This is a genomic window from Streptomyces sp. RLA012 (assembly GCF_056270325.1).
The window spans coordinates 5,093,834-5,321,666 of sequence record NZ_JBWDPA010000002.1 but is presented as its reverse complement, the minus strand read 5'-3'; the positions used below and the strand labels follow the sequence as shown (position 1 = coordinate 5,321,666).

The following is a 227,833-nucleotide window of genomic DNA, read 5'->3' as shown; positions in this document are numbered from 1 at the left end:
GTTCTGGCTGCTGATCGCCTCGACCAAGAGCACCCAGGACCTGTTCAACAGCTTCGGCCTCTGGTTCTCGCACGCCCCGCAACTGCTGTCGAACATCAAGGCCACCTTCACCCAGGACGACGGCGTCTACGGGCGCTGGCTGCTCAACACGGTCCTGTACGCCGGGGCGAGCGCGCTCGGCGCCGCGCTGCTCGCGGCGGCGGCCGGATACGGGTTCGCCAAGTACCGCTTCCGCGGCCACGGCGCCGCCTTCAACCTCGTACTCGGCGCGATCATGATCCCCACCACCGCGCTGGCGATCCCCACCTACCTCCTCTTCGCCAAGGCGGGCCTGGTCAACACCCCCTGGGCCGTCATCCTGCCCTCCCTCATCAGCCCCTTCGGCCTCTACCTCATGCGCATCTACGCCGAGGACGCCGTCCCCGACAGCCTCATCGAGGCCGCCCGCATGGACGGCGCCGGGGAGTTCCGGATCTTCTGCACGATCGCGCTGCGGCTGCTGGCCCCCGGCCTGGTGACCGTCATCCTGTTCACGCTCGTCGCCACCTGGAACAACTACTTCCTGCCGCTGATCATGCTCAACGACCCGGACCTGTACCCGATCACGGTCGGACTGTCCCGCTGGGCCGACCAGGCCCAGAACGGCGGCGCCGGAGCCAGCAGCGACATGCTCGCCCTCGTCGTGACCGGCTCCCTGATCTCGATCATCCCGCTCGTCCTGGCCTTCCTCCTGCTCCAGCGGTACTGGCAGAGCGGCCTGGCCACCGGCGGCGTCAAGCAGTAACCCCCCAACGCCCCCCAACACCCCCAATACCCCCCAACATCCCCCAACACCCCTTGCGCTCCGGAGGTTTGTCCATGGCGGACCTGCCCGCCCGCGTTCTGTTCGGCGCTGCCTACTACCACGAGTACCACCCCGCCTACGGCCCCGACGTACGACCTGACGAGCAGCTCAAGACCGACCTCGACCTGATGGCCGACGCACACTTCACCGTCATCCGGGTCGGCGAATCGGTCTGGTCCACCTGGGAACCCGAGAACGGCCGCTTCGAACTCGACTGGCTCCAGCCGGTGTTGGACGGCGCCCACGAACGCGGCATCTCCGTCGTCCTCGGCACCCCGACCTATGCCGTGCCGCCGTGGCTCGCCCGCCAGTATCCGGAGATCACCGGCGAGCGGCGCACCGGTGAGCGCATCGGCTGGGGCGCCCGGCAGGAGGTCGACTTCACGCACCCTGCCTTCCGTTTCCACGCCGAGCGGATCATCCGGAAGGTCGTCGCCCGGTACGCCGACCACCCGGCCGTCATCGGCTTCCAGGTCGACAACGAACCGGGCCTGGAACTCTTCCACAACCACGGCGTCTTCCAGCGCTTCACCGACCACCTGCGCGCCAAGTACGGCGACGTCGAGACCCTCAACCGCGAATGGGGCCTCGTGTACTGGTCCCACCGGCTGTCCACCTGGGCCGACCTGTGGACGCCGGACGGCAACGCACAGCCCCAGTACGACGTCGCCTGGCGGGAGTTCCAGGCCCGCGAGTGCACCGAGTTCATCGGCTGGCAGGCCGACCTCGTCCGCGAGTACGCCCGCCCCGAACAGTTCGTCACCACCTGCATCTCCTACACCCGCCCGGCCGTCGAGGACGACGAGCTCACCGACCGCCTCGACATCGCCACCGGCAACCCGTACTACGCCATGCAGGACGGTCTGCTGCTGCCCGACCCCACCCCGGACGAGTACGAGCAGAGGTGGAAGACCACCGGCGTCTGGTCGCTGTACCAGACCGCCGACTGGATGTTCTCCTCCCGGCAGGAGCCGTTCCTGGTCACCGAGACCAACGCGTCCTCCATCGGTTTCGCGTGGGACAACCGCCCCGCCTACGACGGCCAGTGGCGCCAGGCCGCCTGGGCTCTCGTCGGCCGCGGCGCCCGCATGATCGAGTACTGGCAGTGGCAGACCCTGCGCTTCGGCGCGGAGACCTACTGGGGCGGAGTCCTGCCGCACAGCGGCCGACCGGGCCGTACGTACGCCGAACTGGCCCGGCTGGGGGAGGAGTTCGAGGCCGTGGGGCCGCTCGTCGCCGGGCTCGAACCGGACGCCGACATCACGATCGTCTACTCCACCCCCAGCAAGTGGCTGATGCAGAAGCATCCGCCTCTCGCGACCCCCGACGGAGACCCGGACCCGGCCGCCTACCACCGCATCCTCGACCCCTTCTACCGCGGCGCCTTCGACGCCGGACGGCAGGTCCGCATCGTCCACGCCCGCCAACTGCACGACCCGCGCGGCGAGCGGGAGGACCTGACACCGCGGGAGGCGGTCCGCCGCCACCCGGTCCTCGTCGTCCCGGCGCTGTACCTCGCCGCCGACACGACCCTCGACTGGCTCGCGGCCTACGCTCACGCCGGCGGCCACCTGGTCCTCGGCCCGCGCACCGGTTACGCCGACCACGAGGCACGGGCCCGGCACGAACCGGCTCCGGCCCGCCTGGTCGACGCCGCGGGCGTGTCGTACGACGAGTTCAGCAACCTGACGGGTGACATTCCGGTCCGCGCGGTGCCCGGGAGCCCGCTGACCCTCCCGGAGAGCGCCACGGCGACGGGCTGGGCCGACGGCCTGGCCGTCACCGACGCCGACGTCCTCGTCGCCTACGACCACCCGCACTTCGGCCGCTGGCCCGCCGTCACCACCCGCCGCCACGGAGAGGGCCGCGTCACGTACGTCGGCACCGTGCCCGGCCGTGACCTGGCCCGCACCCTGGCCGAGTGGCTGGCGCCGGCCGCCCGCGGCGGCTGGGGCGACCTGCCGGAGTCCGTCACGGCGACGACCGGCACGGCGCCCGACGGACGCCGTGTGCACTTGGTCCACAACTGGAGCTGGGAGCCCGCCCGCGTGGAGGCGCCGGCCGACCTCTCCGACGCCCTGAACGGCACGTCCCTGCCGGCCGGCACCGTGCTGGACCTCGGCCCGTGGGACGTACGCGTACTCGTCTCTCCGAAGGAGGAGCCGTGCACCGAAGAACAGTGAAGGCGCTGGGTACGTTCGTCGCGGCATCCGCGATGCCGGCGCTCCCCATGGCCGGCGCGCGGGCGTACAACCCGACGGGCGGGATCCTCTACCAGCTCGGCAGCGAAGCCTGCCTGAAGGGGCGGGGCAACTGCGCGATCTACCCGAAGTCGGCGCAGCTGCCGAGCGGACGTCTGGTCGCGTCGTTCGAGAAGTCCACGGTCGTGCCGGCGACCGGCAGCGCCGACAGGCAGACACTCCCGGTGTACAAGAGCGACGACCGCGGAACGACATGGCAGCCGCTGTCCGAGGTCAAGGCTCCCGCGTACCTCTCCGGCGCCCCCCAGTACGCGAAGTACACGAGCAACTGGACGAACCCGTACCTCTACACGCTTCCGCAGGACCTCGGGAACCTGAAACAGGGCACGCTGCTCCTCGCGAGTGTCGTGTCGGGCGACGACGCCTACTACAAGGAACACAAGGCCGCCGGCCCGAACTGGACGCCGTCCAACGACGGAGACCGCAATGACGTGGCGATCGCCCTGTACTCCAGCACCGACGAAGGCGTGACGTGGAACGTCGTCAACGTCGTCGCGACGGGCGGCTGGTCTACAACGTGGCCGGCAGCGGCAACGTCTGGGTCAACGAGAGCGGACGCAGCGACGGCGTGTGGAAGGAGTACCAGACGACGCTGGGGGCCGGCTACAGCCGAAACCTGCAGTACGTGGCGGGCACCGGCCGTATCTCGATCCTCCGCAACCAGGGCACATCGACGCTTGCCTTCGCCGAGGTCGACCTGGGCCACACGGACGGCACCTACTACCGACTGGTGAACCGCAAGACCGGCCAGGTGATCGGCACCGGCAACAAGACCAACGACGCGAACATCGGCAACGGGGACGTTCCCGACGTCGTCCTGGAGGTGTCCGGCTCCGCGGCGAACCCGGACACCCAGTACTGGCACGTGGTGACCGAGCCGAGACCTGCGCCGCGGACGGCCGACCGTTGGAAGAGGCGTACGGGAAACTGCTCGGCGGCCGCTCCCCGGAGGAGTTCTGGACGGCGGTCGAGGAACGGCCGGCTGCCGGGCCGACGCGGATCGCGACCGCTCTGCTCGAACACGCGGCGGCCGGGGGACGGTTGGAGGGCGGTACGGCCAAGTGCCCGAGCATGTCCGTCTACTGTCCCGTCGCCGGTCGGCGGGTGCCGCTCTGGACGCTTTCCCTGTACGACACCCCCGCGAAGGGGGAACTCGCCCGCAGCTTCGGATCGATCACCCATCACCTCGGCCTCGATGGTGCTGATCACGCGGTAAATCGAGGTCGGAACTGGCGATAATAATTCGGTTTCAATTCCCTATGCCTGCCGAATTGTGGCTGAGATCGGCTCAATGAGTGGCTTTCTCAGACCGCCCCGGCGTGCTCCGGCAACGTTCTGAACCACCCTTGTATCCCTTGGACGTTAGTCGAGGCGATGGAAGGCTGGAGACGATGTTTGGGCGAAGGAAATTCCTTGCGGCCGGTGCCATGGGGGCTGCGGCCATGCTTCCACGGGGTGTTCTGGGAACGCGGTCGTACGCGGCGACGGCTCACCCGCCGGCAGGGTGTGAGGACCCCGCGGGGACGCCGAACACCCCTCCGCTGGAGAAGTTCGTCGACCCGCTGCCCAGTCCGCTGACAGCCGTCTCGGATCCTTCCGTCCATCCGGGCGCCGACTACTACGAGGTCACGATGCGCCAGGGCTCCTGGCGCTTCCACCGGGATCTCGGGCCGTCACCCGTGTGGGGTTACTGGGCCACGAACCCGCACGATCCCCGCAAGCCGATCGGCATGGGTTATCTCGGGCCGACCTTCAGCGTGACCAGGGACCACCCGACGGTCGTCAAGTGGCGCAACGAGTTGCCGACCACCCACATGTTCCAGGCCGTGATCGACATGATTCGCAACGGGAACCCCCTCGTCGCCCCGGTCCCTCCGCCTCCCTACAAGGCCGTCAAGCAGTTCCCCGATGACATCAACGTGTGGAACGTCGTACACCAGCACGGCGGTTACACAGCACCACAGTCCGACGGCCTGCCGATGCAGGCGTTCAGCCCGAAGGGCTTCCATGCCGAGGGCTACACCACCCTGGACCCGAGCCGGGTCAAACCCAACGAAGCGATCTACGGCTACACCAACCACGACCATGCGTGCATGCTCTGGTATCACGATCACGCCATGGGGATGAGCGCTCTCAACGTCTATGCCGGCCTTGCCGGTCTCTACCTCATTCGTGACCCCGCCGACGAGCGGCTCGGACTGCCGCGAGGCGAGTTCGAGGTCCCCCTCATCCTGCAGGACCGGACCTTCCACAAGGACGGCTCGCTCGCCTACACCATGGTCGACAGGGAAGGCGAGGACACCCCGGTCGTCAACGGGAAGGCATACCCTTTCCTGGCCGTCGAGCCGCGACGGTACCGGCTGCGCATTCTCAACGCTTCGAACGAGCGTTTCTGGCGGCTGAGGTTCGAGGTTCCCAGAGACGTACTGCCCCAGCCCCAACTGCCGTTCTGGCTGATCGGTACGGACGGCGGCTTCCGTGCTCCGTTGCACATGCTCGATTTCCTGATCAGTCCAGCCGAGCGGTACGACCTGATCGTCGACTTCAGCCGGATTCCCATGGGCACGAACGTCACATTGACGAACTACCCGGGAACGCAGGTCCACTTCCCCGGCATCCCCGGCTGCGGACCGGAAATCGCAGACATCATGCAATTCCGGGTCACCAAGCCACTGTCCGGAGGTGGGGACAGGACGACGCCGCCCGAGAAACTCAAGCTGCAGGCGGTCGCACCCATCGAGCCGAAACCGCACACCCGTCGGCGGGAATGGGTCGTGTACCAGCACGAGCTCTTCAGGACCATGACGTTCAACGCGACGCCGTACATGGAGCCGTCCCAGGACTTCATCAAGGAGGGCTCGACCGAGATCTGGGAGTACATCAATCCCAACCACGACGCCCACCCGATGCATGTCCACCTCGTCAACTTCCAGGTGCTGAACAGGCAGCCGATCGACGCGGCCCGCTACCAGACGGACTACGACAAGTGGATCTACGGTGGCCGCAAACCAAAAGACCACCCGGTGTTGGCCAACTACTTCACCGGCCCACCGATTCCGCCGGACCCGGACGAAACGCTGTCCTACAAGGACACGGTCAAGGCCCCTGCGCAGATGGTGACCAGAATCATCATTCAGGAATTCGTCCCGCCGACGGATGAGATCGCGTCGATTCCGAACAGCGGCGCCGAGCTCCCGGCGACGTACATCCACCACTGCCACCTCCTCGAACACGAAGACGACGACCTGATGCGCCCCTGGACGATTGTCCCGGCCGACGACTGAACCGCGCGGTGAGCGGACTCCCCGCTGTACGCCTACATCGTGGTGTATCTGCTCACCGGTGGCTGTCCTCGGCGGACGCGGCCACTGCCCGGCCGCACCATCGACGCACTCAGGATTCAGCGGGAGCGTCAGGGACAGGTGCGGCTTGCGGCAGAGCTTCGTGTCGGTCCTGTCGGACAGGGGGATCCCGCTTGAGGAGATCTCCCGGCTGGTCTCGGGTGGTGTGGAAGGGCTTCGCCTCGACGACACAGGGCAGGAAGGCGCCGAAGGTCTGTCATGCCCCCAGCGATCTCCACGCCGGGGGCATGACACACGTCACGACCCGGCTAGAAAATGCCCCTGTAGCTCTGCCAGCCGGCGGCGATCTTCACACGCGTGCTGGTCCGGTCCGCGGCGGGCAGGACGATCTCGTCCTCGCCGACGGCCTGCGCCGTCCCGGCCGGCACGGCGGCCAGGGCACCTGCGGCCAGGGCAAAGGCCACGGCCATGGCCGCGCCCCCTCGGCCGAGCAGACGACGTCATACGATCTTGTAGCCCCGCACGGAACCCCCCGGTCCGTCGACCCCGACAGCTGCTACCCCAACAGCTGCGAATGACCTGTGCATGCCTTGTGCGGCGGGAGCGTATCAGTGTGCGACGCGCAGGTCTGGCGGTGACTGCCCCGGCCTCGCCCGAGGCGCCGTGGTGTCACCTGTCCCGGCAGGCCCCGGTTGAGAGTTCCAAGATCTTCTCCCAGTTTTTCATGAGGGCCCACACAACGGATCAGAGGCCGGCAGTAAATTCACGCGAAGTCACCCGGGCGTCGCGATCCGCGGTGAGGAATAGAGGAACTGGTCCTTGCCCAGGGGTTGTTCCTCGACCTGGCCACGCCACAGGAGTACGCCGTGGCGCCGCTCCCAGAAGAACACGTACACGCCCTTGACGATCCGCTCTGGCACGAGGAAGACCGCCCAACCGATGGCCCAGGGACCCCAGAGCAGGCCGAAAACCAGGGACGGCAGTCCGACGACGACAACGAAGACTCCGTGGAAGCTGCGGCGCAGGGACTCACGCGGGGCGGGGAGTATCGCCTCGGGGTCGGTCAGGGGGACTGCGCTCTCGAAATCGCGCTTCTCACCGCCCAGCCAGCTCAACCGGGTCGAAGCCGCCAGCAGGCCGAAGAGCGCGCTGAGCCCTGCAAAGTACAGCAAGAGATCCACCTTGGCGCTGTCGACCTGCTGCGGCAGCCCGCGCACGCCGAAGACCACAGGCGCGGTGACGGCCATGGCGACCCCCGCCTCGACGACGGTTATCAATTGATGGTGAACGTAGCGCACCACGGCTTTCCCCCTCCGCACGCGCCCGCCCGGGACGGACGCAGCACTCACTATGCACACCGTGCGCGCCTCGGCAAGCCGCCCGCCCCCTCGGCCCGATACCGATGCGCGCCGTTGGCTGCCCGTTCGCTCGGCATTGGCGGAACCGTGACGTCAACGTCAGGCTCTGGGTCACCCGGGTGACTTCCGGGCCTCGCGACGAACGCCGGCCCATTTCCCCGGCAGAGCAGCGGTCACGTGCCGACCACCGGACAACTGGCCTGCCGAGGAAGGGACATCGGGGTCCTGGATCCGGCGAACGCCAGCCGTAACCCGCCGCCCCCCTGGACAACCTGTGCGACGCCGTTCCGGCCGCCTTGCTATCCGGCCGTGCCTCCGACGACATCGACCTGCTCATCGCCCGCACCAAAGCGTTGGACACCGACGGGGTCGCCACCTGGGAAATACCCGCGGAACCGGCCGCCGTCGCCCAGGCCCGAAAGGACGCCACTGCCCAACTGGCGGCTTGGGGACCGGACGACGCCGGCTTCGTCACCGAACTGGTCGTCAGCGAACTCGTCACCAACGCCATCCGATACGCAGAACCCCCCATACATCTGCGTCTGATCCACGACCGAAACCTCATCTGCGAAGTCTCCGACGCCGGCGGAACCGCCCCCCACATGCGCCGCGCCCGCACCTTCGACGAAGGAGGCCGCGGCCACCTTCGACGAAGGAGGCCGCGGCCACCTTCGACGAAGGAGGCCGCGGCCTGCTCCTCGGCGCCCAGCTCACAGCCGCCTGGGGCACCCGCCAAACCGCCGAGGGCAAAACCATCTGGGCGGAACAGACCCTCCCGGCGGGCCCTCTGGCCGGCTTCACGATGCTTGATACCGAATGACGGTGCAGCGTGCCACCGTATGGCCCTGCCGAAGGCAACCTCGCCAGGGGGCGTCACGGATGGGCCACCCGCAGCAGCATGGGCTTCGACTACGTCCACTCCGCCGTCGAGGACCACAGCCGCCTCGCCTACAGCGAGATCCACCCCGACGAGAAGGCCGCCACCTGCGCCGCCTTCCTCCAACGGGCCGCAGCGTTCTTCGCAGCGTCGGGCATCGACCGCATCGAGCGGGTCCTGACCGACAACGCCTGGCCCTACCGCAAGAGCTTCGCCTGGCGGCAGGCCCTGGCCGACCTCGGCGCGACCGGCAGGCTCACCCGCATCTACCGGCCGTAGACAGGCGGCAAGGTCGAACGCTTCAACCGCACCCTGCTCGACGAATGGGCCTACCAGCGGCCCTGCACCAGCAACACCGAACACGCCGCAGCCCTGGCACACTTCCTGCACACCTACAACCACCACCGCTGCCACACCGCACTCGGCGGACAGCCACCCATCACCCGTGTCAGCAACGCTGCGGGTCAATACACCTGGCGCTTGCAGTCGTGCGAGATAGTTCTGTGCTGCGGGTTCGCCGGCGTAACGGCGCCTCATCTCGGTAGCAAGTTCACGGCCAGGCATGATCAGGTACGGAACGGACTGACGGTCGCCTTCCAAGGCGCGCTCTCCCATGGTGAGCGCCTGCTCCAAGTCGCCCTCACGTGCCGCCGTGCCTCCGAGCGTGATCCGCGCTTTCGCGTGGCGCATCGGTGAGCCGGTCCAGCGCGGGCACGCCGGACAGGACCTGTGTGCGTGGATCGCGGCGCGGGTCGACTCACGGGTGTCCGAGTGAGGCAACCCCCCGTCCCGGGACAGCAGGACCCGATCATTGGGTCAGGCCGGAGTGACGACCTCCAGGATCCAACTGTCCGCGGTAACGGTATGAATCTTCCCCCGAAGAGCCCGGCTATACGCACCCTGCTGCCGGCGATCGGACCCGACCCAGGGCATGACAGGTCGGGGGATGTGTCGGGAGTGTCCTCGTCCAGATCGGGGTCGCGGTCCCGGGCAATCTTCTCCCCCGTGACGGCGTCGAAGAGGGTGACCATCGCGGGAAGCGACCATCAGTGTCCGTAAGCCCTCGCCTGAAAGGATCCGGCCGGTGCCGAACAGGACGGGTTGTGGAATCCATGACGGAAGAGGAGTCGCGCCAGAGGCAGCGGGCGCGCTTCGAAAGACTGGCGCACGTGGTGGTGGAACCGTTGCACCGGTATCTGCTGCGACGGACGAGCGCCGACATGGTCGACGACATCCTGGCGGAGGCGATGCTGGTGCTGTGGCGCCGTATTGACGACGTCCCCGGCCTGGAGTCGGCGCCAGGTTCCCTGCCCGACCCCGATGACGTGCTGCCGTGGTGCTACGGGGTGGCGCGGGGCTGCCTGGCGAATGCCCGCCGTGCCGACGGGCGCCGGCTCCGGCTGGTGGAGCGGTTGATCCGGACGCAGGAGCAGCAGCCGGCCGGGGTCGCCGACCACAGCGATCTGCACGCCGCGCTCGCCGCCCTCGGGGCGCTGGACCGTGAGGTGGTGCGGCTGTGGGCGTGGGAGGGGCTGGCGCCCCGGCAGATCGCGGAGGCGACCGGGCTGACGTCCAACGCGGTGAGCATCCGGCTGCACCGGGCGAAGAAGAAACTCGCCGAACAGTTGGGGCGAAAGCATGACGAACCGTCCGGACACAAGAGGGATGAAGGAAGGAGCGGTCAGTGAATGACGACGAGTTGCTGGCCCGGCTGAAGTCCGCGGACCCGGCGCTGACCCCACATGCTCCGCTGCCCGACATCGACCGACTTGTGGAGGACACCTTGACCACCGACACCGCGCTCCAGACAGGCAATACGGTCCCCGCGAAGACCACCGCGCGACGGAGCCGCCGTCAGCTCCTCGGACTCGCGGCGGCTGCCGGTCTGCTTCTGCTCGGCGGCGGCATCGCCGGAGGAGTCATGGCGAACAACGACAACGGGCACTCGGCCTCGACCGGCCCACTGACACTCACCACCCACAGCGGCTTCGGCAGCCAGAAGTGTGTGACACCCAGCCCCGACACCCTGCGTGGGTACCCGACCCTCTTCGTGGGAACGGTCACCTCCATCAAGGGTTCCACGGTCATCTTCCGCGTCGACTACTGGTTGAAGGGCGGCGACACGGAGACGGTCGTGCTCGACAGCGACGCGAGCCGGCCGGAGGCGCTGACGTTCTCGGAAGGTGAGCGCTACATCGTGGCCGCCGAGAACGGCGTCGTCCCCGTGTGCGGTGCGAACGGGGCCTCGGACGAGATCGTCGACGAGTTCCGCCAGGCATTCGGGAAGTAACGGAAACCAGCTGCACGGACGATCCGAGCCCACCGACGGCCGCGGTGGGCTCGGGCCGGTTCGGGAAGGCAGCGCTTCTGTTGTGATGACCGTGTTCGCGCCGCGATGATCCTCAACGAACTCGAAACGGCTCACCAGTTGGTCTCGCCGGCGAAGTGCTTCGCGGCCCTCCGCAGGATCTCCCGCTCCGTCTCCAGCCCCCTGATCCGGTCCCCTGAGCTGCCTGTTCTCCTCTTTCAGCACATTGTCGGAGACTACAGCGGCGTGCCACCCGCGGACTCGCGCAGCGTGTCGGGACGTGTGGAGTGGGCCACCGACGAAGTGATGCGCACATACGAACCGTTGACCGTCGGCGCTGTCCTGGGACCCGAAACACACTGGCCACATGTCTTCGCCGTGACGGAGGCTCTGGCAGGCCGCTTCGATGATGACGGCGTCCGCCTGGTCGTGGCGTTCGACTGACCGCACGGAGCCCCTCGTCTCGCACAACGCAGTGGCGCTGTCGGTCCCCCTCGCGAGTCGCCCGTTCCCCATCTCCAGGCAGCCACCTGATTCGACCCACGCGTCGGCCCACACCTCGGCCAACCTTCTCGGGCAGGCCATCGGGAGCATGGACGGTGTCTGTGAACGCGGCTTGATGACTCACGTCGAGGCGTGCTCACAGACTCTTTCACCTGTCACGGTCCACGACTCCTCCGGACCGGGTCCGGTTCTGATCGTCCATGGCCTGCTACGCCTGGAAGGCCGCGACCTGGTCCGGCACCGAGAAGTCTGAAGCACAGTCCGGACACGTCGTGCGGCCAAACAGATGGGTCAGATGCTCTGCGGCCGCTGTCTGCCCTCCGCTGACGGCCATACCGTGCAGCCGAGACGCCAACGGCGGCAGGTCCGCAGGAGCCGCCGGATGGACCCCGGCGAGTATTGGTCCCTCGCGGCCGACTCGCCGAAAGCGCGCATGTGGGTCCCGACGGCGAGTACCTGGGGGCTCGTGGGAGAGGTCGATCTCCAAGCTCAGCGAGCAGGAGGGGCACACCACGGGGTGCGCCTCGCGGCGCAAGCTGTGCCTCCACACGGGGACTCCCTCGAAAGCCAAGAGATGCTCCAGCCAATACAGAAAGTCGTCTTCATCCCCCTCGAAGGGCCTTGCCGTCGGGTGGTCCAGGGTCAGCTGGTGCAGCTCGTTGATCACAGCCGGGCAGCGCGCCTGGACATAACCCGGCTCGTGAAGCTGCCGCTCGCCGACGACGACACGACCGGCCAACGCCAAGGCCTGCCAGCGATTGCCCGGTTTGCGACCGGTGGCGATGTCCGCCAGAAGGGGCAGAGTGGCAAAGCTGGCGGTGTACACCGATCCTTGGTGGTAGAGAGAAGACCACAGCTCCTCCCAAGCCACGTCAGCCAGTTCGGGGTCACCGACCTCGTCAAAGAGCCGTGGTAGGTCGGATGCGGATCCATAGGCGTGCTTCAGACGGGACCAGTCCATAGGCATGCTCGCAATCATCCCAGCGACATCCGACCGGCACCCCGTGCCTTACCAATCCCAACGAGATCGTGTTACGAGCTCCTCGGGACGACCATCACGTCGCTGCCTGAGCGCCGGCTACATCCCGAGTTTGCGCAGGCCGCCGTACCCGTGCACTCACTCTTCCGCAGCCTTCATCGTCGACGACATACTGAGGGTGTGCCAACGCGGCTTGATGACTCACGTCATGCGTTCGCGCTTGAACGGCGCCACGAACGTCCGGGCGCGCAGCGCCGGTTCGGCGATCTCCCGCGGATATGCCTGATACACAGTGATCGTTGAATCGGTGTGGGCCGCTCGCACGACGCGACCGTGCTCCGCGTCCGTCACCGACCGCGTGCCTCGGACGCCCACGTGCTCGCCTTGTGGATCTCCGGCCCCTCGGCGTGTGCGGCACCGGCCGTGTACAGCAGCCACAGCAGGTCGAGGGATCCGAAGAAGGATTCCCCCCAACTGTCCACCCAGACGCGAACCTGCTGCGGGCCGACCGGGACGACGTCCCAGAACTCCCAGCCCCGAGAATCCTCGTCCGGGTCGAACCGGTAGATCCAGTTCTGCAGGGACCAGGGATTTCCACCACTTCGGTTCATGTACGCGGTGCGGCCGCCCCGGGCGAATTCCTGGTGCGTCTCACCGTCCCGGGCGCTGATCGCCGAGAACCAGTCCGGGAATTCGTCGGCCGGCAGGTCCTCGTCGTCGAACTCCGCCGTGCAGGCCAGATGGAGCGCGGCCGAGAGGACATGACGTACCCGCTGCGCGTACGCCGCGGGGGAGCCCTCGGCGACATCGACGGTGAAGGCGGCCAGAACCGGCGGAGCCGACTCGGCAGGGGGACGCTGCCGTATGCGATCCAGTTCGGCGGCGACGCTCTCCTCGCTGTGGATCATTGTTCGATCCTATCCTTCCTCCACGATGCGTCCGGAGTTGCGGATGATCTCGTCGCGCAAGCCGGGGAAGAGCTTGTTCGGAATTCCGTAGAGGTCCGGGCCCTTGGTCGGATCGGAGATTTCCGGGTATTCCTTGAGCAGTTCCTTCCATTCCTTGCGGGTGAAGGCGTCGCCGTCCGGATGGTCGTCCTTGTTCTGCGGCAGAGCGGACTCCCGGATCGAGTCCCGGTATTCCCTGGAGATGAGACCCTGTGGAACGGCTCAGGGCCCGTTTCCCGCGAAGGGAAACCGGCCCTGACCTGGTGTTTCAGCTGTCGGGGTGGCAGGATTTGAACCCACGACCTCTTCGTCCCGAATGGGGTTCGGGCAAGATCCCCACCAGGCCAGATGTTATCCGTGCTGGTCAGGGGCTTGGGGTGGGTTGGTCTCGGATGGCCTTGGTGGGCCTGCGATAGAAGATCATCTCCCAGATTTCTCCCAACCCCGGGCGTTCTCGGAGTGCGGTGGCGTTCTTGGGTGCCATTGCGTGAGCAAGTTTGCATGCGGCTGTGGCGCTCGGACTCCCTGCTGGGCGGTCCGCAGTTCAGTCTCTGAACAGGCTGGCGTCCCCTTCGGGCGCGAGCTGCTGCAGTGCCGATCTGAAGGCCGTTGGCCGGCATGTCAGGCTTCGGGTGCCGTGAGGTGTCGCCGGGCTGCGGCCCAGACCTCTTCGAAGTCCTGGAGGGTCAGCGGCTCCTCGACGTGCCCTTCCCAATCGGTGACGGGCGACTCCGCAGTGAAGCCGTACCGGGCGTCGTCGTCCTCGGCCGACGCGGCCACGATGGGTCGCAGCGCAGGCCCTTCGAGTTCGACCTGACGGCTCACCCATCCGTCGTCACCGACCTCGAAGTAGAACCAGGTGTCTTCCTCGTCCCAGTAGCTGCGGAACCATCGCGTCACCGGCTCATCCTGGCCCACTGCTTTCGTCCTCCGATACCTCAATGGTCAATCGAACCAGACGACGAGCCGTACGTTCTCCGGGCCGTGCAGCCGACCCAGTGTTCGCATCACCTCCCAGACCGGTCCCCAGTGGGTGGCGTCTCCCGCGACTGCGTGACGGCTGTGTGCACCGGAGCTGTCGGTCTCGTCCCAGTTGGCAGCGGCCAGTTCGGCCCCGGTGATCCAGGTGGTGCCATGGGCGTACTCGGGTCCGAGGCATGCGATGAAGGCGGCGCGCACCCCGTCGGAGACGTCCTCCGGCAGGCCGCGATCTTCTGCCAGCGGCTGGAACCCGAAGGAGTTGCGCACCCCGAAGAGGCAGGCGAGTGCGTCGTAGGCATTGCCGGTGTTGAGGAGGAACAGGTCGATGGCGGCCGTCCAGACGGCGTCCTCGTCGTCCTCGCCCCAGAGCCGGGCTCCTGGCCTGCACTCGATCATTCCGCTCATGTCGGTGGACATGCTCGGATTCTGGCGGGCAGAGGTGGGGCCTGTCGTCCGGTTTCACAACGGCCCCTCCCCACAGGGGAGATAGGTGGGACCGAGGGGCCTTGGACCACACTGCGGTCCGCTCAATGAGAGGTGTGCAAGCTGAAGTTGCTGGTCACGGGGCTGGTGTGCGTGGGCATCGGGATGCTCGTGCTGGTCGCCGGCAGGTGACTTTGGTGAAGATCGTCGGTCATCGGGCGACTTCGCGGTTCGTGAGGACCAGCAGGGCCCGGACCAGGGCGGTCGCCCAGGAGGGGTCGGTGCGTACCTTGCCGAGGATGCGCCAGTTCTTGAGGTGGGCGAAGCCGTGCTCGACGGGTGCCCGGACGGCCGCCAGTGCCGTGTTGGACAGCTTCTGGCCTCGGGTCAGGGGCCGGTTCCGGGCGGCCTTGTAGCCGGTGATCACCGCCGGGTCGGCGTCGGGGCCGCCGTCGTCGAGGCCGACGAATCCCAGGTCGGCGATGGCGCCGAGCCCGGCTTCCCGCAGTTTCTGGGTGAGCTTGTCGTGCCGGCAGGCGGTGATCTCCGAGGTGCGCCCGGGGCGGGCCGCCGAGATCCACAGCAGTCGGCCCCGGTCGTCAGTGAGGGCGATCACGAGCAGGCCGTGGCATTTGTTCTTGCCGGAGTAGTTCTTCCGGTTTTCCTTCCCGGTTCTGCGCCGGGTGCGGATCACCGATCCGTCCAGCAGTACGATGCCGCCGCCCATTCGGGTGATCTTCTTCAGGGCCCGGTCCAGGCGTGGGGCGCGGGCGGCGAGCAGGCCGACGACCTCCCTCACCCATCGGGTCACGGTGGTGCGGTGTACTCCGTTGCCGCCGGCCAGGTCGCCGGGCCGCTGGTCACAGCGCAGCACTGCCAGCACGATGGTGGCGATCTTCCCGGCGGGCAGGACGCGCCACCGCGAGCCGATCTTCTTGAGGTGGCCGCGTATCAGGTCGGCGAGATGGTTCAGGGTGGCGCTCGACAGCGGCAGGCGGGCGGTGTAGACAAGGCCGTCAGGGCCCTCGACGGAACTGTTGTTTTTCGTCACACAAACTCAACTGCCGTTGGGGGCCCGTCAGTTACGGGCGCACCGCGCGTGACTACGGGCGTGCCGTGAACCGGCCGTCGCCCCGCTTGTGCAGCCAGCCGCGGTCGGCGAGCTTGGTCATCTTCGCCCGCAAAGGTTCCAGCTTGCCGCGCACCGAGGCGTCCAGGCCCAGCCGCTCGCCGACCGCCCTGACCTGCACCGGGCCGTCGGCCTCCCCGCACGATCGACAGGATCTTGCGGTAGTCGCCGGGCAGCGCGCCCTCGTCGGCCGCGTCGCTGCGGTGCGGGATGAGCAGGACTGCCCGCCCGGCCACCTTCGCCGATACCGGAGCGACAGCCTCGGCATCGGCCTGGACCTGCTCGGCCAGGCGGTTCAACACCCGCTCCGCGATCGCCAGTTCGTCCCGCTCGACCTGGACCTCCTGAAGCTGCTTGGCCAACTCCTCGGCGAGGGCGTCCAGTTCGCTCCGGCGGGCGGTGATCCACTGCCGCTCCTGCATCCCCGCGCCCTCCCGCGTTCTCACGGTGTGCCGACCTGCTGACGGATCGTAGGCGGGGGCCTGTCGTGGGCGCAGCCGAACCCGGCATCCCGCCGGAGCCGGACCTGCCCGACGATCTACGCCATGGTCATCGGCCGCCGACCGGCACGAGTACCCAACTCGCCATTCACACCAGACCCGTGACCTGCGACTTCACGATGCACACCACTCAATGCACTGGAGAACGTACCCATTGCACGAGTCCTGACAGCGCATTGACGAGATCCCCCTCTGTCTGGAGGAGGCGGTGCTCAGGGCGGACCTGACCGCTCTCGACGTCTGCGTGGTCGAGTTCTGCTTCGCCGGTGTCCCAGACGGTGATGGTGGCGAGTCGGGCATTGGTGCTGAGGGTCACCCACGTGCTCGCCTTGCTGCGGCCGTCGGCCGGAGAGGTACCGGGCTCACAGTCGATTGCCGCTGCTCGGAGGCCGGCTGCCTGGTCGGTGCACCAGGTGGCAAGTACATGAGGGAAGTCGGTCATGGTCTCTCCTCGGAAGGGTACGCACCGGGGCGGTGGCCAGCGCGAAGGAAGCGAGGCGGCTCGGGGGGCGCGTGTCTTCCTCGTCGAAGGAGGTCCCGCAAAGGTCAGGTATTCCACCACTCCTCGGTGCCACAGCCAACTTCGTAGTGCCACCACCCTTCCCCTTGCCCTTGATTCAGGAGCGCCTTGATCCCGGTGAAGTCCGCGCCAGCCGGTGCGGAGAAGGCCACCATGGGAAAGGCTTCGCTGAAGACCTCGCCTCCGAGCCCGAACGCCGAAAGGCGCTGATGCACCGCCTGGGGACTGCGTCCCAAGGGGCCGGTCGGGACAGGCACGACGCGAATCGTGCAGTTGCCGGCGGTGCTGACCCGCCCAACAGCCCAGTGGAGGCCGCGGGCGTCGGTCTGATACCGAACCATGTCACCTTCAGCGACCCCGTCCTGAAGGAAGGGGGTGTTCTGCACGATGGCTGTGTCATCGCCGAGCTTCGTTGCCCACAGGCCCTCTGTGTCCTGCGGGAACCAACCCTCGCGAGGCACGAGCCGGAACCAGACCTTGATCTTCTCGACCGTGCTCTCCACGACGGGCATCATGCGCTGCTCGGAAACGGCACTTCTCACCGGGGCTGAGCTGGTTGATCAACCTTCGACTGTTCTTGGCCAAGGTCCACGGGCTAAGGACAGTTGAAGCCGCCCTCAACCGGCGCCGTATGGTGGGCGAGGAGGATCGTCCGGGTGTTCGGGGGTTGGGTGCGGGTCGAAGATCATGCCGCTTGGGAGCGGGGCTTCCCGGTGAAGTACCTGCTGGTCCACCACGATGAGGAGGACCAGGAAGAGTTCTGGGGGCGGTGCGCTGGTGCCGAGGGCATGTTCGTGGACAAGGTGCCGCCACCGCGCGAAGTCCTGACGCTGAGGGGATGCGTTCCCGAGGGACTGTTGCACGATGCGCTGATGCCGTGCGGGGAGTCGACCGCCCTGCTGGGTGACGTATGCGTCGAGGTCTGGGACGAAGAGCAGCCGTTGCAGTGGTGGTCATTGGTCGACTGCGTCGTCATCACCTATCAGCCGAACCATGACGATCCGGCCCTGGTGGACGTCGTGGTCGGAGCGGGCGTCGAGGAAGAGCACGCCTGGTCGCATACCCTGCCGGCGGCACCGCGGTTCAAGCTGTTCGCGGGGCCCACCAAAACGCTCGGTTCGGCTGGCCATTGCCTGGCCGTGGACGGGCTGTTCGTGACGCGGGGTGCGCCGGCGCCCACGCCACTGAGACTCGTTGGCTGCGAGCCTGCCGAACCCCTGCTCGCCGTCCTGCGCCGGCCGCGCAAGTGGGATCGGGACTGGGTGGGGCTGTGGGCCCTGGACCGCACCGGCCGTGTGATGTACCGCCACAACGTGTACCTGCGCGTCGAGACCGCCCGGCCGTCGGTGCTGGGCGGCAGCCTCCTCGACATCAAGGTCACCGACGGCGGCGGGGACAGACCGCCGCTGCTGGCCCGCCCGATCTGGGAGACCTGGTACCGAGGTGCCCCGACGGCTCGCAATCAATGGGCTCCGCTCTCCGCCGAGGGTAGATCCGAGTGGCTCGATCTGACCGCCCCTGGCATGAGCGAGCAGGGCCCGGACCGTTCGGGTGGTGTCCACCACCTCGACGGTGCGTACGTCACAGACGCGCCTGGCCTGCACTGCGCCATGGCCGAGGCACTGGCGGGACCCGGCGGCTATTACGGCCGGGAATGGAACGCCTTCAAGGACTGCCTGCACGGCGGCTTCGGCGTGGCTGCGCCCTTCACCTTGATCTGGCACGACGCCGATGTCGCTCGCCGGGCGCTGGCGGACGACATCTGGGACACCGAGAAGGGACTCAACTACTTCGAGGAGATAGTGCATCTCCTCGAAGCCTTCGGCGTCACAGTCATTTTCCAGTGATGTGGACACAACACCCCCACTTCCCCGGCAAGAACTGGCAGCTCGAAGACCCCGCCGGACAGGCGGTTGAGGTCGTACGCCCGATCCGCGATGAGATCCGCACTCGTATCGAGGCGCTGGTCGCGGTGATCGACACGAAGCCGCAGGCTTGAGTGCCGCTACGAGAGGGCGCATGGGGAGACGCGCCGTGGCAGGCGTCAGCGATGGGACTTCGGTGGTGTGGCTGGGACGATCCTCGTCCCGGTCGCCTCGGCGGCCCCTTGGAGGAGGTTCTCCCAGTCCGTGTGCTGGAGCCAGGTCTTGCCCATGAGGTGAGCTGTCCACCACACGAGGTCGGGCCAGCTGCGGCAGTGGTGGACTTCAACGCCGTACGACCTGGCTCTGGGCGACGGATTGCAGGCGTCGTGGTGGACCTGCCATCGGGCAGGGTCGGGATACGACATGAGGCTGCCGACGGAGAAACTCAGAGCCCCAGCCTCTTGCTCGGTCTCCAACTTCTCCCACGCCTGCGTGTTGGTGGCGGTGCGGTCGACGTCGGCCATGTCCACCCAGAGCGTCCCATCGCCGTCGGCGATGAGTGCCTCGCAGGTCTCGCAGCGGGCGAGGAGCTCGTGATTCATCTTCGTCACTGGCGCCAGCGGTTGAGAGAGACCTCTGGGTCGCCGGTGAGGTATCGGTGGAGGGCGCTGGCGGTGGTGTCGACGAACTCTTCAGGGATGGCGCCGGCGTCGACCCACCGAACCTGAGCATGCTTGCGCGGTTCACGGTTTTCGGGTTCGCCGGATCATTCGTTGGCTGCGAAGACAACGGTGAGGAAGCCGTTGGGGGCTTCGACACCCCAGGCGCCGTAGATGCTATGGGCGACCTTGGGGGTTTCCGGTTTCACGGTCAGGCCGGTCTCTTCGTAGAGCTCGCGCACGGCGGTCTCGGTGATCGGCTCGCCGGGTTCGCTCTTGCCGACAGGAAGGTTCTCCCAGATTTCTCCCAAACGATCACCGGAGACGCAGAAAGGGCCTGACCCTCACTGAGGATCAGGCCCTTGACCTGGTGTTTCACTGTCGGGGTGGCGGGATTTGAACCCACGACCTCTTCGTCCCGAACGCGATCAGCCGCTTCGTGACCTTGCGCGGGGGTTCCTGACCTGCTTGATCGGCTCCGGTGCCGTCCATTACCGTCCAGGACGGTCTTGCTGCTACTGCTTCGTTTGGCCCCCTGTTTGGCCCCCGAAGTGCAGTTACATCGTCGGCTCATCACGGTCTCCTGAGGACCGCAACTGCGCCGCGTACAGACTTCGCCGTGTAGCCACAGTCAGTCTAGGAGCACCCCGCTGCCCTCATCGGTAGGCGGACACCGCCGAGAGGAAGAGTGCCATCACACCCCCGAGCGCCCCACCACCCACCAAGAGAGCGCCCGGCAGTGCCGTTCCTGCTCGGTAGGCGAGCAGACAGGCTGCCACTCCAACGTTGAGGGCCACTGACAGGGCCAGCAACAACGCCAGCAGCTGAACCGTGATCACTCCGCATCTCCCTTTCTAGAGCGGGCTCACCGTGAGCCCTTCAGCACTCCGAAGGTCGCTGTAGCGGGCAGTGTCCAGCAGCCTTCTGCACTGACTTGGACAGCAAGGCCACATCAGTGCAGCTGAGCGGCTTAAGCTTCCCCTGTCCAAGGAGCCAAACCTGGACAGAGACGGCCAGCCTGCTGACGAGAGGAGGGGTCGGTGCCCAGCGAGGAGGAAGGCTCCGCGTTCCTTGCCGAACTGCGAGATCTTGCAGTCCTTAGGAACGACAAGCTGGACGGTCGGCCCGCCGACAGGGCCCTGGCCAGGAGGGCGAATGTCTCTCCGACGACCGTCGGACAGTGGTTGCGAGGGAAACGCTTCCCCCAACGGGTCGACGAGATTCTGGTTGTCGTCGACGCCTTGCGTGAGGAAGCGCAGACGAGAGAGCTCCTCGGTGATCCCACGGTGGCCTCTCTGCTTGATGAGCGTCGCTGGCGTAACGCGCATCAAGCAGAAGCAGCGCAGCGTGCGCGAAGTACGCGTGATGATGTCAACCGGGCCCGCGCCCGTAGCATTCTTGCGGCTAACGCGGCAAAAGAGCGGTTCGCTGCTCTGCCGGATAAGCCGCGCCGCATGGCGTCTTGGACGCCTCAGCAATTGGGTGTACATCCAGCCGTTGGGGATGAGCGAGGCAAAACGTCTAGTCTTTTCGTCCTCCCGACGTACATCGAACGCCCGCATGATTCAAGTGTTCGCCAGTACCTCGCATTGCTGGCGGAAGGGGAGAATAAGGGATTAGTTGTCATTAGGGGGAGTTCATGCACGGGCAAAACCAGAACCGCGTACGAGGCGGTGAAGGCCGTCCTTCCCGAGTGGGATCTTGTTTTCCCTAAAGATGCAGATAGCTTACTAGCTGTTCTCGCTGCCGGCGCATTCGAGTGCAGCACGATTCTTTGGCTTAATGAAGCGCAAAACTTCTTTTACGGAAAGTACGGTGAAGCTGCGGCCGCAGCATTGCGCCGACACCTTGAGGATCCTGGACCCGCGCTAGTTATTGCGACGTTCTGGCCCGAGTATCACAGAGAGCTCACAGTGACTCCATCACCGGGTCAAGAGGACTCGCATCATCACGCCCGTGAGCTGTTTTCTCAGGAATTTAGAATTGACGTTCCTGCCTCCTTCTCTGATGCTGCACTTGAGGAGGTTAGGGCGCGCGCGTCAAAGGACGCATCGCTGTCAGCGGTTCTCGGTACCGCCTCTGGTTCCGTCACGCAATTCCTGGCAGCGGCTCCAAACTTGGTCGACCATTATGAACACCCCTCTGGGGCAAGTGGTCCATATGGAAAGGCCGTGATTACGGCCGCTATGGATGCGCGCCGTCTGGGAATGTCCGGGCCGCTTTCTTTGCATTTTTTGGAAACTGCTACTCCGGCATATTTGACGCCTGAAGAGCGCGCTTCGGCAGACCCAGCAACGTGGTTCACTGATGCTCTGGCTTACGCTCGTACGAAGATCAAGGGTGTGGCTTCTGCTCTGCAAGATGTTCCGAATGACAGCGGTATGGGTGCGCAACCCGGTGTGGTCCGCCTAGCGGACTATCTGGATCAATATGCTCGGGACATTCGCAAATACCGTGTTCCACCACAGAGGTTCTGGAGCGCCGCGAGAGAAACGCTTGAGTCCGTCGAAGAGTTGATGTCGATTGCCGCCTCGGCGCGGGAACGATGGCGGAAAAGGGTCGCTGCTGATTTGTACTCTAAGGCGGCAGAAATGGGTAGCACCGAGGCGCTGAGGTGGTTGGCGTTTCTGCGGGAGCAGGCAGAAGACGCCGAATCTAGGGAGCGTCTTACACTCGCTGCGGTGAAAGCCGGAGATCTCTTTGCGCTACGTGACGCGGCAAGATGGTGTGAGCAGAACGGCGACCATGCTGAGGCCATGCGATTCGCGGAGGAGGCTGCGGCCGCCGGTTACCCAACTGCTCTTTGGGAGGTAGCCAGGATGCGCAAAGGAAGAGGCGACCTGGCCGAAGCTGAGCGCATTTTTTGGCTTGCCGCCGAAGCGGGAAGCCCTGATGCGGTGACAGACTTGCTCAGATTGAAAGTGAAGCTCGGAGATGCTGGTGCTGTTGACGAGCTAATTTCTGTTTTGGTAGAGACAGAAGACGATGAAGCACTTTTTACTTTGGGGCTGGAGAGTCGCGAAGACGGAGACTTCGAGGCAGCCGAGCGATTTTTCGGGCTGGCGTCTGAGATGGGTGACGTTTTTTCGTTTGTCGAACTTGGAGTAATGCGCAAGCTGGCTGGCCAACGCGAGGAGGCCAAGCAGATATTCTTGCAAGCGGCTGAACACATTGACTCGTACGCTCTAAGAGAGCTTGCTTTGCTTGAAGAGGAAGACGGAAACCTAGAAAAAGCCGAAAGTCTCTATTCTGAGGTGCTGAGTCATGGGGATGCGGAAGCGGTTTGGTATGTAGTGCGAATGTATGAGAGGTGCGGTGATGTGGAGCGCGCCGAAGCGCTAGCTAGGGAATCGGCTGATCAAGGCAACTTCTTCGCCATTTCACAGCTTGCAGAGCACTTGCTAGCCAATGATAACGGTGACCGGGCTAATTCCCTTCTTCGTTACGCGATTGAGCAGGCAGGTGCCACGGAATCCACATCGCTTTTGATTTCGCTGATGACCTCGAAATTATCCGGGGAGACTCAAGCATACGCGCGGCAAGCTGCTGATGGAGGAGATAGCTACTTGCTCATTGAGTTCGCTCGTAGCATGGGGTCGGTGGAGCCATGGCCGCAGATTCTCAAGTTCGGACTTGACTCTGATGGAAGTGTTGCTTCCCCTTGGTGACGATTTCTTGTCCCGCGTGTTGATTGTTACCGACCTTTTTAAATGCTTTCCCGGCTATTGTGGCAAAAAAGCCGGGTTTCTCCTGCCCGAGTGCCTGTAGCCGTGCAAGGTACTCATGAGCCGCGGGCTCACCTACATAACGACGCTTCATCTCGGCAGCGAGTTCGCGACTCGTCATGATGAGCGACGGCACTGACCGTCGGTCACTTTCGAGGGCCCGCTCGCCCATGGTGAGAGCCTGTTCCAAGTCGCCCTCACGGGCCGCCGCTACCCCCAGCGTGACGCGGGGGTCGGCGTTGCGTATCGGTGAGAGCTCGGTGCCGTCGAAGTCTGTCCCCGCTCTCAGCCCCTCTTCGGCGAGCGTGCGCTCGAGCTTGTCCTCTCCGACCAGGCGGTAGCAGTCCATCGCATAGAACGCGATCAGGGCCCCTCGTGACGTCTCTTGGGCGAGGTTCGGCCCGTGCTCTCAGCGGAGTGGTCGTCCGTCACTGTCCATGAGAGTCCCCCTCTGACTGCCATGTTTGGCCCCCCTCCAGCGCTTCGGACGGGGGCCGGCACCTAGGAGAGCTGAACCCCGTTGGTGGTGGTCGTCGTCAGGCGTACGTAGTGACCGTGAGACGACCCCAGGACGGCGCCGTTCGCCAACGCAGCGACCTTCCGGGCTCCTCGAACCGGAGCGATGTCAGAGCCATCAAGTACTTTGCTGCACAGGTGCCTTGCCTGCCGCCCCCTGCCCACGACGACTCAGTGCCGTTATGATCCGCCAAGTTTCTACTTGGGTGGGTTATCGCGGACTGTGACCAGATTTGCACTCCAGGTAGTAGACTGATCCGGCCATGGCGGACAGTTGGCCAAAGGAGCCGCAGAAGTGCCAAATTTGGTACCCAATAGGCCAATTTATCACATCACGCATATTCGGAACCTTCCAAAGATTCTCGACCAAGGGGGGCTGTTTAGCGACAATTCTTCTGCCCGAAAAAATCTTACCGACACGGATATTGGAATGCCCGGAATTAAGCAGCGTCGACGTACGACCTCAGTCGACTGTGGCCCCGGCGGCACCCCCGCAGATTATGTCCCATTCTATTTTTGTTACCGGTCCCCCATGCTTGCTTCTATTAATTACGGCAACGTACCAACCTATCGGGAGGGTCAAGAGCCAGTTCTGTACTTGACGTCGACCCTAACTGCCGCAAGGAATTCCGGTCTTCCTGCCGTATTCACTGAAGGGAACGCGGGAGCCACGTTCGTCGATTTTCACTCCGATGATGTCGAGCTTTGCGAGAAGCTGATTGACTGGCCACTGATGACTCAGAAGTGGTGGAACGACATACCTGAAGACCCGAACCGGGCAAGTCGACGCCAGGCTGAGTACCTAGTACACGATTTCTTCCCAATCTCTCTCGTGGCTTCAATAGTTGTCCACAATGAAAACCGAGCCAGTGAAGCTCGAAATATTCTCGCTGGACACGGTGTCTCAATTCCCGTGATGGTGTATCCTGAGTGGTACTACTAATGAGTGGAGGGGTGGCGACGGTGATCCAGGAATCGCAAGGAAACCTGCTTGAAGCGGACGCGGAAGCCATCGTCAACACTGTTAATACTGTTGGCGTCATGGGGAAGGGTATTGCCCTCCAGATTAAACAAGCTTTCCCCGAGAACTTCAAGCAGTACAAGGCTGCCTGTGACCGAGGGGAAGTCAGGGTCGGTGAAATTTTCGTTCATGACGCTCACCATCTTGGCCCCCGACGGTACGTCCTGAATTTCCCAACAAAGCGTCACTGGCGCGGCAAGTCGCGCATCGAAGACATTCAAGCAGGTCTCGACGCACTAGTTGAAGTAATAAAGAAGTGCAACATTGAGTCCGTTGCAATTCCCGCTTTGGGTTGCGGAAATGGGGGCCTCGATTGGGACGATGTCCGTCCCATGATTCACGCTGCTTTCGAGCCTCTGCCATCGGTCAAGGTGTTGCTATTCCCCCCAGCAGGTGCCCCGGCGCCTGATTTGATGCCGGTCCGTACGAGTGCGCCAAACATGACCCGAGGAAGGGCCGCACTCGTAGCTCTGTTGAGTGGCTACGTCGAGCAGGCAAAGTCAGAGCGCGTAGAAGCCCCTAACGGGGCATCGCTACTCGAACTCCAGAAGCTTATGTATCTGCTTCAGGCTGTCGGAACACCTATGCGTCTCCAGTATCAGAAAGCGCAATACGGCCCCTACGCCGAAAACCTGAATCATCAGCTTCAGCGGATGGAGGGTCATTTGGTTCGGGGATATGGGGACCGAACTCAGCGCGTACTCGACTTTCACCCCATCGCGCTCACGCGGGATGCGAAAGCTTCTGCGGATTCCTGGATCGAAGAGCATCACGACGTACAGCTAAAGGAATCTATCGATAAGGTCCTTGAGCTGATCGATGGATTTGCTTCTCCATATGGCCTTGAACTGCTGTGCACGACGCATTGGGTCATTCATGAACTTGGGACTGACGCCCCACAAAGCGCTGTCATTGACACGCTCCAGAAGTGGAGTCGTCGCAAGGCGGAGATTTTTACTGATCGGCACGTTTCGGTTGCCTGGAAACGTCTGCAAGCGAAGCACTTGGACGCACTCTCTGTCTGAGTAGCCTCAGGCAAGCTGTGACGCGGGCTTCCGCGTTGCGCGCCGGAGAGCCCGAAAACACGAGATCAGAGACCCGGACACTGTGTCCGGGTCTCTTTGCTTGGGGCCTGTCACGCTCGTACTGGCTCCGATGGCGAGCAAGGCGAACTACCCGCCTCGCCATGGGCTCTGTACCGTGAAACCGGCCCCCAACCAGCAGGAGGCAGCACGCAATGCGTGGTCTCGGAGATCACCTCAGCATCGGCGAGCGGATCGCGTTCTACCGCAAGCGCCGCGGCTACACGCAAGAGGTTCTGGCTGGGCTGGTCGGCTACAGCACCGACTGGTTGGCGAAGATCGAAACGGGTCGCCGGAAGCCGCCTCGTATTGACATGCTCGCGGAGCTGTCGCGCATCCTGCGCGTTCCCCTCGGGGATCTACTCGGTCAGACCGTGCTCATGGAGGACGAGAGGCAGCACGACGACGTTCCGGCCGTGCGCGACGCGCTCATGAGCCCGCGCAGGCTGTCTCGTCTGCTCTTCGGCCCTGAGGTTGAGACACAGCTCCCTACGCCTGCACCCGCGGCCGTGCGTGTGGAGCATGCATGGAACGACTACCAGGGTGGTCGGCTCGGCAGCGTCATCGCCGCGCTGCCCGCACTCCTTCAGACCGCACAGGAGCTGGAGGAGCGAGCGGCACGGCGCGGCGAGGACCGTAGCGACTGCTGGGCCGTGTCGGCTCGCACTCACCACCTCGCTGCGACGACGCTCGCGAAGATCGGCGAATCGGACATCTCATGGCTCGCTGCCGAGCGCGCGATGCGTGCCGCGGACGAGTCGGACGACCCGCTTGTACTGGCGTCGGCCGCACGGTCCGGCACACACGCCTTGCTGGCCAACGGCCGGTATGACGAGGCGTTGGAGCTGGGCAACACGGCCGCCGCATGGCTGTCGTCTCGGGTGGCAGACAATGACCCGGCGGCGCTGAGTCTGCTGGGGATGATCCATCTGAGAGCCGCCGTGGCAGCGGCACGTCATCAGGACCGGCCGGCCGCAACGGGCCTGTTGGACCGAGCCGAGGAACTCGCGGACGACCTCGGGTCGGATGAAAACTACTGGCAGACCGGCTTTGGTCCCACGAATGTTCTGCTTCACCGGCTGTCCGTTGAGCTGGATCTCGACAACGTGTCGTACGTGGTGGAACACGGCCGAATCAATGTCGACCACATGCCGCAAGAACGAAGCGTGTCGCACCGAATCGACTTCGCGCGCGCTCTGTCGCTAAGCGGGCAGGGCGATGAGGCATTCGCGGAGCTTCGCACTGCCGAGCGCACATCACCGCAGCTCGTACGCAACAATCCCAGAGTGCGTGAGACGCTGCGAGACCTGGTCAAGCAGTCTCCGGTAACGGGTGGCTCGCGTTCGTCCGAGGTGTTCGTGATGGCTCAACGGTGCAGGGCGGTGCAGTGAGCTCAGGCAGGCGCGGAGTGCTGGGAGTCGTCGGGTCAGCCGCCGGAGGTGTGGAAGCGCTGCGCACCGGTTTGGTTGAGCCCGCGATGGACCGTGGATGGCAGGTGGCCGTCACTCTGACGCCGACCGCAGGTCAATGGCTACGGATGAGCGGCGAGGTCGAGCGGCTGGAGAAGCTGACCGGTCTACCCGTGCGCGATGAGCCGCGGTTGCCCGGCGAGGCCCGACCACACCCGCCGGTTGACTGCTACGTGGTCGCCCCCGCGTCAGCCAACATGGTTGCCAAGCTCGCGACTGGCCTGATGGACAACCAGGCACTGACGCAGGTGGGAGAGGCAATCGGCACCCTCGGTTTGCCCGTCGTCGTCTTCCCTCGGGTGAACGCGGCGCATGCTCGCCACCCGGCGTGGCAGCGCCACATCGACACCCTTCGTGCCGGAGGTGTGCACGTCGTCCAGGGTTCGGACGTGTGGCCGCTGTATGAGCCGCGGGATGCGCCGACGGGGCGCACACTCCCGTGGTCAACCGTGCTCGACACGGTCGATGAGGCCACCCGATGACGAGTCGTCAACTCTCCTGACCTGCAAGGAAAGAGGACCCGGACAGTCTGTCCGGGTCCTCTGCCGTTCCCGGCTGCATGCTCATTGGCATGTCAGGGATCAATGAGCGAAGCGGCGAGCTGGAAGGCATGACTCCTGCTGAACTCGCTTTGATCAAAGCGAGTTTGAGCGAGGCGCGCGTCAAGGTCGAACGACTCCTGAAGCGCGCGGACGAACTCACGGCGATGGTGGAGTCTCGCTGCCCACGAGCCGCTCAAGCCGATCTAGACGCTCCCCGAGCAAGTGGAGGGCGTCATGAATCGTGCTGAGCTCTGCCGCCAACGCGCTGAACGCGGGGCTACTGCCCGGCTCGGTGCCGAGGGGCACAGCAGGATCGCGGACGAACGTTCCGCGGCCCTGCTGAGTGAGAACCAGTCCCTCGTCACGAAGCTGGCCGAACGCGCTCTGAACAGTCATGAGTTGCACGCCAAGTTCCTTGGCGAGCTTGCGAGCGGCTGGGAGCTGGTCCCCCGGCCCGTACTCGCGATCGGGGCCCACGATCTTCTCGCGGAACTCCGCCGCAATCTCCTTGGCCGTAGGCGTCTGCTTTGGCGCTTCAGGGCTCTGGTCCATGGCATCGAGAGTAACCGGACCTAGGTCAATCTCAGATCCTTCCGCGTACCTCCTTGACAGTCAGATTGACCTAGGTCAATCTGAAGTCACGACAGCGTGGCGGGCCCGAAAGGGCTTCACCGGCTGTGTTCGCAAGTGCTTGACCTGCACGAATTCGCAGAGGGCGGGGACGCTGCAATCCCGCTAAAGGCCAGGTGGAACAGGGTTTCGGCCCGTACTGGCGAGGTGGCCCGGTGACCGCGAGCAACGGCCGGCGTGTGGGGACTAGGTCCCCCTTGCAGTGCACCACCGCATCCGTTCACGCAGAGAGGAGACGCCGATGTACCGACGACATCGTTCGGCGCCGTTGCGCCTGACCAGCACGACGGCAACGCCTTCCGCGTCTGCCTGACTTCCGCAGCCAACGCGTTGCGGCCGGTTGCCTCCTCCGCCCGTCCGGGTCCGCTTGTTGCGGTGGTCGTACGGGCGGAGTGGCAGGGAGCCGGATGTTCCGACTTCAACGGCGCGCGGCCCCGGTGCTCGAACACCGGGGCCGCTGTTCGGGCCGTTCACCCTGTGAGAGGAACCACGACCCATGAAGCACATCGCTGCTGATCAGGCGGTTGTTACCGCCGACGTTTTCGACCGCGAGCCGACGGCCGTGGAGCTGGACGCGATCGCGTACGAGATGCCCGTGATCCGGGCGGAAGTCGAGTTGCTGGACGCGCAGATCATCGCGCTGGACCGCACCCCGAACGAGGTGGACGCGCGGCGTATCCGGCGGGCCCGTCGCAAGGTGCTGGCCGCCCGCCTCGCGGCGGCCAACCTGGGCACGATCCGCATTCCGGGGGTGTCTGCATGAGCACCCCTCAGACTCTCGCCGCCGCTCACGCGGAGGTGAAAGCGGAGATCGCGCGGACCGACACCAAGACCGGCCTGCGTCGCGCGGTCGATTTCACCATGACCGGCGGTGCCCTGCTCGTGCTCGCCGCGCTGCTCGCTCTCGGGGGTGTGGCATGAACGCCAAGACCGCACTGCCTGCCGTCGCGATGACGGCGGTGTCCATGGTCCTGACGCTGGCTGTGGTCGTGATGTGGCTGGGCACGGCGATGCCGTGGCCGGTCGCTCTGGTCGTCGGTCTGGGGATCGACGGGCGGTTGGCTTGCCACCCTCGCCTATGAGCGCCGGTTGGCAGCGCAGGGCGACCACAGCCACGGCGTGACCGCGGTGGGCTGGTCGTTCGGTCTGGTCGCGACCGCCGTTCTGATCGCTCACGCCCTTACCGGTGAGGAGAACACGGGCGCGTGGCTGGCGGTGGCCTGGTTGCCGATCGCGGCGAAGGCCCTGTGGTTGGTCCACGGACTGTGGGAGCGCACCGCGCTCACCTCGAACGCGCTCGGTGCGATCCGGGGAATCCAGCAGGAAGCGCGCGACGAAGCGGCCGTGGCCCGTGCTCGGCTGCGTGCCGAAGCGTCCACGGAGGAGACCCGGCTCACGGCCGTGACGCAGGCCGGTGCCCGCGTCGCCCGCGTCCAGGCCAAGACCGCACAGAGCCTGTCGCGAGCGTGGTCGACGCTGGAATCAGCGCGTGAGGGCGAGGACACCGGCAGGGCGCTCACCAGCGTGACGAGCCGCGTCACACCCCACGTCACACCCCGCTGGGAACTCCCGGTGTGGGGCCCCAACGAGCCCGTCGCAGCCCTCCGACTGGAAGCCGCCCCCGCACTCACCGACACGGCCCTTGACGCGCTGGTCGACGAGATCCGGCACAGCGAGGTGCCCGCCCTGTCCTACCGGGAGATGGCCGTCCGCTTCCGTACAGCTGGCCACTCCGCATCCGAAGTACGGCTCAGGGCCGCGTGGAAGCGGATTGCCGCATGAACGGGGCCCCGGTCACGCAGCCGGTGAAGTCGTTCAGCTTCGGCGGGGGCGTGCAGTCCACCGCCGCCCTGGTCCTCGCGGCCACCGGCGAGCTGGACTACCGCACGTTCCTGATGGCGAACGTCGGGGACGACTCCGAGCACCCCGGCACCCTCGCCTATCTGAAGCAGTACGCCATCCCCTACGCCCAAGAGCACGGCATCGAGCTGGTCGTGCTGGACCGCATCATGAAGCGCTCCGGTGAGACCCGCACCCTGTATCAGGACCTCACCCGCGAGGGTTCACGGTCACTGAAGATCCCGGTGCGGATGTCGAACGGGGCCCCCGGCACCCGCTCGTGCACGGCCCAGTTCAAAATCAAGGTCGTCGGGGACGAACTCAAACGCCGCGGCGCCACGAAGGACGCGCCGGCCACGGTCGGGATCGGCATCAGCCTCGATGAGATCCAGCGCGCCAACAAGCGGCGCTGTGAGCCACACGAGCGCATCGAATACCCGCTGCTGGAACGCGGGATCCGCCGCATCGACTGCGCACGGATCATCCGCTCCGCGGGTCTGCCGGTACCGCCGAAATCGTCGTGCTGGTTCTGCCCGTTCCACCGGCCCGAGACCTGGCACGACATGCGCCGCGACGAGCCGGAGCTGTTCGAGAAGGCGTGCCAGCTCGAAGAACTACTCAACCGCCGCCGTGACGAACTCGGCAAAGACCACGTGTGGCTGACCCGCTTCAACAAGCCCCTGCGCAAGGCCATCCCGGACGGCGTCGACACCCTGCCGTTCGACGAATGGGACTCCGGCTGTGACTCCGGCTGGTGCATGACCTGAGCAGGCAAACAGCCCCGGCATTCAGGCCGTGAAGGCGCCGGATCGAATCCGGCCCGGGGCACGCACGAACCACACGACACGGGTCCGGCCGTCCGCCTCCACAGCAAGCCGGCCGGACCCTTCGACTCCCGAAGGAGTACGTACATCGTGACTGAGAATCCCGTGTTCCCGCCCCCCGGCGAGCCGGAGGGCACCGACGAGCGGACGGCCGACGTGCTGCCGTTCCCGCTCAAGAAGCCCCCCGCACCCTCGGCCGTCCCCGAGGAGCCTGCCGAGGGCGACGTGAAGCCGGGCGAGTGGGAGGCCGAACTCCCCGACACCGACGACCCGGAAGGCGAAGGACTCACCGACGGGGCCCCGGTCGACCCGCCGCGCGAGGTATACCCGCCTTCCGTCGCGGAGTGGATGGAGGCCAAGGACAAGACGCGCCTTGCGGTGCTGCCGGACTGGGTCAAGCTCCCCGACCAGCGCACGGCTGTCCGCAAGTGGGCCATGCGCCACTACTCGGCTGTGATCGGCTACCACGCCGTTCGCCTGCCCTGCATCTACACGCCGAAGATCCTGTGGTACTCGCCGCGCGGCGCGTGGCGCTGGTCAACGGCCATCGGCCGGTGGGTGTTCGACGCGGAGGGCAAGGGGCTGCGCCTGGCCTCCGTGGCCAACGAGGACGCGGCCGAATACCTGAAGCTCTCGCGGCAGCGCAACGACCGCGTGCGGCTGCGGGGCATCGTCGCTGCGATCGCCTCGCTGGTCGGTCTCGCCGCCACGCTGACCCTGTACGTCATGGCGCCGTCGTGGCTGTTGCTGCTGGCCGTGGCGACGCTGACGACCACGCTCGGGGCGGTCGGGGCGCCGGCCGACCGGCCGCTGATCGACCTGGCCAAGGTGACGTTCCGCAAGCGGCGACTGTCCTCGGACATCGTCATCCGCGCCCACGAAGCGGCGGGTCTGACCAGCAAAGACCAGTCCATCGCGTTCCCGCGGCCGATCGGCCGCGACGGCGACGGGTGGCGCGTCATCGTCGACCTGCCGTTTGGTAGGACGTTCGGGGATGCGCTGAAGGCGCACGGCCGTCTCGCGTCCGGGATGGACATCGCCTCGACTCAGCTCTTCCTGGACAAGGACGAGACGAGCAACCGGCGGGTGTCGTACTGGATCGCCGACCGCGACCCGCTCGCCGTCCCGTCCGGCAAGTCGCCGCTGCTGGGGGCGACCCGCGTCGACTTCTGGAAGCCGTTCCCGTGGGGTGTCGACGAGCGCGGCAACGCGGTCATGGCCACGATGTTGTGGCTGTCGCTGCTGGTCGGCGCCGTCCCGCGGCAGGGCAAGACGTTCTCCGCGCGGACCATCGCGCTCGCCGCCGCACTTGATCCGTACGTCAGGTTGTACGTGTTTGACGGGAAGGCGTCGCCGGACTGGCGCAAGTTCGCGCTGGTCGCGCACCGGATCGGGTTCGGCATCGTCCCGAAGAACGGCATCGACCCGGTGGGGCATCTGCTGACCTCGCTGCGGGAGTTGAAGGCAGACGTTGAGGACCGCTACCACCGGCTCTCGGAACTGCCGCTGCACATCTGCCCGGAGGGCAAGCTCACCCCGGAGATCAGCCGGGACAAGAAGCTGAACATGCCCCTCACGCTGTTCGTGGTGGACGAGGTGCAGGAGTACTTGCAGCACCCCGAGCACGGCAAGGAAATCTTGTCGCTGCTGGTCTACCTCGCCCGGGTCGCCCCGGCCGTGGGGGTGTCCGTGATGACGTCCACGCAGAAGCCGGACGACAAGGCGTGCCCCTCGGAGCTGCGTGACCAGCATCAGGCGCGGTTCGCGCTGCGGGTCGGCGCCTATCAGGTGTCGGACACGATCCTTGGTGCCGGTTCGTACAGCGAGGGTCTGGACGCGTCCAAGCTGCTCAAGTCCCACAAGGGCGTGGGCCTGCTCAAGGGCATGTCCGACGATGCCGGGATCGTGCGTACGTACCTCGCCGACGGCCGCGACGCGGAGCGCATCCTCACCCGTGCTGCCGCGCTGCGGGAGGCCGAGGGCACGCTGTCCGGCGACGCGGCCGGCGAGGCACCGGCGCCGGAAGTGTCCGCGACGGTCCTGGACGACGTCGCGCAGGTGCTGGGCAAGGGCGAGGTCAAGGTGTGGTCGGAGACCATCGTCGACCGCCTCGCCGACCTGCGCCCCGAGACTTACGGGCCGTGGGCCGAGCTGGAGGCCAAGCCGAAGGCGGAAGCACTCACCGCAGCGCTCAAGCCGTACGGCGTGGCCACCGAACAGATCAGCCGCCGCATCGACGGCAAGACCGTCAACAAGCGCGGGATCAAGCGCGAGGACCTCGCCACCGCGATTACACAGCGCAACGAAAAGCGGGATGCCGGATAGCTCTCCGGGGTCGCTTGCGCAAGCATCGCCCGTCGCTTGCGCAAGCGACCCTGCTAGCGACCAAAACGGCACCTGATCAGGTCGCTAGCAAGTAGCGGCCCACCTGCGGAAACCCTCAAAACCCGCCTGAGAGGCCCCTGATGAACCTTCCCCTCCTCGCTGTCGCATGCCTACTCGCTGTCACGCTCGGTTACGGCGGTAAGTGCTGGCTGAGCCCGTTCGGCGACTGCCGCAAGTGCCGTGGCATGGGCCACGAACTCAAGACCGACCGCAAGGGACACCTCAAGCGCGGCCGTGACTGCCGCCGCTGCAAGGCGACCGGCAAGCGCATACGCGTCGGCCGCTGGATCTACAACCGCGCCGCGCGCACCTACCGCGCCGGCACCCGCTGAGCCCACCCCGGAGGACCCATGGTCGTCACCATTCCGCTCGTGCTGCTGCTCGCCGCCGCGCTCGCCGTGCTGCTGCGCTTCAAGGCCGTCGGAGCCGGAGCGGCCGTCGTCGCCGCGCTCTTCGGCTTCTACCTCGCCGCCACCGACGCGAGCGACACCGTCAACCAGCTCGTCACCGCCGTCACCGGCGCCCTCGCCGACACCGGCCGATAGACAGGGAGACCAGGACATGAACGAACCCACCACGCCCTACGACTGGCACCACCCGGCCGTGCGTGACGCGGCGGCCGTGGAAGTCCACCACCCCGCGCCCCTCGCCCCGGTGCAGCACACCGCGCCGCTCATGCCCGTGCAGCCGGGGCACGTCCCGTCCGTGGCGAGCATCGTCCTGCCCGACGGACGGGTCGTCACCGGCTACGCGATCAGCCCCGTGCAGCCCGAGCCCCTGGCGGCCAAGCCGGCCGTCTCGCGTACGGCGGTGAACGTCGCGTTGGGCGGCGTCGGGTTCCTCGCCGTATGCGGCGGACTGCTGCTGCTCACGTCGTTCATCGCGGCCCTGACCGCGTTCATCACGCAACTGATCGCCCTCGCCGCCGTCATCTTCGGCGGCTGGATCGCCGTACAGATCTTCACCGCCGGCGGCCACAGCGGCGGCAACACCTTCCACATCCGCAAGGCCGTGATCAAGCGCAACCACTTCCACGGCTGAACAACCAGACAGGAGACCCATGTTCGAGATCCGTACCCCTTGGCCGACAGCGGAGCAGGCGTACGCCGACGCCCCCAGCATCCTCAGCGAGATCGGATGGACGGCACGCACCCTCGCCGCCCTGGAGTGCTTCACCGCGCTGGACCGGGACTTCTACCTGCGCAAGGCCGCGCTGCTCGACCGCATCGCGCTGCTGGACGAACCCGACACCCCCGGCGACGTCACCGACACCGCCGTTGCGGCGGCCGTGTTCCTGATGGACATCGACCAGCCGGGCGTGATCTGCGACCCGCGCGTCTACGTCCGCCAGCAGTACGCCCTCAGCCTCACCGCCGACGACCAGTAGCTACGCCAAGGGCGGCCCCCTCGTCTCGCCAAAGATCCGGGGCCGCCCTTGCCAACCAGTCCACAACAGACCTGTTGGAGGCATCCAGCATGACTCATCACCCCCCATCCGCGCTGCTGTCCGCAGCGCTGGAGGCCGCCGAACGCGGTTGGTACGTCTTCCCGCTCCGGGTCGGCAGCAAGCGGCCCGCGCTGCACGGTGAGAGGTCGTGCCCCCGCACCGGCCTGTGCGCGAGCGGCCACGCCAAGTGGGAGCAGCGCGCCACGACCGATGCGGACCGTATCCGTGCGGCCTGGTCGCACGGGCCGTTCAACGTGGGCATCGCCACCGGCCCTTCACGGCTGGTTGTCGTAGACCTGGACGTACCCAAGAACCAGGACAAGGGCAGTGAGGGCACGCCTGACGGCGTGGCGACCTTTGAGGCGCTCTGCGAGCGCACCGGTCACGCCGTGCCCGACACCTACCGGACGCGGACCGCGAGCGGCGGCAGGCACCTGTATTTCACCGCGCCGGCGGGCGTGCGGCTGGCCAACACGGCAGGCACCATTGCCCCGTTGGTCGACACTCGGGCGTGGGGCGGCTACGTGGTCGCGGCGGGCAGCATCACCCCCGCCGGACCGTACGAAGCCATAGGTGGCTCCGTGGCGGCCCCTGCGCCCGGATGGCTGCTGAGCATCCTGAAACCGGCCCCCAGGGCCGTACGGGCGCCCTCAGTGGCCGTAGCGGGGCAATCCAGTCGATACGCTGACATTGCGTTGGCCAACGAGACGCGCAGCATCGCGGGGGCCCAACTCGGGGAACGCGAGGCGAAGTTGTTCCGGGCAGCGCGAGCTTTGGGGCGGTTCATCGCGTGGGGCGACCTCCCCCGACACGTGGTCGAGAACGCTCTTCAGGAGGCGGGAGAGGCGGGCGGACTGTCAGCGTCCGAGTGCCGCTCCACTCTGCGCAGTGCACTGGACTGGTCCATCGCCCACAACCAGCGTCGCCGGGATGCGGCATGAGCGCCCGCCGGCATCCCCCTCTGAAGAGCATCACCCACCCCCCGACCGGTCCGCAGGACGCTCCACAGCCTGTGGACGCTCCGGCCGTGGGCGACCCGAAGGGTGTCGCCGTAGGCGTCCTCATTGCTGTTCGTCCTGACCCGCAGACCGGAGACGGCCGCTACCCCGTCGCGTGGCTGACCATCCGCGTCCCGTACCGCGCCGTGCCCACCGCGAACTCGTGGTGCGCGTGCGGCCGTGACCGCAACGCCACCGGAAACGCCGACGTGTGGGCCCTGATCGCCGACCACGAAGCACATCGCGACACCTGCCCGCTCCGCACCCCCCAGGAAGGGAAGGCCGCCGCATGACCGACACCATCGACGGCGCCGCGCTGCTCGACGAGGTGGAAGCCTTCCACCGCCGCTTCAACGTCTTCCCCCACGAGGCCGCTTACGTCGCCGTGGCGCTGTGGGACGCGCACGCCCACCTGCTCGACTGCTTCGACTCGACACCACGTCTGGCGTTCCTGTCGCCGGAGCCGGGGTCAGGGAAGTCGCGGGCGCTGGAGGTTGTGGAGACCCTCGTACCGGCGCCGATGACGGCGGTGAACGCGTCCGCTGCCGCTCTGTTTCGGTCCGTGTCCAACCCGAACGGCCGGCCCACGATCCTGTTTGACGAAATCGACACGGTCTTTGGGCCCAAGGCGGGCGACAACGAAGAGTTGCGCGGGTTCCTCAACGCAGGTCACCGCCGTACCGGGGTCACCTACCGGTGCATCGGCGACGGCGGCAACCAGACCGTTCAGGCCTTCCCCTCGTACTGCGGGGTCGCGGTCGCCGGACTCGGCAACCTGCCCGACACGATCATGACCCGCTCCATCATCATCCGGATGCGCCGGCGGGCCCGCAACGAACGCGTGGAAGCCTTCCGCGCCCGCCTCCACGAGGCGGAGGGGCACGCGTTGCGGGACCGGCTCGCCCAATGGGCCGAACACGCACGCGGGTTCGTCATGGGGGCATGGCCGGAGATGCCCGACGGCGTCTCCGACCGGCCGGCGGACGTGTGGGAATCCCTGCTCGCCATCGCCGATGCGGCCGGCGGACAGTGGCCCGAGCGGGCACGCGCGGCATGCGTGACGCTGGTGACCGCCTCACGGGCCAACGACAAAGGAAGCCTCGGGGTTCGGCTGCTGACTGATCTGCGTGATCACGTCATGGTCGGCATCGACCGCCTGCCCACCGTCGCCATCCTGGACCGGCTCAACGCCCTCGATGACGCCCCGTGGGCCGATCTGCACGGTAAGCCGCTCGACAACCGGCGCCTGTCGAAGATGCTCGCGGAGTACATGACGGCGGACACCGAGCCGATCGCCTCCCGCAACATCAAAACCGCCGGAAGCGTCCTAAAGGGCTACTACGCCACCGATCTACACGACGCGTGGGCCCGCTACTGCCCCCCACCCCCGGAAACTCCGCTACCTCCGCTACCCGGCACCGAAAACCTGGCCTGACCAGCGACAACGGGGTAGCGGCAACCGGCCCCGGTTGCCGCTACCCCGCCGCTACCCGTCCGCTACCGCTACCCCTTCCCGCTACCTCAGGCAGGCCCCTGACCTGCGACGTAGCGGCGGTAGCGGAAGTAGCGGACTTGACGGGAGGGGGCAGAGCCCTCCGACTCCCCGCTGAGGAGGTATCGCCGGATGAGCACCGCCACCGCACCTGCTGAACAACTCCTCTACAGGCCCGAAGAGGCCGCAAAAGCTCTCAGGATCGGCCGCTCGATGGTCTATGAGGAAATACGCCTCGGACGACTCCAGACCGTTCGCATCGGTCGTCGTCGACTCGTGCCGCCTGAGTACATCTCGCAGTACGTCGAACTCCTCAAGCGCGAGGCAGAAGCCACCGCCTGAACTTCCCATCACCCGAGTTGCGCAGGGCCGCACCCTTCAGGGTGCGGCCCTGCGCTATGGAGGCACGACAGAGCATGACCGACACCCCGAAGCGCGCCCAAAGGGCTGGCCATGGTGCGGACACCATCTATTGGGACCCGGCCAAGAAGAGTTTCGTGGGGGCCGTTTCCCTGGGACACGGCCCGAACGGCAAGCGCCGTCGACCGAAGGTGTACGGCAAGACGAAGACCGAAGTGCGCCAGAAGATCCGGGATTTGAAGAAGGAGGTGCAGACCGGCGTCAAGGCGCCGGCCAACTACACCGTGGCCGACGCGGTGAACGACTGGTTGGAGCGCGGGCTTAAGGGGCGCGACGTGAAGGGCACCATCGGCAAGAACCGCTCGATGGCGAACAAGCACCTAATCCCGTTCATCGGCAAGGCCAAGCTGAAGGAACTCAGCGCGGATGACGTGGACGACTGGTTGGACGGCAGGGCCGAATTCCTCGCGACGCGCACCCTGCGGGACCTGCTCGCCATCCTTCGCCGTTCCATCTCGCATGCTCAGCGCAGGGACAAGGCCGCCCGGAACGTCGCCCTACTCGTCACCGCACCGGAGGGGCGCCCCGGCCGTCCGAGCAAGGCGATGAACTTGGAGCAGGCGAAGGCGGTACTCATTGCTGCCCGGCCGTCGCGGCTGTACGCCTACCTCGTGCTCTCGTTCCTCAGCGGCGTGCGCACAGAAGAGGCGAGACCCCTCGCGTGGGATCACGTTTTCCTGGAGACAGCGAACAACATCCCGCCCCATGTCGCAGTGTGGCGTTCGGTGCGCAAACACGGCGAGACCAAGACCAGGAAGAGCCGACGGACTATCGCTCTGCCGAAGATGGTGGTCGAAGTACTCGAAGAACACATGCGGTGGCAGAAGCAGGAGCGGGCCGCGCAAGGGAAGGAGTGGGACCCGAGCGGGCTCGTGTTCACGACTCGGAGCGGCGAACCGCTCGATGCTGCCAACGTCCGGCGCGATTTCCGCGCCATCATCGCCAAGGCCGCCAAGCTGCCTGGCGTCGACCTGAAGCCGCACGAGTGGACGACTCGGGAGACGCGGCAGAGCTTCGTGTCTCTGCTCTCTGACCATGGCATCCCGCTGGAGACCATCGCGCTGTTGGTCGGACACACGAGCCAGGCAACTACAGAGGCGGTCTACCGCAAGCAGCTCCGACCGGTGATCACGAAGGGTGCCGAAGCGATGGACGACATCTTCGCCGAGAATCAGGAAGGGGAGGACGCGGAGGGCGAGGAAGAGGGCGACGCGGTGGCCTGACTCAATCCCTTTGGCCCCCTGTTTGGCCCCCCGTGCATGAAAGAGGCCCATTCGCGATCAAGCGAATGGGCCTCTGACCTGTGTCGGGGTGGCGGGATTTGAACCCACGACCTCTTCGTCCCGAAGCAATCTTGGTAGTCGTCGGGCCAGGGACGGGCGCGGCGCTGACCTGCGGGGGCTGTCCCTGAACGTGCGTGGACGTGCGCCACCGTACGCGGTCGTTGTCACGCAGTTAGACACGCATAGTCGAGTGCGTTCGGTCGGGAGCGCGACCCATCGAGACGGCTCATCGGGGCATGAAACCGGGCTTCTCTTCGGCGAGCGCTCGCAGGTGTGAGAGGTAGCCCTGCGCCGCTGGTTCGGCGCTGTACCGGCGACGCATCTCGGCAGCGAGTTCGCGGCTGGTCATGATGAGCGACGGCACCGATTGCCGGTCGCCTTGAAGGGCGCGTTCGCCCATGAGGAGTGCCTGCTCCAAGTCACCTTCACGCGCCGCCGCGACGCCCAGCGTCACCCGTGCTTCCGCGTTCCGCATCGGCGAACGCTCGATCCCGTCGAAGTCGGTACCGACCCTCAGCACCTCTTCGGCGAGCGTGCGAGCGAGCTTGTCCTCGCCGACCAGGCGGTAACAGTCCATCGCGTAGAAATCGAACTTGGCAGGGTCGACCACGAAGTGGTTATCCAGGTTCTCGGGGTGCGGCATCGCTTCGAGCAGTCGCCGCCCCTTGTCCAAGGCCACCTCAACTTGCCGGCGGTCCCCGATCCGTGCCCACGCTTTGGCTTCTTGCGCTGCCAACTGCACGGCCACACTGTGGTGCGGTGCCACTTCTGCCCCGGCTTGCGAGGCAGTGATGACGCCCCGGTAGTCGCCAGTCGTGAGGGCGAACCATGCCCGCATCTCGTGGGCCCACCCGGCTACTTCGGCATGCTCGGACTCGGTCGCGAGCGAGAGGGCCGCACGGCGCGTCGACTCAGCGGCGTGGCGGTCACCGATGTCGTACTCGACACAGCCGACGAGCAGGGCGAGCCAACCGGACAGCGCGAGTACTTCCCGGTGCTGGGTAAGCGTGAGGCTCTTCGAGTGCAGGTCGACCACCCGGCGAAGCCACTGTCGACCCTCGATGAGAAGCTGCGCGCTCGGCATGAACGGGTACTCCGAGCACAGCCGGTCCACCGTGATTCGCAGCGCGTCAAGCGTGCCGTTGTCTACGTCGGAGCGGTTGAGGCGGCTCATGATTTCGAGGGTTTCCATGCCGCTGACGGCGAGGATCTCCTTGCCCCCGTCACGCCGCGAAGGCGCGGGGAAGAGCGCGTGTGTCACGGTGCCGAAGAGGGCCGCGATGATCGGTTGGTAGAAGTCGTTCGGCATCTGGCCCGACTCCCACCGCTTCCACTGGCGAATCATGCTCTCGTCCGCCGGAAGCTCAGCGGGAGCGTGCGCACGCAGGGCCTTGACCGCGTCACGCTGCGACCAGTCCCGCGCCGCTCGTTCGGCAGCGATGCGCCGAGCCCATGCGGGCCTGTCGTCGGTCATGTGCCCTCCTCCGGGTTCCTGCTCCGAGTCTCGCGCACGAGCAGGGGGGACAGGGAAGGGGACAGGGGGGTGTCACCGGACATGTCCCCGGGCGCGTATGCCGTCCCTGGTGCGCCACCTGTTCCACGCATCCCGTACCTCCCATGCTGATTGCAGATCACGCATCACCCGGTGCGGAGCGGTTTTCGAGAGCTTCGAGCCGTTCGGTCAACGTTTGAAGTTGGGAGCGAATTTCCGTGATGTCGTCGCGCAGGTCGCCGGTCGGGTTTGACCCGTCACTGACGAAGTTGCCGAGGTTCCCGGCCGAGACGATGAGTCCTTCGGCCCGAAGCGCGGCCAGCCCGTTCTGAATGGTCTGACTGGCGAAGCCGAAACGGTCGATCAGGTCTCGTTGTGACGGGAGCTTCTCCCCGGGCTTCATCCTCTTGATGTCCTCGCGAAGCGCGTCCGCGACCTGCACCGCTTTGGGCTTCGGACCTCCTGTGACAGTCATCCTCTGAGCGTACCCACCACAGTGAACTAGCGCGCATCACTCCGTATGGGTTGTGCACCACAGCAGACTAGTGCAAGCTAGTCAGCAAGAGGTCAACCCCGATTCGGGGCTGACAAGAGCTTGACCTGCAAGACCGCACGACCAGGAGCCCCGCAGCGGACGGGGGGAGGGCACCGGACAGTCGTCTGTTTCAGGCGATCCCTTGGCAGTCCGGATGGCAGACCGAGAGGTCTAGGTCTCTGCCTACAACGGGGCCCTAGCGAGCTGTTCCTTGATCCGGCAGTCGCGTCCCCGAAAGAGATCACTCAGCCTCTGCCCGGCCACCACGGGCGTACGCAGCAAAGCAGGTAGGGGCACTCGGTCCGCCGTTCCATTCGGTGGGCCCACACCTACGACACCTCAGGAGTCACACATGTTCGGCATGAAGTCGCAGGAGTCCACCACCGACCTGACCTCCCCGGAAGCCGTGCAGCGCGGTCAGGAGGTCTACGACCGCATCACGTCCGGCGAGTGCAAGGACGCGGTGGCGGAGCTGAACGAGGCCTACGGCCACACGAGCTGACCAACCCACCACATCAACGGCGCGCGGCGCCCGGGGTGCAACCCGGGCGCCGCTTCGGGCCGTTCCACCTGTGAGAGGAACCACGACCCATGAAGCACATCGCTGCTGATCAGGCGACTGTTACCGTCGGCCTTCCCGACCGCGAGCCGACGTTCGCTGAGCTGGGCGCCATCTCGGTTGAGATGCCGCTGATCCTGGCGGAAGTCGAGTTGCTGGACGCGCAGATCATCACGCTGGACCGCACCCCGAACGAGGTGGACGCGCGGCGTATCCGCCGGGCCCGCCGCAACCTGCTGGCCGCCCGCCGCGACCTGGCGAACACGGCCACGACGCTCCGCCCGGGGGTGGGAGCGTGAGCGCCCCGGTCAGCCTCACGGCCGCGCATGCGGAGGTGAAGGCGGAGATCGCGCGGACCGACACGAAGACCGGTCTGTTGCTGGCGTTCGTCGGCGCGGTCCTCGCCGGATCGTGGACGGTCGCCAAGGGCGTGCCCCTGACGGTGCCCGCGTACGTCGTGGGCGGGCTCGGGATGGGCCTGCTGATCGCCGCGGCTGGTGTGCTGCTGCGGTCGGTGCGCCCGAACCTGAGCGGCCGGCACGGCTTCCCGCTGTGGGCGACGCTCACCGCCGAGGAGATCAGCGCCACCCTCGCCGAGGACCAGGCTTCGGCCATCGCGGGTCTGTCCCGGACCGCCGTCGCCAAGTTCACGTGCCTGCGCCGCGCGGTCGACCTGACGTGCGCGGGCGGTGCGCTGCTCATCCTCGCGGCCCTGCTCGCCGTGGGGGGTGCGTGGTGATGTTGTACGAGATCGTCTACGGTCCCCGCGCCGCGAAGGCCACGGACTTCTTCACCCTCCTGCACCGGGCGCTTGAGGCGAACGTGGTCATGGCACGGGGGTACGCGCTGGCCGGTGACCGCGTGAACGAGGCCTTGACGCACCGCGAGATCAACAAGCTCCTCGACCTGCGCGAGCGCGATTGGGGTGCGGCATGAGCCGGTGGGGAAAGGCCTTCCTGGTCGTGGCCCTGGTCGTCGTGGTCGGTATGGCGTTTCGGGTGTCGTGGAACGCGTTGCGGGACATCGCCCGTGCGATCGGCGCGGACACGACGGCCGCGATGCTCTATCCGTTCGTGGTCGACGGGCTGATGGCGCTGGCCCTGGTTGCGACGCTGGTCCTGACCGATGCGGCGCGCACGTTCGCGCTGCGGGTGCTGGGCACCTACACGGGCGCCTCGCTGGTCCTCAACTACGTCCACGGTCTCATCCCCGAGCTGCACGGCGCGTCGGTCGACTGGGGACGGCTGGCCGACTGGGACCCCGCCAACTACGCGCTCGTGCTGCTGGCCACCTCGCTCCCGGTCGGCTCGATCTACTTCGGTTCCGATCTGGTCGCCAAGGTGCTGCACCACCACCCCACCCCGACCCCGGCCCCGGTCGTGAATGCGGAGGAATCTGCCGAGACCGCAAGGAAACGGTCTATGGCTGACCTGCCTGAATCGACCCCGCCGCCCGCCCTTCCGGCTGCGCTGCGGGTGCCCGATCCGGTCGCGGTCGGCTTCCTGAAGTCGGCCCCGGGGCTCAAGCCGATGCCCACCGCCGCCCCGGTTCCGGTCAAGCCGATCGTGAGCAGTGCCGTACCGGCCGCGTCGGTCCGGCCGCGTCGGGCGACCGGTCGGGTTCCCGCCGTCGCCCGGCCGACCCGATCCAGGCGCACACCGGATCAACTGCTCGATGAGGCGCGGAAGGCGACGGCCGGCTGGCCGGACGCCAAGCTCACCGCCGAGGGCATCCGCCTCGAAGTGCACACTGCACCGGCCAACGCCCGGATGCTGCGTGACACGTTGCGTGCCGAGCGGGCCGCCGGGGGCGGGACGGTGACGGTATGACCGGGTTGCGGATCGGCTCGGTGTGCACCGGCTACGGCGGTCTGGACATGGCCGTCCAGGCCGTGTTCGGCGGGGGGCTGGCGTGGGTGGCGGACAACGACCCCGGCGCCGCCCGCATCCTCGCCCACCACCACCCCGACGTCCCGAACCTGGGGGACATCACCGCCGTCGACTGGCACGACGTGGAACCCGTCGACGTCTACATCGGCGGGTATCCGTGCCAGCCGTTCAGCAGCGCGGGCAAACGGAAGGGAACCGCTGATGCCCGGCACATCTGGCCCCACATCGCCCGTGCCCTTGGCGTTCTACGACCCCGCCTCGCGGTCTTTGAAAACGTCGCAGGGCACCTTTCACTCGGCTTCGACACCGTGCTTGGAGACCTTGCCGCCCTCGGGTTCGATGCGGAGTGGCGCACTCTTCGCGCGTCGGACCTCGGTGCCGCTCACCAGCGCAAACGCCTGTTCTTCTACGCCTGGCCTGCCGACACCGGCGGCGCGGGACTGGCGGGGTGGCGGTCAGCGGGGACAGCTCCCTACGGCCGTCACCTCGCTGCTGCCGACTCCTTCGACGTCGGAGAACACCGGTCCGGGGCACGCGGCGCAGGGCGGGATGAACCTGCGCCACGTCGTCTCGCTGCTGCCCACCCCGCGCGCGTCGGAGAACGAGAACCGGCAGACGCGCCGTACTCCGTCGCAGGAGGCGGGGACGCACGGCAAGTGCCTGGCAGCGGAGGTGGCGAGTCTGCTGCCGACCCCGCGGGCGTCGGACGGAGAGAAGGGCGGACCCAACCAGCGCGGGAGCAAGGGGGACCTGACACTCCCCTCGGCGGCACACCGGATTGGGGCGTCTACGGACCGGCCGTCGCGCGCTGGGAAACCGTCCTCGGACGCCCCGCTCCCCGGCCAACTGACGCTCTGGGACGACTGAACCCGCCGTTCGTCGAATGGCTCATGGGCCTGGACGACGGCCACGTCACCGCCGTGCCGGGCCTGTCCCGCTCCGCACAGCTCAAGGCCCTGGGCAACGGCGTCATGCCGCAACAGGCGGTAGCCGCACTGCGCTCCCTGACCGCCGCCGGGCAGTCGTCCGGCCCTCTCGCCGCGTGACGCGGCCCACCCTCAACCACACATCCCTCAAGGGGAGTTGACCATGGGCAAGTCCGAGATCCGCCGTCTGGACCGTGAGATTCAGCGGATACAGAACAAGCTGGAAGCGGTGCAGAGGGGTGAGTGGTGGCCGCTGACCAGCCGTGAACGCCTCTCGATGACGCGTGCGCTGGCCGGTGGTGCCCGCAGCGTCCACCGGGGCCGCGGCACGGACGGAGCCGAGAGCCGGATGGACTCGATCGAGTCCTCGGTCATGTCCCGGCTGAACGCCGAACTGACCGCGCTGTACGGCGAGAAGCAGCGCCTGACCACGGAAGCCGCCCGCGCCAAGGCCGCGAAGAAGTCTTCGGGGTGGTGGTGACCGTGGCTGGCACGGACACGCCGCCTGGCGAGTGCCCGCAGTGCTGGCAGCACGCCCACGACAGGCGCGTACACCGCCACCTGCGCCCCCGGCAGGACTGCCCGCAGTGCGTCGACCACCTCGTCAACGGCTGCCCGAACGTCGTGCCCAAGAAGTCTTCCCGCTGGTTTTGACCAGCCCGTACGGCCCGCCGGGGTGCCCGCCTCTTTCCACGGACACGGCCACCCCGGCGCCCTCTCTCCAACTCCCGCCCCCGAAGGGGCAGTCAGGAGCAGTTCCAGCATGACCGAGAACGTCGTTCCTCTCGTCAAAACCCCGCCGACCGGCCCTGAGTCGGACGTGATGCCCACGGTCCTGACCGTGGTCCCCGATGCCCCGCCCGCGCCTCTGGTGCCGCTGTGGGTGCGCTCCGGGCGCGCCGTCAAGGGCGCGGTCACGCACGAGATCACCCGCAGTGCCGCCCGCGCGGTGGCCCGTCATGGCCTCTACACGTTCAACGGGGGCCGGATCGTGGCCCGCCGTGCCTGGGACGGCAAGACCGGGGCCCGTTACGAGCGCATGATCCGTACGGCGGAGGCTGCGGGGAACCTGGAAGCGGCCGAGGAGTGGGAGGAGCGGTTGCAGCGCTTCCGTGCCGCCCGCCACCACCGCCGCATGGACCTCCTCCACTCCCCGGTTGAGGCCGCCAAGGGTCTCGCGGTCGGGACCGGGGTCAGCATCGGGGTCCTGATCGCGCTCGGAGTCGTGATGGCCATCAACACGGGACGCCCCGTCGACGTGCTGACCCCCCTGGACGCGACGATCGACTTCATCAACCTGCTGATCCGGATCGTGCAGGTCGTATGGGGCCCCGCCCTCACGATCGGCCCCTTCCTGGCCCTGCTCGCCCTGTGGACGGTCGGCAGCAAGCAGCAGGCCGCACCCCAGTGGGCACTTCCCGCGAACGTCCGCAACGGTGAGGGTGAGCCGATCACCCCGTCCATCGTCGTCAAGGCACTGCGAGACCTGGGGGTTCCCGCGCTGCGCACGGCCATCAAGGAGATGGGCGACGCCGGCGCGAGCATGCTCGGACCGATCCGGATCGCCGGATGCGGCGTCGAAGTCGACGTCACCCTCCCCTCCGGAGTGTCGACGAACGAGGTGCAGAACCGGCGCCGCAAGCTCGCCGAGAACCTGTCCCGGCATGAGCACGAGGTGTTCATCACCATCCCGACCGCTGCCCGCACGGTGCGGCTGTGGGTGGCCGACTCCGGGGCGCTGGATGAGCCGATCGGGCCGTCTCCGCTGGTCACGGACGAGACGATGACCGCCGACTACGCCAAGGGCCGTGCCCCCTGGGGTCAGGACCTGCGCGGCGACGCGGCGGCGCTGAGCGTGTATCAGCGGCATCTGCTGATCACGGGGTTGTCGAACCAGGGCAAGACCGTGGCCCTGCGCTCCCTGGCGCTGTGGCTGTCGCTCGACAAGTCGGTGCAGTTCCTCATGGGGGACCTCAAGGGTGTGGGTGACTGGGCCATGTTCGACGGCTTGGCCAACGTGCTGATCCAGGGCCCGACCGATGACCACGTCATCCAGGTCACCGAGATGGTTGAGGGCGCGGTGGAGGAGATGAACCGCCGCATCCAGGCCCCGCCCGGCACCAAGTTCCCGCCGCTCATCGTGCTGGTCGACGAGGCACAGGTCGCGTTCATGTGCCCGATCAAGGACGACGAGAAGCGGCCCTATGGCGGCCAGAAGGCCACATCCCGGTACTACATGGCCGTCCGCAAAATCCACAACCAGGGCCGTGCGGTCGACGTCCTGATGTGGCAGGGCACCCAGGACCCCACCGACCAGAACCTCCCCAAGCTCGTCCGCGAAGGCGCCCACACCCGCGCCTCCCTCGCACTCGGCACAGAGTCACAGGCGCGGATGGCACTGGGGGACAAGGCGGTCGACGGGGGCGCCGCGCCCAACCTGCTGCGCCCCGGCCTGGATCAGGGAACCCTGGTCCTCGCCTCCTCCGGCATCGACATTCCCGCCGGGCAGGCGTCCATCACGGTGCGCACGCACTACATCGACGACGACGCGGCCGAAGTCATCACCGACCGCGCCAAGGCGCTGCGCGCCGGGATCACCACCCTGCGCGCGGTCGACAAGGGCGAGGAGCGAGACCCGCTCGCCGACATCGCGAGCGTGCTCGGGGACAAGCCGCGCGTGCTCACTCAGGACGTCCTCAAGCGGCTGGCCGTACTGGACGCGGACACCTACGGCGCCTGGTCGTTCATCGACCTCAAGCGCGTCCTGGACGGCACCGGGGCCGAGCCGTACAAGTCGGACGGCCGCATGGTCGTCGGTGCCGAGCGCGTCTCCCGCGCCCTCACCAACCGCGACAGCGAGGGTTCCGCTTCCGCCGACGGATGACAGGGAGCCGACCCCCGGCGGGCCAGGGAGGCAGGGAGAACTCCCTGACCCGCCTCCCTGCCCCTGAGCTGCACAAATGATCGTTCAGGGAGTCAGGGAGGCCCGCAGGCCAGACCCCCGAAAACCCCCTCCACAGCCACCCTCCAAGGGGGTGGTCCTGCCTCCCTGCACCGTTCCGAGAAGGGATTCCGCATGTTGCCCGAGCCCGCCCGCCGCGACCCGCCCGCAAGCCTCGCCCCGCACATCCCCGCCGACCTCTACCGCCGCGCCGAAGCCACCGGAAGCCCGGTCGTCATCGTCGTTCACACCACCGACCACGCCACCGGCCGGCCCCTGCGCCAGTACCTGTTCCCCCTCGCCGTCGCCGGCGCGGGCGCCATCGGCGTGTTCGCCACCGTCGCGGCGTTCCTCGCGCTGCTCGACTTCGCCGTCCACACCGCGACCGCCATCGCCGCCGCCACCGGCCCCATCAGCATCGGCGGCATCAGCCTCAAACTCTTGGGTTCCAAACGCTGACAGGAGACCACCGCCATGCCCCATCACCGCATCACCGACGAGCCATCCCCGACGCCCGAACAGGCGTACGCGAACGCGCCCAGCATCCTCGACGAGATCGGATGGACGGCCCGCACGCTCGCCACCCTGAAGTGCTTCACCGCGCTGGACCGGGAGTTCTACCTCCGCAAGGCCGCGCTGCTGGACCGCATCGCGCTCCTGGACGAACCCGACACCCCCGGCGACCTCACCGAGACCGCCACCGCGGCGGCCCTGTACCTGCTCGACATGGACAAGCCCAGCGTGATCCGTGACCCGCGCACCTACGTCCGCCAGCAGTACGCCCGCACCCTCAGCAACGACCAGTAGCTACGCCAAGGGCGGCCCCCTCGTCTCGCCAAAGATCCGGGGCCGCCCTTGCCAACCAGTCCACAACAGACCTGTTGGAGGCATCCAGCATGACCCATGGCCCCCGTTCCGCGCTGCTGCGTGCGGCACTGGAAGCCGCCGCACGAGGCTGGCCCGTCATCCCCCTGCACCCGCGCAGCAAAGTCCCCGCGCTGCACGGCGAACGCCGCTGCCCCCGCACCGGCGACTGCACCGACGGGCACCGCACGTTCGAGCAACGCGCCACCACCGACCCCGCCCGCATCGAACGCTGCTGGGCAACCGGCCCGTTCAACGTCGGCATCGCCACCGGCCCCGCCGGCCTGCTCGTCGTCGACCTCGACACCCTCAAGCCCAAAGACAAAGAGGGCACGCCTGACGGCGCGGCGAACTTCCTGGCGCTCTGCGAGCGCGCCGGGCAGACCGTCCCCACCACCCGCCGCATCCGGACCCCCAGCGGCGGAGAACACCTGTACTTCACCGCCCCGCCCGGTGTCCGGTTCACCAACACCACCGGCACGCTCACGCCCAAGGTCGACACCCGGGCATGGGGCGGACAGGTCGTCGCCCCCGGCAGCATCACACCACAAGGCCCGTACGCGGCCCTGGGTGATGAGCCCGTTACAAACCTGCCCGAATGGCTCCAAAAGGCTCTGACGGCCCCTCAGAGGCCCGCCATGACCCCGGTCCTGCTCATGCCCACCCGCGACACCGACCGGTACGCCACAGCGGTACTGCAACGTGAGGTCACGGCCGTGGCCACCACCGCCGAGGGCGGACGTCAGGCCGAACTCCTGCGCGCCGTACGGGCCGTGGGCCGGTTCGTGGCCTGGGGAGACCTCGACCGCGCCACCGTCGAAGCGGCTTTTACCCGCGGGGGCGAGTCGGCGGGACTGCCGCCGGCCGAGTGCCGCAACACCATCCGCAAGGCCCTGGACTACTCCATCCGCACCGCCTGGCCCCGGAAGACGGCATGAGCGCCCCCCAGCCCCGCCCCGCAGGTAAAAGCACTACACCCACCCCGGACCACCCCCGCACCGCCCAACCGGCCACACCCCCGGCAGCCGTGGGCGAGCGGACAGCCGTCGCCCGTCAGGGCGTCGTTTCAGCTCTTCAACGCCCGAAGCCGTTCCCCGACACCGCCACGCGCGGCAGCTCGGAGGACCCCACGCCGGATCGGCCCGGTATCCGCATCTACGTCCCGCCCGTCTACCGCCACCACAAGGACGGGGCCCGCTGGTCCAAGCGCCACGGTGACACCCCGAACGCCGCCTACGCCTGCGCCTGCGGGCAGACCCGCACCGCCACCGGGGCCCACGCCGTGGCCGCGCTGGCTGCCGACTACGGCGCACACAAGGACGCCTGCACCGGAACACCCGCTCCGCTCATTGAAGGGAGGACGGCCGCATGATGAACCGCCCCGCCACCGCAACCGAGACCGAGGAACTGCCCCCGCCCACCAATCCCCTGGCCGTGGCCCGCCGGCTGCTGCCCGACTGGCAGACCGAGGACGGACGGCTCGTGTGCCGGCGCTGGCGGGCATCGTGGATGCGCTGGAACGGCTCGTGCTGGCGCGAGATGGACGAAGCGCAGATCCGCGCCGCCATGTACACCCGCCTCGAACACGCCATCTACCAGGCACCGGGCAAGGACGGGCAGACCGAGGAACGCGACTGGGCACCCACCAAGCAGAAGATTGGCAACCTCCTCGACGCCCTCGGGGCCATCACCCTGCTGCCCACCGACACCGACGCCCCCGCGTGGATCGATGACCAGGGCGCCACGGGGCAGGATGAGGGGCCCATCGTGGCCTGTCAGAACGGGTTGCTGCGCATCCAGGACCGCGCGCTTCTGCCCCACCGGCCGGAGTTCTTCAACCTCGTGTCCGTGCCCTTCACCTACGACCCCGACGCGACCGCGCCGACGTGGGAAAGCTTCCTGGCGCAGATCTGGCCCGACGATCCTGACGCCATCGCCGCACTACAGGAGTGGTTCGGCTACGTCGTCTCCGGTCGCACCGACCAACAGAAGATTCTTCTGATCGTCGGCCCGTCCCGCTCCGGCAAGGGCACCATCGTCCGCGTCCTGAAGGCACTGGTCGGCAAGGAGAACCTTGCCGGCCCCACCCTCGCCGGACTGGGCACGAACTTCGGACTCGCCACCCTGGTCGGCAAGCCCCTCGCGGTGATTTCCGACGCCCGTCTGTCCGGCAACGACAGCAGTCAGGTCGTCGAACGGCTGCTCACCATCTCCGGTGAGGACACCATCGACATCGACCGCAAATACCGCCAGCCCTGGACGGGCAAGCTCCCAACCCGGCTGATGATCCTGTCCAACGAACTGCCGCATTTCGGCGACTCATCCGGGGTCATCGCTAACCGGTTCATCCTGCTCAGCACACGCCTGTCATGGCTCGGCAAGGAAGATCCCACTCTCATCGACCGGCTCATCGCCGAGATGCCCGGCATCCTCAACTGGGCCCTTGACGGACTGGCCCGTCTCCAGCGCACGGGACGGATCACCAACCCGCCCTCCAGCCGCGACGCGGTCACCACCATGCGGGACACAGCCTCACCCACCAGTGCGTTCGTCCGCGAACGCTGCACCACCGGCCCCGCATGCACCGTGCCCGTGGACAACCTGTGGGCCGTCTGGCGCGAGTGGGCCGAGGACAACAACGTCAAACCCGGCTCGAAACAGATCTTCGGCCGCAACCTGCTCTCCGTGGTCCCACAACTCGCTCTCACCCGCCCCCGCGAGGACGGCGCCCGCATCCGCGTCTACACCGGACTCACCCTGCGGCCTTCCTCCCAGGACGAACCCGAGTAGAGCACCACCGGCATTCCGCTGGGTCGCGGACCGGCGCGGACCACCTCATCTGACCTGCGCATTCAGCACCCCCAAAAGCGGGACCATCGCGGACCACGCCCCCACAGGTGGTCCGCGATGGTCCGCACGCCAATCCCCATAAAACCGCAGGTCAAAGGGAGTGGTCCGCGATGGTCCGCGACCCACGACATTGTCACGCCAACCACACCCCGCCGACCGCGTCTGTGTGCGCCGAAGCGTCCTGGAGACGTCATGACTCTCGCCTTCCCGGAGCGAGCCACGTCCGTTGAGCCCGTCTTCTACAAGATCTCGGACGCCGAACGCGTCCTGCGCATGAGCCGAACCGTCATCTACGGCCTGATACGCACCGGCCGTCTCCGCACGGTCAAGGAGGGGCGCGCTCGGCTCATACCCGTATCCGCCATTCACGAGTACGCCGCTCTGTTGGAGCGCGAGGCAGGAGAAAGTAAGTGAGCAAGCGTCGCAGCAGGGGAGACGGTGGTCTCCACTGGGACGACAAGCGCCAACGCTGGATAGCTACGGCCAGCCTTGGCTTCGACCCGAGCGGCAAGCGGATCGTGAAGCGAGCCAGTGGCAAGACCAAGACCGCAGCCAAGGAAAAGCTGAAAGAGGTGCTGCGGGACTACGAGGACGGTCTAGCGATCGCGCCCACCAACTACACCGTCAAGGACGCGGTGACCGACTGGCTTGCCTACGGGCTCGCCGGTCGGGACAAGGGGACCATCACCACGAACACGATTCTGTGCAACACCCACGTCATTCCGGCCCTCGGTGCGAGGAAGCTCCGAGACCTCAGCGCGGACGACGTGGACAAGTGGCTTGCCGACAAGGCGAAGGTACTGAGCACACGTTCCCTTGAAGGGATTCGCTCCTGCCTGAACCGTTCGGTGAGAAGGGCCATGGCGCGGGACAAGGTGAAGCGCAATGTCGTAGATCTGTGCTCGGTCCCCACCGGTCAGCCCGGTCGGCCGTCGAAGTCCCTGACGCTGGCACAGGCGGAAGGGGTGTTGGACGCTGCCGCGAATTCCCCGCTGTACGCGTACATCGTCGCGTCGCTTCTCACCGGCGGTCGTACGGAAGAGATCCGCCCCCTGCGGTGGGATCACGTCGACCTTGACGGAGACCCGAAGGCGAAGCCAGCGCTCCCGCCACACATCGCGGTCTGGCGCTCGGTTCGTGTTTCTGGCGACACCAAGACCAAGAAGTCCCGCCGGACCCTGGCACTGCCCGGCCGTGCCATCGACGCACTCAGGATCCAGTGGGAGCGTCAGGGGTGGCAGAGGCTCGCCGCCGGCGACAAGTGGCAGGAGACCGGATTGGTTTTCACGTCGGCAGTCGGCACGGAGCTGGATTCCGCGAACGTGCGGCGCGAGTTCCGGCGGGCACTCAAGGGCGTCGAAGGGATCAACCCGCAGGAGTGGACGCCCCGGGAGCTTCGGCAGAGTTTCGTCTCGATCCTGTCTGACAACGGCCTGCTACTGGAAGAGATCTCCCGCCTGGTCGGTCACTCCAGTACGGCCGTCACAGAAGAGGTCTACCGGAAGCAGATCCGCCCAGTGATCCAGTCCGGGGCGACCGCCATGGACGGCATCTTCGGCGCCGGTCCGAAGCGGTAGTCACGCAGTTAGTCACGCAGCAACGCCAGAGGGCCCTTACCGATTCGGTAAGGGCCCTCTGACCTGCTGTCTAGCTGTCGGGGTGGCGGGATTTGAACCCACGACCTCTTCGTCCCGAACGAAGCGCGCTGCCAAGCTGCGCTACACCCCGATTGTCGCTGCTCTCGCGGCGACGTCGTTTACTTTAGCCCACCGGTGGCCGGAGACGAAATCCGGTTTTCGGGGAGGCGGCCGCGGCGGCGGAGCGGGTCTGGGCGGACGTGGTCGAGGGTGATGACAAGGAGCGAGAGGGCGTAGAAGGCGAGGCCGAGGATCGCGGTGTTGCCGAGGATGCCGACGTAGCCGTGGCGGTCGAGGTCCACGAAGGAGTAGAGGTAGCGCTCCGGGGTGCCGGGGGCCAGCATCGCTCCGCGGGTGAGGGAGAAGGCCAGGTAGGCGAGGGGGTAGAGGAGCCAGATGGTCGCGTGGCGCATCGCGAACGGGGCTGGGCGGGTCAGGAGGAGCCAGTCGATCACCGCGGCGACGGGGGTCACCGTGTGCAGGATCTGGTTCGCGACCGGCTGCCAGCCGGTGAGTGCGGTGGTGTCCCCGGTCATCGAGAAGCCGCCGGACTGTTTGGTCAGGACCAGGTGGTAGACCAGGCCAGTGATCGAGATGTAGAGCAGTGTGCCGCCGGTGAGTGCCGCGGGCAGCGGGCGGCGGGCCGTCCATGCCCGCCGGGCCGAGGCGGCGAAGACCACCGCCATCAGCAGGTTGCTCTGGATGGAGAAGTAGCTGAGTACGTGGCGTGGGGTGCCCAGGAGCAGGTCGATGGCCACTCCCGTCGCCGCCACGAGCGCTACGAGCAGGCGGAGTGTCGCCGCCGGCCGGTGGCGTACGGGGGCCACCACCGCCGTCGCCGGGACGATGGAGGGGGGTGTCGTGGGGATGCCCGAAACCGCGGGCAGGTCGGGTATGTCCTTGGGGATCGGAGCGATCATGCCCCTACGCTAAGCGGGGCGGGTGAATCGGGCCATATGGGGCATCTGGGCGGGTTACGGCTACGCTGGCGTGCTGCTGCGCTGCCGTCCCGGCGGGAGATCCGCTTCCGGTTCCGGCGAGGGGCGATGCTCCGTCCCATCCGCCACGTCCGCCCCATTCGCTACGTTCGACCCATCCGTTACGACCGGCTCACCAACGTCAGCAACGACGCCTCCGGCGGGCACGCGAACCGTACCGGCGTATAGCGGTTCGTACCGCAGCCCGCCGAGACGTGCATATACGACGTACGCCCCTCCGCCGTATGCGTGGACAGGCCTTTCACGCGCTCCGTGTCCAGGTCGCAGTTGGTGACGAAGGCGCCGTAGAAGGGAAGGCAGAGCTGGCCGCCGTGGGTGTGCCCGGCCAGGATCAAGGGGTATCCGTCCGCGGTGAACGCGTCGAGTGTGCGCAGATACGGAGCGTGGACCACGCCGAGCGAGAAGTCGGCCGACTCCGACGGGCCGCCGGCCACGCGCGCGTAGCGGTCCCGTTTGATGTGCGGGTCGTCGAGGCCGGTCAGCTCGATCTCGGCGCCTTCTATCTTCAGCGTCCCGCGGGCGTTCGTCAGGTTCAGCCAGCCCGCCGTGTCGAAGCCGTCGCGCAGGTCCTCCCACGGGTTGTGGACGGCACTCACGGCCGGCTTGTTGCCGTTCAGCCCATGGCGGCCCTGGGACTTCTCCATCAAGTACAGGGCGGGGTTGCGGAGTTTGGGGCCGTAGTAGTCGTTCGAACCGAAGACGTACGCGCCCGGGAACTCCATCAACGGGCCGAGGGCGTCCAGGACTTCGGGGACCGCCTCGGGGTCGGAGAGGTTGTCCCCGGTGTTGATGACGAAGTCGGGGCGCAGGCCGGCCAGGGAGCGCAGCCAACGCTGCTTCTTGCGCTGACCGCTCACCATGTGGATGTCGGAGACCTGGAGGACGCGGAGCGGCCGCATACCCGGTGGCAGGACCGGGACCGTCACCCGCCGGAGGCGGAACGAGCGGACCTCGAAGCCCGCCGCGTACAACAGTCCGGCGGCGCCCACCGCCGTGATTCCCAGGGGTACTCCGTATCGCGCGCGCATACGTCCATCGTGTCAGACCCCGAGACCCCCGCGTGCCTCCCTGTGGACAACCCCGGGCCCACGCACGCCCGCGCCGAAAGGGGCAGTCGAAATCGGCAGCTGAAATCGGCAGCTGAAATCGGCAGCCGAAATCAACAGGCGACCGCCGCATCGCACCTGCGACAATCGACGACATGACCACGCTCAAGTCGAAGCTGCAGGAAGACCTCAACGCCGCCATCAAGAAGCGCGACGAGCTCCGCTCCTCGACGCTCCGGCTGACCCTCGCCGCGATCACCACGGAGGAGGTCGCGGGCAAGACGAAGCGCGAGCTCTCCGACGACGAAGTACAGAAGGTGATCACCCGCGAGGCGAAGAAGCGCCGTGAGGCCGCGGACGCCTTCGCGCAGGGCGGGCGTCCCGAGTCGGCCGAGCGCGAGAAGGCGGAGGGGGAGGTTCTCGCCACGTACCTGCCCAAGCAGCTGTCCGACGAGGAGCTCCAGAAGATCGTCGCGCAGGCCGTCGAGGAGGCCAAGGCGGCGGGTGCCGAGGGGCCGCGTGCCATGGGGCAGGTCATGAAGATCGTGAACCCCAAGGTCGCGGGGCTGGCCGAGGGCGGTCGCGTCGCAGCCGCCGTCAAGAAGCTGCTCGCGGGCTGAGGCACAGGTCCAGGCACAGGTCCAGGCGCAGGTCCAGGTGTCAGGTTCAGGTTCAGCGGAGAGATCCCCGTCAGCAGGGCCTCAAGGCTCGACAGGAACCCGTACCAGGACGAGCACCCAGTGCCAGTGCCAGTGCCAGTGCCAGTTGTCAGTGCCAGTACCAGCAGCGCGGGAACGTACCGTCCCCGTACCGATCCGCTCATCAAAAACCGTCGGCCCCGTCCGTCCCCCTGATGGGGGAGTGACGGGGCCGACGGCTGCGTCGTTACCGAGGGTTACCTGTTGCGACCCCCGGTGCCGTCCTGCCCCTGAATGAAGCCCTCGGGGATCGAGAACGAAGGGTTCGGGAACCCACCACCGTTCTGGCCACTATTGCTGTTGCCGCTGATGGTGTTCCCGTTGATGGTGTTGCCGTTCGTGGTGTTCCCGTTCCCGTTCCCGTTCCCGTTGCCGTTTCCGCCGTTGTCGCCGTTGTTCTCGTCGTTCTGGTCCTTCTCCTTCTCGTCGGGGATGTCGACGAGGTTGAAGGACGGGGACTCCTTGCCCGAGAGGGCGCCCGTCATGGCGTCCTTCCAGATGGGACCGGGCACCTGGCCGCCGTAGACGAGGTCGTGGTAGACGCCGCCGATGCGGATCTGCGTCATCTTGACGTTCTGCTTGGGGCTGCCGACCCAGACCGCACCCGACAGGTTCGGCGTGTAGCCGACGAACCAGGCGTTCTTGCGCTCGTCCGTCGTACCCGTCTTACCGGCGTTGTCACGGTCGGAGAGACCGGCCTGCTGACCCGTACCGGAGTCGATCACACCGCTCAGCAGGGTGTTGACGGTGTCCGCGGTCTTCTCGGACATGGCCCGGGTGCAGGTCGACTTCGGAACTTCGAGCGACTTCTGCTTGCCGTCGACCTGCTGCTTGATCGACTCGATGGCGATCGGCGTGCAGTACATGCCCCGGGAGGCGAAGGTGGCGTACGCGCTCGCCATGGTCAGCGGGGAGATGCCCTTGGAACCGAGGGTGATGGCGGGCACCTCGGGCAGCTTGTCGCCGTTGCCCTGCACGACGTGCAGCTTGTCGGTCATCTTCACGACCGGGCAGATGCCGATGTCCGAGATCATCTGCACGAAGTAGGTGTTGACCGACTTGGCCATCGCCGTCTTCAGCGCGTACGGCCCCTTCTCCGCCGTGCTCTCGTTCGACAGCTTCTCGTTGTTCTGGTTGGTCCAGGGCTTGCTGCTGCACGTCTGTACGGGGCTGGGGTAGGCCATCTCGTACGGCGACGAGTACTTCTGGGTCGCCGGCCGGCCCTGTTCCAGCGCGGCCGCGGCCACGAACGGCTTGAAGGTCGAACCGGTCGGGAAGCCGTAGTTCGAACCGCCCATGTCACGGTCGACCGAGTAGTTGTACTCCGTCTCGTTCTTCCCGTAGCCGTACGGCCTCGACTGGCCCATGCCGACGATCTTGCCGGTGCCGGGTTCGACCAGCGTGGCCGCCGTGGCGACCGAGTCCGACTTGTTGACGTGACTCTTGATCGAGGCCTGCACCGAATTCTGGGCCTGCGGGTCGAGCGTCGTACGGATGGTCAGGCCGCCCTGGTTCCAGACCTTCGCCCGGGCTTCCTTGGTCTTGCCGAAGACCGGGTCGCTGAGGAACACGCTCTCCACGTACTTGCAGAAGAAGCTCGCGCCCTTTATGGCCGTGATGCAGCCGTTCTTCGGCTGGCTGACCTTCAGGCCCAGCTTCGCCGCCTTGGCCTTGTCGGCCTCCTGCTGCGAGATGTCGTGTACCTCGGCCATGCGCTGCAGCACCGTGTTGCGGCGCTTGACGGCCTCCGCCTCGTCGTTCACCGGGTCGTACCGGCTCGGCGACTGGACGATGCCCGCGAGCAGCGCCGACTCCTGGAGGTTCAGGCTCTTGGCGGGCTTGGAGAAGTAGCGCTGGGCGGCGGCCTCGATGCCGTAGGCCTGCTCTCCGAAGAACGTGATGTTCAGGTAGTTCTCAAGGATCTTCTTCTTGCCGAGCTTCTCCTCCAGCTGGATCGCGTACTTGAGCTCACGGATCTTGCGGCCGAGGGTCTGCTGGGTGGCCTGGGCGACCTTCGTCGGGTCGTCGCCGGCCTCCTCCACGAAGTAGTTCTTCACCAGCTGCTGGGTGAGCGTGGAGGCACCTTGGGCCACCCCGCCGTTCTGCGCGTTCTGGTTCACGGCGCGCAGGATGCCCTTGAGGTCGATCGCGCCGTGCTGGTAGAAGCGCGAGTCCTCGATGGCGACGATCGCCTTCTGCATGTACGGCGAGATGTTCTTGAGGTCGACCACCGTTCGGTCGCGCGAGTAGACCGTCGCGATCTGACCGCCCTGGCTGTCCAGGATGGTGGTGCGCTGACTCAGCGCCGGACTCTTCAGGTTGTCGGGAATCTCGTCGAATCCCTGGACGGAACCCTTGGCCGCGAGACCGAGCGCGCCCGCTGCGGGCAACGCGATTCCGGCCATGACTGCTCCCGCGAGCACGCTGACACCGAGGAACTTGGCGGCCTGCTGCGTTGGCGACAGACCACCGCCCGAGCGCTTCTTTGGCATGGGGGCAGCCTAATCCGTAGTGATGAACGTTCTGATGGAGCGGGTGCTTCTCGGGATGTTTCGGGTGCCGGATCGTGATTCTAAGTCCGGCCGAGCGGATGACGGTGAGTGTGCTGAGCGGATGAAGGTGAGTCCGCCGAGCAGGTGACGGCGAGTCCGGACGGACAGGTGGTGGCGAGTCCGGACGGGCAGGTGACGGCGAGTCCGGCCAAGCCGGCGGCGGAGGACCGGCGCCGGCAGTCGATCATCCGGGGACGAGACCTGAAGCGCGCGCACCCGCACCCCGCCCGGCGGCGCGCCACGGCCGACTCGGCACAGTCGGTACGGCGCAGTCGGCATGGCATGGCATGGCACAGCAACGTGAGGCGCGTACGTTCTCATTCGCCGGACACGCGTATATGCCTTGGCCTAAGCTGCTCCCAACTGTCACAGCAGTGCGGCCACGTATCAATACGTCCAGCGACCCCGAATCGTTCCGGAAGTTCCCCAATTTTTTTGGGGAGATCGTGTCCGAATCAGCCTCATGCGTCACCAGGCGTCCGTTGTGACTCAACTGAACTGTCCCGGTTTGCCGGGGTAATCACGTATGTCCGTGGCTCACTCCCCCGGGTGATCTGCCGCTTACCCATAGTCCGTTCGGGCCATTCAAGATTGGGCCCGAAGGGGGTGTTGCGCTGTGCCTGCCTTCCGTAACGTCCTCAACTGGCGGCGGTGAATATGCCGCTGCCGCCGTGGGGGAGCCTCGATTCGGGAGAGGACGGCGCCGGTATGGGCTGGGTAACCGACTGGAGTGCGCAGGCGGCCTGCCGCACTACCGATCCGGATGAACTGTTCGTTCAAGGAGCAGCGCAGAACAGGGCGAAGGCAGTGTGCACCGGATGTCCGGTGCGCACGGAGTGCCTCGCCGATGCGCTCGACAATCGCGTCGAATTCGGCGTGTGGGGTGGCATGACGGAGCGGGAGCGTCGCGCATTGCTGCGCAGGCGTCCCACCGTCACCTCGTGGCGTCGCCTGCTGGAGACCGCGCGTACGGAGTACGAGCGCGGTGCGGGCCTGCTGCCCCTCGACGAGGAAGAGGTGTACGAGCGCTACGCGGCGGTGAGCTGAGGTTGTCCCTTCGGTAGGCCATGAGTGGCATGAGTGGTAGGCCGTAAGCGGCAGGCCATGAGGGTGCCCCTCGGGGTTCGGGACCACCTCGGTGCGTCTCCGTGCCCAGGACGGCCTACGACGGCTCACGTGACCGCTCAGGACCAACCTCGGGGTCCATCTCAAGCCCGCGACAACCTCGGGCCCGACCGCGGGCCCCGCAGGCGGTGCCGCTCAGGCGCCGGTTTCGGGCAGCTCCGGCCGATTGGCCGCGAGCCGGTCTCCGATGTCCCGCAGTCCCGCGAGGTCGTGTACGTCGCCGGGCAGCGCGGCCACTTCGGCAACCGCCACCTCCGGGTGGAGCGCGGCGAAGCGGTCACGCGTGCGCTGCTCACGGGAGAGCAGCTGCATGCGCTCGGCGTGCAGCCTCAGCAGGCCTGCGGTGAGTTGTTCGACGGTCCGGTGCGCGTACGGTGCGTCGGTACTGTCCGTGTCGGAGGTTCTGTCCGTGGCGGCGGGGGAGCCTACATCGGAACCATTCGAACTGTTCGAACCGTGCGAGCCGTCGGGAGCTGGTGTCTCGGAAGCGGGAGATTCTGAACTGCCGTACGTGTCGGGAGAGTTACGAAGTCCAGCTTTCCCGTCCTCCTGATCCACAATGCGGGCGTCGTAAAGATTTTCTGCAGCCACGGAATCAAGATCTTCCGCAGGGCCGGACTCAAGATCGTCGGCGGCCGTGGCGTCGAGCGTCTCCGGGCCGGCGGCGTCGAGATTCTCCGAAGTCACCACGGCCGCGAAGTCCGAAGTCTCCGAAGTCTCGGAAGCCTCGGTGGCCGCGAGGTCGAGATTCTCCGCCGCCGCGAGCGCACGCTCGGCGGACAGCTGGGCGGCGGCGCTGGCATGCACCCGGTTGAGCACCAGACCGGCGAACGGCATGTCCTCGGCGGCCAGCCGCTCCACGAAGTAGGCGGCCTCGCGCAGCGCGTCCCGCTCCGGTGCCGCCACCACCAGGAACGACGTCCCGGGTGCCTGGAGCAGCTTGTACGTGGCGTCCGCGCGCGTACGGAAGCCTCCGAACGTCGTGTCCATCGCCGCCACGAACGTCTGGACGTCCTTGAGGAGCTGCCCTCCGAGCAGCTTCCCCAGGGTGCCGGTCATCATCGACATCCCGACGTTCAGGAACTTCATCCCCGCGCGCCCGCCCAGCTTCGCCGGGGCCGTCAGCAGCCGGATCAGCCGTCCGTCGAGGAAGGACCCGAGCCGCTTCGGCGCGTCCAGGAAGTCGAGGGCCGAGCGGGACGGCGGCGTGTCGACGACGATCAGGTCCCATTCGTCCCGGGCCCGCAGCTGCCCCAGCTTCTCCATCGCCATGTACTCCTGCGTGCCCGCGAAGCCCGCCGAAAGCGACTGGTAGAAGGGGTTGTTCAGGATCACGGCGGCCCGCTCGCCGTCCGCGTGCGCCTCGACGATCTCGTCGAAGGTGCGCTTCATGTCGAGCATCATGGCGTGCAGCTCGCCGCCCGCGGAGTCGTCGATGCCCTTCACACGGCGCGGGACGTTGTCGAGGGAGTCGATGCCCATCGACTGGGCGAGCCGGCGCGCCGGGTCGATGGTGAGGACGACCACCTTGCGGCCCCGCTCGGCCGCGCGCAGCCCCAGGGCCGCCGCCGTGGTCGTCTTGCCGACGCCGCCCGAGCCGCAGCACACCACGATGCGGGTGCCGGGGTCGTCGAGCAGCGGGTCGACGTCGAGTACGCGGGCCGGGTCCAGACTCATGAGATCCCTTGGGTACGCAGTTCCGCGGCGAGCTCGTACAGGCCCGCCAGGTCCATTCCCTCGGCGAGCAGGGAGAGTTCGTGCAGCGGCAGGCCCTGCTCCGTGAGGACGGCCCGCTGCTCGCGCTCCAGGGTGTGCCGCTCGGCGTACTCCTCGGCCTGCTCCAGGAGGGGCCCGACGAGCCGCTCGGCGTTCCCGCCGCGACGGGCGCCGCCGAGCCCGGCCGCCGAGAGCGACTTGGCGACGGCGCTGCGCGCGACGGCGCCGGTGAACTCCAGGTCGGCGTCGTCCAGGAGCGCGGGCCGCACCATGTTCACGATGATCCGGCCCACCGGCAGCTTGGCGGCCCGCAGCTCGGCGATGCCGTCCGCGGTCTCCTGGACGGGCATCTCCTCCAGCAGCGTCACCAAGTGCACGGCCGTCTCCGGCGACTTCAGGACGCGCATCACGGCCTGTGCCTGATTGTGTATCGGGCCGATCTTGGCGAGCCCCGCGACTTCCTTGTTGACGTTCAGGAAACGCGTGATCCGGCCCGTGGGTGGCGCGTCCATGACGACGTAGTCGTACGCGAACTGCCCGCTCTTGTCCTTCCTGCGTACGGCCTCACACGCCTTGCCCGTGAGGAGCACGTCCCTGACGCCGGGTGCGATGGTGGTCGCGAAGTCGATGGCTCCGAGCTTCTTCAGGGCCCGGCCGGCGCCGCCCAGTTTGTAGAACATCTGGAGGTAGTCCAGAAGCGCCAGTTCGGGGTCGATGGCGAGGGCGTACACCTCCCCGCCCCCCGGAGCGACGGCGATCTTCCGCTCCTCGTAGGGCAGCGCTTCTGTCTCGAAGAGCTGCGCGATGCCCTGCCTGCCCTCGACCTCGACGAGGAGGGTGCGCTTCCCCTCGGTTGCGAGGGCGAGCGCGAGGGCTGCGGCTACCGTGGTCTTGCCGGTACCGCCCTTGCCGCTGACGACCTGGAGCCTGCTCACGTCTTCGAGCCTAACCAGTCCGCCGCCGGACTACGCAGGAGGCTGTGGACAAGGTGTGCGCGAGGCCCCCGCGGCAACGACTACAGTCGGCCGCATGACCAAGTGGGAATACGCAACCGTGCCGCTGCTCGTCCATGCCACGAAGCAGATTCTGGACACCTGGGGCGAGGACGGCTGGGAGCTCGTGCAGGTGGTGCCCGGGCCGAACAACCCCGAGCAGCTGGTGGCCTACCTGAAGCGCGAGAAGTCGGCATGAGCGGCGCCGTCGAGGCGAAGCTCGCGGAGCTCGGCCTGGCGCTGCCGGACGTCGTTCCGCCGCTGGCCGCGTACCAGCCCGCCGTGCAGTCCGGTGTGTACGTCTACACGGCCGGCCAGCTGCCCATGGTGGACGGCAAGCTCCCGGTCACCGGCAAGGTCGGTGCGGAGGTCACCGCCGAGGAGGCCAAGGACCTGGCCCGTACCTGTGCCCTGAACGCGCTCGCCGCGGTCAAGTCCGTCGCGGGTGACCTCGACCGCATCGCGCGCGTGGTGAAGGTCGTCGGCTTCGTTGCCTCGGCCTCGGACTTCACCGGCCAGCCGGGCGTTCTGAACGGCGCGAGCGAACTCCTGGGCGCGGTCCTCGGTGACAAGGGCGTGCACGCGCGCAGTGCCGTCGGTGTGGCCGTCCTCCCGCTGGACGCCCCGGTCGAGGTCGAGATCCAGGTGGAGCTGACAGGGGTGTAGCCGGTCGGGGGTGGGTGGGGTGCGGCTTCCGGCCTCGTCCTCAGCCGTCGGACTGGCTGAAAGATGTGCGCCGGCGCCCTTCGCGCCAGCGCCCTTGAGGGGCGCGGGAAACTGCGCGGCCAGCCCCCACCCACCCGCACCCGGGAGGGCAGGGGCGGCGGGGGGCGAGAAAACCAGGTCCCCACCCCCGGCCTGGGGTTCCCCTTGGGCCCCTCGAACATTCGCCCGGCTCGGGATAGCCTCCGGCCATGGCGAATGGGCAGTGGTACCCACCGGAGTGGCCCGAGCGGATCCGCGCGCTCGCCGAGGGCACGCTGACCCCGGTACCCCCCAAGCGCGCGGCCACCGTCATGCTGCTCAAGGACACCGACACCACCCCCGTGGTGCACATGCTGCGCAGACGCGCCTCCATGGCCTTCGCCGGAGGCGCGTACGCGTACCCGGGCGGCGGCGTCGACCCCCGCGACGACGAACACCAGATCCGCTGGGCGGGCCCCACGCGCGCGTGGTGGGCGAAAAGGCTCGGCACCGACGAGACGTCCGCCCAGGCCGTCGTCTGCGCGGCGGTCCGGGAGACGTACGAGGAGGCCGGCGTCCTGCTGGCCGGCCCCACCCCGGAATCCGTGGTCGGCGACACCACCGGCGACGACTGGGAGGCGGACCGCGCGGCCCTGGTCGCCCGCGACCTCTCCTTCGCCGAGTTCCTCGACCGCAGGGGTCTCGTGCTCAGGTCCGACCTCCTGGGCGTCTGGACCCGCTGGATCACCCCGGAGTTCGAAACCCGCCGCTACGACACCTGGTTCTTCGTGGCCGCTCTCCCGGAGGGCCAGCGCACCCGCAACGCCTCCACCGAGGCCGACCGCACGGTCTGGATACGCCCCGCGGACGCGGCGGACGGCTACGACAAGGGCGAGCTCCTGATGATGCCGCCCACCGTCGCGACCCTGCGCCAGCTCATCCCGTACGACAGCGCCGCCGACGTCCTCGCCGCCGCGCCCGCCCGCGATCTGACCCCCGTCCTGGCCAAGGCCCGCCTGGAGAACGGCGAAGTCGTCCTGGCCTGGCCCGGACACGACGAGTTCACCAAGCGCATCCCGACCGGTGGAGCCCCCGCATGACCGACGCCGCCGCCCTCCCCGGCCAGCCGCGAGGCGCGGTCCTTACCGGCCCCGCCACCCAGCGAGCCGTCAACGTGCTCGCCCCCAACGCGTCCGCGATGACCCTGGACGGCACCAACACCTGGATCGTCTCCGAGCCGGACTCCGAGCTCGCCGTCGTGATCGATCCCGGGCCCCTGGACGACGTACATCTGCGCAATGTCGTGGACACGGCCGAGAAGGCGGGGAAGCGGGTGGCGCTGACCCTGCTGACGCACGGGCATCCCGACCATGCCGAGGGCGCCGCTCGGTTCGCGGAGCTGACGGGCACGAAGGTGCGGGCGCTGGATCCGGCGCTGCGGCTCGGCGACGAGGGGCTGGCGCACGGGGACGTCGTCACCGTCGGCGGACTCGAACTGCGCGTCGTACCCACCCCCGGTCACACCGCCGACTCGCTGTGCTTCCATCTCCCGGCCGATCGGGCCGTCCTGACGGGTGACACCATCCTCGGCCGCGGTACGACCGTCGTGGCCCACCCAGACGGCCGCCTGGGGGACTATCTCGACTCGCTGCGGCGGCTCAGGTCCCTCACCGTGGACGACGGCGTGCACACCGTGCTGCCGGGGCACGGGCCCGTCCTGGAGGACGCCCAGGGCGCCGTCGAGTTCTATCTCGCCCACCGCGCTCACCGCCTCGCCCAGGTCGAGACGGCGGTCGAGAACGGCTACGGGTCGCCCACCCAGGTCGTCGCGCACGTGTACGCGGACGTGGACCGTTCGCTGTGGCCCGCGGCGGAGCTCTCGGTGCGGGCGCAGATGGACTACCTCCGGGAACACGGCCTCATCTAGCGCTGCCAGGGCCCCCGGGAGCGCGATGCTTTGACGCCGTGCCCGCGCGCGAAATGCGAGAAGGGCCCCGCTGTGGAGCAGGGCCCTTCAGGTGCGTTGCCGGTCGGCGCGCGGTTCGGTGTGCGGTTCCGCGTGCGCGGTTCGGTTCGGCGCGGCCAACGGGGCTAGCGCGAGCGTTTCGCGAGGCGCTCCACGTCCAGCAGGATCACCGCGCGGGCCTCCAGGCGGAGCCAGCCGCGGCCCGCGAAGTCGGCGAGCGCCTTGTTGACCGTCTCGCGGGACGCGCCGACCAGCTGGGCCAGCTCCTCCTGCGTCAGGTCGTGTACGACGTGGATGCCCTCCTCGGACTGCACGCCGAAGCGGCGGGAGAGGTCCAGGAGTGCGCGGGCCACCCGGCCGGGCACGTCCGAGAAAACCAGGTCGGACATCTGGTCGTTGGTCTTGCGCAGCCGCCGGGCGACGGCGCGCAGCAGGGCGGCGGCCACCTCGGGGCGCGCGTTCAGCCAGGGCTGGAGGTCGCCGTGGCCGAGGCCGAGCAGCTTGACCTCGGTCAGCGCGGTGGCGGTCGCCGTGCGCGGGCCCGGGTCGAACAGCGACAGCTCGCCGATGAGCTCACCGGGGCCCAGGACGGCCAGCATGTTCTCGCGGCCGTCGGGGGAGGTGCGGTGGAGCTTCACCTTGCCCTCGGTGACCACGTAGAGGCGGTCACCGGGGTCGCCCTCGTGGAAGAGAGCGTCGCCTCGTGCGAGGGTCACCTCACTCATGGAGGCGCGGAGCTCCGCGGCCTGCTCGTCATCGAGCGCCGCGAAGAGCGGGGCGCGCCGCAGAACGTCGTCCACGAGTTCTCTCCTTGTCGACCTGCTCAGGGGATCTTGCTCCCCCGTGATACCAGGGGACCGTGTTCCCCATCTTGCTGGACGGTCCAAACAGTGTGATCAGTCACAAGTCTGCCGCACCGGCGTGCCGGGCAGTGCGGCAGGGGGCCAATTGGGGGCTGATCTTCTGGGTCCGGGGCGGATGTCGGTGCTGGGCTTTAGGCTGGCCGGGTGTCCAAATCGCCGGTGAGAGCACAGGCCAAGGGGGCTGGGCGGGTGGTTGTACGTCGCGATTCCGCTGTGGGCGAACAGGGCTCTGGCGAAAGTAGGAAAACGACAAAAGCGACAAAGTCGGCGCCGGAGAAGGCGACGGCAAAGAAGGCCGCCAAAAAGGCGACAGGCATGACGGGGAAGACGACAGCCGCGACCAAGAAGGCGATGACCACGATCAAAAAGGCGACGACCACGTCCAAGAAGACGGCGGCCGCCAAGATGCCTGCAAAGACTCCCGCCGAGACTTCCGCCGAGACGCCTGCCGAGAAGGTGTCTCCGGCGAAGTCCGCTGCGGAGCGGGCGGTGCCCGCGAAGGCTGTCGCCAAGAAGTCGGCGCCTGCCAAAGCCGCCACGGAGAAGTCGGCATCCGCCAAAGCCGCCGCGAAGAAGTCGGCGCCCGTCGAAGCCGGCCCCAAGAAGGCGACCGCCGAGTCCCGTGCCGCTCTTGTCCGCCGAGCCCGCCGTATCAACCGCGAGCTCGCCGAGGTGTACCCGTACGCACACCCGGAGCTGGACTTCGAGAACCCCTTCCAACTGGTGGTCGCCACGGTCCTCTCGGCCCAGACGACCGACCTGCGGGTGAACCAGACGACCCCGGCACTCTTCGCCAAGTACCCCACCCCGGAGGACCTCGCCGCGGCGAACCCGGAGGAGGTCGAGGAGATCCTGCGGCCGACCGGGTTCTTCCGGGCCAAGACCAAGTCGGTGATAGGGCTCTCCAAGGCCCTGGCGGAGGACTTCGGGGGCGAGGTCCCCGGCCGCCTCGAAGACCTCGTCAAGCTCCCCGGTGTGGGCCGCAAGACGGCGTTCGTGGTGCTCGGCAACGCCTTCGGGCGCCCCGGCATCACCGTGGACACCCACTTCCAGCGCCTCGTCCGCCGCTGGCAGTGGACCGACGAGACCGAGCCCGACAAGATCGAGGCGGCCGTCGGCGCGCTCTTCCCGAAGAGTGAGTGGACGATGCTCTCCCACCACGTGATCTTCCATGGCCGGCGTATCTGCCACGCCCGTAAGCCCGCGTGCGGCGCCTGCCCCATCGCCCCGCTCTGCCCGGCGTACGGGGAGGGCGAGACGGACCCGGAGAAGGCGCGGAAGCTCCTGAAGTACGAGAAGGGCGGCTTCCCGGGCCAGCGCCTCAACCCTCCGCAGTCCTACCTGGACGCGGGCGGCATCCCGGCACCCCCACTGGGTGCCGGATGACGGAACGAACACGGCACCGGCCGGCGTTGGGGAGAGCAGAACGGGGGTGGCGATGACGCGCGCGAGCAATACGCACAGCAGGCACGACGAGCCCGGCACGGATGACACGCACGGCACGGACGACACACACGGCACGGACGACACGGACGGCGGGCAGGGCGGGCACGGCAGGCACGACGAGCCTGCCGCGCACAACACGTACAGCACCCATGACACCCATAACGCGCACAGCACGCACAATGCGCACGACAGACACGACAGGCAAGACGGTCCCGGCATGCACCACCCGCACGGAGCGCGGCCCGGCACGGACGGCTCGCAGCGCGGCCCGGTGGTGGTGACCAAGGACGGCCTGCCCGCCTGGCTCGACCCGGTCGTGCACGCCGTGGAGACGGTGGAGCCGCTCCAGCTGAGCCGCTTCCTGCCGCCGGCGGACGGCGCGGGGCGGCAGTCCGCCGTCCTCATCCTGTTCGGCGAGGGCGCCCGCGGCCCCGAGCTGCTGCTGATGGAGCGCGCCAGCTCCCTGCGCTCGCACGCCGGGCAGCCCTCCTTCCCCGGCGGCGCCCTCGACCCGGAGGACGGCGATCCGAAGGCCGACGGACCGCTGCGGGCCGCGCTGCGCGAGGCCGAGGAGGAGACCGGCCTTGACCCGAGCGGCGTGCAGCTCTTCGGTGTGCTGCCGAAGCTCTACATCCCGGTGAGCGGCTTCGTGGTCACCCCGGTCCTGGGCTGGTGGCGCGAGCCGACCCCGGTCGACGTGGTCGATCCGGCCGAGACGGCCCGGGTCTTCACGGTTCCCGTGGCGGATCTCACGAACCCCGCCCACCGCGCGACGACCGTGCACCCCAGCGGCCACCAAGGTCCGGCATTCCTGGTCGAATCGGCCTTGGTGTGGGGCTTCACCGCGGGGATCATCGACCGCCTGCTGCACTATGCGGGCTGGGAGCTGCCCTGGGACCGCGACAAGCAGGTCCCGCTCGACTGGCGCGCATGACAGGGTGGCGTCCGTGCCGTTCTTGCCCGGGGGAAAACCCAGACAACTCAGACGACCCTCGGCCCTCCGGCCCGCAGACGGCGACCGCAAAGTGATGAGGCGAGGCTTGAAGCAGTGAACGTGCTGGACATCCTGTTGCTGGTCGCCGCCGTGTGGTTCGCGATCGTGGGCTACCGCCAGGGCTTCGTCGTCGGAATCCTCTCGGTGATCGGCTTCCTGGGAGGCGGTCTGGTAGCCGTCTACGTACTTCCCGTGATCTGGGGCTGGGCGACCGACGACTCCAAGGTGAGCATGACCGCCGCCGTCGTCGCGGTGGTCGTCGTGATCGTCTGCGCCTCCATCGGCCAGGCCCTCACCACCCACCTCGGCAACAAGCTGCGCCGGTACATCACCTGGTCCCCGGCCCGAGCCCTGGACGCGACCGGCGGCGCCCTCGTCAACGTCGTCGCGATGCTCCTGGTCGCCTGGCTGATCGGCTCGGCCCTCGCGGGTACGACGCTGCCGACGCTCGGCAAGGAGGTCCGCAATTCGAAGGTGTTGCTCGGTGTCTCCAGCGCCCTGCCCTCCCAGGCCGACACCTGGTTCGCCGACTTCTCCTCGGTCCTCGCGCAGAACGGCTTCCCGCAGGTCTTCAGCCCGTTCGCCAACGAGCCCATCACCGAGGTCCAGCCCCCCGACCCGGCGCTCGCGGGCAGCGCCGTCGCCATCCGTGCGCAGAAGTCCATCGTCAAGGTGATGGGCACCGCGGAGAGCTGCGGCAAGGTCCTCGAAGGCAGCGGCTTCGTCTTCGGCGACCGCCGTGTGATGACCAACGCGCATGTGGTCGGCGGGGTCGACGAGCCCACCGTGCAGATCGGCGGCGAGGGCAGGAGATACGACGCGAAGGTCGTCCTGTACGACTGGGAGCGCGACATCGCCGTACTCGACGTACCGAACCTGGACGCGCCCGCCCTGCAGTTCACCACCCAGGACGCGACCAGCGGCAAGAGCGCGATCGTCGCCGGCTTCCCGCAGAACGGCGCGTACAACGTCCAACCGGCACGCGTGCGTGGCCGCATCACGGCCAACGGTCCCGACATCTACCACCGCAAAACGGTGCGCCGCGACGTCTACTCGCTCTACGCGACCGTACGCCAGGGCAACTCCGGCGGCCCGCTGCTCACGCCCGACGGCAAGGTGTACGGAGTGGTCTTCGCGAAGTCCCTCGACGACCCCGAGACCGGATACGCACTCACCGCGGACGAGGTCCAGCCGGACGTCTCCAGGGGCCGTGTGGCCAACCAGCAGGTGGACAGCGACAGCTGTGCGCTCTGAGGGTTCGGGGTGACGGGTGACGGGTGAGGGTCACGGGGTGTGGTGGTGCGGTTCAGCCGCGTGGGTGACGCAGCCGTACCGAGACCCAGCGGGCCCGGCGGCGCAGAATGCGCGGGATCCCCACTTGGGGGTCCGTGCCCGGCAACTGCGGGGTGCCCCTCTGATGGGAGCCCAGGCCCGTGGCCGAGCGGCGGTTGCGTGCTGCGTCACTGTAGTCGTGCGTCCAGCCCATACCCCGACGTGTGCCCCTGCCCGAAGGTCGATAACCGCGCCAACGCCCCCCAATTGGCCTATGCGCGAGGCATTTGGCTGTTCGTAGGACAGGTGTTCCCGTCAGCTCGACGAGCACGCCACGGGCCGCGTTCGGACAGTCACTACCGGATCACCAATCTCGCCAGCACTATCGGCACTACCGGCATCATCGGCATCATCGGCATCATCGACGTCAGCGACGTCAGCGATCAGGCTCGGGATCCTTCAGCCAGTTGACCAATTCGGTCGAAAACGCCACCGGGTCCTCTTCGTGGGGGAAGTGTCCGAGACCGTCGAACAGCCGCCAGCGGTACGGCGCTTCGACGTACTCCCCGGATCCGGCCGCACTCCGCGTCCGCATCACCGGGTCGAGCGAGCCGTGCAGGTGCAGGGTCGGCACCCGGACGGGGCGTTTCATGCGCCGGTTGAACTGGATCCCGTCCGGCCGCGCCATCGAACGGACCATCCACCGATAGGGCTCGATCGCGCAGTGTGCCGTCGACGGGATGCACATGGCGCGGCGGTACGTCTCCACGGCCTCGTCGTCCGGCAGCCGAGGCCCGGACCAGTCCCGCACCAGACGGCCCACCAGGGCACCGTCGTCGGCGACGAGTTGGCGCTCGGGGATCCAGGGGCGCTGGAACCCCCAGATGTATGAACCCGCGGCCGTCTGCTTGACGTCGGAGAGCATGGCCGAGCGCCAGCGCCGCGGATGCGGCATGGACGACACCGCGAGCCGGCGTACGAGCTTGGGGCGCATCACGGCCGCCGTCCACGCCAGATAGCCGCCCAGATCGTGCCCGACCAGCGCGGCGTCGGGCTCGCCGAGGGACCGTACGACCCCGGTGATGTCGAGCGCGAGGTTGGCGGGGTCGTAACCGCGCGGCGTACGGTCGCTGCCGCCGACGCCCCGCAGGTCCATGGCGACGGCCCGGAACCCCGCGTCGGCGAGTGCCACCAGCTGCCGGCGCCAGGTCCACCAGAACTGTGGGAATCCGTGCAGCAGCAGGACGAGCGGCCCGTCGCCCATCTCGGCGATGTGGAAGCGCGCGCCGTTGGCGGCGACGTTCCGGTGGGTCACTTCTCTCCCGCCGGGGACGTCCAGTCGCACGACCGAGGTGGGTTGTGCCGAAGGGGTGGCGGGGTCCGTCATGAGGACGAGCGTGCCACAGCCTCGACCGCGTCACTTACCGGGGCGGACCGTGGGTGCGGCTTGGCGTTCTGCAGGACCCCGGCCGTCTCCTTGACCGACGCGGCGACCTTCTGTGGCCCCTTGCCCTTTTTCGCCTTCTTCGCGAAGACCAGACCGATCAGCGCGAGCGCGGCGGCGATCAGCACGTTTGCCGCGAAGGACAGCACGAAGCAGATCGCGAGATTCCAGTGGCTCCAGGTCCGGATGCCGTACGCGAGGGCGAAGCTCAGCATCGGAAGGGAGAAGATCAGCACCGCTCCGGCCGCCGCGAACGCGCCGCCACTGATCGCACCGCGCTTGACGTCCTGCTTGAGCTGCGCCTTCGCCAGCGCGATCTCGTCGTGCACCAGCGCGGACATCTCGGTCGTCGCCGAGGCGAACAACTGGCCGATGCTGCGTTCGGCGCCGACCGGGCTGCCGTCGGGTGCGCTCATCGCGGACTCCCTCTCTCCTGCATGTGTCTGCTCTGTACGGGTCTGACTGCTACCGGTGCCGGTACGTCCGGGCTTCTTCGGTGTTCGTACCGTCTGTTCGTACTGTTTGGTCATACCGTCTGGTCATACCGTCTGGTCATACCGTCTGGTCGTACCCGTCTGGTTCTGCTCAGATCATGCCGGACCGTGGTTCTCCTCGCTTGCCCCGCCCGCCACTTCGGCAAGCCGTCGGTGTTCGGCCGCCTTCCGCTCGTGGATCTCGGCCATCCGCAGGTGGTACGCCGGGTTGTCCTGCTCGTAGATGTCGGGGATGCCGTCGCTGTCCTCGTCGCGCTCCTCCGCCTCGCACAGCGCACGGTACTTGGCGTTGCGTATCTTCAGCAGCGCCGTGGCGAGTACGGCGGCGATGAGCGAGCCGGTGAGTACGGCGGCCTTGACCTCGTCGGTGAGTACCGCGTCCCCCTGGAAGGCGAGCTCGCCGATGAGCAGGGAGACGGTGAAGCCGATTCCGGCGAGGGAGGCGACGGCGAAGACGTCCGGCCAGGCCAGATCCTCGCTGAGCGAGGCCCTGGTGAACCGCGCCGCCAGCCAGGTCCCGCCGAAAATACCGACCGCTTTCCCGACGACGAGCCCGAGCACGACACCGAGCGTCTCGGGCCTGGTGAACACGTCCCCGATGGCCCCGCCGGAGACCACGACCCCCGCGCTGAACAGCGCGAACAGCGGTACGGCGAGCCCGGCGGAGAGGGGCCGCACGAGGTGCTCGACATGCTCCCCCGGCGAGTGCTGCTCGCCCTCCTCCCGGTGGCAGCGCAACATCAGCCCCATCGCCACACCGGAGATGGTGGCGTGGACGCCGCTGTTGTACGTCAGCCCCCAGATGGCGAGCGCGAGCGGCACATACACGTACCACCCGCGTACGCCCTTGCGCAGCAGCACCCAGAACACGCCGAGCCCGACAACGGCCCCGCCGAGGGCGGCGAAGTCGATGGTGTCCGTGAAGAAGACCGCGATGATGAGGATCGCGAACAGATCGTCGACGACGGCGAGGGTGAGCAGGAAGGCGCGCAGGGCGGACGGCAGGGATGTGCCGATCACGGCCAGTACGGCGAGCGCGAAGGCGATGTCGGTGGCGGTGGGCACGGCCCATCCACCGAGATCGCCGCCGCCGACCACATTGGTGAGGGTGTAGACGAGCGCGGGCACGGCCATCCCGCAGACCGCCGCGACGACTGGCAGCAGCGCGGCCTTCGGATCCCGTAGATCCCCCGCGACCAGTTCTCGCTTCAGCTCGATACCGGCAACGAAGAAGAACACGGCCAGCAGCCCGTCCGCCGCCCAGTGCTGAACGGAGAGGTCCAGCCCGAGCGCGGAGGGCCCGAAGTGGAAGTTGCTCACGCTCTCGTAGCTCTCGCGCAGCGGAGTATTGGCCCAAACCAACGCGGCGATCGCGGCGACGAGCAACAGCACCCCGCCGACGGTCTCGGTCCGCAACGCCTCCGCGACGAAGTTCCGCTCGGGCAGGGAAAGCCGTCCGAGGAGCTTCCGGTTGTTGGTGCTGGGCGCGGCCACGGCGGGGACCTCCGGGTCGTTTACGGCTCACTGACAGCCGTTGCACGGGATCGCTGACGGCACGGCCGACCAGACTTCCCGGCACACCCTGAGTTCACTACTTTACCTTGCCATTACAGCGGCATATGTCGCTTTACGGTGGGGGAGGCCCCGCCCGGAGGCGTCGGGCTGCGAGGCTGCGACCTGGATGTGGAAACGCCGGAACAAGTGGTAACGCGGAACAAGTGGAAATGCCGGAACAAGAGGACCGGGGACGCGGAGGCGCGCACGGGAGGCGCAGGGTGGCGCGGACCCTCACCGGGGCGCGGAGGGGGGCGGAGCCCCGCGGTCTGCCGAGGGTGTGGGGGCATCGCGTGCCCCCACACTCAAAGAAGGGCGGGCGAACCCCTCAGTCCTCGCTGGCCGCCGCCGGCAGTTTCGCCTGGATGAGATCCATCACCGTCGAGTCCGTCAACGTGGTGACATCCCCCAGCTCCCGGTTCTCCGCCACGTCCCGCAACAACCGCCGCATGATCTTCCCGGACCGTGTCTTGGGAAGCTCGGCCACCGGCAACACCCGCTTCGGCTTGGCGATCGGCCCCAGCGTCACCCCCACGTGGTTCCGCAGATCCGCCACCAGCCCGGCGTCCTCCGCGGAAGCGGTCCCCCGCAGAATCACGAACGCGACAATGGACTGCCCGGTCGTCTCGTCGGCGGCTCCGACCACCGCCGCCTCGGCGACCGAAGGATGCGAGACGAGCGCCGACTCGACCTCGGTGGTCGAGATGTTGTGCCCGGACACGAGCATCACGTCATCGACCCGGCCGAGGAGCCAGATGTCCCCGTCCTCGTCCTTCTTGGCCCCGTCCCCGGCGAAGTACTTCCCCTCGAACCGCGACCAGTACGTGTCGAGGAACCGCTGGTCGTCGCCCCAGATCGTGCGCAGCATCGAGGGCCACGGCTCGGTCAGCACGAGGTACCCGCCGCCCCCATGGGGAACCTCCTGGGCCTCGTCGTCGACCACGGTCGCCGAGATCCCGGGCAACGGCCGCTGCGCCGACCCCGGCTTCGTCTCGGTGACCCCCGGCAGCGGCGAGATCATCATGGCGCCGGTCTCGGTCTGCCACCAGGTGTCCACGATGGGCGTCCGGTCGCCACCGATGTGCTTCCGGTACCAGATCCAGGCCTCGGGATTGATCGGCTCGCCCACGGACCCCAGCACCCGCAGACTGCTGAGATCGAACTTCGCGGGGATGTCGTCCCCCCACTTCATGAACGTACGGATCGCGGTGGGCGCCGTGTAGAGGATCGTCACCCCGTACTTCTGCACGATCTCCCAGAAACGCCCCTGGTGCGGGGTGTCCGGCGTGCCCTCGTACATCACCTGCGTCGCGCCGTTCGAGAGCGGTCCGTACGTGATGTACGAGTGCCCGGTGACCCAGCCGATGTCGGCCGTGCACCAGTACACGTCGGTCTCGGGCTTGAGGTCGAAGACGGCGTGGTGGGTGTACGAGGCCTGCGTGAGGTATCCGCCCGAGGTGTGCAGGATGCCCTTCGGCTTTCCGGTCGTCCCGGACGTGTAGAGGATGAACAGCGGCTGCTCGGCGTCGAACGCCTCCGGCGTGTGCTCGGCGGACTGCCGCTCGACGATCTCGTGCCACCAGACGTCGCGGCCCTCGGTCCAGTCGACCTCCTGCCCGGTACGCCGCACCACCAGCACCTTGTCGACCCCGTCGACCCGGTTCACGGCTTCGTCGACGGCCGGCTTGAGCGCGGACGGCTTGCCGCGTCGGTAACCGCCGTCGGAGGTGATGACCAGCTTGGCGTCGGCGTCCTGAATGCGCGTGGCGATCGCCTCCGCGGAGAAGCCGCCGAACACGACCGAATGTGCCGCGCCGATCCGTGCACAGGCCAGCATCGCGACGACGGCCTCGGGGATCATCGGCAGATAGACGGCGACCCGGTCGCCCTTCCCGACGCCCAGCTCGATCAGTGCGTTGGCGGCCTTGCTCACCTCGTCCTTGAGCTCGGCGTAGGTGATCGCCCGGCTGTCACCGGGCTCGCCCTCGAAATGGATGGCGACACGGTTCCCGTGCCCCGCCTCCACATGCCGGTCCACGCAGTTGTACGCGACGTTCAGCTTCCCGTCGGCGAACCACTTCGCGAACGGCGGGTTCGACCAGTCCAGCGTTTCGGTCGGCTCGGTGGCCCAGGTCAGCCGGCGGGCCTGCTCGGCCCAGAAGCCGAGCCTGTCAGCCTTGGCCTGCTCATACGCCTCCGCGGTGACATTGGCGTTCGCGGCCAGGTCGGCGGGCGGCGCGAACCTGCGCTCTTCCTTCAGCAAGTTAGAGAGTGACGAACGCTCGTTGTCTGCCATGTTGGTACACCGTCCCATTGGTTTAGACCAGTCAACCCCTCCAATTTTCGGAGGGGTGCAGAGGTGGGTCAACCCCTGCACGAGCCGGGCGTCGCTCACCACCGATCACGCGCGACAGCCCCCAGGGGTTCACCCTAGGGGCTGCGCACTTCCCGACGTCTACGGCTCGCAACCGGGCGCCGGGAGTCCAGTGGGTCACATAACTATCACTGTGCCCAGAGAGTTGCCTCTGCCATATCCCTTACCCTCCGCCTCGCCTCATCGAACGTGTGTGCGAATGGAGGGTTGGCGAAGGAACGGCCCCGGTACCTCACGGTAGGTACCGGGGCCGAACTGCACTGCGCTGCTCAGTCGGTGAGCTTCACATGCCATCCGGCACGGTCGAGGACCGTTGTCCCGTCCGGCTTGATGCTCACACGGGCCCCGCGCACGGGCAGTTCGCCGTGACTGAGCCAGTACGTACGAACCTCGTCGAGCAGATCCCACAGGCGCCGGGGCCCGCCCTGGTGGACGGTGGGCCGCTCGTTTCCGACCGCGGATGCCCGCGCCCATGATCCGTCGGCGTGCGCCATGACAGCGATGCGCCGGTCACCTTCCTCGCGGTAGGCGTGCTCGATGTCGGGGGCGGTGAGGCTGAGCATGGAATCGAGATCCCATGCGTTCGCCACGTCGACCACCGGATACGGGCCCGTGGTGACCTCTTCGCCCTCCTGGTCATGCGCGGCGGAGAGCAGGCCGGACAGACCAGGCGGGTAATCGGCGCCGTGGCGAGCGTGCATGAATCCCGCGCGGCCCCACTCGACGCGCCCTTTCGCGCTCCCATCGTCTTGCTTCTCCGCGGTGATCAGCAGGGAGGTTCCGGCGATGGTGGTTACCAGCCGGCCACCGGGACACAGCGTGTGGAGCCAACTTGGCGGGATGCTGCGGACGGACACGGTAGCGACGACCCGGTCGAACTGGCCGGCCTGGAACGGCAGAGGGCCGGTCGCGTCGACAGTCTGGACCGTGGGTTTCAGGCCGACCGCGGCAAGGCGGTCGCGTGCGGCCTCCACGAGGTAGCTGTCCACGTCGACACTCTTCACCGCGTCGGCACCGAGGAGGCGCGCGGCGAGGGCCGTTCCGTACCCGCTGCCGGTTCCGATGTCGAGCAGTTCGTCGCTCTCTTCCATGCGGGCGTGTTCGAACATCTGCACCGTGAGGCTGGGGAGCGTGGCCGAGGATGTCGGCCGGCCCGTGGGGTGCACGTCGGATGAGGCGCAGTCCGCATGGATTCGTCCCACGCGAGTGATCAGTGAGCGGTCGGCGTAGGCCGCGCGGTACCACTCCTCCTCGTTGCGCGGTTGGCGCAGGGTCCATTGCCCGTCGGCGATTTCCCACCACTGCGGCACGAAGGTGTGTCGCGGTGTGCGGGCAACGATGCTGCGCCACGGTGACGAACGGTAGGTGACTTGTTCAGCGAGTTGTGCCGCTGCGGTTTCCCAGATCACGCGATGGCTCCGAGGCGGGGGGTGGTGGGGGCGAAGTAGGAAGGTTCGCATGCCGGGGTGTTGGCCGGGTCGCAGTCTCCGGAGTCGTCCGGTGTGCAGGCGGCTCGGGGCTGCGGTACGGCTTCGGTGAGCTGTTGCCAACGGTCACTGTGCAGGATGTCAGGGAGGCGCTGTTCGCGGACGTTCCCGGCGACCAGGAAGCGGGACAGGATGCAGCCGGATACCTGTCCGTCGGGGCTGACGGATACGCGTTGGCGGAAGCATCGGCCGCACAGTTCCGCAGTGCTCGGGAGAGTGGCGGTGTCGTCGGCGGCGCGGCCGATCTTGCGCACGCGGTCGACGTGGATGCTGGCCACTCCCAGGCGGCGCAGTTCCTCTTGGGCCTGGTCGACGCGCTGCCCTTCGAGGATGTCGACGATGCCGACGCGCAGGGGGATGCCACGACGCAGGGCCTCGGTGATGTTGGCGCGCGTGCGCTTGAAGCTGCCGGGGCCGTTGGTGATCTTCTCGTGTTCTTCGGCGCGGTCGCTGTAGTAGCTGGTGGCGAGGCAGACGCCGGGGCGCTCTAACGCGTTCCACAGGCCGGGGCGGATGTGGGTGAGGTTGGAGTACACCTCGACGTTGAGGCCAGCGGCGAGGGCGTGATCGATGTAGTCGGGGAGGTAGGGGGCGAGGGTCGGCTCGCCACCGATGAACTGAACGGCGGGAATGCCGAGTTCGGCGATGTCTGTAATGACCTGCTCCCAGTCGGCGCGGGTCATGGCGCCGTGGGGAACCTTGGGGCCTGAGCTGGTACAGCAGTGGTTACAGCTCAGTTGGCACGTGCCGGTGATCTCCAGTTCGACCGACTGAATGCCTGTCTGTGTGGCTGTCGTCATGGGTGCCTCTCTGGTGGTGGTGGATGCGACTCGGCGGTCGCTTGGGGTGCCGCCGCGCTGGAGTGCGGCGCGGCGGTGGCATGAAAGGTCGCGCCCCGGTTCACCGGTTCCGTATGGCCGTTGCGCCCATGTATGCGCGGCCGGTCGCGACGACGCGCGCGAGGTATGCCTCGACGGCGTCGGGGCCCGCTCCGGGCGGTACCGGGTCGAGGCCGATCGTCAGGCAGGCTTGCCCACCAGCGGCGACGTGCGCGCGCCATTCGGCGCCGGGGGTCGGTAACCGCATGAAGTAGGCCGGGTGTCCGTAGTCGAGGGCGACGTACGGCCCGCGCATTATGAGGCGGGCGCCGACGTTGGGTACGCGCTCGGCGGCCGGCCGTAAGCGCATTGCGTCGGCCATGCCCAACAGGCCGGCCTCGACCGACTCGGCCGTCTCGCCCGCGCGTTGCGGGGGTGCGTGGACGATCAGGGCGTACGCGACGGGCAGGGCAAGCGCGCCCGCGTGCAGCCACGTTGACACGGTGCAGCCGGCGACGAAACGAGGGCCGGGCACGGCGCGGAACGTCACATCGTTCGCGGTCATCGCTGCACCTCCGCCCATACGGCCTTCCCGAACGGTCTGTCGTCGACGTCCCAGCGCGCTGCGAGGGCGTCGACGATGTGCAGGCCGCGCCCGCGGGCACGCTCCCCCGACTCGTTGCGCAGATGCGGGCGTTTGCGTCGGGGGTCATGGACCTCGATACGTACGCGTTCGTCGGTCGTGAGGACTTTGACGAGTAGGGAGTCGCCGGGCTCGGTGCCGTACCTGTACGCGTTCGTCACTAGTTCGGAGACGACGAGCAGGACGTCGGCGAGCCGGTCGGGGTCGAGCGGCTTTTCCTCGTGCCGTAGTACCTCGCGTACGTAGCGGCGGGCCTGTGTCGAGGCTTTGTCGCTGGAGTCGAACACGGCCTGCGACGGGGGGCCGAGCGGGGGAGCGCAGCAGTCAGGTAACGCACTCGGCGGCATGTGAGCCATGCAAACTCCCTACGCCTGTGGTGCCAGTTGGCGCAGCGTTTCGTAACGCCATACGTCGGCACAGTCACATTTCGTCGCACCAGAGTGCTCCCTGTCACGCTCGATGTGCAACCCTCTCAGGCATGAAATGAGAATTTGCATATGCCGGTGAGAGTGGCTGGACGAAGGGGGGCGGCTCAGGTGACATCACCCGCAAACAGGCGGCAGACTGTCGACGGCAGACCAGATCCGGGAGGGGGGTTCGTGAGCACACCAACAGTGCGCCGACGCAGGCTCGGCGTGAAACTTCGCGCGCTGCGCGACGCGCTCGGCCTCACCCTTGATGAGGTCGCCGAGAAGTCGAACGGTGGCATCACGACGGCGAAGTTGTCGCGGCTGGAGACTGCACGGACCGCAGCGAAGGCGCCGGATGTCGAGTTGTTGCTCGACCTGTACGGGTCCGATGACGCCGAGTTGCGCACGGCCTTGCTGGCGCTCACCCGCGAGGGCGCGCGGCGCGGCTGGTGGCAGTCGTACCGGGGCGTACTGTCGCCGGCGTACGAGGATCTGATCAGCTTGGAGGCTGAGGCGACGTCGGTCCGCACTTGGCAGATGGGCGTGATTCCGGGCCTGCTTCAAACGGGCGAGTACGCCCGTGAACTGATGACGTCAATCGGTATGTCGGAAGCGGTCGAGTACAAGGTCGACGCCCTGGTCGAGGTACGCCTCGCGCGACAGGCCGTACTCACCCGCGAGACTCCGCTGAACCTGTGGGCGATCATCGCCGAGGGGGCGTTGCGCACGCGGTGCATCGGTGCCGGCGTCATGCGCGACCAACTCGGGCGCCTGCTCGAACGAGGCCGGCGCCCGAACGTGACGATTCAGGTTCTGCCGTCCGACTCTCCGCCCCACGTTGGGCAAATGGGTTCGTACTCGGTCCTTGGGTTCGAGGACTATGCAGACCTCGACGTCGTGCACGTCGAAAGTCTGACCGCAGCTCTGTACGTCGAGGACGGCGAACAGGTCGGCGTGTACCGGGACGCGTTCGAGCGGCTTCGCGCGGCGGCGCTGTCGCCCGAGCAGTCCGTAGAACGCATCACACAGATAAGGGAAGAACATGGCCCACGTTGAAGACTCGTCGACTCTGCCCGTGAAGTGGTGGAAGTCGTCGGCGAGCGGCACGCAGTCCGACTGTGTCGAGTGCGGCGTCCTCGACGGGCGGACGGTCGCGGTGCGGGACAGCAAGAACCCGACGGGGCCCGCGCTGCTGCTGACCCGGGCGGCCGTCGCCGGTCTGGTGGCTGGCCTCAAGTCGGGTGAGCTGTAGAGCTTCCGGAACGCAGAGAACGCCCCCCGCACGGCCACAGGCGGCCGTGCGGGGGGCGTTACTCATGTTCGGGTGGCGAACTGCCACAGAGACAGGGCGAGACCGACCAGGGCGACCAGGGCGGCCACGGATGGGAGCGGCCATCGTGCCCGTTCGAGGGCGTCGAGTCGTGCGTCGTTGCGCTTCTGGCGCTCGGTTTCGCCGCGCTCGACGGTGTCGAGGCGGCCGTCGTGGTTGTCGATGCGGCGGGCGTGTTCCTTGATCGCTTCGTCGGTCTGGTCGTGGCGCTGAACGAGCAGGGCGAGGGCGCCGTCGGTGCGGGTGAACCCGACCTCGATCGTCCTTCGGATGCGTTCGAGTTCCAGCGCGACCGCGGCCGGATCGGACGGCGAGGGCTGGGTCGTCACGGCGCGGTGGGCTCCTTGTCGTCGACCAGGCCGAGACCGAACCGGTCGAGCAGGGCCTCGACGACGGGCGAGGCCATGACGCGAGCCACGCCGCCGGCGACGCCGGCGGCGGACACGGCGGCGGCGACGGCCCACGGGGCGGCGACGGCGAGGTCGGAGTCGGCGAGCAGGGCGGCGAGGGCCGGGAGGACGGTGGCGACTGCGGCGAGGGTCTGGAGCGCGGTGCGGATGGCGCGCTTATTCTTCGCGGTCATTGGGTGTGCTCCTGTCGGTGCAGGCCCGCACCGCGGCGGGTGCCGCGGGGCGGGTGTGGGTGTGCGGGGGTGGGGCCTACCTGCCGTAGGCGAGGCGGAACAGGGCGGCCCAACCCTGCGGACCGATGGCCGGGTCGGATTTCTTGCCGGCCGCGCGGTACTGCGGGTGCGCGTTGTGGAACGCGATCACGCAGGTCTGCGTCTTGGGCCCGTAGTGCGGCGACTCGGCAACCGAGTTGGCCATGTAGCCGGCGGCCTTGAGGGCGCGCTGAAGCGTGACGGCCGACGGCGCGGCCTTGTTCGGGGCGAGGCCGGTCGGAAACTTCGGCGGGGTGTACGTCCCGGGGGCGTCCTCGTTGGCGGTGCTGCCCTTGGCCCATGTCTTCATGGCGGCTGGGGACATGTAGGCGAGGTTCCGGTCGACGGGCGTACTGGTGAACTGCCAGACGGCGACAGTCCGGCCGGACGGGGCGGGCCGGGTGCGCTTCTCGGCCTCGGTGTACGTGTCGACGCTCGCGCCCGGGTACGCCGGGTACCACAGGGTGACGCCGGCGGGGACGTGCCCGGCGGCGATGTCCGCGGCGGATGTGTAGATGCCGACGCGCTGCCCGGGGAACGCCTTCTGCACGGCAGCGATCCACGCGGCGGCATACGCCTTGATCTGCGCGGCGGTCCGGCCGGTGTAGTTCCGGCGGTCGCTGTACGCCTCAAGGTCGAGCCAGTGCAGGAATCCGGCGCCCGCGTACGACTTCACCGCGGCGATGTAGTTCGCGGCCTCGGTCGCCGCGGACTGGTTGGGCCACGCGAAGTGATACGCGCCCGGGATCAGGCCGGCGGACTTGATGCCCTTGATGTGGGTCGCGAACTTGGCGTCGTGAGACTTCTGCCCCTCGGAGGCCTTGGCGAACGCGAAAGTCAGGCCGTCGGCCTTGAGCTTGGGCCAGTTCTGGGCGGACTGGTACGCGGATACGTCGATGCCGCGCGCGGTGCTGGTCATGGTGCCTCCTGGGCATGAAAAAACGCCCGGCGCGGTGTGCGCGGGCGTGCGGTGGGATGGGGGCGCGGTCTACGCGAGACCGACCCAAAAGCGGTTTGCGCCGTTCTCCATCGAGGCCACGGTGATGGTGGCGGGGGCGGCGGCGACGCCGGTCGAGTAGACGCCGAAGCGGCGAACCAGGGTGTAGCCGAACTGGTTGGGCGGGGCGCCGGCGCCGGACTCGGCGGCGAGCAACATCGGGCCGTCCTGCGTGGTCGTGTTGTAGACCATGCGCCACATCACGTAGTAGACGCCGGCCGCGGCGGAGTAGGCGGCCGTGAGCGGGCTCGATATGGTGCCGCCTCCGGCGTCGTGTTCTTCGGCCGGCTCGTAGGCCGCGGTGGACATATCGCCGGTCGCGGCTACTCGGGTTCCGCTGCTGTTGTAGAGAGCGGCCCATGATCCGGTCTGGAGTCCGCCGGCGTAGCCGGTGGCGAACCAGACGATGCGGTTGATGGTGGTCGCGGCCCGCAGGATCACGGCCGTGACGCGCATCGGTCCCGACCCCGGGTACAGGCCGGTTGACACGGCGAGGGCGGGGTCGAATGCCCATGCGGCGAGGCCGTGGTCGGCGGGCGACCACTCGCCGACGAACGCCGCGGCGTCGACATACGACTTCCGGGCGAGGTGGTTCGCGGTGGTCGGGGCGACGCTGCTCGACGGTACGGCGCTGAATGTCTTGGCGCCGGTGATCGTCTGGGTGCCGGCGAGCAGGACGGCCGTACCGGCGGCTTCGGCGCTCACGTCCGTTGCGGTGAGCACGACGTCGCCGGTCTTGGTGTTGACGGACGTAACCGGCGCGGTGCCGCTGCCCCCGGCGCCCACCTGAAACACGGTGCCGTCGCCCTGCTTGATGTACGGCAATCCGGCCTTGGAATAGAGCTGGATGGAGCCGGCGGAGGTGGCCGGGTCGGCCGTGATGTCCTTCGCGCCGATCGCGCCCGTGGCCGTGAGTACGGACTCGCCGGCGGTGGACGTGCCGTTGATGACGACTCGCCGGTTGTCGCGGCGGATGAACACGGAGACGCCATTGTCAGTGCCGTCGTCGTGGTGCGCGCCGATACGGAGGTTGGATCCGGTATCGGTGCCAGTCTCGGCCGTGCCGTCGTTCTGGATCTGCCACCGGTCGACGCCGGCCGTCTGGAGCTTGATCGGTCGGAACGTGCCGGCCGTTCCGTCGAGCGTGAACGTGCCGGCCACCTTGCCGTTGTCCGCGGCGACGGCGCCCACGTCGGCGGCGGCGAGGACGACCGCGGCGGCGCTCTTGCCGTTGACGGACTGCACGACTCCGGGGGCGCCGGTCGGGCCCGTGGCTCCGGTGTCGCCCTTGTCGCCCTTGGGCCCGGTCGGGCCCGTCGCTCCGGTGTCGCCCTTGACGCCCTGGAGGCCGATCAGGGACGCGAGCCACTGGGCGACGGTGCCCACGAACCCGTTCTCGACGGCGACCTCGTACGCGGAGTCGCCGCGTACGGCAACGTAGGTCGGGGTCGTCGGGTCGGTCGGCGCGGTGTCGGCGAGGTCGACGGCGGGCGTCTCGGCGGGCAAGAGGATCTGATAGACACGGTTGACGGCGACGCCGGCGAGCTGTTCGGCGACCTGGTACGACCAGTCGCTCGGGTTCATGCCGGGGGCGTCGGTGGCCGGTAGCTCGACCTCGAACGCTCCCGTGGCGTCGAGCGGGACAACGACCGGTCCGCCGAGGATCACGTCGTACGCGCCGAATGTGATCAGGGACGGTGCGCGGAAACTGATCTGCCCGGACAGGGGGCGGCCGTCGGGGAAGAGGAAACGGCCCGTTACCCGGACTACGGGGATTCCGTCGGGCAGCACGTCATACCTCCTCGTCGGTCGCGGGGATGGTGACGGCGCCGGCGGCGGCGGGCGTGGCGGCGACGGTGCGTACGGCCGGGTTGGGCGCCTCGTCGGCGTCGAAGGTGTTGCGGGTGTACGCCTTGTAGAGGCGGGTCTCGACGTTCTGCCCGCTGCTCTTGGCGCGGTGGCTGATGTCCCATACGACGGTTTGCAGGAACTCGACGCCGTCGAGCGGGGCCTCGATGGTGCGCTGTGTCCACGTATTCGCGGCTACGTCGTACTCGGCGAGCGTGCGCGCGGTGCCGCCGGATGGCGTCATGGTCACCTTGACCTGTCCGCCACCGGTACCGGCGTACGTGAACAGCACGATCACGACGACGGCGTTGTGTGCCGGACTGGCGCCCCACCATGCGGTGTCGTAGGCGGTGGCCGTGGCGGACTGGCGCGCGGTCGGGTACAGGCCGATGGGTATCCACGGGCGGCCGAGGAACCGCTCGGAGAACGCGTCATCCATGACGATCGCGTCTCGCAGTCCCGTGTCACGGTTCCATATGCGGATCATCTGGCCGGCGCCTGAGTCGTTGTCCTCGTCGCCGACGGTGAGGGCGGCCGTGCCGTCGGTGGGGCGCGCGATGCCGACGGCCCAATCGCCGTCGTCGGTCTGGCCGGTCATAAAGATGCGGTTGCCGTTCGGGGCCTCAGCGATCAGCCGTCCGCCCTCGCCGATCCGCACGTCGCCGTTAAGAATCTGATTCAGGGCGGGGCGCATCTGGGCCCGGCCGCGCAACTGCCGCACCTCGCGTTCGAGGGCCAACAGCCGGTCTAGTACGTCCTGGGGGACGTAGGTCACTGGGGGACCTCCAAGTACAGCTTGGCCGTCTCGGGGCGGCCTCGCTCGGGTGGGTTGATGGACAGGCCGACGACGCGGTATAGGGCGTCGAGCGCGGTCGGGTGCCACAGATCACGGATGCGGAGACGGATCGTGGCGCCGAGCAGGGCGGGCGTGATGTTCCCGCCGAGCAACACCTCGACCTCGGGTATCTGCACCGGGTTGCGGGCGTCCGTCCAGTCGGCTCGGGCGTGGCCGTCGAGGGTGGCCTGTACCTCGACGGTGGTGTAATCGCTCGATCCGTCGAGGCGGGGCCAGCCGGCGGCGATATCGGCGTCGTCGACCAGCACGGGCGAGGTGAGCGGGTAGGACTCCACGGCCTGATTCGTGTTCACGGACGCGCCGCGGGACTGCCACGCGTTGGCCTTGGCCGTGGCGTCGATCGGCCACGTGTAGGTGAGGACCGGTCCGGGGTGGTCGAGCACGATCTCGGACGCGCCCGCGCGGATGATGGGGTGTCCGAGTTGCAGCCGCTTGACCCTGCGGCCGTCGGTGTCCCGGAACGACGCGATGCGCCACTCGAACCCGTTCTCGGCGGCGGCGAGGTCGTCGAGCAGGTCGCCGATGCTGTGCAGGTCGTAGCGCAGGTACTCGCGGTCGCGCAGTACGCCGGACACGTCGGTGTCGTAGGTGATGCCGAGATCGCCGCCGGGGGTGGCCTGGGCGTAGTCGACCAGGGCGCGCGCTATGTCGAATTGGTCGACCTGCTCGGCGAGCTGCGTGTCGTACAGAAGCCGGCGGTACAGGTAGGACTCCCATCCGCCGGCCTGGATCTGGGCGCCGAGGAACCCGCGGGAATCGGAGGCGAGGGCGAGCGTCCACAGGATGCCGCCCCACCAGATCTCACGCCCGCGCTCGACCCATACGCCCGTGCGGCCGGGCTGGATTGCCCGGCGGGCCCGCTCGGCAACGGCGCGGTTGGGGATCGGCACCGTGCCGGTCAACCTGCCGGTCTTGCCTATGTAGTCGTCGAGGGACACCCCGGCTACGGGCAGCGCGTCGAGCAGTTGGTCGGAGCGCAGGTCACAGAACAGCAGCCGGTACGGGGGCGCGAGAGGCACAGGCACCCCCCGTCACGCAAGGAAGTAGGTCGCGGACATGCGAATGTTGCGGTCGTTGCGCAGGGCGCCCCCGCCCGACCAGGTGCGCAGCGTGATCACGCCGGCGGTGGTCAGGCGGGCGGCACCCTCGCCGAACCCGTCGGACACCGGTAGCTCGACGTCGGCGGGCGGGCGCCATCCGGCCGGGACGGTGCCGATCGACTCGTCGGCGAGGTTGCCCGCGGCCGGCACGTCGAGTTGGGCCCCCTTGCGGGTGATCTCCAGCGCGAAGAACGCCATGCCGTTACCGCGCCGCGCGACGTACTGGTTCAGGGTGTAGCCGGATGCGACGGTGAACCCTGTGGTGGCCGACTCGACGGCGAGGGGCGGCCGGTAGGTCTGCCACGCACCCGCGGTGGCGTTCCAGCGCTCCAACACGCCGTTTACGTCGCGGTACTGGCCGTTGTAGGCGCCGACGAAGTTGGTCCCGTAACCCTGGGGGATGATGCCGCCGTAACTGGTGGTGAAGCGGCGCCGGTCGGCGAGGGCGCTCGACCAGTTGATACCGCCCACGCCCGCGGAGGCGCCCGCGGGAACGGTCACGTCCCACAGGCGCAGACAGGCCGCGGGCAGGGTCGGGGCGGAGGGGGGCGAGGCCGGTTGGCCGATGAACACCTCGATACGGGCGAGGTTCTGCCCGTTGGTGTCGAACAGTTGGTCGTACACGCGCAGCGCAACCGTGTCGACGCGGCCGAACTGTTCGTTTCCGTCGGTGAAGGTGACGACCTCGGGCGCGTCGAGGGCGATCGGATAGGCGCCCTGAGCGTCGGTGCCCTGGACCAGGGCGCGGCCGACGCCGATCTGTAGGGACATCGCGCCCGCGCCCGTGGCGGCGAACGGGTTCCCGCCGGCGATCACGCCGTCGCGGGTGCGTATCTCCGACTCGGGCGCGAACGTGCCCGTGGGCGAGAGGCGGGTGTCTTCTCGGGTCTGCGTGAGGGGCAGCAGCCATGCGGAACGCACGGACACAGGCGGGGTCTCCTTACCAGTAGGCCGAGCGATAGCGCACGGTCGCCGTCGCGGTCGGCGAGCTGCCGGGCGCGGCGCGGAAGATGAGGGATGCGGTGCCGGGGGCGAGCGTGAACGTCTGCTCGGGCACTGAGCGCGAGGTCGCGGTGTAGATCCGCGAGGCGGTGCCGTTGAGGACGACCGTCCCGGCGAGGGCGTCGACGGTGAGCACGTCGCCGGCCGCGAGGGCGAGGTCGTACTCGATCACGTCGCCCGTGGTGAGGTTCGTCAAGGCGGGCAGGGTCATCGGGCCCCGGAACTCGACGACCGGGTGTGTCTCGGCGTCGCCGGCATTCAGCGTCGACAGGGCGCCCGTACTGCCCGGGGTGCCGAACACCAGGGGCCACGCGAGCGGCCACGACAGGCCCGGTTCGGACATGGGCAGGGTTGCCGACACACTGCGCTCGGTCAGTTCGTAGCGGCGCGGGTCGGTGGCTTGGAACTCCAGCGCTGCGCCCGTGATAGTGCCGAGCCGGTATCCGGGGCCGGCGGGGACGGCGCGGCGGGTGGCACGGGCGTACGCGAGCAGGGGCCCGCGCTCGTCGAGCCACGCGACGAACGGGCGCTCGTCCTCGACCGGCACCGTGCCGGCGTTGAGGGCGGCGACGGTGGCGCCGATCGTCGACCGCGGGGCCCGCACGACCATATCGTCGAGGGTGATCGTGCGGGCCTGCGCGAGCAGCCGGCCCGGGAACGCGCCGTGCGCGTCCGCGCGCGCCACGGTCCCGGAGTCGAGGGCGGGAAGGTCTTCCCATCCGGTGATGGAGCGCCACCGGTAGGGGGTGCCGGGGCCGAGCAGTAGGTCGCCATACTGCACGTGCCCCGGCCGGGTGACCTGGTCTCCTGCCGTCACGGTCACCCCCTTGCCTTCGCGAGCCATGCGAGGGCCTTCGCGTTGTCGTCGGGGGTGCCGTTCTCGGCGGCGTGCCAGTGCTCGACATGGACCGTCGCGCCCGACGACGCGTACGGCGAGCCGTAGGCGCCGACGGTGGCGCCGGAGAACTGGGGTACGGCGGGCGGGGTGACCAGGTTGGACATGACGCGGTCGAGGGCGCCCTGTCCGGCCCGGATGCCCTTGACGACGCCCGCGGGAATCCAGCGGCCCACGCTGCGAGCCATGACGCGACTCGGGCTGTGAATGCCGAGTGCCTTTGCAATCGGGCCCGGAATCAGGTCCTTTGCCCAACTGATCAGCGTGGATTTGAGCCAGGAACCCATGGACCTGATGCCGTTCCACAGGCCGCGCACGACGTCGGTTCCCTTGCCGTACAGCAACTGTTTCAGGGACCCTATGCCGTCAGAGATCCGCTTCGGCAGTCCGCGGACCCATGCCACCATTTCGCCGGCCTTGTTGACCGTGGCGGTTTTGATGTTCTGCCAATGGCTGATGATCAGGCCGAGTAGAGTCCACTTGAGGAATGCGTTATACAGCATTCCGGGAATGACCTTGACCCAATTTACAACGGCATTCCATCCGGCTATGGCGCCCGACTTGATGGTCGACCAATGCTTGATCAGTAGGCCAATGAGTGTGAAGTTCAGGAACGCGCTAATTGCGGCATCCTTGGCCCACACGATTTTATCGACGAACCAATCCCACAGGGCTAGCGTCCATTTCTTGACGTCGTCCCAATAGGCGATGATCAGGACGACCAGGGCGGCTATCGCGAGGCCGACCCATCCGATCGGGCCCATGGCGACGATCCACGCTTGCGCCATCTGCGCGCCCGCAATGAGCGACTGAATGCCGAGCGCGGTAATCACTGGAATGACAACGGCGGCGATGACCGCGGCGAGGGCGGTAAAAACCCCTGAGTGCTCGCTCACGAAAGAGAACAGCGAGGTAAGGACAGGCAGAACGGTGTTACCGATGAACTCGGTAAGCGTCTGCATGGCGCCCCGTTTGAACGCCTCGATCTTGACGCCGGCGTTGTCGCGCAGGCTGTCGCCCATCTTGCCCGCGGCGCCCCCGACCTGGCCCAACGTGTCGACGGCCTTGGACGGGTCCAGCGCGTACAGCGCTGCCTGCATGTCCTCGGACTTGGTCTTGAAAAGTGCCAGGGCGAGGGCGTTGCGCTCGGCAGGGTCCTTGATCTGCCGCATAGAGTCAAAGATCTTGTCCAGTGCGGCCGATGCCTTCGGGCCACCCTCCGTAAAGGCGGCCTGCATTTCCTTGCCGTTCAGGCCGATGGACGCGAAAGCCTTGTCGACTTCCGGCCCGCCACCCTGCACGGTAAGAAGGAACTCTTTCAAGGAATCCGCGACGACGTCGGTATCCCTCGCGCCGGCCTTGAGACCCTGCGACATAAGGCCCGTGGCCGTTGTCGCGTCTAGGCCAATGTTCCGGAAAATTGTCGAATACTCGTTGAACGTATCCGCGATATCGTCGGCCCGCGGGCCCATGTTTTGCAGACCCTTAGTCAGTACGTCAAGGGCCTCCGTGCCGTTCTTCGCAAGTCCGGTCTTGAGCATCTGCCCGACCGCATTTGCGGTCTGGCCGAGATCCAGTTCGAAGGTTGACGAAAGGTCGCTGACCTTCGTTGCGATGCTCTGAATTTGCGCATTGGTCGCGTCCGGCGGTGCGATACCCGCGCGCATGGTCGCCGATATCGCGTCGGCCGCACCCTGGAAATCCTCGGTGACGGCGTCGGCGTACATGGCGCCGGCTATCTCGCCGTACTTCTTGGCCTCCGCAGGCGTCGCGCCGAGCTGGGCGCCGAGTTTGCCGGTGATCTGTCCCTGTTCGAGGGCCTGCCCAAAGCCAGTCATGAGCAGGGCGCCCGCGGCTACGCCGATACCGGCGAGGCCAATTTTCAGGCTCTCCGACATGCGTTCGCGGAGACTTCCGCCGGTCGCCTCGCCCACGTCTCCGCCGGCGGCGGCCACGTCTCCGCCGGCTCCGCGTACGGCGGTTGCGGCTGTGGTGGCGAGGCTGTCGCCGAGCGCGGTCCCGGCCTCGCGGCCGGCACGGTCGGCGTCCGATGCGATGGTCGTCCCGGACGCGCGTACGGCCTGCTCGGCGCGGGAGAGTCCGGCATCGACGCCGGACTCGTCAACGGTGATCGTGGCGAGCAGTTCGCCCACGGTCAACGCCACGGCCTCACCTCCTAGGGTGGTGCCGGCCGTGGTGCCGGGCGTGCGGGTGCTACTGGGCCGGTAGGCCAGTGATCCGGGCTATGTCCTCGGGTGAGTCGACGCGGCGCGGTGTGCGGCGCCATGCGCGCGCGAAACGCGAGTCAGGGGACAGGGCGCCGACCAGGGCGACGAACCGGCGGGTCGACATGGCGGCCAACTCCGCCGGCCGCACCTGGTGTTCGCGGGACAGGTCGCCCTCGATGGCGAGCCAATGGCGGATTACCGCTTGCCAGAACTCCGCCGCTTCCCGTTCTTCGGCTTCGCCCTGCGCGCCGCTCGGTTCGGCGCTGCCGCTTTTCCCGCGGCGCGGGCGCGCTCCTGCGCGTCGTGCAGCTCGGCGGCGCGCTTCATGGTCACGCTGCCTGGAGTGCGCACGTTGGCGGCCGAGTAGATCAGCACAATCCCGAACTGTCGGTCGGTCATGCCGTGCTCGGCCCACGTGTCGAGGGTGTCGCCCCCGAACAGCGTCCCCAACATCTTGCGCACGTCGTTGGGGTCGTTGCTGTCCTGCACGCGCTCGGCCTGAAGCGTGAACATCAGGGGCAGAGAGTCGGGCAGTACGTAGCGGGTGCCGTACAGGGTGAACGACTCGCGGGGCCGGCTGGTGTCCTGCTCGGCGAAAAACGCGTCGAAGTCGGCGGGGTCGCCGGCGGTGGGCGCCTGCTCGTCGAGGTCGTCGTCGTACGCCGTGGTGTCGGTCGTCATCAGCCGGTCACCGCCGCACTCGTCGGGGCGCCACAGCGGGTGATCGTTGCCGACCAACTGGTCTTCTCGTTGGTGCCTCCGCCCTGCTCGCCGGGCGTGACGGTGGCCTCCCACACGACCCACTTGGTCTGTGTCTCGTGGCGCCACCGGACCATGTTCCGCGACTCGATTCCGAGACGCTGGGACCATTCGGCGTCGACGTACGCCTGTCCGGCGTCCTGGGCCTTGGTCGTCTTGTCGATGCGGAACTGACCTTCCAGTTCGAGGGTGGCGCCCCTCTGCATCACGTCTTGTTCGTAATGGCCTTCGGAGTCGAACGCCGTGGTGTCGGCCGTCTCCTCGTTCTCGCCGGGGTTGTGCGTGAACGTGGTCAGTCCGGCGATCGGAAGCCACGTTTCCTCGGTGGTGTTGGCGTCCTCGACCTGGAAGATCCAGCCGCGAGCGTCAATCGGCCTGCTGTTGCCTGCCATGGGGCGGGCCTCCTTACGGGGTGTCGGTGGGGCCGGACACGTCAAGATCGAAATTCACGACGTGCTCGTGTCGGCCGGTGCTGTCGGTCCCCATCGGGGCCGGGCCGCCGCGCGCGGCGGCGAGGATTAGGTGAGTGCCGTCGGGTAGCTCGACGCCGGCGAGGCCGTGCAGCGCGCGGTACAGGGCCGTACAGCGGGCGCGGGAGACGCGGGGGTCGGTGGTGCCGCGGACGCGCACTTGTAGGCGGGGGGTGTCGGCGTCGTCGCGGGCCTGCGGCGGGGCGCCGTCGTACAGGGCGAGGGCGACGGCCTGGTCGGGGGTGGGCGGCATCGTCTCGACGAACGTGTCGCCGGCGAGGCCGGCCGGGTCGTAGGTGAGCAGGTCGCGGCCGTGCAGATACCGGGCGAGGCCGTCGAGCAGGTCAGCCACGGAGTGACCTCCGCACCTGCGCGGCGATGATCTCCTCGACCGCGGCGGCCTCTTCGGTGAGCGGGCCTTCGAGGTACTTCGCGGTGCGCCCTGAGTCGTGCCGCAACGTCATGTCCTCGTGCTGGCGCACGGCGTACGGCTGGTCAAAGCTGACGCCGGCCGTCAGGGACGTCTCGTCGACGGACGCGACGCCGGAGCGTTCGAGGGTGCCCTCTTCGATCGGGACGCGGGCGCGGGCGCGTTCGAGCACGTGCTCGGCGGCGAGCCGTAGGCCGCGGATCGCTCCCTGTCGGGTGCCGCGGACGGCGGCGGCGCTGTTCCATGTGAGGCGGGCGCGGGCGGTCACTCGCAACTCACCTCCGTACAGGCCGGCACGGGTAGGCCCGGTGCGCTGTGGTCGGCCGTGGTGATCGCCGTGGTCGTGCGTCCGCCGGGCAGGGTGAGCCGTGACCCGGGCGGACAGATCAGGTCCGGCGCGGTGATCACGGTGGTCGTGCTGAGCACTTCGCGGCCGTCGGCGGCGCGCTGCATGCGGTTGGCGGCGGCGACCAGGGCGGGCACGTCGGTGACGGGCGGGCCGTACTGCGGGCCGTACGCGCCGTCGCCGAGATACGGCTCGACGGTGACCCGGTGGCGGAGCAGGTAGGCGGGGACCCTCACCAGATCACCCCCGGGAGCAGGCCGGCGCGGCGTAGCGCGCGCTGCGCGCGGGGGGCGAGGTCGAGGTCGCCGACGGCGGCCGGGGCGTCCCGGCGGTCGCCGAGCGACACGGGGCCGATAGAGACGCTGCCCCATCGGCCGGCCGCTCCGGTGCCGTCGTCGCCCGTGGCGAGCTGGTACTCGACCTGTGCGCACGTGGCGTCGGCGAGGGCCAGGACGACGGCCGGGTCGGTCGGCATCCCGGCCGCATCCGTGGCATACGCGGCGCACAACAGGGCGTCCTCGACGTCCTCGGACGCGCGGGCGAGCAGGCGCTCGGCGCCGTCCGGTGCCGGCTGCCCGGTCCACGCGCTCAGTTGCTCGGGCGTCGCATAGATCCGGGGCACGGTGTTACTCCTCCTTCTTCTTGGTCTGGGAACGCGAACGCCCCGCGGGCTTGTCTGCCTGCGGGGCGTCGGGCTCGGTCTCTGTGCCGTCCGGATCGTCGTCCGGCGGCTTGTGGTAGCGGCGCAGCATCACGGCGGCGCCCTCCTTCCTGATCAGGTGGCGGCGAGGGTGCCGACGGCGACGCCCTTGTCGTCCAGCCGCTTGACGGCGTAGTGCAGGGTCGTGGTCACGACGGTGGAGCGCGCGAGGATGTCGCGGTCGGACTCGACCAGCGGCCGGCGCTTGTAGAGCAGGCCGAGCGCGCCCCGCTTCATGAGCAGGAACTTGCCCGCGGCGATGCGGTTCGTCAGGAAGACGGACACGCCCCCGATACGGCCGATGCTGCCGGTCACCGCGGCGGACGGGCCGTTGCCGAGCTTGGCGGCGTCGACGAACTGCGGGTCGGCGAGGGCGTCGGCGTACTGCGCGCTGTTCAGGTACAGGCCGGCGAAGTCGTCCGGCTCCCACTCGTCGCCGAACACGGCGATCGTGGGGACCATGGCGCCGAGCCACGAGAACTTGGTGACGCCGGCGCCCGCGGTGAACTTGAGCGGGTTCGCTCCGCCGAGCGCGGTCTCGTCGGCCTGCGCCTGGGTGATCAGGTCGGCGTCGACCTTGCGCGCGGCCAGTACGCCGAACTGCCGGCGGGCCTCGGCCTCCGGGTCGCCGAGACTGACCAACTTGGCCTTGTCGGTGATCTCGACGGCCTTACCGACCTCCTTGATCACGGCCTTCGCCGAGCTGGTCGACATGGCCACGGGGGTCATGGGGGTGGACTCGCTGAGTTCGTCGAGGTCGCCGAGCGCGCCCCACTTGGGAAACTCGATCTCCTCGCCGGGGGCACCTTCAAGGGTGTTGTCCTCGACGACGGCGGCCGATCCGCCGACGCGGACCTTCCCGACGAATGCGGCCTGCGCCATGTCGCCCCAGACCTCGGGGACGATCATCGCTGCGCTGGTGGTCTTGGCCATGGGTGGTCAGTGCTCACTCTCTCCGGCGCGGTCGCCGGGCGGGTCAGGAACCGGCGAGGCGCCGGTATGTCTCGGGGTCGGACTGGTGGAGGTCGACGCGCTCGGCGTACGACATGGCGGCGAACTGCTCGGCCGTGACGGCTCCGGGGCCCGGGGTGCTGAAGTCGGCGCCACCCTTCGGCGCGGTCTGCGGGGCCGCGGCGAGGTGCTGGTGAGTGGTGAGCACTCCCTCGATCGCCTGCTTCACCGCGGCGGGGTCGGCCGGGTTGATGGCGGCGAGTGCGCGCATGGCGGCCTGCGAGTCGAGCAGGCGGGCGACGTCGGCGCCTGCGGCCGGGGCTGCGGCGATCACGGCGGTCTGCAAAGCGAGCTGCTGTGCTGCGCCCTGTCCGTCGGTCACGACGCGCTGCGCCCACTGCGGGAGTCGGGCGACGTCGCCGTCGGCCGGCGGCGCCGGCTGCTGCGGGGCGGGCGCGGGCGGGGTCTGCGGCGCGGCCGTCTGCTGGGGTGCGGCGGCCTGGGCGCGTGTGCGGTAGTCCGCGGCTTCGGCGCGGGTGTCCCGGATGAGCTTCTGTGCCCACTCGGGCAGTGATGCGACGTCCTGCGGCTCGCCCCCCGGCGCGGCCGGGGTCTGCGGCGCCGGCTGCTGCGGGGTCTGCGCGGGCATCTGGGGTGCCTGCGACTGCTGGGGTGTCTGCGGTGCCTGGGGCGTCTGCGGGGCGCCCTGGGGGGCGGTCTGCGGCGCGGCTGGGGCGGCGGGGGTGGGAGTCGACACGGGGTCCTCCTGGGACGGTGTCCGGGGCCGGTTGCGCCTGGCGTCCGGCCGGATGCGGGCAAACGAAAAGGGGGCCCGCTCCTGGCGGGCCCCCTCGGGGGTGGTGCTCGGTGTTCAGCTAGTCGGCGACGTCCTGGTCGACCTCGTCGGCGACGGGCCGCGCGCGGGCGTATCCGCGTATCCACGCGGTCTGAAGGATCGAGGTTCCGGGGTACGGACACGCGGTCGGTGGGTCGCCCTGCTCGCCGGCCGTACGGCCTTCCTGCGTGGCTCTGACGACGTCCTCGCGCGCACCCATGGTCACCTCTTGTTCTGCTGGTCGGACTCGTTATGGCGGGCGCCCTCGGCCCATCGCTGGGCCTTGCCGGTTACCTGCTCGATGAACTCGGCCTGTGTGAGGCGCCCGTGTTCGGCCCACCACTCTTTCAGCTCGTCCGACGCGCGCGCGTGCGCGATACGGGCCGGCCCGCTGAACAGCGTTGCCGGGTTGTGGCCGGCGGCCTGCGCCTTCTTGTTGAGCAGGTAGCCGTTACAGGCGTCCTCGGCGGCGAGGTACTGCCGATACACGTACTCGTCGTACAGGGCGCGGGCCTCGCGGCGGGTGATCTTGTGCCGCTCGTCCTGGTCCTCGCCGTCGTCCCGGTACAGGCGGGCGGCGGCCCGTTTCAGGTCGTCCCAGAATCCGGCGTCGGCGGCCGGCGGCGGGGTGTCGTCGAGGGCGCCCCATGCGTCCGGGGCCGGGGTGCGCTCGCCCATGGTCTCGGCGAGGGCGTCGCGGTCGGCGAGCAGGTCGTCGACGGCGTTCCCGGTGGCGGCCGGCGGCGGTAGCTCGATGCGGTCGCGGCGGTCCATCTCGCCGGCGATACGCAGAATCTCGCGCTCGTCGGCGTACTGCATGGCCCATGCGAGGTCGTCGTCGCCGGCGGCGGCGAGGTCGTCGAGCAGGCGCCCACTGGGGAACAGACGGCCGAGCAGGTCGCGGCGCGCGGCCTCCGCGGCGATTGCTGCGCCCTCCGGTCCGTCGCCGGCGGCGCGGTAGCGGGCGGCGAGCTGTTCGTCGGACAGGCCGACCAGGTCGGGCCGGACGTCGGGGAGACGGCCGGCGCGGTCGCGTCGGTCGGTCTCCGCCATGATCCGCACGCGGTCGCGGTCGTCGACGTGGGACCACACACGGGCGAGGTCATCGTCGGACAGGCCGAGCAGGTCGTCGACCAGACGTCCGCCGGGGGCGGCGCGGTCGAGCAGGGCCTCGGTGTCGCGGCGGTCTGCCTCGGCCTCGATCCGCCGGCGGGCGCGGTCGTCGAGCGGCGTGCGCAGTGCGGCGGCGAGCTGGTCGTCGTCCATCTCGCGCAACGTGCGTTCGTCGCCGGACCACACGCGGGCGCGCTCGACCTGCGCGGGCGCGGGCGGGCGCGGCGAGGCGGGGAGGTTCCCCGCCCCTTCTTGCTCGCGGTGCCTGAGCCGGCGCAAGTCGGGGTGGTCGGCGAGGTGCTGGCGCATGTTGCCCTGCCACGCCCGCACCTTGGCTGCGGCGGCGCGCTTCTCGGCCGGGGTGGTGGCGACGGCCTCGCGGCGCTTCCACTTGCGAATGTTCCGCTCGATGGCGCGCTGTCGCTGTCCGGCCTCGTACCCCTCGGGGTCCGGCTCGGCGTCCTCCACCGTGGTCAGACCCGGGGTGTACGCGGACACGGAGTGCCGGCAGTTGGGGTGTTGCAGCCCTCGGGCGCGTGCTTCGTCGAGGCTGCCGGCGACGTCCACGCGGACCATGCGGCCGTCCTCGACGGCGTGCTCGACCTCGACCGTCCGCGGCCCGGACGGGCCACCGATCGTCAACACCTGCCGCTCCCACGGTCGGCAGAGCGGGCACTCGCGCGGTGAGTTGGAAACGACGACCAGGTCGACGCCGTGCTCGGCGAGCGTGCGCATGTGTGCTTCGGTCGCGGCCCGCGCGGTCGCCGTCCGTACGGCCATCTCGGCGTACGACGGAAGCGACCAGCGGCGGCCGGCGGTGTCGACGAATGCCCGGATACCGGCGTCGGCGAACTGCCGCAACGCGTCTTGCACGGCCTGCCGGCGGGTGCCGGTGCCGAGTAGGGGAGTCGCGGCGACGCGGGAGACGACGGCCCGGAAGGTATCGACGACGGCCCGCAGGATGCCGCGGTGGGTCGCGGTGACGACGTCGACGGCTTCCTGTGCGAGGCGGTCGACGGCCTGCGCGTTCGGCAAGCGGTCGTCGACCATGCGGCGGGCGTCGTCGGACAGGGCGCCGATTTCGGCGACCGCGGACCGGTGCCCGATGTTGTACGCCTCGGCGACCGCGTCGAACACGTCGAGGCTGGTCGCCTTGGCCAACTCGTCGACGACGGCCTGTGAGGCGCGGCGTACCTGCTGCATGGCGGCGAGCTTGGCCTCGACCCATCCGGGCGCTTCGAGGCCGGCGGCGAGCTGCCGCGCGATGATGCCCAACAGCCGTTCCTCGGCGCCGGCGTACAGATCGCGTGTCGTCGCGGACAGATCCTCGACCATGCCCGGGTGGATCGGCACGGCTCACCCCCTGGGCGTCCTACGCGGCGAGGGGGTACGTCCCGCCGGGGTCGGCCATGTCCGCGGCGCCGGTCTCGCGCAGGATCGCGGCGACCTCGGCGTCGACGGCGGTGTCTTCCCATTCGGGGTGCAGCCATCGGACCTTGGTCGCGGTCGACACGGCCCCAGCGCGCTGGAGTAGTTCGAGCGTGGTCGCCGTGTTCTGCTCGGACTCCGCGACCCCGTCGCCGAACTCGACGCGCGGGCGCTCGGGCGTGATGCGCTGTCCGAAGTGCACGGCGTCGAGCTGCAACTGAACGTGCAGGCTGTGCGCGAGAGGGTTCCGCCAATACCCGGTTTTCTTCTTCCGGGTCACCATGGATCGGGCGTCGCGGCTGTCGACCTCGGTCGCGGTGATCGGTTGCCCTCCGCCGTCGAGGCCGAACGACTGGGCGCTGTATCCGGCGGACTGGGCGGCCTGCCTCATGAGCGCTTCGGCGCTGCGCTGGTGCTCGTCGACCCTGATTTCGAACTGGTTCAACGTGATGCCGTTGCCCTCGGTGGGCGGCATGCGCAGCGAGTGCCAGACCTCGCGGTCGTCGTCGAACCCTGCTCCCTGTCCGGGCCCGTAGTCGCGGAGGTATCCGTCAGGGACGATCAGCCGCGCGCGGGCGAGGCGGATGTCGCGCATCCATGACGTCCACACGTCGTCAAGCGAGGCGAACAGGTCGCGGATGCCTTGGAAGTCGCTCCGCCCCATGGGGCTTGACCGGTGCAGCCGGTTGGGCCCGATGTTCGGCACGTAGCTGATCGTCAGGTCGCGGATGCCCGTTGCGACGCTGACCCCGTCCTCGCCGAGACTGCCGACCAGGTCGGCAGTCTCGGGGTGCTCGGACAGGGGGACGGCACGCCCCAGGTTGTCGGGGGTGCCGACGTACAGGCCGTGCAGGATGCGCCCGACCTCGTGCCGCTCGACGTGCCGAAAGATCGTCGAGGCGGTCGAGCCGGGGAGATCACGCCACAGGGTGGCGGCGCGCAGCATGCCCCATCGGAACTCGGGGGCGACGTTGTCGGGCTGCACGACGGACAGGATCGGCCGGTCGACTAGTTCGCGGTCCCACGTGGAACGCAGGTAGACCCCGGACAGGGCGGAACCCTGCTCGGCTCCGCCGTGCAAGATCTGCTGCAACTGCCCTTCGTCGACCAGGGCGTCGAGGCGTTCCTGTGTCGTCGTGTCCGTGACCTTGATCGTTGGCATGTCGCCGAACAGCAGGTCGGCGGACGTCGCGGCGATATCCGACGGCATCGGCACGTGCAGCCGGTGCCGTGTCCGGCGCGGCTGCTCGCGGCGCCGGTTCCACGGGCCGCGGCGGTGCGGCGCGGTGAACTCCTCCTCGCCGCACGCGCGGGCGATCCGGCGGCGGTCTCCGGAGTACCAGGCGTCATCGGTGCGCATCTCGGCGTAGTACGGGGCCCACTGCGGGGGCGGCCACGCTGCGCCGTTGTCAGGCAGTGCCATCGGGGCTCACCTCCTCGTCGTCGGTCGGGGAGTCGGCGACGGCGACCAGGGCGTCGGCGAGGTCGCGCAGTGCGTCGGCTATCTGCGGCCACGTGGGCTTGCCGGTGTCGAGGTCGATCGTGCCGACTTCGGCCACGTGGCCGGCGACGTCGAGGCGGACGGGGAGTCGCACGACGACGGACAGGGGCGGGGTGGATGCCACGGCGGCGACCTCCTAGGCGGCTTGGGCGAGCAGGTGCCGCCACTCGTGGGCGGTCGAGTGGATCACGTAGCGCAAGGCGTCGACGCTGTGGTCGTCGATTTTCAACGGGGCGTCCTCGCCGCGCTCGCTCGCCTTGGGGTCCCATGAGTAGCCGGGCAGTTCGCCGAGCAGTCCCTCGCAGGACCGATGCACGAACAGCAGGTCGGCGGCGAACAGGGCGGCCACGGATCGGATGCCGTCGGCGACGGTGTTGTCGGCGCGCGCTACGCCCTGGTGGTCGTCGTGCCAAAGCTGGGTGCTGAACGACTTCGCCGACGGGTCGACGAACGTCCACTCGGGCATCACGCCCTTGTCGGCCCCGGGGCCCGCGTCGGGCGGCCGGTAGTCGGCGAGCCACTTCCGGACGGCGGCGCTGTACTGCGCGTCGGTCATGGACCGGTGTGCGGCGCGGGAGTCGAATCGCCACTCGGCCACGGCGTACAGGCGGTCGTCGTCGCCCATGCCGAGCAGGACGGCCGAGAACGGGTTCGTCGTGCCGTAGTCGATACCGAGGAAGTGCCGGCGCATGGTCGGCAGTTCGTCGACGACGTGCCGGTCTTCGTCCCACTCGCTGTAGATGGCGCCCTCGGCGACGACCCATGCGCCCTCGATCATGCGCTTACGCCACAGACCGGTGTACTCCGCGGCGAGCGCTGCGACGTACTCGGGCGACAAGCTGGGGTTGTCCGCCAACTTGAAGTGCCACGCCCGCATGTCCAGTTCGGCGAGGCGGTCGAGGTATCCGACCTTCAACCAGTGGCGCGGGCTGTCCGGGTTGGTCGTGGCGTACAGGCGCGCCCCGGGGACGGACAGGCGGGCGAGTAGCTGGGTCCAAAACGCCTCGGGCAACAGGGTTGCCTCGTCGACGTAGGCGAGCTGAGCGGTAAGGCCACGTAGCCGGCCCTCGGCGCGCGCGTCGGCGGCGCCGATCAGGTGGACCGTGCGCCCCAGGATCACGGCCGTGGTCGCCCCGCGGGTGTGCACGATGTGCCGGGCGAGGGGCCCGAACAACGCGCGGTCCTGTAGGGGCTCCAACACGTTGCGCTCGATCGTCTGCAACGACCGACCGACCACGATGATCAGGCCGGACGGTCCGGCCGTGGCGACGGCGATCACGAACGCCAGTAGCGAGGCGATCGTCTTCCCGCTGCGGACGCTGCCGTGCCACAGGTTGATACGGGCCGTCGCCTGCCCGATGCTGCGGAGTTGCTTACGGGACAGGGGCAACCGGTCGAGGTCGAGCACAGGCTCACCCCCCGGCGGCGCCCCCGTTGTCGTGGGCCTGGTCGTCGGTGGCGGCCTGCGTCAGTGCCTCGCCGAGCGCGCCCAACATGCTGCGCACCTGCTCGGCGTTCTCTCCGCCCTCGGCCGGGGCGAGGCGTAGCGAGGTGCCGACGGCGGTCTGTACCGACGCGATGATCTGGCGTTGGTCGACGAATCGAGGCTGGTCGAGGTTGACGTGTTGCCAGTGCCCCTCTTTGCCGGCGAACTCGCCGTGCACGGCCGGCTGCCAGAGCTGCACACGTAGGCGCTCGGCGTCGTCCTGTAGGGCGAGGGCGAGGGCGGCGCGGCGCGCGGCGAGGTCGGCGGTACGGACGGCTGTCGCGGCGGTCACCTCGGCGGCGCGGTCGAACGACAACGGCGGCTCGCACGCGGCGGCGATCTTCGAAACGGTCGACGGGCTGCGCCGGATCTCGCGGGCAATGTCATTGCGGGACTTACCTGCGGCGTGCAGCTCGCGCACGCGGCGGCGGTCGTTGTCGTCGATGGGGCGTCCCACGGGCGGCCACCTCCCGCGGGCATGCCAACGGCCCGACACATGGGGGTGTGCCGGGCCGTCGAGGGCTGGTTCAGGCGGTCTTACAGAACGTCGTCAACGCGGCGTTGATCTGCTTCGCTTCGGCGTCGCTCACCTCGTGCGAGCTGGTGCCGAAGCGCTGCTGTGCGGACCAATCGAGCTTGGCGGCCTTGCCGTTGATGGCAGAGCACTGGTTGCGGCTGTTGTCGATTGCGTCGTCTTCGTCCGCGACCAGAGCGGGACTGATCTTGCGCAGTGCGGCGAGTAGGTCGGTGCGTGCCTGTCCGGTCGGCTTCGCCGGAATGCCGGCGTTGTGTAGAGCGGCGGCGGCGTCGCTGGCGCTCACGGATTCGGGCGCGGCCGGCGGCGTCGACTTCTTCGCCGTGGCGTCGTCATCGCTGCTGCTGCATGCGGTGAGCGCTGCGAGGGTGGCGACGGCGGAGAGTGTTAAGGCAATGGCGCGGTGCTTCACGGGTTGTCCCCCCACGGGTCGGTAAGTGTTACGTAAGGGGGACGTGTGGCCCGTGGGGATGGTTGCAGGGCGCATGCGAACGCCCCGCCGCTGGGGGGGAGCGGCAGGGCGTTCGAGTAGGGCGTCCGTGTGCGGGCACGCCGAAGACGCGGCCAACAATAGGTCACGGAAAGGTCACGGCGCAACTCGCGCGCGCGAGCGGGCCCGCGACCGGTCGGCGCGGCTGCTGACGGCGGCGCCCCGCCTACCGACGATCGGGCGGGCGGGGTGCGCTGCTGCTGCTCGCTCGTCGGCTACGGGCGGACGGGCCGTCGGCCGGCCTGCTGACGCTGCGGCGGCCGGGGTGGCTGCTGCTGCCGACGGGCGTCATCACTGCTGGTCTGCCTGCTGCTGGGCGCCCACATGGGGCCGTTGTGGTCGACCTGCGGCAGAGAGTCGGGGCCGACGGTCGGCGGCTTCTCGACGAACTTGTATGCGCCGAGCGTCGGCGCGGTGCCGACGGGCGTCACCTGGTGGTGCCACGCGGTCCGGTAGATGTTCGCCACGATGCCGACGGCCGTCCGCATGGCGGTCGTCAGATCATCGCCGGTCTCCATGAGGACGGCGAGGTCTCGGGCGAACTGCTCGTCGAGGCGGACGGTCGGTCGGGTGCCGGCGATCGGCTGGGCTCGGCGCTGGGTACGCTGCGGAGTAGCCATTGGTTGGGGTCGCTCCTGTCTGGTGGTGAGGGCCCGCCCATACGGTTTGTGAGGAACCGGGCGGGCCCGCTTGTGTGTGCGGGCTTCTATCGGGCGGGGCGCTCGGCGGTGTGCTCGGCGGCGGTGTCGTCGCTGGCGTCGCCCTCCCATACGAAGATTCGGGCCCGCTGGTCGTAGGCTCCGGTCTCGTCGAGCAGTTGCTCGGCGAGGCGGGGCAGGTCGGCCGACCTCGCTTCGTCCTCGCCGTGCTCGCGCTCGGTCCAGCCGTAGCGGCCGGTGTCGGCGTCGAGCGTGTCGATACGCCACGTGTACGTGGTGAGTGGCCCGCGGCGTTCCTTGTCCTGCCGGATGTACTGGGCGATCCGGCTCGTGGTGTATCCGGTCGCCCTGGCGATCTCGTCGGGGCTCTTGCCGTTCTCGCGGGCGGTAAGGGCGATCCGCGGCATGGCTTCGGTGATCGCGGCTGACGCCCCGCGCATGATCCGTACGTCGTTCAGGTCGAGGTCGTGGGCGATCTGGTCGAGTAGGCCGTCGAGGGCGGCCCCGCCGGTGCGGGTGGCGTTGTGGTGGGCCCGCGCGATGTGTACGAGATAGTCGCGGGTGAGTGGGGCGCGGGCGTCGGGGGCGCTCCCGGCTTCGGCGCGGGCGGCGGTGTAGGTGTCGATCAGGTCGACGACGATCCGCGTCATGCCTTCTTGGAGGGTGCTCCGCCAGAAACCGGCGGCAGGGTACTCCTGGACGGCATCGACCAGAAGCTCGCGGAACTCGGCGAGGGTCGGCTCGGCGGTGCGGGAGACGGCCTGGTCGCGGTAGCGGGGCGGCTGCTCGTTGCCCATCGGGGGTGCTCCTGTCGGTGCGGTACGGGGCCCGCCCTCGGGCGAGGGCGGGCCGGTCGGGTGGCTACGGGCGGAACAATGCGCCCTGCTCCACGTCCTGGTCGAGGTCGAACAGGGCGACGCCGGCCGGCTGCTCACCGATCCATGCGCCCTGCCACGTGCCCTCGGTGGCCTCAGCCTCGGTGACCATCTGGACGGCGTACAGGGCTTCGGCGTCGGTGACGGTCTCGACGGCGGCCTCGACCTGCTCGGCGCACTCGACGGCGTCGACGGCGCGCGCGGCGCGGGCGAACTGCTCGACCTCGGCGTCGTCGGCGGCGCTGTCGATGCCGAGCAGGTCGGCGACGGCCGGGAACTCGCGGGCAATGTAGCGGCGGACGGACAAGCCAGCGGCCTGCTCCTCCGTGGTCGGCGTAGCTTCGGTGGCCTCGGCCTTGGTGACCAGAGTGGCGGCGAGGCGCTGCTCGTCGTCGAGCTGGGCGCGGGCGTTGATCCGGGCGGCGTAGGCCGTCAACAGGGCGGCCTCGGCCTTGTGGTCGAGGCCGTTCGAGGTGTAGCCGCGGGCCTGTGCCTCGCGGCGGGCGGCGGCGCGGTGCTCCGTGATGCCGGCGGCCTGCTCCAATGCCTCGAAACGGCGGCCGTGCGGCTCGCGGGCGGGCTTGCCGGCGCGAGTGATGCAGCGGGCGCCCGCGGCGACGTGGCAGGTCGGGCAGATGACGGTCTCGGCGAGGGCGTCGCGGTCGGCGAGCAGGCCGGCGGCGCCCTGCTCGAACGCGTTCGTCGCCACGGGGGCGGCCTGCTTGGCGGCCTCGGCGAGCTGCGCGGGCGTCAGCTCGGACACGTACAGGCGCCGGCGGCTGAATCCGTTGTGCTTGCGGATGACGACGCGGACTTCGGGCAGGGCCTCGGCGCGCGGGGTCATCTCCTGGTACGTCTCGCCGTAGACGCGGGCGATCTCCTCGCCGGTGGTCGGGTCCGTGATGGTCCACCAGTCTGACGGCTCGTCGCGGACGGCGGCCGGGGCCTGCTCGACGACGGCGGCGGGCGCCGGGACGGCGTGACCGGCGCGCTGAATCCACAGGCGGGCGGCGCGCACTTTGGCGGTTGTGTGCAGCTTGCGGTTTTCGAGGATCGCCTCGGCGTATGCGCTGATGACGTGCAGCACGCGGGTGCTGGTCGGCTCGATGACCAGGGTTCGGCCTCGGCCGCGGCGGGCGGCGTCGAGGGCGTCGACGGTCTCGGCGTCGGTGATGGTCTGGCTGGTGAGGTGGTCGGCGAGGGCGCCGGGGATGACGGTTGCCACAGTGTCGCTCCTGTGTCGGTGGGTTGGTGCCGGGTGAGGGCCGGCGTTCCTGTCGGGGTGAGGGCCCGTCAGGAGTTCCAATAGTAGCCGTTGCAGCAACCATTGCAGCAACAGTTACAGCAGGCGTTACGGAACCGTGATCGGGCATGGTGACGCCCCCGGGGCCGAGTGCTCCCCGGGGGCGCGTACGGCCGTGTGCGGCCCTCAAGTGGCCACGGTGCGCCCGGAGTTGACTGCAACCCACAACGCGACTAGGTCGGCGCCTCGCCACGCTCTACGGCCCCGTTCGGTGTCCACGGGTGCCGGGCAGGCGGGGCCGGTTGAGCAGGTCGCCACGGCGGCCCGCGGGTCTCCTCCGCCGTTGTGTACGACGATCCGTCCGCCCTTGCAGAACGGGCACGGGTCGTCGAGCGTGAGCGTCCGCCCCTCGCGGCCGAGTGCGGCCTCGACGCTGCGGCGCGCGCTGCGGGCCATGGCGACGATCTGGTCGAGCAGGGGCGCGGGCGTGATCCGGAACAGCTCGCCGTCGGGCTCGGACAGGGCGCGGCCGGCGAGGTAGACGCATGCCCAATGCAGCCCGTGCGCGCGGGAACCGATGCGGTCGACGATCCGGTCGGCGTCGTGCCTCCACTCCGCGGCGCGCACGGTGGGCAGGGTCCACAGTCGGGCGTCGTCGCGGTCGAGGGTGCGCTGTACGCGCTCGGCGACGGCGTCGCACATGTCGAACACGTCGCGCTCGGCGTCGAGGGCGGCGTCGAGGGCGCGCAAGTTCGCCGGCGCGGGGTGCTCGCGCACGACCAGGGGGAGACGGCCGACGGTCGGCTCGTCGTCGGCGCGGTCCTCGGCGGCGACCTGGTCGAGGAATCCGCGGCGCTCGTACGGCATCCATGCGGCCGGCCGCGGGGGCTCGGATATCGCGGCGAGCAGGTCGCCCCACTGCTCGCGGACGGCGGCGAGGTCGTCGGCGGCCTGCTGGCCCCGGTCGGTCTGGGTGTTCATCGGGGCTTCTCCGTGGTGGTGGCGGACTGGGTGGACTCGTCGGCGAGGGCCTGCTCGATGCGGTCGGCGTAGATGGCGGCGGCACCCTGGGGCGATCCGGCGCGCATGCGGGCGGCGAGGGCGCGCACGCGCTCGACGGCCTGGGCGAGGTGCACCTCGGCGGCCATGGCGGCGCGGTCGGCGCGGCGGTCGCGGCGGGCGGCGAACCATGCGGCCCGGTACCGGGTGGCGCGGTGCTCGGCGGCGAGGATGCGCTCGCCGGAACGCGTGAGGGTCTTCGCTGCGTACTCGGTGAGTTCCCCGAACGGGGTTCCGCTCGGCCTTGCGAGGACGGCGGCGAGGGCGCGGCGGTGCTGCTCCGCGGCGGTGGCGCACTGTACGGCGACAGCGAGGGCGACGTCGTGCTCGCGCTGCTGCTCGGCGAGGCGGGCCTCGACGGTGTCGGCCTGGTCGAGGATGCGGGCGTGCATCCGGGCGGCGGCCGTGGACAGGCCGTCGTGTTCGGCAACGGCGGCGAGGGCGTCGCCGAGTGACTGGGCGTGGCGAACGCGGGCGAGGACGGCGAGCACCTGGTCGACGCGGGCGCGCTGTACTGCGAGGGCGTCGCGGTGCTGCCTGCGCTGGGCGAACGCCTCGCGTGCGGTGGCGTTGATGCCGTCGTGCATGGCCTCGACGTCGCGGGCGAGGCGGTCGCGCTCGTCCTCCAGCCGGCGTATCTCGGTGTCGGCGGCCTCGCGGTGGCGTTCGAGGGCCTGCGTTGTCCCGGCCATGGCGCGGCGGTTCTCGTCGGCGAGGCGCTGTTCCTCGCGCACGTGCTCGGCGAGTAGGGCGCCCTCGGCCGCGGAGAGTACGCCGCGCTGCGCGCGGGCGAGCAGGACGTCGAGGACGGCCCGTCGGTCGGCGCGGTCGCGGGTGCGGCCCTTGGGGGCGCGCTGGGCGGTGCGGGTGCTCACGCGGTGGGCTCCTGGTCTTCCTGGGCGTGGTGGACGCGGCCGGGCTCGCCGGGCGCGGCCCACCTGATGAGGTAGGCCGCGACGGCGAGCAGGGCGGCGGCGACGGCAAGGTTCGCGACGACCGCAGCGGTCTGGCTCACGGCTCGACTTGGTCGGCCGCTGCGCCCTCGGCGAGGGCCTGCTCGTCGGCGAGGCGGTCGGCGTACGTCCGGATGGTGCGGCGGGCGTTGCTGTAGCCGGTGAGCAGGCCGCGGGTCGAGCGGGTGACTCCCCACCTGGTGTGTGTGGTGTCGCGCTCGGCCTCGACCAGGGCGGCTATCTGGCGGGCGTGTGCGGCGAGCAGGATGCGCGCGGCGGCGAGGGCCTGCTCGGGGCCGCGGGGTACCTCGGTGTCGAGCAGGACGTCGCGGAGCGCGGCGAGCACCTGGTCGTGTCGGCCGGCGTTGAAGTCGAGGGCGGCGTGCACGTCGGACGGGTCGAGCGGGGCCGTGGGGCGGCGGCCGTCGTCCTGGCGCTCGTCGAGCAGGGCGCGCGAGGGCGAGGTCGGGGCGTCGTGCACGGGGCACGGGCGGCCGGTGAGGATCGCGGTCGCGCAGCGTCCGGCCGGGCTGTCGAGGTTGTCGGCGAGCTGGCGCAGCACGTCGGCGGCGACGGGGCGCGGGAGGTTGCACGAGATTTCGGCGGGGCCCTCGTTCGGGACGGCGACGATCAGGCGGTGGGTGTCGAGGGAGGCGACGGAAACGGCGTCGGGAATGCGGGTCATGGCGTGGGCCCTCCGGGGTGTCAGTGGTGGGGTGTACTCGCGTGCGGGCGCGCGCATGGGCGGCCCGCGACCGGTCGCGGCGAGGACGTCAGAACGGGGGCTCTTGCACTGCGCTGCCCCACTGGCCTGCGGCTGACTGGCCGTTGGCCCACGGGTCGCCCTGCGGTGCTCCGTACGCCTGCTGTCCGGCCTGCTGGCCGTATCCCTGGCTTTGCGGCTGCTGGCGGTGCTGCTGGCCGTTCTGGCTGTTCTTGGTCACGGCGGCGGTGGCGCTGCGCAGCGAGGGGGCGACCTCGTCGGCCTGGATCTCGTACGACGAACGGCGCTCGCCGTCCTTTTCGTACTGGCGCTGTGTGAGGCGGCCCACGATGATCACGCGGTCGCCGCGCTTGATGGACTCGGCGACGTTCTCGGCCTGTTGGCGCCACACGGACACGCTGAGGAATACGGGGTCGCCGTCCTTCCACTCGTTGGTGTCGCGCTGGAAGGTGCGGGGGGTGTTGGCGACGCGGAAGTTCGCGACGGGCGCCCCGGACGGGGTGAACCTGAGTTCGGGGTCGGCAACCACGTTGCCGGTGAAGGTGATGACGGTTTCGCCTGCCATTACGCGGCGGTCCTCTCGGGCTGGGTGACGGTGGGGAGTTGGGCGACGGGGGCGAGCTGCTGCTCGCGGGGGCGTCGGGCGCGGTCGCGGGCGCAGGCCCGGCACTTGCGCATGCCGTTGGGGTGCGACGGGGGGTAGCTGATGTGGACGACCGCGGGGTCGGTGAGGTCGTGGCCGTTCACGCACCGTTTGCGGCGGGCGTTGACGGCCGACGGGCCGGTCGAGCGCAGGACGTTGGTCCGGTGGTCGACGGGTTCGAGGTGGTCGTCGGCGACGCATCGGCGGACGGTGCACAGGTGGTCGAGTTCGAGGCCGGCCGGTATGGGCCCGCGGGCCTGCTCGTAGCCGTAGCGGTGGGCGGGGACGTACCGGCCGGCGATCCAGAAACGGCCGTATCCGTCGCGGTCGAGGGCGTTCTCGGGCCACAGGCGACATGGGGTGTTGGGTGTGTCGGGGCCGGCGGGGATGGGTCCGGGGGTCGTCTTGGCGGCGAACCGGTCAGCCGGTGTCGAGGTGGTGCGAGCCATGGGGACGTACCTCCGGACGGGATGTAGGCAAAGGTTCGCGCGTGAGCGAGTAAGAATCACTCGCGCGTGAAATATAGCAGGGAGGGGGCGCCGTGGGTTTTCTCCGTGTGGCGCCCCCTGCCTGGGTTAGGCGGCCGGTTGCTCGACCTGGTTGAGCGGGGCGAGCGTCCACCCTTCGGCGCGTAGGTCGGCCACGATGCGGACGACGGCGGCCTCGGGGTCGTCGTGCTCGCGCTGGGCGTCCTCGACGGCGGCTAGAACGACGGCGAGGGCGGCGCCGGGAATCATCGCTGCGCCCCGGTGATGTGGCGGGCGCGCTGTCGGTTCTCGGGCCGGACGATCGCGGGCGGGCTCATCAGGGCGCGGGCGTCGCGGGCGGCCTCGGCGGCGAGGCGCCGGCGGCGCGCTCCCTGCTCGGCCTGCTCGCGCGCGGCCTGCTCGGCGTCGCGCTCGGCGAGCAGGGCGGCCCCGTCGACCTCGCGGACCGTGCGCCACCGGTCCCACCCCTCGTGTTCCTGGAAGATCACGTATGCGCCCTTGTCGGCAAGTTCGGTCACCTTGCGGCGGGCCCTCTTGCGGTCCGATGTGCGGATCACGACCGGAGCGTCGGGGCGATGGTCCCAACTGGCCTCTACGCGCCACGACGTGACGTTCTTCGTCCGGTCGGTGGGCACGGCCTTACGGCGGTGCTGGCGGGCCTGCTTCGGGGTCGGGCTCATGCTGCGGTCTCCTGCTCCTGGCGGCGGGCGTGGTGTGCCTGGGCGTCCTCGACGCGGCACGGGTGCGGGTCCTTCTTCGGGCGGTGCCCGACGGCGTTGGTCTTGGGGTCGACTCGCCGGCCGCGGCACGGCTTGCCCACGGGCGCCCCGCACCACGTGCACGCGACGTCGAGGGCGTCGGGGAGGTTGGCGGCGGCCAGACGTTCGCGGGCGGCTCGGTGCGGCCGGTGGGCGGCGAGGGCCTGGGCGACGGTGCGGGGCATGTACGTGCCCAACTCGGCGAGGCGGCGCTCGACTTGGGCGGCGGCCGGGCCCGCGGTGAGGGCGCGGTGCGTTACGGGTGCCTGCCGGCCGGCGGCGACGGCCTGGCGCTCGGCTCGCAGTGCGGCGACATAGGCGTCGCCCGTCTCGTCATCCGGGCTGATCTCCGGGTGCGCGGTGGGCTCGAACGTGCCCACGTGCCGGCTCATCACGTCGGCCTTGTGTGCGTGCCACGGACGGGACACGTCCGACGGCTGGATGCGGTAGGGGTTGCGGGCGATGTAGTCGCGGGCGACGCGGGCGGCGTCCCACCCGTGCGCGGTCGCGGGGACGTCGGAAAGCAGGTCGCACCACTGGGCGAGCCGTTCGGCGGCGGCGGCCTGGTCGTCGAGGGCGAGCCGGGGGTCGAGCTTGACGACGTAGGCGATCAGGGCGGCAACTTCGCGGGGGGTCACTGCTGGGCCTCCATGGCGGCGAGGGCGGCGGCGAGGTGGTCGGCGGACTGGGCGACGCGTCCGCGGGGCGCGGCGCGGTCGAGGGGGATCACGTTCGAGGCGTGCGAGGCGGGGGCGGCGGCCGGGACGGTGCCGGGCGCTGGGGCGGGCGGTAGCGACTGCCACGCCCGCAGGAAGTACCGGGCGTGCGACACGCCCTTGCGGTTACGGGCGGCGGCCTGCACGGCGGCGGCGGCGAGCATGTCGAGGCCGGATCGCTTCGCCAGGGCGTCGACGAGGAACCACTCGGCCGGGGCGAGGTTCCACGCGACCAGGACGCCGGCGGCGGTGATCTGGTCGACCAGGGCGCGGGCGAACTCCGGTATCACTGCGACCGAGTCGCGCCCGCGCTCGCTCCCTCCTTCACTCAATCCCTCTATGGGTGAGTGATGGGGGCCGGATTCCGGCCCCCAAAGGGGCCGAGATTCGGCCCGGTAAGGGGATTCCTGGGTCTCGACGGGGGGACCGGACTCCGGCCCGGTAGAGGGGCCGAGATCCGGCCTGGTAGCGGATAGGGGGCCGGATTCCGGCCCGGGGGTCGTCTGGGCTTTGGGGCCGGATTCCGGCCCGGTGGCGCGTGAGGTGCGGACGTACCCGACGGCCCCGGGGATCGTGTAGCGGGTCGCGCGGCTGCCCTGGGCGGGCTCGTCCTCGATCAGTTCGCCACTGGCGAGGGCGGCGTCGACGGCGGCCCGCGTCGTCGAGCGTGACGCGGCGAGCCGGCGCATGAACTCGGCCGTACCCATGCGGGCGGTGGCCTCGGGGCCGGTCGTGGCGTCGGCGACGGCGAGCAGGACTAGGCGGGCGTTCCCGCGCGACTTCGCGCGGGTCCACACCCAATCCATGGCGTCGAGGGTCACGGGGTGTCGCTCCTGTCGGGGGTGGGGCGCCCGGGGCGAGGGCGCGGTCGTCTCCTCGCCCCGGGGGCCGGTCACGGGGTCTTGCGGCGGTGGGTGCGGGCCGGCTGGTGCTCGTCGCACTTCCAGCCGCACGGGTAGAACCGGGCGGGCTGGGCGTGGCATCGGGGGTTTCCGTGCTCGCACGACGGCGGCGGCTTGTCCTCGCGGGGCGGCGCGGTCATGCGGCCACTCGCGCGCGGTAGTCATCGACGATCAAGCGGCCGATGTGCTCGGCGGCGGCAGGGATGACGGCGTTGCCGTAGGCGGCAACTCGGTCCACCTGGGCGGGAATCCCATCAGCCAGCCGATCCACTCGGGGTTCGGCTTCAAGCCACTGACGCGCGGCTTTCCCTCGCTCAGCCACAGAAAGGCCAAGTAGTCCTCTAGCTGCCAGCGGTGATCGCCCGACTCCGCGCGCTTCCACGAGATTCCGTGACTGCCCATAGAGGCTCTGGGCGTGGGCCACGAGGTAGACCCGTTTACGCTCTGCTTGGGGGGCGCCGAACTGGGGCGCTGATAGCACCGACCATTCCGCATCGAACCCGAGTTTGGCCAGGTCACCGAGCATCCATCCGAAGGCGTCGGCGTCTCGAACAAGGCTTCCGACGTTTTCCACGACGACGTAGTCGGGTCGTACGTGGCCAACAACGGCAGCCATCGCGGGCCACATCCATCGTTCGTCTGCGGTACCGAGCTGCTTCCCGGCAAGGCTGAACGGCTGGCATGGGTATCCGCCGGCGACCACGTGGACGCGGGGGCGGGGGCGGCTGCTCCACCAGTCGGGAGCGGTGCATACGTCGTCATGGCGGGGTACCTCCGGCCAGTGATGGGCCAGCACTCGGCGGCAGAACTCGTTCATCTCGACCTGACCGACGGTGGTCATACCGGCTCGTTCGAGGCCAAGCTCGATTCCGCCGACGCCGGCGAACAGGGAAAGGACGTTGAGGGTCTGGGCGTCCTCGACGGTGAGTTGTCCGGGCACGTCCGTAAAGCGCTCGGCGATCTTCTGCGCGGCCTTGTCGGGGCTCCTCACGCGGCATCACCCCCGGCGGGCGGCGCCTCAATGGCGAGGGGCTGGTCGAGGTCGAGGGCGCCAGCCTTGACGGCGTCGGCGACCAGGGCGCGGCCGTCGAGCGGCTGACGCTTCGACTCGCGGGTGAACGTCCACCGGTAGTAGCGACTGCGGGTCGGCCGGATCATCACCCCCGGCACCTCGTGCACCTCGCCCGACTCGGGGTCGGCGAACTGAGGCACGCCGGCCGCGTCGACGGCGGCGAGGACGGCCGAGGCGAACGTCTGGTCGACGACGGTCTCGGTCCGGGCCGGGATGATCCGGAAGTCCCAGTGTTCCGGGTAGTGGTCGCGCACCCATGCGGCGAACGCCTCGCGGTCGGTCACCTGCGCCTCGGCCTCGCCCCCGACGCGGGTCACGTTGGCGAACTTCGTGTCGTCGTCGAGGGTGACGTCGGCTTTCGTGCTGCGAGTGGCCTTGTACTGCTGGTCGAGCAACTTCGCGGCCTCGCGGTTGACGTCCTCGTACAGTTCTTCGGCCTGGTCGAGGCGGGCCCGCATCGCCTGTCGGCGGCGCAGTACGGCGGCGAGGTACGCCGGGTCGGGCGCCTTGGTCTTCTTCTCGACGGCGGTCACTGGGCACCCCCGGCGGCCTCGATCTTGGCGCGGAACTGGTCGAGCTGGGCGGCGGTTGCCTGCTCGATAGGCAGGCCGTAAACGCGCTCGAAATCGGCGTCGAGCGTGGCGAGGTGGGCGCGGCTCGCGGCGAGCCTGAGCAGGTTCTCGGCCTCGGCGGCGGCCTGCTCGGCGGTGGCGACGCCGGCAGGTATGGCGCCCTCGGCGGCGACCGCGTCGGAAACGGAGTGCAGGGCGGGCCCAGTCGGCGCGGTGCTGCCCTGCTGCTGCGGGCCGGGCCGGTCGCGGCGCTCCTGACGCGTCGTCTGTCGGCACTGGTCGCACACTTCGCGGGGCCCGCATCCGCACGGGGAACCGTTGGCCTTGTTCGCGGCGATCGTGTCGAGCTGAGTGAGGTAGTCGGCGGGGGCGCCGGCGGCGACGGCGGCGGCCCGGATCTTGGCGAACTGCTCGCGGCTGTCTGCCTTGCGGGCGGCGGCGAGGTAGTCGGGGCGCTGCTGGGCCTGCTGCTGCGGCTGCTCCCACGGTCCGGGCTCGGCGCGGTTGCTGCGGCGCGGCTGCTGCTGCCCGCGCTGCTGTCGGCGCTGCTGGTTGCGCTGGTGCTCGGCGCGGTGCTCGGCCGGCGGCTCCGGGGCGTCGCGGTCGCTGTCGTCGATCGACCGGGCGTCCACGGGGATCATGAACACCTGAAACAACATGTACTTGAGAGCGGCGCTCATGGCCTTGTTGGTGCTCTTGTCGGCCTGGTCCATGGCCTCACCCGGCACGGTGACGAGCAGGCAGTCACCCGCGGGGCCGTAGATGCGGTAACGCATCTTCAGCACGGTGTGCGTGCCCTTGTCGCCGCGGGGGCGCTGGTGGTGCTCGGTGAGTTCGGGCGCGATGAAACAGCCGTGATTGCGCATCGGGCCCGCCATCGCCGACATAGCGTCGTCGACACCCCGGAACTTGTAGTTCTGCTGCGTGTTCTGCTGCCCCTTGGCGACGGGCATTACGTCGCTCATGACGCCGTGGATCACCTGAAAGACGCGCGGGAGATCGGCCGGTGCGCCCGCGGGGGCGGGCTCGTACGCCGTCTTGACGAACGGGGCGTCGTCCTCGGCCACGGGGGCGGACTGGGCCGGGTGCAGGGCTGTGACGGTCACTGGTGCGCGGTTCCCTTCGGGGTGGTGCGGTGGCGGATGTGGGCGGCGGCCCGGGTGATGCGGGTGGCGAGGCTGATCGCGTCGTCGGGGGCGAGCAGGGGGTCGAGGGCGACGGCGGCCGGGCAGTCGTCGAGCAGGGCCTCGCGGGTGGCGTCGGCCTCGGCGGCGCGCATGGCGCGGCCGTAGTCGGTGGCGTCGTCGCTGCACATCGCGTAGTCGAGGCGCACGACGCTCGCGGCGTGGGCAGCGAGCAGGCGACCGACGACGTCGGGGTCCTGGGCGTACGCGAGGGCGAGTTCGTCGAGCAGGGGGTCGACGTGCTCGGCGAGCGGGAGGCGGACGGCGAGGCCGTCGGCGCTGAGCTGGGGGCGGATCACTGGCGGGCCTGCGGCGCGGTGTCGAGGCCGAGGGCGGCCGGCGCGGTCGGTTCGTCGGCGACCAGGACGCCGGTCCGGGCGTCGTACGTGCGGGCCCGGGTCCAGTCGGCCTCCGGGAACGCTCTGCTGAGCAGGCCGTAAGCGGCGCGGCGCTGCTCGGCCGTGGTGTCGAGGGCGCCGGCCACGGCGTAGAGGACGACGGCCCGGGTCTCGCGGCCGTGGTGCGTCGTCGGCATGGTGTGCACGCGGACGGTGCCTGGGGCGATCTGGTTGAGCTGGCGAGCGACGACGCGGACGAATGTCGTGCGGGCGCGGGCGGCGCGGGCTCCCTTGATGGCGAGGACGGCGCGGGGCCGGCGGTGCTGGGTAGGCTGGGGAGTGTTCACGATTCGGACCTCTCGGGGTCGGTCGGGGAGGGCCGTCCGGGTCGCATCCGGGCGGCCTTTTCCGTTGTCAGGCGGCGGCGCGGTGACTGCGGGTACGTGCGGCGCGGTCGGCGCGGATGCGCCGTTCCAGCTCGGCGAGGGACGGGCCCCCGGGCTGGTAGCAGGCACGCGCGGCGGCTGCTGGGCTCATGCGGTCCATGGCGTCGAGGCCGTGTCGCCAGACGCGGGCGGCGGCCGTGAAGGCAGCGGCACGGGCGCGGGCGGCGTCGAGGGTTGGCGCGCTCATGCGTCGGCCGGAAAGAGGGCGGCTGCGGTCACGCCGTAGGTGCGCTCGATGCTGGCGAGAGAGGGGCCGGCCGGGACGCTGCGCCCGCTCGTCCAACGGATCACCGTCGCGTACGGGGTGTTCAGCTTCCGGGCGATCGCGGCGGTGCTGTTGTCGCCCACGGATGCGGCGGCGGAGCGCAGGGGCTTGGGGTCAAAACGCATCGGGGATGTACCTCGTTCGATCACTCGTGAGCGCTTTTCGCTCACGAGTGGAACGTAGCATGTTTCACTCACGCGTGAAACAAGTGCGGGAGGGGGGTGTGCATGGGGCGCCAGGGAGGCATGGGAGGCCAGGGGAAACGCGTGCTATGGGTGCTACGTTTGTGAATGAGCGGTGGAGAACCGCTCACGCGTTCGATAGTGTGCGGATTCGGGTGTTCAACCCGGCCGACGGGGGGCGACTCATCACATGCCGAAAAGTTGTGCACGGCGCACCATGAATCTCGCGTGCGCGATACATTGCGCCTATGAATCACGGCTCGCAACCGGAACCACCACTCGACACGCCCTTCGGCGACTGGCTCAGGTGGGCCCTTGTCCGCAACGGCTACGACCCCGAAGAGCGCGGCGTACAGCGACGCTTCGCTGACGCATCAGGTATCCCTGTCGCCACCGTCTCGCGACTCCTACGCGACAAGGGGCAACCCGACGTCGGCACGTGCTACGTGCTTGGCGTCACCCTCGGCATCCCCGTGATGCCGCTCCTTGTACGGGCCGGCCACCTCCCACCCGAGGCACTTGAGAAAGAGCCTCAACCCACTGAGCGGCCCCGCACCCCAACAACCGAAGAGGAAGCGCTTACCGCGCTCGGCGTGATCGACGAAACCGACCGCGCCGCAGTCAAAAGCGTGATTAACGCGCTCACTGCCAAACACAGGCAGGAGGGCACCAGCTAGGAAAGGGTTGCAAGTGACCAGCCGCACCGATGCCTACCTCACCGCCGCCGCCAGTGTGTTAGTTCTCGTGATCGGACTCACCATCCTGATCACGGAAGTGCTCACGACGGCCGAGGTAGGGCCCGCCATCATCACCGGAACTATCACCACCACAACGGGCGCACTGGCGACCCTGGTCACTGGCTACCGCGCTGTACGGCACTACATCACCGAACACACCAACCGCGCCGCCGCCGCCCTCGTACGCAACATCGTTGCCCACGATGTTCGACTCGCGACCGAGCCGCCGGACGCGAAAGTTGTCCCGCTCGACGGAGCACAAGCGCGGCGCCTGAACCGGGAGTCCAATACGTGACGCAGACGCTCGACCGCGCGAAGGGCTTACGCATCGGCACAAAGCGTGAGCCCTTCGTGGGTTACATCCGCGTATCCACCTACTACGAGGAGAAGATCAGCCCCGAGATTCAGCGCTCATCCATCAGCGCATGGGCCGAGCGCAACAATGCCGAAATCGTCGACTGGGTTGAAGACCTCGACGTGTCCGGCCGGAAGATGAAGCGCAAGATCAGTATCGCGATCAAGGACGTCGAGGACCGCGTCGCCCGCGGCATCGCCGTCTGGCGGTACTCACGGTTCGGTCGCTCACGCCACGCCAATGCGGTGTATCTGGCCAAACTCGAAGCAGTCGGCGGCCGGCTCGTCTCGGCCACCGAGGCAGCCGACACCCGAACTGCGTTCGGCCGACTGCAAATGGGCATGGCCTTCAAGTTCGCCGAGTACGAATCGGATCGGATCGGCGAGCAGTGGGCAGAGACCCGCGAGCACCGTCGCGCCGCTGGCCTGCCCGCCACGGGCGGGAAGCGGTGGGGGTACGTCTGGCATCGGCGCCAACTCGACGAAGACGCCGGCGTGATTCACCGAGAGTGGTACGAGCCCGACGATATCGGCCTGATCGTCACCAAGCTGTACGAGCGTGTTGCCGAGGGCGAGTCGATGGGGTCGGTTACGCAATGGCTCGGCCGCAACGGCTACCAGGGCACCCGGGGTAAACCGTGGCTGCAATCCGGCCTTACCCGCTACATGGACAGTGGCTTCGCGGCCGGATGGATTCGGTACCACCCTGACGGCTGCGACTGTCCGCCCAAAGACCCGGACAGCAACCGCTCACGCGGCATGGGCTGTCCGAACCGCATTTGGGTGCCAGGGGCCCATGAGTTGATCGTCCCGGAAGACGTCTGGGATGCGTACAAGGAGAAGCGCGAGAAAGCACGCAACGCCCCCAGCGGGAACCGGAAGCCGGCCTACGTCACGTCTGGCATTACGCGCTGCGGACGCTGCGGCGGCACTGCATCAGCCGCCGGCGGCGCCACCTACGGCGCCGGAAAGGTACTGATCAAGAAACCGGGTTACCTGTTCCGGTGCTCGGCCATGAAAGACAACGGCACATGCGACGGGGTGTACATCCTCCGCACCGTCGTCGAAAAAGCCGTGCGGACCAATTTGCGCAAATGGGCCGACGCGATCGAGGCCGAGGCGGCAAAGATTCCGCAGCAACGCGGCGAGCAGGTCGCCAGCCCCCGTGAGCGGCTGAGCACCGCCCGCCAACGGCTGAATGACCGACTCGGGGAGATCCAGCGAGAGATTGACCGACAGACCAGCTTGGTCAGCCGCAACATCATCCCGGAGGACTCATACATCCGCGAGCGAGATCGACTCGGGAAGGAGCAGGAGGGAGTAACAGCCGAACTCGCGGAGCTTGACCAGCGCACCGAGCAGGACGAGGCCAAGCCGGCCGACTACCTGCCAGTTGTGCGCGGCCTGGTCGACCGGTGGGACATCACTCCCGTTGAAACGCGCCGGTCCATGCTGCGGACCGTATTGCGCGGCGTGTGGGCATACCCGAAGTCGACCGCGCCGGACGGGACGGAAACCCCCGCATACGCGGTGCCGGTAACCGTCTGGGAAGACGAGCCGAACCTAATCGGACCGCGCGCCAACGCGTAACCGCACGTCAGAGGCATGCAAGCAACGAGCGTCCATCCCTCTCCACGTTGAGCAGGTTGGCCAGGCTTTCGTTGCTCACGACATCTCCCTTTCCCAGGGTGTCCGTTGTGTCCCAGGCCACAGCTCATCAGACCGGGGGCCTCGATGACAAGGGCCGATCTCAAATTGGTTTAGACCTATCAGGGGGCTGAGCCTTCTCCAGGAGTACGCGCCAGGCACACGCCAGGCACGCACCCCGTGCGCACGGCCCCATACACACCCCCTACGGACTCCGTACGCACTCCGAGCCACGTAAGGACCGGGGTTCGGGTTCACTCGACAACGCTTCCCCGGCCCGGCGTGTCGACGTCCCCATCGCCGAGAGCTCCGGACCGTCACCCCCTCCCGCCCCTCGAACGGACTCCCCTTGGCTCCCCTCCCCGACCTCGGCTCCCCGACCGTCGAAAGGACTCCCGGTTCGCGAACGGGCCCGTGTCCAGAAACCCCCCGGAAGCCCCGAAACTGATCACAGCCGACGCGCGGACCATCCATGTCCTCCACGTCCACGCCGGGCACCCCATACGCGCCGCTCGCAAGGACGCGGCATGGTGCGCGACCCCGCCGACTGGGGCCGCGCACCACGACTGGGTCACGCGAGAGGGCTCGGGATCACGCGGGATGCCGCAGATCCTCCGCCGCCCCCACGTGATCGAACAGCTGGTCGCCGTCGCGCTCGACCAGCAGATACGCCTGTGCCTCGCCGACATGGAAGTACATCCCGTGCAGTTCGACCGCGCCCTCCCGCAGGGCCCGCGCCACGGACTCGTGCGCCCGCAGATGCTCCAACTGCTGCACCACGTTGGTCAGACACAGCTGCTCCACCGCGTCGGCCGGCTCCCGCCCGGCGAGCCGCGCCCATGGCCGGTCCTCGGCGGCCATTCGCTCCAGGCTCGGCATCCCGTGCCGCAGCCACCGCTTGAGCGGGGTCTGCGCCCCGCCGGGCTCCGACTTCAACAGGGCCTGCATGGCCCCGCACCCGGAGTGCCCGCACACCGTGATGGACCGCACATGCAGCACATCGACCGCGTACTCGATCGCCGCGGCGACCGAATCGTCCCCGCTCTCGTCCCCGGGCTTCGGCACGAGATTGCCCACGTTGCGTACGACGAAGAGGTCACCCGGACCACTGGAAGTGATCATCGATGTGACAAGCCGTGAGTCGGCGCAGGTCAGGAACAGCTGCGAGGGCCGCTGCCCTTCCCGCGCCAGCCGCGCCAGCTCACCCCGCACCAGGGGTGCGGTGTTGCGCTGGAACGCGCTGATACCACGCGCCAGTTGATGCCCGCTCTGTCCACCCGTCCCGCCATGGCCACGGGTTCCACTGTGCCCATGTTGCTCACTGGGCCCGGAGGAATCACTGGGCCCGGAGGGGCCGCTGGGCTCGGAGGACCCGCTCGTTCCGCTCGGTCCATTTCCACTCGGCCCATCCGATGCACGCGGTCTGCCTGCCCTGTCCGTCCCGCCCGCTCCGTCCGTGCCGTCCGACCGGTCGCCGAGGGATGCAAACTGCGGTCCGGTGGAGGGCTCACAGTGGTGGTTGCGCCAGGGCGTCCAGGGGCGACAGCGGCAGTGGGAGGGGCTCGTGGGCTCGGCGATCCGGGTACCGGACCGCCCGGTCAGCTCGACCGCGCCGCCCTGCGCGCAGTGCGCGTTCTGCCAGTCCTGCAGCGACTCGTACGCCGCGTGGTCCATGAACGAGCCGTCCAACTCCACGACGGCATGCGCCCCTCGGGGAACCAGATGCAGGGCACGGCTGAGCCGAGGCACCGCCAGGAATGTCAACTGCCCTCGTACTTGTACGTAATGGACTCCTCCTCTTTCCTCGTGCGTGATGCGGGTGCGGGCGAGGCGGTGCAGGGCGACGGCGACGGCCACGGAGACCCCCAGCGCCACGCCCTCAAGGACACCGAGGAACACGACGCCGAGCGTGGTGACGGTGTAGACCAGCACTTCGCGGTGGCGGGTGACCGTGCGGATGTGGTGCAGGGACACCATCTGGATGCCGACGGCCATCACCAGGGCGGCGAGCGATGCGAGGGGGATCAGCTCCAGGATCGGGACCATCAGCAGCGCGGCAACTGCTACGAAAACGCCGTGCAACATCGTGGAGTTCCGGCTTACGGCACCGGATTGCACATTCGCGGAACTGCGCACGGCGACTCCGGCGACGGGCAGCCCGCCGAGCGCGCCGGAGACCACATTGGCGGCTCCCTGCCCGAGCAGCTCCCGGTCCAGGTCGGAGCGGCCCACGCGTGACTGCAGCTCGGGACGCCCCGCCACCAGCTTGTCCACGGCCACCGCGCCGAGCAGCGACTGCACGCTGCACACCAGCGTGACGGTGAGGACGGCGGCGGCGATCCCGAGCACCGGCCCCTCGGGCAGCCCGGCCAGTGCGTGGCTGCTCCAGGACGGCAGGTCGACCTTGGGCAGGACCAGCCCGGCGAGCGAGGCGGTCACGGTAGCCCCGGCGACGGCGACGAGCGCGGTCGGTACCTTCCGCAGGCCGTGCCCGATCCGTCCGGGAATCCTCGGCCAGGCGAGAAGGAGGGTCAGCGTCAGCGCGCTCATCGACACCGCCCCGGGGTGGACGTGCGCCAATTGGGCGGGCAGCGCACGGAGATTGTCGAGGACGGAGCTCTGCGGGGTGCCGCCCAGCACGATGTGCAGCTGTGCCACGGCGATGGTCACGCCGATGCCGGCGAGCATGCCGTGCACGATCGCGGGGCTGACGGCGAGCGCCGCACGGGCCACGCGCAGGCACCCCAGGCCCAGTTGGGCGACTCCGGCGAGGACGGTGATGGCGCAGGTCGCACGCCATCCGTAGTGGTGGATGAGCTCGGCGGTGACGACTGTGAGCCCGGCGGCGGGCCCGCTCACCTGGAGCGGAGACCCGCCGAGCCGCCCGGCGACGAGTCCGCCCACGGCAGCGGCGACAAGACCCGCCTGGAGCGGCGCGCCGGTGGCGAGGGCGATGCCGAGGGACAGGGGCAGGGCGATCAGGAAGACCGCGATCGAGGCCGACAGATCGGCGCTCGCGATGCGGAATCGGCGGGGCGGAATCGGTGGGGGACTGTGGGGTCGATGGATGCGCCTGGGCCGAGTCGATTCGGCGGCGCGGGTGGGGACGCAGGCAGACATTCCCGTCTCCTCCGGGGCAGCGCGGTCGCGGAACAGGTGTTCCCCGTCCAGGGCGGGCGGGGGCAGATCGCGGCCGTGGGTCACGGCGTGCAGCGGCGGGACTTTCAACGCTCGGTAAACGGATCGTAATGCAGAGTAAAGCTCTTGTGCGGACTTTAGCGGCAAATGGTGCAGCAAATCACTCTGCGGGGTGAACCAGGCGTTTTGTCGGCTTGTCGTATTTATTCCATCTCGGCCCTGTGCGACCTTGGCGCCGCTGTCGGCATTCGCCGTACATCACCCCAGAACGCCCTAGTGAGCGTTGCCCTGACCGAAGGAAGAAGGTGGGCGGAGATGGCCGCCACCCAGAGGATCGCCGCGGGCGTAGCACTCGCCGCGGCCTGCGCCACGGCGCTCGCCGGTTGCGCCACCGGTTCCCCAGAAGGCGCGCACGGCGCGAGGAAGGCGGCTGGGGCCCCGGCGCCCCAGAGCGCGGTCCGGCTGATCGGAGACGGATCCACCGCGTACACCGGAGCGCAGCCGCATCTGCCCAGAGCCGAGCGGTTGAAGCCCGGCCAGAAGCCCCCGCAGTTCGTGGTCTTCTCGTGGGACGGTGCCGGCGAGGACAGCCAGAAGCTCTTCTCGCACTTCCGGAAGGTCGCCAAGGCCAACCGGGCGACGATGACGTACTTCCTCAGCGGCGTGTACATGCTCCCGGAGGACAAGCGTGAGCTGTACAGGCCGCCTCAGCATTCACCGGGCAGCTCGGAGATCGGTTTCAACGACGAGCAGGGGATCAAGGACACCGCCGAGCAGCTGCGCGGTGCGTGGCTGGAGGGCAACGAGATCGGCACGCACTTCAACGGCCACTTCTGCGGCAGCGCGGGAGGTGTCGGCGAGTGGTCGGTCCAGGAGTGGAAGAGTGAGATCGCCCAGGCGAAGTCGTTCGTGAAGTCCTGGAAGACCAACACGGGGATGAAGAACGCGGCTCCGCTGCCCTTCGACTACGACAAGGAGCTCATCGGCGCCCGCACACCGTGCCTGGAGGGCCGGAAGAACTTCAGGAAGGCGGCCGACCAGCTGGGCTTCCGCTATGACACCAGCGGCGTCAACAACCAGGTCTGGCCCAAGAAGAAGGATGGCCTGTGGGACCTGTCGATGCAGCTGGTGCCCTTCCCCGGGCACTCCTACGAGCAGCTCACCATGGACTACAACTTCATGATCAACCAGTCGGGTACCGAGACCCAGGGCGACCCCGACAAGCGGGAGTACTGGGGCAACCAGATGCGTGACGGACTGCTCAAGGGCTTCGACCGCGCCTACGACGGCAACCGTGCTCCGCTGATCATCGGCAACCACTTCGAGTCCTGGAACGGCGGCACCTACATGCGTGCCATCGACGAGGTCGTCGAGGGCGTCTGCAACAAGCCCGATGTCCGCTGTGTCTCCTTCCGGCAGCTCGCCGACTGGCTCGACACCCAGGACCCGGCCACCCTGGACAGGCTGCGTGGCCTCAACGTCGGCGAGGCCCCGAAGCAGGGCTGGGCGTCCTTCCTCTCGGGCCGCCCCGCCCCGGCCCCGAAGGGCATCCCCGGGGCGCCGGCGGTCAGGCCGTAGCCACCAGACCCTCACCGAGTACGAAACCGGGGTCGACCTGCGCCGCCAGGTCCGCCCCGGTCCTCTCGTTGCCCCAACTGCTCGCGTTCTTCAGGTGGAAGTGCACCATCTGGCGGGTGTAGCGCTCCCAGTCGCGCAGTTCGTACGTCGCGTCGGCGGCGGCCTGCAGAGTGCGCAGGGAGCGGCGGTTGGTGTCCTCCAGGAGTTCGAACCGGGCTGGGCGGCCCTTCTCCATGGCACGCACCCAGTGCGAGTGCCCGATCGTGACCAGGAGGTCGTCACCGACCTCGGCGCGGAGGAAGTCGATGTCGTCCTGGCCCTGCACCTTGTTGCCGACGACCTTCAGGATGACGCCGAAGGCGCGGGCGTACTCCTTGTACTGGCGATAGACGGAGACTCCCTTCCGGGTCGGCTCGGCGACGAGGAACGTGATGTCGAAGCGGGTGAACATGCCGGACGCGAACGAGTCGGAGCCCGCCGTCATGTCGACGACGACGTACTCGCTCCGGCCGTCGACGAGATGGTTCAGACAGAGCTCCACCGCACCGGTCTTGGAGTGGTAGCAGGACACTCCCAGATCGGCCTCGCTGAACGGGCCGGTGACCATCAAACGGACGGCGCCGCCGTCGAGTTCCACCGGCCGCGCACAGGCTTCGTACACCGGATTGTTCTCGCGCACCCGCAGCAGCCGTGACCCCTCACCGGGCGGGGTCGTCTTGATCATCGTCTCGGCGGACGCGATCCGCGGATTGGAACCGCGCAGATAGTCCTTGATCAACGACAGTCGTGTGCCCATGGCGGGCAGGCCGGCGGCCACCGCCTCCTCAAGGCCGAGTGCGGCTCCCAGGTGCTGGTTGATGTCGGCGTCCACCGCGACGACGGGCGATTCCGAGGCCGTGAGGTGGCGGATGAAGAGGGAGGACAGGGTGGTCTTGCCGCTGCCGCCCTTCCCTACGAAAGCAATTTTCATGTTCACCAAGAGTAGTGTGCCGATTGCGTACCGTGTCATGTCGGCGTGAAGAAGACCACTCCTTCGTGGGGCGGGCCTCCGGGGTGCGTAGGGTCGTACTCATGAGTACGACAGGCGCGACCGCCGATCCGCTCGCGGCCCTGGGCTCGCTGCCCGGGGTGGCCGAATCCGTGGAGTCCGTCCGCAAGGCGGTGGACCGGGTCTACGGGCACCGGGTCATGCGGCGCCGTAGCAACGAGATCACCTCCGAGGCCGCCCTGCGCGGCGCGCGCGGCTCCGCGGCGCTGTCCGGTGCCGACTGGGCCCTCGAAGAGGTGCGCCGCCGCACCGACTTCAGCGGTGACGACGAGGCCCGCACGGTCGGCGCGGCCCTGCGGCTGACCGCCGAGGCGGGCCAACTCCTGTCCATCTGGCGGCAGTCGCCCCTTCGGGTGCTGGCCCGACTGCACCTCGTCGCGGCCGCGGACAAGAGAGACGCGGTCGGTCGGCCCCGCCAGGACGGCGAACCGGTCGACGAGCCGCTCGTCGAACTGCCCCTGCCGAACGCGACCGAGGTGGCCGGCCGGCTCGAAGGTCTTTCGCAACTGATCATCGCGGGCGGTTCGGCTCCCGCCCTGGTGACAGCGGCGGTCGTGCACGGCGAACTGCTCGCCCTGCGCCCCTTCGGTCACCACAACGGGCTGGTGGCGCGCACCGCCGAGCGCATCGTCCTGGTCGGCAGTGGCCTCGACCCGAAGTCCGTCTGTCCGGCGGAGGTCGGCCACGCCGAACTCGGTCGCGCCGCCTATCTGGCGGCCCTGGACGGCTATGTCTCCGGCACCCCGGAGGGCATGGCGGCCTGGATCGCCCACTGCGGCAGGGCGGTTGAACTGGGGGCCAGGGAGTCGACAGCCGTCTGCGAGGCGCTTCAGCGCGGCGCGGCATAGGTCCCGGAAAAGGGTTGCGGCGGTACGAGGTTTCGTACCGCCGCTGGCACGCTCACCGGGTTACCAAGCGTCCTCGATATGTTGCCCATCAGGCCGGGAACTGCTGCCCGTCACCTGGTGCGGCTGGCCCGTAATCGACGGGTCGACGTCGCGTGGGTGCTCGATGTCCATGCTCGGTCCGTGGGGCCTCGGTTGCGTTTGAAGGTGATCCTTTCGGATGTCCTTGGTCTCGCGGGCCGTTAAACCCTTTGTACTCCAGGTCCAGAGGAAGCGGAACCCCTGACTGCACTTCTTTACTTTTAGGTTCAAACGGGTGTCAAACGGGCGCGACTGTACTGGCTGCGCACGCGTGACACCCTCACGTCACCGTGGCGCGCCGCCGACTCGTGTACCAGACGAGCCCCGCCGTGGCCGCCGCCGCACCTATGGCGGCCGCCGCGACGAGCGCCGGACGGGGCGGCACCGACAGGCGCTGCTTGAGCCGAACCGGACGGTGGAAATCCAGAATCGGCCACGAGCGCGCGAGTGCCTCGCGCCGTAGCGCGCGGTCCGGATTCACCGCATGGGGATGGCCCACGGACTCCAGCATCGGGATGTCGGTCGCGGAGTCGCTGTAGGCGTAGCAGCGGGAGAGGTCGTACCCCTCGGACGCGGCCAGTTCCTTGACCGCGTCGGCCTTCGTCGGCCCGTACGCGTAGTACTCCACTTCTCCGGTGAAGCAGCCGTCCTCGCCCACGACCATCCGGGTGGCCACCACCCGGTCCGCGCCGAGCAGCTCGCCGATCGGCTCGACCACCTCCGCCCCGGATGTGGAGACGATCACGACATCGCGCCCGGCGGTGTGGTGCTCCTCGATGAGTGAGGCGGCCTCGTCGTAAATGATCGGGTCGATCAGGTCGTGCAGTGTCTCGGCGACGATCTCCTTGACCTGCTGGACGTTCCAGCCGCGGCACATCGCGGACAGGTAGGCGCGCATCCGCTCCATCTGATCGTGGTCCATGCCGCCCGCCATGAACACGAACTGGGCATATGCGGTACGCAGCGCCGCCCTTCGGTTGATCAGTCCGCCTTGGTAGAACGACTTGCTGAAGGTGAGCGTGCTCGACTTCGCAATGACCGTCTTGTCCAGGTCAAAGAAGGCCGCTGTGCGAGGCAAGGAGTGGTTTTCCACGAGGCTGAGCATATGCGCCCACCATTCGGGCTAGTGTGGGGCGCGTGGGTTTGCCTGAGAGGGCTCTCGGGTACACCATGGAAGTCACGGATCGTTCGCGACCGTGCTAACCCGGTCCGACTCCTCCCCCCCCGAGTCGGCCGTGGGGACGACCCCCGCTCTCCCCCCCGGCGGGGGTCGTCGCATGTCCGGATGGGTTTTTCCCCTCTCTTGCGCGGCCTCGGGACCCTGTTGTCACCGTTGTGGCCGTCTCTTCGGCATGCCCAAGATCCGTCACCGTGTGTAGTCGTAAGGCTGCTCTGTGGAAGTCGTACAAGGGGCACCCGTTTGGGTGAAGGCGATATTCACAACCACTGAGTTGTCCACAGTTATCGACCAAGATCCACACGATTTTCGGGATCGCTGCACCGTGATTCCAGCGCGTCCTGCTCGCGGCGAGTTCCTCACGGCAAGTTCATGGCCGGTTCCGTTTGCCGGACGCGTTTGGCCGGTTCGTATCGGCCGTTCATATGGAGGCCGCTGGCCGGTTCTTCACACGAGCGGGAATCACGGGTCCGCAGAGAACCCTGCGGGCCCCGGGCAAGAAGCAGCGAAGGGGGCTGGAGATCATGGCGGGAGCCATCACACACGACCGTCCGCCCGCCGCCGAGGGGCGGCAGGGCGGACCACTGATCGTCACGGAGGACGCCGAACTCCTCGACGACCTGCTGCGCCTGTGCGCGGCGGCGGGCGCGAGGCCGGAGGTCCACCACGGAGTGCCGGAGCGCCGGGGCAGTTGGGAGGCCGCACCTCTCGTGCTGGTCGGCGACGACGCCGCCCGGCGCGTGCGCGGGGCCGCGCGCCGACGCGGAGTGGTACTGGTCGGCCGGGACCAGGACGACTCCGGTGTCTGGAAACGGGCCGTCGAGATCGGCGCCGACCATGTCCTGATGTTGCCTGACGGCGAGCAGTGGCTGGTCGACCGCATCGCCGACGTGGCCGAGGGAGTCGGCAGGCCCGCGCTCACCGTCGGCGTGATCGGCGGCCGCGGTGGGGCCGGAGCCTCCACGCTGGCCTGCGCGCTCGCCGTCACCTCGGCGCGTGAGGGACGCCGCACCCTGCTCGTGGACGCGGATCCCCTGGGTGGCGGACTCGACGTACTCCTCGGGGGAGAGGCCGCCGAAGGCCTGCGCTGGCCCGCTTTCGCCGCCTCCCGCGGCCGGGTCGGCGGCGGCGCCCTGGAGGAGTCCCTGCCCGAACTGCACGCACTGCGCGTCCTCAGCTGGGATCGCGGCGACTCGGTGGCCATCCCGCCGCCGGCCGTCCGCGCGGTCCTGGCCGCCGCCAGACGGCGCGGTGGCGCGGTCGTCGTCGACCTGCCCCGCCGTGTCGACGAGGGCGTCACGGAAGCCCTCGCCCAACTCGACCTGGGGCTGCTGGTGGTCCCCGCCGAACTGCGCGCGATCGCGGCGGCCAAACGGGTGGCGTCCGCGGTCGGCATGGTCCTGCGCGATCTGAGGGTCGCGGTCCGTGGTCCCTTCGCACCCGGCCTCGACGACCAGGAGGTGGCCCGGCTGCTCCGACTGCCCCTGGTGGGCGAAGTGCCTGCCGAATCCGCGCTGCCGGACACCGGTGTGCCACCCGGGGGAGCGGCGCGGGGACCGCTCGCCCGGTTCTGCGCGGCCTTCTGGGCGCGGGTTCCGCTGGAAGGCGGGGGCGTATGAGCTGGGAAGGCGGCACGGGCACGGATCGACGCACCGGTCCGGGCAGACACACGGGTCCCGCAAGGGGGCCCGGGAGCACGGGACCGGCGGGATCCGCCGCGCGCACGGGGCTGCTGGACGGCGTACGGCAGTGGCTCGCCGAGAGCGGATCCGAACCGACCCCCGCGCGCGTGGCACAGGCACTGCGCGAGCAGGGGCGGGTGCTCGGGGATGCCGAAGTGCTCGGCGCGGCCCAGCAGTTGCGCTCCGAGCTGGTCGGCAGCGGACCTCTGGAGCCGTTGCTCGCCGACCCTTCGGTGACCGACGTGCTGGTGTCCGCACCGGACCGGGTGTGGGTGGACAGGGGCGGCGGCCTGGAGCTCACGGCGGTCTCCTTCCCGGACGCGGCGGCCGTACGACGCCTCGCGCAGCGCCTCGCAGCCGTGGCCGGCCGACGGCTCGACGACGCCCGCCCCTGGGTCGACGCCCGGCTTCCGGACGGCACCCGTCTGCACGCGGTGCTTCCCCCGGTCGCCGTCGGCTCCACCTGCTTGTCGCTGCGGGTCGTACGGCCGCGCGCGTTCACGCTCGAGGAGTTGGCGGCGGCCGGGACGGTACCGCCCGGCGGGGACCGGGTGCTCAGAGCACTCTTGGAGGCCCGGCTCTCCTTCCTCGTCAGCGGAGGCACGGGATCGGGCAAGACGACCTTGCTGAGCGCGCTGCTGGGCCTGGTGGGCCCCGGGGAGCGGATCGTGCTCGCCGAGGACTCGGCGGAGCTGCGACCCGATCACCCCCATGTGGTCCGCCTGGAGGGACGGCCCGCCAACCAGGAGGGCGTCGGCCTCGTGGCGCTGCAGGACCTGGTCCGTCAGGCCCTGCGCATGCGGCCGGACCGGCTGGTCGTCGGCGAGGTGCGCGGTCCGGAGGTCGTGTCGCTCCTGGCGGCCCTCAACACGGGCCACGAGGGCGGCTGCGGCACGGTCCACGCGAACGCGGCGGCGCAGGTACCGGCCCGTCTGGAAGCGCTGGGCACGGCGGCCGGGCTCGACCGGGCCGCGCTGCACAGCCAGTTGGCGGCCGCGCTGTCCGTGGTCCTGCATCTCGTACGAGACCGGGCGGGGCGGCGCCGGATCGCCGAGGTGCATGTTCTGGAGCGCGATCCCACGGGGCTGGTGGTGACGGTGCCCGCGCTGCGCTGGGGCGTGGAGGCGTTCGCGTACGAGCGCGGGTGGGAGCGGCTGAGGGAGCTGCTCCGGGACGGGACTGACACGAATGGCGGAACCGGGGGGAGTGGGCTGTGGTGACGGGGGTCGGCGACCTGCCGGTGGGGGCGGCCATGGCGTGTGCCGGGGCGGCGGCCTGGTTGATGGGCGGCGGGGATTCAGGGGCACGCAGAGCGCGGTTGCTGTGTGCCGGCGGCGGAGTGGTGGCGACCGGTCCTCCGCCGTGGGAGCGGGCATGTGTCGAATGGCGGCGGCTGCGCGGGCGGTTGCGGGCCGAAGGGTGGTCGCTGGTCGCTGGGTTGGCGATCGCGGTGCTGGGCGCGTCCGTGGTGCCGCTGCTCCTCGGGGCAGTCGGGGTGCCGCTGCTCCGGAGGGTTCGGCTGACAGGGGAGGCACGTCGCGGGCGGGAGCGCCGGGGCGATGCGGTGATCGCCCTGTGCGGGGCGCTCGCCGGGGAGGTGCGGGCCGGGCGCCAGCCGGGTGAGGCGCTGCTGAGGGCCGCGCGCGACTCGGGCGGGCTCGGCGAGGCGCAGTCGGTGGTGCTGGCGGCGGCGAGGTTCGGCGGCGATGTGCCGGGCGCGCTCACCGATGCGGCACGACAGCCGGGGGCCGACGGGCTGGTGGGACTCGCCGCGTGCTGGCGGGTGGCCGTGGACCGGGGCGCGGGCCTGGCGGCAGGGCTCGACCGCCTGGAAGGGGCCCTGCGCGCGGAGCGGGACCAGAGGTGTGACCTGCGGGCCCAGTTGGCGGGATCGCGATCGACGGCGGTGATGCTCGCGGGGCTGCCCGTCCTGGGGCTCCTGCTCGGCGCGGGGCTGGGCGCCGATCCGTTGCGTGTGCTGCTGCACAGCGGACCGGGCCTGGGCTGTCTGCTGGTCGGCGGAGCGCTGGAGGGAGTGGGGCTGTGGTGGGCCATGCGGATCGTGAGGGGAGCGGAGGCGGCATGAGTACGGAAGTTGTCCACAGGCTGGGGGCGCTCGTGTGCGGGGCGCTGGTTCTCGGGTGGCCGGTGCGGGCACTCGGGGCGGCGCGGCGGGAGCGGAAGGTGCGCAGACGGCTGGCCGAGCTGCTGGCCCTGGAGAAGGTGCCCGCAAGGCGGCGCTTCGGGTTCCGGGCCGCGGGGCGGCGATGGCTGCCGGTGGCCGGTGCGGTGTGCGCCGGCTGGGTGCTGGTCGGGGGTCTTGTCGGGGTCGCGGTGGGGCTGCTGGCCGGGTTCGGGGCCCGGTGGTGGCGGCAGCGGCGTGGGTCGGCGCCGGTGGAGGAGTACGACGCGGCGCGTGCCGCCCGGCAGCTCCCGCTCGCGGCCGACCTGGTGGCGGCCTGCATCGCGGCGGGGGCGGGCCCCGTCGTGGCGGCACAGGCCGTGGGTGAAGCCCTGGGCGGGCCTGTCGGGGAGCGGCTCGCGCGGGGTGCGGCGGAGGTGCGGCTCGGGGGCGAACCGGTCGAGGCGTGGCGGAGGTTGGCGTCGATGCCGGGTGCGGGGGCGCTGGCGCGGCTGCTGGAGCGGGCGGGCGAGTCGGGCGTACCGGCGGCCGTGCCGGTCGGGCGGCTCGCCGCGGAGGCCCGCGCCGAGTGGGGGCGTGCCGCGACGGCACGGGCGCGCAGGGCGGCCGTCATGGTCACCGTGCCCGTGGGGCTGTGCTTTCTGCCCGCGTTCCTCGCCATCGGCGTCCTGCCCGTGGTGATCGGGCTGGCGGACGGGGTGTTGGGAGGGGGTGGCGGATGACGGGCGACAGCGTGCGGTGAACGGCAAACGATCAACAGGTGTGGACCTTACGGGGGTTGAGATGTTCAGGACGGTATGTGTACGAGTGCGGGCGTGGCTGCGTGGTCGGGCGGTGCGGAAGGACGCGGGAATGGTCACCTCCGAGTACGCCGTGGGAGTCGTCGCGGCGGTGGCCTTCGCGGCCGTGCTCTACAAGGTCGTGACGAGCGGCCAGGTCGGCGCCGAGTTGCAGGGCATCGTGGGGCGGGCGCTCAATGTCCCGATGTGAGCGGGGGACGACGGGTCGGGTCCGGTACCGGGTCCGGTACCGGGACCGAGGATTCGTGACCGCGGAGGCCGCCGTGGTGCTGCCCTCTCTGGTGCTCGTGGGCATGGCGCTGGTCTGGGCCCTGCTCGCCGCGTCCGCGCAGATCCAATGCGTGGACGCGGCCAGGGCGGGCGCCCGGGCGGCGGCCCGTCAGGACCCGCCGGACACGGTGCTGGCGACGACCCGCCGCGCGGCACCGCGGGGCGCCACGGTCACGGTGAGCCGGGAGGGCGATCTGGTCCGGGTCACCGTCAGAGCGAGTGCGCCGGGGCCGGACGCGCTGTCGGTGGAGCTGAGCGACGAGGCCGTGGCGCTGGCGGAGGAGACGGTGGGGGTGGTGGCGGGATGAGCGTCCGGTCCCGCGATCGCGCGGCGCGAACGGCCGCCCGGAGCAGCCGACACGCCGCCGGGGCCGCCAGCACGGAGGCCGGCCACCGCAGCCGGGCGCCCAGCGAGGAGCCTCGCCGGACGCTTGTCGCGGAGTCCGGCCGTACCCCTGCCGCAGACATCGGCCGAACCCCCGCCTCAGGCACCCTGGGCGCCAGCCGGGCCCCTGTCCCAGGTGCCGCCCGGATCCTCGTCTCGGACAGAGGATCGGCGACCGTCTGGACCGTCGGGGTGATCGCCTTCCTGTGTGTCGTGTTCGGGGCGGTGCTGGCGATGGGGCAGGCGGTCGTGGTCCGGCACCGCGCGGCGGGGGCGGCCGACCTGGCCGCGCTCGCCGCGGCGGACCACTGGATGGACGGTGGCGCGGTGGCCTGTGCCCAGGCGGACCGGGTGGCCCGGGCCCAGCACGCCCGGCTGGTGCGGTGTGCGGTCGAGGGCGAGATCTCGGACGTCACGGCCGCGTCGGGCCCGGGCCCCTTCGGCGTGGAGGTCAGGTCCAGAGCGGGTCCGGCGGGGCCGGCGACTCCGGTGCCTAGCCCTCCGGCACCTCCCGCAACAGCTCCGTGAGGAGCCGTACGGCCCCCCGCTTGTGCAACGGCTCGTTCCCGTTGCCGCACTTGGGGGACTGGATGCACGACGGGCAGCCGGCGTCGCACTCGCAGGACGCGATGGCCTGGCGGGTGGCGGTGAGCCAGGCGCGGGCGGTGTGGAAGGCACGCTCCGCGAAGCCCGCGCCGCCCGGGTGGCCGTCGTAGACGAAGACCGTGGGCAGGAGGGTGTCCGGGTGCAGCGGGATGGACACCCCGCCGATGTCCCAGCGGTCGCAGGTGGCGAACAGCGGGAGCATGCCGATCGACGCGTGCTCGGCGGCGTGCAGGGCGCCGCCGAGGATCTCCGGGCTGATCCGGGCCGCGTCCAGCTGGTCCTCGGTGACCGTCCACCACACGGCGCGGGTGCGGAGCGTACGAGGAGGGAGGTCGAGTTTCGACTCGCCCAGTACTTCACCGGTGATGACACGACGACGCAGGAAGGAGACGACCTGGTTGGTGACTTCGACGGAGCCGTAGCACAACCGGCCCTCCCCCCAGGGAACCTCGGTGTCGGTCTCCAGGACGGAGATGGACGTCGTGTCGCGGGCGACCGTCGAATACGGCGGGTTGGCCTCCTCGACCAGCGCGACGGAGTCCTCCAGGTCCAGGTGCTTCACCAGGTACGTACGGCCCTGGTGCAGATGGACCGCGCCCTCGTGGACCGTGGTGTGCGCGGAGCCCGCGTCGACCGTGCCGAGCAGCCGACCGGTCCCGGCCTCGACGATCTGCACCGGACTGCCGCCCTCGCCGCGGATGTCGGTCAGGTCGGCGGCCCGCTCCCGGCGCGTCCAGTGCCACGCGGTCGTCCGCCGGCGCAGCAGCTTCGCGGCCTCCAGCTGCGGCAGCAGATCCGCGGCGGCCGGTCCGAAGAGCTCCAGGTCCTCTTCCGTGAGGGGGATTTCGGAGGCGGCGGCGCACAGGTGCGGGGCGAGGACGTACGGGTTGTCGGGGTCGAGGACGGTGGACTCCACCGGCTGGTCGAACAGGGCCTCGGGGTGGTGCACGAGGAACGTGTCCAGCGGGTCGTCGCGGGCGATCAGCACGGCGAGCGCACCCTGCCCGGAGCGTCCGGCGCGGCCCGCCTGCTGCCACAGGGACGCCCGGGTGCCCGGGTAGCCCGCGATGAGGACGGCGTCCAGTCCGGAGACGTCGATGCCGAGTTCGAGGGCGGTGGTGGCGGCGAGGCCGAGGAGTTCGCCGGAGTGCAGGGCGCGTTCGAGGGCGCGGCGTTCCTCGGGGAGGTAGCCGCCGCGGTAGGCGGCGACGCGCCGGGCCAGCGAGCGGTCGACCTCGGCCAGCCGCTCCTGGGCGATCACCGCGATCAGCTCGGCGCCACGCCGGGACCGTACGAAGGCGACCGAGCGCACGCCCTGGACGGTCAGGTCGGTGAGGAGGTCGGCCGTCTCGGCGATGGCGGTACGCCGCACGGGTGCGCCCTTCTCGCCGTGCAGCTCGGTGAGCGGGGGCTCCCAGAGGGCGAACACCAGTTCCCCGCGGGGAGAGGCGTCGTCGGTGATCTCGACGACGGGGAGGCCGGTCAGACGGTGGGCGGCCACCGAGGGCTCCGCGGCGGTCGCGGAGGCCAGCAGGAAGACGGGCGAGGCGCCGTAGCGGGCGCACAGGCGGCGCAGCCGACGCAGTACCTGGGCGACGTGGGAGCCGAAGACGCCGCGGTAGGTGTGGACCTCGTCGATGACGACGTACTTCAGGGCGCGGAGGAAGGAGGACCAGCGGGGGTGGGAGGGCAATATCCCGCGGTGCAGCATGTCGGGGTTGGTCAGGACGTAGTTGGCGTACTGGCGGACCCACTCCCGTTCCTCGAACGGAGTATCGCCGTCGTAGACGGCTGGGCGGACGGCATTGCCCAGAGGTTGTGAAAGTTTCTTCACCGAACGGTGCTGATCGGCTGCAAGGGCCTTTGTGGGGGCCAGATAGAGCGCGGTGGCCCCACGGCCGTTCGGAGCCTCGGAGCCGTCCAGGAGGGCCGTCAGGACCGGTGTGAGGTACGCCAGGGACTTTCCCGAGGCGGTGCCTGTGGCGACGATCACGGAGTCGCCGTCCAGGGCGTGCTCGGCGGCCAGCGCCTGATGGGCCCAGGGGTGCTCGACGCCCGCGGCCTGCACCGCGGCGATGACCTCCGAACGGATCCGATCGGGCCACACGGCATGGCGACCCGCCCGCGGGGGCAAGTGCTCCGTATGAGTGATGCGCGAAGCCCGGCTCGGCCCCGAGGCGAGCCGGTCCAGGACCGTGCCCGGATCGGGGCGGGAAGCGGTGTCCGTCGAGGGTCGATCGGATCGGTGATTCTTGGCCATCGGCACCGAGTGTGTCACTGGCGTGACGGACAATGGGGCCAAGGCGTCGTGCACGCCTGCCGGTAAGTGATTGAATGCCATCGCGGCTGGCGAACCGTCCCGGGGGCTCTGCCGAGGTGTCCCTTGGGATGACCGCTCGATAGCAAGGTGCTGGAGGATCCGTGGACCTGTCCCTGTCGACCCGTACCGTCGGCGATCGTACGGTCGTCGAGGTCGGTGGCGAAATCGATGTATATACCGCGCCCAAGCTGCGCGAGCAGCTGGTCGAGCTGGTGAACGACGGCAATTTTCACCTTGTCGTCGACATGGAGGGCGTGGACTTCCTCGACTCCACCGGGCTCGGCGTGCTGGTAGGCGGCCTGAAGCGGGTGCGTGCCCATGAGGGCTCGTTGCGACTGGTCTGCAACCAGGAGCGCATTCTGAAGATCTTCCGTATCACCGGCCTCACCAAGGTGTTCCCCATCCACACCTCGGTCGAGGAAGCGGTAGCGGCCACCGACTGAACCCCGTCCTCGGGCCTCACGAGCGAAGCGAGCGAAGTGGCGTCCGAGACGGTAGAAGCAATGGAGGGGGACCGGGCCTCGGCGGCTCGGCCCCCCTGACAGCACGCCCGTAGTTGAGGGGGATGCATGGCCACCGTTGAACTCCGCTTCAGCGCGCTGCCCGAGCACGTCAGGACCGCCCGACTGGTGGCGGCGGCGGTGGCGCGCAGGGCCGGAGTGGACGAGGCCGTCCTCGACGAGGTCAGACTCGCCGTCGGCGAGGCCTGTACTCGTGCCGTCGGACTGCACCAGAGCAGCGGCATCTCGGCGCCGGTGCGGGTGACGCTGATCGAGGAGGAGAAGCAGTTCTCCATCGAGGTCGGTGACGAGGCGCCGCGTTCGGCGCCCGGCGAGACGGCGCCCGGTGCCTCGGGCAATCCGGACATGGATGCCGAGGAGGACGAGATGGGCCTCGCGGTCATCAGTGGCCTCGTCGACGATGTCGAGGTCAGCGCCGGTGAGCACGGTGGACAGATCAGGATGAGTTGGCCGACCACGCCGCCGGCCACGCTCGTTCCCTGATCGCATCCCTCGCAACACACTCGAAACACACTCGAAGGGCCCTGCTCAGCAGGGCCCTTTTTGTATGCCTGGGTCCCGTTCTGGGCGCCGCCCTGCCTTTTCGTGAATTTGTTCACGATCAATCACGTGATTATTTGATCAAGCGTCAACGCTTTTGGGGCATTACTTCTTTTGGGTTCCATGGACACCCGCCGATCATTTGCTGAAGGGCATGTGAAGGCGAATTCCGTTTACCGCGCACTGTTTTGATCAGGGTCCGGTACCTACAATCCGTCCACATCTTGAGCTCAGCACAGGCGTCAAGGAGGACGAATGGCGGGGCTTTCTACCCCTCATCAGTTTGACCATCCCACAACCTTCGCAGCCGCAGTACTGACCGATGACAATCGCTTGATCGTGATGGTCATCGGCCTCGTCGCCCTGGCGGCCCTGGCGGTCGCCGGGGTGCTGGTACGACAAGTGCTCGCGGCCGGCGAGGGCACCGACAGCATGAAGGAGATCGCGGCGGCGGTCCAGGAGGGCGCGAATGCCTACCTGGGTCGGCAGATGCGCACGCTCGGCGTATTCGCCGTCGTGGTGTTCTTCCTGCTCATGCTGCTGCCCGCGGACGACTGGAATCAGCGCGCCGGACGGTCGATCTTCTTCTTGATCGGCGCGGTGTTCTCGGCGACCACCGGTTATATCGGTATGTGGCTCGCCGTACGCAGCAATGTCCGCGTGGCCGCCGCGGCACGGGAAGCGACCCCGGCCGAGGGTGAACCCGAAAAGGATCTCACCGCCGTCTCGCACAAAGCCATGAAGATCGCTTTCCGCACCGGCGGCGTCGTCGGCATGTTCACGGTGGGGCTCGGTCTGCTGGGCGCCTCCTGTGTGGTGCTGGTGTACGCGGCCGACGCGCCGAAGGTCCTGGAGGGCTTCGGTCTCGGCGCGGCGCTGATCGCCATGTTCATGCGTGTCGGCGGCGGCATCTTCACCAAGGCCGCCGACGTCGGCGCCGACCTGGTCGGCAAGGTCGAGCAGGGCATTCCGGAGGACGACCCGCGCAATGCCGCGACCATCGCCGACAACGTGGGCGACAACGTCGGCGACTGCGCCGGTATGGCCGCCGACCTCTTCGAGTCGTACGCCGTCACGCTCGTCGCCGCGCTGATCCTCGGCAAGGCGGCGTTCGGCGACTCGGGTCTCGCGTTCCCGCTGATCGTGCCCGCGATCGGCGTACTCACCGCGATGATCGGCATCTTCGCGGTGGCGCCCCGGCGCTCCGACCGCAGCGGCATGTCCGCGATCAACCGCGGGTTCTTCATCTCCGCGGCGATCTCGCTGGTGCTGGTGGCCGTGGCCGTCTTCGTCTATCTCCCGGGGAAGTACGCCGACCTCGACGGAGTCACGGACGTGGCGATCACGGGGAAGGGCGGCGATCCGCGGATTCTCGCGCTCGTGGCCGTCGCGATCGGCATCGTGCTGGCCGCGCTGATCCAGCAGCTGACCGGCTACTTCACCGAAACCAGCCGACGCCCCGTACGGGACATCGGCAAGAGCTCGCTCACCGGCGCGGCCACCGTCGTCCTGGCCGGTATCTCCATCGGTCTGGAATCGGCCGTCTACACCGCTCTGCTGATCGGCCTCGGCGTCTACGGGGCCTTCCTGCTCGGCGGTACGTCGATCATGCTGGCGCTCTTCGCGGTGGCGCTCGCCGGCACCGGCCTGCTCACCACGGTCGGCGTCATCGTCGCCATGGACACCTTCGGTCCGGTCTCCGACAACGCCCAGGGCATCGCCGAGATGTCCGGTGACGTCACGGGCGCGGGCGCGCAGGTGCTCACCGACCTGGACGCCGTGGGCAACACCACCAAGGCCATCACCAAGGGCATCGCCATCGCCACGGCCGTCCTCGCGGCCTCGGCGCTCTTCGGCTCCTACCGGGACGCGATCCTCACGGCCGCGAACGACGTGGGCGAGAAGGTCTCCGGGCCGGGCGCGCCGATGAACCTGATGATGGACATCTCGCAGCCCAACAACCTGGTCGGCCTGATCGCGGGCGCGGCGGTCGTCTTCCTGTTCTCCGGCCTCGCGATCAGCGCCGTGTCGCGGTCCGCGGGGGCCGTGGTCTACGAGGTGCGGCGGCAGTTCCGCGAGCACCCCGGGATCATGGACTACACGGAGAAGCCGGAGTACGGGCGGGTCGTCGACATCTGCACCAAGGACGCCCTGCGGGAGCTGGCCACGCCGGGTCTGCTCGCCGTCATGGCGCCCATCGCCATCGGCTTCACGCTCGGTGTGGGCGCGCTCGGCTCGTATCTGGCGGGCGCGATCGGCACCGGCACGCTGATGGCGGTCTTCCTCGCCAACTCCGGAGGTGCGTGGGACAACGCGAAGAAGCTCGTCGAGGACGGTCACCACGGCGGCAAGGGCAGTGAGGCCCATGCCGCGACAGTGATCGGCGACACCGTCGGCGACCCCTTCAAGGACACCGCGGGACCCGCGATCAACCCGCTTCTGAAGGTGATGAACCTGGTGGCGCTGCTGATCGCACCCGCGGTCGTGAAGTTCTCGTACGGCGACGACAAGAACCTCGGTCTGCGCATCCTGATCGCCGTGCTCTCGTTCCTCGTGATCGTGGGCGCGGTGTACATCTCCAAGCGGCGCGGAATCGCCGTGGGTGACGAAGACAACGCGGAAAGGGTCTCCAAGTCGCCCGACCCCGCGGTGGTTTCGTAGGTCCCGGGCCTTTCACCTGGTCCCGACGGGCGGGCGGCGCGTGTGGACGCGCCGCCCGCCCGCCCCATGTGTGTGTTCACACCGGTGTCGTGAACCTTCTCTCGCCTGTAGCAAATGGCTGCAATAACGGCTAAATCGGAAATTCGGCATGTGGATATTGCCCACGTGACGTGTATGTTCCGGGGCCGAGAGCCATGGAAGGGACCAATCCGGTGAACAAGAAGCTCGCGGCCGCACTGTCCGGCGGTGCGGTACTGGTGCTGGCGCTGTCGGCCTGCAGCAGTGGCAGCAGCACAAGCGACAAGCTGGAGCCCTGGGCCAAGCAGGTCTGCGACGCGGTGCAGCCGCAGGTCCAGAAGATCTCGGCCGCCAACGCGGAGATCCAGAAGGAGACGACGGACCAGAGCACACCGGAGGATGTGCAGAAGGCCGACTCCAAGGGCTTCCAGGACATCTCCGACGCCTACAAGGCGATGGCGACCGCCATCCAGACGGCCGGGGCGCCGGACGTGGACAACGGCAAGACGAAGCAGGCGAACGCGGTCAAGGAGCTCAACGCCCTGTCCGCCTCCTACGCCGACCTCGGCAAGCAGGCCCAGGCGCTCAACACGAAGGACCAGGCGAAGTTCGCGGACGGTCTCGACGGGGTCGCCCAGCAGCTGGGCAAGCTCAGCAAGACCGGGACCGACGCCCTGAAGCAGCTCGAAGCGGGAGACGTCGGCAAGGCGATGGCCAAGCAGGCGAGCTGCAAGGTCTCGTCCGCTTCCGCTTCGTCCTCCGCTTCGTCCTCCGCCACCCAGGGCTGACCCCTCGGGAGAGCGGTCGGTCGTCACCTGAAGAAGGCCCGGTACGCGTGCGTGCCGGGCCTTCGGGGCCTTCGTCCTTCGAAGCCCGCACGGCGGCCCCCGGCACGCCCCACGCGGCTCTCGCCGCGAGTTTGCCGCCGGGTGTACGGGCCCGTCGGCGTGGGTTGTCCACAGGTGTACGTCCCTTTCGGCGGGAGCGGACACAATGGGGGACGTGAGTCACACCAGCCTGTCACCGTTGCCCTCGTCCGACCGCGTCGACGTCGCCGCCAGGTTGCGGGACGCCCTTCTCGGTGCCTCCTTCACCGCCGACGGCCTGCTCGACCTGCTCGGCGCCCCCGCCTACGCGGCCCTGGCGCGCAGTGAGACCGTGCCCGCGCTCCGGGCGACTCGCGGGGACATGCCACTGGAGATGCTCGTACGGCTGTTTCTGCTGCAGCAGCCCGTGTCGCACGCGCGCGTGGCGGCCGTGCTGCCGGTCGAGGACTGTCTGGAGGCCGGCTGGCTGGCCCGGGTGGGCGCGGACGAGGTCGCGGCGACGGTGGACATCAGGCCGTACGGCGGGCCCGGCGGCGAGGACTGGTTCATCGTCTCCGACCTGGGGTGCGCCGTGGGCGGCGCGGGCGGCATCGGCAGCCGCGAGGAGGGCGTCGTCCTGGGCGTGGGCGGAGCGTCCACGACCCTCGCCGGGATCACCGTCCGTACGCCCGTCTCCTCCGCGCTCGACCTCGGCACCGGCTCCGGAATCCAGGCCCTGCACGCCGCGCAGCACGCCACGCGCGTGACCGCGACCGACCTGAACCCCCGCGCGCTGCAGATCACCGCGCTCACCCTCATGCTCTCCGGAGCCCCGGCGGCCGACCTGCGCGAGGGCTCCCTCTTCGAGCCGGTCGCGGAGGACGAGACGTACGACCTGATCGTTTCGAACCCGCCCTTCGTGATCTCGCCCGGCGCCCGGCTCACCTATCGCGACGGCGGGATGGGCGGGGACGATCTGTGCCGCACGCTCGTTCAGCAGGCGGGGGACCGGCTCAACGACGGGGGGTACGCGCAGTTCCTGGCCAACTGGCAGCATGTGGAGGGCGAGGACTGGCAGGACCGGCTGCGCTCCTGGGTGCCGCGCGGCTGTGATGCCTGGATCGTGCAGCGCGAGGTCCAGGACGTCACGCAGTACGCGGAGCTGTGGCTGCGCGACGCGGGCGACCACCGCGACGACCCGGCCGAGTACCAGGCGCGGTACGACGCCTGGCTGGACGAGTTCGAGGCGCGCAAGGTCAAGGCGGTCGGCTTCGGATGGATCACCCTGCGCAGAACGGCGGCGGCCGAACCCTCCGTCACCGTCGAGGAATGGCCGCACCCCGTCGAGCAGCCGCTCGGCGACACCGTGCGCGCGCACTTCGACCGCGTCGACTACCTGCGGGCGAACGACGACGCGGCCCTGCTCGCCGGGCACTTCAAACTCGTTGCCGAGGTCATCCAGGAGCAGGTCGGGCTCCCCGGTGCCGAGGACCCGGAGCATGTGGTGCTGCGTCAGCACCGCGGAATGCGCCGGGCCACCAAGGTGGACACCGTCGGCGCGGGCTTCGCGGGCGTGTGTGACGGCACGCTGAGCGCGGGGCGGATCCTGGACGCCATCGCCCAACTGGTCGGCGAGGACCCGGTCTTGCTGCGCGACCGTACGCCCGCGCAGATCCGGCTGCTGGTGGAGCAGGGGTTCCTCGAACCCGCGAGGTGACCTCGCGGTGACCTCGCGCGGTGATGTACGGGCGCTGTGCAGGGGGCGCGTACGTTCTGGCTGCGGAGCGTGTGAGGTGTACTCGTACCGCTGAGCCGCATGTGCCCGTTCTGGCTGCATTGGTCAATATTGGGCAGGATTCGTTGGTAAAAGGACTCCTGTCAGTGGTGCGTGCAAAGCTACCTTCAAGAGACAAGCTCCATGCGTCCTCGGGGGAGGCGCGCTGTCTCGGGGGAGGCGCCATGGCGGGGGAGAGGCCGGGTCAGGGCGAGGGCAGGATCATCAGTGGCCGGTATCGGCTGCTGCGGACGCTCGGTGCGGGCGGCATGGGGAGGGTGTGGCTCGCGTACGACGCGGAGTTGGCCTGCGAGGTCTCCATGAAGGAGATCGCGCTGCCGGACGTGCCGATGGACGGGGCGGAGCCCGGGCAGCGCATCGCCCGCGCCCGCAGCGAGGCCCGGCACGCGGCGCGGTTGCGCGGTCATCCCCATGTGGTCACCGTGCACGACGTGGTGGTGCACGAGGGACTGCCGTGGATCGTCATGGAGTACGTGCCGGACGCGGTCGATCTGCAGGCGGTCTTACGGCAGTCGGGGCCGCTGGTGCCCGCCCGGGCCGCCCGGATCGGGCTCGCCGTCCTTGACGCGCTCTCCGCCGGACACCGGATCGGGATCCTCCACAGGGATGTGAAACCGGCCAACATCCTTCTGGCGCCCGACTCTTCGGGCGACCCCTACGCCCGTGTGCTGCTCACCGACTACGGGATCGCGCTGCAGCCGGAGTCCCGCGAACCCCGGCTCACCTCCACCGCCGGCATTCTCGGTACGCCCGGCTATCTCGCCCCCGAGCGCGCCCGTGGCGAGCCGCCCACTCCGGCCGCCGACCTCTTCTCCCTCGGCGCCACGCTGTACGCGGCCGTCGAGGGCCGCGGCCCCTTCGACCGCCACGGCCAGTACGCGACCCTGACGGCCCTCCTCGGCGAGGAGCCCACGCCACCGGTCCGCGCCGGTGAACTGACCCCCGTGCTGCACGGCTTGCTCGTCAAGGACCCGGTGCGGCGCTCGTCGCCGGAGGCGGTCGCCCGGGGTCTGGAGAGGGTCGTGCGGGCGACGGCGGGCGGAGTGTTCGGGCCACCGCCGGGGTATGTCGCGGGGGCGCCACCCGGGTACGCCGCCGGGGCACCGCCCGGATACGCGGCGGGGGCGACGCCCGGGCACGTTGCGGGCCCGCCTCCGGAGACCCCGCTGATCCCGGCCACCCCACAGATCGCCGGCGCCCCGCAGACGCCTGGCACTCCGCGGATTCCAGGTGCCCATCAGACCCCTGGCGCGCCCCCGAACCCGCACACCCCGCACACTCCACCGAGCGGTCCGGCCACTCCAGGGGGCCCGCCCGGGTCGCCCTCCGGCACCCCGTCGCCGTACGGCCCCTGGCGTCCGTCCGCCACGCAGGGCGCGTACGACTCCTGGAATCCGTACGCCGGGACGGGCGCTCCCACGCGGCCCACATCCGGCCCGCCCCTCCCGCCCGCGCCCGGGAAGCGGCGCCCCGTGGCCCCCGTCGTTGCCCTCGTCGTGGCCGCTCTCCTGGTCATCGCCGGCGGCACCTGGGCGGCCTTCTCGGTCATCGGGAGGAAATCCCCCTCGCCGAGCCCGTCCCCCTCCACGCCGTCGCCGACGGGACAGGCCTATCCGTACGGCGAACAAGTGGGCCTCACCAAGCCGTTGCAGGCCGGCGACTGTGTGAAGGCGGTCTGGTCGGGGGCCGCGTTCAAGTCGGCGCTCAACCTGGGGGTCGTGAACTGCGCCAAGGGCTGGCCGGACGGCCAGGTCGTGGCCGTCGACACGGCCAGTGACTACGCCGACGCCCGTGCCCATGGTCCGCAGCGGTGCACGAGCCAGGGCGCGGCGACGGCCGACGCGCTGCCCGACGCGGGTGTCTACGCCGTCGCGCCGACGAAGGACGGGTTCGATGCGGCCAAGGGCGGCACGCCGTGTCTGGTACTCGGGCGCCATGTCGCGATAGGCGGCGAGGTGGGTCGGTTCCGGGACACGGGCGTGAACTTGTGGCCCACCCAGATGAGCATCGGAGACTGCTGGATCTACGCCGAGAAGGGCAAGGGCTTCGAGTCCTATCTGGCCGACTGCGGCGAGGCGCACACCGACCAGGTGATCGGCAGCGCGCAGGCCGCGGACGGCATGGACTACAAGAAGGCTTTAGCCGAGGGAGGCAAGCTCTGTACCAACAAGTTCGCGTCGAGTTGGGCGACCGACACGGAGCACACCGTCTCCGGTTGGCTGGCCAGCGAGGACGAGTGGCGCCAAGGTTTCACCAAAGTCGTGTGCACCGTGAGGCGCGTCGACGGTACGAAAACCAGCGGGCGGATACCCGACCCCGGTACGGTCTGAGCGGTCCGTGGGGTGCCGTCCTCCTGGCGTTCACCGTAGGTTCGCATGCTCGATTCCGGTCCGCTCCCGGGGAGTGTCAGCCTCCCGACCCTGGGGACTCGGCTGGAAGGACATATCCATGGAAAGTGGGCCGGCGATCTTCGTGGGGGCGGTGTTCGCGCTGTTCGGAGGGGCACTGCTGCTCTGGACCGCGGTGCGGTTGCGGCAGGGCGAGCCCGTCGCCGTCGGTGTGAACCGCGTCGCATCGGCGACGCTCGCGAGTGCCGCCGGAGCCGGTGCGCCGGCACTAGGGATGTGGTGTTCTACGCGCGCGTGAGTGCCGTCACTCCAGTAACTGGGAGGTCACGCTCCGGATAGACCCGAAAGGGCCGGTGGGTACTCCGGGCGGCAGGAATGGCGGTAGTCGGGTTACCGTTCGAGTGGCCGTTGCGGGCTTTTCCCGTTTGACACGGGGGCGGGATGTACCGTCACACTCCGCAGCGTCAGCATGACCCGACCCCCGGGACCAAGGCCTGGGGAGACCCCCTGCGTCGACCGGAGAGAAGAGCGAAGTTGTCCCCGACCAGCGACACCGCACACGGCGGCCGCCGACTCGTCATCGTCGAGTCGCCTGCCAAGGCGAAGACGATCAAGGGCTATCTCGGCCCCGGCTATGTCGTCGAAGCGAGCGTCGGGCACATCCGCGACCTCCCCAACGGCGCCGCGGAGGTGCCGGAGGAGTACACCGGCGAGGTGCGCCGCCTCGGCGTGGACGTCGAGCATGACTTCCAGCCCATCTATGTGGTCAACGCCGACAAGAAGGCCCAGGTCAAGAAGCTCAAGGACCTGCTGCGCGACTCCGACGAACTCTTCCTCGCCACCGATGAGGACCGCGAGGGCGAGGCCATCGCGTGGCACCTCCAGGAAGTGCTGAAGCCCAAGGTCCCGGTCAAGCGGATGGTCTTCCACGAGATCACCAAGGCCGCGATCCAGGCCGCCGTCGCCAATCCGCGCGAGCTCAACCAGAAGCTCGTCGACGCCCAGGAAACCCGCCGCATCCTCGACCGCCTCTACGGCTACGAGGTCTCGCCGGTCCTGTGGAAGAAGGTCATGCCGCGGCTGTCGGCCGGCCGCGTCCAGTCCGTGGCGACCCGTCTCGTCGTCGAGCGGGAGCGTGAGCGCATCGCCTTCCGCTCCGCCGAGTACTGGGACCTGACGGGCACCTTCGGCACCGGCCGCGCCGGAGACCAGAGCGACCCGTCCAACCTGGTCGCCCGCCTCACCGCGGTCGACGGCAAGCGCGTCGCCCAGGGCCGCGACTTCGACTCGGTCGGTCAGCTGAAGACCTCGAACACGCTCCACCTGGACGAGACCAACGCCCGCGCGCTGGCCACCGCCCTGGAGAACACGAGCTTCGCGGTCCGCTCGGTCGAGTCCAAGCCGTACCGCCGCTCTCCGTACGCGCCGTTCCGCACGACGACGCTCCAGCAGGAGGCCTCGCGCAAGCTCGGCTTCGGTGCGAAGGCCACCATGCAGGTGGCGCAGAAGCTGTACGAGAACGGCTTCATCACCTACATGCGTACGGACTCCACGACCCTGTCGGACACGGCGATCTCCGCCGCCCGCGCCCAGGTCACACAGCTGTACGGCGCCGACTACCTGCCGGCGCAGCCGCGGACGTACACCGGCAAGGTCAAGAACGCGCAGGAGGCGCACGAGGCGATCCGTCCCTCGGGTGATCGTTTCCGCACCCCCGCCGAGACGGGTCTGACCCGTGACCAGTTCAAGCTGTACGAGCTGATCTGGAAGCGGACCGTCGCCTCCCAGATGAAGGACGCGGTCGGGAACTCCGTCACGGTGAAGATCGCCGGCGCGGCCTCCGACGGTCGCGACGCAGAGTTCAGCGCGTCCGGCAAGACGATCACCTTCCACGGCTTCCTGAAGGCGTACGTCGAGGGCGCGGACGACCCGAACGCCGAGCTCGACGACCGTGAGCGCCGCCTCCCGCAGGTCGGCGAGGGCGACCCGCTGTCCGCCGAGGAGATCACGGTCGACGGCCACGCCACCAAGCCCCCGGCCCGCTACACCGAGGCGTCGCTGGTCAAGGAGCTCGAAGAGCGCGAGATCGGCCGCCCGTCGACGTACGCGTCGATCATCGGGACCATCCTCGACCGCGGATACGTGTTCAAGAAGGGCACGGCCCTGGTGCCGTCCTTCCTGTCCTTCGCCGTGGTCAACCTCCTGGAGAAGCACTTCGGGCGGCTCGTCGACTACGACTTCACGGCCAAGATGGAGGACGACCTCGACCGCATCGCGCGGGGTGAGGCGCAGTCCGTGCCGTGGCTGAAGCGGTTCTACTTCGGTGAGGGCGACGCCAGGGGCGCCGCCGAGGCCGGCAACGGCGACGGGGACCACCTGGGCGGCCTCAAGGAGCTCGTCACCGACCTGGGCGCCATCGATGCCCGCGAGGTGTCGTCCTTCCCGGTCGGTAACGACATCGTGCTGCGTGTGGGCCGCTACGGGCCGTACATCGAGCGCGGCGAGAAGGACTCCGAGAACCACCAGCGCGCGGACGTGACCGAGGACCTGGCCCCGGACGAGCTGAGCGTCGAGCTCGCGGAGGAGCTGCTCGCCAAGCCGAGCGGCGACTTCGAGCTCGGTGCGGACCCGGAGAGCGGCCACCAGATCATCGCCAGGGACGGCCGCTACGGCCCGTACGTCACCGAGGTGCTCCCCGAGGGCACTCCGAAGACGGGCAAGAACGCCGTCAAGCCGCGTACCGCCTCACTCTTCAAGTCGATGTCCCTCGACACGGTGACGCTCCAGGACGCTCTCAAACTGATGTCCCTGCCGCGCGTCGTCGGCAAGGACGCCGAGGGCGTGGAGATCACCGCGCAGAACGGGCGTTACGGGCCGTACCTGAAGAAGGGCACCGACTCGCGCTCCCTGCAGTCCGAGGACCAGCTCTTCACCATCACCCTCGAAGAGGCGCTGGAGATCTACTCCCAGCCCAAGCAGCGCGGACGTGCGGCCGCCAAGCCGCCGCTGAAGGAGCTGGGCGAGGACCCGGTCAGCGGGAAGCCCGTCGTCGTCAAGGACGGCCGTTTCGGGCCGTACGTCACCGACGGCGAGACCAACGCGACCCTGCGCTCCGGCGACAGCGTCGAGGACATCACCCCGGAACGCGGCTACGAGCTGCTCGCCGAGAAGCGCGCCAAGACCCCGGCCAAGAAGACCGCGAAGAAGGCCGCCGCCAAGAAAACGGTGACAAAGAAGGCCCCTGCCAAGAAGACGGCCGCCAAGAAGACGACGACTGCGAAGACGACAGCCAAGAAGGCTCCGGCCAAGAAGGCCGTCGCGAAGAAGACGGCGGCTTCCGAGAGCTGAGCCCGGGCCGCGGAGTCCGGTGATCCGGCTCACGGAGTCCGGCGCTCCGGGCTCGCGGAGCCTGACGGACCGGGCTCGCGGAGCGTGATGCTCCGGGCTCGCGGAGTCCGGTGATGCCGTGCCTGGTGGATGTGGACGCCCCCGCACCTTTCGGTGTGGGGGCGTCCACATGTTCGGGCGCCCCTTCGGGGAGTCAGTGCGGCCGGATAGTCTTGCAGAATGACGCGAGCCGAGCAGCCAACGGCCCACACTTCGGCCCCCGACGACGCCCTGGTCGCGGACTCCCGCGAGCGCGCCGTCCGCGCGCTGCTGCACCAGCCGCAGCTGAAACGGCTCTGGAGCGCCCACCTCGTGGGAGGTGTCGGTGACGCCCTGGCCCTGCTCGTCCTGGTCCTCCTCGTCCTCCAGGCGGCGGTCGCCGAGGGCTCCTTCGGCGGTGGCTACCGCGGGGTCGCCCTGGCCGTGGCGGCCGTCTTCGGGGCACGCGTTCTCGCGACGCTGCTCTTCGGAGCGGTGCTCCTCGGGCCGCTCACCTCGCTGACCTCCCAGGAGGGTCCGCTCGACCGGCGCTGGACCATGGTCGGAGCCGACGGACTGCGCGCCGTTCTCCTGCTCATCGCGCCCCTGTGGATCGACTGGACCCCGGACAACGCCCTCGCCGTCCTCCTGGTCGTCGTCTTCGTGACCGGCGTCGCCGAACGCTTCTGGACGGTGAGCCGGGAGAGCGCGGCCCCCGCGCTGCTGCCCGCGCCGCCACCGGAGGGCGCCACGGTGCGCCCGCTGCCGGACCACCTGGACGCGTTGCGACGCCTGTCGCTGCGTACGGCGTTCGTGGCGGTGCCGATCGCGGCCGCCACACTCGTCGTGGTGTCGCTCGTCAACAACCTGCTGGGTACCGGGATCGCCTGGTTCGACCAGCACCAGGGGGCGCTCGCCTCGTACGTCGCCGCCGGACTGTTCGCCGCCTCGCTCTCGGTGCTCACATCCCTCGAACTGCCCGACACGCGCACCCCCCGCGCGCGGTCGCCCCTGGAGGGCCTGCGCCGCCCCAGGACGGGTACGGGCGCCGACAAGGGCCGTACCGGCGCGATCCCGCACCTGGTGCTCGCCTGCGCGGCCGTTTCCGCGGCGATCGCGGCCGCCGTCGCCGTCTCCGTGCTGCACGCCAAGGACCTGGGCGGCGGACCGGTCACGTACGGCCTGCTGGTGCTGGGACTGACCGGGGGTGTCGTCATCGGCATCCGTACGGCTCCTTCCGTGCTGCCCTCGCTGTCGCGGCGCAGGCTGCTCTCGCTGGCGATCGCCTTCACCGGGATCGCGCTGCTGGCCGCCGGTCTGGTCCCGGACGTCAGCACGGTGCTGCTGATCGTCGCCCTCGAGGGCATCGGCGCGGGCGTCGCCGCGAACACCGGGCACACCCTGCTCGACCAGGAGACCGAGGAGTACCGGCGAGCGCGTACGACCGAACATCTGCACGCGGTCGTACGGGTCTCGGTGGCGCTCGGCGCCCTGCTGGCGCCGGTGGTGGCCGCCGCGATCGGCCCGCACCGGCTTGAGAACGGCAAGTTCGTGTTCGCACACGGAGGCGCCGCCTTCACACTGATGCTGGTGGGCGCGCTGCTGCTGCCGGTCGCGGCCCTGGTGCTCGCCAAGGTCGACGACCGCTCCGGAGTGCCCCTCAGGCACGACCTGCTGGACGCCCTGCGCGGCGGCGACGACCCGGTGCAGACTCCCACCTCGAACGGGTTCTTCATCGCCCTGGAGGGCGGAGACGGGGCCGGGAAGTCGACGCAGGCGGAGGCGCTCGCGGAGTGGATCCGCGCGAAGGGCCACGAGGTCGTGGTGACCCGTGAGCCGGGCGCCACGCCGGTCGGCAAGCGGCTGCGCTCGATCCTGCTGGACGTGTCGTCGTCGGGCCTCTCGCACCGAGCGGAGGCGCTGCTGTACGCCGCCGACCGCGCGGAGCACGTGGACACCGTGGTGCGGCCCGCGCTGGAGCGCGGCGCCATCGTCATCTCGGACCGGTACATCGACTCGTCGGTGGCCTACCAGGGCGCCGGACGGGACCTGTCCCCGACCGAGATCGCCCGCATCAACCGGTGGGCGACCAACGGCCTCGTGCCGCATCTGACGGTGCTGCTCGACGTCTCTCCTGAGGCGGCGCGCGAGCGGTTCACGGAGGCGCCGGACCGGCTGGAGTCCGAGCCCGTCGAGTTCCACACGCGCGTGCGGTCCGGTTTCCTGACACTGGCCGCGGCCGACCCGGGGCGCTACCTGGTCGTCGACGCCGCTCAGGAGCCCGAGGCGGTCACCACCGTGGTCCGGCACCGGCTCGACGTGATGCTGCCCCTCTCCGAGGCCGAGGTGAAGGCCCAGGAGGAGGCCCGCAAGGCGGCCGAGGAGGAGGCCCGGCGCAAGGCCGAGGAAGAGGCCGCCCGCAAGGCCGAGGAGGAGCGGCTGGAGCGCGAGCGCCAGGAGCAGCTCGCCCGGCTCCGCGCGGAGGAAGAGGAGCGCAAGCAGCGCGAGCTGGAGGAGGCCCAGCGACGCGAGGCCGAGCGTCAGGCGGAGGAGGCCCGGCAGCGTGCCGAGGACGCCCGCCGCCGGGCCGAGGAGGAGCGGGCGCGCCTCCTGGCCGAGGAGCAGGCCCGGGCCGCCGAGCAGGAGCGGCTGCGCAAGCTGGCCGCGGAAGAGGCGCGTCTGCGGGCCGAGGCGGAGGAGCGCCGCCTGGAGAAGCAGCACAAGGCCGAGGAGTCGTTGCTGCGGGCGGAGGCGGCGCGTCGGGCCGCGTTGGAGACGGCGGCGGCGGCCGCTGCCGCGGCGGCCGCCGCGGCGAGTTCGTCTTCCTCCTCGTCTTCGTCCTCGATTTCGTCGTCCGCTTCTGTTGGGGTGACGCCCGGAGGACCGGGCGCCGGGCCCTCTGATCTTTCTGAGACCTCTGAGACTTCTAAGACCTCTGAGATCTCTGAGACTTCTGGGAAGTTGTCGTCCTCGGGTCCCGTGGCCGACAACGAGACGACGGTGCCCACGCCGGTCGTGACGACGGTGCTGCGACCCGTGCGGTCCGACTCGGAGGAAACGGCCAAGCTGCCGAAGCCGCCCGTGCCCGAGGCGGCGGAGGAACGGACGGCGGTGCTGCCGTCGGTGACTCCGGGTGCGGCCGACGAGACAGCCGTGTTGCCGCCGGTACGGGACGAGAGCGCGGGTGCTTCCACGAGCGCCGGCGCGGGTGATCCCGCGGACCGGGTGCCCCGGGGCTTCTTCCGGGACGAGCGGCCGGCGCCGGGGCCCGAGGGAACCGTCGACCGTACGCGTGAGCTGCCCCAGGTCGACGCCGAGGGCGCCCCGCGGCGTCGCCCCCGCTCCGACTGGGCGGAGGAGACCCCGCTGGACGATCTCCCGACCCTGGCGGACGAACTGCTGGGCCCGCGCGAGGACGGCGAGCGGGACGACGAACTGGACAACGGCAGTGAGGGCCGGGGCGGTCGCCGCCGCCGCTGAGACCGGCGGTTCCGGCCGTTGCCACCGCCCGGCCCAGGTCCGGGACCTTCCGGGCGCCGACCCGGGGACGTTCCGGGAACCGACCCAGAACGTTCCGGGAACCCGTTGTCAGTGGCGACCCGCACAATGGACGTGGCAAGGCAAAGTGCGACGAAAGGGCGGTGCCCCATGCCCGTGTGGGACGACCTGGTGGGCCAGGACAAGGTGAGCGAGCAGCTCGCCGCCGCCGCGCGTGATGCCGACGCCCTCGTCACGGCGGTCGCCGCGGACACCCCGCTCCCCGAGGCGTCCAAGATGACGCATGCCTGGCTGTTCACCGGCCCGCCCGGCTCGGGCCGTTCCACCGCGGCGCGGGCCTTCGCGGCGGCGCTCCAGTGTGTGAGCCCCGACCGCGCGCTGGGCGGGGTGCCCGGCTGCGGCTTCTGCGACGGCTGCCACACCAGCCTGATCGGGACGCACGCCGATGTGCAGATCGTCCGCACCGACCTCCTCTCCATCGGTGTGAAGGAGACCCGCGACCTGGTCCGCCGCGCCCAGATGTCGCCGGCGACCGGCCGCTGGCAGGTCATCGTCCTGGAGGACGCGGACCGCCTCACGGAGGGCGCGGGCAACGTCCTGCTGAAGGCCGTCGAGGAACCGGCCCCCCGTACGGTCTGGCTCCTGTGCGCCCCCTCCATCGAGGACGTCCTGCCCACCATCCGCTCCCGCTGCCGCCTGCTCACCCTCCGCACCCCGCCGGTGGACGCGGTCGCCGACATCCTCGTCCGCCGTGACGGCATCGAGCCCGGCGTCGCGGCGGCGGCCGCCCGCGCCACGCAGGGCCACATCGGGCGGGCCCGCCGACTCGCCACCGACGCCCGCGCGCGCGAGCGCCGGGCCGCCGTCCTCAAGCTCCCGCTGCGGGTCGATGACATCGGCGGCTGTCTCAAGGCGGCCCAGGAGCTGATCGACACGGCCGCGGAGGACGCCAAACAGCTCGCCGAGGAAGTCGACGTCAAGGAGACCGAGGACCTGAAGACGGCCCTCGGCGCGTCACAGGGCGGTCGCATGCCGCGCGGCACCGCGGGCGTCATGAAGGAGCTGGAGGACCGGCAGAAACGCCGGAGAACGCGCACGCAGCGCGACAGTCTGGACCTGGCCCTCATCGACCTCACCGGCTTCTACCGCGACGTCCTCGCCCTCCAGCTCGGCTCCCGTGTGGCTCTCGCGAACACGGAGGCCGAGGATGTACTGGAGAGACTCGCCCGCGGCAGCTCGCCGGAGGCGACCCTGCGCCGGATCGACGCGATCGCCGCGTGCCGCGAGGCCCTCGACCGCAATGTGGCGCCTCTGCTGGCGGTGGAGGCGATGACGATGGCGCTGCGGGCCGGCTGAGCCGAGTCGAACCGAGTCGAACCGAGCTGCGGACAGGCGGGCCGAGCCGAGGAGCCGAGGTGAGGAGTTGACGGCGTCACTCGTAAGAGGCACATCCGCGACTGATGGTGATCATTGCATTGCGCAGGGTTACGCTCGCGAGATGTCCTCCAGGTACTTCAGGCGTTCCCTTCGGCCGTCCCGGTCCCGTCGGCCGATCCGACCCTTCAGTGCGATCCGTGCGGTTCGCAAGGTCCGCGCGGTCCGTACGGGCGGCCTGCTGCTGGCCGCCACCGCGCTGCTCGTCTCCGCCTGCTCCACGGGGAGTTCGACCACGACGGCCACGACGTCGGCGGACTCGGTGCTGGCCGCGTTGCCCCGCGCCACACCGTCGACGCTGGCGCCGTACTACCAGCAGAAGCTGACCTGGCGCAGTTGCGGTGTCGCCGGCTTCGAGTGCGCCACGATGAAGGTGCCGCTCGACTACGCCAAGCCGGCCTCGGGCGACGTCAGGCTGGCCGTGGCCCGCAAGAAGGCGACAGGCCCCGGCCAGCGCATCGGCTCGCTGCTGGTCAACCCGGGCGGCCCGGGCGGTTCGGCGGTCGACTACCTGCAGTCGTACGCGGGGGTCGGCTACCCGGCGGACGTCCGTGCCCGGTACGACATGGTCGCGGTCGACCCGCGCGGGGTGGCCCGCAGCGAGCCGGTCGAGTGCCTCTCCGGCAGCCAGATGGACACGTACACGCAGGCCGATGTCACCCCCGACGACAAGAGGGAGACGGGTGAACTGGTCGACGCGTACAAGAAGTTCGCCGAAGGGTGCGGCCGGCAGTCGCCGGCCCTGCTGCGGCATGTCTCCACGGCCGATGCGGCCCGTGACATGGACATCCTCCGCGCGCTGCTGGGCGACCAGAAGCTGAGCTACGTGGGGGCGTCGTACGGGACGTTGCTCGGGGCGACGTACGCGGGCCTGTTCCCGGACCGGGTGGGCCGCATGGTCCTGGACGGCGCGATGGACCCGTCCCTGTCCGCCCGCAAACTCAACCAGGACCAGACGGCGGGTTTCGAGACGGCGTTCCAGTCCTTCGCGAAGGACTGCGTACGTCACAGCGACTGCCCGCTGGGCGGCCCCGGCACAAGCCCTGACCAGGTGGGCAAGAACCTCAGCGCCTTCTTCAAGCGGCTCGACGCGGCCCCCATCCCGACGGGCGACGAGGACGGCCGCAAGCTCGGCGAGGCGCTCGCGACGACGGGTGTGATCGCGGCGATGTACGACGAGGCGGCCTGGCCGCAGTTGCGTGAGGCGCTCACCTCGGCGATGAAGGACAAGGACGGCGCGGGCCTGCTCGCCCTCTCCGACAGCTACTACGAGCGCGACGCCGACGGCAAGTACGCGAACCTGATGTCCGCCAACGCCGCCGTGAACTGCCTCGACCTCCCTGCCGCCTTCTCCGGCCCCGACCAGGTGGAAGGGGCACTTCCGGCCTTCGAGAAGGCGTCTCCCGTCTTCGGTGACGGCCTGGCCTGGGCCGCCCTCAACTGCGCGTACTGGCCCGTCAGGCACACCGGTGAACCCCACCGCATCGAGGCGAAGGGCGCGGCCCCCATCCTCGTCGTCGGCACCACCCGGGACCCGGCCACCCCCTACGCCTGGGCCCAGTCCCTCGCTTCCCAGCTCTCCTCCGGCGTCCTCCTCACGTACGTCGGCGACGGCCACACCGCCTACGGTCGCGGCAGCGTCTGCATCGACTCCACGATCAACCGCTACCTCCTCCAGGGCACCCCTCCAGCGAAGGGAAAGCGCTGCTCATAGCCCTCCCACACGCCTCGGCACCGGTCCTCCCGGGGCGTGTACAGAGCACCCCCGGAAACTGTGTAGACTTACCGGCGTTGCTGATCGCACCATAGTGCGGACGGCGCGCCGCCTTAGCTCAGATGGCCAGAGCAACGCACTCGTAATGCGTAGGTCTCGGGTTCGAATCCCGAAGGCGGCTCCGGAAAACCCTGGGACTCACTCGCCGTGACCTGGGGTTTTTCCTTGCCCTTTGCCTTGTGTCGCAGTGGCGGCCCGGCCAGAGAACCGTTACTGAGGGCCGCCGGTGGACAACCGGTGGACACACGTGCAGTGGGCGTGCAGAGCGGTGGACAAGCAGGCGTGCGGGAAGCGGACCATCGCGCCAGTGGTGATGGGGCTGGGAGGCAGTGCGCGTCGGGCTGCTGGCAGCAGGGCCGTTGGGGGGTTCCCATAAATCGGGGGAGCCGCGACGGCGACTGATGGAGAATCAGCCGGGGACATCGCTTCGGAGGAGCCGGTCGTGAACGTTATGCGCTTCGATGCCGGGGTCGGGGACTTCGCCCTCGGCGTCCAGGAGGAGAGTGTCCAGCTCCTCGGGGGCATGGGCACGATCTGCCTTCAGATGGGGTTGGAGGTCAAAGCCCCGCCTGCCAAGGAGACCGGCAGGTTCCTCGCGCTGCAAGCCGACCTGTACGGCATCCACGGGTAGTACCAGCGAACTCTCATCGGCCGGGTGACGGAGATGCTTCCGTTCACGCCCGAGACCGGCATCGAGCGCCCTGTCCTGAAGTTCTTGATCACCGCCTCTCAGCTCCACGCGATCAACGAGGCTCGCGACGGAGATCTGCGTATGGAGCTGGAGGTAACAGGGACGTTGCCCCAGGCAGTCGGCTATCCCGGTAGTACGACCGAGGTACTGCACTTCAGCGTTGCCAAGAGCCGCTGGATAGATCAGATCAACGCTCTCGGCCCCTCGGTCGGCTTCGAGATGCGGGTGCCCTTTCCGTTGGAGGACGACCCCAGGACCGAGGCGGCTCAGCACCTGCGGTCCGCCCAGCGTCGACTCCTTGAGGACGACATCGACGGAGCGATCTTGGAGGCACGCCGCACCCTGGAGTGGATCAAGGATCACAGCGGCTGGAGCTGGCCGGGCAACAAGGACAGGCTTCTGCGCTCGCAGGATGAACGGTGGGCTTGGATCCGGTTTGCTGTGGAAGACCAGACGAGCGCCTCGGTCCACAAGGACGCTGTCACATCGGCATTCAAGTACAGCGCGAACGAGGCGAAGGCGCTGATCAGTATCGCCGCCGCGCTGCTGACGGTGGTCGACAAGCCCGTCTAAGCTGAGCGCCGCGATCAGTTGTGGTGGCACTCCGGCGGTGGAGATGCGGAGCATCGCTCCTGCCTTGGCCCTGACAGTCTTGGGGGCCTTGCCCAGCGCGCTGCGGCGCGGCCGGGCCGGCAGTACCGGCGTGGTCGGGCTGGGGCCGGCCTGTACGGGCCCAACGCTTCCACCAACTCCTGCACCTGCCCGGGCGCGAGGCGTTCGGTGCGCGACAGGTAAGCGAACTGGTCCTCGTACGGCGTCCAGGTGGCAGAGTCGCAGAAGAGCGTGGTGCCCGAGGTGCGGGAGACCCCGTGCAGCGGCAGTGCGATCAGATTCCCGAACCGGGCCCCGCCCTTGGAGCTCGTGGGAAGGAAGTCCTGGGCGGGGAAGAGCCGGTCGTAACTGGCCAGGGACATCCCGTCGCGAGCGTCGATCGCGCGCCGCAGCAAGGCCATGCCCAGCGCGTGGGCCAGGCTGGCCGGCACCGCCGCGGATGAACCGTTCCGGGTTTGATCGAGGCTCGATCTTTTGGAAGGATCGAGTCCGTTATGGCGAAGCAATACCCGAAGGAGCTCAAGGAGCGGGCCGTGCGTCTGGTCCTGGAGACGCGTGATCAGTACAAGACGGAGTCCGCGGCGATCCGGTCGATCGGAGCGAAGCTCGACATCGGGCCGGAGTCCCTGCGGAACTGGGTGCGTCAGGCCGAGGTCGACGCCGGTGCCCGGACCGGGACCACGACCGAGGAATCCGCCCAGCTCAAAGCGCTCAAGAAAGAGGTCGCCGAGCTGAAGCGGGCGAACGAGATCCTGAAGGCCGCAGCGAGTTTCTTCGCGGCCGAGCTCGACCGGCCACACACACGCTCGTAGCGTTCATCGACGAGCACCGGGACCGCTTCGGCGGAGTCGAGCCGATCTGCAGGACGCTCACCGAGCACGACTGCAGCATCCACCCGTCCACCTATTACGCGTACAAGAAACGTCCCACGTCGGCCCGTGCCCTGCGAGACGCGGAACTGGCGCCGCTGATCGTCAGCATCTACCAGGACAACTACAGCGTCTACGGAGCCCGCAAGATCTGGGCCGAGCTCAAGCGCCAGGGCCATCAGGTGGCCCGGTGCACCGTCGAGCGGCTGATGAAGGCCGAGGGCCTGGTCGGGGCGGTGCGCGGCAAGAAGGTCGTCACCACCCAAGTGGCGGACAGGGAGGCCGAGCGGGCTCCGGACCGGCTCAGCAGGCAGTTCGTGGCCAGTGCTCCGAACCGGGTATGGGTCGCGGACTTCACCTACGTGGCCACCTGGTCCGGCACTGTCTACGTCGCCTTCGTCGTCGACACCTTCTCCCGCCGGATCGTCGGCTGGTCCGCAGCGACGAACAAGCAGACCCCGCTGGTGCTGTCCGCACTGGAAATGGGGCTGTGGCAGCGTGACCGGGCCGGAAACCCCGTCACCGCAAGGGAGTTGATCCACCACTCCGATGCCGGATCGCAGTACACCAGCTTCCGGCTCGCCACCCACCTGGCCGCCGAACAGATCGCCGCGTCCATCGGCACCGTCGGGGACGCCCTCGACAACGCCCTGATGGAATCGACCATCGGGCTCTACAAAACCGAGCTCATCAAGCCGCAGCGGCCCTGGAAAGCCCTGAGCAACGTCGAGTTGGCCACCGCTGAGTACGTCGATTGGTACAACCACCGTCGACTCCACGGTGAGATCGGCCACGTCCCACCCGCCGAATACGAAACCACCCACTACCAGAACACGCAAAAACAGCAGGTCACAGCCACAATCTAGAGTCTCTACCGAACCCGGAACGGTTCAGCTCGCGCTGGCCCGGCTCAGGCCGACTCAGGTGCCGGAAGATCAGCTGGTCGGTGAGCGGGAAGAACACCCGCTCAGCTTCCGACTTGGCCTTGTCCCAGGGGTTCTCCTCGGCCGGGCTCCATCCGGTCCGGCCGTTCTTCGCGCTCACCCACCGGTTCGCGTACACATCCGCGCGGCCGACGAACAGTGCGCGGAACAGGGCGACCTTGGCCTGCGGGGCGGAGGCCGCGTCCGCATAGGGCAGGTCACTGCCGTACGGCATCTCGGGCAACGTGGGCGGTGCCGGCCTTTCCACCACCTCGGGCCGCTCGGGCACGGTGTCGGGCGCCGGCATTCCGAGGCGTTCCCGGAGCCGCCGGTTCTCCTCTGTCAGCTCGGCGATCTGCTCGAGCGCGACGTCGAGCCGGATCCGCAACTCGGCGGGGTCGTCCCACCCGTCCCAGTCATCCACGAGTCAATGATCCAAAAAACCTGACCGGACCGCAGCCGATCAGGACATTTCCCGTCCTCGTGTCCCTCGCCTTCCTGGTCTGGGTGGGCACGGGAGGCGTCGACCGGTGAGGGCTGCACCAGGTGGGCATCAGTGGGCACGATCCACGGGCCCAAGCGTGCTCTGCTGGGCGTGGAACGCCTTGCGCTGCGAGCCCCGCGCACGGTCTTCGACTTCGGACCGAGCCTGTTCTGTCTCTCCGCAGGACCAGTGAGGTGCGCCGATCCGCATCCACTTCGAAGGGCATGTGGGGCTTGCGACTGCTGCTTCCTGGGACTGGTCGGCCTGGGTGAGGTGACGGGGCACAATGGGGTGATGCAGGACGATGAACTTCTCGGCCGGGTGCGGGAGATGCGCGCGCGGGGCAGCGGTCCGAAGCAGATCGCCAAGGTGCTGGGGTTGCGCCCGGCGCAGGCCACCGCGCTGGTTCGGCGGGTCGCGGAGGCCCAGCAGGCAGGCGTCGGGCCTGCCGAGCGTGCGGTGGTGGGCTGCTTCGTCAACGCGGGGTGGAGCGTGGGGCTCGGCATGGACGCCGCTCCCGACTGGGCGGCGTCCGATCCCCTCCACGACCGGGAGGATCTTGGTACGGGCGGGTTCGCACAGGTACTGCTGGCTCGGCAGGAGCGCGCCAGCCGGGTGACGGTGTGCGGGTTCCTGGTGGATGTGTACTGCCTGGGCGTCAAGAACGTCACCGGCCCGGAGGTGATGGGGGCCGGATCGCTTCAGGCGTACGCCCGCTCCTACTACTCCGCCTTCGACCACCCGCCGCTGAGCATCGGCGTGGAGCAGGCCCAGGCGATCGTCCACGGCGCGGTCGCCTACGCGCGCGCCCTGGGCTTCGAGCCCGCCACCGGATTCGATGCGGCCGTCGGGCACCTGGGCCCCGCGCCGGCCGGCCTGCCCGAGATCCGCTACGGCCGGGACGGCAAACCGTTCTACATCTCCGGCCCCCACGACGACCCCCGCGCCATCGTGCGGCAGCTTGAGCGGACCTGTGGCGCGGACAACTACCACTACATTGCCCACCTGTAGCACAGGTAGGAGAGGCATCAGCTGTGACATCCGAGCAGACGCCGCGCGGCACAGTGCGGTGCACCGAGCAGGAGGCGCAGGCCAACCTGCTCGCCGTACTGCAGCTGTGCGCGGCCGGGAAGCTGCGGTGCAGCCAGACGACACACCGCCCGAGTGCGGCCGCGGTGGCGGCTGTCGCCGAGATCCTGCAGGACGGCGACTTCTACCCCGCCGATCCCATCGCCGCCTTCGCCTGGCCACTGCTGCTCCAGGCCGGAGGCCTCGCCGAACTCGCCTCAGGGAAGCTGGCGTTGACCACCCGCGGGCGGGCCGCCCTGACCAAGCCGCCCCATGACACCCTCAGGCTCCTGTGGCAGAGGTGGCTGAACCGCGCCGTGCTGGACGAGTTCTCCCGTATCGAGGAGATCAAGGGCCAACGCGCGGCGGCGGTGCTGTCCGCCGCGGGGCCCCGCCGCAAGACGGTCGGCCAGGCCCTCGCCGCCTGCGCACCGGGGCAGTGGACCCAGGTGGACGACCTGTTCGCGGCCATGCGGGGGAGCGGGCTCGACTTCACCATCGCGCGCAGCGACCGCGCCCTGTGGAAGCTGTACCTGCAAGACCCGCAGTACGGCAGCCTCGGCTACGACGGATTCCACGACTGGCCCCTGCTCCAGGGCCGCTACACACTCGCCGTCCTGTTCGAGTACGCCGCCACCCTCGGCCTCATCGACATCGAGTACGTTCCGCCCGTCGGCGCCCGCGGGGACTACCGCGACAACTGGGGCGGCGACGACCTCGACCAACTCTCCCGCTATGACGGTCTGCTCGCGCTGCGCCTGAACCCACTCGGCGCGTACGCCACCGGCCGCGCCCCCGCCTACATCCCCGCGCCGGCCTCCGTCGACACAGACCGCCGCGGCATCAAGGTCCTGCCGAATTTCGACATCGTCGCCCTTGACGGACTGCGTCCTGCCGACGCCCTGCTCCTTGACGCCTTCGCCGACAAGACCTCCGACCGGGTGTGGACCATGAGCGCCGCCTCCCTCCTGAGCGCCCTGGACACCCAGCGCACCCTGAAGGAGCTCCGCTGTTACCTTGCCCAGGCGTCCTCGCAGCCGCTGCCGCAAACCGTCGCCACCCTGCTGGACGACACCGAACGCCGCCTCGGCAGCGTCCGCGACACCGGCCCGGTCCACCTCATCGAGTGCGCCGACGAAGCCCTGGCTACGCTCCTTGCGGGTGACCGCCGCCTGCGCGCCCTCTGTACTCGCCTCGGTGAGCGACAGTTGGCCGTACCCGCTGAAAAGCTCCCCGCGTTCCGCAAAGCCCTGCTCGCCCTGGGCTACCCACTGGCCTCACCCGGATGGATCCGCTCCGGCTCAGGGCAAGGGGGGAGCGCCAGAACCTGATCGGGCGCGGCGGACGCCAAGGCCAGACCCGGTGCGACGACAGCTATGGAACCCCACGGACCGTTCATGGGTGGTGGAACCCTGCGCGTTGGTGCTGCTGGGGTCAGGTGCTGGATGCCTCGAAGGTCTCGATGGTGCAGCGTGCTGCTCCGCTGCGCTCGATCCTGGCGTCGCTGGTGATCAGCGGAACACCGAAGCTCTCGGCGAGGGCCACGTAGTGCGCGTCGTAGACGGAGAGGTTGTTCGACAGTTCGCGTACGCGTTGCCACAGGACCAGCGTGGGGTGCAGGTCGAGGGCGAGGGCCTGGTAGTCGGTGATCGCCTTCAGGGCCTCCTTTTCCGTGATCTTCGGCTTGCCCCCTCGCCGGCCGCGGGCCAGCCCGAAGGCGGCCGAGGTGATCTCGTAGTCCAGCAGGCCGGGCGCCGCGAGAGTGTCGGCGCGGCCTACTCGCTCACGGATCGCGGTTCCGGTCTTGCCGTGGTCGAGGAGGAAGTGCACGAGGCTGGAGCAGTCAATGACGATCAACGTCGGTCCCGCCCGTCCTCGACGGCGTCGAGGATGTCGGTCGTACTGAGCTCGGTGCGGGTTTCACGCTCCAGGCGTGCGGCCATCTCCGCGAGGGTGGGCTTGGCGGCTTCCCTGGAGAGAAGGTCCAGGGTGTACGCCTGGAGCGACTTGCCGGCCTGGGCGGCGCGGACCTTCAGGGCGTTGACGGTGTCGTCCGGGACATCCCGGATCGTGATCGCGACCATGCCTTCACTTTAGCGGCAATGCAGGCGATGTGCAGTCGTCAGGGGCTGGCCGTACTGCACACCGGTGCTGATCCAACCGTGGGCTACGAAGACTGGTCCGAGGCGGCCGTCGCGCGCCTCGCGCAGTACGACAGCCTGTCCCCGGCCGATGTGGCCGGCGTGCTGGTCGGCACCCTCGGCGAGCGCCCGCTGTTCTGTGACCTGCTCACCCATGTCACGCTCAGCCTCGAACACGAGTCGGGCTACGAAAGCGTCCGCGCCTTCAAGGCCGCGGCCAGCCGCGCCCTCAACATCGTCAGCGACACGATCACTGTCCGCACTGCCCTGGACCGCACCACCGTCGAGGAACTGGTCATCGCCGCCCTCGCTCTGGCCGCCCCCCTGTGGCAGGCCGGCCATCCCGCCGAAAACGTCCAACGCCTGTACCGGGAAGAGCCGGAGCTGGCCCACGTCGCCATCGACTTCGAGCACACCCTCACCCGCCTGATCGCCGCACTCGCCGACGGCCTCATCGGCGATCAGCGAGCCCGCAAGGTCGCCGAACAGCAGGCATGAACGAACGATCCCGCCGAGCCGAGCGCGCGCTCGCGGCATCGCCTGGCGGGCGGGCTCAGCACCACGGCCGCACGGCTGCTCGCGAACGCGGAGCGGGCCGCGCAGGTCGCCGTGGTGGGCGCGAACGTGGGCGCTCCGCTCTTGCGGTCCGACGATGAACCTACGGCAGCGGTGCGCGCTGGTGGAGTCCCGCCGCCCGCCGCCCGCATCTCCTCGGATGCCGGCAAGGCGATATCGATTGGCCGGGCGCCGCCGACGCGAGCACTGCCGGGCGGGAGTCCGCAGGACCGAGTCCGGGGTCTCGGCGTCAGGCCCCCAGGGACCTGTCATCCGTGCGCCGATGGCCTCCGTTCGCGTGCCGGCCGGCCCTTCCGGGCCGGCGGCAGCAAGGAGCCCTGGAGGGTGCCTGGGGTGGGGATCCGGTGTGATGAGTGCTGCTGGCTTCGGCATTTCATGACGGCTCGTCAGCCCAACTGGCGGGCCGTCTCGGCTTGTTCGGTGTGTGATGGGTGTGACTGCGGCCCGGCTGTCGCGTCGGGTGGGCTTCGGGTTCCACGGCTCCGGCGGGGTGCTCCAGGCTCGTTGGGGCAGGTGGATTTGCTGGTCAGTCAGGGGTCGGGAGGGTGCGGAGCCGTTCGATCGCGTCCGTGACGAGGTCGGTCCAGGGTCAGAGGCGGGCGAATCTCAGGTGTCGGCGGCGGGCGGTGGTGACGAGTTGGGCGGCGGCTGAGAAAGTCGCAGGTGGCGAGGCTCCCATCTGCGGGTTTGGCCGGTCAGGGCGAGCGTGGGCATCCAGGCGGGCGGGTCGAGGTTGTGGACGGTCGCATAGTTCGGCTCTGCCGACGCCTGCTGATCGTTTCTGGCTGAAGGTGCGCGACTTGAACCGCTTCGTGCAGGACGGTTGTGGCGGCGTCCGCGAGCCCCATCGCGCGGTTCTTGGCTGCGTTACGCTGTTTCCGCGCGGCTGACCTGCGAGAACGGTCATCGGCTCCGCCCCGGGTGAAGGGGGCAGGATGCCTTTCTCACCCCAATGCGGGTGTGTAGCTGCCCGCTTCGAAACCCCTCGGCCCGTCGGCGGACTGGCCACTCAGTGGGGTCCCGTCCTGTCTGACCTGGTCGCGACCAAGACATCGACTGCACCATCATCGTCAGCCCCGGACTGCCGCCCGCGCGGAGGATTCGGGGCTCTTGGGTCTTCGGTGATACCGGGCACGGGGAAGTGAAAGTCTCTAGAGTGCATGATCGTCGGGCAGTGCGTGCAGGGCACTGCGGATGGTCGAGGGGGCTGTTGTGAGGGTCGAACTTCCGCCGGAGCCGGTGTACTTCGTCAACCGGGACGATGAGCGGGCACGTGCTTTGCGTGCCGTGACGGAATGGCGGAGCCGTTCACGTCCGCTGGTCCTGGCGCTGAGCGGGCCGGGCGGCTTGGGAAAGACGGAGCTGGCCGGCCTGATCGCCCGCACTCTGCTCGACCGCTATCCCTTTACCGATGGTGTGCTGTCCGTCGACCTCGACGGCTTCCGGGCGGACGGCTTGCTGGACCCCGGTGATGTGCTCTCCCAGTTGCTGAACTCCCTCGACGTGGCGCCGGACCAGGTGCAGGCTCAGTACGCGGCTCGGTGCAGGCAGTACTGGAACAGGACCTCCGCCGCAAAAATGGTCCTCCTGCTGGACAACGCGCGCTATGCCTCGGAGGTCGTCCCGCTGCTTCCGGCGTCGGGCGACAGCGTGGTGATCGTCACGAGTCACGGTCCGCTCCACGACCTCGAAGCCGGCGCTGCTGTGGATTTGGCGCTGCCGCCGCTGGAGGAGCGGGCGGCGACGGAGCTGCTGGAGCTGATCGCTGGTGACCATCGGCTGGCCACGGACCCGGAGGCGGCGCGGGCGATGGTCCGGTTGTGCGACGGTCTCCCCGCGGCGCTGCACGTGGCGGGCCGGTGGGTGCGCGCACACCGGCTGCGCCCGCTCTCCCGTCTCCTCGCGGATCTCCAGGCCGAGTTGGACCAGAGGGGAGTGTCCGGCGTGGAGCACATCTGGGACACGGCCTATGCCGATCTGTCCCGCCCGGCGGCCCAGCTCTACCGGTTGCTTCCGCACCATCCCGGTGACACGTTCACCCTCCACTCCGCCACCGCGTTGTCGGGGCTGGGGCTGGAGGCATGCCAGGACGCCCTGGAGGAGCTGGACCGGGCCGGATTACTGGACCTGCGCATGCTGTCGCGGACGGAGGCGGGCCAGATGAGGCTGCCGGGGCCGCAGCGCGGGCACGCCCTGCGCCGGTCCCGCCGGGAGGCGGCGGAGGGGGAGGTGGCCGGGGCACACGTGAGGCTGCTGCGCTGGTTCGTACGGCAGGTTCAGCTGGCCGACCGGTTCGCCGCCGGTCGTCGGCTGACTGTCGTGGATCTTTTCGACCCTGTTCCCGGTGTGCCGGACGTTCCACTGGAAGATTCGGAAGCGACTGAGGACAAGCAAGTCCGGGCTGAACGCGCCGAACGCGCGGTCCGCTGGCTGGACGAGGAACGCCATGTGCTGTTCGCGTGCGCGCGCCTGGCCCACGGCCGTGGGATGGACACCGAGGTCGTGGCCCTGTCCGAACCCGTGTGGACGCATGCCCTGGACCGTCCCCACCAGTCCGAGGTCATCGAGGTCTTCCGGCTCGCCGTCGACTCGGCGGTCCGGCACGGGGGGAACGCGGGATGGCTGGTTCGCACGCGCTGCCAGCTGGCCAGGCCGCTGTGGGAGTCGGAGGAGTTGAGCCAGGCCCAGGACCAGATCGACAGCGCGATGTCCGCCGTTGAACTGCTGGGGGACTCCGAACGAGATCGCAAGCTCGCTGCGTCGGCGGTCGAGTACCGCGGCATGCTCAAGGGCGCACGGGGCGAGTGGAGCGCCGCTTTGGGCGATTTCGCCGATTCCCGCGACATGCACCGGGCGATCCCCAACCCCTACGGCGTCCTGCTTCAGACCTATCGGATGGGCGAGGCGAGCGCGAAGGTCGGTGACTTTGAGGCAGCGCATCGTCTGCTGTCCGAGGCGCACACCGGGTTCGTAGTGAAAGAGCGCGAGAGGCTGATCGGACGCTCGGCGTTCGCCCTCGCCGGTGTCCTGCACCAGCTCGGTCGTGCGGTCGAGGCCCGGGAGCTGTACGAGCAGTCGCTCGGGCGGGCAGGTAGGCGGCGCTCGGGCTTCGACCTGGCACGCGTCCATGACGCGCTCGCCGAACTGGACGCAGCCGAAGGGCACCTGGCGGAGGCCGAGGAGCACCGTACGGCGGCCCGGAACTTCCGGCAGCGCAACGGCCTGGTCTAGATCACCTGGGTTGCTTCGGTCTCCGTGGCCGGGCGGAGGGTGATGCGGAAAGTCCAATCTCCGATGAGGCAGTTCATCACAGTGCGACCCTCCGGGGCGGGCCGAGCGGAGACCAGCCGGGCGTGCACGGCTGACAGTGCGACGGCCGGGTCGAGCCGTACGATCCGGCCTCCTTCGGACCGCGGTTCGACCTGGACGGCGTACGTCTGTTCATGACCGCGGATTCTGAGCAGGCACCCGCCGGACGTCAGCAGCGCCGCGGCGGAACGGCAGCCCGGGTAGGCGGACAGGGCGTGCCGAGTCCACCCGTCGGCGGTCCAGGCCAGGTCCACGGGGGCAACGCTCGCCGGGAGCGGACGGCGGTACAACAGGCCGGCAGAGCGGGCGAGTTGTTCGTCGGCGGCGCCGTGCTCCACGGCCAGGTGGTGGCCGGGCAGCCCGGTGCCGGCCGGGTGCCGGGTGATCCGGACGCCGGCGGCGGTGTTCTTCACATGGACGTCGAACGCCGTGGGGACACGGGTGGCGGGGGCGGGCGCGGGCAGCGGTCGGGGCGTGACGTCGTGGGCGGGTGGCGCGAGGCCGAGCAGGGCGTAGACCTCGGTGCGCAGTCGGTCCACGGCATCACCGGGGGGCGCGAACGCGGCCTGAGCGGCGGCGTGCCCGGGACCTGGCCGGTACGCACGCAGTACGTCGACGATGTCCTCGGCGCGCCCCAACTGCGGTATCCGGTCAAGGAGTACGCCCATCGGGCTGCCGGGTATCAGTTCGCCGCCGCCTTGGTGGACGCTCACGACGGGACGGTCCTGGGCGGCGCAGTAGTACAGGGCAGCCGATCCGTGATCGGTGACCAGGGCGTCGGCGGCGATCAGGACGGAAGCCCATTCCTCGTGCGGATCCGGCAGGATCATCCCCGCGTCGAGGGCCGGCGCCAGGCGTTCGGTCAGCTCGTACGTCCCGAGCAGGCTGCGCTCATTGGGATGGATCATCAGCGCCAACTGGTATTCGTCGTAGGGCAACTGGGCCGCGAGCCGGGCGGGTAGTCCGGGGCGTTGCCGGAGGAGGGACTCCGGCCCCCAGGTGGAGGCCAGGACCAGCAGCTTGCGCGCCCCGGTCCCCAACGCCGCCCGGTAGCGGTCGCGCAAGGACGTCGAGGCGAGGACATGCTCCAGAGTGAGATCGCCGATCACCTTCGCGTGCCGGGCGGCCCGCGGGTTCGTGGCGGCCAGTCTGGCGACCTGATCGGGATGGGCCAAGGCATGCAGCGCTATCGGAGCGTCGTGGTCCGTTCGTCGCAGATATGCCGAGTCGAGTCCAGACGCCGAGTCGGCTGAACCCTCGCCAGGGATGGACTTGTTGAAGCCCGCGCCGTGCGGCAGGAGGACGTGCGGGCCGCGCAGCAGCCTCAGGTCGCCCTTCGGGCTCGCGGCGACGACCAGGTCGTACGTGCTGGTGAGTGCCTCGCTCCACGGCACCGTGCGGCCGCCGAGGGTATCGATCGCGGAGAAAGCGTCGACTCCGAAGTCGGACCCGGGGACGAGGGTGAACATGCGGGTGATCCGGTCGTCACCGGAGAAGACGGGAAGAACGTCGAGCAGGCGATACAGGGCCACCGCCGACCGAGCCGCGAACAGAACCGCTCGCCCGTCGCCCGTCGCCCGTCGCCCGTCGCCCGTCGCCCGTCGCCCGTCGCCCGTAAGTGTCCAGTCTACTGGGAACCGGCGGGCGGAAACCACTGTCTCCGCAGGTAGGGGCAGGTGGATTGGCGTCGTCGGGCGACATGATCCGATCCTATCGCGAGCTGTTCGAAGGCCGACGAGCGTGATCCACGCCGCACATTCGGCAAGGGGGTGTGGCATGCCGTAGCTGATCGCGAGGATGGCGGCATGAGTGACTGGGGAATCGCACTGATCGCCGCGGGATCGGCGATCGCGGGCAGCGTCGTCACCGGCTGGTACGCCCGCAGTGCCGGTATCCGGCAGGCCGCTGCGGCACGCCACGCGGGCGACCGCCAGGCGGACGCGCTGCTCGAATCTGTTCGCATGACGCTTCGCGCTGAGTCCGACCACCGCGAGTTCGCCCTCCGCCGCCAGACCTACGCGGAGTTCCTCGGAGCAGCGGAGGCCAGGATCCTCACCGAACGGAACGGGCGGGGGCAGGCCGACGACGACGTCCTGCTGCAACGCACCTTGGCCGGAGTACTTCTGGAAGGCCCGCCGGATGCCGCCGCCGCAGCGCACAACCTCGTCGACTGTCTGCGACGCCATGAGAGGCCTGACGAACTCAAGCGCGCGAAGCTGGCCTTCGTCTCGGTGGCGCAGGAGTGCTGCCGATCCCGGTGACCTCTCCCTGGCGGAAAATGTGGGGGAAGGACGGATGGATATGGATGCGGCAGGGGCAGCCCGTGGAGAGCGGCGGCATGGACAGCTTCGGGGGCTATCCGGCGGGCCAGGCTGCTCTGATGTCGCCCGTCGAGCTCGCTGGCTTCCTCGGGCCTGACCTCGCCGAAATACAGGGAGAGTTGGAGGCGTCACCGGTTGGAGGTGCTGATGGGGGCGGACGGGGTGGGCACGTTGCGGCTCGCGAGGCCCGACGCATGTCGGCGTCCCAGCCTCCGCAAGATCGGTGCCGAGGCCCTCGTGGAGGTTCACGCCGATCCGAGCCGCGAACCCTACTGCCAGCCATGAGGCACTGGTGCGACTGGCGTGTTTGTCGGAGTCCAATGGATCGTGCGCTGTGCCTGCCGACTACCGTGAATACAGTCCGGGGTGGCCAAGGGGTGGCCGGATGCCTTTGGACGGTGCAGCGCGAGGCACCGGTGCTGAGCCTGGCGCATGTGGCCTGATCAGGCACAACAGCATCCCGCAGCATCAGCCGTCACCAGGCGGCGTGATCACTCGCGGTCTCGTGATGCGTAGGTCTCGTGATGCGCAGGTCTCGTGATGCGTAGGTCTCGGGTTCGCATCCCGAAGGCGGCTCCATGGGAAACCGCAGATCAGGCTTCTGGCGCTGACCTGCTATTTCGTGGTTTGGTTGATGCCTGTTCTAGTGGTGGCTGCCGACGGTGTGCGCGAGGGGTGCGCATTGGTGCACGGGTAGTACACCTGTCGTGCGACACGCGGTTGGATAACGGGCGGTCGGGCCAGGTGTGCCCGTAGTGGTGGAACTCGTAGTGGTGGAAGACGTATGAACCGCCTGCGGGCGGAGATCACGACATGCCACAGTCGCGGCATGCGCAGCACGGACGGAGCGACGGACGAGAGCGTCCCGGCACAGCCTGGGACGGGCGCGGAGGGATCCGTGGCCGAGGTCGTACGGCAGCGGTGGGGGGTCGCCCTGGGCGGGGACGTCCCGGCACGGTTCTCCGAGCCCGGCTGGTCCTACGAGGCGCGGGTGGAGCGCTGTTGTCCCGCCTGTGAGGGGGAGTTGCACGCACTGCGCAAGCCGTACGAGTCCCGAGGGCGGGTCCACCGGTACACCGCGCTCGTCTGCCCCGCCTGCCCCGCCGCACTCACCCTCGCGGATCTCGGAGTGAGGACGTACGACCAACTGGCCGCCGGGACGCCTCGCCGGGCCGTGCCGGTGGTTGCCGGGCCGCGCGTGCCGCTGGGGCCCTGTCCGAGTGGTCCGGGGGTCACCGTCACCGCGATCCGTGTGTCCGGGCAGGCGTATCCGGCGGCGCGCGGAGGGCGCCGTCCGGCCTGGCCGGAGGATCTCCCGGTGCCCGAACAGGCTGAGAAGCGGGCCCTGTTGTGGTGCAAGGCGGTCGATTCGGCGTGGCGCCCCGCCGATGCGGCTCTCGCGGCGGCCGACGACGTGCGGGTGATCCTTCCCGAGGGCCCGGAGTACGGCGAGCTGCGGGCGTGGCTGGCGGAGCGCGGTGTTCCGTACCGGGTCAGCCGGTACTGGGGGGAGGCCGAACAGGTCGGCACCGTGAACGACTTGGGCGGCCGCACGGAGCTGGTCGTGGCCGCTGCCGGCGGCTCCGCCCCCAAGTTCTCGGCTCCGCTCGAACAGGGGGGACCCCCATCTGTCGCGGGGCATTGGGCTGCGGCGGGCCGGGATGCCTTCGCCGCCCAGTGGGACGCGTTGGAGGAACTGCCGGAGGGGGACCACGACACGTACATGCCGGTCGGGGAACTGGTGCCCGCCGAGTGGGCGGCCCTGCTGCCGCACCGGACGTTCAACCCGGCGCAGGCCGCCGCGGTTCCCCTCGTGCGGGAGGGCGCCGGGCATCTGGTCGTGGTGGCGCCCACCGGCGCGGGAAAGACCCCGATCGGCATGGTCGCGGCGCTGGACGCGCACGCCCGGGGTCGCAAGGCGGCCTGGTTGGTGCCGCAGCGCTCGCTCACCGACGAACTCGACCGCGAGCTGGAGCTGTGGCGGCGCCAGGGGCTGCGCGTGGTGCGCCTGACCGGCGAGGCCGTGGTGGACACCGAGCTGATCCGGGCGGCCGACGTGTGGGTGGCGACCACGGAGAAGTTCGAGGCGATCTGCCGTGCGGGATCGCTGCGCGACGCGCTCGCCGAGGTGGGGTGTCTGGTCGTCGACGAGATCCATCTGCTCGGCGACCCGGCTCGTGGGGCCGTCCTGGAAGCGCTGCTGGCACGGGTGCGAGAGGACAGCGCGGGAACGCGCATCGTCGGTCTCTCCGCGACGGTCGCCAACGCGGACGAGGTCGCCGACTGGCTGGGCGCCCGCCTGGTCCGCACCGCCTGGCGGCCCACCCGGCTCACCTGGCAGCTGCCTGTCCTGCCCCCGGCCGACGAGGCGGACTGGGCGGCGCGGGCCGCCGTCCGCACCGAGGCCTCCGTACGGATCGCCCGTGACGTCATCGCGGACGGCGGCAGCGTGCTGGTCTTCTGCGGCAGCAAGCGCCGGGTGCGGTCGACGGCGCTCGCGCTGGCCGCCGACCGCGGTGTACCGACCGCCGGCGTCGACGCGGACGACGCGGAACTCGTCGAGCGCCTGTGCACGAAGGCGGGTGTGCGGCTGCACTACCGGGACTGGCCCTACAAGCGCGAGGCCGAACACGCCTTCCGTGCCCGTGAGGCGGACGTCCTGGTCGCCACCTCGACCGTCGCCGCGGGCGTCAACCTTCCGGCCCGGGCCGTGATCGTCAGTGACACCACCATCGGCCTGGACCGTATCGAGGTGTCGATGGTCCAGCAGATGTTCGGGCGGGCCGGCCGCATCGGTGCCGGGGAGCGCGAGGGCTGGGCCTTCCTGCTCACCGACGCGGGCGAGCGCGCACACTGGCAGGCCCGGCTCGCCGCCGGATACACCGTGCGGTCGCGGCTGGGCGACCACCTGCCCGACCACCTCCTCGCGGAGGTGGTCCAGGAACGGCTGACCGCCCCGGACGAGGCCGAACGGTGGTGGGCGGGAACGTTCGCCGCACACCAGGGCGAGGACAATGTCGAGCCCCTGCACGAGGCGGCGCGGTTCCTTGCCACGGCGGGCTGCCTGCGTGCCACCACGGACGAGGGCCGTACGGACGAAGGCCGTCTGGAACCGACCGCGCTGGGCCGGCTGACCAGCCGCTTCATGGTCGACGCCGCCCTCGCCGACGAACTGGCCACAGCGGTGCGCGAGGCCGCCGTACCCGAAAACGCCTTCGCTGCCGAGCAGTTGCTCGCGGCCTTGCTCAGTACACGTCTTCCGGCGCTCGAACAGGCCCCGTTCACGGACCGGGCACGTGCGGCGCTGCGTCGCGTATTGCGCGAGGCGGGCCACGGGCCCGAGGAGACCGGTGCGTACGAGGACGTCAGTGGGCCCGAGGAGTCCGGTGCGCCGGAGGGCGACGAGCCGAAACCCGAGGCCGGTGACCTCGCTCGCGCGGTCCTGCTGCTGGTCGGGGGCCGCCCGGGTCTTTTCCGTGGCCGACCCGGCTATGTCCTCGGTATCCCCGTCGACTCCATGACCGGCATCCTGGAGGAGGCCCGGCGCTATCTGGCCTGGCTCGGCGCGCAGGGACCCATCGGCACGGTCCACCCCTGGGCGGCCGTGGTCGCCGGCGACCTCGCGCTTCGCATCCGCTGGCGCACACTCGGGCCCCGCCGGGGCGCCGGACGACTGCTGTGGATGTGCGAGCGGATGGCCACCGCGCCGCACGCACCCCGCCTCGTCCCGCGTATGTGGCAGGCGGCCCGTGCCCGCGGCATCGACGCCCCCGACTGGACCGGCACCACCCCACCGGGCGACTGCGCCCTGACTCCGGACCGCTACCACGCCCTGCTCGCGGAGCGCGCCACCGGCGTCCGCCTGGACTTTCAGGAGGACGAAGGCAAGGTCCAGGTGACGGCCCCAACGGGCTCAGTGATCCGGCTGTGGAACGGCGCGAGCACCACCCTGCACATCGGCGACGGCGAGGAGACCACCCTGCTCCTGCCGCCCGACGGCCCGTCCGACAACTCGGCAGGCCACAGCGGCGCGGCCGTCTTCACCAGGGGCGGCGACCGGTTGGCGACGGGGTGGCTCGGGGCGTATACGGCGATCCGTTCCTGACCTGGGCGCCGGGCTGGCCCGTACGAAGGCCACCACCCGCTCACCCTGACCTGCTGCTACCGGCAGCAGGCGCTTGTGTCGTGCTGAGCGCCCCTGGCAGCGGCAGGGTCGTCCGGCGGCTCACGCGACGCCCCGAGCGGCGTGGGCCGCGGACGCGAGCTGAACCCCAGCCGGAACGCCGGCCAAAACCATGCCCGGAACAACTGGATCGGCTGCATATGCTGACGCAGGGCCGGGGCACGCTGTACGTCGCTTCGATAGTCTGAACAGTTCTGTGATGAGCGGGCGTTGGGGGTCGGCATGAGCAAGGGTGCGCAGGGCATGCCTCTTGAGGTGCAGCACATCAGGAGGGCGCTGCTGCGGGAGTTCCAGCACCGGATCTCCATGGACGACTTCGAGAAGAAAGACCCCAGGGAGCGCGAGACGGCCCTGCTGTCAAGGGCCGTGTCCGCGAAGGCCGCCCGTATCCTCGCGGACTGCACCTCGGACGAGGCGGCGGCGTGGGTGATCGACGGCCGGGACGACTTCGGCATCGACTGCGTCGCGTTCTCCGCCTCGGGATCAGAACTCTGGCTCATCCAGGCCAAGTGGAAGGACAAGGGGACGGCCGGCTTCGACACGGAGGCGGCGCTCAAGCTGGTACACGGGCTGAAGAAGCTGGACAACCGCGATCTCGACCACTTCAACGAGCGGTTGCAACTGCTTGCGGATCGTGTGCACGGCGTCCTCCGGCTCCCCACGTGCAAGGTGAACCTGGTCGTCGCGCTCATGGGTGACGGTCGTCTCTCTCCCGAGACCCGCAACATCCTGGACGAGGCGGCCAACGAGTTCGGCGGACGCGGACGGGCCGTGGAGTACCGGGTCCTGGACCAGGGGGACTTCCACCGGGCGATCCGGGAGGACCTGGAGCCGCAGCCGATCACTCTCAAGGCGACCGTGGACCGGGAGTGGTACAGCCGCGAGACTCCGTACAAGGCGGTGATTGGTGAGGTCAGTGCCGATCAGCTGGCCCGTTGGTACGGCGGCCAGGGCGATGACGAGGGCCACGACAAGGGGCACGGCGAGCGCCTCTACGACCGCAACGTCCGGAAGTCGCTGGGGCTCACCGGGGTCAACCAGACCATGGTGGAGTCGATGCTGGAGGACCCGGAGGGCTTCCTCTACCGCCACAACGGCATCACGGTGCAGTGCGACAGGGTCGAGCAGGAGTACCACGCCAAGAGAGCGGTCGGCCAGCCCACCACCCTCACTCTGCACAACGCCAGCGTGGTCAACGGCGCCCAGACGGTATCCTCCGCCTTCCGGGCGTACGAGAGGGACCCCGAGGCCGTCGCGGAGGCGTATGTCCTGGTACGGATCATCTCCCTGGAGGGGGCACCGGAGGGCTTCGGGCGTTCCATCACCAAGGCCACCAACACGCAGAACCACATGGAGCGCCGGGACTTCATCGCCATCGACACCGTCCAGAGCGAGATCCAGAAGGACTTCCGCCTCTCCCTCGACAAGGAGTACGTCTTCCGGCGGGGCGAGCTGGACCCGGCACCCGAGTCAGGCTGCTCGGTCACGGAGGCGGCCACGGCCCTGGCCTGCATGCACCGGGACTCGTCGCTCGCCGTGCGGGTCAAGGGCTCCACGAACGCGCTGTGGGAGGAGGGCCCGGGGGTGCCTACACCAGGCTGTTCGGTCAGCAGCCGGCCGCCCAGCAGGTTTGGCGCGCGGTACAGGTCTTCCGCCTGGTGCGGGACCAACTGACGGAACTGCGGGCAAAGTTCACCGGCCGCCCGGCCGCCGTCGTGGACAGCGGGGCCCTGTTGGTGGTTCATCTGGTGTTCCAGCGCATCGGCAGGGACAAGTTCGACGAGTCGGACGACGAGTGGGCGGCGGTGCTCGCCGAGGTGCCGGGGCAGGTCAGTGCCGTACTCGTGTGCCTCATCATCATGGTCGACACCCTTTTCACCAGTAAGAGTTACGTCACCAGCACCTTCGCCAACGAGGAGCGCTGCGCACGACTGGTCGCCGCGGTCCTCGGGGTTCTCGAACGCGGCACCGGTCCGGACTCCCCCATGAACCTCAAGGCCCTCATGGAGGACACGGGGCCCAAGCGGCAACGGCGCCCCCAGACGGTTAGCCTGCTCGTCGACCACGACGCCATCAACGACGGCACGCCTCTCGTCTACGCCCCTAGCACCGTGGAGGAACTGGCCATCGGCGCATGGCTCGACGAGGACCCCCGCCGTCGCAGGGCGAGTTGGGTGAACGACCGGAAGACCCCCATCCTCTGGGAGGCCGACGGCAAGCGGTACTCCCCGACAGGACTGGTATCCCAGATGTGGAACGCGGCCGACTGGAAGGAGCAGTGGAGCGCGGTGCAGGGGCCCAAGCAGTGGAGGGTTCCGGGCGAGGGGACGTTGGTGGAGATCGCTGAGCGGCTCTGGCGGGAGATCGCGGAAGAGGATGAGCCGGGGGAGGAGAGGTTGGTGTAGTGCCCGGGACGGCTTGCCCGCCATCGAGCCGAGGCCAGGGTACCCCCGTCGGCCGCCTGCCACCCCCGACGGTCTGGTGGGCTGCACTCTGTGCCGACGTCCGAGAACGACGAAGCGGCGCCACCGAACATGGTGAGTCCGGCGCTCAGCTCAATAGGCGACTGCGGGTGGGGCAAGAGGAGCGATTTCCCTGTCGAAGAAGCTGTGGAAGTCTTCCCCGTGCCCGTACAGCGCATTGAATCCGGCCAACGTTTCCCGGATCAGTGCTCGGTCGGCGAAGCGGTTGGCTCCCGCCGCGTTTCCGTCATCGTCATAGCACACTTCGTACATGACGACGTCTCCGAGGATCACCACCTCCGGAACAGGGCGGTCCTTCTCGATGTCCGAGATCTTGCGGGCATCGAGCACCCTGATGTTGTCGCCCAGCTCCACGCGCAGGCGTAGAACGAACATCTCCCATTGGACGTATGGAGTGACAGGGAATTCCACCACGCGAAGGCGGCGTTCCAGGATGTTCAGCCGTGCCGCCTCGCGAAACTGCCGTGTGTAGACATCGCGCTTCTCCTCGACGAGGGACAGTGCTCTTTCCCATTTTCCGGCGGCGAAGGCCTCCCAGCTGGCAAACCCTCGTTCCTTGAATTTCTGCCCCCGTTCGAGCTTGTTCAGGCAGCGAACGCCACTGCCGTGGATTCGACGGAAATCCGCGTGATATGTGGGGCGATCCATGCGTTCGGAAGCGCCGCTTGGGAAGGAATCAAACACTGGGGATATCCGGTTTCGCCGCAACCAACATGTTCCTTGGGATGACAACGAGTCGCTCGTCGGACCCTACTGAGACGCCCGTCGGCAGTTTCCCGCCGAGTGACTCCGTGAGGTCTCGGCCGATGACGGCGATGTCTCCGTTCTCGAGCTCCCAGATGTCGGGGCAGTCGGGGTTGTCGGTTGTGTTACCCAGTTCCTGTGGTGACCTGCCCAGGCGCCGCTTGAATGTTGTGGTCGGATCAGCTTCCCAAGGCCTGCTCATGGCCATCGTCCCCTCGATTGGGCCAAATTCTCATTAACTTAGCACTCGATGAATCGGCTTGAACACGCCAAAACCGGACTTGCCGATGATGGTGCGGATGACCCCATGCTGTTCCATCCGGCCCGAGAGTGCGACGATAAGCCACGAAACGGCAAGCTATCAAAACATGGCAGATGCTGAAAATTCGACCCATTTGGCATATAATTATATTCGGAAGTTTTGCTCAAGGGGGGAATTGTGGACCCGGAGACGGCCTTACTCGCACAGAGCGCGGGAGTCACGCTGGTCACCTTGATGACAACTGACGCCTGGCGTCGCACCCGGGAAGGGATCACGCAACTGTGGTGTCGAACGCAGCCGCACCGTGCCGAGGCTGTCGTCGCGGAGTTGGAAGCCACCCGCGAAGACGCCCTGGCGGCCGACGAGGCCGGCGACCAGGAGACACTCGGCGAGCTGCACCTGGAGTGGCAGGGACGGCTCCGGCGGCTGCTCGCCGCCCGGCCCGGCGCTGCTGTGGAACTGCGCGCACTCCTCGACGAACTTGAGCCGAGGGGCTCGACCGGCCCTGCGGTCACCCAGCACGCCAGCGCGTCCGGCCGGGCCCGGATCTATCAGGCGGGACGAGACCAGCACAACGCGCAGCGATGACAGGTGCGATGGACGGCCACGCCGAGGATCGTGGCCGTGTCTACCAAGCGTCGGGCGACCAGCACATCAGCGAACACCACCACTACGGCGATGAGGCGGCCACGCCCGGCGGCCCCGACTCGGTTCGCCGTCCGGCGGTGGGCCGGCCCCCGGTCGTTCTGCGTGATCGCGTCGAAGTGCTGGAACGTCTACGAGCAGGCGTGCGTGCGGGGCGTGGTGGTGAGGCCTACGTGCTGTACGGCATGGGTGGCTGCGGCAAGACCGCGGTCGCCTACACGTTCTTCCAGTTGATCGTCAACGAGTGCGGCAGGGTGGGCCTGTGGGTCAGTGCCTCCGACCGCGCGAGCCTGCGCGCCGGCATGCTCGCGGTCGCCGCCGACCGAGGTGCTGGCGACGGCGAACTGCTGGCTGCCCGCAACGGACTCCGCGCCGCCGCCGATCTCGTCTGGCACTATCTCGACCGCTCCGCCGAACCCTGGCTGCTGGTGCTCGACAACGCCGACGAGCCCGAGATCCTCCGTGACGGCAGCTGGCTGCGCACCAGTCCCCGCGGCATGGTCGTGGTGACCACTCGCCGGTCGGCCGCCCGCTGGTGGCCGGGGGCAGAGCTGCAGCACATCGGCGTACTGCCGCGTGAGGATGCCGCGCGGGTGCTGCGCGACCTCGCCCCGCACAGCGGTACGCAGGAGGAGGCGGCAGAGATCGCGGAACGGCTCGGCAGGTTGCCGCTGGCTCTCACGCTGGCAGGCGGCTTCCTTTCCCAACAAGTGCTCGACCCATGGACAATGGAGACCTTCGGGCGCCATCTCGACGAAGGGGAACGAGTCGGGCTCATCGACCAAGGAGCCGATGCCTTGTCTCATGAGGACCCACGGCACATGGTGGGATTGACGTGGCAACTGACACTCGACGCGTTCGGGGCACGAGGGCTGCCCGAAGCGACCGCGCTGCTGAGGCTGCTGGCTCGCTTCGCTCCCGAACCGTTGCCGCTGTCGCTGCTCAACCGACCCGAGATCGACGCTGTTCTTCCTCGCGCGAGCTGCGAAACCGCGCTGAGAGCGCTGCTCGACCAGTCGTTGACCGAACTGGTCGACGTCGGTGTGCGGTGCGCGCAGAGCCACGGGGTGCTGCTCGACAGTGTCGCGGCGGCGACTCCGGCGGAGACGGTTCCGGTTCTCGACACGACGGCCGTCCGACTGTTTGACGCGGCCGTTCCCGGTGTCCCCGACGCGGGTCCGCACGATCCGCTGCTCCGGCTGCTCGTTCCCCATGCGCTCGCCTTGCTGCGACGCATCGACGACCCGCCGACGTCGGCGGACGCTCTGGCCGTGGCGACCCGGTTGACCGTCGCTCTGCACCGCACCGGAGACTACGTCTCCGCCTGGGAGGCCGCCCGAGCCGCAGCGGACTTCGGCGAGCGGCAACTCGGCGCGGAGCACCGGTCCGTACTGGCCGCCCGTTCCAGGGCAGGCCGCGCGCTGTTCCGTCTGGGTAGGTACGCTGAGGCCGAGTCGCTGCTCGAGCGCGTCCGCGCCGCTCAGGACGGTCTGTTCGGGGCAAACGATCCTGACACCCTGGACAGCGGCCATGGCCTTCAGCTCGTGCTGGGAAAACTCGGCAGACGGGACGAGGCCCTCTCGCTCCTCCGGTCCACGGTCGCCGGCCGACGCATGGCGCTGGGCCCCACGCACCCTTTGACCTTACGGTCGCGCTCAAGCCTGCTGGTCCTGCTGTCCGCCTCCGAGGTCGTCACTGAAGAGGACGGCGCACTTCTTCACCTGCCCTCGGAATGCGACCGGCTTCTCGGCCCGGACCACACGGTGACCTTGGGAGCCCACCACAACCGCGCCTGGGCGCTCTACTTGTTGGGTCGCTTCGACGAGGCCGACCAGGAGATACGGCTGGTCGCCGAGGCCTACCGGCGACGCTTCGGCCCCGACTATCCGATCGCGCTCTCGGCCCAGCAGCTTCTCTCCCGCACCCAGGCCGCGCTCGGTCATGGGGACGCGGCGACAGAGCTGATGACGGATGTCGTGGCCAGACGGGAACGCAGCCTGGGTTCCGACCACCCGTTCACGGTTACCGGCCGGAAGCTGTTGAGCGCTTTCGCTTCGGGGCAGTGGGGCCCACCCGCGGCGGAGGCGTGATGGGCGCGCATCCGCGCGGGGTGGGCGCGGCATGGGTGGGGGTGGGCACACCGAGGGTGGACCCAACCTTCATTGCATGAGGCTCCTGGCTCTGCTCAGCGCAGGTGATCGACGAAGGCGGCCCATGCGGTGGGCGAGAAGGCGAGTATGAGGCCGGTGGGGCGCTTGCTGTCGCGGACAGGGATGAGGGTGGGGAGGTTGTCGGCAATCTCGACGCACTCGTTGTTGCCGCCGCTGTAGGTGCTGCTGCGCCACTTCGCGCCCGACAGGTCCGGCGTGCTGAGGTGTGCGCGATTCATGCTCTGTGCTCCTTGGCCCTGCGTCGGATGATGGCGCGGGATTCCATCGGAGAGAGCGCGGTGGCGGCCCGGTATTTCTGTGAGCCGTCCGTCGATGTCTGGAAACGCTGTCCTCAGTCCCTGCCGTACAGTGAAAACCATGTCGCGTGAGTGTTGAGATGCTCCCTGCGGGAGCTCCAGCCAGGCAAGGAGAGAGGTGGCACCGTGAGCACCCCGGCTCATCACCCCATTCCCGTCCGTCGTGGGCACCTGCGCGAAGCCGCGGAGAGCATTGAGCAAGCCACAGGCATGAGTGTTGAGATCATCGGAGGAACACTCGTGATGTCCCCCAGCCCGAGCGGCAGGCACGCCGGAATCATCATCGACCTGCGCGATGCCATTCGCCCTGGGCTTTCGTCTCCGTACGAGGCGTTCGAGAACGTGTCCGTCCCGATGCCTGATGACCCGGACGACTACGCGACCCCGGATCTGACCATCGGCCCACGCACGTTCAAGGATGACGACGGCTGGCTCCTGGACGCTGACGCGGTCGAACTGGCCGTGGAGGTCATCTCTCCGACCGAGCGGCTCAAAGGCATCAACGAAAAGACCGCGTGGTATGCCGCCGCGGGCGTCGCTCGTCTTCTGCAGATCGACCCGCGGACGGGCACCTGGTCGCTCTTCGGCCGGCCTGGGGAAGGCGAGTACAGGAGCGTCGTCCACGGCAAGTACGGAGAAGAGGTGCCGTTGCCCGCTGCACTCGGTGGCGATCTGTCCACGGCTGGCCTCGGCCTCTACGGGACGCGACCGGGCCGCTGACCGCAGCGTGCCCTCCGTATGGGAAGGTGCGGAGGGCACGCCGGAATGATCAAGCATTTGCCGGGTCACTGCCCCGGCAGTGCCTCCGCGACCTGGCGGAAGTGGGCAGCCGCCTCGTCGAGTCGGTCCGCGACCTCGGAGGCGATTTCCTTGGGGGAGCCGAAGTCGCCCAATTCCGGGGCCAGGTGGGCCTTGAGGTCGAGACTCGTTTTGGGGCGGGCGAGTAGTTCCGCCACCGGGTAACGACGGAAAAGTTCCGACTCGGTCCGTTCGGCGGAGCCGCCCTCGGGGAGGCAAGAGGCGACGAAGTCGTCGAAGTCGGCCTCGTTGACCGGGTTGCCGGTGTCGGTGTGGTGCTTGCCCGTTCGGGCGTCGTACACCCACAGGTCCTGGGTGGCGGGCTCACCGCTCGGCTTGGGGGCGGACTTCGTGAAGAAGAGGATGTTCGACTTCACGCCCTTGCGGTGGAACAGCCCGGTCGGCAGCCGCAGAAGCGTGTGCACATCGCAGGTCTTCAGGAGGTTCTGACGTATGGTGGCTGCCGCGCCGCCGCCGAAGAGGACTCCGTCCGGGACGAACACGGCTGCCCGCGCGCCCTGGGGCAGCGTGATCGCCAGGTGCTGGAGGAAGTTCGTAGGGAAGTCCCCGTAGGCCCAGAAGTCGTCGCGCATGGTGGCGTCGGGCTGGACGCCGTTGCTCTTGAACGGCGGGTTACAGATCGCCACGGTGGGCACGACACCGGACACGGCGCGGACCACCGGGCTCTTGCGCTTGAGCGTGTCCGCGAGCTGGACGGGAGCGGGGTCGGCGAACGGACGGCCGGTGTGCAGCAGGATGTTCAGCATGGCCAGCCGGCACATCTGCGCGTCGAGGTCGGCGCCCGCGAGGGCGGACGGGGCCAGTTGACGGTTCGCGGAGAGCATCGCGTTGTAGGCGGCGATGAGCGTCGTGCCCGTACCGCACGCCGGATCGATCACGATGTCTTCGGGGCCGACGTCGAGCACCTTGGTGATGGCGTTCAGGATGGGCACGGGCGTGAGGGTCTGACCGGTCTCGATCTTGAGGTCGATGTCGTCGCGGCGGTCGCGCAGCATCCGTGAGAAGGCGCGGCCCAACTCGGCCTGGCGAACCGCCAGCCACTGGTAGGGGTCGATCTGCTCGACGATCAGCTTGTTGAGCTCGGCCATGCGGTCGAGGTCCCAGGGCTGGGCGTCACGGAAGACGACGCTCGCGGTCTGGCGGTCGGGACGTCCGGCGAGGTCCTGGTCGCCGAGATCGTCCATGAGCCTGGTCAGTCCGGTGTGCAGGGCTTCACCGCTGAGCAGAGCCAGGTTCGGCCAGGCGTCGACCGGCGCGACGGGTCGGTGCGCGAACCGTGTCGAGCGCTGGGCGCGCTCGTGGTCCAGCTTGAGGAACAGCAGGTAGCCGACGTGCTCCACGAACTGGAGGCGGGTGATGGCGCGGGTGCTCGTTTCCTCGCCCCAGAACTTCCAGAAGCGGTCCGCTATCGCGTCGCCGTTCCAGAACTTCTCCGGTCGTACGCTTGCCGCCGCCGTGCCATTGCCTCGGCCGAGCCCATTGGCCATGCTGTCTGTCACCCAGTCCCTGTTCAGTCCCTGGCAGGCCGCCTGTGTCCGTACCGTCTGTAGGGACACAGGCGGCCTGCCGTCCCCTTCCCGGAGCGGGCTCCGGCGGGCCCTCGGGACCTCCGTAGTCCGTGTGGGGCTGGAGGGGAGGGAGGGGAGGCCGGGCTACCGCTCGTGGGGTGTGTCGTCGTCCGTGTGGTCGTCTTCGGAAGTGCTGGTGGTGCCAGTTGAACCGTCGGCGGCTTCTGTTTCCGTGATCGGTTCGGAGTCGGCCGCCTTGCTGCTCGCGGCTTTCTTCAACGCCTGTGCGACGGCGGTGAATTCGGCTAGTGCCGTTTCCAGGTCCTCCACGATCTCCTGCGCGATCACGTCCGGAGGTGCGAGCGAGGCGGAGGACGCAGAGGCAGACTGAAGCACCGTCAAGTCGAGGTTGACCTTGTCGCGTGCGATCAGTTCATCGTACTCGTATGCACGGAAGCGCTCACTTGGCTTTCGGGCGGAGCGCGGCTTGCGGGGTGCCTTCTTGGCAGTCGCGCGTCCGGCGCGGATCCGGTCGAGCAGGGCCGAGGCGGGCTCGTCGGAGGGGTTCTGGGGGACGAGGGTGCCGGTGAAGGCGGCGTGGAGTAGGGCGGCGCGGAGTTCGGCACTCTCGGCCTGTGCCTCGCTGACAGATGCAGCAAGCGGGTCTATGGCCAATGCCGCTAAGTTAGGTGGCTCGGATGAGTTGCGGTGTGGGTGGTCCGGTGTGTTTGAGGGCTACGTCGGTGGGGCGTTTCACGCGGTAGGAGTTGTGGCGGGCGCGTTTGATGACGCGGGGGTAGGTGCGGTGGCGACGCCGGGGGTTGGGCCGCTCGGTGATCTCGGCGAGGGTGTGGGCGGTTGCCGTGGGCAGGTGTTCAGGGGGGAAAGGCCGCCTGGTCGGTGACCTGGCGGCGGACGACGCGGACGGAGCGGGCGAATGACAGCCGGTCGGGGTCGTGGCCTGCTTCGTCCGCGGCCTGGCACATCAGGTCCCTGACCGCGTAGTGCGCCAGGAGCAGTCCGTAGATCTCCTGCTCGACCATGTCGGGAGACTTGCTGCGCAGGATCTGGCCGCCACCACGCAGATGCGTCTTGATCTCGTCCAGCGCCGACTCGTGCTCCCACCGCTGGGCATACGCGGTGGCCAGCTCGGTGGCGCTGATCCGGGCGGGGTCCAGGACGGTGGTGATCAGGCAGACCAGTTCCCCGTCGGGATTTCGGTCGGGCACGGTGAACTCCACGGCCCGCACCAGCTGCGCCTGTTCCCCGGGCACCTCCTGCCCGGCCCGGGCGGCGGTCAGGAGTGCCTGGCGGCGCGCGGTCTTGACCGACGGGTCGAAGAGCAGGCCCAGGTAGGAGCCGTCGGGCAGGGCACGAACGACGGGCAGACTCACACCGGCGCCGATCCTCCACACCAGGGCAGCGCCGGTGGCGGCGGCGTCGTGCCACAGCTGCCAGCTGTAGAAACCGGCGTCGGCCAGCAGCAGCATGTCCGGCTCCAAAGCGTCCAGCACACCGGCCGCCAGCGTACGCTCCCCGGTCCGGCAGCCGCCGATTTCCGCCGCGACCACAGCGTGGGTACCGCACTCGGACAGGGTGACCAGGTGCACCTTGGGAAAGGCCGACGCCTTGGGCCCGGAGTTCATCCGTCCGAACGCGGCCACGTTGGCCTCGGTGTCGGCCGCGTCCAGGCCGGTTCCGTCGATCGACATCAGCCGCAGGCCGGCCAGCCACGCGCCCTTGGTGCCGTGTCCGGCCGCCGGGACCGCCGCGCGTCGGAACAACTCCCGCAGCGGTTCGGCCCCCAGCCGGGCCCTGGCCTGCGCGATCGCCGAAGTGCTGGGCACCTGCCAGTCGTCACTCCACGAGCCCAGATGCCGCAGGGAACCGACCAGTTGGCGCATGACCTCCTCCGACCCGCTCCCGAAGAACAAGCCCTGCGCGATCACGTAACGGATCATCACATGAGCGGGAAGCCGCCGCACCCGCCTCTCCCGCCGACCCGTGACGTCCAGGACCTCCTCCAGCAGATCCCGGGGAAACGTACGGGCGAGCACACCCAACTCGATGTGGTCCGTCAGCCGCCCGCCCGACGGCTCGTCCCCACTGACCTGCCCAACTCGCGCCACGAACCGCACCCTAGCGAGACGGCTGCCCCCCTGCCCCATCGTCAGGCGGACGACACGAGCCGCCTAACTTAGCGGCATTGGGTCTATGGCTGCCTCCTGCTGCTTCACCCACTCAATTGCCTCGCGCTGTTGGGGAAGCGAGGGCACCGGGAAATCCGCGTTCTCAATCATTGCCTGATCGATCTTCGGCATGGAGCCGGAAAGACCGCGCGCGTTCTGGCGGAAGTAGAATAGAATCCGGTTTGTCCGCAGGGCCAATGCTGCATACTCAGGCAATACACGGGACTGATCAACGCGAACGCGGATGAGGAGATCGGGGTAGATTGCCCAGTTCCTCTCGCCATGGTAAATCGCAGACGTGCCGACCAGCTCGGCAGAGTTGGAGCGTTGGATGAAAATATCCTGGTCTTCGAGCCAGAGATTCTTGATCCGCTTCGGATCTGCGCTGGTGACCTTGGTGAATTGCGGGCTGAAGTCGTTCCGCGTGACCGCAGTTAGAGTGAGTGTTCGAATGCCGTTCTGGTCTGTCGTTGCCTTTGCTGACACGCCATTGCGCAAGGGTTCTCTCAAGAGTCCCTGCAATTTTTCCCAAGGGGACTCGGAGTGTTGCGAGATGGCCGCGTCGGCGATGCTGGAGCGGAGGTCTGATACCCGTCTGGTTGCTTCAGTCAGCGCTTCTTCGCCTGCCTCGATGTGGCTGATCTGCTGCTCAATCTCGGCGGCGATACGGCGCTGTTCCATACGCGGTGGCACGAGAACCTCGGTGTCCATCAGCCAAGGCACCTCAAGTGACGCCACCGTGGTACCGCGCTTACGGCAGTTTCCCAGGATGTAGTGCTCCCGCGCGCGAATAGCCCACGCCAGCCAGCGCCCGTCGATCCCCTCATGAGGCACGACTGCCTTCGAGGCCGAGGCGTTCGGCGGCCTCGCGGGTCTTGCCCTGCTCGTCGATCGAGACGGCGTCGACCATCTTGTGGACGATGTGCTTCAGCGGGACGCCGCCGGTGAGCGCTTCGATCTCGGCGCGCTCGTCGTCGGTCATCTGGATGTCGAGCTTGGCCAGACGGGAGGCGAGGGTGGAGATGTGGGTGTCCTCCGCGACGCCCCGGGCTGTGAGGCGGAGGAGTTTCTCAAGGTTGAGGTCCTTCTCCGTGTGCTGCTCCAGCGGACCGGCGTCCACCTTCGGCTTCCGGGTCACACCCACCGCGTCGACGATCACGAAGTGCGTTTTGGGGCCGACACCCGGGGTGACGCGCTCGAACTCGGTCAGGGAGAGGGTGCGGGCGCCGCGGCCCTTCATCTGTTCGAAGTAGGCCCAGCTCTTGACGTCCCGCAGGAAGAGCAGGCATTCGAGCGGCTTGACGTCCGTGCCTGTGGCGATCATGTCCACGGTGACGGCGATGCGCAGTTGCGGCAGGTTGCGGAAGTCCGAGAGGCGCTCCGCAGGCTTCTTCGCCGCGTGGGTGATCTTCGCGCAGAAGTCGTTGCCCTTGCCGAAGACATCGCGGATGACCTCGACGATCTCCTCGGCGTGGTTGTCGTTCTTGGCGAAGACGAGGGTCTTGGGGACGTACATCTCGTCCCACAGCAGCTCGCCGGTCTCCTTGTCGCGCTTGGCACGCGCGGGGAAGATCTCCGTGAACAGGCGCTCGCGGAAGGTGTGGATCACCGTGCGCAGCTGGTCCTTGCTGATCACTCCGACGCCGACTTCCGTCGCGCCGTAGGAGACGTCCTCGTCGAAGTCCTCGTAGCGCTGGCGGCGGGTACGGCGGTCGCGGACCGGGATGACGCCCCGCGCGATGACTCCGCCCTCGCCCGTTATCCGCGTCACGATCTCGTACACCTGGAAGTCGACGTTGACGCCGTCGGCGACCGCCTCCGGGTAGGTGTACTCGCTGACCAGGTTGCCGTTGAAGTAGCCGAAGGTCTGCGCGACGGGTGTCGCGGTGAGGCCGACGACGGGCGCGTCGAAGTACTCCAGTACAGAACGCCACTTGCCGTAGATGGAGCGGTGGCACTCGTCGACGACGATCAGGTCGACGGACTCGGGCGGGATGCCGGGGTTGTAGCCGACGGAGATGTCGCCCGGCGTGTCGTACGAGTACTCCTCCTCGCCGTCCTCGCCCTGCGTGGCGGGGACGGTCGCGCCCGTCAGCTCCATATACAGGCGCTGCACCGTGGAGACGACAACCTTCGCGGAGGGGTTCATACCGTCGGCGCCGAGGCGCTGCACGTTGAACAGGTCGGCGAAGGTGCGGTTGGTGTCGGGCGTCGTGAAGTTCTCGAACTCGTTCTGCGCCTGGGCGCCCAGGTTGTTCCGGTCCACCAGGAACAGGACCCGCTCGGCCTGCGCGTACTTGAGCATCCGGTACGAGAAGGTGACTGCCGTGTACGTCTTGCCCGCGCCGGTCGCCATCTGTACGAGGGAGCGGGACTGGCCCGTGCCCTGCTGGCCCTTGCCCAGGGCCACGGACTTCTCCACGCCGAGCACCGCCTTGATCTGGGCGGGACGGAGGGGACGCTCGTCCAGGTCGGGCAGGCGCAGGCGCAGGCGGGCTCGGTAGGAGGGTGCCTGGGGGTCCTGTTCGGCCTGGCGGATCCAGCGGGACAGCGTGCGGGGCTGGTGGAAGGAGAAGATCCGCCTGCTGCGCGAGTCGGGGTCGAGGGTGTTGCGGAACCGGGTCTCGCCGCCGTCCGACACATAGCGGAACGGTAGCGGGGTGCGCCAGGCGATCAGGCGCTGCTGTGCCTCGGTGGGGTGGTCGGCGTACCGGTCGGCCTGCGCCTCGGCGGCCGTCAGGTCGGCGCCCTCCCGCTTGGCCTCGATCACGCCGACGAGCTTGCGCTCCACGTACAGGGCGTAGTCGGCGCGGCCGGTGGCGGTGGTCGTCTCGCGGACCGCGACGCCGCTGCCGCGACGGTCGCCCTGCACGTACAGGTTGAGGCTGCCGCCCGCGTCCTGGACGCTCCAGCCCGCCTCGGTGAGCATTTGGTCGAGGCGGGTGCGTACCTGCGCCTCGGTGAGCGGCTCGCGGGCGGCCTGCTCCGCGTTCTCCAGGAGACGGGCACGCTCGGCCACCGCCTCGGAGGCGGCGGCGGGGCTCGTGATCTGCTCGCGCAGCAGCCGGGCGTCGGCCGAGGACTGGGCCTGCTGGAGCGCCGCGAGCTGATCGTGCATGGCGGCAACCTGGCGGGCCAGCTCCTCCCTCTCCGCCGCCGCGTCGGCGAGTTCCCTCTCCGCCGCGAGGCGGGCGGCCTGCTCCGCCTGTGCCTGGGATGCCTGGCCCTCGTAGGTGAGGCGGGCCTCCTCCAGCGCGCGCCGGGTCTCCTCCACCTGCGCGCGCAGGGCCGTGTGCTGTGCGGCCGGCGTTCGTGCCGGGTCCGGTGGAACGAAGGTGCACTGTTCCCGGGATCCCGTGATCAGGCGGTGGTACCAGACGCCGAGCCGATGACAGGTCCGCAGGGCCCGGAAGGCGTCGTCCGGGTCGTCATGCCGTCGTGGTTGGCCTTGTTGCCGAGTACGCGGACCTCGTGGAAGGCGGGCCCCACGTCGCCGTGCAGGTAACCCTCCCGGTCGAGGGCGGCCAGGCGCTCGATCTGTTTGCTCCCGGTGAACTGCACGCGAGCCCGGCGCACCAGATCGGAAGCGAGGGCCTCACCGAACTGGCGGGACTTGATCAGCGAGGTGTTCGGGTCGGTGAAGGCGTTGGCCTCGGCCCCTGAGCCGTAGGCGACGAGCAGCGGCAGATGGTCGTACAGGAAACCGAAGTTGCGTGATGTGCGGGCGAGTTCGGCGAGTCTGGGGTCCGGCGTCTGTGCCGCGCCACCTGCGCTCATCAGAGGGGTACCGCTCTTCCTGGTCTGCTGCTGCACGGCATGGGGTGCACGGGGCTGCTGGAGTGCAGTGAAGGGATCATCGAGCCCAGCGCCGGGGACCGTTCGGGCGCCAGGATTTTCGTCGTCGCCGGTTGACGGAACACCTGGCGAGGGCCGGAGGCGGCGACGTCGAGTCGGGCGTACCGCGGCGGCCGGTCTCACGGCTTGCCGATGTCCACCGTCCATACGCCCGTGCCGTCGTACGCCTCCGGGGTCGCGGTCAGTACCTGACCTTCGCCCTGACCGGCCGCCGAAGCGTAGACCGCGTGCGCGTGCCGCCAGTCGACGCCCGCGACAGTCGTCTGTTCCACGGCGGCCGTAGCCGCGAAGTCGAGAGGCAGGAACTCCAGGCCGGGAAGTGCCCCCGTGTGCGCCGCCGCACCAGGAAGCTCCAGGCTTGCCGCGAACAGACACAACGCGGGGACGTGCGCGCGCAGAAGCGGATCGTCGACCTCGACCACGGCCAGTCCGGACAGCAGGCGGTGCCCTCTGCACAGGGCGACCACCGCCGTGTGATCCAGGATGATCACCGGCGCTCTCCCAAGCGACCCGCGGCGATTTCCGCTCGCCAGGCCTGAGCCTCGCGCACGTCCTCATCGGTCAGCTCCGGCCGCAGGTTCGCGCGGACGTACGCGATCGCTCGTGCCGTCCGCTCGGCCCGTTCGCCTTCGGTGGGAGTTGCCGCGACAACGCGCTCCACGTACGCGCGAGTGCTCAGTCCGCGCTCTTCGGCCAGCGTGCGAAGGCGATCTCTTATACCTTCGTCGATCTTGATCGTGGTGTCAGCCATAGCGGAAGAATACCAATGAATACCTGGGTCGGTGTCTGCGCTCGAAGAGTTGCCTCGCGCGCGCCACTGGACGCGTCCACGGCGCCGACCTCTTTACCGGCGGATCGCGAGCCCGGCCGAGTGCGCCTCGCACGGCGCGCGAAGCGCGCAAAATAGCACAGGTGGCGCGGCCGAAGAGCGGGTTACCCGCACTGGTACGAGTTGCGGCAGACTGGTGCGGAACCCCGGCTGTCCGGCCGGGGCGAGCACGTGCCCAGCCGCCGCACGGAAGCCGCCAGACCCGTGAGTGACGAGCCCGACCCCCCGGGGGCCGACGCCCCCGACCCCGTCGACGAGGGCGCGTTCGGCATCGACGCGTTCTCCCTCGACGACCGGCTGCGGCTGTTCCACTTCGCCGCCGCAGAGAAGCGCCACGAGTACCTGTGGCTGCTGCGCGCCTTCGACCGCGGACGCGCCAACTACCAGGTGCTGCTGCACGCTTCGGACGCGGTGGGGCTGCTGGAGCGGCTCGTGGTCGACCATCCGGCCGCGGGGGCCGTCGGCGGGTCGGCCGGTGTTCAGCCGCTGCTCGACGCGCTCGCGGAGTGGCAGGTCCTGGACCGGTCGTACGACGGGACGCGCGCCGCGAACCTGGCCGAGTACCGCAACCGCCACTACGTGTACCAGTTCACCCAGGCCGGATACCGGGCGTACCGGGCCGTGGAGGACGTGCTCGGGGCGAGCCTTGAGGACGCCCAGCTCTCCCGCCTCGTCTTCCCCGACATCCTCGGCGACCTGCACGCGCTGGCCGAGGCCAACACCGCGGGCGACGGCGAGGAGGTCTACCGCAAGCTCGGCCGGCTCGACTCCGTGCTGAACGAGATGGCGCAGCGCGCCGCCCGCTTCTACCTCATGCTGGGCGACCTGGCGCGCACCAACGACACCCGGCCCGAGGTGTTCCTCGCCCACAAGGACACGCTCCTCGCGCACATGCGGGAGTTCACCGCCGAGCTCGGGCGCTACGCCCCGCTGCTCGCCGAGGCTGTCGAGAAGGCCGCGGCCACCGGTGTGGACCGCATGATCGAGTACGCGGCCGAGGCCGACGAGCGGCTCTTCCGCAGCCCCGCCGAGCGCCTGGCGGACTGGCGGCACCGGTGGGACGGCATCGTCCACTGGTTCGCGGAGCGCGAGCACAGTGAAACCGAGCGGCTGCAGGACGCCACCGTCACCGCGATCCGCTCCGTCCTCGCCCTGCTGCGCCGCGTCACCGAGGCGCGCCGGGGCGGGGTGAGCCGGGAGAGCCAACTGCGCCACCTCGCCCAGTGGTTCACCTCCTGCGAGAGCGACGAGGACGCGCACGCCCTGTTCCAGGCGGTCTTCGGGCTCGGCGCGCCCCGCCACATCGCCGTCCCGTACGCCGATCCCGAGCAGATCCCGGGGCGTACGTCCTGGTGGGAGGCCGAGCCGGTCGAGCTCGCCCGCACCCTGGTCCAGTCCGGCCGCACCCCCGCCCTGCACGGTCCCGGCCGCATCGAGCGCGACGACGACCGGCGGGCCCTGCTCCGTGCCGGGCAGCTGAAGGAGCAGGCCGAGCGCCGCGGCGCCGCGAGCTCCCTCGCGTCGGACGGCGTCTACGGCCGGACGCTCGACGAGCCTGAGACGCGGGCGCTGCTCGCCCTCCTAGACGTGGCGCTCGCCGCCCGTGTCCCCGCCAGTCGCATGGTCACCGCTGCCTCCGGCTCAGCCCACGGGGTACGTCTCACCCTCACTCCCGCCGAGGGCTCCACCGCCGTCGACACCGTGCGCGGCCGCCTCCATCTCGACGGGCTGCGCCTGGAGGTAACCCACCAACAAAGCAAGGCCACCGACCAGCAAAGCAGGGCCGCGTCATGAGCCGCGTCGCCGAGGGCGTCTCCCCGCTCGAACTCGCCGACTACCAGAAGGCGGTACGGCTCGTCCTGCGGCATCCGCTGGTCACGCCCGGGTACCCGGACAGGACCGCGCTGGCGACCGTGCGCCGCTGGGCCGGGCAGCTGCGCACCGATCTGATGGAGGTGCTCGGTTACCGGCTCGTCACCACCGCCGACACCGCCCGGCTGCAGCGGGCCCAGGACGGCCTGGACGCCACCCGCCCGGCCCTCACCCGCGCGGGACGCCCCTTCGACCGCCGCCGCTACGCCTACCTCGTCCTCACCCTCGCGGCCCTGGGCCGCCACGGCGCGCAGGTGGCGCTCGGCGAGCTGGCCGACGCGGTCGCCGCCGACGCTGTACGCATCGACGGACTCGGGCTCGACACCGCGCGCAAACCCGACCGGGACGCCTTCGTCGACGCCGTCACCTGGCTCACCGAGCGCGGCGCGCTCACCCTCGCCGACGGCTCCGCCACCGCCTGGGCCGGCGATCCCGAGCGCGCCGAGGCCCTGTACGACATCGACCGCGAGATCCTCCTCGCCGTCCACCACCCGACCCGCGTCCTGCAGCACCTGACCTCCGTCACCGCGCTCCTCGACTCCGCCGACGCGCTGGGCATGTCCGCCGGCCGTGCCGCCCAGCGCCGCGACCAGGCCCGCCGCGCCCGCCGCCTGGTGCTGGAGAACCCGGTCGCGTACTACGCCGACGCCGACGCCGAACTCCTGGGCCAGCTGCGGGCCCCCGCCCTCGCCGAGGACCTGGAGCGGTTGACCGGGCTGACGGTGGAGCGGCGGGCCGAGGGCGTGGCGCTCATCGACACCTCCGGCAGGCTGTCCGACATCCGCTTCCCCGGCGGCGGCACGGTCGCGCAAGCCGCGCTGCTGCTTGCCGCCCGGATCAGCGCCGCCGTGCAGCGTTCCGGACGGCATGCCCTCGAACTGCTGCCCGCGCCCACCGCCGCCGAACGCCTCGCGGCCCGCGCCCGGCGGATCGACGGCGCCCTGCCGTCGCGGGGACTGATCGCCGAACTCGCCGAGCCGGATGACGGGTTGGTGTACGAGGAGGCGTCCGGCGATGTGGCTCAGGAGCCGGGGGAGACCCGGTATCCCTTCGTCACGGACTCCTGGCTCCGGGGCAGGCTCAAGGAGATCACCGGCGAGTACGGTGCGGGCTTCGCCGCCGACCTGCGCGGCGACCCGGACCGGCTGCTCGGCCAGGCACTCGACCTGCTGGCCGCCATGTCGCTGATCGCCCGCATCGACGGCGGAGCTCTCGCCCTCCCCCTGCTCGCCCGCTACCGCGGGGTCACCGCCCGGGTGAAGACCCGTACGGCAGCACAACCACCCGCCCAGACCGCCCTGTTCGCCGACGACACCGCCAAGGACCCGACTCCGTGAGCACCCCCGCTCCCGCCCCGGCACCCCGATACGTCCCCACCCGTGCCGGGATCATCAACCTGTGGGACTACCGGGACGAGGAGTTCTCCTTCGCCGGCGGCTGGCTGGTGCTGCGCGGTCCCAACGGGTCCGGCAAGACCAAGGCACTGGAGGTGCTGTTCCCGTTCGTCCTCGACGGCCGTATCGATCCCAAGCGGCTCAACCCGTTCGCCGCCGAGGACCGCACGATGAAGTCCAACCTGCTCTTCCGCGGGCAGGACAGCGCGCTCGGCTACGTCTGGATCGAGTTCACCCACCGGGAGACCGGCGAGGCCGTCACCTGCGGCATCGGGCTGCACGCCCAGCGGCACCGGGACACACCGGCTCGGTGGCACTTCGTCGCCGAGGGCCGGGTCGGCGAGGACTTCTCGCTGCTGACCGACGACGACCGGCCGATGACGAAGAAGCAGCTCGCCACCGAGCTCGGACGCGAGCTGATCGCCTCCACGGCCGACTACCGCGCCGCCGTCGACCAGCGTCTGTTCGGCCTCGGCCGGGAGCGGTACGAGCAGCTGCTCACCCTGATCCTCACGTTGCGCCGTCCGCAGCTCGCCAAGAACCTCGACCCGGCCAAGCTCTCCGACACTCTCACCGCGGGCCTGCGCCCGCTCGACGACGACCTGATCGCCGAGGCGGCCCGCTCCTTCGACGACATGGAGTCCGTGCAGCGCACCCTGGAGGGGCTGACCGCCGCCGACGACGCCACCCGCGCCTTCCTCGCGAGCTACTCCACCTATCTGCGGGTCCACGCCCGCACCGCCGCCGACCGGCTCACCGCCCGCCGCGCCGAAACCGCCGAGCGCGCCGCCGCACTGCGCACCGCCGCCGCGGACCTGGCGGCGGCCCGCGAACAGCAGGCCGCCGCCGAGACGCGCGCCGAGTCGGCCGACGCCTCGCTCGCCGCCCAGCGTGCCCGTCTCGACCAGCTGCGCTCCTCTGCCGCATACCAGGCCATCGAGCAACTCGCCGACCTGGAACGCCTGGTACGCACCTGCGAGCAGACCGCCCGGCAGGCGAGCGCCGAACGCGAGCGCCGCACCGCCGCCACCGGCCGCGCCCGTGCCGAGGCCGAACACGCCGCCCGGCTCGCCGCCGAACTCGACGCCGCCGTCTCCCGGGACGCCGCCACCGTCGCCGACCACGCCCACACCGCCGGCCTCCCCTGGACACCGGCCGACGCCGAGCCCGCTCGCCTCGCCGAACGCTCCGCCGCGCTGGCCACGGCCCGCCACGAGGGCGTCCGGGCCGTGCGTGGCGCCCAGCAGACGGCACGCGGCGCCGAGCAGACCCGTGACCTCGCCCGGATCTCGCTGGACCGTGCGCAGGAGGCCGTCGCCGCGGCCGAGACCGCCGAAGCCGTTGCCGAGTCGGCCCTCGAATCCGCCCGCGAAGAGGCCCGTACGGCGCTCGGACAGTGGACCGGCGCACACGGTGCGCTCCTCCCGGAACCGGGTGCCGAGCGACTCGGCGAAGCCCTCGAACTCACCGGCGAGGCCGAGGCGGTCACCCTCGCCGACGCCTTCATCGAGGCCACCGTTCCCGCCGTACAGGAGCTGCGCGACACGCTCGCCTCCCTGCGTGCCCGGCGCACCGACGTCGAGCGCCGCCGCGCCGAGACGGAGGCCGAACGCGACCGGATCGCCGCCGAACACGACGACGCCCCGCCCCCGGCCCGCGGCCGAACCGCCGACCGGGCGCCCGGCGACGGCGTGCCGCTGTGGCAACTCGTCGGCTTCGAGAATAAGTTGACGGAGCGGCAGCGAGCCGGCCTGGAAGCGGCCTTGGAGGCGTCCGGCCTTCTCGACGCCCTCGTCACCGCCGAGGACATCCCCGTGGCGGCCGGGCACAGCGAGGGCTACCTCCGGGCCGGCGCCCCGGTGAGTGGACCCAGCCTCGCCGATCTCCTGAGACCGGAGGGCTCCGAGGACCCCGAGACCAGCGCCGCGATTCCGACCGCCGCTCGCATCACCGCCGTACTGCGCTCCGTCGCCGTCACCGGAGACCTCGACACCGGGACCCCGCAGATCAGCCCCGACGGCCGGTACGCGGCCGGTGTCCTGGTCGGTGCCCACACCAAGGAGCACGCCGAGTACGTCGGCGCCACCGCCCGCGCCCGCCGGCGCGCCGCCCGGATCGCCGCCTGCGAGACGCTGCTGGCCGAACTCTCCGCCCATCGCGACGAGTTGGCGCGCGCCCAGGCCCGTACGGATGTCGCCCTCGACGCGTACGTCGCCGCCCGCGCCGCCCTGCCCCGCACCACCGGCATCACGCAGGCCCTGCGCGAACTCGACAGGGCCGCGGCGAGGCTGCGCGCCACCCGAGATGCCACCGACGCCGCCCAGGCCTCGTACGACGAGTCGGTGGCCGCCTGCTCGGTCGCCGAGCGCGCCCTGCGCCGCACCGCGGCCGAGCACACCATCGAGATCGAGCGCGTCGACGCCGTCGAGACCGCCACCCGCGCCTTCGAGGCGGCGGTACGCGAACTCGCCGCCCGCCGCCGCGAACACGCCCGCCAGACCGAGGCCGCCCAGGCGGGCGCCGACCGGCTCACCGCCGCCGCCGAGGACGAGGAGGCGGCGCTGGACACCGAGCGCGCGGCACGCCGCCGCCACGCCGAGGAGGCCGCGGGGCTTGAGGCCCTCCAGGCGGCCGTCGGGGCCGAGGCGCAGGAGGTGATGCGCCAGGTGCGGGAGGCCGAGGACGGGATCGACGCCCTGGTCCGGGAGGCCGAGGCGGCCCGCACGGCCCAGCACACCGCGATCGCGGGCACCGCCGCGGCCGAGGCCCGCCGTACGGCCGCGGCCGCGGCCGGGTCGGTCGCCGCGGCGGAGGAGAAGAACACCGCGCGCGGTCTGCGCTCGTACGCCGCCCGTGAACTCCTCGACATCCTGCGCTGTCCGCCCGGTCTCGCCTGGCCCGCCCAGGAGGCCGACTGGGCCGGCGAAGCACTCCCGTCGGCCGTGGTCGCCGTACACGAGGCGATCCTTACCGCGACCCGCGACCTCACCCCCACCGAGACCAGCCTCAAACAGTCCGTCACCCGTCTCACCAAGGCCCTGGACGACCTGCAGGCGCAGCTCGCCGCCGCCGGACAGGACTACCGGCCCGAATGGGACGGCTCCGACGGGGTCATCCTCGTCCGCGTGGCCGACGAGGAGGGCCCGCTGCCCGTCGCCGCCTTCGCCCAGAAGATCTCCTCCCACCGCCGTGACCAGGCCGAACTGCTCTCCGAGTCCGAGCAGCGGATCCTGGAGGACGCCCTGCTCACCCGGCTCGCCCAGCAGATCCACGACCGCACCGTCGACGCCCGTGACCTGATCCGGCGGATGAACACCGACATGCGCAAGCGGAAGATGTCCTCGGGGACGACGGTCGGTGTGAGCTGGCTGCTCGCCGACCATCTCGACGACGAGCAGCGCGCCGTCTGCGCCCTCCTCGACGCCGACGCCGCCCGCCTCGGCCCCGACGGTCTCGCCCGGGTGCGTACCCACTTCGCCGCGCAGATCAAGACCGCCCGCGCGTGCCACCGCGACCAGCCCTACCGGGAGTTGCTCGCCGAGGTTCTTGACTACCGGCGCTGGCGGCAGTTCGCGTTCCAGCTGGTACGCCCCGACAGGAACGAGGAGCGGCTCACCCGCGCCCGGCACAGCCGGCTGTCGGGCGGTGAGCAGTCCGTGTCGCTGCACCTGCCGCTGTTCGCCGCCGCGCACGCCATGCTCAACTCCGCCGACCCGCACGCCCCGCGCCTGCTCGCCCTCGACGAGGCCTTCGCGGGCGTGGACGACACCGGGCGCGGCGAACTCATGTCGCTGGCCGCCCAGTTCGACCTCGACCTGTTCATGACCGGCTACGACCTGTGGGCCGCCCACGCCTCCGTGTCCGCCGCGGCCCACTACGACCTCGCGCACACCGCCGTCGACCACACCGTCTCCGCGCTGCTGCTCGTCTGGGACGGCGACCGGCTCCTCGCCGACGACACCGGCGACCTCACCGCCGCCCTCGGCTCGCCCGGCACCCGGCGCGTCCTGATGCCCGAGGAGGCCGCGGTTGCCGGCTGAACAGCGTGAGCACCATGGGAACCGTGAGTACGACGAGTTGCGGGGCGAGGGATGGACCCGGCTGCTCGCCGCCGCCCGCCGCAGGCTGGAGCGTACCGGCGGCGCGCTCGACGGCGACATCGGGCTCGCGGCACCCAGCGAGGCCGAACGCCGCACCGTCATCGGCATCACCGGCCGCTACCGTCCCGAGACGGCGAGGCGCCTCGCCGTACCCCTGCGCGAGCTGGACGGGTATCTGTACGACCGTTTCGGCGCCGGTCTCCTGGCGACCCTCGGCCGACTCCACGGCCCGCTGCGTGACCGGCCGGCCGAGCGGGCCGACGAGGAAGCGCGCCGCGAACAGGCCCTGAAGTCCGCCCACTCCAGCGGACTCGCCGGGCAGGGATGGTTCGCGGCCTGGCTGGAGCGGATCGCCGCCGACGGCACCCTCACCCGTCTCGTACGCCGCGGGGACGCACCCCTCCTCGACGCGGCGGTGCGTGTCCTGGAAAGGCTCCCCGGTGACCGGGACCGCTTCCCCGGCTCCCCGGACGGCTTCCCCGGTGACCATGATCGGCTCCCCGCGCACCCGGGCATCCGCGACGGACTGCCGCTTCCGGTCCTCGCCGAGTGGGCGACCGGCGACACCAAGGCCCTCGTTCCCGGCGCCCCGCTCGAACAGCTCGTCCTGCGCGCCCTCGCCCAGCGCACCGGCGACAGTTCGGTCGTACCGCGCGAGCGGGCCGGGCGGCGCGCCCTGTGGGAGAGCGCCGGAGCCATCGCCGACGACCTCGCCAGCCAGGTACTCGTCCTCAACATCGGCGCCGAGGGCGACACGGTGGTCTGCGACTGGCTGCGCGACGCCGCCGACTTCGGCATCCCCTTCCGGCTCACCCTCCACCAGCTCGCCGCCGACCCCGTCGTCCCCGCCGCCCGTACCATCTTCGTCTGCGAGAACCCGGCCGTACTGCGCGCCGCGGCCGGCGAACTTGAGGACACCGGCGCCGCCCTAGTCTGCACCGAGGGCGTCCCGTCCGCCGCCTGCCACAAATTGCTCGGCGCCGCCGTACGAGCGGGAGCCCGGCTGCACTGGCGCGCCGACTTCGACTGGGCCGGCCTGCGTATCACTGCGGACGCCATGGCCCGCCACGGTGCCCGCCCCTGGCGGATGACCGCCGCCGACTACACCGTGGCCCTCAGCATGGGCGAGTCCACACCGCTCGCGGGACCGCCCGCGGCCAGCCCCTGGGACCCCGAACTGGCCCGTGCCATGGAGGAGTCGGGCAGAACGGTCATGGAGGAACGCCTCCTGTCCGCGCTCCTGGCCGATCTCACCCGCACCTGACCCGGCGAGTCTCGGGGTCGGCTCGATCTGTCCACCGGGGCGTGTCGGCCGGTGTTCACCGACGAGTTGGGGCCTGGGGTCGAGGACGAAGAAGTGGACGTTCCCGAACGATGGCTGTAGGTGTCGGCGCAGGGTTCCCAGGCTGGCTACCGGGACATGGAGCTGTTCCTCGGCGGGTTCGCTGACGCGTCCCTCGCCGACCGGGTGCGGAACGCCGCCGACGGGCCTTACCGTCAGGCGCTCTTGCCGTCCACTGCGAGGGTGTCCGCCCCGGCCGGGTCACATCCCAGCAGGTCGGCCAGGCCGCCGGGGCAGACCTGGTTGATGATCCGGCGGATCGTCGCCGTACTCGGCGCGCGACGGACGCCGAACACCGAGACAGTGCGGGCGCCGAGCCTGGTGAGGGCGGCCTGTGGGGCACTTCGTGCCCACTGCCCGATCGCCGCGAAGGACCGGGCACCGGCCACCACGGCCGAGCAGGCCACCAACAGCACGCTCACGAACAGGTGACGCTTCCCCCGTCGGCAATGCGGATCCACCAGCGTCCCAAGCCGTGTCGGCAAGCCGACGACTCCGCGGTGCTGATGCGAAGGCGACTTGATCAGACAGACACTGGCAGACTGATGGCACATCGAAGCTCCGGTTGGGCAGGGCGACTTGGGAAGGTCACCCCTTCAACTGGAACTTCGTTGCCTGCGTGGCGGGTCACTGATACATCGTCGTACTGCCGTGAGCTGCACAGATTCATGAGCACCAGGACTTTGAAACCGCCCTGGCCCCTGGTGCGCTGTCGCTCCTGGCCCAGGGGTTCCCCGACACCGCGCGCCGGGCGAAGACCGTCGGCCTGTGGGAGCGGTGACCGTGCTCGCCGTCGTCACGGGCCCCCTGCTGGGCGGCGCCCTCACCGAAGGCTTCGGCTGGCCCGCGATCTTCATCAATCGGCCCCCTTGGCGTCATCGCGCTGCTTCCCGTTGCTGCTGCTCAGCGTGCCTGGTCGTATCGCCCCAGGAATCGGAAATCGCCGTCCCTGGCCTGGTAGAGGAAGCTGGCGTTCTCCGGTTTCAGCGTGTGGGTGGCGTCCTGGGTGAAGTGGATCGGCTTGGCCACGCCGTCGTAGGCGGTGCGGAAGAGGCGTTCGGCGACCTGGCCGGGTTCGATTTCCGCGCCGCCCCCGAGTGCGTCGAGGGCGCGGGCGATCAGGCCGACGGCGTCGTACGCCTCGGCGGCCCAGCGGGCGGGGGCCAGGCCGTAGCGTTTCCGGTACGCGGTGGTGAACGCCTTGGAGGCCTTGGTGCCGGCCGATTGTGGTTCGGTGTACGGGGCTTCGAATGTCCAGCCTTCGGCCGCGTCGCGCGCCGCGGTGAGGAAGGCCGGACGCATGACGGGCTCGAATCCCATGCGTGGGCCGGTGAATCCAGCTGCAGTCAGGGCGCGGGCGCAGGCCGCGGCTCGGCTCGGGGAGATGCCGGCGTGGACGACGGCCTGCGGGTCGGTGGCCAGGGCCTTGGCGACGGCCGGGCGGAAGTCGTCGGTGTCGGCTGCCACGGGGTGGATGGTGACCGTGCCCTCGCTGGGCGGATTCTCGCCGATGTACCGGCTGGTGTCCCAGGCGGTCTGTCCCGCGGCCTGGTCCTCGATGACGGCGGTACGGCTCGTGGAATGCACCCGGGTCAGGTAGAGGATGACCGGTAGGGCGCGCTGGGAAGCCGATGTTCTGGTCTCGCACAGGGTGCGCCGTAGGGAGACGTCGGACAGTGCGGCCTCGTCGGCGTCGACCGACACGAGTACGAACGGTGTCGACGCGGCAGCGTAGAGCGGACCCGCGGCGCGTGCGGCGGCGGTCGTGGTGGGGCCGATGACCGCGCGGACCGCGGACCGGGCGAGCAGGCTGCGGGCCGCGTCCTTCGCCCGTGCGGGCTCGCCCCGGTCGTCGTACCTGGTCAGGGCGAGGCGGAAGGAGGCGTCGGTGTGTGTGTTGTGGGTGGCGACGGCGAGGGCGGCCCCGCGTTCCTGCGCTGTTCCGGTGTCCTTCTGAGGTCCTGTCAGGTCGGCTTGGAAGCCGATGGTGTGTGTCGGTACGTCGCGGGGCGTGCCGGCCGCCGCCGCGGTGTTCCGCCGGTTCAGCAGTACGGCGGCGCCGGTGCCCGAGGCGGCGACCGCCAAGCCCCCGATCGCGAGAACGCGGCGGCGGGGCAGCCTCCGTACCGACTCCGGGGGCGATGGCTCCGGGGCGGTGCGGGCCGGCGGGCGTGGGGGTGGGTTGAGGGCGCGAGACGAACGGTCGGCCACCAGCCGTAGCGCCTCGGGAGGCAGCCAGTCGCCCTGCCCAGGGGGTCCGGTACCCCGGCTCGTGCTCGACCCCTCCGTTCCGCCCGGCGCCCTGCCGGTCACCGCCTCGAACGCGTCACGGAGTTCGGCGGCCGTGGGCCGGTGCCGGGGGTCTTTGGCGAGGCAGTCGGTGATTGCCTCGTGCGCCGGTGGTGGCAGGAGACGGTCGAGGCCGGTGAGGTCGGGGGCCTCGTGGACGGTGCGGTACAGGACCGCGGCCGCGTCGCCGGTGCCGAACGGCCGTCGGCCCGTGGCCGCGTACGCCAGCACGCAGCCGAGGGAGAAGACGTCGCTGGGCGGGCCCACCTCGCCCTCGTGGGGCCGGGCCTGTTCGGGGGAGAGATAGCCGGGGGTGCCGATGATCGCGTCGGGGGCGGTCAGAGCGGTGGTGCCGGTGCCTTGGGCGATGCCGAAGTCGATCAGCCGGGGACCGTCGTGGGTGAGCAGGATGTTGCCGGGTTTGACGTCGCGGTGGACCAGGCCCGCCGCGTGCACCTCGGCCAGCGCCCGCGCCAGACGCGCGCCGAGTACGACGACGGTGTGCGCGGGGAGCGGACCGTGTCCGTCGACCGTCTCGGCCAGTGACGGGCCGGGCACGAAGGCGGTGGCGAGCCACGGCTCGCGCGCCTCGGTGTCGGCGGCCGTCACCGGTACCACCCAGCGGGCGGTGAGCCCGGTGGCCAGCCGTACCTCGCGGCGGAAGCGGGCCCGGAAGGCGGGATCCGCGGCGTGCTCGGCGCGGATCGTCTTCACGGCGACGACTGCCCCGTCGGCGGCGCGGGCCAGATAGACCGTGCCCATGCCGCCGGTTCCGAGCCGGGCGAGCAGCCGGTGCCCGCCGAGTGTCTCGGGGTCCTCGGCCCGCAGCGCACGCATCGCCTGCTCCCGCCGCCGTCAGGACGTGGGCAGCGTGCCGACGTAGGCGAACCGGCCGCCGTCGACCCGGTAGTGGTAGGCCTGCTGCACGGTGAGCTCTTTACTCTTGTTGAACGCGTACGTCGTGGTCAGCCCCTTGAACTGAGCCTTGGTGAGGGCCTTGGTGACCTGGGCGCGGCTGGGGCGTCGGACGCCCTCCCGGGCCAGGGCGGTGAGCCGGTCGGCGACCAGGCGGGCGGTGTCGTACGCCTCCGGTGCCCAGATACCCGGTGCGCTGCCGTATCGCTTGCGGTAGGCGGTGGCGAAGGCGTGTACGGGTGTGGCGTCCGGGCTGATGTACGGGGTCAGGGTCTGCCAGCCGTCGGCCGCGTCCCCCGCCGCGGTGAGGAAGGCCGCGGTGGCCGTGGGCGCGTCCAGGAACCGGGGCCCCGCGAAGCCCCGTTCGGCCAGGGCGCGGGCGACCTTGGCGGCGCGCTCGGGGGTGCCGGTGCAGAAGAAACCGTCGATACCGTGGGCGAGCATGTCGGCGATCACCACGGACGCGTCCGGCGCGGCGGCGGGCACGACCCTGGCGTACAGGCCGGCTTGGCGGGCGCGGGAGGTGTTGCGGACGATCTGTGCGGACTCCATGCCGGTGATCCGCCCCGCGCGGTCGATCAGCAGGCCCGGGCGGCGGGAACCCTGGGCGGCGAGGGTGAAGACGGTGCTGTAGACGGCATAGGCGGCCATGGGTGCGGTCCGGAAATACGCTTTCGGCTCGGCCAGCAGGGCCGACTGCGCGGCGGTGATCGAGAGTTCGGACACGGTCAGTACCGGCAGCCCGGCTCCCTCGTAGATCTCCAGGGTGGCCTCGGCCGAGGCGTAGCCCGTGGGGCCGAGGACGGCGAGCACATCGTCCTCGCCGGTCAGCTGCCGGGCCACCCGCTCCGCCCGGGCCGGCTCACCCCGGTCGTCCACCACCCGGAGGGCGAGGGTGAACGGCTTGTTCTTACGGGAGTTGAACTGCTCTACGGCCAGCCGGGCGGCGCGCTCCTGTGTCGTCCCGGCCTCCCGCTGCGGTCCGCTCAGGTCCGCGTGGACGCCCAGGACCCAGCGTCGGCCGGTCGACTGCGCCGCCGGATCCTGCTTGTCGTCGCCCCCCGGCGCCGCCCAGAGGGCAGCGCCGCCGCCTGCCGCGAGCAGGGCCGCGCCGCCCGCGGCCAGTGCCAGGACCCGGCGGCGCCCCGGCACCCAGGCACCGGTGTCCGGCTCGGCGTCGGCGGCGATCTCGGTCGGTTCGATGCCGGGCAGGGCCAGCATCTCGGCGGACCGGTCGGCGACCATGGCGACCACCGCGTCCGGCAGCCAGTCGATGGAGTCGGCCGGGGCGTCCTCCACCAGTTCCGCGTCCACCTCGGCAGCCGTGGGCCGGGCCGCGGGCTCCTTGTCCAGGCACCGCTGAAGCAGCGTGCGCAGTTCGGCGTCGTCGATGCCGTCCAGTTCCGGCGTGTCATGGACGGTCCGGTACAGCAGCGCGTCCGCCGTTCCGGTGCCGAACGGCAGCCGGCCGGTGGCCGCGTACGCCAGTAGGCAGCCGAGCGAGAACACATCGCTCGCCGGGCCGACCTCCTGGGCCCGCGCCTGCTCGGGGGAGAGGAAACCGGGCGTGCCCACCACCACGCTGTCCGAGGTCAGTTCCGTCTCCTCGGCAGCCGTGGGCCGCGCGATGCCGAAGTCGATCAGCCGGGGCCCGTCGAGGGCGAGCAGGATGTTGCCGGGTTTGACGTCCCGGTGCACCAGACCGGCGTCGTGCACCGCGGCCAGGGCCCGCGCCAGCACCTTGCCCAGTATCCGCACCGCGCGCGTCGGCAGCGGCCCGCAGGCCACGACCGCCTCGGCCAGCGACGGACCCGGCACGAACGCCGTGGCCAGCCACGGTGCCCCGGCCTCGGGGTCGGCGCCCACCACCGGCACCACCCACGGGCTGTCCACCCGCCGGGCGGAGACCACTTCCCGGCGGAACCGGGCCCGGAACTCCGCCTGGTCGGCGTACTCCGGCTGGATCACCTTCACCGCGGCCAGGTCCCCGGCCTCGGTACGGGCCAGGTAGACCACGCCCATGCCGCCGGCGCCCAGCCGTCCCAGCAGCCGGTGGCCGCCGAGGCGGGACGGATCGGAGGGAAGCAGCCGCTCCATCACGCACCCCCCTCCGGGTTCGACTTCGTCCCCGGCGTCGACGCGCCCGCGCCGGCCGAGGCATCCGGCTCCGGCGAGGCGGATCCCAACGCGGCGGGGCTCCCGATCTCGTACTTCACGCTCAGCAGCATCCTGGGCAGGGCCCTCTGGACAAGGGTCCACAGTTCGTCCGGTTCGCGTCCCCGGCCCCCGCACACGGAGGTGCTGACCACCACAGGGCCCAGCGTGGCCTGGTCGTACTTGTACGGATACGGGCCGCCGCGGGAGTCACTCACGCACAGGCCCGTCTCCTCCAGCGACTCGTCGCTGTAGTCGTTGTGTCCCTCGCCCCGCGCGTACACGGTCGAGCTCAGTTCCGTGAGCCGCTCACCCGGCCGCAGCAGCTCCTCCTGGCAGCCGAAGGACTCCTCCACCATTCCGGCCTGTTCCCAGGACGCGTCCAGCGCCGTACGGTGCACGGTGATCGTGGCCGACAGCCGCACCGGCCCCTTGCCGCCCCCGGCGGGCACTTCGAAGTGCCGGGTCAGCGTGGCCAGTACGCCCGCGGGCAGTTTCTCCGACTGCCAGGCGCAGCCGTCGCCCAGCACCGCCCAGCGGCTCGGGTCGCTCTCGTACGGTGTCGTCCGCACCACCTGCCGCCCGAACAGCTCCGGGCCGGCGATCACTTTCCCGATCAGCGCCCGTGCCTGGTCCGCGGTTCTCGGCTGCTTCGCGGGGTTCGTTTCGAAGGTCGGCGAGGCCGTCGGCGCGGCGTCCCCGCCTGTGCTCTCGTCCGCGGCCGCCCCGGTCTTCGTGTCGCCGCCGCTTCGGCTCGCTCCGGTGCTTTCCGCCGACGGCGCCCGGTCGGCGGGGCCGTCCCCGCCGCTTTCGCCGTCCGTGCAGCCGACCAGCAGTAACCCGCACATCACCAGGGCACCGCAGAGGTGCAGGCCTCTCGCATACGCCACGATCCCGCCCCTTGTTCCGTGCTCGTCCGGTGCTCGCCGTACCCGCGCCGTGGGGGAAACTGCCGAGGCGACGTGTGCCCCGCCCCTGTACCGATGCCACTTGGGCATCCGGCGGTTCCCGGACTTCCGTTTCCGGTTTCGTGGGCGACGACGACTTGTGGAGCCGATCGGATCGTAACCGGTTCACGAACGCGCGCGACTCAACATGCAATGACTGCACGGTAGTTGGGGTGTCGGGTTGTCGGCGGGGGTGGCGGGCCAAGGCTGTCCGCGGAAGGCCAGGAGCACCGGTTGGAACGGCATCATGCGCGCTCCGATCAGTAGTGATTCCCCGAGCAGGACGACCCCCAGGTCGTGGTCGTAGCCGCGATCGGCGAATCGTGGGTTCGGCTTGTGGCGCGGATGGCCAATCTGCGCCATCAGCAGGGAGGCCACGATCTCGGGGAGAAGTGCCGGAGAGCCGGTTGGTCATCTCCACCGAGCGTTCCTGGGCCGACTTGGCGTCAAGCGGATCGTGCATCGTGCTGAGTGGGTGGAGTGTTGCGGGGGCGCCCGTCAGGGGTGTTCGCGTGTCTTGTCCTGCTGGGGGGGCCGGAATGCGGGATTGGGCGGGTCGTTGGCCGTTGGTGGGACGCAAGCCGGAGCTGGAGGCTTTCGCTGCGGCGTTGGCGGACCGGGAATGCCGGGGGTTCGTGGTGGGCGGGCCGGCCGGGGTGGGCAAGTCCCGGCCGGCTGAGGAGTGCCTGGAGCGGGCCGTGGCGGCGGGTTTCCGGGTGGGGCGGGCCACGGCGAGTGCCGCGGCGGGTGCGGTGCCGCTGGGGGCGATCGCGCATCTGCTGCCCGCCGGGGTGGACCTGTCCGACCCGGTGGCCGGGTTCGCCGCGGTCGCCGAGCGGCCGGCCGCCGGGCCGGGGCTGCGGCGGTGGGTGCTGCTGGTGGATGACATGCATCTGCTGGACTCGGCCTCGGCGGTGCTGCTGCGGCAGCTGATGGACACGGGTGTGATCCTTCTGATCGGCACCGTCCGCACCGGTGAACCGCATGGAGAGGCCGTCGCGGCGCTATGGGGCGGGGACGCGGCGTACCGGGTCGACCTGACCGTACTGAGCCCGGAGCAGATCGAGGCGCTGCTGCAGGCCGCGCTCGGCGGAGCGGTCGCCCGGCGCAGTTTGCTCGAACTGTCGGCTGCGAGCGGCGGCAACGTGCTGTACCTGCGCGAACTGGTCCTGGGCGCCCTGAGCGCCGGGGATCCGACCGAAGACGGGGAGATCTGGCACTTGGGCGAGGGCCGACTGCCGGGCACCGCGCGGCTGACCGAAGTGATCGGCACCCGGCCGGCCACCGCCGACTCCGCCGGACGCCCCGTCCTGGAGCTGCCGGCGCTGTGCGAGCCGCTGCCCCTGGCCGATGCCGAAGCCCTCGCCCCGCCGCAGGTGATGGCTGCCCTGGAGGAGGCCGGGCTGATCCGCGTCACCCAGGACCGGCGGCGTACCACCGTCTCCCTGGCCCACCCCCTGTACGGCGAGGTGCTGCGGGCCGGACTGCCGGTCCTGCGCCGCCGGGCCCTGCTACTGGACCAGGCCGCACGCGTCGAGGCCCGCGGCGCCCGCCGTCGCGGCGACCTGTTGCCCGCAGCGCCGCGCGAGACGTCCTACCCCGTGCCAGCGCCACGGCCCCGTCGGCGTGACATCCGGCGCCCACTTCTGCTCGCTCCGACAGGCTTGTCGGGTGCGGCCTTCTCCGCTCGCGCGGGTGCGAGGTTCAACGCTTCGGTGTGGAACTCCGTGGAACTCCGTGGAACCCCAGCCGCCCGCTCGACTGCCCCGCCCACCTTTGGTACTGCGTGAAGTCCCCGGTCTTGTCGGCCAGTTGGCGAAGTCGGGGCCGACTGGTTGCAGTGCGGGGGCGACCCGAGGTGGGTGCGGCAAATTAGGTCACTCATGCTGAATCGTGACGAATTCGCGGAGTAAACGTGAAGTGTTTCACGCCGTGACTCCGCTTGGTTAGTGGATCTTATGCGCTTTGTCCACTTGTGAGGCTCTGGTTAACAGGTTGGAGGTGCTCGTATGTTGCGACCTGATCGTTTGATCGAACGCATCCGGTCATAGCCCGACGCGGCTTGGTGGGGGAGCAGCGCAAATGAATATGTACGGGGGGAGACGTCGGCTGCGCACAGCCGGTGTTGTGCTTTCCGCAGCCTTGGTGCCGGCGGCGAGCGCGTCCAACGGCGCCATGGCAGTGGCCGGCGAAGGAGCCGACAGCTCGGCCGCCGAGGACGCTGGAGACGACGGGGCGGGCGAGGACACCAAGGCGCTGGTCAAGGCCGCGCGTACGGGCAAGTCGGTGGCGTACGCCTCGTTGCGCGGTGAAAGCAGCGAGGTGTACGCCACCCCAGAGGGGCACTTGGAAGCCCGGGAGCATCCGCGGCCGGTGCGGACGACGAAGAACGGCCGTGGACCGGCGCTGTCCTGGACCAAGGACCTGCCCTCCCCGGAGCTGAGCGGGAACACCGTCACCTACCCGGACGTGCTGCCCGGCGTCGATCCGCGGATGACGGCGCACCAGGGCGGCTTCGACCAGCTCCTGGTCGTCACATCGGCCGAGGTCGAGGTCGAGGTCGAGGCCGAGGCGAGCGCGGAACTGGGCGAATTACGTGTGAAGCCGGACGTCGACGGCATGCAGGTCGAGGAGGCCGATGACGGCGTCCTGGCGGCGATCGACCGGGGCGCCGGAAGCGCGGTCTTCGAGGCGCCTCGCCCCGTGATGCGGGACTCCAGCACCAAGGCGCCCGGCACCGCGACGCAGTCCCGGTCCGCCACCGAACTCGCCCGCACACCGTCGCCGGGCACCTCGCAGCGCGAGATGGCCGTGGCCACCGCCAGTCCTACCGCCACCGCCGGCCCCACCGCCCTTGAGGGAGGGCCGGACGTCTCCGTCTCCGTCTCCGAGAGTGACGACGGCGTACTGACCTGCAAGGCCGTGAAGATCCTGCAGCTGGGTCGTGACACGACCGGGACCACGTCCGGCCGGTATTTCCCCGGTTCGTGCTCCGGCATCCGGGTCTTCCGGAGCACGCCGACCGAGACCCGGATCGGTCATCTCGCCGTCGGTATGCCGGGTGTGGGGAGTGTTGTCCCCAGCGGGGGCTGACTGGCTCAGTCACTGGGAACGGGTGGGCCGTCGCACGCGGTCGGTCTGTTTCCGGGCCAACTGCTTCACTCCGCCGTGCGCGGCTGCCTGCTGTCCGCGGAGTGCTCAACGGGAGGAAGACGGACCTGTATGAAGACCAGACCACGTATGAGAACGGGCCGGCCGTGGCGGCGAGTGGCTGTGGCCACGGCTGCCGTGCTGACCGCGACGCTGCTGCAGGCGTCGGGAGTGCCTGCGGTCGCGCAGGGCTGGCGCAAGCCCGCGTTGCCGCAGGCCGAGTCTTCGGTCGCCGGTGGCCCGGCGGGCAGGGCGGTGCCCCGTACGGTGATGAAGGGGCCCCGTACGCCCGCCGAGGCGCCGGCCACCCGTTGGCCGAAGGTGAGTACGGCGGCGGTGACGCTGGGGCGGGAGACGACCCGGGTCAAGGGGCTGCCGCTCACCTTGGACACGCGGGTCGGGCGGTCCGCGGACGCGGCCGCCGGCGCCTACACCGTGAGCACGCTGTCGCGTGCGGCGGCGCGGGAGACGGGGGTCGAGGGACCGGTTTTCGCACTGACCCCCCGTCAGGGCGGTGGGCAGCGTGGCGGCAAGGTGCGTGCCGGGCTGGACTATTCCTCGTTCGCGGGCCTGTACGGCGGCGGTTACGCGTCCCGGCTGACTCTGGTGCGGCTGCCGGCGTGTGCGCTGACGACACCGCAGAAGAGGCAGTGCCGTACGGCCCGGCCGGTGGAGAGCGTCAACGACACCGAGAAGCAGACGCTGACGACGGAGTCGGTCGCGCTCAGCGCGAGTACGGCGACCGTGCTGGCGGCGACCGCTTCGGCCGGCGGTGACAAGGGCGACTACAAGGCCACGTCCCTGGCCGCTTCGTCGACCTGGAACACGGATCAGAGCAGCGGCTCGTTCGCCTGGTCGTACGACATGGCGGTGCCGCAGGTGCCCGGCGGGCTGATTCCGAAGGTCGGGCTGTCGTACTCCTCCGGCGGTGTCGACGGCCGGACGGGAAACACCAACAACCAGGCGTCGTGGGTGGGTGACGGCTTCGATCTGGCGCCCGGTTTCATCGAGCGCAGTTACAAGGGGTGTGCGGACGACGGGGCGACCAACGCCGACGGGAACAAGCCGGGCGATCTGTGCTGGGCGTATGACAATGCCACGCTGTCGCTGAACGGCTCGGGCGGGGAGCTGGTGCCCAACGGCACCGACTCCTTCAAGCTGCAGAACGACGACGGCACGAAGATCGACCGGATCTACGGCTCGTCGACCGACGTGCGCTCCAACGGTGCCCGCAAGGACGAGTACTGGCGGGTGACGACCCCCGACGGCACCCAGTACTACTTCGGCTACAACCGGCTGCCGGGCTGGGCGAGCGGCAACGAGACCACCGACTCGACATGGACGGTGCCGGTCTTCGGCAACAACGCCGCCGAGCCGTGCAACGCCTCGACGTTCGCGGCGTCCTGGTGCCAGCAGGGCTGGCGGTGGAACCTGGACTATGTCGTGGACCCGCACGGCAACGCGGTCGCGTACTACTACGACAAGGAGACCAACTCCTACGGCCGCAACCTGACCGCCGCCGACGACACGCCGTATGTACGCGGCGGGACGGTGGACCGGATCGAGTACGGGCTGAAGTCCACCGCCATGTACTCGACGAAGGCGCCGGCGAAGGTCGACTTCACCAGCAGCGAGCGGTGCATCCCCGACAGCTCGACCACGTGCTCGTCCATCTCCACGGGTTCCTCGTACTGGTACGACACTCCGTGGGACCTGAACTGCGAGGCGGGCACCGACTGTGACGACGGCCGGTTCTCGCCGGCGTTCTTCACCCGCAAGCGGCTGACCGGTGTCACCACCCAGGTGCTGGTGTCCGGTTCCTACAGCAACGTCGACGGCTGGAAGCTCGCCCACCGGTGGGGTATGGCCGACACCGACTATCAGCTGCTGCTGGACTCCGTCGAGCGCACCGGCTACGACGCCACGGCCTCGGTCACCCTGCCGAAGGTCACCTTCGCCTACACCCAGCTCGCCAACCGGCTGGACAAGATCGGTGACGGTTACGCCCCGTACATCAAGTCCCGGCTGTCGACCGTCGCGGACGAGTCGGGCGGGCAGATCGACGTGGGTTACTCGGCCCCGGTCTGTGACGCTGCCGCGCTGCCCACCCCGGAGACCAACACCACCCGGTGTTTCCCGCAGTACATCGGCGGCAGCACGACCGACGACCCGGACCTGCAGTGGTTCAACAAGTACGTGGTCGACACGGTCACCTCGACCGACCGTACCGGCGGCGCGCCGGACCAGGTCACCATGTACGACTACCTGGACGGCGCCGCCTGGCACTACGACGATGACGACGGGATGACCAAGGAGAAGTCCAAGACCTGGTCACAGTGGCGCGGTTACGGCCACGTACGAGTGCGCACCGGCGGCCAGGGCGGCGCGTCGGCCATGAAGTCGCAGACCGACACCTACTTCCTGCGCGGCATGGACGGCGACCGCAAGACGTCCTCCGGCGGAACCAAGAGCGTGTCGGTCACCCTCGACACGGGTGAGGGCGACCCGATCACCGACCACGAGTCGCAGGCCGGTTTCGCGTACAGGACCGTCACCTACTCCGCTCCCGGCGGCAATGTGCTCTCCAAGACGGTGAGCCGGCCCTGGTACCAGCAGACCGCGAAGAAGGTCCGCACCTGGGGCACTGCCACCGCCAACCTCACCGGCACCGCCTCCACCAGGTCGTGGACCTCGCTGGACGACGGCGCGGGCGTCAAGTGGCGGACCACGTCGGGGTCCGACACCCACGACACGACCACGGGTCTGGTCACCCAGAGCGAGGATCTGGGCGACACGGCGACCGCGGCCGACGACCAGTGCACCCGCACCGCCTACGTCTCCGGGAGCGTCCCCCTCGACGCCCCCGCACGGGTGGAGACGGTCGCCAAGGCGTGCGACGCCACCACCGGCCGCCCGGCCGACGTCATCTCCGACGTGCGTACCGCCTACGACGGCGGGGCGTACGGCGTCGCGGCGACGAAGGGCGACGCCACCAGGACCGCGAAACTCAAGACGTACAGCGGTTCCAGCGCGCTCTACCTGGAGTCCGCCTCCGCCTATGACGGCTACGGACGGGCGCTGACCACCACCGACCTGAGCGCCGACGTCACGGTCACCTCCGCGGGCACGCTCACCAGGACCGCCCGCACCGACGGACGGACCACCACCACCGCGTACGTCCCGGCCACGGGCTTCCCGACGAGCAGTTCGGTGACCACCCCGCCCGCCACGGCCGGGGACAGCGCGACCGCACAGACGTCGACCACCGCCTACGACCCGCTGCGGGGGCTGCCGCTCACGGAGACCGACACCAACGGGAAGGCCGTCACCTACGCGTACGACGCGTTGGGCCGCACCGCCAAGGTGTGGCAGGCGGACCGGACCACGAGCCAGACCCCCAGCTACGAGTTCACCTACACGGTCACCGACGGCAAGCCGGTCGTCGTGGCCACCAGGACCATCGGCAACTCGGGGGCGCAGGACACCTCGTACGCCTTCTACGACGGCTTCCTGCGAGCCCGCCAGACACAGGCCCCCGGTCCGAACGGCGGAACGCTCCTGGCGGACACCTTCTACGACGAACGCGGTCTGGTCGCGAAGGAGTTCGCCACCTACTACACCGACACCACCGCTCCCTCCACGACGCTGTTCAAGCCCGAGAACGCGCTGAGCGTGGAGACCCAGAACCGGTACACCTACGACGGCCAGGGCCGCCAGACGGAACTTCGGCAGATCGCCGGCAACGGCGACGGCGGAGCGGTCCTCGGCGTCACGAAGACCCTCTACGGCGGCGACCGCACCACGGTCATCCCGCCGGTGGGCGGCACCGCCCAGACCACCGTCACCGACGCCCGCGGCCGCACGAGCGAACTGCGCCTGCTGCACGCCCGTGCCGCCGACGCCGCCTACGACACCACCGCCTACGGCTACAGCCCGCGCGGTGAACTGACCAAGGTCACCGACCCGGCGGGCAACGCCTGGACGTGGACGTACGACCTGATGGGGCGGCTCACCGACACCACGGACCCCGACAAGGGCGCCGGGCACAACGAGTACGACGACCGTGCCCAGATGACCAGCACCAAGGACGCCCGCGGCACGGTCCTGGCCTCCGTCTACGACGGTCTGGGCCGCCAGACCGAACTGCGCGACACCTCCCCTACCGGCGCCCTGCGCGCCAAGTGGGTCTACGACACGATCAGCGGCGCCAAGGGCCACCTCGCGTCCAGCTCGCGTTACGTGGGCACCCAGGAGTACAAGACGAGCGTCGTCGCCTACGACCGGCTGTACCGGCCGCTGCGTACCTCGGTGACGATCCCGTCGGCCGAGGGCGCGCTGCAGGGCACCTATCTGTCGGCGACCACCTACAACGCCTCGGGCACGGTGCAGGGCGTCGGCTATCCCAAGGCCGGTGACCTGGCCGCCGACACCGTCGCCTACACCTACGAGGACAACACCCTGCGGCCCGTCAAGGTCAGCGGCCCGCTGAACCTGACCGCGAGCACCAGCTACAGCCTCACCGGCAAGCCGCTGCAGTACTCGCTGGCCGCCAACGGCGGCAAGTCCACCTACGAGACCAACACCTACCAGTGGGGCACCCAGCGGCTGGCCACCTCACGGGTGGACCGCCAGGACATCGCGGGCGTCGACCAGTACAACACCTACTCCTACGACGAGGCGGGCAACGTCCTGTCCGTCTCCGACACCTCCCGCTCCGGCACCGACAACCAGTGCTTCGACTACGACTACCTCGGCCGGGTGAGCGAGGCCTGGGCCCAGCCGGCCACCGGCTGTGCCGCCACACCCACCACCGCTGTGCTCGGCGGCCCGGCCCCGTACTGGTCCTCCTACACCTACGACAAGGTCGGCAACCGGCTCACCGAAACCCAGCACGCCACCACGACCGGCGCCTCCGACACCGGCCGGAGCTACCACTACCCCGATCCGGGCGCGGTCCGGCCGCACACGCTGGGCTCGGTGGACACCACCACCGGGACGGTGAAGTCCACCGACAGTTTCGGCTATGACGTCGCGGGCTACACCCACACCCGTCTGCTGGGCAACGGCACCTCCCAGACCCTGGACTGGGACGCCGAGGGCCATCTCGCCAAGGTCACCCAGCCGGTGGAGGGCGGCAGCGACAAGGTCACCGAGTACCTGTACGACGCCGACGGCAACCGTCTGATCGGCCGCACCCCGACGGAGACCACGCTCTATCTGGGCGCCACGGAGATCACGCTGGCGAAGGGCGCCACGACCGCCAAGGGCACCCGCTACTTCAGCCTCGGCGGCGGCCACCAGGCGGTCCAGGCCAACGACGGGACCATCTCCTTCACCCTGGCCGACCACCACGGCACCGCCCAGCTGTCCGTCAACGCCGGCACCCAGGCGCTGACCCAGCGCCGCAGCCTGCCGTTCGGCGGATCGCGTGGCACGGCGTCGAACACCTGGACAGGCACCAAGGGCTTCGTCGGCGGCACCACCGACACCGCCACCGGCCTCACCCACCTCGGCGCCCGCGAGTACGACCCCGCCACCGGCCGCTTCCTGTCGGTCGACCCGGTCTTCACGGCCGGCGACCCGCAGCAGATGAACGGCTACAGCTACGCCAACAACAACCCGCTGACCTACTCCGACCCGGCGGGCACGGAGATCGGCTCCAAGCCCAACTCCTGCCAGTACGACGTCAAGTACTGCAGCAAGCACGAGCAGCAGGAAGTCGGCTACGACGCGAAGACCGGCACGTCCGACTACCACCGCGGCAACATCTACAAGCGCTCCCACGCGGCGAAGAAGCAGTGGGTGGCCACGAACACCCCCGTCACGAACGACGTCGACAAGCTGCAGAACTACTGGGCCAGCATGATGGACGGGGAGTTCACGGACGAGTTCTGGTACAACCCGGTCCACGAGTCGGCCACGGAGGGCTCCGCCTGCTACGGGCGTGAGGGATGCCGTCAGGCCTACCTCTACGTGCTGCACAAGGGCGACGACGCCGATGCCGCGACGGCCAAGGAGATCGCGGCCACCTACTGCGTCTACCACGCGAGTCAGTGCGTGGACGAGGCCAAGGAAGTGGCGCGTGGCAGGGTCATAGAGAGCATCACCAACGAGTTGTTCATGGCCTATCTCGGCGGTGCCGCGGGAGCCGAGACCAAGGTGGCGAGCGGCTGCCGGAACAGCTTCGACCCCCGCACCGAAGTCCTCATGGCCGACGGCACCACCAAACCCATCGTCGAAGTCCGAATCGGCGACAAGGTCATCGCCACCGACCCCAGGACCGGCAAACGCGGTCCGCGTGCGGTGACGGCCGAACTCCTCCACCGCGACAACGACCTCGTCGACCTTGAGGTCCGCGGCCCGGACGGCAAGGCCGTCACGATCCACACCACCTCCCACCACCCCTTCTGGGACGACACGGCCCACGGCTGGGTCGAGGCCGGCCGGCTCACCCCGGGCCACGCTCTCAAGGCCGCCGACGACAGCCGGGTCACGCTGGGCGGCGTGCTGCCCCGCCCCGGCGTGGCTGACATGTACAACCTCACCATCGCCGACCTGCACACGTACTATGTGCTGGCAGGTGCCACGCCGGTCCTGGTCCACAACTGCAGTATCTCGATGGAAGAGGCCATCGACCGTGCCATCGCACACGTCGGTGACAACGCGACGGTGGTGCGGTCCGGCAGCGGCGGAGTCCAGTACATGAGCGTGACGACCGATGCGTCCGGGAACACGGTCAGGAAGATCGCACGGTTCGATGTGAACCCCGGAAGCCCCCACGTCCAGAAACTGGGACCGCATCTGAACCTGGAGACCCGGATCAACGGACAGAAGGTCACCAGCGGCCCGCTCAAGGACCCGCACACCGCCATCGATCCATCCACGATCCGGTCCGGCGACTACTGGCCGTAGGCGAAGAGCGGAGGCGTGATGGTGAAGGTCTTGCGCGGTGACTCGACCGGGGAATTGGAGCTGTCCGGAACTCGCTCCGAACTGCTCGCCCTGGGGCGGGAGCTGCGGAGCGGGCAGGGAGAGTTCTCCCTGGAGAAGGTCTCGGATCCGTTCCCGTACAGCAGGTCGTTGTCGCGAATGAGACTTCGACCGGCCGGCGGGAAGATCCTGATCTCGTCGTCCGAAGACAGTGAATCTCTCGATATTCGCGGTGGACCGGAGGCCTTGGCTCTCCTCGCCGACAACATCGAGGGCCTCGCTTCGGAGGCGGATCAGGACGACCATCTTCACGTGGACTACTTTCCGGAACACGAATATCTGGCCGAGGGATCGGGATCGATGGTCGTCGTCATCGACGGAGATCCACCCATGTCGTCGTGACACGGGAGCGGGCGTCGAAGCCGCCGTCGCACGTGATCAGTCGTAGGGCATGAAATACGCGAAGCCCCGCCGGAACCGGCGGGGCTTCTGCGTGGGACGGCCCGTCGGGACTCCGACGCGAGACTCCGACGCGAAGAGGCGCGCCTCAGTCCGGGCGCGGGCCCGCGTCTCTCACCACCTCGCGCAACAGCGGGCGGCTCGCCGCGCTCGCGCCGGCCAGGCCGGCGAAGCCCAGCGCCAGGCAGCCCGCGAGGAGTGTGACGCCGCGGGCGTCCAGGTGCGGGGTACCCCCGGCGAACGTCAGGGGCGCCGCGCAGAACAGCCCGGTGAGTACCGCGCCGCCCGCGAGTACGGCGCCGGGCAGCACCGACTCCGTACGCCGGGCCGCGTCCAGGACCCGCAGCGGGGTGCCCGCCAGGTGCAGCAGGCCGTAGGCGCGGCGGCGGTCCAGGACGGACGAGGCGGCCGTGATGCCCGTCGAGGCGATGGCGATGGCGAAGCTCGCGCCGAGCACGGCAAGCGTCGAGAGGTGGAAGTCGTGGTCGAACTGCCGCGACTGCCAGTCGACGTCCGTGCCGGTGATCGGGTACTGGCCCGGTACGAGGCCGGTGAGCGCGGCGCGCGCCGCGTCCAGCCGGTCCGGGTCCGCGACGGTCGCGGTGACCTGGCGCTCGCCGCCGGCGCCCGAACCGGTGGCCACCCAGTCGGTGTTCGTGCCGACGGTGGCGTCGATGCCCGCGCGCTTCAGGCGGGCGTCGGCCTGCTGCCGTACGGCGGCGACGCGGTCCTTCGGTACGGACAGCGAGAGTTGGTCGGGACTGCTCCAGGGCGAGCCGCCGGCGATACTGAACAGGGCGAAGAAACCGGCCACGAAGCCCGCCAGTGTCAGCCCCGACACCGCACGCCACACGGACTTGGGGTCGTCGAGCAGTCGGCGCCCTGCCAGGAGGGTTGTCGGGCGGCGGGCCAGACCGGTGACGAGGCCGCCGAGCACGCCGACCGCCCAGGGGCCGATGAGGGACAGCGCGGCGAAGACGGCGGCGCAGCAGTACACCACCGCGTCGATGTCCGCCCCCTTGTCCTTGGAGATCTGCCAGTAGCCGATCAGCACGGCGACGAACAGCAGCGCGCGTACGGCGTTGATGCGGGGAGCGCGTGAGCGGCGTACGACTCCGAGCGGGCCCACGACCACCTGCCGCAGCCCCGCCAGCGCGCTGACCGTCACCATCAGCACCACGCCGGCGAGCACGGCGAGCAGCACGGGCGTGCCCACCCACAGGTCGGAGGCGTACCAACTGCCGCCTGCCACGGGGACCTCGGCCGCGAGCGGCAGCAGCGCCGCGTAACCCAGCGCGCCCGCGAGGGCCCCGGCCGTACCGGTCAGCGCCGCCTCGGCCGCCGCCATCCCCGCGATCCGCCCCGGCGCGGCGCCCAGCAGCCGCAGCATGGCCAGCCGCGAGTCGCGGCGCGAGACGGACAGCCGGGCGGAAGAGGCGCCGAGCACCAGCAGCGGCACGATCACCAGCAGCGTGGCGAGCTTCGTCAGGTCCTGGTATTGGGAGGCGATGCCGTCCGCCGTGCGCGTTCCCGTGAAATCGGCGATGGGCGTGGGGGTCACGATGTCGCCCGGGCGGCGCGGGTCGGTGCCGCGCTTCGTCGTCATCGCCGGGTCGTCGGCGCGGTACCCGACGACTGCCACTTTCTCGCCGGGCCTTGCCAGTGCGGCGCGGCCGAGCGTGCCCGTGGTGGTGGCCGTGCCCGGCAACGTGCCGAGCGCCGGCGAGGTCCACACCTCACCAGGCTCGGGGAAGCGCGGCATGCCGGGCGGCGCGGGCGCCTCGCCCCGCTTGCCCGGCAGCGCGGCGACATCGACGACGGTCACGGGCTCACCGTCGACGAAGGTGGTGCCCACCGCCTGTACGGCCACCGCGTGCGAGAGCTCGGCCCGGGCGGGAGTGCGCCAGTCGGTGCGCACGGCGCGTTCACCGAAACCGAGGTTGGCACCGACGCACAGGAACAGCAGCGCGGTGCAGAGCGCCGAGGCGGCGACGGAGAGTCCCACGCCGAGCTTGCCGTGCCGACCGCCGCCCCGCAGCAGCCGCCAGGCCAGGGTCCAGGTCGTACGGTCCAGAGTCCTCTTCGTGCTCATCGTGATCGTGCTCATCGTGCTCGGCGTCGGCAGCGTCCTCGGCGTCCTCGGCGTCGTCATCGCACGACTCCGATACCGATACCGGCGCCGACGGAGGCGGACCTGCCCGACTCCCGTACGATCCGTCCGTCCCGCACCTGCACCGTACGGTCGCACCAGTGGGCGACCGACTGGTCGTGGGTGACCACGACCAGCGCGGCGTTCTGCGCCTTGGTGACCTCCACCAGCATCCGGATCACCTCCTGCCCCGTCGTCTGGTCGAGGGCGCCCGTCGGCTCGTCGGCGAAGACCACCTGCGCGCCCGCGACCAGCGCCCGCGCGATCGCCACCCGCTGTGCCTGCCCGCCGGACAGTTCGCCGGGGCGGCTGTCCTCCTTGCCCTCCAGGCCCAGCGGCACGAACCACTCGCGTGCGTGCCGCTCCGCCTCGCGGCGAGTCGTACCGCCGAGCATCAGCGGGAGCGCCACGTTCTCCACCGCCGGCAGTTCGGGCAGCAACTGCCCGAACTGGAAGACAAAACCGAAGCGGGTACGGCGCAGCTCACTGCGGTGCGGCTCACGCAACTGGTCTATGCGCTCACCGGCCAGCAGCACGTGGCCGCTGTCCGGGCGCTCGATGTTCGCGAGGCAGTGCAGCAGCGTCGACTTGCCCGACCCCGAGGGACCCATCACGGCCACGGACTCGCCCGCATGCACGGCGATGTCCACCGCGTCGAGCGCGCGGGTGGATCCGAAGGACTTGGACAGCCCGATGCCGTTCAGCACGGGCGGCGGAGAGGAGGTGGGGTTCATGTCCTCCAACATGGGCCCCGGGCAGGTCCCTTCGCCTCGGCCGACCGACCGGTTCGGCACGGCCGCGTCGTCCTTTCGGCCGAGGCCGCACGACGGGAGCCGCCCCTACGCTGCCAGTTGTGCGAGACCGAGATGATCAGACTCCCCTTTCCCGGCTGTCCCGCCGCACCGCCCTCACCGCGCTGGCGGTGGTCATGGCGCTGCTGTGGGTGCTCGACACGGCCAGTATCGAGGCCACCTCCGGACTCGAAGGGAACAGCGTGTGGTGGAGGGCGGCCCCGGGCCTCGTGGCCGCCCTCGCGCTGCTGCTGCCGGGCAGACCCTCCGCGGTGACCTGGGGCGCGGGTGCCGCGGTGCTCGCCTCCTGGACGATCACGTCGGCCCTCCTCACCTCCGTGACGCCGACGTACGCCGGCTGGGGTCTGCTGGAGACGCTGTGCCTGCTGCTCCTGCTGGTACGCACGGCGAAGGACATACCGCAGCCTTGGCTGGCCGCCACGCTGGGCACCGCGCTCGGCGTCGCCGTGATCGCGGCACCGATGCGGCTGGACGAGAGCGGCAACGTCGTCTTCTCCTTCCTCCTGACCTTCCCCACGGGCGGCGCCGTCGGCCTCGGCTGCTATCTGCGCAGCCTCGACGACCGCAGAAGGCGCGCCGTCGCCGACACCCGGCAGAGCGAGCGCCTCGAACTCGCCCGCGAACTGCACGACTTCGTCGCCCACCACGTCACGGGCATCGTCGTCCAGGCCCAGGCCGCCCGCGCGATCCGGGAGAGCGCGCCCGAGCAGGTGGACCCGCTGCTGCGCCACATCGAGCAGGCCGGGGCCGAGACCCTGCAGTCGATGCGCAAGCTGGTCCGCGTGCTGCGCGAGGACGACGCACGGACGGTGCGGCCGGGGGAGCTCTTCGCCGAACTGGGCGAACTGGTCGCCGCGTTCTCCGAACGCGACGCCCCCGCCACCCTCCTGGTCGCGGCCGAGGCCCGGCAGGCGCGGCCCGACCCCGAGGTGGAGACCTCCGTGCGGAACGTCGTGCGTGAGGGGCTGACGAACGTACGCCGCCACGCGTCGGGATCACCGTCCGTCTCCGTGCGGGTCGGCCTGTCGGGCGGTGGCGAGGGCGAGGGCGGTGGCGAGGGCGGTGGAGCGGATGCCCGGCGGCTTCGGGTGGAGGTGCACAACGCGCCCTCGCCGCGGCAGACGGCGCCGAACGCCGAACCTCTCGGCGGGCGTGGCGGCCTCGGCCTCGTCGGGCTGACCGAACGTACCGAGGCCGTCGGTGGCACGCTGCACGCGAGCCGGGCCGAGGACGGAGGGTGGCGGCTGACGGCGGAGTTCCCGCTGCGCGGCGCTGTGACAGGATCTCCCGCATGACCGACGCCGGCGGGGCCAGTGGTTCAGCGAGACGTATCCGGGTCCTGATCGCCGACGATCAGGAAATGGTACGCATGGGCTTCCGGTTGATTCTCCAACTGCAGCCCGACATCGAGGTCGTGGGCGAGGCGGCCGACGGCGCGGAGTGCGTGGAGCTGGCCAGGAAGCTGCGTCCCGACGTGTGTCTCGTCGACATCCGGATGCCGAAACTCGACGGTCTTGAGGTGACCCGGCTGCTCGCGGGCCCGAAGGCCGTCGACCCGCTGCGCGTGGTGGTCGTGACCACCTTCGACCAGGACGACTACGTCTACGGGGCGCTGCACGGCGGTGCCTGCGGGTTCCTGCTGAAGGACGCGGGCCCCGGGCTGCTGGTGGAGGCCGTACGCGCGGCGTCGCGCGGCGACGCGCTGGTCTCACCCGCCGTGACCGTACGGCTGCTGGAGCGGATCGGCGAGCAGCGGCCCGCCGCGCGGGCCGAGGTGTCCTCCAGCCCGCTGACAGGACGGGAACTGGATGTGGTCCGGCTGGTCGCCGACGGGCGGACCAACCAGGAGATCTGCGACGAGCTTTTCGTCTCGCTCTCCACCGTCAAGACCCATATGGCGAGCATTCAGGCCAAGTTGAAGCTGCGGAACCGTGTGGAGATCGCCGCCTGGGCATGGCGCTGCGGCGTGGTCGGCGACCGCTGATCCGGTCCCCGCACCACGCCGCTTCTCGGTCTCCCACTTGTTGTGCCTCGGCCTTGTCCTACTTCGACAGGCCGTAGTCGAAGCTCACCCTGTCGCCCTTCACTCCGGTCACGGAGATCAGCATCTTCTTGTTCTCGCCCTTGAAGACAGCGGTGCACTCCACGGTGTCGTCCATCTTCGCGCGCAGCCCCCGCGGGCAGCTCACGGACTGCGGCCCGTCCTGGACGAAGGGGATGGCGTAGTTCTCCTTGGCCTGCTTCTCGACCTCGGTGCGCGGCACCGTGTGATCCGCTCCGCTCGCGGTGGCGACCGACGAGTTGTCCAGCACGCTCCATGCCACCACGACGCCTGCCGCCAGTACTGCGGCCACGGTCAGGGCGATGACGATGCGCTTCATGCGGTGCTCCTCGGTTCGCGTTGCGGCCGGTCCCCACCGGCTGCTCTTCTCAGAGCCTCCTCCTGCGCCCGCCCCCGCCGCCTCGGCACAACGGCCGGTTGCGGGCCCCGGCCTCGGCCGAAAGGACGAGGGCCGTTCGCCGTCCGAAGGGTCCCCGGTCGGACGGGACCCATGGCCGCCGTCCCGCGCCGGCGCGAGCGCCGCGGGCCGAGCCGTCGTCAGAACAGGCCCTTGTACGCCTGCCACCCCGTGGCGATCTTCGTACGGGGTCCGAACGAGCCCTTGCCGTTGCCGGTGTTGCACCACATGATGCCGGAGGTGTCGCGGGAGACGAGGTCCGCCTTGCCGTCGCCGGTGATGTCGCCGACGCCCACGATCTTCTTGTAGCCGGACCAGTTCGTCGCGATGCGCACCCGCGCCGACAGCTTGCCGGTGCTCGTCCCCTTGTAGAGGAACACCTCGCCCGTGGACGTCCTGCGCGTGATCAGGTCCGGGCGGCCGTCGCCCGTGATGTCCCCCAGTGAGGTCAGCACCTCGTACGGCCTTGTACTGGTTCCAGCCGGTACCCAGCGAGGTGTGCGGGGTGGAGGGGGTGAAGGTCTGCCCGCGCAGGGTGCGGTACACCCGCAGTTCGCCGCTGCCGAAGCGGACGAGGACGTCGTTCTGACGGTCACCGTTCAGGTCGCCGAAGGGGACCACGAGGCTGACAGCAACCCCATGCCCGTCGGAGCATCGGAGATCACTTCCTCGTAACTGTGATGGGCATGCAGAGGGGGGCAGCCGGGTTGTCCCGGCTGCCCCCCTCGTGGGGTGCTCGTGCAGGGGTCGGGCGGGGCCGGTCAGGCCTTTGCCTCGACCGCCTCGGGGGCCGCTTCCGGAGTCGTTTCGGGCTGTGGCTGGGCCGCCACCGGGCGGACCGGAATGAGGAAGGCGACGATCGCGGCCGCGACGCCGACGCCGGAGCCGATCAGCATGGCGACGCGGAAGCCGCTTTCGGACGGCAGGGAGACCGGGCCGAACTTCGTGGTCATCTGGGCCAGGACCACGGCCATCACGGCGGCCGAGACGGAGCTGCCGATCGAGCGCATCAGCGTGTTGAAGCTGTTGGCGGAGGCGGTCTCCGACTGGGGCACCGCGCCCATGATGAGGGCGGGCATCGCACCGTAGGCGAAACCGACGCCCGTGCTGCAGACGATGGTCACGGCGAGCAGGCCCAAGGCGGAGCCGTTTCCGATGAGCGGCAGGGAGATGCCGTAGCCGAGGGCGATGACCAGGGCGCCGACGGTCAGGGTGATCCGGGGTCCCTTGGCGGCGGAGAGCTTGGCACCGATCGGGGAGATGATCATCATCATCAGGCCGGCCGGGGCCATCCACAGGCCCATGGCCAGCATCGACTCGCCGAGGCCGTAGCCGGTCTCCTTGGGCAGCTGCAGCAGCTGGGGGATCACGAGGGACTGGGAGTACATCGCGAAGCCGACCAGGATCGAGGCGGCGTTCGTCATCAGCACCTGCGGGCGGCCGGTCACCCGCAGATCGACCAGCGGCTCGGCGCTGCGCAGCTCCCACCAGCCCCAGGCCAGCAGCAGGATGATCGACGCGGCGAGCAGGCCGAGCGTGGTCGCGCTGCCCCAGCCCCAGTCCGCGCCCTTGGAGACACCCAGGAGCAGGCAGACCAGGGCGATGCCCAGGCCGATCGCACCCAGCAGGTCGAAACTGCCCGAGGCGGTGTTCTCGCGGCCCGCGGGCACGAAGAACCAGATCAGCGTGGCGACCGCGAGGGCCAGCGCGGCGACGACCCAGAACAGCACACGCCAGCTGGCGTTCTCGGCGATCGCCGCGGAGAACGGCAGGCCGAGCGCGCCGCCCACACCCATGGACGCGCTCATCAGGGCGATGGACGAGCCGAGCTTCTCCGCCGGTACGACATCGCGCAGCAGGCTGATGCCGAGGGGCACCACGCCCATGCCGAGGCCCTGCAGACCACGTCCGGCGATCATCGGGACGATCGAGGAGGACAGGGCGCAGACCACGGAGCCCAGGACGAGCGGGACCAGCGAGGCCAGAAGCATGCGCTTCTTGCCGTACATGTCACCGAGGCGGCCGGACACGGGGGTGATCACCGCCGCGGCGAGCAGTGTGGCGGTGATCACCCAGGAGGCGTTCGAGGCGGTGGTGTCGAACAGGGTGGGAAGTTCCCCGATCAGTGGCACCACCAGGGTCTGGGTGATCGCGGCCACGATGCCGCCAAAGGCGAGGATGCCGACAACACCGCCGGAGCGGGCTGCGGGCTGGGAACTGTCCACGAGTTACTCCCTGTTGCTCTTCCGGGCTTGTTGCTGTTCTGCGCGTCCGGCGCTGTGCGCGTTCGCGTTTCACGCGTCCGGATCCCTTGCGTTTCCGGAGCATGGCGGGATGGCAGGCGAGATGCAGGATGCACGGAATATGCATCGTGCACGCCTAGTGCATCATACACATCGCGGTGGTATACCTGGCGGGAGGTAGCTTTCTGGTAAGGGAAGCGAGCCAGGAGCCGAAGGATGCCTCGCGTGGACAAGCCACTTGACCTGCTGGAATTCGAGACCATGCTGCTCACGCGCTATATGCACATGATCAACCCGCGCGGGCGCGGGGTGAGCGAGGAGCGGTTGGATCGCAGTGCGTACGTCCTGCTCAGCCGCATTCAGGCGGAGGGCCCGATGTCCATCGGGGAGCTGAGAGAGGCCTTCGGCCTGGACGCGTCCACCCTCAACCGGCAGACCGCCGCGATGCTGCGGGCCGGGGTCGTCGAGCGGATGCCCGACCCCCAGGGGGGCATCGCCCGCAAGTTCGCCATCACCGCGGAGGGCGAGCGGCGCCTGGACGCCCATCGCACCGAGAACCTCGACGGCCTGGAGAAGGTCGTGATCGACTGGTCGCCCGAGGACGTGGCCGAGTTCGCCGCCTATCTCAGCCGCTTCAACCGCGACATCGAGCGCCTCGACGGACGCCCCTGGCCACGCGATTGACCCCCGGGGGCCGCAGGCCCCCGCGCCTACCCCGGCCCACCATCACTCCGGGTCTCGCACCGGCCCACCATCACTCCGGGTCTCGCACCGACTCACCTTCACTTCGGGTTCACTTCGGGGCTCATATCGGACTGCCGGGGTCTCGCGCCTGACTTCCTGGGGTCTGCGCCTGACGGCCCGGGGTCCATGGCGGACCACTTGGGGGCCTGCCCTGGAGCGCACGGTGACCGGGGCATGCCAATGAAACCGCTTGCCCCACCCCCCTCGCGGTCCCCCAGGAGGACGCAGTGCAGAAGAGCTCGCGCGTACGCAGGGCCTCGCTCATCCTCGCCAGCGCCGTCGCGCTGGTCGTGGCCTTCCCAGGCAGCGCACTCGCCGCCCCGCCCAAGGCCCTGCCCGCCAACGCGGACGACTTGGAGAAGACCTGGCAGCCTGCGTACGACTACGACACGGACGGCTGCTACACCTCGTACCGACTCCCCGACGGAGTCACCTACCTCGCGGAACTGGAGCTCGCGGACGGGATCGAGAATCCGCTTCCCGCGATCCAGGAGTTCCGTGAGTTCCAGGCGGGACTGAAGGGCTGGCCGGCCGCACCGCCGTCCGCCGAGCACTTCGAGGTGCGGGGCGCGTACGCCCCTTGAGGCCGCGTGGGTGTGCGCCCGGTGAGAGACGGCGAGAGTCCGGGCGCGCACCGAACGCCCTGCGTGAGCTCTTCCTGCCGCTCGGCGTGGTCGATGTGAAGGTGGCCGCGCTGAGGGAGGCCGCGTACGCCCCCAGAAAATGTGTATGGAGTAAGGAAAAGCAGCGTACCTGAGGGGGCCTCACGGTGAACGGTTAGCATCGCGGGCAGAGCTGTCGGCCTGGGATGGAGTGGTGTCGTGTCGGAGGGGCCTCGAATCGCCGTTGCCGTCGTGACCATGGGGAACCGGCCCACCGAGGTCGACGCGCTGCTCACCTCGGTGGCCGAACAGGATGTCGCGCCCGCGCGGATCGTGATCGTCGGGAACGGCAGTCCGCTGCCGGAGTTCGCCGATCGGCTGGAGCTGCCCGGGGACGTCACCACCATCGAGGTGGACGACAACCTCGGCTGCCCGGGCGGGCGGAATGTGGGCCTGGCCCGGCTCAGGGAATTCGGGGACGTGGACGTCGTCGTCGAACTCGACGACGACGGGCTGCTGGTGGACGACGATGTGCTGCGCAAGGTACGGGACTTGTACGCCGCCGACCCGCGGCTCGGCATCGTCGGCTTCCGCATCGCCGACGAGAACGGGGAGACCCAGCGCCGGCATGTACCGCGGGTCGGGGCCAAGGACCCGATGCGGGGCGGCCCGGTGACCGGGTTCCTCGGCGGCGGACACGCGCTGTCGATGCCCATGCTCGCCCAGATCGGGGACTGGCCCGCCGAGTTCTTCTTCGCGCACGAGGAGACGGACATGGCCTGGCGGGCCATCGACGCCGGGTGGACGGTGCTGTACGAGCCCGACCTGCTGCTCCAGCACCCGAAGACCTCGCCCGCCCGGCACGCCATCTACTACCGGGTCACCGCCCGCAACCGGGTCTGGCTCACCCGCCGTCGGCTGCCCCTCCTGCTCATCCCCGTGCACCTGGGAATCTGGGTGCTGCTCACGCTCGTACGGACGCGATCGCTCGGCGGACTGCGGGCCTGGTTCGGCGGCTTCGTGGAAGGGCTGCGGGAGTCGAGCGGGGAGCGGCGGCCGATGCGGTGGCGGACGGTGTGGCGGCTCACGCGACTGGGACGACCGCCCGTCATCTGACTGCCGTCCGGCTCTCGTCCGGCCGCCGTCCGGTCGTATGAACCCGCGGGCGGACGAAGGCCCCGGTCGTTCACCTCTGACGACCGGGGCCTTCTCTGTCCCCGGATCCGGCCACGGCGGCGACACTCCCCCGAGTTACGCGTTGTACGCGCGCACCGTCGGGCCAGATCCGATGAAGTGATCTCATCAGGCCGCGCCAACGGATCGCTAACATGGCGCCAACGGGTTTCCATCCGGAAACCCGGAAATCGGAAGTCGGTCGGCGTGAAGTTGTCGCAAGAGGGCGCGAAGCCGCCACGGATGCGGCGACAAACGGTCCGGGTCGGCTAGGGCCGGTCTGGGTCGGCTAGGGCCGGTCTGGGTCGGCTAGGGCCGGTCTGGGTCGGCTAGATCCGGTCTGGGTCGGCTAGAACCGGTCCGATCCGGTCCGGCCGCGGCCAACCGGGGCTGCCCGGGACTGGTTCGGGCCGGCCTGCACGGTCGTACGGGAAGCGCACGGGAAGGCAGTGGGACGGGCTATGCGGTACGGGCTGCGGTTCGGGCTGCTGGGTCCGCCGGTCTTGTACGACGCCGGTGGCGAGGTCCGTTCGATCGGCAGTGCGAAGCTGCGCGCCCTGCTGGTCGCGTTGCTCCTGGAGCCGGGGCGGGTCGTCTCGGTCGACGTCCTCAAGGACGCGCTGTGGGGCGGGGCGCCGCCCGCGTCCGCGCAGGCCTCGCTGCAGAACCACGTCACCCGGCTGCGACGCCTCCTCGACGATCCGGAGCGGCTGCGGGCTGTGTCACCGGGGTATCTCCTGCGGGTCGGCGAGGGCGAGTTGGACGTCCGCGTCTTCGATTCCCACGTCACGGCCGCACGCGCCGCGCAGGCCGGACACGACTGGGAACGGGCACTGCGCGAGGCCCTGGCGGCGCTCGCGCTCTGGCGCGGCGCACCGCTCGGCGGGGTCCCGGCCGAGTTCGGCGGACACGCGCTCGTCCAGCGGCTGGAGGAGGCGCGCCTGCTCGTACTGGAGTGGCGGTACGAGGCGGAGTTGCGGCTCGTGGGTGCGAGTGCGAGTGCGAGTGCGGGTGCGGGTGCGGGTGCGGGTGCCGGGCATGTCGGTGCCACCGTCGACGCAAAAGCAACGGGAGCCACCGGTGGCGCAGGTGATCCCGCTGATCCCGCTGATCCCGCTGATCCCGCTGATCCCGCTGATCCCGCTGATCCCGCTGATCCGGCTGATCCCGCTGACGCCGGTGCGGCCGTAGCCGCCCGTACTCCCGCCGCAGTCCCCGGCGACACCGGCCCCGCCCGACTCGCCGCCCTCGCGCCCGAACTGGCCGCCCTCGTCGCCGAGTACCCGCTGCGGGAGGCCTTCCACCGGCTGCTGATGCTCGTACTGCACCGCACCGGACGCCAGGCCGAGGCCCTGGCCGTCCACCGCGATCTGCGCACCCGCCTGATCGAGGAACTCGGCGTCGAACCGGGCTCCGCGGTGCGCGAGGCGCATCTGGAGATCCTGCGGGAGCGGGCCTGGGAGCGTGGGCGGGACCGGGAAGCCGACGAGGCCGACCGCGACCGTGGACACGACCACCGCGACCGCGACCGTGACGGCGGTCACGACCACGACCGTGACGACCGCGACCGCGACGAGCGCACCGATCATTCGAATCATTCGAAGGCGACCGTTGCGGCGCGGTCGGCTCCGCCCCGACCCGCCCAACTCCCGCCCCCGCCCGCACACTTCACCGGCCGTGGCGACGTACGCGAGGAACTCGGACTGGCCCTGGACACGGACCGGCGCCCCGGGCCCCCGGCTCCGGCCGTGGCCGTCATCAGCGGGATGGCCGGAGTCGGCAAGAGCGCGCTGGCACTGCATGTGGCACATGGGCTGAGAGAACGTTTTACTGACGGCCAGTTGTACGTCAACCTGCACGGGGCCACGCCCGGGATGACCCCCCTCACGTCCGGCCAGGCGCTCGCCGCGCTGCTGCGCGACCTCGGCGCCGAGCCGCGCCGGATCCCCGAACACCAGGACGCGGCCGCCGCGTTGCTCCGGTCGATGCTCGCGCCGACACGCACGCTGATGGTGCTGGACGACGCCGCGCACGCCGGACAGGTACGGCCGCTGCTGCCCGCGGGCGCGGGGTGCGCGGTGATCGTGACGAGCCGTTCGCCGCTCACCGCGCTGGACGGCGCCCGCCGCTTCCCGCTCGCGCCGCTGTCGGACGAGGACAGCGCGGCGCTGCTGCGCGCGGTCTCCGGACGGGTGGACGGGCTCGACGGCGGGCACCCGCTCGTCGAACTCACCGGCCGGCTCCCGCTCGCCCTCCGTGTCGTCGCGGCCCGCCTCGCCGCGCGCCGTGCGCTCACGCCGGACGCGCTGGCCGGTCAACTGACCGCCACGGAAGGGCGGTTGCACCACCTGGAGTACGACGATCTGAGCGTCCGCAGGTCCCTGGCCGTCGCGCACGACGCGCTGAGCGCCTCGGAGCGCGAGGCCGACCGGGACGCGGCGCTCGTCCTGCGCAGCGTCGGCGCGCTCGACCTCCCCGTGTACGGGGCGCCTCTCCTCGCCCGCCTCTCCGGCGTCCCCGAATTCCGCGCCGAGGCGGCCCTCGACCGCCTCGTGGACGTCGCGCTCCTGGAGGAGACGGCGTACGGCCGCTACGCACCCCACGACCTCGTCCGCGACTTCGCGAGGGAGATCGCGGGAGCGACGGCACCGATGGAGGCAGGACCGGAGCCGGGGCCGGAAACACCGGGAGAGCCCCTAGCGCCCCTGGCGCCCCTAGCGCCCCTAGAGCCGGGAGAACGAGAGGAGCCGGGAGAGACGGGTGTCCGGGTGGCCGAGCGCGCCCTGCGCTGGTACGCCGGTGTCGCCGCGCGCTTGCTCCAGGCGATCGTCGAGGCGGGGCTCGACCGTGAGGACCGCAGCCGGCCGACCGCCACCCAGCCGGCCGCGCACGCGGTGGACGCCGCGGCCACGGCGCCGTTCTGCTCCGCCAAGGACGCCTTCGCCTGGGGCGATCTGGAACTGGAGAACGTGGTGGCGCTGGTGGAGCGGTACGCGGACACATCGGCGTACGTTCCCGTGCTGGTGCGGCTGCTCAACCCCTACCTCCAGCGCAGCGGCCGCGTCGCGGAGTCGGAGGTGCTCCTGCGGGCCGCGCTGGGTGCGGCGCGCCGGCTCGGGGACGAGGCCGCGCAGGCGTATGCGCTCGGGGACCTCGCGGGGCTGCACTTCATGACGGGCCGCGCGAGCGAGGCGCTCACGCTGAACGACGAGGCGCTGGCGATCTGGCGGCGGCTCGGGGTGCTGTCGTGGATACGGCGCGGCCTGAACAACCGCGGCATGCTCCTCGAAGGTCTCGGCCGATACGCCGAGTCCAGCGAGGCACTGCTGCAGAGCCTCGAACTCTCCCGGGAGCTGGGCGACCCGCACACCGAGGCCATCACCTACAGCCACCTGGGCAATCTGTACGAGCACACGGACGCCAGGGCCGCCATCGACCACCACCAGCGCAGCCTCGCGATCGGCGAGACGATGGACGACGTGATCATCCGGCACTCCGCGCACTGCAACATCGGCTACGCCCACCTCACCCTCGGTGAACCGTCCGCCGCCGTACCGCACTTCGAGGAGAGCCTGCGCATCCTGGGCGGTCACGGCGACTGGCACGGGGAGTCGCAGACGCGGCTCGGGCTGGTGCGTGCGCTGCGCGGGGTGGGGCACACGGAGCGGGCGGCGCGCGAGTGCGATCTGCTGCTGTGCCGTGCCGATGAGCGCGCCGACCGCTACTCCGGCGGGCTCGCCCGGCACCAGCTCGGGCTGCTGCTGCGCACGCAGGGAGATGTCGAGGGGGCGTACGAACTGTGGCGGTCGGCGCTCAAAGCGCTGGACGGGACGGACACACGGGTGGTGGAGGAGCTGAAGGAACTCCTCCGGCCTTCACCGACGTGATCCGATCCGACGTGATCCGATCCGATCCGATGCGATGCGATCCGCGTAGTCCGATGCGATCCGACGTGATCCGCGTAGTCCGATCCGATCCGGTGTGATCGGACGTGATCCGGTGTGATCACTTCGCGTCCGCGTAACACTCCACCACCGCCGTGGTGAACGGGAAGCGGACCGGGGTCGCGCCGAACGTCAGCCGTCCCGCCAGCTCCGAGGCCTCCCGGATCGCCGCCACGACCGCGTCCGTCTCCTCGGCCGGGCAGTGCACGATCACCTCGTCGTGCTGGAAGAAGACCAACTCGGCGGCGAGCTCCGCGCAGGTGCGGCGGAGGGCGGCGAGCAGCAGCAGCGCCCAGTCGGCGGCGCTGCCCTGGACGACGAAGTTGCGTGCGAAGCGGCCGCGGGCGCGGGAGTTGGCGGAGGCGTAGCCGGGGACCCAGCCTTCCTCCCCGAGGGCCCGGGTGCCCGTGCCCGTGGCCGGGTCGGTGGTCTCGGTGGTCTCGTCCTGCGGGATGCCGGCCTCCTCCGAGGCCGCGTCGCTCGCGCCGGCCGCCGGCGGGCTGGTCCGACCCAGCCAGGTCCGTACGAGCCGGCCCTCCTCGCCGGCCCGCGCCGCGTCGTCCACGTACGCGACGGCCCTGGGGAAGCGTCTGCGCAGCGCGGCCAGGTTCTTCAGGCCGTCGCCGGACGTCTGCCCGTACACCGCGCCGAGCACGGCGAGTTTGGCCTGGCCCCGGTCGCCCGCGAACGCGCGGTCCGACACCGACTGGTAGAGATCGCTCTCCCGGCCCGCGACCTCCATCAGGCCGGGGTCGCGGGAGATCGCGGCCAGCACCCGCGGCTCCATCTGGTCGGCGTCGGCCACGACGAGCCGCCAGCCGGGATCCGCGACGACGGCACGCCGGATGACCTTGGGGATCTGCAGCGCGCCCCCGCCGTTGGTCACCCACCGTCCGGTGACCGTCCCGCCCGGCAGGTACTCGGGCCGGAACCGCCCGTCGCGCACCCAGTCCTGCAGCCAGGACCAGCCGTGCGCCACCCAGATCCGGTACAGCTTCTTGTAGGCGAGCAGCGGCTTCACGGCCGGGTGGTCGACGGTCTCGATCTCCCATCTGCGCGTGGACCTGACCTTGATCCCGGCCTGTGCGAAGGCCTTGGTGACATCGGCGGCAAGGTCGGGGCGGACGCGTCTGCCGAAGGCCGCCGACACCTCGTCCGTGAGCTCGGCGAGACGTCTGGGTTCGCCACCGCCCGTGTACCGCTCGCCGAGCAGCTCGTGCAGCACCTCGCGGTGGACGTCCGCGCGCCACGGCAGCCCGGTGCGGTTCATCTCGGCCGCCACCAGCATGCCCGCCGACTCGGCCGTCGTCAGCAGGTGCATACGCTCCGGGTGCGCGGTGGCGTCATGGCGGCGCCGCTGATCGGCGTACACCGCGAGGAGATCCTCCAGCGGCACGCGGACCGGGCGCGGCTCGAAGAGGGAGGACTGCGATCCGGGCTCGGCGGAGCGCTGCGGGGGATCCGGCGGTACGGGGCCGCCGCGCAGCCGGGCCAGCGCGGCGGCCGCCGAGCGGGGCTCGCCGAGCCTGCCCTCGTGGCCGAGCAGCAGTGTCTCGGCGGCCTCGATGTCGTAACACCGCTCCACTCGCACCCCCGCGGCGAGCAGACGCGGATATACGTCGGCCGTGGACCGCCAGACCCACCGCACCACGTCGGGCCGCCCCCGCACGGCCTCGACCAGATCCGCCTCCCTGCGCACCGGCCCCGCGGGCAGCCCGTCGGGGCCGAGGGGGGCGACCTCCGCACCACCGTCCTCGGCCGGCCCGAGAGCCCACCGGTCGCTCATGAATCCGAGTCTCGCAGGCAGGTCTGACAATGACCGTCAGCCGCCCGACGCGCTGGGCTCGGGTCTCTACTTGATCGTCACTGACCGTCCGGTTCCCGCACCCCCGCGATGCCCTCCAGCAGGCGCGCGAGCTGCGCCTCGGTCGCCGCCTTGTCGATGCCGACCCCGCTCAGGACGCCCTCGCCGTTCTCGTGTTCCAGGAGGGCCAGGAGGATGTGCTCGGTGCCGATGTAGTTGTGGCCGAGGCGGAGGGCCTCGCGGAAGGTGAGTTCCAGGGTCTTCTTGGCGGCGGGGCCGTACGGGATGAGCTCCGGGACCTCGGCGGCCGCCGGCGGGAGCGCCGCGGTCGCGGCCTCGCGGACGGCCTCCAGGGTCACCCCCTGTGCGGTGATCAACTGTGCGGCGAGCCCGTCGGGCTCGGTGAGGAGGCCGAGGACGAGGTGCTCGGGGAGCCCCTCGGTGTTGCCCGCGGCCTTCGCCTCGTTGTGCGCGACCATGACCACCTTCCGGGCCCGGGGTGTGTAACGCCCGAAGCCCTGGTTGGGGTCGAGGTCCGACTCGGCCTTGGGGACGAAGCGCTTCTGCGCCGCCTGCCGGGTGACCCCCATGCTCCTGCCGATGTCCGTCCAGGACGCGCCCGAACGCCGGGCCTGGTCCACGAAGTGGCCGATCAGATGGTCGGCCACGTCGCCGAGGTGGTCCGCGGCGATCACCGCGTCCTGGAGCTGGTCGAGCGCGTCGGTGTGGACCTTCTTGATGGCCTCGATGAGGTCGTCGAGACGTACGGATGGCGTACCGAGTGGGTTCGTCGTCATGCGTCAACCGTAGGTTGACAGTCTCCGAACGTCAACCCGAAGTTGACGCTCGCGCCGACCTTGGGTATCCACAGGCATTTCCTTATCCACAGGGTGTGGATAAGGAAATGCGAGACCCGGGCATCCCGGAGCGCGTGGCACGATCGGGGGATGAGCAGTACGCCCAGCACCGTGGAGCGCGCCTTCGAGGCCGCGCTCTACGCCGACAGCGACGCGGCCCTCGACACCGGCGCCTCGCTGCTCGCCGCCGACCCCGCTTCCGACGCCGAACTCGCCCGCCGCGGCGAGGAGTTCGTCGCCCAGGCCTGGCGTCGCGGCTGGCAGCCCGCCGATGCCGTACGGATCGTGCGGCGCGACCTGGACGACGTACACGTACGCCTGGTGTCGGCGCTGATCCTCGAAGAGGCCGGCCGGGACCGGCGGCCCCGGGGCCCGCGCTGGGCCGCGCAGCTCGAAGAGCTGGGGGACGCCGGGGCCCCGCGTACCGACCGCTTCTCGTACGCGACCGCCCTGCTGCAGCTGTACCGGCTGTTGCTCCGCCTCCCCGCGATCGAGCCCCTCGACTCCCTCGGCCCCCCGGACGCACCCCGGCACGCTACCGCTCCGCAGGACTCCCGCATGCTCACCCGCATCCGCGCCCTGCTCGCCAAGGCCGAGGCGACCGGGTTCCCGGAGGAGGCCGAGGCACTGAGCGCCAAGGCGCAGGAACTGATGGCGCGGCACAGCATCGACGAGGCTCTGCTCGCGGCCCGTACGCACGCCAAGGACGCGCCCGGTGCCTGCCGCATGGGCGTCGAGCCGCCGTACGAGACGGCCAAGGCGGTGCTGCTGGACGCGGTGGCCGGCGCGAACCGCTGCCGTGCCGTGTGGAACGAGTCGCTCGGCTTCTCCACCGTCGTCGGCTTCGAACCCGACCTGGAGGCCGTCGAACTCCTCTACACCTCGCTGCTCGTGCAGGCCACGGCCGCGATGACGAAGGCGGAGGCGGCGCAGCGGGCCGGGGGGAGGAAGCGTACGAAGACCTTCCGGCAGTCGTTCCTCGCCGCCTACGCGCACCGGATCGGCGACCGGCTGGCGACCGCCGCCGAGGGGGCCGAGGGACAGGCCGCGTCGGCGGAGGGGGAGTTGCTGCCCGTCCTGGTGGCCCGTGACGTGGCGGTCACGGACCACATGGAGCGTATGTTCCCGGACACCGTCACCACCCGGCTGCGCGGGGTCAGCGACGCGGCCGGCTGGCAGGAAGGGGCCGCGGCGGCGGACCGGGCCCAGGTCGGGACACGGCCTCCGCTGCGGTGACGCCCGGCCGCCGCGAGCCGTTCGGCGTCGGCCGCCCGGGGCCGACGGGCCGACCGCCCCGGGGCCGGTCTAGTCGCCCGCGGCCTGGAACGCGCTCACGGAGGCGTTCAGGTCGTCCGGGCCGGTCTTGCCCGCGAGGGGGCCGTACGACCACTTGAAGCTCTGCGCGGTGGTGGCACCGGGCAGGCTGATCTTCAGCGTCGTCGCGTCGAGGGTCTTCCCGTCGCCCGCCGTGCCCCGCACATAGGTGATCGTGAAGGAAGCGGTAC

215 protein-coding genes, 2 tRNA genes and 8 pseudogenes (2 of these 225 cut by a window edge) are annotated in these 227,833 nt (G+C 69.6%); 112 read left to right on the top strand and 113 right to left on the bottom strand.

The annotated features are described in order from the left end of the window. From RV986_RS24300 to RV986_RS24280, 5 genes and pseudogenes are all read left to right on the top strand, one after another. Positions 1–784: the 3' portion of a carbohydrate ABC transporter permease gene (locus RV986_RS24300; RefSeq protein ID WP_475919419.1), read on the top strand. 155 nt of this gene lie to the left of the window's left edge; the window shows 784 of its 939 coding nt (coding positions 156–939); its start codon lies off the left edge, out of view; its stop codon occupies positions 782–784. Between the two features lie 74 nt (positions 785–858). Then, positions 859–3,027, top strand: coding sequence for a beta-galactosidase (locus RV986_RS24295; protein WP_475919418.1), 2,169 nt, complete (start codon positions 859–861; stop codon positions 3,025–3,027). 32 nt (positions 3,028–3,059) lie between these two features. Next, positions 3,060–4,039 (top strand): annotated as a pseudogene (locus RV986_RS24290) (sialidase family protein); the annotation flags it as partial. After that, entirely contained in the window at positions 4,012–4,344 is a 333-nt protein-coding gene (locus tag RV986_RS24285) for a hypothetical protein (RefSeq protein WP_475924737.1), read from the top strand. The pseudogene RV986_RS24290 and the gene RV986_RS24285, both read left to right, overlap by 28 nt. Before the next feature lie 203 nt (positions 4,345–4,547). Further along, positions 4,548–6,389 carry a multicopper oxidase family protein gene (locus tag RV986_RS24280; RefSeq protein WP_475919417.1) on the top strand — a complete coding sequence of 614 codons (1,842 nt, stop codon included), beginning with the start codon at positions 4,548–4,550 and terminating at the stop codon, positions 6,387–6,389. A gap of 326 nt (positions 6,390–6,715) precedes the next feature. On the opposite strand, the gene RV986_RS24275 is transcribed toward RV986_RS24280, so the two are convergent. Both RV986_RS24275 and RV986_RS24270 read right to left on the bottom strand, forming a co-directional pair. Next, complete coding sequence (locus tag RV986_RS24275) at positions 6,716–6,877, bottom strand: hypothetical protein (protein WP_475919416.1); 162 nt, start codon at positions 6,875–6,877, stop codon at positions 6,716–6,718. A 303-nt stretch (positions 6,878–7,180) separates the two neighbouring features. After that, positions 7,181–7,708 carry a hypothetical protein gene (locus tag RV986_RS24270; protein WP_475919415.1) on the bottom strand — a complete coding sequence of 176 codons (528 nt, stop codon included), beginning with the start codon at positions 7,706–7,708 and terminating at the stop codon, positions 7,181–7,183. Positions 7,709–8,016: 308 nt separating this feature from the next. On the opposite strand from RV986_RS24270, the pseudogene RV986_RS24265 reads away from it, so the two are divergent. The 5 genes and pseudogenes from RV986_RS24265 to RV986_RS24245 form a co-directional block, all read left to right on the top strand. Then, positions 8,017–8,585, top strand: a pseudogene (locus tag RV986_RS24265) (ATP-binding protein); the annotation flags it as partial. A 78-nt stretch (positions 8,586–8,663) separates the two neighbouring features. Then, positions 8,664–9,113 (top strand): annotated as a pseudogene (locus RV986_RS24260) (integrase core domain-containing protein); the annotation flags it as partial. 641 nt (positions 9,114–9,754) lie between these two features. After that, entirely contained in the window at positions 9,755–10,330 is a 576-nt protein-coding gene (locus tag RV986_RS24255; protein WP_475924403.1) for an RNA polymerase sigma factor, read from the top strand. Then, on the top strand, positions 10,327–10,932 hold the full coding sequence (locus tag RV986_RS24250) for a hypothetical protein (RefSeq protein ID WP_475919414.1): 606 nt from the start codon (positions 10,327–10,329) through the stop codon (positions 10,930–10,932). The genes RV986_RS24255 and RV986_RS24250 overlap by 4 nt, the downstream gene beginning before the upstream one ends. Before the next feature lie 105 nt (positions 10,933–11,037). Next, positions 11,038–11,394, top strand: a complete 357-nt coding sequence (locus RV986_RS24245; protein ID WP_475919413.1) for a hypothetical protein — start codon at positions 11,038–11,040, stop codon at positions 11,392–11,394. Between the two features lie 268 nt (positions 11,395–11,662). Here the strand turns inward: RV986_RS24245 and RV986_RS24240 are convergent, their stop codons facing one another. The 7 genes from RV986_RS24240 to RV986_RS24210 all read right to left on the bottom strand — a co-directional run bounded on the left by RV986_RS24240 (position 11,663) and on the right by RV986_RS24210 (position 16,034). Next, on the bottom strand, positions 11,663–12,421 hold the full coding sequence (locus tag RV986_RS24240) for a hypothetical protein (RefSeq protein WP_475919412.1): 759 nt from the start codon (positions 12,419–12,421) through the stop codon (positions 11,663–11,665). Positions 12,422–12,634: 213 nt separating this feature from the next. Then, positions 12,635–12,757: a DUF4291 family protein gene (locus tag RV986_RS24235; protein ID WP_475919411.1), complete on the bottom strand. Its 123-nt coding sequence runs from the start codon at positions 12,755–12,757 to the stop codon at positions 12,635–12,637. 23 nt (positions 12,758–12,780) lie between these two features. Further along, positions 12,781–13,341 (bottom strand): hypothetical protein, encoded by a 561-nt coding sequence (locus RV986_RS24230; protein ID WP_475919410.1) that lies wholly within the window; start codon positions 13,339–13,341, stop codon positions 12,781–12,783. A 660-nt stretch (positions 13,342–14,001) separates the two neighbouring features. Continuing rightward, entirely contained in the window at positions 14,002–14,280 is a 279-nt protein-coding gene (locus tag RV986_RS24225) for a hypothetical protein (RefSeq protein WP_475919409.1), read from the bottom strand. 45 nt (positions 14,281–14,325) lie between these two features. Beyond that, on the bottom strand, positions 14,326–14,778 hold the full coding sequence (locus RV986_RS24220; protein ID WP_475919408.1) for a hypothetical protein: 453 nt from the start codon (positions 14,776–14,778) through the stop codon (positions 14,326–14,328). 217 nt (positions 14,779–14,995) lie between these two features. After that, a complete protein-coding gene (locus tag RV986_RS24215; protein WP_475916468.1) occupies positions 14,996–15,835 on the bottom strand; it encodes a transposase family protein in 840 nt (279 codons plus the stop codon). Between the two features lie 52 nt (positions 15,836–15,887). Further along, positions 15,888–16,034, bottom strand: a complete 147-nt coding sequence (locus RV986_RS24210) for a hypothetical protein (protein ID WP_475919407.1) — start codon at positions 16,032–16,034, stop codon at positions 15,888–15,890. A gap of 82 nt (positions 16,035–16,116) precedes the next feature. On the opposite strand from RV986_RS24210, the gene RV986_RS24205 reads away from it, so the two are divergent. Next, the gene (locus tag RV986_RS24205) at positions 16,117–16,377 is read left to right on the top strand and encodes a hypothetical protein (protein ID WP_475919406.1); all 261 of its coding nucleotides are present in this window, start codon (positions 16,117–16,119) and stop codon (positions 16,375–16,377) included. A 166-nt stretch (positions 16,378–16,543) separates the two neighbouring features. On the opposite strand, the gene RV986_RS24200 is transcribed toward RV986_RS24205, so the two are convergent. Then, the gene (locus RV986_RS24200) at positions 16,544–16,855 is read right to left on the bottom strand and encodes a hypothetical protein (protein ID WP_475919405.1); all 312 of its coding nucleotides are present in this window, start codon (positions 16,853–16,855) and stop codon (positions 16,544–16,546) included. 104 nt (positions 16,856–16,959) lie between these two features. Further along, on the bottom strand, positions 16,960–17,445 hold the full coding sequence (locus tag RV986_RS24195) for a DUF4265 domain-containing protein (RefSeq protein WP_475924402.1): 486 nt from the start codon (positions 17,443–17,445) through the stop codon (positions 16,960–16,962). 201 nt (positions 17,446–17,646) lie between these two features. On the opposite strand from RV986_RS24195, the gene RV986_RS24190 reads away from it, so the two are divergent. Continuing rightward, positions 17,647–18,780, top strand: coding sequence for a barstar family protein (locus tag RV986_RS24190; protein WP_475919404.1), 1,134 nt, complete (start codon positions 17,647–17,649; stop codon positions 18,778–18,780). A gap of 14 nt (positions 18,781–18,794) precedes the next feature. Next, positions 18,795–18,932 (top strand): annotated as a pseudogene (locus RV986_RS24185) (phosphotyrosine protein phosphatase); the annotation flags it as partial. A gap of 45 nt (positions 18,933–18,977) precedes the next feature. On the opposite strand, the gene RV986_RS24180 reads toward RV986_RS24185, so the two are convergent. The 3 genes and pseudogenes from RV986_RS24180 to RV986_RS24170 form a co-directional block, all read right to left on the bottom strand. Beyond that, positions 18,978–19,400 carry a hypothetical protein gene (locus tag RV986_RS24180; RefSeq protein WP_475919403.1) on the bottom strand — a complete coding sequence of 141 codons (423 nt, stop codon included), beginning with the start codon at positions 19,398–19,400 and terminating at the stop codon, positions 18,978–18,980. Positions 19,401–19,405: 5 nt separating this feature from the next. After that, positions 19,406–19,759 (bottom strand): annotated as a pseudogene (locus RV986_RS24175) (NUDIX domain-containing protein); the annotation flags it as partial. Positions 19,760–20,113: 354 nt separating this feature from the next. Further along, on the bottom strand, positions 20,114–20,296 hold the full coding sequence (locus RV986_RS24170) for a hypothetical protein (RefSeq protein ID WP_475919402.1): 183 nt from the start codon (positions 20,294–20,296) through the stop codon (positions 20,114–20,116). A gap of 201 nt (positions 20,297–20,497) precedes the next feature. On the opposite strand from RV986_RS24170, the gene RV986_RS24165 reads away from it, so the two are divergent. After that, positions 20,498–23,125 carry a tetratricopeptide repeat protein gene (locus tag RV986_RS24165; RefSeq protein WP_475919401.1) on the top strand — a complete coding sequence of 876 codons (2,628 nt, stop codon included), beginning with the start codon at positions 20,498–20,500 and terminating at the stop codon, positions 23,123–23,125. Here the strand turns inward: RV986_RS24165 and RV986_RS24160 are convergent. Further along, a complete protein-coding gene (locus RV986_RS24160; RefSeq protein WP_475919400.1) occupies positions 23,079–23,531 on the bottom strand; it encodes a hypothetical protein in 453 nt (150 codons plus the stop codon). The genes RV986_RS24165 and RV986_RS24160 overlap by 47 nt on opposite strands. 462 nt (positions 23,532–23,993) lie before the next feature. Between RV986_RS24160 and darT the strand changes: the two genes are divergently transcribed. The 4 genes from darT (at position 23,994) to RV986_RS24140 (ending at position 27,752) form a co-directional block, all read left to right on the top strand. Next, positions 23,994–24,641, top strand: coding sequence for a type II toxin-antitoxin system toxin DNA ADP-ribosyl transferase DarT (gene darT, locus RV986_RS24155; RefSeq protein ID WP_475919399.1), 648 nt, complete (start codon positions 23,994–23,996; stop codon positions 24,639–24,641). An 11-nt stretch (positions 24,642–24,652) separates the two neighbouring features. Then, on the top strand, positions 24,653–25,744 hold the full coding sequence (gene darG / locus RV986_RS24150) for a type II toxin-antitoxin system antitoxin DNA ADP-ribosyl glycohydrolase DarG (RefSeq protein WP_475919398.1): 1,092 nt from the start codon (positions 24,653–24,655) through the stop codon (positions 25,742–25,744). A 212-nt stretch (positions 25,745–25,956) separates the two neighbouring features. Then, positions 25,957–27,192, top strand: coding sequence for a helix-turn-helix domain-containing protein (locus RV986_RS24145; protein ID WP_475919397.1), 1,236 nt, complete (start codon positions 25,957–25,959; stop codon positions 27,190–27,192). Positions 27,193–27,242: 50 nt separating this feature from the next. Beyond that, positions 27,243–27,752 (top strand): flavoprotein, encoded by a 510-nt coding sequence (locus RV986_RS24140; protein WP_475919396.1) that lies wholly within the window; start codon positions 27,243–27,245, stop codon positions 27,750–27,752. Between the two features lie 216 nt (positions 27,753–27,968). On the opposite strand, the gene RV986_RS24135 is transcribed toward RV986_RS24140, so the two are convergent. Further along, on the bottom strand, positions 27,969–28,364 hold the full coding sequence (locus tag RV986_RS24135) for a GntR family transcriptional regulator (protein WP_475919395.1): 396 nt from the start codon (positions 28,362–28,364) through the stop codon (positions 27,969–27,971). Between the two features lie 574 nt (positions 28,365–28,938). On the opposite strand from RV986_RS24135, the gene RV986_RS24130 reads away from it, so the two are divergent. The 14 genes and pseudogenes from RV986_RS24130 (at position 28,939) to RV986_RS24065 (ending at position 39,070) form a co-directional block, all read left to right on the top strand. Next, a complete protein-coding gene (locus RV986_RS24130) occupies positions 28,939–29,205 on the top strand; it encodes a DUF6284 family protein (protein WP_475919394.1) in 267 nt (88 codons plus the stop codon). Further along, positions 29,202–29,363, top strand: coding sequence for a hypothetical protein (locus tag RV986_RS24125; RefSeq protein ID WP_475919393.1), 162 nt, complete (start codon positions 29,202–29,204; stop codon positions 29,361–29,363). Before RV986_RS24130 ends, RV986_RS24125 begins: the two co-directional genes overlap by 4 nt. Next, positions 29,360–30,224, top strand: a pseudogene (locus tag RV986_RS24120) (protein spdB). Before RV986_RS24125 ends, RV986_RS24120 begins: the two are co-directional and overlap by 4 nt. Then, a complete protein-coding gene (locus RV986_RS24115; RefSeq protein ID WP_475919392.1) occupies positions 30,221–31,048 on the top strand; it encodes a phosphoadenosine phosphosulfate reductase in 828 nt (275 codons plus the stop codon). Before RV986_RS24120 ends, RV986_RS24115 begins: the two are co-directional and overlap by 4 nt. Positions 31,049–31,195: 147 nt before the next feature. Next, positions 31,196–33,430 carry a cell division protein FtsK gene (locus tag RV986_RS24110; RefSeq protein WP_475919391.1) on the top strand — a complete coding sequence of 745 codons (2,235 nt, stop codon included), beginning with the start codon at positions 31,196–31,198 and terminating at the stop codon, positions 33,428–33,430. Positions 33,431–33,570: 140 nt separating this feature from the next. Further along, positions 33,571–33,822 carry a hypothetical protein gene (locus RV986_RS24105; RefSeq protein WP_475919390.1) on the top strand — a complete coding sequence of 84 codons (252 nt, stop codon included), beginning with the start codon at positions 33,571–33,573 and terminating at the stop codon, positions 33,820–33,822. Positions 33,823–33,840: 18 nt separating this feature from the next. After that, positions 33,841–34,035 carry a hypothetical protein gene (locus RV986_RS24100; RefSeq protein ID WP_475919389.1) on the top strand — a complete coding sequence of 65 codons (195 nt, stop codon included), beginning with the start codon at positions 33,841–33,843 and terminating at the stop codon, positions 34,033–34,035. A gap of 16 nt (positions 34,036–34,051) precedes the next feature. Then, positions 34,052–34,531, top strand: a complete 480-nt coding sequence (locus RV986_RS24095) for a hypothetical protein (RefSeq protein ID WP_475919388.1) — start codon at positions 34,052–34,054, stop codon at positions 34,529–34,531. Between the two features lie 19 nt (positions 34,532–34,550). Next, positions 34,551–34,877 carry a hypothetical protein gene (locus RV986_RS24090; RefSeq protein ID WP_475919387.1) on the top strand — a complete coding sequence of 109 codons (327 nt, stop codon included), beginning with the start codon at positions 34,551–34,553 and terminating at the stop codon, positions 34,875–34,877. Between the two features lie 89 nt (positions 34,878–34,966). Continuing rightward, positions 34,967–35,878 carry a bifunctional DNA primase/polymerase gene (locus RV986_RS24085; RefSeq protein WP_475919386.1) on the top strand — a complete coding sequence of 304 codons (912 nt, stop codon included), beginning with the start codon at positions 34,967–34,969 and terminating at the stop codon, positions 35,876–35,878. 86 nt (positions 35,879–35,964) lie between these two features. After that, positions 35,965–36,228 (top strand): hypothetical protein, encoded by a 264-nt coding sequence (locus RV986_RS24080; protein ID WP_475919385.1) that lies wholly within the window; start codon positions 35,965–35,967, stop codon positions 36,226–36,228. After that, positions 36,225–37,370: a DUF3631 domain-containing protein gene (locus RV986_RS24075; protein WP_475919384.1), complete on the top strand. Its 1,146-nt coding sequence runs from the start codon at positions 36,225–36,227 to the stop codon at positions 37,368–37,370. Before RV986_RS24080 ends, RV986_RS24075 begins: the two co-directional genes overlap by 4 nt. Before the next feature lie 189 nt (positions 37,371–37,559). Continuing rightward, positions 37,560–37,769, top strand: coding sequence for a helix-turn-helix domain-containing protein (locus RV986_RS24070; RefSeq protein WP_450622815.1), 210 nt, complete (start codon positions 37,560–37,562; stop codon positions 37,767–37,769). A 74-nt stretch (positions 37,770–37,843) separates the two neighbouring features. Next, positions 37,844–39,070, top strand: a complete 1,227-nt coding sequence (locus RV986_RS24065; protein WP_475919383.1) for a site-specific integrase — start codon at positions 37,844–37,846, stop codon at positions 39,068–39,070. A 286-nt stretch (positions 39,071–39,356) separates the two neighbouring features. Here the strand turns inward: RV986_RS24065 and RV986_RS24060 are convergent, their stop codons facing one another. Both RV986_RS24060 and RV986_RS24055 read right to left on the bottom strand, forming a co-directional pair. Then, entirely contained in the window at positions 39,357–40,604 is a 1,248-nt protein-coding gene (locus RV986_RS24060; RefSeq protein WP_475919382.1) for an XRE family transcriptional regulator, read from the bottom strand. A gap of 157 nt (positions 40,605–40,761) precedes the next feature. Next, positions 40,762–41,097, bottom strand: a complete 336-nt coding sequence (locus RV986_RS24055) for a GntR family transcriptional regulator (protein ID WP_475919381.1) — start codon at positions 41,095–41,097, stop codon at positions 40,762–40,764. A 412-nt stretch (positions 41,098–41,509) separates the two neighbouring features. Between RV986_RS24055 and RV986_RS24050 the strand changes: the two genes are divergently transcribed. The 16 genes from RV986_RS24050 (at position 41,510) to RV986_RS23975 (ending at position 52,763) form a co-directional block, all read left to right on the top strand. After that, positions 41,510–41,659 carry a hypothetical protein gene (locus tag RV986_RS24050; RefSeq protein WP_475919380.1) on the top strand — a complete coding sequence of 50 codons (150 nt, stop codon included), beginning with the start codon at positions 41,510–41,512 and terminating at the stop codon, positions 41,657–41,659. A gap of 89 nt (positions 41,660–41,748) precedes the next feature. Beyond that, positions 41,749–42,015 (top strand): DUF6284 family protein, encoded by a 267-nt coding sequence (locus RV986_RS24045; protein ID WP_475919379.1) that lies wholly within the window; start codon positions 41,749–41,751, stop codon positions 42,013–42,015. Continuing rightward, positions 42,012–42,455: a Pycsar system effector family protein gene (locus tag RV986_RS24040; RefSeq protein WP_475919378.1), complete on the top strand. Its 444-nt coding sequence runs from the start codon at positions 42,012–42,014 to the stop codon at positions 42,453–42,455. The genes RV986_RS24045 and RV986_RS24040 overlap by 4 nt, the downstream gene beginning before the upstream one ends. Further along, complete coding sequence (locus RV986_RS24035; protein WP_475919377.1) at positions 42,455–42,652, top strand: hypothetical protein; 198 nt, start codon at positions 42,455–42,457, stop codon at positions 42,650–42,652. The genes RV986_RS24040 and RV986_RS24035 overlap by 1 nt, the downstream gene beginning before the upstream one ends. Then, positions 42,649–43,545, top strand: a complete 897-nt coding sequence (locus RV986_RS24030) for a DUF2637 domain-containing protein (protein ID WP_475919376.1) — start codon at positions 42,649–42,651, stop codon at positions 43,543–43,545. Before RV986_RS24035 ends, RV986_RS24030 begins: the two co-directional genes overlap by 4 nt. After that, the gene (locus tag RV986_RS24025; RefSeq protein ID WP_475919375.1) at positions 43,542–44,651 is read left to right on the top strand and encodes a DNA cytosine methyltransferase; all 1,110 of its coding nucleotides are present in this window, start codon (positions 43,542–43,544) and stop codon (positions 44,649–44,651) included. Before RV986_RS24030 ends, RV986_RS24025 begins: the two co-directional genes overlap by 4 nt. A gap of 43 nt (positions 44,652–44,694) precedes the next feature. Then, positions 44,695–45,012 carry a hypothetical protein gene (locus RV986_RS24020; protein ID WP_475919374.1) on the top strand — a complete coding sequence of 106 codons (318 nt, stop codon included), beginning with the start codon at positions 44,695–44,697 and terminating at the stop codon, positions 45,010–45,012. Further along, a complete protein-coding gene (locus tag RV986_RS24015) occupies positions 45,009–45,185 on the top strand; it encodes a pRL2-8 (protein ID WP_475924401.1) in 177 nt (58 codons plus the stop codon). Before RV986_RS24020 ends, RV986_RS24015 begins: the two co-directional genes overlap by 4 nt. Positions 45,186–45,294: 109 nt before the next feature. Continuing rightward, positions 45,295–47,415 carry an FtsK/SpoIIIE domain-containing protein gene (locus tag RV986_RS24010; RefSeq protein ID WP_475919373.1) on the top strand — a complete coding sequence of 707 codons (2,121 nt, stop codon included), beginning with the start codon at positions 45,295–45,297 and terminating at the stop codon, positions 47,413–47,415. 192 nt (positions 47,416–47,607) lie between these two features. Further along, positions 47,608–47,931: a hypothetical protein gene (locus RV986_RS24005; RefSeq protein ID WP_475919372.1), complete on the top strand. Its 324-nt coding sequence runs from the start codon at positions 47,608–47,610 to the stop codon at positions 47,929–47,931. A 15-nt stretch (positions 47,932–47,946) separates the two neighbouring features. Then, entirely contained in the window at positions 47,947–48,279 is a 333-nt protein-coding gene (locus RV986_RS24000) for a hypothetical protein (protein ID WP_475919371.1), read from the top strand. A gap of 89 nt (positions 48,280–48,368) precedes the next feature. Then, on the top strand, positions 48,369–49,274 hold the full coding sequence (locus tag RV986_RS23995) for a bifunctional DNA primase/polymerase (protein ID WP_475919370.1): 906 nt from the start codon (positions 48,369–48,371) through the stop codon (positions 49,272–49,274). A gap of 89 nt (positions 49,275–49,363) precedes the next feature. Continuing rightward, positions 49,364–49,708, top strand: a complete 345-nt coding sequence (locus tag RV986_RS23990) for a hypothetical protein (protein WP_475919369.1) — start codon at positions 49,364–49,366, stop codon at positions 49,706–49,708. After that, positions 49,705–51,126, top strand: a complete 1,422-nt coding sequence (locus tag RV986_RS23985) for a DNA primase family protein (RefSeq protein ID WP_475919368.1) — start codon at positions 49,705–49,707, stop codon at positions 51,124–51,126. Before RV986_RS23990 ends, RV986_RS23985 begins: the two co-directional genes overlap by 4 nt. Before the next feature lie 252 nt (positions 51,127–51,378). Beyond that, the gene (locus tag RV986_RS23980) at positions 51,379–51,600 is read left to right on the top strand and encodes a helix-turn-helix domain-containing protein (RefSeq protein WP_475919367.1); all 222 of its coding nucleotides are present in this window, start codon (positions 51,379–51,381) and stop codon (positions 51,598–51,600) included. Further along, positions 51,597–52,763 carry a site-specific integrase gene (locus tag RV986_RS23975; RefSeq protein WP_475919366.1) on the top strand — a complete coding sequence of 389 codons (1,167 nt, stop codon included), beginning with the start codon at positions 51,597–51,599 and terminating at the stop codon, positions 52,761–52,763. The genes RV986_RS23980 and RV986_RS23975 overlap by 4 nt, the downstream gene beginning before the upstream one ends. A 77-nt stretch (positions 52,764–52,840) precedes the next feature. Here the strand turns inward: RV986_RS23975 and RV986_RS23970 are convergent. From RV986_RS23970 to RV986_RS23960, 3 genes are all read right to left on the bottom strand, one after another. Continuing rightward, positions 52,841–52,914 (bottom strand) — tRNA-Pro (locus RV986_RS23970). A gap of 28 nt (positions 52,915–52,942) precedes the next feature. Beyond that, entirely contained in the window at positions 52,943–53,743 is an 801-nt protein-coding gene (locus RV986_RS23965) for a Pr6Pr family membrane protein (protein WP_475919365.1), read from the bottom strand. Between the two features lie 179 nt (positions 53,744–53,922). Next, the gene (locus RV986_RS23960; protein WP_475919364.1) at positions 53,923–54,849 is read right to left on the bottom strand and encodes a metallophosphoesterase; all 927 of its coding nucleotides are present in this window, start codon (positions 54,847–54,849) and stop codon (positions 53,923–53,925) included. 173 nt (positions 54,850–55,022) lie between these two features. Between RV986_RS23960 and RV986_RS23955 the strand changes: the two genes are divergently transcribed. Then, on the top strand, positions 55,023–55,487 hold the full coding sequence (locus RV986_RS23955) for a GatB/YqeY domain-containing protein (RefSeq protein WP_475919363.1): 465 nt from the start codon (positions 55,023–55,025) through the stop codon (positions 55,485–55,487). Between the two features lie 275 nt (positions 55,488–55,762). On the opposite strand, the gene RV986_RS23950 is transcribed toward RV986_RS23955, so the two are convergent. Further along, positions 55,763–58,057 carry a transglycosylase domain-containing protein gene (locus RV986_RS23950; RefSeq protein ID WP_475919362.1) on the bottom strand — a complete coding sequence of 765 codons (2,295 nt, stop codon included), beginning with the start codon at positions 58,055–58,057 and terminating at the stop codon, positions 55,763–55,765. Between the two features lie 768 nt (positions 58,058–58,825). Here RV986_RS23950 and wblA point away from each other — a divergent pair. Further along, positions 58,826–59,164 (top strand): transcriptional regulator WblA, encoded by a 339-nt coding sequence (gene wblA, locus RV986_RS23945; RefSeq protein WP_475924400.1) that lies wholly within the window; start codon positions 58,826–58,828, stop codon positions 59,162–59,164. A 213-nt stretch (positions 59,165–59,377) separates the two neighbouring features. Here the strand turns inward: wblA and bagB are convergent, their stop codons facing one another. Next, positions 59,378–60,919: an ATPase BagB gene (gene bagB / locus RV986_RS23940; protein WP_475919361.1), complete on the bottom strand. Its 1,542-nt coding sequence runs from the start codon at positions 60,917–60,919 to the stop codon at positions 59,378–59,380. Next, positions 60,916–61,893: an ATPase BagA gene (gene bagA / locus RV986_RS23935; RefSeq protein ID WP_475919360.1), complete on the bottom strand. Its 978-nt coding sequence runs from the start codon at positions 61,891–61,893 to the stop codon at positions 60,916–60,918. The genes bagB and bagA overlap by 4 nt, the downstream gene beginning before the upstream one ends. Positions 61,894–61,987: 94 nt before the next feature. Between bagA and RV986_RS23930 the strand changes: the two genes are divergently transcribed. The 4 genes from RV986_RS23930 (at position 61,988) to RV986_RS23915 (ending at position 64,561) form a co-directional block, all read left to right on the top strand. Continuing rightward, on the top strand, positions 61,988–62,149 hold the full coding sequence (locus tag RV986_RS23930; protein WP_075033571.1) for a DUF4177 domain-containing protein: 162 nt from the start codon (positions 61,988–61,990) through the stop codon (positions 62,147–62,149). Beyond that, a complete protein-coding gene (locus RV986_RS23925) occupies positions 62,146–62,616 on the top strand; it encodes a RidA family protein (RefSeq protein ID WP_475919359.1) in 471 nt (156 codons plus the stop codon). The genes RV986_RS23930 and RV986_RS23925 overlap by 4 nt, the downstream gene beginning before the upstream one ends. A gap of 248 nt (positions 62,617–62,864) precedes the next feature. Next, positions 62,865–63,734, top strand: a complete 870-nt coding sequence (locus RV986_RS23920) for an NUDIX hydrolase (RefSeq protein WP_475919358.1) — start codon at positions 62,865–62,867, stop codon at positions 63,732–63,734. After that, positions 63,731–64,561: an MBL fold metallo-hydrolase gene (locus tag RV986_RS23915; RefSeq protein ID WP_475919357.1), complete on the top strand. Its 831-nt coding sequence runs from the start codon at positions 63,731–63,733 to the stop codon at positions 64,559–64,561. The genes RV986_RS23920 and RV986_RS23915 overlap by 4 nt, the downstream gene beginning before the upstream one ends. A gap of 164 nt (positions 64,562–64,725) precedes the next feature. Here RV986_RS23915 and RV986_RS23910 read toward each other — a convergent pair whose 3' ends face one another. Continuing rightward, entirely contained in the window at positions 64,726–65,400 is a 675-nt protein-coding gene (locus tag RV986_RS23910) for a Crp/Fnr family transcriptional regulator (RefSeq protein ID WP_006382668.1), read from the bottom strand. Positions 65,401–65,778: 378 nt separating this feature from the next. Here RV986_RS23910 and nth point away from each other — a divergent pair, with 378 nt between their 5' ends. From nth to RV986_RS23895, 3 genes are all read left to right on the top strand, one after another. After that, on the top strand, positions 65,779–66,849 hold the full coding sequence (gene nth / locus RV986_RS23905) for an endonuclease III (RefSeq protein ID WP_475919356.1): 1,071 nt from the start codon (positions 65,779–65,781) through the stop codon (positions 66,847–66,849). Between the two features lie 277 nt (positions 66,850–67,126). Beyond that, on the top strand, positions 67,127–67,843 hold the full coding sequence (locus tag RV986_RS23900) for an NUDIX hydrolase (RefSeq protein ID WP_475924399.1): 717 nt from the start codon (positions 67,127–67,129) through the stop codon (positions 67,841–67,843). Between the two features lie 114 nt (positions 67,844–67,957). Further along, positions 67,958–69,157: a MarP family serine protease gene (locus RV986_RS23895; protein ID WP_475919355.1), complete on the top strand. Its 1,200-nt coding sequence runs from the start codon at positions 67,958–67,960 to the stop codon at positions 69,155–69,157. A 52-nt stretch (positions 69,158–69,209) separates the two neighbouring features. Here RV986_RS23895 and RV986_RS23890 read toward each other — a convergent pair whose 3' ends face one another. From RV986_RS23890 to RV986_RS23850, 9 genes are all read right to left on the bottom strand, one after another. After that, positions 69,210–69,389 (bottom strand): hypothetical protein, encoded by a 180-nt coding sequence (locus RV986_RS23890; protein WP_475919354.1) that lies wholly within the window; start codon positions 69,387–69,389, stop codon positions 69,210–69,212. A gap of 222 nt (positions 69,390–69,611) precedes the next feature. Further along, positions 69,612–70,562: an alpha/beta fold hydrolase gene (locus tag RV986_RS23885; RefSeq protein WP_475919353.1), complete on the bottom strand. Its 951-nt coding sequence runs from the start codon at positions 70,560–70,562 to the stop codon at positions 69,612–69,614. Beyond that, positions 70,559–71,035: a phage holin family protein gene (locus tag RV986_RS23880; RefSeq protein ID WP_475919352.1), complete on the bottom strand. Its 477-nt coding sequence runs from the start codon at positions 71,033–71,035 to the stop codon at positions 70,559–70,561. Before RV986_RS23880 ends, RV986_RS23885 begins: the two co-directional genes overlap by 4 nt. A 174-nt stretch (positions 71,036–71,209) precedes the next feature. After that, positions 71,210–72,607, bottom strand: a complete 1,398-nt coding sequence (gene nhaA, locus RV986_RS23875) for a Na+/H+ antiporter NhaA (RefSeq protein ID WP_475919351.1) — start codon at positions 72,605–72,607, stop codon at positions 71,210–71,212. Positions 72,608–72,995: 388 nt separating this feature from the next. Continuing rightward, on the bottom strand, positions 72,996–74,963 hold the full coding sequence (acs, locus tag RV986_RS23870) for an acetate--CoA ligase (protein ID WP_475919350.1): 1,968 nt from the start codon (positions 74,961–74,963) through the stop codon (positions 72,996–72,998). 347 nt (positions 74,964–75,310) lie between these two features. Next, positions 75,311–76,450, bottom strand: a complete 1,140-nt coding sequence (locus RV986_RS23865) for a methyltransferase domain-containing protein (RefSeq protein WP_475919349.1) — start codon at positions 76,448–76,450, stop codon at positions 75,311–75,313. Next, positions 76,447–77,328 (bottom strand): radical SAM/SPASM domain-containing protein, encoded by an 882-nt coding sequence (locus RV986_RS23860; RefSeq protein WP_475919348.1) that lies wholly within the window; start codon positions 77,326–77,328, stop codon positions 76,447–76,449. Before RV986_RS23860 ends, RV986_RS23865 begins: the two co-directional genes overlap by 4 nt. Positions 77,329–77,428: 100 nt before the next feature. After that, positions 77,429–77,911, bottom strand: a complete 483-nt coding sequence (locus tag RV986_RS23855; protein WP_475919347.1) for a hypothetical protein — start codon at positions 77,909–77,911, stop codon at positions 77,429–77,431. Beyond that, the gene (locus tag RV986_RS23850; protein WP_475919346.1) at positions 77,908–78,345 is read right to left on the bottom strand and encodes an ATP-binding protein; all 438 of its coding nucleotides are present in this window, start codon (positions 78,343–78,345) and stop codon (positions 77,908–77,910) included. Before RV986_RS23850 ends, RV986_RS23855 begins: the two co-directional genes overlap by 4 nt. Positions 78,346–78,588: 243 nt before the next feature. On the opposite strand from RV986_RS23850, the gene RV986_RS23845 reads away from it, so the two are divergent. Together RV986_RS23845 and RV986_RS23840 are read left to right on the top strand one after the other, a co-directional pair. Then, complete coding sequence (locus RV986_RS23845) at positions 78,589–79,455, top strand: helix-turn-helix domain-containing protein (RefSeq protein ID WP_475919345.1); 867 nt, start codon at positions 78,589–78,591, stop codon at positions 79,453–79,455. Then, positions 79,442–79,651 carry a DUF397 domain-containing protein gene (locus tag RV986_RS23840; protein ID WP_475919344.1) on the top strand — a complete coding sequence of 70 codons (210 nt, stop codon included), beginning with the start codon at positions 79,442–79,444 and terminating at the stop codon, positions 79,649–79,651. Before RV986_RS23845 ends, RV986_RS23840 begins: the two co-directional genes overlap by 14 nt. 62 nt (positions 79,652–79,713) lie before the next feature. On the opposite strand, the gene RV986_RS23835 is transcribed toward RV986_RS23840, so the two are convergent. The 46 genes from RV986_RS23835 to RV986_RS23610 form a co-directional block, all read right to left on the bottom strand. Further along, positions 79,714–80,058: a hypothetical protein gene (locus tag RV986_RS23835; RefSeq protein WP_475919343.1), complete on the bottom strand. Its 345-nt coding sequence runs from the start codon at positions 80,056–80,058 to the stop codon at positions 79,714–79,716. Continuing rightward, positions 80,055–80,312 (bottom strand): hypothetical protein, encoded by a 258-nt coding sequence (locus RV986_RS23830; RefSeq protein WP_475919342.1) that lies wholly within the window; start codon positions 80,310–80,312, stop codon positions 80,055–80,057. The genes RV986_RS23835 and RV986_RS23830 overlap by 4 nt, the downstream gene beginning before the upstream one ends. Positions 80,313–80,388: 76 nt before the next feature. Beyond that, a complete protein-coding gene (locus tag RV986_RS23825) occupies positions 80,389–81,309 on the bottom strand; it encodes a GH25 family lysozyme (protein WP_475919341.1) in 921 nt (306 codons plus the stop codon). Between the two features lie 69 nt (positions 81,310–81,378). Then, positions 81,379–83,178: a collagen-like triple helix repeat-containing protein gene (locus RV986_RS23820; protein WP_475919340.1), complete on the bottom strand. Its 1,800-nt coding sequence runs from the start codon at positions 83,176–83,178 to the stop codon at positions 81,379–81,381. 1 nt (position 83,179) lies between these two features. Further along, a complete protein-coding gene (locus tag RV986_RS23815) occupies positions 83,180–84,010 on the bottom strand; it encodes a hypothetical protein (protein ID WP_475919339.1) in 831 nt (276 codons plus the stop codon). Then, positions 84,007–85,116: a hypothetical protein gene (locus tag RV986_RS23810; RefSeq protein ID WP_475919338.1), complete on the bottom strand. Its 1,110-nt coding sequence runs from the start codon at positions 85,114–85,116 to the stop codon at positions 84,007–84,009. The genes RV986_RS23815 and RV986_RS23810 overlap by 4 nt, the downstream gene beginning before the upstream one ends. Positions 85,117–85,122: 6 nt before the next feature. After that, positions 85,123–86,118, bottom strand: coding sequence for a hypothetical protein (locus RV986_RS23805; RefSeq protein ID WP_475919337.1), 996 nt, complete (start codon positions 86,116–86,118; stop codon positions 85,123–85,125). Between the two features lie 13 nt (positions 86,119–86,131). Next, a complete protein-coding gene (locus RV986_RS23800) occupies positions 86,132–87,010 on the bottom strand; it encodes a phage distal tail protein (protein ID WP_475919336.1) in 879 nt (292 codons plus the stop codon). 2 nt (positions 87,011–87,012) lie between these two features. Beyond that, positions 87,013–89,253 (bottom strand): phage tail tape measure protein, encoded by a 2,241-nt coding sequence (locus RV986_RS23795; protein WP_475919335.1) that lies wholly within the window; start codon positions 89,251–89,253, stop codon positions 87,013–87,015. Positions 89,254–89,511: 258 nt separating this feature from the next. Continuing rightward, a complete protein-coding gene (locus tag RV986_RS23790) occupies positions 89,512–90,054 on the bottom strand; it encodes a hypothetical protein (RefSeq protein WP_475919334.1) in 543 nt (180 codons plus the stop codon). Next, on the bottom strand, positions 89,997–90,467 hold the full coding sequence (locus tag RV986_RS23785; protein WP_475919333.1) for a phage tail tube protein: 471 nt from the start codon (positions 90,465–90,467) through the stop codon (positions 89,997–89,999). The genes RV986_RS23790 and RV986_RS23785 overlap by 58 nt, the downstream gene beginning before the upstream one ends. Positions 90,468–90,480: 13 nt before the next feature. Further along, on the bottom strand, positions 90,481–90,897 hold the full coding sequence (locus RV986_RS23780) for a minor capsid protein (protein ID WP_475919332.1): 417 nt from the start codon (positions 90,895–90,897) through the stop codon (positions 90,481–90,483). After that, positions 90,890–91,243, bottom strand: a complete 354-nt coding sequence (locus RV986_RS23775) for a hypothetical protein (RefSeq protein ID WP_475919331.1) — start codon at positions 91,241–91,243, stop codon at positions 90,890–90,892. The genes RV986_RS23780 and RV986_RS23775 overlap by 8 nt, the downstream gene beginning before the upstream one ends. Further along, on the bottom strand, positions 91,240–91,557 hold the full coding sequence (locus tag RV986_RS23770) for a hypothetical protein (protein ID WP_405955791.1): 318 nt from the start codon (positions 91,555–91,557) through the stop codon (positions 91,240–91,242). Before RV986_RS23770 ends, RV986_RS23775 begins: the two co-directional genes overlap by 4 nt. Continuing rightward, complete coding sequence (locus tag RV986_RS23765; protein ID WP_388388248.1) at positions 91,554–91,943, bottom strand: hypothetical protein; 390 nt, start codon at positions 91,941–91,943, stop codon at positions 91,554–91,556. The genes RV986_RS23770 and RV986_RS23765 overlap by 4 nt, the downstream gene beginning before the upstream one ends. A gap of 4 nt (positions 91,944–91,947) precedes the next feature. Next, positions 91,948–92,076 carry a hypothetical protein gene (locus RV986_RS23760; RefSeq protein WP_475919330.1) on the bottom strand — a complete coding sequence of 43 codons (129 nt, stop codon included), beginning with the start codon at positions 92,074–92,076 and terminating at the stop codon, positions 91,948–91,950. Positions 92,077–92,096: 20 nt separating this feature from the next. Next, positions 92,097–92,954 (bottom strand): phage major capsid protein, encoded by an 858-nt coding sequence (locus tag RV986_RS23755; RefSeq protein ID WP_475919329.1) that lies wholly within the window; start codon positions 92,952–92,954, stop codon positions 92,097–92,099. Positions 92,955–92,997: 43 nt separating this feature from the next. Beyond that, a complete protein-coding gene (locus RV986_RS23750) occupies positions 92,998–93,729 on the bottom strand; it encodes a hypothetical protein (protein WP_475919328.1) in 732 nt (243 codons plus the stop codon). 118 nt (positions 93,730–93,847) lie between these two features. Then, complete coding sequence (locus RV986_RS23745; RefSeq protein ID WP_062028489.1) at positions 93,848–94,027, bottom strand: Rmf/CrpP fold protein; 180 nt, start codon at positions 94,025–94,027, stop codon at positions 93,848–93,850. Between the two features lie 2 nt (positions 94,028–94,029). Next, a complete protein-coding gene (locus RV986_RS23740) occupies positions 94,030–96,255 on the bottom strand; it encodes a phage minor capsid protein (RefSeq protein WP_475924398.1) in 2,226 nt (741 codons plus the stop codon). A 37-nt stretch (positions 96,256–96,292) separates the two neighbouring features. Continuing rightward, positions 96,293–97,771, bottom strand: a complete 1,479-nt coding sequence (locus tag RV986_RS23735; protein ID WP_405955797.1) for a phage portal protein — start codon at positions 97,769–97,771, stop codon at positions 96,293–96,295. Continuing rightward, on the bottom strand, positions 97,758–97,973 hold the full coding sequence (locus RV986_RS23730) for a hypothetical protein (RefSeq protein ID WP_475919327.1): 216 nt from the start codon (positions 97,971–97,973) through the stop codon (positions 97,758–97,760). The genes RV986_RS23735 and RV986_RS23730 overlap by 14 nt, the downstream gene beginning before the upstream one ends. A 12-nt stretch (positions 97,974–97,985) precedes the next feature. Then, entirely contained in the window at positions 97,986–99,257 is a 1,272-nt protein-coding gene (locus tag RV986_RS23725; protein ID WP_475919326.1) for a PBSX family phage terminase large subunit, read from the bottom strand. A 4-nt stretch (positions 99,258–99,261) separates the two neighbouring features. After that, entirely contained in the window at positions 99,262–99,792 is a 531-nt protein-coding gene (locus RV986_RS23720) for a helix-turn-helix domain-containing protein (RefSeq protein WP_475919325.1), read from the bottom strand. A gap of 70 nt (positions 99,793–99,862) precedes the next feature. Then, positions 99,863–100,282 (bottom strand): hypothetical protein, encoded by a 420-nt coding sequence (locus tag RV986_RS23715; RefSeq protein ID WP_475919324.1) that lies wholly within the window; start codon positions 100,280–100,282, stop codon positions 99,863–99,865. Between the two features lie 293 nt (positions 100,283–100,575). Next, positions 100,576–100,980, bottom strand: coding sequence for a hypothetical protein (locus RV986_RS23710; RefSeq protein WP_475919323.1), 405 nt, complete (start codon positions 100,978–100,980; stop codon positions 100,576–100,578). A gap of 86 nt (positions 100,981–101,066) precedes the next feature. Then, positions 101,067–101,816: a hypothetical protein gene (locus tag RV986_RS23705; RefSeq protein WP_475919322.1), complete on the bottom strand. Its 750-nt coding sequence runs from the start codon at positions 101,814–101,816 to the stop codon at positions 101,067–101,069. A 64-nt stretch (positions 101,817–101,880) separates the two neighbouring features. After that, complete coding sequence (locus RV986_RS23700; RefSeq protein WP_475919321.1) at positions 101,881–103,119, bottom strand: zinc finger domain-containing protein; 1,239 nt, start codon at positions 103,117–103,119, stop codon at positions 101,881–101,883. A gap of 204 nt (positions 103,120–103,323) precedes the next feature. Next, positions 103,324–104,118 (bottom strand): hypothetical protein, encoded by a 795-nt coding sequence (locus RV986_RS23695; protein WP_475919320.1) that lies wholly within the window; start codon positions 104,116–104,118, stop codon positions 103,324–103,326. After that, positions 104,115–105,071: a hypothetical protein gene (locus tag RV986_RS23690; RefSeq protein WP_475919319.1), complete on the bottom strand. Its 957-nt coding sequence runs from the start codon at positions 105,069–105,071 to the stop codon at positions 104,115–104,117. The genes RV986_RS23695 and RV986_RS23690 overlap by 4 nt, the downstream gene beginning before the upstream one ends. Beyond that, entirely contained in the window at positions 105,068–105,211 is a 144-nt protein-coding gene (locus RV986_RS23685) for a hypothetical protein (RefSeq protein WP_475919318.1), read from the bottom strand. The genes RV986_RS23690 and RV986_RS23685 overlap by 4 nt, the downstream gene beginning before the upstream one ends. Continuing rightward, positions 105,208–105,834, bottom strand: a complete 627-nt coding sequence (locus RV986_RS23680) for a hypothetical protein (RefSeq protein WP_475919317.1) — start codon at positions 105,832–105,834, stop codon at positions 105,208–105,210. The genes RV986_RS23685 and RV986_RS23680 overlap by 4 nt, the downstream gene beginning before the upstream one ends. 88 nt (positions 105,835–105,922) lie before the next feature. Continuing rightward, the gene (locus RV986_RS23675) at positions 105,923–106,438 is read right to left on the bottom strand and encodes a single-stranded DNA-binding protein (protein WP_475919316.1); all 516 of its coding nucleotides are present in this window, start codon (positions 106,436–106,438) and stop codon (positions 105,923–105,925) included. After that, complete coding sequence (locus tag RV986_RS23670; RefSeq protein WP_475919315.1) at positions 106,438–106,965, bottom strand: HNH endonuclease signature motif containing protein; 528 nt, start codon at positions 106,963–106,965, stop codon at positions 106,438–106,440. The genes RV986_RS23675 and RV986_RS23670 overlap by 1 nt, the downstream gene beginning before the upstream one ends. A 126-nt stretch (positions 106,966–107,091) precedes the next feature. Then, the gene (locus RV986_RS23665) at positions 107,092–107,253 is read right to left on the bottom strand and encodes a hypothetical protein (protein ID WP_475919314.1); all 162 of its coding nucleotides are present in this window, start codon (positions 107,251–107,253) and stop codon (positions 107,092–107,094) included. Then, complete coding sequence (locus RV986_RS23660) at positions 107,250–107,684, bottom strand: hypothetical protein (protein WP_475919313.1); 435 nt, start codon at positions 107,682–107,684, stop codon at positions 107,250–107,252. Before RV986_RS23660 ends, RV986_RS23665 begins: the two co-directional genes overlap by 4 nt. Then, positions 107,681–108,400 (bottom strand): zinc finger domain-containing protein, encoded by a 720-nt coding sequence (locus RV986_RS23655; RefSeq protein WP_475919312.1) that lies wholly within the window; start codon positions 108,398–108,400, stop codon positions 107,681–107,683. The genes RV986_RS23660 and RV986_RS23655 overlap by 4 nt, the downstream gene beginning before the upstream one ends. Then, positions 108,397–109,299 (bottom strand): hypothetical protein, encoded by a 903-nt coding sequence (locus tag RV986_RS23650; protein ID WP_475919311.1) that lies wholly within the window; start codon positions 109,297–109,299, stop codon positions 108,397–108,399. Before RV986_RS23650 ends, RV986_RS23655 begins: the two co-directional genes overlap by 4 nt. Positions 109,300–109,370: 71 nt before the next feature. Further along, a complete protein-coding gene (locus tag RV986_RS23645; RefSeq protein ID WP_423553437.1) occupies positions 109,371–109,520 on the bottom strand; it encodes a hypothetical protein in 150 nt (49 codons plus the stop codon). Beyond that, on the bottom strand, positions 109,517–110,371 hold the full coding sequence (locus RV986_RS23640) for a DNA cytosine methyltransferase (protein WP_475919310.1): 855 nt from the start codon (positions 110,369–110,371) through the stop codon (positions 109,517–109,519). Before RV986_RS23640 ends, RV986_RS23645 begins: the two co-directional genes overlap by 4 nt. Next, complete coding sequence (locus RV986_RS23635) at positions 110,368–110,985, bottom strand: hypothetical protein (RefSeq protein ID WP_475919309.1); 618 nt, start codon at positions 110,983–110,985, stop codon at positions 110,368–110,370. The genes RV986_RS23640 and RV986_RS23635 overlap by 4 nt, the downstream gene beginning before the upstream one ends. Then, positions 110,982–112,130, bottom strand: a complete 1,149-nt coding sequence (locus RV986_RS23630; RefSeq protein WP_475919308.1) for an ERF family protein — start codon at positions 112,128–112,130, stop codon at positions 110,982–110,984. Before RV986_RS23630 ends, RV986_RS23635 begins: the two co-directional genes overlap by 4 nt. Then, positions 112,127–112,507, bottom strand: coding sequence for a hypothetical protein (locus RV986_RS23625; protein WP_475919307.1), 381 nt, complete (start codon positions 112,505–112,507; stop codon positions 112,127–112,129). The genes RV986_RS23630 and RV986_RS23625 overlap by 4 nt, the downstream gene beginning before the upstream one ends. Beyond that, the gene (locus RV986_RS23620; protein ID WP_475919306.1) at positions 112,504–112,893 is read right to left on the bottom strand and encodes a hypothetical protein; all 390 of its coding nucleotides are present in this window, start codon (positions 112,891–112,893) and stop codon (positions 112,504–112,506) included. The genes RV986_RS23625 and RV986_RS23620 overlap by 4 nt, the downstream gene beginning before the upstream one ends. A gap of 67 nt (positions 112,894–112,960) precedes the next feature. Next, positions 112,961–113,179: a hypothetical protein gene (locus tag RV986_RS23615; RefSeq protein WP_475919305.1), complete on the bottom strand. Its 219-nt coding sequence runs from the start codon at positions 113,177–113,179 to the stop codon at positions 112,961–112,963. Then, a complete protein-coding gene (locus RV986_RS23610; protein WP_406124938.1) occupies positions 113,176–113,382 on the bottom strand; it encodes a helix-turn-helix domain-containing protein in 207 nt (68 codons plus the stop codon). The genes RV986_RS23615 and RV986_RS23610 overlap by 4 nt, the downstream gene beginning before the upstream one ends. A 305-nt stretch (positions 113,383–113,687) precedes the next feature. Between RV986_RS23610 and RV986_RS23605 the strand changes: the two genes are divergently transcribed. From RV986_RS23605 to RV986_RS23595, 3 genes are read left to right on the top strand one after another with little or no spacing between them, the layout of a single operon-like run. Beyond that, positions 113,688–114,116: a hypothetical protein gene (locus RV986_RS23605; RefSeq protein WP_475919304.1), complete on the top strand. Its 429-nt coding sequence runs from the start codon at positions 113,688–113,690 to the stop codon at positions 114,114–114,116. A gap of 13 nt (positions 114,117–114,129) precedes the next feature. Continuing rightward, entirely contained in the window at positions 114,130–114,471 is a 342-nt protein-coding gene (locus RV986_RS23600) for a hypothetical protein (RefSeq protein ID WP_475919303.1), read from the top strand. After that, entirely contained in the window at positions 114,468–116,120 is a 1,653-nt protein-coding gene (locus tag RV986_RS23595) for a recombinase family protein (protein WP_475919302.1), read from the top strand. The genes RV986_RS23600 and RV986_RS23595 overlap by 4 nt, the downstream gene beginning before the upstream one ends. Before the next feature lie 648 nt (positions 116,121–116,768). Here RV986_RS23595 and RV986_RS23590 read toward each other — a convergent pair. Beyond that, complete coding sequence (locus RV986_RS23590) at positions 116,769–119,297, bottom strand: bifunctional SulP family inorganic anion transporter/carbonic anhydrase (RefSeq protein ID WP_475919301.1); 2,529 nt, start codon at positions 119,295–119,297, stop codon at positions 116,769–116,771. A gap of 333 nt (positions 119,298–119,630) precedes the next feature. Here RV986_RS23590 and RV986_RS23585 point away from each other — a divergent pair, with 333 nt between their 5' ends. Continuing rightward, positions 119,631–120,893 carry a polysaccharide deacetylase family protein gene (locus RV986_RS23585; RefSeq protein ID WP_475919300.1) on the top strand — a complete coding sequence of 421 codons (1,263 nt, stop codon included), beginning with the start codon at positions 119,631–119,633 and terminating at the stop codon, positions 120,891–120,893. On the opposite strand, the gene RV986_RS23580 is transcribed toward RV986_RS23585, so the two are convergent. Next, positions 120,883–121,863 (bottom strand): ATP-binding protein, encoded by a 981-nt coding sequence (locus tag RV986_RS23580; protein ID WP_475919299.1) that lies wholly within the window; start codon positions 121,861–121,863, stop codon positions 120,883–120,885. The genes RV986_RS23585 and RV986_RS23580 overlap by 11 nt on opposite strands. A gap of 101 nt (positions 121,864–121,964) precedes the next feature. Here RV986_RS23580 and RV986_RS23575 point away from each other — a divergent pair, with 101 nt between their 5' ends. Continuing rightward, positions 121,965–122,789 carry a Fic family protein gene (locus RV986_RS23575; protein ID WP_475919298.1) on the top strand — a complete coding sequence of 275 codons (825 nt, stop codon included), beginning with the start codon at positions 121,965–121,967 and terminating at the stop codon, positions 122,787–122,789. Between the two features lie 358 nt (positions 122,790–123,147). Here the strand turns inward: RV986_RS23575 and RV986_RS23570 are convergent, their stop codons facing one another. Then, complete coding sequence (locus tag RV986_RS23570; RefSeq protein WP_475919297.1) at positions 123,148–123,972, bottom strand: HAD family hydrolase; 825 nt, start codon at positions 123,970–123,972, stop codon at positions 123,148–123,150. A 596-nt stretch (positions 123,973–124,568) separates the two neighbouring features. Between RV986_RS23570 and ssd the strand changes: the two genes are divergently transcribed. The 7 genes from ssd (at position 124,569) to RV986_RS23535 (ending at position 129,852) form a co-directional block, all read left to right on the top strand. Then, positions 124,569–125,663, top strand: a complete 1,095-nt coding sequence (gene ssd / locus RV986_RS23565; protein ID WP_475919296.1) for a septum site-determining protein Ssd — start codon at positions 124,569–124,571, stop codon at positions 125,661–125,663. After that, on the top strand, positions 125,660–126,946 hold the full coding sequence (locus tag RV986_RS23560; protein WP_475919295.1) for a TadA family conjugal transfer-associated ATPase: 1,287 nt from the start codon (positions 125,660–125,662) through the stop codon (positions 126,944–126,946). Before ssd ends, RV986_RS23560 begins: the two co-directional genes overlap by 4 nt. 32 nt (positions 126,947–126,978) lie before the next feature. Then, positions 126,979–127,812 carry a type II secretion system F family protein gene (locus tag RV986_RS23555; protein ID WP_475924397.1) on the top strand — a complete coding sequence of 278 codons (834 nt, stop codon included), beginning with the start codon at positions 126,979–126,981 and terminating at the stop codon, positions 127,810–127,812. After that, a complete protein-coding gene (locus RV986_RS23550; protein ID WP_475919294.1) occupies positions 127,809–128,591 on the top strand; it encodes a type II secretion system F family protein in 783 nt (260 codons plus the stop codon). Before RV986_RS23555 ends, RV986_RS23550 begins: the two co-directional genes overlap by 4 nt. Before the next feature lie 61 nt (positions 128,592–128,652). Next, the gene (locus RV986_RS23545) at positions 128,653–128,859 is read left to right on the top strand and encodes a DUF4244 domain-containing protein (protein WP_475919293.1); all 207 of its coding nucleotides are present in this window, start codon (positions 128,653–128,655) and stop codon (positions 128,857–128,859) included. Further along, the gene (locus tag RV986_RS23540) at positions 128,846–129,247 is read left to right on the top strand and encodes a TadE family type IV pilus minor pilin (RefSeq protein ID WP_475919292.1); all 402 of its coding nucleotides are present in this window, start codon (positions 128,846–128,848) and stop codon (positions 129,245–129,247) included. Before RV986_RS23545 ends, RV986_RS23540 begins: the two co-directional genes overlap by 14 nt. A gap of 185 nt (positions 129,248–129,432) precedes the next feature. Continuing rightward, positions 129,433–129,852: an Rv3654c family TadE-like protein gene (locus tag RV986_RS23535; RefSeq protein ID WP_475924396.1), complete on the top strand. Its 420-nt coding sequence runs from the start codon at positions 129,433–129,435 to the stop codon at positions 129,850–129,852. On the opposite strand, the gene RV986_RS23530 is transcribed toward RV986_RS23535, so the two are convergent. Then, on the bottom strand, positions 129,818–132,271 hold the full coding sequence (locus tag RV986_RS23530) for a DEAD/DEAH box helicase (protein ID WP_475919291.1): 2,454 nt from the start codon (positions 132,269–132,271) through the stop codon (positions 129,818–129,820). The genes RV986_RS23535 and RV986_RS23530 overlap by 35 nt on opposite strands. 80 nt (positions 132,272–132,351) lie before the next feature. Here RV986_RS23530 and bldG point away from each other — a divergent pair, with 80 nt between their 5' ends. The 14 genes from bldG to RV986_RS23460 all read left to right on the top strand — a co-directional run bounded on the left by bldG (position 132,352) and on the right by RV986_RS23460 (position 152,275). Further along, entirely contained in the window at positions 132,352–132,693 is a 342-nt protein-coding gene (gene bldG / locus RV986_RS23525; protein WP_010986038.1) for an anti-sigma factor antagonist BldG, read from the top strand. Positions 132,694–132,819: 126 nt separating this feature from the next. After that, the gene (locus RV986_RS23520) at positions 132,820–133,254 is read left to right on the top strand and encodes an ATP-binding protein (RefSeq protein WP_475919290.1); all 435 of its coding nucleotides are present in this window, start codon (positions 132,820–132,822) and stop codon (positions 133,252–133,254) included. Positions 133,255–133,566: 312 nt separating this feature from the next. Beyond that, positions 133,567–135,972: a sodium-translocating pyrophosphatase gene (locus RV986_RS23515; RefSeq protein WP_475919289.1), complete on the top strand. Its 2,406-nt coding sequence runs from the start codon at positions 133,567–133,569 to the stop codon at positions 135,970–135,972. A 194-nt stretch (positions 135,973–136,166) separates the two neighbouring features. After that, positions 136,167–136,778 carry a small secreted protein gene (locus RV986_RS23510; protein WP_475919288.1) on the top strand — a complete coding sequence of 204 codons (612 nt, stop codon included), beginning with the start codon at positions 136,167–136,169 and terminating at the stop codon, positions 136,776–136,778. 205 nt (positions 136,779–136,983) lie between these two features. Beyond that, positions 136,984–138,513 carry a DUF7059 domain-containing protein gene (locus tag RV986_RS23505; RefSeq protein ID WP_475919287.1) on the top strand — a complete coding sequence of 510 codons (1,530 nt, stop codon included), beginning with the start codon at positions 136,984–136,986 and terminating at the stop codon, positions 138,511–138,513. Between the two features lie 242 nt (positions 138,514–138,755). Continuing rightward, entirely contained in the window at positions 138,756–140,921 is a 2,166-nt protein-coding gene (locus tag RV986_RS23500) for a serine/threonine-protein kinase (RefSeq protein ID WP_475919286.1), read from the top strand. Between the two features lie 118 nt (positions 140,922–141,039). After that, positions 141,040–141,237 carry a hypothetical protein gene (locus RV986_RS23495; RefSeq protein ID WP_475919285.1) on the top strand — a complete coding sequence of 66 codons (198 nt, stop codon included), beginning with the start codon at positions 141,040–141,042 and terminating at the stop codon, positions 141,235–141,237. Between the two features lie 236 nt (positions 141,238–141,473). Beyond that, the gene (topA, locus tag RV986_RS23490; RefSeq protein ID WP_475919284.1) at positions 141,474–144,287 is read left to right on the top strand and encodes a type I DNA topoisomerase; all 2,814 of its coding nucleotides are present in this window, start codon (positions 141,474–141,476) and stop codon (positions 144,285–144,287) included. A 219-nt stretch (positions 144,288–144,506) separates the two neighbouring features. Next, positions 144,507–147,785, top strand: coding sequence for a dTMP kinase (gene tmk / locus RV986_RS23485; RefSeq protein WP_475919283.1), 3,279 nt, complete (start codon positions 144,507–144,509; stop codon positions 147,783–147,785). A 168-nt stretch (positions 147,786–147,953) separates the two neighbouring features. Then, on the top strand, positions 147,954–149,159 hold the full coding sequence (locus RV986_RS23480) for a DNA polymerase III subunit delta' (RefSeq protein ID WP_475919282.1): 1,206 nt from the start codon (positions 147,954–147,956) through the stop codon (positions 149,157–149,159). A gap of 142 nt (positions 149,160–149,301) precedes the next feature. Beyond that, the gene (locus RV986_RS23475) at positions 149,302–150,951 is read left to right on the top strand and encodes an alpha/beta hydrolase (RefSeq protein WP_475919281.1); all 1,650 of its coding nucleotides are present in this window, start codon (positions 149,302–149,304) and stop codon (positions 150,949–150,951) included. Positions 150,952–151,058: 107 nt separating this feature from the next. Continuing rightward, positions 151,059–151,132: transfer RNA gene (locus RV986_RS23470), tRNA-Thr, on the top strand. Positions 151,133–151,453: 321 nt separating this feature from the next. Next, complete coding sequence (locus RV986_RS23465; protein WP_475919280.1) at positions 151,454–151,642, top strand: hypothetical protein; 189 nt, start codon at positions 151,454–151,456, stop codon at positions 151,640–151,642. Positions 151,643–151,666: 24 nt separating this feature from the next. After that, on the top strand, positions 151,667–152,275 hold the full coding sequence (locus RV986_RS23460) for a hypothetical protein (RefSeq protein ID WP_475919279.1): 609 nt from the start codon (positions 151,667–151,669) through the stop codon (positions 152,273–152,275). A 14-nt stretch (positions 152,276–152,289) separates the two neighbouring features. Here RV986_RS23460 and RV986_RS23455 read toward each other — a convergent pair whose 3' ends face one another. Beyond that, positions 152,290–152,745 (bottom strand): TOTE conflict system archaeo-eukaryotic primase domain-containing protein, encoded by a 456-nt coding sequence (locus RV986_RS23455; RefSeq protein WP_475919278.1) that lies wholly within the window; start codon positions 152,743–152,745, stop codon positions 152,290–152,292. A gap of 63 nt (positions 152,746–152,808) precedes the next feature. On the opposite strand from RV986_RS23455, the gene RV986_RS23450 reads away from it, so the two are divergent. After that, positions 152,809–154,049, top strand: a protein-coding gene (locus tag RV986_RS23450; protein WP_475919277.1) for an IS3 family transposase whose coding sequence is annotated in 2 segments (ribosomal slippage) — positions 152,809–153,082 and positions 153,082–154,049 — 1,242 coding nt in all. Because the reading frame shifts where the segments join, the coding sequence is not laid out codon by codon here. Here RV986_RS23450 and RV986_RS23445 read toward each other — a convergent pair. Continuing rightward, positions 154,033–154,530, bottom strand: a complete 498-nt coding sequence (locus RV986_RS23445; protein ID WP_475919276.1) for a TOTE conflict system archaeo-eukaryotic primase domain-containing protein — start codon at positions 154,528–154,530, stop codon at positions 154,033–154,035. The genes RV986_RS23450 and RV986_RS23445 overlap by 17 nt on opposite strands. 354 nt (positions 154,531–154,884) lie before the next feature. Here RV986_RS23445 and RV986_RS23440 point away from each other — a divergent pair, with 354 nt between their 5' ends. Beyond that, a complete protein-coding gene (locus RV986_RS23440; RefSeq protein ID WP_475919275.1) occupies positions 154,885–155,601 on the top strand; it encodes a hypothetical protein in 717 nt (238 codons plus the stop codon). Positions 155,602–155,624: 23 nt separating this feature from the next. Next, complete coding sequence (locus tag RV986_RS23435) at positions 155,625–156,989, top strand: helicase-associated domain-containing protein (RefSeq protein ID WP_475919274.1); 1,365 nt, start codon at positions 155,625–155,627, stop codon at positions 156,987–156,989. A 103-nt stretch (positions 156,990–157,092) separates the two neighbouring features. Here RV986_RS23435 and RV986_RS23430 read toward each other — a convergent pair whose 3' ends face one another. Further along, positions 157,093–157,515, bottom strand: a complete 423-nt coding sequence (locus tag RV986_RS23430; RefSeq protein WP_127359343.1) for a type II toxin-antitoxin system VapC family toxin — start codon at positions 157,513–157,515, stop codon at positions 157,093–157,095. Beyond that, entirely contained in the window at positions 157,512–157,742 is a 231-nt protein-coding gene (locus tag RV986_RS23425; protein ID WP_475919273.1) for a FitA-like ribbon-helix-helix domain-containing protein, read from the bottom strand. The genes RV986_RS23430 and RV986_RS23425 overlap by 4 nt, the downstream gene beginning before the upstream one ends. A 27-nt stretch (positions 157,743–157,769) precedes the next feature. Here RV986_RS23425 and RV986_RS23420 point away from each other — a divergent pair, with 27 nt between their 5' ends. Next, positions 157,770–158,297, top strand: coding sequence for a hypothetical protein (locus tag RV986_RS23420; RefSeq protein ID WP_475919272.1), 528 nt, complete (start codon positions 157,770–157,772; stop codon positions 158,295–158,297). A gap of 670 nt (positions 158,298–158,967) precedes the next feature. Here the strand turns inward: RV986_RS23420 and RV986_RS23415 are convergent. Then, positions 158,968–159,107, bottom strand: a pseudogene (locus tag RV986_RS23415) (IS1380 family transposase); the annotation flags it as partial. Positions 159,108–159,587: 480 nt separating this feature from the next. Here RV986_RS23415 and RV986_RS23410 point away from each other — a divergent pair. Beyond that, positions 159,588–161,606 carry a hypothetical protein gene (locus tag RV986_RS23410; protein WP_475919271.1) on the top strand — a complete coding sequence of 673 codons (2,019 nt, stop codon included), beginning with the start codon at positions 159,588–159,590 and terminating at the stop codon, positions 161,604–161,606. Here the strand turns inward: RV986_RS23410 and RV986_RS23405 are convergent. Further along, positions 161,603–163,216, bottom strand: a complete 1,614-nt coding sequence (locus RV986_RS23405) for a translation initiation factor 2 (protein ID WP_475919270.1) — start codon at positions 163,214–163,216, stop codon at positions 161,603–161,605. The two genes, RV986_RS23410 and RV986_RS23405, sit on opposite strands and share 4 nt — an antisense overlap. A gap of 273 nt (positions 163,217–163,489) precedes the next feature. On the opposite strand from RV986_RS23405, the gene RV986_RS23400 reads away from it, so the two are divergent. The 4 genes from RV986_RS23400 to RV986_RS23385 all read left to right on the top strand — a co-directional run bounded on the left by RV986_RS23400 (position 163,490) and on the right by RV986_RS23385 (position 170,593). Next, positions 163,490–163,945 (top strand): hypothetical protein, encoded by a 456-nt coding sequence (locus RV986_RS23400; protein WP_475919269.1) that lies wholly within the window; start codon positions 163,490–163,492, stop codon positions 163,943–163,945. Positions 163,946–164,834: 889 nt separating this feature from the next. Then, the gene (locus RV986_RS23395) at positions 164,835–168,110 is read left to right on the top strand and encodes a DEAD/DEAH box helicase (RefSeq protein ID WP_475919268.1); all 3,276 of its coding nucleotides are present in this window, start codon (positions 164,835–164,837) and stop codon (positions 168,108–168,110) included. A 300-nt stretch (positions 168,111–168,410) separates the two neighbouring features. Continuing rightward, positions 168,411–169,862 (top strand): AIPR family protein, encoded by a 1,452-nt coding sequence (locus RV986_RS23390; RefSeq protein WP_475919267.1) that lies wholly within the window; start codon positions 168,411–168,413, stop codon positions 169,860–169,862. Beyond that, positions 169,847–170,593, top strand: a complete 747-nt coding sequence (locus tag RV986_RS23385) for a hypothetical protein (protein WP_475919266.1) — start codon at positions 169,847–169,849, stop codon at positions 170,591–170,593. The genes RV986_RS23390 and RV986_RS23385 overlap by 16 nt, the downstream gene beginning before the upstream one ends. A gap of 150 nt (positions 170,594–170,743) precedes the next feature. On the opposite strand, the gene RV986_RS23380 is transcribed toward RV986_RS23385, so the two are convergent. Together RV986_RS23380 and RV986_RS23375 are read right to left on the bottom strand one after the other, a co-directional pair. Beyond that, complete coding sequence (locus tag RV986_RS23380) at positions 170,744–171,355, bottom strand: DUF6879 family protein (protein ID WP_475919265.1); 612 nt, start codon at positions 171,353–171,355, stop codon at positions 170,744–170,746. Beyond that, the gene (locus RV986_RS23375; RefSeq protein ID WP_475919264.1) at positions 171,348–171,617 is read right to left on the bottom strand and encodes a hypothetical protein; all 270 of its coding nucleotides are present in this window, start codon (positions 171,615–171,617) and stop codon (positions 171,348–171,350) included. The genes RV986_RS23380 and RV986_RS23375 overlap by 8 nt, the downstream gene beginning before the upstream one ends. Positions 171,618–171,854: 237 nt before the next feature. Between RV986_RS23375 and RV986_RS23370 the strand changes: the two genes are divergently transcribed. Further along, positions 171,855–172,265 (top strand): hypothetical protein, encoded by a 411-nt coding sequence (locus tag RV986_RS23370; protein ID WP_475919263.1) that lies wholly within the window; start codon positions 171,855–171,857, stop codon positions 172,263–172,265. Beyond that, positions 172,262–174,412, top strand: coding sequence for a tetratricopeptide repeat protein (locus tag RV986_RS23365; RefSeq protein WP_475919262.1), 2,151 nt, complete (start codon positions 172,262–172,264; stop codon positions 174,410–174,412). Before RV986_RS23370 ends, RV986_RS23365 begins: the two co-directional genes overlap by 4 nt. Positions 174,413–174,507: 95 nt before the next feature. On the opposite strand, the gene RV986_RS23360 is transcribed toward RV986_RS23365, so the two are convergent. Continuing rightward, a complete protein-coding gene (locus tag RV986_RS23360; RefSeq protein ID WP_475919261.1) occupies positions 174,508–174,711 on the bottom strand; it encodes a DUF397 domain-containing protein in 204 nt (67 codons plus the stop codon). Positions 174,712–174,915: 204 nt separating this feature from the next. Between RV986_RS23360 and RV986_RS23355 the strand changes: the two genes are divergently transcribed. After that, the gene (locus RV986_RS23355; RefSeq protein ID WP_475919260.1) at positions 174,916–175,509 is read left to right on the top strand and encodes a Uma2 family endonuclease; all 594 of its coding nucleotides are present in this window, start codon (positions 174,916–174,918) and stop codon (positions 175,507–175,509) included. A 65-nt stretch (positions 175,510–175,574) separates the two neighbouring features. On the opposite strand, the gene RV986_RS23350 is transcribed toward RV986_RS23355, so the two are convergent. From RV986_RS23350 to RV986_RS23315, 8 genes are all read right to left on the bottom strand, one after another. Next, entirely contained in the window at positions 175,575–177,095 is a 1,521-nt protein-coding gene (locus tag RV986_RS23350) for an HsdM family class I SAM-dependent methyltransferase (RefSeq protein ID WP_475919259.1), read from the bottom strand. Between the two features lie 165 nt (positions 177,096–177,260). Beyond that, entirely contained in the window at positions 177,261–177,791 is a 531-nt protein-coding gene (locus tag RV986_RS23345) for a hypothetical protein (protein WP_475919258.1), read from the bottom strand. 200 nt (positions 177,792–177,991) lie between these two features. After that, positions 177,992–179,245, bottom strand: coding sequence for an IS4 family transposase (locus tag RV986_RS23340; protein ID WP_475918579.1), 1,254 nt, complete (start codon positions 179,243–179,245; stop codon positions 177,992–177,994). A 63-nt stretch (positions 179,246–179,308) separates the two neighbouring features. Next, complete coding sequence (locus RV986_RS23335; protein WP_475919257.1) at positions 179,309–180,016, bottom strand: restriction endonuclease subunit S domain-containing protein; 708 nt, start codon at positions 180,014–180,016, stop codon at positions 179,309–179,311. Positions 180,017–180,128: 112 nt separating this feature from the next. Beyond that, positions 180,129–182,579: a DEAD/DEAH box helicase family protein gene (locus tag RV986_RS23330; protein WP_475919256.1), complete on the bottom strand. Its 2,451-nt coding sequence runs from the start codon at positions 182,577–182,579 to the stop codon at positions 180,129–180,131. 86 nt (positions 182,580–182,665) lie between these two features. Then, positions 182,666–183,082: a hypothetical protein gene (locus RV986_RS23325; RefSeq protein WP_475919255.1), complete on the bottom strand. Its 417-nt coding sequence runs from the start codon at positions 183,080–183,082 to the stop codon at positions 182,666–182,668. Positions 183,083–183,279: 197 nt separating this feature from the next. Then, a complete protein-coding gene (locus RV986_RS23320) occupies positions 183,280–183,651 on the bottom strand; it encodes a PIN domain-containing protein (protein WP_475919254.1) in 372 nt (123 codons plus the stop codon). Further along, positions 183,648–183,911 (bottom strand): hypothetical protein, encoded by a 264-nt coding sequence (locus RV986_RS23315; protein WP_475919253.1) that lies wholly within the window; start codon positions 183,909–183,911, stop codon positions 183,648–183,650. Before RV986_RS23315 ends, RV986_RS23320 begins: the two co-directional genes overlap by 4 nt. Before the next feature lie 282 nt (positions 183,912–184,193). Here RV986_RS23315 and RV986_RS23310 point away from each other — a divergent pair, with 282 nt between their 5' ends. The 4 genes from RV986_RS23310 to RV986_RS23295 are packed head-to-tail and all read left to right on the top strand — an operon-like array spanning position 184,194 to position 192,619. Continuing rightward, entirely contained in the window at positions 184,194–185,783 is a 1,590-nt protein-coding gene (locus RV986_RS23310; RefSeq protein ID WP_475919252.1) for a TIGR02677 family protein, read from the top strand. Further along, positions 185,780–187,198, top strand: a complete 1,419-nt coding sequence (locus tag RV986_RS23305) for a TIGR02678 family protein (RefSeq protein WP_475919251.1) — start codon at positions 185,780–185,782, stop codon at positions 187,196–187,198. The genes RV986_RS23310 and RV986_RS23305 overlap by 4 nt, the downstream gene beginning before the upstream one ends. After that, positions 187,195–191,295 carry a TIGR02680 family protein gene (locus tag RV986_RS23300; protein WP_475919250.1) on the top strand — a complete coding sequence of 1,367 codons (4,101 nt, stop codon included), beginning with the start codon at positions 187,195–187,197 and terminating at the stop codon, positions 191,293–191,295. The genes RV986_RS23305 and RV986_RS23300 overlap by 4 nt, the downstream gene beginning before the upstream one ends. Next, a complete protein-coding gene (locus RV986_RS23295) occupies positions 191,285–192,619 on the top strand; it encodes a TIGR02679 domain-containing protein (protein ID WP_475919249.1) in 1,335 nt (444 codons plus the stop codon). The genes RV986_RS23300 and RV986_RS23295 overlap by 11 nt, the downstream gene beginning before the upstream one ends. 233 nt (positions 192,620–192,852) lie before the next feature. Here the strand turns inward: RV986_RS23295 and RV986_RS23290 are convergent, their stop codons facing one another. The 4 genes from RV986_RS23290 to RV986_RS23275 form a co-directional block, all read right to left on the bottom strand. Further along, positions 192,853–193,251, bottom strand: coding sequence for a transposase family protein (locus RV986_RS23290; protein WP_475919248.1), 399 nt, complete (start codon positions 193,249–193,251; stop codon positions 192,853–192,855). 349 nt (positions 193,252–193,600) lie between these two features. Further along, positions 193,601–195,823, bottom strand: a complete 2,223-nt coding sequence (locus RV986_RS23285) for a bifunctional serine/threonine-protein kinase/ABC transporter substrate-binding protein (RefSeq protein WP_475919247.1) — start codon at positions 195,821–195,823, stop codon at positions 193,601–193,603. Between the two features lie 18 nt (positions 195,824–195,841). Beyond that, complete coding sequence (locus tag RV986_RS23280) at positions 195,842–197,998, bottom strand: bifunctional serine/threonine-protein kinase/ABC transporter substrate-binding protein (protein ID WP_475919246.1); 2,157 nt, start codon at positions 197,996–197,998, stop codon at positions 195,842–195,844. Next, positions 197,998–198,945, bottom strand: coding sequence for a hypothetical protein (locus RV986_RS23275; RefSeq protein WP_475919245.1), 948 nt, complete (start codon positions 198,943–198,945; stop codon positions 197,998–198,000). Before RV986_RS23275 ends, RV986_RS23280 begins: the two co-directional genes overlap by 1 nt. Positions 198,946–199,541: 596 nt before the next feature. Here RV986_RS23275 and RV986_RS23270 point away from each other — a divergent pair. The 4 genes from RV986_RS23270 to RV986_RS23255 all read left to right on the top strand — a co-directional run bounded on the left by RV986_RS23270 (position 199,542) and on the right by RV986_RS23255 (position 209,484). Beyond that, entirely contained in the window at positions 199,542–200,792 is a 1,251-nt protein-coding gene (locus tag RV986_RS23270) for an AAA family ATPase (protein WP_475919244.1), read from the top strand. 337 nt (positions 200,793–201,129) lie between these two features. After that, positions 201,130–202,095 (top strand): hypothetical protein, encoded by a 966-nt coding sequence (locus RV986_RS23265; protein ID WP_475919243.1) that lies wholly within the window; start codon positions 201,130–201,132, stop codon positions 202,093–202,095. Between the two features lie 147 nt (positions 202,096–202,242). Next, a complete protein-coding gene (locus RV986_RS23260; protein WP_475924395.1) occupies positions 202,243–209,064 on the top strand; it encodes a polymorphic toxin-type HINT domain-containing protein in 6,822 nt (2,273 codons plus the stop codon). An 18-nt stretch (positions 209,065–209,082) separates the two neighbouring features. Further along, positions 209,083–209,484 (top strand): Imm32 family immunity protein, encoded by a 402-nt coding sequence (locus tag RV986_RS23255; RefSeq protein ID WP_475924394.1) that lies wholly within the window; start codon positions 209,083–209,085, stop codon positions 209,482–209,484. Between the two features lie 145 nt (positions 209,485–209,629). Here RV986_RS23255 and RV986_RS23250 read toward each other — a convergent pair whose 3' ends face one another. Together RV986_RS23250 and RV986_RS23245 are read right to left on the bottom strand one after the other, a co-directional pair. Beyond that, a complete protein-coding gene (locus RV986_RS23250; RefSeq protein ID WP_475919242.1) occupies positions 209,630–211,633 on the bottom strand; it encodes an FtsX-like permease family protein in 2,004 nt (667 codons plus the stop codon). A gap of 56 nt (positions 211,634–211,689) precedes the next feature. Beyond that, the gene (locus RV986_RS23245) at positions 211,690–212,424 is read right to left on the bottom strand and encodes an ABC transporter ATP-binding protein (protein WP_475919241.1); all 735 of its coding nucleotides are present in this window, start codon (positions 212,422–212,424) and stop codon (positions 211,690–211,692) included. 119 nt (positions 212,425–212,543) lie between these two features. On the opposite strand from RV986_RS23245, the gene RV986_RS23240 reads away from it, so the two are divergent. Beyond that, on the top strand, positions 212,544–213,797 hold the full coding sequence (locus tag RV986_RS23240; RefSeq protein ID WP_475919240.1) for a sensor histidine kinase: 1,254 nt from the start codon (positions 212,544–212,546) through the stop codon (positions 213,795–213,797). Beyond that, a complete protein-coding gene (locus RV986_RS23235) occupies positions 213,794–214,486 on the top strand; it encodes a response regulator (protein ID WP_475919239.1) in 693 nt (230 codons plus the stop codon). Before RV986_RS23240 ends, RV986_RS23235 begins: the two co-directional genes overlap by 4 nt. 58 nt (positions 214,487–214,544) lie before the next feature. Here RV986_RS23235 and RV986_RS23230 read toward each other — a convergent pair whose 3' ends face one another. The 3 genes from RV986_RS23230 to RV986_RS23220 all read right to left on the bottom strand — a co-directional run bounded on the left by RV986_RS23230 (position 214,545) and on the right by RV986_RS23220 (position 217,186). Further along, positions 214,545–214,883: a DUF4333 domain-containing protein gene (locus RV986_RS23230; protein ID WP_475919238.1), complete on the bottom strand. Its 339-nt coding sequence runs from the start codon at positions 214,881–214,883 to the stop codon at positions 214,545–214,547. Between the two features lie 218 nt (positions 214,884–215,101). After that, positions 215,102–215,416, bottom strand: coding sequence for an FG-GAP repeat domain-containing protein (locus RV986_RS23225; RefSeq protein WP_475919237.1), 315 nt, complete (start codon positions 215,414–215,416; stop codon positions 215,102–215,104). Between the two features lie 306 nt (positions 215,417–215,722). Beyond that, positions 215,723–217,186: an MFS transporter gene (locus tag RV986_RS23220; RefSeq protein WP_475919236.1), complete on the bottom strand. Its 1,464-nt coding sequence runs from the start codon at positions 217,184–217,186 to the stop codon at positions 215,723–215,725. 243 nt (positions 217,187–217,429) lie between these two features. Between RV986_RS23220 and RV986_RS23215 the strand changes: the two genes are divergently transcribed. The 4 genes and pseudogenes from RV986_RS23215 to RV986_RS23200 all read left to right on the top strand — a co-directional run bounded on the left by RV986_RS23215 (position 217,430) and on the right by RV986_RS23200 (position 223,610). Then, entirely contained in the window at positions 217,430–217,888 is a 459-nt protein-coding gene (locus RV986_RS23215; RefSeq protein ID WP_475919235.1) for a MarR family winged helix-turn-helix transcriptional regulator, read from the top strand. A 287-nt stretch (positions 217,889–218,175) separates the two neighbouring features. Beyond that, positions 218,176–218,376 (top strand): annotated as a pseudogene (locus RV986_RS23210) (NPP1 family protein); the annotation flags it as partial. A 432-nt stretch (positions 218,377–218,808) separates the two neighbouring features. Beyond that, a complete protein-coding gene (locus tag RV986_RS23205; RefSeq protein ID WP_475919234.1) occupies positions 218,809–219,666 on the top strand; it encodes a glycosyltransferase family 2 protein in 858 nt (285 codons plus the stop codon). Positions 219,667–220,184: 518 nt separating this feature from the next. Further along, entirely contained in the window at positions 220,185–223,610 is a 3,426-nt protein-coding gene (locus RV986_RS23200) for an AfsR/SARP family transcriptional regulator (protein ID WP_475919233.1), read from the top strand. A gap of 118 nt (positions 223,611–223,728) precedes the next feature. Here RV986_RS23200 and RV986_RS23195 read toward each other — a convergent pair whose 3' ends face one another. Together RV986_RS23195 and RV986_RS23190 are read right to left on the bottom strand one after the other, a co-directional pair. Further along, a complete protein-coding gene (locus RV986_RS23195) occupies positions 223,729–225,453 on the bottom strand; it encodes a bifunctional 3'-5' exonuclease/DNA polymerase (RefSeq protein WP_475919232.1) in 1,725 nt (574 codons plus the stop codon). Positions 225,454–225,530: 77 nt separating this feature from the next. Then, on the bottom strand, positions 225,531–226,268 hold the full coding sequence (locus RV986_RS23190; protein ID WP_475919231.1) for a Clp protease N-terminal domain-containing protein: 738 nt from the start codon (positions 226,266–226,268) through the stop codon (positions 225,531–225,533). A gap of 150 nt (positions 226,269–226,418) precedes the next feature. On the opposite strand from RV986_RS23190, the gene RV986_RS23185 reads away from it, so the two are divergent. Continuing rightward, entirely contained in the window at positions 226,419–227,564 is a 1,146-nt protein-coding gene (locus tag RV986_RS23185; protein WP_475919230.1) for a DUF2786 domain-containing protein, read from the top strand. Positions 227,565–227,633: 69 nt separating this feature from the next. Here the strand turns inward: RV986_RS23185 and RV986_RS23180 are convergent, their stop codons facing one another. Further along, positions 227,634–227,833, bottom strand: partial view of a DUF4232 domain-containing protein gene (locus RV986_RS23180; RefSeq protein WP_475919229.1) — the end only. It continues 364 nt past the right edge of the window; only the last 200 of its 564 coding nucleotides appear in the window; its start codon lies off the right edge, out of view; it ends in the stop codon at positions 227,634–227,636.

Excerpts from the sequence above, each read along its gene's own strand:
- RV986_RS23245 (WP_475919241.1), bottom strand. The coding sequence starts at position 212,424 with ATGAACCCCACCTCCTCTCCGCCGCCCGTGCTGAACGGCATCGGGCTG.
- RV986_RS23515 (WP_475919289.1), top strand. The coding sequence starts at position 133,567 with ATGGCGGGGCTTTCTACCCCTCATCAGTTTGACCATCCCACAACCTTC.
- RV986_RS23825 (WP_475919341.1), bottom strand. The coding sequence starts at position 81,309 with ATGACCAGCACCGCGCGCGGCATCGACGTATCCGCGTACCAGTCCGCC.
- RV986_RS24090 (WP_475919387.1), top strand. The coding sequence starts at position 34,551 with ATGTTCGAGATCCGTACCCCTTGGCCGACAGCGGAGCAGGCGTACGCC.
- RV986_RS24045 (WP_475919379.1), top strand. The coding sequence starts at position 41,749 with ATGAAGCACATCGCTGCTGATCAGGCGACTGTTACCGTCGGCCTTCCC.
- RV986_RS23260 (WP_475924395.1), top strand. The coding sequence starts at position 202,243 with ATGAGAACGGGCCGGCCGTGGCGGCGAGTGGCTGTGGCCACGGCTGCC.
- RV986_RS23955 (WP_475919363.1), top strand. The coding sequence starts at position 55,023 with ATGACCACGCTCAAGTCGAAGCTGCAGGAAGACCTCAACGCCGCCATC.
- RV986_RS23570 (WP_475919297.1), bottom strand. The coding sequence starts at position 123,972 with ATGCTCAGCCTCGTGGAAAACCACTCCTTGCCTCGCACAGCGGCCTTC.
- RV986_RS23335 (WP_475919257.1), bottom strand. The coding sequence starts at position 180,016 with ATGGACACCGAGGTTCTCGTGCCACCGCGTATGGAACAGCGCCGTATC.
- RV986_RS24000 (WP_475919371.1), top strand. The coding sequence starts at position 47,947 with ATGCCCCATCACCGCATCACCGACGAGCCATCCCCGACGCCCGAACAG.
- RV986_RS23255 (WP_475924394.1), top strand. The coding sequence starts at position 209,083 with ATGGTGAAGGTCTTGCGCGGTGACTCGACCGGGGAATTGGAGCTGTCC.
- RV986_RS23890 (WP_475919354.1), bottom strand. The coding sequence starts at position 69,389 with ATGGGCTGGACGCACGACTACAGTGACGCAGCACGCAACCGCCGCTCG.
- RV986_RS23560 (WP_475919295.1), top strand. The coding sequence starts at position 125,660 with ATGAGCTGGGAAGGCGGCACGGGCACGGATCGACGCACCGGTCCGGGC.
- RV986_RS24075 (WP_475919384.1), top strand. The coding sequence starts at position 36,225 with ATGACCGACACCATCGACGGCGCCGCGCTGCTCGACGAGGTGGAAGCC.
- RV986_RS24025 (WP_475919375.1), top strand. The coding sequence starts at position 43,542 with ATGACCGGGTTGCGGATCGGCTCGGTGTGCACCGGCTACGGCGGTCTG.
- RV986_RS23930 (WP_075033571.1), top strand. The coding sequence starts at position 61,988 with ATGACCAAGTGGGAATACGCAACCGTGCCGCTGCTCGTCCATGCCACG.
- RV986_RS23365 (WP_475919262.1), top strand. The coding sequence starts at position 172,262 with ATGACAGGTGCGATGGACGGCCACGCCGAGGATCGTGGCCGTGTCTAC.
- RV986_RS23505 (WP_475919287.1), top strand. The coding sequence starts at position 136,984 with ATGGGGGACGTGAGTCACACCAGCCTGTCACCGTTGCCCTCGTCCGAC.
- RV986_RS24200 (WP_475919405.1), bottom strand. The coding sequence starts at position 16,855 with ATGACCGACTTCCCTCATGTACTTGCCACCTGGTGCACCGACCAGGCA.
- RV986_RS23500 (WP_475919286.1), top strand. The coding sequence starts at position 138,756 with ATGGCGGGGGAGAGGCCGGGTCAGGGCGAGGGCAGGATCATCAGTGGC.
- RV986_RS23705 (WP_475919322.1), bottom strand. The coding sequence starts at position 101,816 with ATGGGCAACGAGCAGCCGCCCCGCTACCGCGACCAGGCCGTCTCCCGC.
- RV986_RS23925 (WP_475919359.1), top strand. The coding sequence starts at position 62,146 with ATGAGCGGCGCCGTCGAGGCGAAGCTCGCGGAGCTCGGCCTGGCGCTG.
- RV986_RS24105 (WP_475919390.1), top strand. The coding sequence starts at position 33,571 with ATGAACCTTCCCCTCCTCGCTGTCGCATGCCTACTCGCTGTCACGCTC.
- RV986_RS23665 (WP_475919314.1), bottom strand. The coding sequence starts at position 107,253 with ATGATTCCCGGCGCCGCCCTCGCCGTCGTTCTAGCCGCCGTCGAGGAC.
- RV986_RS23995 (WP_475919370.1), top strand. The coding sequence starts at position 48,369 with ATGACCCATGGCCCCCGTTCCGCGCTGCTGCGTGCGGCACTGGAAGCC.
- RV986_RS24095 (WP_475919388.1), top strand. The coding sequence starts at position 34,052 with ATGAACGAACCCACCACGCCCTACGACTGGCACCACCCGGCCGTGCGT.
- RV986_RS23675 (WP_475919316.1), bottom strand. The coding sequence starts at position 106,438 with ATGGCAGGCGAAACCGTCATCACCTTCACCGGCAACGTGGTTGCCGAC.
- RV986_RS23195 (WP_475919232.1), bottom strand. The coding sequence starts at position 225,453 with ATGAGCGACCGGTGGGCTCTCGGGCCGGCCGAGGACGGTGGTGCGGAG.
- RV986_RS23200 (WP_475919233.1), top strand. The coding sequence starts at position 220,185 with ATGCGGTACGGGCTGCGGTTCGGGCTGCTGGGTCCGCCGGTCTTGTAC.
- RV986_RS23520 (WP_475919290.1), top strand. The coding sequence starts at position 132,820 with ATGGCCACCGTTGAACTCCGCTTCAGCGCGCTGCCCGAGCACGTCAGG.
- acs (WP_475919350.1), bottom strand. The coding sequence starts at position 74,963 with ATGGCAGACAACGAGCGTTCGTCACTCTCTAACTTGCTGAAGGAAGAG.
- RV986_RS24130 (WP_475919394.1), top strand. The coding sequence starts at position 28,939 with ATGAAGCACATCGCTGCTGATCAGGCGGTTGTTACCGCCGACGTTTTC.
- RV986_RS23420 (WP_475919272.1), top strand. The coding sequence starts at position 157,770 with ATGTGCAGTCGTCAGGGGCTGGCCGTACTGCACACCGGTGCTGATCCA.
- RV986_RS24230 (WP_475919410.1), bottom strand. The coding sequence starts at position 13,341 with ATGATCCACAGCGAGGAGAGCGTCGCCGCCGAACTGGATCGCATACGG.
- RV986_RS24255 (WP_475924403.1), top strand. The coding sequence starts at position 9,755 with ATGACGGAAGAGGAGTCGCGCCAGAGGCAGCGGGCGCGCTTCGAAAGA.
- tmk (WP_475919283.1), top strand. The coding sequence starts at position 144,507 with ATGACGCGAGCCGAGCAGCCAACGGCCCACACTTCGGCCCCCGACGAC.
- RV986_RS23360 (WP_475919261.1), bottom strand. The coding sequence starts at position 174,711 with ATGAATCGCGCACACCTCAGCACGCCGGACCTGTCGGGCGCGAAGTGG.
- RV986_RS24030 (WP_475919376.1), top strand. The coding sequence starts at position 42,649 with ATGAGCCGGTGGGGAAAGGCCTTCCTGGTCGTGGCCCTGGTCGTCGTG.
- RV986_RS23885 (WP_475919353.1), bottom strand. The coding sequence starts at position 70,562 with ATGACGGACCCCGCCACCCCTTCGGCACAACCCACCTCGGTCGTGCGA.
- RV986_RS24245 (WP_475919413.1), top strand. The coding sequence starts at position 11,038 with ATGATCCTCAACGAACTCGAAACGGCTCACCAGTTGGTCTCGCCGGCG.
- RV986_RS23830 (WP_475919342.1), bottom strand. The coding sequence starts at position 80,312 with ATGACCGCGAAGAATAAGCGCGCCATCCGCACCGCGCTCCAGACCCTC.
- RV986_RS23900 (WP_475924399.1), top strand. The coding sequence starts at position 67,127 with ATGCACCACCCGCACGGAGCGCGGCCCGGCACGGACGGCTCGCAGCGC.
- RV986_RS23480 (WP_475919282.1), top strand. The coding sequence starts at position 147,954 with ATGCCCGTGTGGGACGACCTGGTGGGCCAGGACAAGGTGAGCGAGCAG.
- RV986_RS23755 (WP_475919329.1), bottom strand. The coding sequence starts at position 92,954 with ATGGCCAAGACCACCAGCGCAGCGATGATCGTCCCCGAGGTCTGGGGC.
- RV986_RS24020 (WP_475919374.1), top strand. The coding sequence starts at position 44,695 with ATGGGCAAGTCCGAGATCCGCCGTCTGGACCGTGAGATTCAGCGGATA.
- RV986_RS23315 (WP_475919253.1), bottom strand. The coding sequence starts at position 183,911 with ATGGCTGACACCACGATCAAGATCGACGAAGGTATAAGAGATCGCCTT.
- RV986_RS24070 (WP_450622815.1), top strand. The coding sequence starts at position 37,560 with ATGAGCACCGCCACCGCACCTGCTGAACAACTCCTCTACAGGCCCGAA.
- RV986_RS23375 (WP_475919264.1), bottom strand. The coding sequence starts at position 171,617 with ATGAGCAGGCCTTGGGAAGCTGATCCGACCACAACATTCAAGCGGCGC.
- nth (WP_475919356.1), top strand. The coding sequence starts at position 65,779 with ATGACGGGGAAGACGACAGCCGCGACCAAGAAGGCGATGACCACGATC.
- RV986_RS23695 (WP_475919320.1), bottom strand. The coding sequence starts at position 104,118 with ATGAACACCCAGACCGACCGGGGCCAGCAGGCCGCCGACGACCTCGCC.
- RV986_RS23840 (WP_475919344.1), top strand. The coding sequence starts at position 79,442 with ATGGCCCACGTTGAAGACTCGTCGACTCTGCCCGTGAAGTGGTGGAAG.
- RV986_RS23555 (WP_475924397.1), top strand. The coding sequence starts at position 126,979 with ATGGCGTGTGCCGGGGCGGCGGCCTGGTTGATGGGCGGCGGGGATTCA.
- RV986_RS23965 (WP_475919365.1), bottom strand. The coding sequence starts at position 53,743 with ATGATCGCTCCGATCCCCAAGGACATACCCGACCTGCCCGCGGTTTCG.
- RV986_RS23610 (WP_406124938.1), bottom strand. The coding sequence starts at position 113,382 with ATGCGTTTTGACCCCAAGCCCCTGCGCTCCGCCGCCGCATCCGTGGGC.
- RV986_RS23285 (WP_475919247.1), bottom strand. The coding sequence starts at position 195,823 with ATGCGTGCGCTGCGGGCCGAGGACCCCGAGACACTCGGCGGGCACCGG.
- RV986_RS24180 (WP_475919403.1), bottom strand. The coding sequence starts at position 19,400 with ATGAATCACGAGCTCCTCGCCCGCTGCGAGACCTGCGAGGCACTCATC.
- RV986_RS23250 (WP_475919242.1), bottom strand. The coding sequence starts at position 211,633 with ATGAGCACGAAGAGGACTCTGGACCGTACGACCTGGACCCTGGCCTGG.
- RV986_RS23510 (WP_475919288.1), top strand. The coding sequence starts at position 136,167 with ATGGAAGGGACCAATCCGGTGAACAAGAAGCTCGCGGCCGCACTGTCC.
- RV986_RS23400 (WP_475919269.1), top strand. The coding sequence starts at position 163,490 with ATGAGTGACTGGGGAATCGCACTGATCGCCGCGGGATCGGCGATCGCG.
- RV986_RS23270 (WP_475919244.1), top strand. The coding sequence starts at position 199,542 with ATGCGGGATTGGGCGGGTCGTTGGCCGTTGGTGGGACGCAAGCCGGAG.
- RV986_RS23915 (WP_475919357.1), top strand. The coding sequence starts at position 63,731 with ATGACCGACGCCGCCGCCCTCCCCGGCCAGCCGCGAGGCGCGGTCCTT.
- RV986_RS24085 (WP_475919386.1), top strand. The coding sequence starts at position 34,967 with ATGACTCATCACCCCCCATCCGCGCTGCTGTCCGCAGCGCTGGAGGCC.
- RV986_RS23785 (WP_475919333.1), bottom strand. The coding sequence starts at position 90,467 with ATGGCAGGCAACAGCAGGCCGATTGACGCTCGCGGCTGGATCTTCCAG.
- RV986_RS23475 (WP_475919281.1), top strand. The coding sequence starts at position 149,302 with ATGTCCTCCAGGTACTTCAGGCGTTCCCTTCGGCCGTCCCGGTCCCGT.
- RV986_RS24115 (WP_475919392.1), top strand. The coding sequence starts at position 30,221 with ATGAACGGGGCCCCGGTCACGCAGCCGGTGAAGTCGTTCAGCTTCGGC.
- RV986_RS23495 (WP_475919285.1), top strand. The coding sequence starts at position 141,040 with ATGGAAAGTGGGCCGGCGATCTTCGTGGGGGCGGTGTTCGCGCTGTTC.
- RV986_RS23530 (WP_475919291.1), bottom strand. The coding sequence starts at position 132,271 with ATGGCATTCAATCACTTACCGGCAGGCGTGCACGACGCCTTGGCCCCA.
- RV986_RS23850 (WP_475919346.1), bottom strand. The coding sequence starts at position 78,345 with ATGGCTCACATGCCGCCGAGTGCGTTACCTGACTGCTGCGCTCCCCCG.
- RV986_RS24050 (WP_475919380.1), top strand. The coding sequence starts at position 41,510 with ATGTTCGGCATGAAGTCGCAGGAGTCCACCACCGACCTGACCTCCCCG.
- RV986_RS23710 (WP_475919323.1), bottom strand. The coding sequence starts at position 100,980 with ATGGCTACTCCGCAGCGTACCCAGCGCCGAGCCCAGCCGATCGCCGGC.
- RV986_RS23440 (WP_475919275.1), top strand. The coding sequence starts at position 154,885 with ATGCAGGACGATGAACTTCTCGGCCGGGTGCGGGAGATGCGCGCGCGG.
- RV986_RS24035 (WP_475919377.1), top strand. The coding sequence starts at position 42,455 with ATGTTGTACGAGATCGTCTACGGTCCCCGCGCCGCGAAGGCCACGGAC.
- RV986_RS23585 (WP_475919300.1), top strand. The coding sequence starts at position 119,631 with ATGGCCGCCACCCAGAGGATCGCCGCGGGCGTAGCACTCGCCGCGGCC.
- RV986_RS24125 (WP_475919393.1), top strand. The coding sequence starts at position 29,202 with ATGAGCACCCCTCAGACTCTCGCCGCCGCTCACGCGGAGGTGAAAGCG.
- RV986_RS23735 (WP_405955797.1), bottom strand. The coding sequence starts at position 97,771 with ATGGCACTGCCTGACAACGGCGCAGCGTGGCCGCCCCCGCAGTGGGCC.
- RV986_RS24010 (WP_475919373.1), top strand. The coding sequence starts at position 45,295 with ATGACCGAGAACGTCGTTCCTCTCGTCAAAACCCCGCCGACCGGCCCT.
- RV986_RS23740 (WP_475924398.1), bottom strand. The coding sequence starts at position 96,255 with ATGGTCGAGGATCTGTCCGCGACGACACGCGATCTGTACGCCGGCGCC.
- RV986_RS23545 (WP_475919293.1), top strand. The coding sequence starts at position 128,653 with ATGTTCAGGACGGTATGTGTACGAGTGCGGGCGTGGCTGCGTGGTCGG.
- RV986_RS23920 (WP_475919358.1), top strand. The coding sequence starts at position 62,865 with ATGGCGAATGGGCAGTGGTACCCACCGGAGTGGCCCGAGCGGATCCGC.
- RV986_RS23855 (WP_475919347.1), bottom strand. The coding sequence starts at position 77,911 with ATGACCGCGAACGATGTGACGTTCCGCGCCGTGCCCGGCCCTCGTTTC.
- RV986_RS23350 (WP_475919259.1), bottom strand. The coding sequence starts at position 177,095 with ATGGCCAATGGGCTCGGCCGAGGCAATGGCACGGCGGCGGCAAGCGTA.
- RV986_RS23950 (WP_475919362.1), bottom strand. The coding sequence starts at position 58,057 with ATGCCAAAGAAGCGCTCGGGCGGTGGTCTGTCGCCAACGCAGCAGGCC.
- RV986_RS23580 (WP_475919299.1), bottom strand. The coding sequence starts at position 121,863 with ATGAAAATTGCTTTCGTAGGGAAGGGCGGCAGCGGCAAGACCACCCTG.
- RV986_RS24060 (WP_475919382.1), bottom strand. The coding sequence starts at position 40,604 with ATGACCGACGACAGGCCCGCATGGGCTCGGCGCATCGCTGCCGAACGA.
- RV986_RS23860 (WP_475919348.1), bottom strand. The coding sequence starts at position 77,328 with ATGACGACAGCCACACAGACAGGCATTCAGTCGGTCGAACTGGAGATC.
- RV986_RS24275 (WP_475919416.1), bottom strand. The coding sequence starts at position 6,877 with ATGGCCGTGGCCTTTGCCCTGGCCGCAGGTGCCCTGGCCGCCGTGCCG.
- RV986_RS24135 (WP_475919395.1), bottom strand. The coding sequence starts at position 28,364 with ATGGACCAGAGCCCTGAAGCGCCAAAGCAGACGCCTACGGCCAAGGAG.
- RV986_RS24195 (WP_475924402.1), bottom strand. The coding sequence starts at position 17,445 with ATGCCCGTCGTGGAGAGCACGGTCGAGAAGATCAAGGTCTGGTTCCGG.
- RV986_RS23960 (WP_475919364.1), bottom strand. The coding sequence starts at position 54,849 with ATGCGCGCGCGATACGGAGTACCCCTGGGAATCACGGCGGTGGGCGCC.
- ssd (WP_475919296.1), top strand. The coding sequence starts at position 124,569 with ATGGCGGGAGCCATCACACACGACCGTCCGCCCGCCGCCGAGGGGCGG.
- RV986_RS24220 (WP_475919408.1), bottom strand. The coding sequence starts at position 14,778 with ATGTCCACCGACATGAGCGGAATGATCGAGTGCAGGCCAGGAGCCCGG.
- RV986_RS23305 (WP_475919251.1), top strand. The coding sequence starts at position 185,780 with ATGAGCCGCGTCGCCGAGGGCGTCTCCCCGCTCGAACTCGCCGACTAC.
- RV986_RS23590 (WP_475919301.1), bottom strand. The coding sequence starts at position 119,297 with ATGTCTGCCTGCGTCCCCACCCGCGCCGCCGAATCGACTCGGCCCAGG.
- RV986_RS23745 (WP_062028489.1), bottom strand. The coding sequence starts at position 94,027 with ATGGGTGCGCGCGAGGACGTCGTCAGAGCCACGCAGGAAGGCCGTACG.
- RV986_RS24005 (WP_475919372.1), top strand. The coding sequence starts at position 47,608 with ATGTTGCCCGAGCCCGCCCGCCGCGACCCGCCCGCAAGCCTCGCCCCG.
- RV986_RS24065 (WP_475919383.1), top strand. The coding sequence starts at position 37,844 with ATGACCGACACCCCGAAGCGCGCCCAAAGGGCTGGCCATGGTGCGGAC.
- RV986_RS23645 (WP_423553437.1), bottom strand. The coding sequence starts at position 109,520 with ATGACCGCGCCGCCCCGCGAGGACAAGCCGCCGCCGTCGTGCGAGCAC.
- RV986_RS23980 (WP_475919367.1), top strand. The coding sequence starts at position 51,379 with ATGACTCTCGCCTTCCCGGAGCGAGCCACGTCCGTTGAGCCCGTCTTC.
- RV986_RS23230 (WP_475919238.1), bottom strand. The coding sequence starts at position 214,883 with ATGAAGCGCATCGTCATCGCCCTGACCGTGGCCGCAGTACTGGCGGCA.
- wblA (WP_475924400.1), top strand. The coding sequence starts at position 58,826 with ATGGGCTGGGTAACCGACTGGAGTGCGCAGGCGGCCTGCCGCACTACC.
- RV986_RS23660 (WP_475919313.1), bottom strand. The coding sequence starts at position 107,684 with ATGAGCCCGACCCCGAAGCAGGCCCGCCAGCACCGCCGTAAGGCCGTG.
- RV986_RS23985 (WP_475919368.1), top strand. The coding sequence starts at position 49,705 with ATGATGAACCGCCCCGCCACCGCAACCGAGACCGAGGAACTGCCCCCG.
- RV986_RS24295 (WP_475919418.1), top strand. The coding sequence starts at position 859 with ATGGCGGACCTGCCCGCCCGCGTTCTGTTCGGCGCTGCCTACTACCAC.
- RV986_RS24280 (WP_475919417.1), top strand. The coding sequence starts at position 4,548 with ATGCTTCCACGGGGTGTTCTGGGAACGCGGTCGTACGCGGCGACGGCT.
- RV986_RS23615 (WP_475919305.1), bottom strand. The coding sequence starts at position 113,179 with ATGAGCGCGCCAACCCTCGACGCCGCCCGCGCCCGTGCCGCTGCCTTC.
- RV986_RS23550 (WP_475919294.1), top strand. The coding sequence starts at position 127,809 with ATGAGTACGGAAGTTGTCCACAGGCTGGGGGCGCTCGTGTGCGGGGCG.
- RV986_RS24145 (WP_475919397.1), top strand. The coding sequence starts at position 25,957 with ATGCGTGGTCTCGGAGATCACCTCAGCATCGGCGAGCGGATCGCGTTC.
- RV986_RS23280 (WP_475919246.1), bottom strand. The coding sequence starts at position 197,998 with ATGGAGCGGCTGCTTCCCTCCGATCCGTCCCGCCTCGGCGGCCACCGG.
- RV986_RS23190 (WP_475919231.1), bottom strand. The coding sequence starts at position 226,268 with ATGACGACGAACCCACTCGGTACGCCATCCGTACGTCTCGACGACCTC.
- RV986_RS24240 (WP_475919412.1), bottom strand. The coding sequence starts at position 12,421 with ATGCCTATGGACTGGTCCCGTCTGAAGCACGCCTATGGATCCGCATCC.
- RV986_RS23235 (WP_475919239.1), top strand. The coding sequence starts at position 213,794 with ATGACCGACGCCGGCGGGGCCAGTGGTTCAGCGAGACGTATCCGGGTC.
- RV986_RS23390 (WP_475919267.1), top strand. The coding sequence starts at position 168,411 with ATGAGCAAGGGTGCGCAGGGCATGCCTCTTGAGGTGCAGCACATCAGG.
- RV986_RS24160 (WP_475919400.1), bottom strand. The coding sequence starts at position 23,531 with ATGGACTGCTACCGCCTGGTCGGAGAGGACAAGCTCGAGCGCACGCTC.
- RV986_RS23185 (WP_475919230.1), top strand. The coding sequence starts at position 226,419 with ATGAGCAGTACGCCCAGCACCGTGGAGCGCGCCTTCGAGGCCGCGCTC.
- RV986_RS23880 (WP_475919352.1), bottom strand. The coding sequence starts at position 71,035 with ATGAGCGCACCCGACGGCAGCCCGGTCGGCGCCGAACGCAGCATCGGC.
- RV986_RS24100 (WP_475919389.1), top strand. The coding sequence starts at position 33,841 with ATGGTCGTCACCATTCCGCTCGTGCTGCTGCTCGCCGCCGCGCTCGCC.
- RV986_RS23540 (WP_475919292.1), top strand. The coding sequence starts at position 128,846 with ATGTCCCGATGTGAGCGGGGGACGACGGGTCGGGTCCGGTACCGGGTC.
- RV986_RS23680 (WP_475919317.1), bottom strand. The coding sequence starts at position 105,834 with ATGACCCGCATTCCCGACGCCGTTTCCGTCGCCTCCCTCGACACCCAC.
- RV986_RS23670 (WP_475919315.1), bottom strand. The coding sequence starts at position 106,965 with ATGGCTCGCACCACCTCGACACCGGCTGACCGGTTCGCCGCCAAGACG.
- RV986_RS23605 (WP_475919304.1), top strand. The coding sequence starts at position 113,688 with ATGAATCACGGCTCGCAACCGGAACCACCACTCGACACGCCCTTCGGC.
- RV986_RS23575 (WP_475919298.1), top strand. The coding sequence starts at position 121,965 with ATGAGTACGACAGGCGCGACCGCCGATCCGCTCGCGGCCCTGGGCTCG.
- RV986_RS24055 (WP_475919381.1), bottom strand. The coding sequence starts at position 41,097 with ATGACTGTCACAGGAGGTCCGAAGCCCAAAGCGGTGCAGGTCGCGGAC.
- bagB (WP_475919361.1), bottom strand. The coding sequence starts at position 60,919 with ATGAGTCTGGACCCGGCCCGCGTACTCGACGTCGACCCGCTGCTCGAC.
- RV986_RS23205 (WP_475919234.1), top strand. The coding sequence starts at position 218,809 with ATGGGGAACCGGCCCACCGAGGTCGACGCGCTGCTCACCTCGGTGGCC.
- RV986_RS23325 (WP_475919255.1), bottom strand. The coding sequence starts at position 183,082 with ATGAGCGCAGGTGGCGCGGCACAGACGCCGGACCCCAGACTCGCCGAA.
- RV986_RS23290 (WP_475919248.1), bottom strand. The coding sequence starts at position 193,251 with ATGTGCCATCAGTCTGCCAGTGTCTGTCTGATCAAGTCGCCTTCGCAT.
- RV986_RS23425 (WP_475919273.1), bottom strand. The coding sequence starts at position 157,742 with ATGGTCGCGATCACGATCCGGGATGTCCCGGACGACACCGTCAACGCC.
- RV986_RS23395 (WP_475919268.1), top strand. The coding sequence starts at position 164,835 with ATGCGCAGCACGGACGGAGCGACGGACGAGAGCGTCCCGGCACAGCCT.